Origin of the sequence: Acetobacter garciniae, assembly GCF_017377735.1 — a bacterium.
In the GTDB taxonomy this organism is placed as follows: domain Bacteria; phylum Pseudomonadota; class Alphaproteobacteria; order Acetobacterales; family Acetobacteraceae; genus Acetobacter; species Acetobacter garciniae.
On the sequence record NZ_JAFVMH010000002.1, the window covers coordinates 1 to 230,686 of the forward strand.

The window sequence follows — 230,686 nt, forward strand, 5'->3', positions numbered from 1 at the left end:
CGGGGAGGGAGAAAAAATGACGTGGCTGTCTTTTTTCTGAAACAACCAGGAGAAAGCTCGCTTTTTCCCGCCATAAAGATACGGGTCCGCAACAATGGCTGATGGTAGAATCGCGTAAAAAAAGGCGGCCCGTCGGGGCCGCCTGATGGAGATGCGCGTTACCGCACGGTTTTGGGTGCGGTCGTGGCAAGGGCCGTTTGCGGAAAGGCATTCTGCCACCCCCCGCCAAGGGCGTTATAGAGCCGCACCAGGTTATCCGACATCGTGCCTGTGCTGTCAGCCAGTTGGGTCTGTGACTGCAACAGCCGGCGCTGCGTGTCGAGCACATACAGATAGCTTTGCAGCCCGCTGCGATACTGGCTTTGCGCAAGCTCCAGGGAGCGTTTGTCGGCCGTGACCTGGGCAGACAGGTTCTGGTTGCGGCGTTGTTCCGCCTGATAGCTGGTCAGGGCGTTATCGACCTCGCGCCAGGCGTTCAGCACCGTCTTGCGGTACCGCACGGCCGCAGCCTTCTGCGACGCTTTTTTCATCTGCAACTGACCGGTCAGCCGCCCGCCCTGGAAAATGGGCAAGGTAATGCTGGGCCCGACATTCCAGGCCCGCGCGCTCCACAGCCCCAGATCGCGGAACGAGAAGGACTGCATGCCAAAGGAGGCATCGATCGTGACCTTGGGGTAGAAATCAGCCACCGCCTGCCCGACCTCGGCCGTGGCGGCGTGGAGTTCGGCCTCCGCTTCCCGGATATCGGGACGGCGGCGCGCCAGTTCCGAGGGCAGGCCGAGCGGCGCATTCGGGGGAAGCAGCGGAATGGCGTTGGCCTGTTGCAGTTCGGCATTCAGCCCGCCCGGGGGGGCGCCCATCAGCAGGTTGATGGCGTTGATCTGCATGGCGATACGCTGTTCATACTGCGGGATGAGCCCGCTGGTGCGTTCCAGTTCCGAACGGGCACTTTCCACATCCAGGTCGCTGACCAGCCCGCTTTTGTACCGCGACGTGCTGAGCTTGAACATGCCATCGGCCAGATCGCGATTCGCTGTCGTGATCCGCAACTGTTCCTGCAAGGTGCGCAGCATCACGTAGTCGGAGGCCAGTTCGGCCTGCCGCGCGATGAGAATACCGCGCCGTTCCTCTTCCGAGGCATCGAGATATGCCTTGGCGGCCTCGTACTGCCTGCGCACGCGCCCCCACAGATCGATTTCCCAACTGGCGGAAAGCCCATCCTGCCACTGGTTGAGCAGGGGAATGCTGACGTTGGAGGACTGGGAGCTGAGCATGTCGCCCAGGCCGGACCCGGCCGCGTTTTCACCGATCCGGTCGATGATCCGCTGCAATTCCTTGCTGCTGTACTGGGCGCGTTTATAGCTGCCCATGGCGGAAAGTTCGGGAAAGCGCTCCGCACCGGCCAGCACCAACTGGCCCCGGCTGACTGCGAACTGTTCCGTTGCCTGCTGTACATCCAGGTTCTGGCGGGCCAGGCGTTCTTCCAGCGTGGTCAGTTCAGGGTCGTGGAAGATGGACCACCAGGCTGGATCGGGTTCATCCTGCGTGGGCACGCTGAGCAGACGCGAACGCCCGGCCGCGACAGTACCCTGCTGGGTGGCGCCCGCATTGGGCTGCCATTGCGATGGGTTCCACCCCTTGGGCTGCTTGTAATCGGGCCCCACCGCACAGCCGGATTGCAGGACAACCAGCATGACCGCCAGCGGCATTGAAAACGCCGACGCGCGCGCCAAAGACCGCCCCCCGGGCTGCTTTACGCCACCTCTTGTTGAGCCTGCCCGCTGCGTATTCACTCTTGCCACCCGCTTGCCCTCGTTGAAAATTAGGCTCCAGCCCATATTCTTGCTATACCAGATTTCTGCTGACCGACCGGTTCGGTCAGCATTACCCTATCGTCTTTCACCCGCGCGTCAATCTCCAGCAGTCAAAGCCCGTTGTTCATGCCTTCTTCCCTGCCTGACATTGCTCCCCCCACCGCGCCGTGCATGGGAGAGTCCGAAGCCAAACGACAGCAGATTCTGGCTGGCGCCAAGTCTGTCTTTGCCGAACACGGCTATGAAGGGGCCAGCATGTCGGTCATTGCGCGCAAGGCGGGTGTTTCCAAAGGCACGCTCTACAACTATTTCACCAGCAAGGCGGATCTGTTCACCGCTTTCGTGGAACAGAACTGCCGTGAAAAACTGCCCGAAGCCCTGGCCTACGTGCAGCAGGACGGCACCCCGCAGGAAATATTGACAGCGGTCGCCCGGGCCATGGTGCGGCTGATGACCCTGCCCGAAAGCCTGATGCTGTATCGGATCATCGTGTCCGAAGCACCGCATTTTCCGCAGTTGGCGGTATCGTTCTGGGAACACGGGCCCCGAATCGTGATCGGGACATTCGCCAACTGGATCCGCGAGCAGACGCAGCGCGGCATGCTGGCGGCGGAAGACCCGGAATTTGCCGCCGAGCAGTTTTTTGCCCTCTGCCAGACGCGCATCGCCCATCGCAAGCGCTTCAACATGGCACTGGAGAACGAGGCCGCGACCGAGGAAAAGGTCATTCACAACGCTGTTCGGGTTTTTCTGGCAGCCTACGGGCCTGCCACACCCCGCGCCTGAACGTACCCGCCTGCCAGGGCCGGGATATACGAGACAAGGGATATCGGAGCCGCCTTAAACAAAAAACCCGCGCACCGTCACGGCGCGCGGGCTTGATGCAAACAGGTGTAAACGGCTTATTTCTTCAGCGCGTCGACAAGCTGGGGAACGACCTCGAACAGATCGCCCACAAGCCCGTAATCCGCCACCTGGAAGATGGGGGCTTCGGGGTCCTTGTTGACGGCCACGATCACGCGGCTGTCCTTCATGCCGGCCAGATGCTGGATGGCGCCGGAAATACCGAATGCCATATACAGTTCGGGTGCGACGATCTTGCCGGTCTGGCCGACCTGGTATTCGTTCGGCACGAACCCGGCATCGACCGCTGCGCGCGAGGCACCGACCGCAGCCCCCAGCGTATCGGCCAGCGGATCGAGGGCGTGGAATTTTTCCTCGCTCTGCATGCCGCGACCGCCCGAGACTACCACCCGCGCCGATTCCAGATCGGGGCGTTCGGAATCGGACAGGCGCACCGCTTCGAAGCGCGAAACATCCGCGCTGTCCACCGGGGCCACGGTTTCGATTGCCGCGGACCCGCCTTCGGCCGGAGCCGCGTCGAATGCGGCACTGCGCACGGTCAGCACCTTCTTGGCGTCGGACGAGCGCACGGTGGCCAGGGCGTTACCGGCATAGATCGGGCGCACGAAGGTATCGGCCGATTCAATGGCGATCACGTCGGGAATGGGCTGCACGTCCAGAAGGGCTGCGGCACGCGGCAGCACGTTCTTGCCCGCCGCACCGGCGGAGGCCACGATATGGTCGTACGCCGGGGCGAGAGAGGCGATCAGCGCCGCCAGCGGTTCGGCCAGTTCGTGCGTATAGCGCGCATCGGCCGCGTGCAGCACCTTGCTGACACCCGCAACGGCGGCCGCGGCCTGCGCCACGGACGCATCGCCCGTGACCAGGACATGCACATCGCCCAGGCGGGCGGCGGCCGTAACGGCGGAAAGGGCTGCCTTCCTGATCTGCCCACTTTCATGGTCCAGAAGAACAAGAGCGGTCATGCTCAGATCACCTTTGCTTCGTTACGCAGTTTTTCCACCAGTTCGGCCACGGAGCCCAGCTTTTCACCCGCCTGGCGGGAGGCGGGTTCGGCCACGGACACGATGGTCAGGCGCGGCGCCATGTCCACGCCCAGATCGGCCGCCTGAAGGGTCTCGAGCGGCTTTTTCTTGGCCTTCATGATATTGGGCAGCGACGCATAGCGCGGCTCGTTCAGCCGCAGGTCCGCCGTGATGATGGCGGGCAGCGACAGGGACACATCCTCGGCACCGCCATCGATTTCGCGGCTGACCAGCACGCGGCCATCGGCCACTTCGACCTTGCTTGCGAACGTGCCCTGGCCCCAGCCCAGCAGCCCCGCGAGCATCTGGCCCGTGGCGTTCATGTCATCATCGATGGCCTGCTTGCCCAGGATGACCAGGCCGGGTTCTTCCTTCTCGACCAGCTTGCGCAGCACCTTGGCCACGGCAAGCGGTTCGGGGCTTTCCCCGGACAGGACCAGGATGGCGCGGTCCACACCCATGGCCAGGGCGGTACGCAGTGTGTCCTGTGCCTGCTGCACGCCAATGGATACCGCAACCACTTCGGTCGCGGCCCCTTTTTCGCGCAGCCGCACGGCTTCTTCCACCGCGATTTCGTCAAACGGGTTCATGGACATCTTGACGCCAGTGGTTTCAACACCACTGCCATCTGCTTTCACGCGCGGTTTGATGTTGTAATCAACAACCCGCTTCACAGGTACAAGTATCTTCATAACGTCTTTCACTTGCAATGCAGGAGAGTCCAGCAGACCCATACCGCATCTTGGCAAAATGCCACAACCAGGGTGGAGGGAATTACATGCCGACCGGATAGTTGGGGCCACCGCCACCTTCGGGCGTTGTCCAGTCTATGTTCTGTGTCGGGTCCTTGATATCGCAGGTCTTGCAGTGGACGCAATTCTGCGCGTTGATCTGCAGATGCGGGTTTGTGTCCTCATCCGCGACCTCGTACACGCCAGCCGGGCAGTACCGGGCTTCTGGCGCGCGAAAGACATTCCAGTTGACCGTTTTCCACAAGGAGGGATTTTTCAGCCGCAGGTGGATGGGCTGGTCTTCCTCATGATTGGTGGCGGACAGGAAAACCGAGGACAGGCGATCGAAGGTCAGCTTGCCGTCGGGCTTGGGGTAGAACGGCTTTTCGCACATGGCCGCGGGTTCGAGCGTGTCGCTGTCTTCGTGCTTGAAGTGCAGGGTCCACGGTGCGCGCCCGCGCAGGACCATGGCGTCGAGTGCTGCATAGACGGCACCGCCCTTGGCCCCCCAGCGCGCAAAGGCCGGGCGGATATTGCGCGAAGCCCGCAGTTCTTCCCACAGCCAGGACTTGCGCACACGCTGGGTGAAGGATGCGGGTTCGACCCGGTCCGCCTTGATGGCGTCCACCACTGCTTCAGCCGCCAGCATGCCCGATTTCATGGCCGTATGCGTGCCCTTGATCTTGGGCACGTTCAAGAAGCCGGCCGAATCCCCGATCAGCGCGCCACCGGGAAAGGTCAAGCGCGGAATGGACTGCAACCCGCCTTCGGACAGGGCACGCGCGCCATAGGTGATGCGCCGCCCGCCTTCGAGATGCTTGCGAAAGACCGGATGCAGCTTGATGCGCTGCATTTCCTCGAAGGGGGAAAGCCAGGTATTGGCGTAATCCAGCCCCACCACGAAACCGTAGGACACCAGGTTTTCGCCGAAATGGTAAAGCCACGCCCCACCATAGGTCTTGTCGTCCAGCGGCCAGCCGAAGCTGTGCTGCACCAAGCCGGGCCGGTGGTTTTCAGCCGGTATTTCCCATACTTCCTTGATGCCCAGCCCATAGGTCTGCGGGTCCACGCCCTTGCGCAGGTCGTAATGCGCCATGACCTGCTTGGTCAGCGACCCCCGGCAGCCTTCCGCGAACAGCGTGTAGCGGCCGCGCAGTTCCATGCCGGGCTGGTAATTGGCCCCCGGCTTGCCGTCGCGCCCCACGCCCATGTCGCCGGTGGCGACACCCACCACGCGGTTATCCTCGATCAGGACTTCGGCCCCGGCGAAACCGGGATAGATTTCAACACCCAGTTCTTCGGCCTGGGCGGCAAGCCAGCGGCACACTTCACCCAGGCTGACCACGTAATTCCCATGATTGGCCATATGCGGCATGACCCGGTCCAGGAACGGCACGCGCAGGCCGCGCGTGGGGGTCAGGTAGAACATGTCTTCCGCCGTCACGGGCGTGTTCAGGGGTGCGCCGCGTTCTTGCCAGTCGGGCAGAAGCTCGGCCAGGGCACGCGGTTCGATCACGGCACCCGAGACGATATGCGCCCCGATCTCCCCCCCCTTTTCGATCAGGCAGACGCTGGTGTCGGCAGAAAGCTGACGCAGCCGAATGGCAGCGGCCAACCCCGCCGGGCCGCCCCCCACGATGACAACATCGAATTCCATCGACTCGCGCACAGGCTCGCTCATGCCCTTCTTACCTCGTTATGATCTTTGAATGAGTGTCCTAAACCCCATTTGGCGCCAAATTGCAAAACAGCGCCGACCCATGGCCGGGCTTTTAACGCGCCAAGAAGGGTTCAGTGCCGGGTTGCGCTCCGGGGGCCGAAGGCCAGTTCATGCACGGCGCGCCAGCTTTCATCAACAAAATTGACGATCAGCGTGCGGCGGGTGCCATGGATCGCGCGGGGGACAAAACCGTGCCACGTCCTGTCGGACGGAATGAACAGCACGCCCGAATTGAACGCGCCCGATGCGCGCACGGCCGAAGCACCATCGGGCAGCATCAGGTCCGTGCCCCAGTCCTGGGCACCCTCCCCTTCCGAAAGGGAGACGAGCAGCGTCAGTTTCTTGGCCCCGATATCGGTATGGGGGGCAAGCCAGAAACCGTCTGTATCCAGGCAGAGTTCCAGCCGCAGCGCCGCGGTGTCGAGCGATGTGTCGCAGATCGTCTCGAACGCCCGGCGCATGGGCTCGGCATCGAACTGGCGGGCCATGGTATCCAGCCGGGGGTCCTGCGCGCGGGTTGCGGCATCCACGAACACGCGATGGGCGTTGCGGGTTTCGCGCCGTCCGCCGACATCGCCCGCCACCGCATCTTCACCCGGATTCCACGCAAGCAGGGCGTCGCATGCCGGGGCGGGCAGAACGTCCTGCAACTGCCAATGCGCGAAAGGATAGCTGGCCGCAGGGGTCCGGGCCAGGGTTTCGGGCAATGAGAAATCCCCTGTGTGAAGGGGCAATGTGGTATCGGAACCCATGGGCCGATCCTTCGACTGAACGAGAGATATGCCGCGCATGACGGGCTGCCAGGGCCGGGCGGCATCGCTCCTGTCTTTCAGGAGTCTTCCTTCACATGCGCCAAAACGCCTTGCGGATCAAGCCATGCGGGCGGGGCGCCCCGGTCCGGACAGGCCGCAGGCCCGTGGAACAGGGGCGAGAGCGCGCAGCCTGTTCCCCGTTAAGGGGTAGGGTTAAAGCGTGCTGGAAAAACGCGGCGTGGGCACGGCCTGGGCGGCGGCATCGCCCGATTCAGCCGCCGGGCCGCGCCCCGCTGCCGCGCGACTCTCACGACCATGGGCGGGGCTGTCTGCCTGCCCGGCCTGGGCCATCAGCCCCGCGCGATGCGTGTCGAACAGGGCGGCGACATTGCGCAGGAACGGCCGCCCCCGATCCGTGACCACGATACGCTGCCCTTCCACCGTTGCCAGCCCATCCTGCACGAAGGGGGCCAGTGCTTGCAGTTCGGCCGTGAAATCGGGTGCGGCCATGCCGGCGGGCGGGACGATACGTGCAAGGTCCACGCCCATGTCGCACATGATCCGCTCGATAATCGCGCCACGCAGCAGGTCTTCGGGCGTGCGGGCAATGCCACGCGCCACGGGCAGAGCCGCATGCCCGGCCATGGCCCGCGCATAGGCGGACGCCGATGTCACGTTCTGGGCAAAGCCCTGGGGCAGCATGGAAATGGCCGACGCCCCCATGCCCAGCAGCACATCGCACGAATCGGTCGTATAACCCTGGAAGTTGCGGTGCAGCGTGCCTGCCTGGGCGGCGCGGGCCAGGGCATCGCCCGGGCGGGCGTAATGGTCCAGCCCCACGGCCACGTAACCCGCAGCACGCAGCACCTGGTCGATCCGTGCGCGTTGTTCCAGCCGCCGCATGGGGCCGGGCAGGGCTTTGACGGGCATGGTGCGCTGGCGTTTCTGCTTCCAGGGCACATGGGCATAGCCGAACACCGCCAACCGGTCCGGCCCCAGATCGGCAATGCGGGCCGCCGTTACGGCCACACTTTCGGCCGTCTGGTAGGGCAGGCCATAAATGAGATCGATATTCACACCCGCGATGCCGGCGTTGCGCACCTGGGTAATGCAGGATCGGGTCTGTTCGAAGGACTGATGGCGGCCGCAGGCTTCCTGCACCTGCGGGTCCAGGTCCTGCACACCCAGGCTGACCCGGTTGAACCCGAGTTCGCCCAGCAGGGGGGCATAGCCATCCGACAGGTGGCGGGGGTCGAGTTCCATGGACAGTTCGGCATCGGCACCGAGATGGAAGAACCGGCGCACGGCGCGCATGATACGCCGCAGGGCCGCAGGCGGCAGGGTGGTGGGCGTGCCGCCGCCGAACTGCACATGCCCGACCGGCAGCCCTTCGCCGGCCAGCGCGACCATGCGGCGCATTTCCTCGCGCAGCAGGTCGCCATAGGCCTGCCGCCCTTCGTCATGGCGCATGACGGAGGTATTGCAGCCGCAGAACCGGCAAAGCTCGTCACAGAACGGGACGTGAAAATAAAGGGAAACAGGGCCGCTGCGTGGAAGGTCTTTCAACCAGCCTTCCATCTGGGCCGGGCCGACCGCATCCGTAAAGCTGGCTGCGGTCGGGTAACTGGTATAGCGCGGCAGGTTTCCGCCGTAGCGGAGAACCAGGTCAGGCAATGACGCCGCGCTCATGATCAGAACCGATAGGCGATACCGGCGGAAACCACGGTGGGGTCGAGCGATTCGTGAGCGCGGACCTTGATGGTTTCGGACTGGTTTTCCAGCCAGCCATGCATGCGCACGAAAAGCTGCTTCACGTCGGCGTTGAAGAACCAGTTGCCAACCACCTGGTAGTCGAAACCGACATTGACGGACGGACCACCCGTAAAGCCGACATTCAGCTTGTTCAGCGCATAGGCCGAACCCAGGTTGCCCAGGGCACCTGCGGCGTGCATGCTGTGGAACCACATCATGGTGCCGCCCACGCCCACATAGGGGTTGAAGCGCTTGTGGGGGCGGAAGTGATAGGCCACGGTAATGGTGGGCGGCAGCACCCAGGCGCTACCCACGTCAACCTTGTTGCCATGGCCGACATTGCCGCCAAGACCGGCGACGGCACTGCCCAGTTCCCCACCGTTGGAAGACACTTCATGGCGCATGCTGGTGGCGATCAGGTCGAGCGAGATATTGTCGGTCACGAAGTATTCGACCGTCAGTTCCGGCATGGCCTGGTTGGTGGTGGACAGGCGCCCGCCAGCCATCGGCGTGTTGTTGGGAACCCCAACCGCCTTGGCGGACAGCCAGGTGCGGCCGTCACGATCCTGCGGCAGGATACCCACGCCCGAGAAGCGGATCATGAAGTCGCCCTTGCCCAGGCCGATCTTGGTGCTCGCACAGGTTTCGAAAATGCCGCAATGGCTGCTGGGCGGCGGCGCATCGGGAATGCGGCTGACGACCGGCGCATTCACATAGGCTGCCTTGTTGGGGGTCATTGTCTGGGCCTGCGCCTGGGCAGCGCCCGCCATGGTGGCGACACCGGCGGCCATGGCTGTAAGGAGGGAACGGAGCTTTACCATACCTGCTGTCTCTTCCACGATGGTCAATAACGTTTCGGTGTGGAGAAATCATGCCCGGGCCGCGACCACCTTGATATAGATCAAGCCAGCAGGCCGGGGTGGCGCGATCGATCTATATTGTGACATTTTAACCACAAGCCCCGAACACGCCCGCCAGCCACCTGCACGATACCCCAAGCAGTGGCGCGCCTGTGGCATACCTTACCTGTCATTGATTTATATCAAAAATCCCATAATAATTACGGGCGCATCTTTTTTTGTGTTTTTACCGGGATAGCTGGCTGCTGCCTGCCTCCAGAGCGCTCGGTTTGCGGATGATACAGCATGGCTCCTCCCCTCCAGACATCAGCCTTTCTCAGTCCGGGTCTGGGTGTGCATCCATCGCGGCAGGCAGACCTCCAGCGCTGCCTGCTATGCGATCAGCGCGATGCAAACCTGTGCAGCGGTCTGGACAAGCAGGGGCTCGCGGCCCTGGCCCAGTCGTCCAAGAGACTCGTGCTCCCGCCGGGTACGACCATGGTGGAAGAGGGTGAGCCGGCGGTGTCCTTCTTCAACGTCACACAGGGCACGGTCAAGCTGTTCAAATCCCTGCCCGACGGGCGCCGCCAGATCACGGGCTTTGCCGATCCCGGCCAGTTCCTGGGGCTGAGCCCGTCGGATGTGTATTCCTTCGGAGCGGAAACCGTTGATACCGTGCAGGTCTGCCGCTTCCAGCGCCCCCAGCTTGAAGGACTGCTGAGCGACTTCCCCGTATTCGAGCGCAACCTGCTGGTTGCCGTGACCGACCGGCTGGCCGAAGCGCAGGAGCAGATGCTGCTTCTGGGGCGCAAGACCGCGAAGGAAAAGGTGGCCAGCTTCCTGCTCGACCGCCTGCAGGCCCATGAACGCGCCCAGGCCACCGCAGCCGCACACGACCATGACGAACCCGCCGCAACCACGGAACACGTGGCTTCGGTTCCCATGACACGCATCGATATTGCCGATTACCTGGGTCTGACGATCGAGACCGTCAGCCGCACGATCAGCGCCCTGCGGCGCGAAAAGATCATCGCCAATATGGAAAACCACTATATCCAGATTCTGGCACCCGCCACCCTGCGCCAGATCGCCTCGGGCCAGCAGAACGGCTGAACAATCGCCCCCCGATCGCCGGCCCCAGGCCGACAAACACTTTCCCGCCGTGCCCCATAAAAAAAACCGGCCCCCCGAAGGGAGCCGGTTCCTGACCCGGAGGCGTCGGATCAGCGCATTCAGTTATCGTCATCCCCGTCGCCATCGCCGGTATCGGCTGGCGGGGGCGGTGCGGGCTGGTCGGGGGAAATGGCGATGAAGAGCGACTGGTTCTCGCGCAGGATGCGCAGCAGGACCGGCTTTTTGGCCGCCAGTGCCGCCTTGACATCGGTGGCGACCGCGCGGGGATTGTCCACCGCATCGTTCCCGACCGCCTGGATGAGATCGCCCGGGCGCACACCGGCCTGGTCCGCGGGGGACCCGGCTTCCACATCACTGACCACCACGCCATGCACGCCGGCCGCCAGGCCAAGCTGCTGGCGCAGTTCCGCCGTCAGCGGCGACAGGGCAACGCCCAGGCGCTGACCGCTGGCAGCACCGGACCCATTGCCATGCGCATTGGGCGTGCTGCCCGCCAGATTGCCGATCTTGAGCGAGAGGGTCTGCGGATTGCCTGCGCGGATGAACGCCACAGTGACCTGCGTGCCCGGGGCGATTGCCGCCACACGCACCGCCAGGTCATGCGGGCTTGCCACCTTCTGGCCGTTGAAATCGGTAATCACGTCCTGGGCTTTCAGCCCCGCCTTTTCCGCCGGGCTGCCCGCGGCAACGCTGGCCACCAGCGCGCCGGAGGGCAGGGCACCCTGTTCCTTGGGGGTAGGCAGGTTCAGCGCGCGCGCCAGCACGGGCGAGATCGCCTGCGCGTTCACGCCCAGATACCCGCGCACCACATGCCCGGTCTTGCGAAGCTGGTCGACCACCGAACGCACGGTATCGGACGGAATGGCAAAGCCGATCCCGATGGAGCCGCCGCCCGAAGGTGACAGAATGGCGGTGTTCACCCCCACCACCTTGCCATCCTGCGTGAAGAGCGGGCCGCCGGAATTGCCGCGGTTGATGGGTGCGTCCACCTGGATGAAGTTGTCGTACGGCCCTTCATTGATATCGCGCCCGCGGGCGGAGACGATACCCGCCGTGACCGTGCCACCCAGGCCATAGGGGTTGCCCACGGCAATTACCCATTCGCCGGGCTGCACGTCTTCGGATTCGCCCAGTTCGATGAACGGCAGTTTCTGGGTCGAGGTTACCTTGAGCAGGGCCAGGTCGGTCTTGCCGTCGCGCCCGACGATCTTGGCAGGCAGGGTCGTGCCGTCATCGAACGTGACCGTGACCTTGGTGGCCCCTTTCACGACATGGTTGTTGGTGACGACATAACCGTCGGCCGAGATGACAAAGCCCGACCCGCGTGCCTCGACAAGCTGGTTGGACGGCTGGGGCGCCATCTGGAACGGGAAGGGGAACGGAAAGGGCGAGCCGCCCATACCGCCCATGCCGCCATTTTCACCCTCGATCGCGTCCGCGCGGATCATGGCGGTAATGGAGACCACGGCGGGCTTGACCTGCTTGACCAGGCCCACAAAGTCGGGAATGCGCTGCGCGGGTTCGGTGGGCTTGATAACACCGGCTGGATCCGCCCAGGCCAGGGGGGTGGAACAAAAGCCAGTCCCCAGGGCGAAGGTGCAACCCGCCAGCAATGCCAAGGCCTTGGTTCGGGTTGCGCTATAGCTGTCATGGCGGCTTGGGCCACGCTGTTTACCAATCGTCACAGATTTTCCAGACATCACGACTTCGACTGTTCCTTGTGTTACGCCCCTGGCGAGACACCACGCCAGCACCGCGCGGTACCGCCTGAACATAAGAAAAGACATAGGGCACACGGGCAGAACCATGAACCCCCGCAACCCTTACGCCCCACATGCTAGCATGGTTTCCCCCATAAGGAAAAAAGCCGCCCTACCCCCTGGGCGCGGACGGGCGCAGGGCCTGGAAAAACGTTCGCAGCAAGGCCGTGGCCTGCTGTTCGCACACCCCGCCCACGATTTCGGGGCGATGCAGGGTTTCGGGCCGGTAGGGCAGGCGCGCGCCGTGTTCGACCGCCCCGCCCTTGGCGTCATACGCCCCGAACACCAGCCGCCCGACACGAAAATGCGCCAACGCTGCGGCACACATGGGGCAGGGCTCCAGCGTGACCACAAGCGTGCAATCGGCCAGCCTGCGCCCGCCACGCAGCCGCAAACCTTCGCGCATGACCAGCATTTCCGCATGGGCGGAAGGGTCGTGGCATTCCTCCACCCGGTTGCCCGCGCGCGCCAGCACCGCACCCGTTTCGTCCAGCAGCACGGCACCCACCGGCACTTCCCCCCGGGCAGCGGCGGCGCGGGCCTCGTCCAGGGCCAGGGCCATTTCTCCACGCTCACGCCAGGTTTTCACGCAGTCCCCTTCCCTTCCTCCGCAACGCCCGGCTGTGTGCAACGCCATTCTCCACGGCGCGCCCGGCGGGCCTGTCACATTGCCACTATAATATCGCGGCCGTACCCGTGCACCTGTCTCGGCCCCAAAAGGGGTGGCGGGGCGCTCTGCCGGCACGCGCCCCGGCATGGGCTCCGGCCCCGCTGGTTTTTTCATTCCGCGCACTCACAAAATATTTCAATCCGGAGGGAACCATTGGGCAAACCGCTTTACGCCAGGACGCGGCAGAGTCGTATATTTTCCTTGTTTTCTGGCCGGTTTTTGGTCATCATGCCTTAAAGTCGCCACGGTTCGTTCTGTAACAGATTACAGCAGGCGACGGAATTTCTCACGCTCCTTACGAGGTCTGACGGAAAGGATCGGAACCATGCACACCCTGTCTTTCATCCTGGCTGCCGCAGCCATCGGGCTTGGACTTTCCGCTGCTGACAGGCTGTCCTCTGATTCCGCAACACAGGCCACGGCCACCCTGTCCGCCCGGGTTCTGCCCGTCAGCGTGCCCTCGCTCCTGCCGCATTAGGCCCCGGCACCCATAGCGGCGGAAGCCTGTATCCATCAGCGGGAATGACCGTACGCCAAAGGCTGCGGCATGGACCTTGCCCTGCCGTTGTGGCACCTGAACCAGACGCCTTTCACCCATCAGGCGCCTTGCGTTCAGAACAGGCAGGAACATGGTTTCGCAACGTCCGGTTATTGGCATCACCCTCGATCTGGAAGAAGGGGGTGCGCAGCAGTATTCCCGCTTCGCCTGGTGCGCCCTGCGCGAAAACTATCTGTCCGCCGTCGCCAGTGCGGGGGGCCTGCCTGTGGCCCTTCCGCTTTTTCCCCAGCTTGGGGCGGACTACATGGCCCATGTGGACGGGCTGCTGATAACCGGTGGCGCGTTCGACATAGATCCTGCCCTGTATGGCGAGAGCGAACAGCACCCGAGCGTGAGCCTGCGCCCCCGCCGCACCCGGGCCGAAAGCGCGTACCTGGCCGCAAGCCTTGCACGCAATATTCCCGTGCTGGGCATTTGCGGGGGCATGCAGCTTATGGCCGTGGCCCTGGGTGGCACGCTGATCCAGCATATTCCCGATGAAAACCCCACCGCCCTGCCGCATGAACAGCCCAACCCCCGAAACGAAGCCAGTCACGCCGTTGACATCGTGCCCCATACCCAGCTAGCCGGGCTGGTGGATGGGCGGGCGCGGATTGCCGTGAACTCCGCCCATCATCAGGCCGTGCGCACGCCCGGGCGGGGACGGATCAACGCCGTGGCGGAAGACGGGGTGATCGAGGGAATAGAAGATCCCGCGCACCGTTTTTTCCTTGGGGTGCAATGGCACCCGGAATTTGGCATAGACCCCGCTGACAGGGCCCTGTTCCGGGCTTTCGTCAAGGCAGCAGGAGAACAGGGGTGACCCAGGACACACGCGGAGAACGCATTGCGAAATGGCTGGCACGATCGGGTGTCGCCAGCCGGCGCGACGCCGAACGCATGATAGAAGAAGGGCGTGTGCGCCTGAACGGGCACCCCGTCACCCACCCCGCCACCTTTGTGGGGGAAGGGGATATCGTGCTCGTGGACAACCAGCCCGTATCCGCCCCCGAACGCACCCGCCTGTGGCGCTACCACAAGCCCGACGGGCTGGTGACCACCCACCGCGACCCCGAAGGCCGCCCGACGGTGTTCGGCTCCCTGCCCGAAGGCATGCCGCGCGTGATCAGCGTGGGGCGGCTGGACCTGAATAGCGAAGGGCTTTTGCTGCTGACCAACGATGGCGAGCTGGCGCGCAAGCTCGAACTGCCTTCCAACGGCTGGCTGCGGCGCTACCGCGTGCGCGTGTTCGGTGTGGTGGACGAGCAGCGGCTGGCAAGCCTGGCCCAGGGCTGTGTTTTCGAAGGCGTGCGCTACGGCCCCATTACCGCCGCCCTCGATTCCCGCAAGGGCGACAATGCGTGGCTGACCGTGTCGCTGCGTGAAGGCAAGAACCGCGAGATCCGCAAGGTCATGACCGGGCTGAACCTGCATGTCAGCCGCCTGATCCGCACCAGCTACGGGCCGTTCCAGCTTGGCACGCTGCTGCGCCGCGAGCTGGAGGAAGTTCCGCCCCGTATCCTGCGCGACCAGTTGCCAAAGGGCGAAACCCCGCCAGCAGGATCGCGATCGCGCTGATGGTGCGGATCATCGCGGGAACCCGCAAGGGTCGCGTGCTGGCCACCCCCGAAGGCCCGGCCACGCGCCCCACGGCCGACCGGGTGCGCCAGGCGCTGTTCGACATGCTGGCCCACGCGCCCTGGGGCGGTGCGGGCCTTCTGGCCGGGGCGCATGTGCTCGACGCGTTCGCGGGCACGGGGGCGCTGGGGCTGGAAGCCCTGTCACGCGGGGCGGAACATGCCACTTTTTTTGAAACCGCCCGCCCGGCCCTGGCCGCCCTGCGCGCCAATATCCGTGCCTGCGGGTGGGAAGACCGCTGCACCGTGATCGCGCGCGATGTCACCACCCCGCCCCGCATCAAGGCGGAGCAGGCCCCCGCAAGCCTGGTCTTTGTGGACCCGCCCTATAACCAGACCCTGCCCGCATGCGCCATAACCGCGCTGAAGGCCGCAGGCTGGATTGCCCCTGACGCCACGATCGTGATCGAAACCGGCCGGGACGAACCCCTGCCCTTTGCCCAACCCACCCCCGACACACCTGCCCCGCCGGAAGACCCGCGCTGGCTGGCGGAAAGGCAGCACGGGGCGGCGCGCCTTTCCATCTGGCGGCTGTAAAGATCGCTTAAAACAACCTGTTGATAAATAAAGATAAACGTTTTTGGTAAAGCTTTTTCCAAAAAGCTTTGAAGGAGGTCACCTTTTTGAAAAAAGGCGACACCCCAAAAACGTTCATTCCCTGACAGGACAATGCGGGGGCCGACTTTTTAACCCCCTGCAAGGCAGGAAGATTCCCGCTTAGATATGGTGGCGATGGGCAAGCTGCGCTACAAGGGCGGATTGGAACAGAAGCGGATCAAGAAGGCGGAATCGCACATGGCTGGAAGCGTGAACAAAGTCATCCTCGTGGGCAATCTGGGCAAGGACCCCGAAGTGCGCACCAGCCAGAGCGGTGCGAAGATCGTCTCCTTCCCGCTGGCCACTAGCGATACCTGGAACGACCGGGCCTCGGGCGAGCGACGCGAACGCACGGAATGGCACCGCGTGGTGCTGTTCAACGAACGCCTGGCCGACGTGGCCGAACGCTTTTTGCGCAAGGGCCGCAAGGTCTATCTGGAAGGCTCGCTGCAAACCCGCAAATGGACGGACCAGGGTGGGCAGGAACGCTTTACCACCGAAGTCATCATCGACCGGTTCCGTGGTGAACTGGTGCTGCTGGACAGCCGCAACGCCAGCGAAGGCGATGGTGGCGGCTTTGGCGGCGGGGCCAGCGGCGGTTCAGGTGGCAGCAGCTACGGCGGCTACAACAGTGGCAGCGGCGGTGGCGATTACGGCGCACCGTCCGCGGCACCGTCCCGCGCGAACCCGCCCCAGCGTGGGGGTGGTGCGCCGTCTGGCGGGTGGGATGCATCGGGCAGCAGCGACCTGGACGACGAAATTCCGTTCTAAGCTCCATCGCCGCCCGGCATGTCCCCCGGGTGCTGCGTATTCCCCTTGCCACAGACCGGGCGGCTCACGCCCTTGCGAATCGGTCGGGACAGACAGCCGGGATTCCGGCTTGGGCCATTGTTTTCTCGTGTCCTGAATGCTCAAAATGCCCGGCGGCACGATGCGGCACGACGAGAGGAGAATGAATGATGCCCGTCGCTCCCCCCACCACCCGCGCCGATCCTGCCCGGGCGGAGACGTCCCGCCCAGGTGCTGGCCGCGTCAATGGCGCCAGTCCGGTCAAGCCGCCGGCCAAGGCGAAGGCAAGCCCGCCCAAGCCCGGCGCAGCGCGTGCAAGTGTGCGTGGCGCAGGCACCCGCCCGGCAGCATCCCGGACCGGGAACGGCCACGATACCGCCAGACAGGACGCGACCAGACATGACGGGACGGGGCAGGATGCCCCCAAGCCCGGCCTGCGCGAACGCAAGCAGGCCCGCGCCCATGACACGCTGATTGCCGAGGCCATGCGGCTGTTTTCCGCCCAAGGCTACGACCAGACGACGGTGGACGAAATTGCCGAGGCCGCGGAAATTTCGCGTCGCACCCTGTTCCGCCTGTTCCAGACAAAGGGCGATATCGTCCTGGCCTGGACACGGGGCATGACCCAGACCCTGACGGAAGCACTGGCCGCCTGCCCCAGGGACATGCCCCCGGCCGATGCGATGATGCACGCCTTTACGTCCCTGGTGCCGCGCATTGCCGCCAACCGGCGCGATACCTATGCCTGGGTGTATCTGATCGAGAAAACGCCGTCGCTGCAAAGCGTGAGCTTGCAGAAATACGCCACATGGGAAAACGGCCTGACCGAAGGGCTGCTGACACGCATTGTCGAGCGCAAGAACCGCAGGAACGCGGCCCGGCTGATGGCCCGGGGCGGCATTGCCATTTTCCGCACCGCACTGGACGAATGGATCAGGCTGAAGGGGCGGCCCGCTCTGGTGCCGCTTTTGCAAAAAACCTACGCCTTGCAGGCATCCCTCTGGCCCACGCCACAGGACGGGGAACCGGACAACGCCGAACCTGTAACCCCAAGGGGACGTAAAACAACTGCCAGATAGACCGGGTTTTGCAAAACCGGCTTGGCGGTCCAGTCGAAAGTCGGCCCACACGGGCAAGGTGAAAAGCCGACTTCAAAAATAGTCGGCAAAGTCTTGAAAGTTTTTGGTGAAGCTTTTTTCAAAAAGCTTCAAAGACCATCCCTTTTTTGAAAAAAGGCGATACCCAAAAACTTTTATGCTTTTATCAGGTCGTTTTTAAACGCGCCTAAGGCACGAGCCCGCCAGCCCCATGGACAAGGCCGGCGGGTGCAGCTTCAGTCCAGCCGGACGGAGGGGCGCACGAACACGTCCAGCCAGTCCACAAGGCAGGACATCAGCCCCCGGAACGTGCCGTAAAGTTCAAACTGGTGCTGGCGATAAAGCATCAGATGCACCATGCGTGCGCTGATGCCGCGCAGCCAGCCGCCACCGAACACCTTGCCGCCCGGGAACGTGCCCCAGCCGTTATAGTCCCCCAGCGCCACGACAGCACCCTTGTTGTGGAACTTGAAGGCAGGCAAAGGCCGCCCCGCAAGCCAGCCGGGAATGGTACGCGCCAGATGATGGGCCTGCTGGCGGGCCGCCTGCGCGGTGGGGGCCACGGGGCTTTCGGCAATGAACGCGCAATCCCCCATGGCGAAGATATTGTCATCTTCCAGCAGTTGCAGGGTGGGACGCACTTCAAGCTGGCCGGAACGCGAAAGCTTGATCCCCGCAAAATTCCTGGTTACGTCCGGGGCTTTCACACCCGCGGCCCACACCCGCAACGTCGCGCGAACACGCGTGCCGCCCTTGAGCATGAAGCCGTCCTGGTCCGCCCCGCTGACCATGGCAGAGGTCTGGACATCCACGCCGATGGCTTCAAGCTGCCTGGCGGCGGCGGCGGAGACCGCTTCGGGGAAGGCGGGCAGGATACGCGGCCCCGCTTCGAGAAGGGTGATCTTCAGCTTTGGCGGCTTTTTGCCAAAACTGTAGAGGGATGCAAGATCAAGGGCCTTGTGCAGTTCGGCGGCAAGCTGCGTGCCCGTGGCACCCCCGCCCACGATGGCAATATCCAGTTCCTCGTTATTGCCGAACGCCTTGAGCAGTTCCATGCGGAAGCGGTCGTTGAACCCGTTGGCTTCGACAAGGTTGTCGATAAACAGGCAATGTTCGGCCACACCGGGTGTTCCGAAGTCATTGGCGCGGCTGCCAATGGACAGGACCAGCGCGTCATATTCCAACTGGCGTTCGTCCAGTACGACCTCGCCGCTCGAATCGATGACCGGAGCCAGCGTGATGGTCTTGGCCGTGCGGTCCATGCCAGCGATCTCGCCCGGCCAGAATTCGAAATGATGGCGGCTGGCCTGTGACAGAAAGCTGATACGGTCGTTCTCGTTCGCCGCCGTGCCCGCCGCGAAACAATGCAGCATGGGCTTCCAGACATGGGCAAAGCTCTTGTCCACCAGCGTAATTTCCGCACGACCCGACTTGCCGACGGAATTGCCCAGCCGGGTGGCCAGGGCAAGACCCGCAACACCACCGCCCACGATCACGATCCGAAATTTCTGTGCCATCCCTCTATTCCCTCCAACCCTGCCGCGCACCATCCCGCCCCAGAAGGCAATTATGGGGCAAGCCGGGAAAAACCCTTTTCCATACGTGACACATTCAAAATAACCCAAGGCCCACAGGCCTGATGCCTGCGGGCCGCCGCCGCAGGCGGGGGCAGGCCGGACGAACCAACCCACCCCGCCCGCGGCCAGGGCTTGCGCGGCCTTAGCGGATCAGAAGAAGCCCAGCTTCTTTTCGCTATAGCTGACCAGCATGTTTTTGGTCTGCTGGTAATGTTCAAGCACCATCCTGTGGGTTTCACGCCCGATGCCCGACTTCTTGTAACCGCCAAAGGCCGCATGGGCCGGATAGACGTGATAGCAGTTGACCCATACGCGGCCCGCTTCAAGCCCACGGCCCATGCGGTAGCAGGTATTGGCGTTACGGCTCCACACGCCCGACCCCAGGCCGAACGGCGTGTCGTTGGCGATGGCCAGCGCTTCTTCCTCGGTCTTGAAGGTCGTGACTGCCAGAACGGGGCCAAAAATCTCTTCCTGGAAGATACGCATCTTGTTGTTGCCCTTGAACACGGTCGGCTGCACGTAGCACCCCTTGTTCAGGTCCGCGCCAAGATCGGGACGGCCGCCGCCGGTCAGCAACTGGGCCCCTTCTTCCTTGCCGATATCGATATAGGACAGGATTTTTTCCTGATGCCCGTGCGAATTCTGCGCACCCATCATGGTGTTGGGGTCCAGCGGGTTCCCCTGGCGGATAGCCTTGATACGGGGCAGGGCGCGTTCGATGAATTTTTCATAAATCGATTCATGAACCAGCGCGCGGCTGGGGCACGAACAGATCTGCCCCTGGTTGAGGGCGAACATGGTGAACCCTTCGATCGCCTTGTCCAGATAGTCGTCATCATGGTCCATGACATCGGCGAAGAAGATGTTGGGGGACTTGCCACCCAGTTCCAGCGTTGCGGGAATCAGGTTTTCGGCCGCCGCATGCGCGATCATCTTGCCGGTGGGGGTGGAACCGGTAAACGCCACCTTGGCAATACGCGGGCTGGTGGACAGGGCGGCCCCCACGTCGCGACCCAGGCCGTTGACGATATTGAGCGTGCCCGGCGGGAACAGGTCCCCGATCAGTTCCATCAGCACCAGAATGCTGGCCGGCGTGGTTTCAGCCGGTTTCATGACCACGCAGTTGCCCGCGACCAGGGCCGGGGCCAGCTTCCACGACCCCATGAGCAGCGGGAAATTCCACGGAATGATCTGGGCCACAACGCCCAGGGGCTCATGGAAATGATAGGCGATGGTGGTGTCGTTGATCTCGCTCAGCGTGCCTTCCTGCGCGCGGATGCAACCTGCGAAATACCGGAAATGATCGATGGCCAGCGGGATATCGGCCGTGAGCGTTTCGCGGATGGGCTTGCCGTTGTCCCATGTTTCCGCCCGGGCCAGCAGATCGAGATTCTGCTCCATCTTGTCAGCGGCTTTAAGCAGGATCAGCGCGCGATCGGCAGGCGCCATATGGCCCCATGCGGTCTTGGCCTTGTGCGCAGCATCAAGCGCAAGCTCCACATCCGCAGCGGTGGAGGCCGGGACTTCGCACAAAACGCGCCCGTCCACGGGGGAGGTATTGGTCAGGTAATGACCTTCGACCGGGGCCACCCATTTTCCACCGATGTAGTTGCCATAACGGGATTTAAACGGCGGGGGCGCCGAAATGCTCTCTGACGACATGGGTATATTCCTTCAAGGACAAGACTTTTCGCACCCGGTGGTCCTTATGGGCGCTCCGTACGGAGCCCAATGGGGCCTGCCGCGATCAGACACATTCGGTCGCATCGCAAAAACCCGGCACGGTGCAGTAAAAAACTCGGCAAGACGTGCAGGCGTTCTGTCTTTTCCGTCCGCCGGTCGGGCGCATGCAGCCCCCTTCCCGGATCGCAATTCCTGATCGTGTACATCACGCGGACATGATCTCCTTAAAGATCGGGCAGAACCTGCCTGACACCCCGGCGCAACCCCGGGCCTGTCTATGTCCACCGATATATAGTGATGCCCGGAACGACAAGCGGGGCGATGGTAACGTAAGCGTGATATTTGCATCAGGTGCCACAAGGACACGCCTATATATCTTTTAATATCAATTGCTTGTTCTCTTGTGCGAAATAGGACTTATTTAGGTCTTTATACAAATCACACGCCCTTCACGCCCGCAGGCGGGCTGCAAAATGCGGCGCATTTTCCAAAGGCCGAGCCCGAAAATGACACTAAGTGTCATTTTTTCGGGACTCCGCGTACTGCTTTGATACCCGGCCCGCATAATAAATGGGGCTTGTGAAAGTACTTTCCGAATGAACAGGCTTTTCGCGAGAGAACCGACAAGTCTCTTCCCCGCCGCCGTGGACACACGCAGCAGGACCGACCGGCGCGACAAAGCCTGTCATTTCCCTGTACACGTCAGATAGGAGCGCTCCATCCGCCAGCAGGCATGTCTTATCTTTGTAAATAGCGGGCAGTGACCCGATGCCGGGGTGGCATGGCGGCACAGGATGAGCAGACCCGACAGGCCGGATTGCTCCAGCCTTGACCGCCCCCTCCCCCCAAGCGCGACCCATGCCACCGACAGGCGGCTGCACCTTTGCCTGCATTTGGGAACAGGACCGTACAGGCAACCCGGAGCAGGCCCCGCCCAGTGCCCGGGCCGGATCGTCCCCCTAAGCCACAGAGCCGGCCCGTACCACGTGCCCAGACGGGAGGAGCCCGCGCCCCGGCCGGACGACCGCAGCCCGATCACCACCCGCCCCCACCGTAACTCTGCTTGTGCCCAGACCTGACCTGACCTGAGCGTGGGCCAGCAACCCGCCTGGGGGAAAGCCGTTGTGTGCTTTTCCCCTGCGCGCCGATACGGGCTGTCCCTGCGGGTCAGGCCGGTAGGCGGGGCTTTATTACTCATCGCGTATAGGAGTTTTTCTTTGTGTTGATTATACGAGTGTTTACCTTCCTTTCCGGCTTGCGCATAAATTTCTTGGCGGACGGACATGTTGCCGCTATAAGCCGCGTCATTCTTTCAAGGCAGAGCCTCTGTCATTGGAAAGGCTGACGATACACATGATTACCCTACCGCCAGATTATCGCCCGTCCGAAGACGAAGAGTTCATGAGCCCTCTTCAGACGGAATATTTCCGGCAGAAACTGCTCAAATGGCGCGCCGATCTGCTGAAGGAAGCGGGGGATACCCTGGCCAGCCTGTCAGAAGGTGGCATTCATGAAGCCGATATCACGGACCGTGCGAGTGTCGAAACCGACCGCGCCCTTGAACTGCGCACCCGCGATCGGGCCCGCAAGCTGATCGGCAAGATCAACCTGGCCCTGCAGCGCATTGAAAACGGCACATACGGCTACTGCGAGGAAACGGGTGAGCCCATCGGCCTGAAGCGGCTGGAAGCCCGGCCGATCGCGACCCTTTCCATCGAGGCGCAGGAACAGCACGAGCGCATGGAAAAAACCCACCGGGACGATTAATTTTCGTTTTTTTTGATCCCGGCAGACTTGCGGCGCAACGCGTGAACCGCTAGAACGCCCGGCAGACGGCGCTGCTGTAGCTCAGTGGTAGAGCACTCCCTTGGTAAGGGAGAGGTCGACAGTTCAATCCTGTCCAGCAGCACCATGATTTTACACGGCTTTTCCAACCTGATCCCTGTCAGGTTCCATGCCCCGAAAGGCCGAGGCCGTCTTTTTCCCCATTTTTCTTCTTCCCGCCTGTCAGCAAGCCCCTGTCGCGGGCAGGCTGGCAGGCCTGGCAAATCCCTGGCCCGTTCGGCCCCGGTAGAGATCGCCTCAAAACAACCTATTGATAAAGAGTGATAAAAAGTTTTTGGGTGTCGCCTTTTTTCAAAAAGATGACGATCCTTGACGCCGTTTGGAACACTCGCTTAGCCTTCCCCACATCAGGGACGCGGCGTATTTTCGCCTGAGAGCGGGATGGAGAAGTGGGCGACGGGGTTGGCGTGGAGTTTTCACGCCTGATCAGGGCCGCCAGACCGACCCGATCGACTTTTGAAGCACACGCTCAGGAAAGCACCCGGGACCAGCGTATTTGCCCTAAAGGGAGCAAGCCACGCCCGCGACAGGCATGGCTTGCAGGGATAGGTTGAACGGCGCCGGTTTCAGGCCGGGTCGTGGCTCAGCGCCCCGTGCCGTCGTGGTCATTCCCGTGGCCGCCGCCCCGGGCGCCACCGTGCTGCCCGCCAGCGCCACCGCCGGGCCTGCCGGACTGGCCACCCTGCGGGCCCCGTTGGCCACCGCCCATGCCACCTCCTTGCCCGCCGGGACCACCCCCACCGGGGCCCATGCCCTGGCCGCCGCGACCGCCTTCGCGATTCCCGCCCGGCCCGCCGCCTTGGCCGCCGCCCTGCCCGCCACCGGGGCCACCGCCCGGCCCACGATCATTGCCGCGGCCGTCATTCGGCCCACCATGGTTACCACCCGGCCCACGATCCCCGCCACCCGGACCCCCACCGGGACCACCGCCGCCCCGATAGCCACCGCCACCGTAACCGCCGCCGTAACCGCCACCACCGCCGTAATAGCCGTAGTCACCCCCATAGCCGGGACCGCCGTAACCCGGACCGCCATAGCCGGGGCCACCATAGCCCGGCCCGCCACACGGGCCGTAGGGGCGGGGGGCGCAGCCCGCAACGAGCAGGAGCGCGCTCAGGGCGGATGCAGCGCTCAGGCTTGCAACAATACGTTTCATGGCAGTCTCTCTTTTACGCTCGGGCAGGCACTGAAAACAGGCAGGCTCAGGGGGTCTGGAAGGCCTGGGCTTACTCCGCCGCTTTCACCAGCACATGATGTTTACGGCCAGCAGAAAGCCTGATGGCCCCGTCGACCATATCCTGCATGCAAATCAGGCGGTTTTCATCCTCTATCGCGACATTATTGAGGCGTGCCCCACCGCCACGCACCAGACGGCGGGCTTCGCCATTGCTTTTGGCCAGCCCAGCCTCCACCAGCAGGCGGAAGGCCGGAATGCCCTCCGCCAGAACCGGGCCGGGCAGCATATGCACGGGCAGGTCGGCGGCGGTCACGCGGCCTTCCTCAAAGGTCTGGCGCGCGGCCTCGGCGGCGGCAAGGGCTGCCTCGCGCCCGTGGCACAGGGCCGTGGCCTCGGTCGCCAGAACCTTCTTGGCCTCGTTGATGCCCGCGCCTTCCAGCGCTTCCAGGCTTGCGCATTCCTCCAGCGACAGATCAGTGAACAGGCGCAGGAAACGGCCCACATCCGCGTCTTCCGTGTTGCGCCAGAACTGCCAGTATTCGAATACCGGCAGATGGGCCGCGGACAGCCAGACAGCGCCATTGGCCGTCTTGCCCATTTTCGCCCCCGACGCCGTGGTCAGCAGCGGGGTTGTCAGCCCCATGACGGATTTCTGGTCGGTCCGGCGCACCAGTTCCACGCCGGAAATGATATTGCCCCACTGGTCGGACCCGCCAAGCTGCAACACTGCACCATGCGTGCGGCTGAGTTCGCGGAAGTCGTAGGACTGGAGAATGGAGTAATTGAACTCCAGAAAGGTCAGGCCCTGTTCGCGGTCGAGCCGGCTTTTGACGGAGTCGAAGGCCAGCATGCGGTTGATGGAAAAATGCACCCCAACGTCGCGCAGCAGGTCGATATAGGACAGCCGGTCCAGCCAGTCGGCATTGTTGACCAGCACCGCTTCAGACGCGCCGTCGCCAAAGCTTAAGAACTGGCGCAGGCAGCCTTCGATCCCGGCCAGGTTGGTGCGGATGACGTCCTCGGTCATCAGCCTGCGGGCTTCCTCGCGGAAGGAAGGATCGCCGATCCGCGCCGTGCCCCCGCCCACAAGGGCGATGGGGCGGTGGCCGTGCTTTTGCAGCAGCCGCAGCATCATGATCTGGATCAGGCTGCCCACATGCAGGCTGTCGGCCGTGGGGTCGAAGCCGATATAGGCGGTGACGGATGTCCGGTCCATGAGGGCATCGAGCGCTTCCGCATCCGTGCACTGGAAAATAAAGCCGCGGGCTGCGGCCTCACGCATGAACGAACTCCGAAATCCAGTCTCAGCCATTATCCTGTCCCTAATCCTGGGGCCCGCCCTCCGGCCCGCATGGCGCGGGCGGCCCCTTTGGCACAGGCTCTAGCATGGGCAGGGCCGAACGGAACAGGGGGCGGCCCCGGAACGGCCCCAGATGAAGGGGAGAAAAACCGGAAAGCAGGCCGGACAGCGGACCGGAAAATGGACCGGAAAAGCAAGCCGGGGCGACAGCCCGAAACAGACCCGGACGAGCCCCCCGGTGCCTGACCCGGCCGGGCGGGTTCAGGCCGTGCCGCCCACCGTCAGGCCGGTCATTTTCAGCGTGGGCTGGCCCACGCCCACGGGCACGCCCTGCCCGGCCTTGCCGCATGTGCCAATGCCCGGATCAAGCTCCAGATTGCCCCCGATCATGGAGACCTGGGACATGGCCTCCGCCCCGCTGCCGATCAGGGTGGCACCCTTGACGGGCACGGTCACGCGGCCATCCTCGATCAGATAGGCCTCCGACGTTGCGAACACGAACTTGCCCGAGGTGATATCCACCTGCCCGCCGCCGAAATGCACGGCATACAGCCCGCGCTTGACCGAGCGGATCATCTCCTCCGTCGTGGCGTTGCCCGGCAGCATGATGGTGTTGGTCATGCGCGGCAGCGGCATATGCGCATAGGACTGGCGCCTGCCGTTGCCGGTGGGGGCAACCCCCATCAGCCGCGCGTTCAGCCTGTCCTGCAGGTAGCCTTGCAGAATGCCGTCTTCTATCAGCGTCGTGCGGCCTGTGGGCGTGCCTTCGTCATCCACCGTCAGGCTGCCACGGCGGTCGGGCAGGGTGCCGTCATCGATCACCGTCACCCCGGGGGAGGCCACGCGCGTGCCGATCCGCCCGGCAAAGACGGACGTGCCCTTGCGGTTGAAGTCGCCTTCCAGCCCGTGGCCCACGGCCTCGTGCAGCAGAATGCCGGGCCAGCCGGCCCCCAGCACCACCTCCATCTCGCCCGCAGGGGCGGCCTGGGCCTGAAGTGCGACCTGGGCCTGGCGCAGCGCCTCGTCCACCGCACCCTGCCAGGTTTCCTCCCCCAGCAGGCGGTTGATCTCGTACCGCCCACCCAGCCCGTAGCTGCCGCTTTCGCGCTTGCCGTCCTGTTCCACCACCACGGACACGTTCAGCCGCACCAGCGGGCGCAGATCCGCCGTGCGGCCGCCATCGGCCCGGATGATCTGCACCGCCTGCCATTCCCCCGAAAGCGAGGCCATGACCTGCACCACCCGGCTGTCCTTGCCGCGGGCATAGGCGTCGATGGCGCTCAGCAGGCCCGAACGGGCGGCAAAATCCGTGTCACCCAGCGGGTTGGCCGCCGTATACAGCCGCTGGTTGGTCGCACGCGGCGGGGCCGCCATCTGGCCCGAACGCCCCGCCCGCACAGCCCCCACGGCATCGACCGCACGCAGGAGGGAGGCACGGCTCAGCTCGTCCGAATGGGCGAAACCCGTTTCCTCCCCCAGCACCGCGCGCAGGCCGAAGCCCGAACTGGTGTTGAAGGACGCCGCGCGGATAACCCCGTCGTCGAGCGAGAGGGACTCGCTTTCGCGGTATTCCAGGAACAGCTCGCCGTCTTCCATGCCCTCAAGGGCGGTGCGGGTCAGTTTCTGCGCGTCATCACGGCCGAGTGTCGCATCGGGGCGGTCGAAAAAAAGCTGGTCCGTGGCGGCCAGCGCCCCCAACTGCGCGGGAGAGGAAGACATGGGCAAAACCCTTCATCTGAAAACCATGGCGGCACCCCGTACCGGTGCCTGAAGACTAGCATGTCCCAAGGGGCGGGGCATCCATGAACCGACCGGAACCTGCCCCTAAGGGCAAGCGCCCCGACCCGCCCGACCCGCACGCCCGACCGGGCTGCCCGATATGCAAGCCGATGTGCCCCGGCACACCCGCGCTGCGTTCCCGGGTCGGGGCGTGCACGCTGCGAACCTGCCTGTCAGATACCCGGCAGTTCGTTGACTGTCACGACCCGCCACCCCGCGTCGAGCCGTTCGAGAATGGTCAGCGACAGGTTCTGGACGGAGAAATGCAGTGCCGTTTCGGCATGGATGCGCAGGGCATGGGCCAGGGCGGCGCGGATCACGCCACCATGGCTGACAGCCACGATATCCTGCCCGGCATTTTCCGCCGCCAGCCTGTCCAGCAGGCGGCCTACGCGGGCGCAGACATCGATCATGCTTTCGCCCTCGGGCGGGCATTCCGTCGCCCCCACGGCCCAGAACGGGTGCGGCGGCAGGTTCAGGTGGCCGGTCAACTGGCTGTAATCGAGCCCCTGCCACAGGCCCAGATTCTGCTCGATCAGGTCGGGTTCGGTCACCAGATCGTGCGGGCCGTACCCTGCTTCCTCTATGGCGCGGGCCGTCTCGCGCGTGCGTGACAGGGGGCTGACCAGCCAGCGCGCGGGGCGGGGCAGGCGGGCCGCCAGGGCACGGTACATGGGCCGCTGCGCGATCAGGCTGTCGGGGCAGAGCGGAACATCCATGCAGCCGTACAGGCACATGCGGGCGTTTTCTTCCACCAGGGCGTGGCGGATCAGCCAGAAGCGCGTAATGCCGGGGGCAAGCTTGGGACCGTCCAGAAAATGCCCCTGCGATGGCACCATGGGCAGGGACGGTGCGCGACGGGCAGGTGCTGTCGGGGCAGATGTGGAAGAAACAGGAACCGGAACGAGAGAAGACTGTTCATTCATGTGCCTGTTTTGGTGCGCGCGGCGCGCCAGCGCAAGAGCGGAACCGCGAAAAGCAGATGTGAACACCCCTCCAACCCCACCGCCGCCCCATCCCGGGCCCGGCTTTGCCGCATGGCGGCCAGCCCCGCCATTCCCGCCTCTGGACGACCCTGCCGGGCTGCGTCACTCTGCCATCACCCTATGCGAAGGAGACCACAAGACATGGACGAGCAAGCCAAGAAAACCGCGCTGCGCATGATCCCCTATGGGCTGTACATTCTCAGCGCCGGCACGCTGGAGACCGAAATTGCCGCGGCAACTGTCAACTGGGTCACGCAGACCAGCTTCGCCCCCCCGCTGCTGGCCCTGGGCATCAAGACGGACTCGCATGTCTATGCGGCAGCGCGCGACAGCGGGGATCTGGTGCTCAACATCCTGGGCAAGGGGCAGGGCGGGCTGGCGTTCTCGTTCTTCAAACCTGCGACCTATGCCGATGGCAAGCTTTCGGGCGAGGCCATTACATGGGCCGCCAACGGCGCACCCATTCTGGCCAGCGCGCCCGCCGCGATCGAACTGAAGGTGCGCAAGATCGTGGAACTGGGCGACCACCACACCTTTATTGCCGAGGTCACATCAGTCCATCTCAACCAGCAGATCGAAGGCCGCCCGGATGAAGCCGTGCTGCACATGAAAGACCTGGGCGAAAAGGTTTTCTACGGCGGATGAACGGCAGGCACGGGGCGTGAGCTGGATCGAACGCCTGGGCCTGTCCGTGCCCCTTGTCCAGGCCCCCATGGCGGGCGTGTCCACACCGGCCCTTGCTGCGGCGGTCTGCAACGCGGGAGCACTGGGCTCGATCGGCGTGGGCGCGACCGATGCCGCCGGGGCCCGCGCCATGATCGCCGCCGTGCGGGAGAGCACGCGTTCAGCCTTTAACGTCAACCTGTTCGTGCACACGCCCCCCGTGGCCGACCCCGTGCTGGAGGCCGCATGGCTGGCGTGGCTCGCCCCCAGTTTTGCCGCCTTCGGGGCAGCGCCGCCGCAAACCCTGCGGTCGCCCTATACAAGCTTTGCCGACGATCCGGCCATGCTGGACATGCTGCTGCATACGAGGCCGCCAGTCGTCAGCTTTCATTTCGGCCTGCCCGCCGCACCCGTCGTTACCGCCCTCAAACAGGCGGGCATTCTCCTGCTCGCCACCGCCACCAGCCTTGATGAGGCCCGCATGGCGCAGGCCGCGGGAATGGATGCCATCGTGGCGCAGGGGATCGAAGCCGGGGGCCACCGGGGCGTGTTCGACCCGCGGGGCCCAGATGACGCGTTGGGAACGCTGGCCCTTGTCCGCCTGCTGGTTCGGCAATGCGCCTGTCCCGTCATTGCGGCGGGCGGGATCATGGACGGGGCGGGTATTGCCGCGGCGCTGGACCTGGGGGCGATAGCCGCCCAACTGGGCACCGCCTTCATTCCCTGCCCCGAATCCGCGGCCGATGCCGCCTATCGGCAGGCGCTGGCAGGGCCGGGGGCGTTCCATACGCGCCTGACCCGGCTTGTTTCCGGGCGGCCCGCGCGCTGCCTGGCCAATCGTTTCACCGCATTGGCGGAACAGGCCCCCCCGACCCCGCCCGATTACCCCATCGCGTACGATGCGGGAAAAGCGCTGAACGCCGCAGCGAAGGCGCGGGGGGAACACGGTTTTGGCGCGCAGTGGGCCGGACAGGGCGCACCACTTGCACGCGCCATGCCCGCCGCCGAACTGGTGGCAACCCTGAACAGGGAAATCCACGAGGCCCGCACGCCTGCTTTGTAGCCGGGATATATCCGCTTAAAACAGGCAAGTTTTCGGGTGTCGCCTTTTTTTCAAAAGGTGGCGGTCCTTGAAGCTTTTTGAAAAAAGCTTCACCAAAAACTTTTCTCCTTATTTATCAGGGATCAGAAGGTCGTTGTCACGTTCAGGCCGGTTACGACGGCGTGGCGGGTGGAACGGTTACTGTCGCTGTTCTCCGACACGCCACCCACATGCAGGAAATACTGGAAATCCGGCTGCACGATCAGCCACGGCGTGACCGCCGCCTGATAGGTCAGTTCCACATGATGTTCGGGAAGCAGCATGCCCGTAGTACTCGTGCCCAGGCGTATGGCATCCCGCGCGTGCTGGAGCGCGCGCCGCCCGTAAAAACCCGCCCCCCAGGCAATACCGATCGTATCGTCCGGCCGCCCGGGCAGAAGTTCGTCGAAGGTGAAGCCGCTCTGCACTTCCAGCGCGACAAGATTGCGCGTGCCGTCATTCACCGTCGCGCGGGTGAAGAAGTTGATGGTCTTGCCCGAGTCTTTTTCCCTGCGCCAGATCGTCTGGTCCAGCACGGCATAGGCCAGCCAGTTGCCATGGTGGTAGAACGGCGTGCCCGTACTCTGCGGATTGGCCAGCAGCCCCCCCCGGTTGTCGAACCGCTGGTCGGGAAAACGGCCGGTATCGTACAACGCGCCGAATTTCCATGTGCCGGGCAGGGCTGGCGCATCCTTTCCCGCAAGGCGGCGGGCCGCATCCAGCCAGACCTGCACTTCGCCAATGAACAGCGTGCCCCCGCTGGTGGAAAACGTCGTGCCCGAGGGGTCGCGCTGGGCGGGGTCGATATCGCTGTAGAACGGGCCGCGCGTGGGGTTGTCATCGGTGATCGCGCCCATCAGCACCACGGGGGCGACCGGTGTCCATTTGACGCGCCCGCCCACGGCGGAATACGGCCAGGACGGACCGCCCGAATAAAGGTTGCTCGATGTGGAAAGCGGCCAGCCAAAGCTGGCGTTCAGGAAAAAGGACGCGTTCTGGCTGACAAGGAATTCCGTATCCAGGTCGATGGAGCCCACGCGCACATCAAGCCGGTCGTGCAGGAAGCTCTGCCCGTACCACAGTTCGAACAGGCGGGTGGACCGCCCCGCGTCATACCCGCTGACGGGGTTGAGCGAGCCCAGGCGTTCGTCCGTGAACGACCGACCCCGGATCTGCAATGCGCTGATATTGAAAAGCCCGCCCTTCCACCCGAAGGCCGCCTTGCTGTCGATGGTAAGGGCGACCGCCGTCATGCCGTCATAGGTCGGGCCGGGATGGGTGCCGCCTGCCAGCAGGCCCCATAATTCCTCCACGTCCTGGATGGTCACGCTTACGCCCTTGCTGGCAAGCCAGGGCCGTACACCGCCCGCATTGCCCAGTAACTGCGTGCTGGCATCCTGGGGTGGGGGCACAAAAACCGGCGCGGGCACCGGAAGCGGCACGCCCGAGGGCAGGATATCGGTGGCAAGCGGCACGCTTGCGGCAATGGCGCCCGGGCAGGCCGCCATGGCGGCAACCAGGGTAAGGGCGGCTGCCACATGGCGAAAGGCCAGGGCAGACGACCTTACCATTTCAAGACCCGTTAAAAGACGTGGCGGAAGATGAAAAACAATACCCCACTGATAAGCATGGCTGCCGGCAGTGTGACGATCCAGGCCATGGCCATGGTGCGCAGGGTGCGCCATTGCAGGCCGGACCCCGCTCCCGCCATGGTTCCGGCGACACCGCTGGACAGGATATGGGTTGTGGACACCGGCATACCATATCCTTCCGCCAGGCCGATAGTGCCCATGGCCACGATCTCGGCCGAGGCACCTTGCGCATAGTTCAGGTGGGTCTTGCCGATCTTCTCGCCCACCGTCACCACAATGCGCTTCCAGCCCACCATGGTGCCCATGCCCAGCGCCAGCGCCACCGCGATCTTGACCCAAGTGGGAATGAAGCGCGTGCCCGCGTTAAGCCGTTCCATGAATGCCTTGAGCGTGGTGCTTTCCTCGGCCGTGAAGGCGGTGGTCTTGCCCAGCGCGCGGATCGCGTCCGATACCAGGTACATGTCGGTGCGCACGTTGGGCACCTGGGCCGCCGGAATGGCGTTGAGCGAGCGATACCCCTTGACCGATGCCGCGATATCGTCCGACAGCACGGCTAGCGCGCCATAGACAGGTTCGGCCGCCACCTGCTTGTCGCGCAGCGCGTTCGTCACCAGCGTGCGGGCATCGGCCACGCTCAGCGCATCGGGGGCGGCGTCATGCGCGCGGAAAAGGCTTGCCGCCTGCCCGGCCGACTGCACGAAGCCCGGCATGGCCGATTCCGGCATGGCGCGGTTGAGCGCATAGGCCGTGGGGGCCGCACCGATCAGGATAAGCATGATCAGCCCCATGCCCTTCTGCCCGTCATTGCCGCCGTGGAAGTAGGACACACCCGTGCAGGTGCCGATCAGAAGGCCCCGAATCCACAGCGGGGGCGGCTTGTGGCCCTCCGGCGCTTCGAACAGGGTGCGGTTGCGCACCAGCACCCGGAACAGCACGAACAGCACGAGCGAGAGAACGAAGCCGCAGACCGGGCTGAACAGCAGCGCGCTAAACACCTTCTGCACCTGGGACCAGTCAACGCCGTATGTGGCGGCCCCGGCGGGCGCCATCAACTGGTTGGCAATGCCCACCCCCATGATGGAGCCGATCAGCGCGTGGGAGGAACTGTTGGGAATACCCATGGCCCATGTGGCCAGGTTCCACACGATGGCGGCAATCAGCAGCGCGAAGATCATGGCATGCCCGGCACTGCTGCCCACCTGGAGAATAAGCTCCACGGGCAGCAGCGTGACTACGCTATAGGCCACCGCCCCGGAGGATACGAGCACACCCAGCAGGTTCCACAGCCCGGACCACACCACCGCGACAAGCGGGGGCAGGCTGTTGGTGTAGATGACGGTGGCCACCGCATTTGCCGTATCGTGAAAGCCGTTGACGAATTCGAACCCCAGCGCGATCAGCAGCGCCAGTGCCAGCAGCACGAACGCCCCCACGGCCAGGCCGTGTTCGTCAGCAGCCCGCAGGTCGGCCACGACGCTGTAGCCGACAAAGGCCAGGGCCCCTGCAATGACAGCAAGAAAAAACAGTTTGAACGCGGGCGTTGCACCGGCGTTCATGCGCGGGCGCAGGACATGGGTCCGCGCAGCAATGGATTCCGACAAGGCTTTCCCCTTTGCCATGACTTGGGCACTGGGGCGAAATTCGACTGTATAAAAATTTTTATAAAGTTACATTACAATGAAATACTCCGCAGCGCGGGCGTATTGCCGCCATGTGCTTGAATAACAGCCCAAAACACCGTGTATGAATTTTCGGCGTCTGGATGCGCAGGCGCAGCACAGCATGCATCCGTGGCCCGATGTCAGAGAGCGATGTCAGAGAGCCAGGCCAAAGCGCGGGCCGATCCAGGTCATGGCCACATAAAGCCCCAGCGTCACGCCGCAGCCCGCCGCCAGCGTGGGCCAGAACCCCAAGCCGTGCCGCAGCAGCACGGGCATGAGCACGAACATGGGCAACGAAGGCAGGACGTACCAGAAGGTCGCATTCATATGCGCGGCCATATTGGCGACATCGGGCCTTTCGTTCCAAAGCCATATCATGCCCAGCACGGATACCAGCGGCAGCGACGCAATCAGCGCCCCCAGACCGGGAAAACGCTTTGCCAGGGTCGATGCGAGCGCGATCAGCACACCCGAAATAGCGGCTTTGATCATCAGATGCAGCATGGCCATGGTGTACGCCTTCTTCCGCCCCATGAACAGTGCTGCACGAAAAGCACGCCGCGCGCCACATGGACTGCCCCCGACCGCCCCCGACCACACGAACGGCAAAGCAGCAAGCCGACGGGGGCGTGCGCAGCCATGGTTTACGGGGCGGGCGGGTTGCGTAATAAGGGCGCTCCCGTTCCTGTCCGCCCTTCTGCCCCGAGGCCCCATGATCCGTCTTGATAACATCAGCAAGCATAACGGCCACCGCGTGATTTTTATCGAGGCGTCGGCATCCCTGCAAAAAGGGGAAAAGATCGGGCTGGTCGGGCCGAACGGTGCGGGAAAGACCACCCTGTTCCGGCTGATCACCGGCCAGGAAGACCCCGATGAAGGCCATGTCCTGACCGATCGGGGTGTGAGTATCGGCTTTTTCAACCAGGACGTGGGGGAAATGGCCGGGCGCAGTGCCGTGGCCGAAGTCATGGACGGGGCCGGACCTGTGGCCGAAATCGGCGCGGAACTGGCGGAGCTTGAAGCCGCCATGGCCGACCCCGACCGGTTCGACGAACTGGATACCATTCTCGAACGCTTTGGCGAGGTGCAGGCCCGCTTCGAGGAACTGGGCGGTTACGCGCTGGATGGCCGCGCGCGTGAGGTGCTGCACGGGCTGGGCTTCAGCCAGGCGATGATGGATGGCGATGTGGGGCTTTTGTCCGGCGGGTGGAAAATGCGCGTGGCCCTGGCCCGTATCCTGCTGATGAAACCCGATGTCATGCTGCTGGACGAACCGAGCAACCATCTGGACCTGGAAAGCCTGATCTGGCTGGAACAGTTCCTGGCCGGGTATGATGGCGCGTTGCTGATGACATCGCACGACCGGGCCTTCATGAACCGGATCATCAACAAGGTGATCGAGATCGATGGCGGCGCGCTGACCAGTTTTTCGGGCGATTACGAATTTTACGAACAGCAGCGCGCCCTGAACGAAAAGCAGCAGCAGGCCCAGTTCGACCGGCAGCAGGCCATGCTGGCCAAGGAAGTCGCCTTTATCGAACGGTTCAAGGCCCGGGCGTCGCATGCCGCACAGGTGCAGAGCCGGGTGAAGAAACTGGACAAGATCGACCGGGTCGAACCACCCAAGCGGCGTCAGGCCATGTCTTTCACCTTCCCGCCAGTGCCGCGTTCGGGCGATGCGGTCGTCAACCTGCGTGGCGTAGACAAGCGTTATGGCGAGCGCGTGATCTACCAGGGACTGGACCTGCTGATCCGCCGGCAGGAACGCTGCTGCGTGCTGGGCGTGAACGGTGCGGGCAAATCCACCCTGCTGAAACTGGTGACGGGCACCACCACACCGGACGCGGGCACCGTCACGCTGGGCGGCAGTGTAAAGATGGGCTATTTCGCCCAGCACGCTATGGACCTGCTCGATGGCGATCGCACGATTTTCGAGACCCTGAACGACGCCTTTCCGCTGGCGGCCCAGGGATCGCTGCGCACGCTGGCGGGTGGTTTCGGATTTTCGGGGGACGATGTCGAAAAAACCTGCCGCGTGCTATCGGGTGGTGAAAAGGCCCGGCTGGTCATGGCGCTGATGCTGTACGATCCGCCGAATTTCCTGGTGCTGGACGAACCGACAAACCACCTGGATATCGCAACCAAGGAAATGCTGATTGCCGCCCTGGCGGATTACGAAGGCACCATGCTGTTCGTCTCCCACGACCGGCATTTCCTGGCCGCCCTGTCCAACCGCGTGCTGGAACTGACCCCAGGCGGCCTCCACCGCTACGACGGCGGCTACACCGAATACGTAGCCGGCACCGGCCGCGAAGCCCCAGGCCTGCACGAGTAAAAACCCATTCCCCGCCGGACCTGTCCAGACCGGCGGGCATTGCCTACTTTCACCTCATTTCGGACATCTGTGTGCGGTTAACGATTTTGCAAAACCGGACATGGGTGGAATCCAGTCGACCTGTTTTCCATCTGGTATCCGCACGCAGTTTTTGCTACATATTCAATACAGTTCGGAGTGTCGTAGCCACTGATCCGGACTTTTCCACAAAATCATGATCCTCCTAAAGAACGCTATGGCATAAGCCACGGCGTGGATTAACCTATGCGACACGCAAAGCCCGCCCTCACCGGCGGGCTTTTTTTGTGTCTGCATTTCAGGACACACCATGCCAGATACCAACCAGCATCCCGCTCTGACATTTGTCATGAGCGAACATCAGCTCGTCAGTGTTGTCAGACGCTACCTGCCGAGCCAGCAAACCATTAATCGGGCCGAAGGTCTGGCCACGATCGGCTTCGGGGCTGCGGAAATGGCCGGGGCGGCGGGCCTTCTGGTTGCTCCTGAACCGTTGCTCAGCAAAGTGGGCGGCATTGCGCTTGCCGCTCATGGCGTTGACATGATGGCCGCCGGACGGCGTGCATGGAACACCGGCAGACCGCCACAGACCCAGACCGAACGTGCGGTCCGAGCCGCGGCCCTGAAGGCGCATGCGCCTCCGGCTGTTGCCAATCTGGCAGGTGCGGCTGCGGACGCCCTGATCCCGGGCAGTCTGCTGCATGCAGCCGGGTCTTTCGCGGCCACTCGGGCCATTCGCGTGGCCTCAGCGGATGCAGGCCGACTGACCTTCCGGCATGCCGACATCACGACGGAGCACTTCCACCGGCCTTCGCCCTATACTCCTCAACCGCCAAGACCGCCCACCAACCAGAACCTTCTCCCACCCCATCGACAGAAGCGGTTCGATCTCAACCACCATGAGGCACCGCCACATAATCGCAAGGCGGGAGGGCATGTCTTGCTGAAGCACGTCGATCCAACCGACGAATATATCGAACGCCGGTTTACGAAGGAAAAACAGTCTGTTGTTTCATTCTTCACTTCGAAAGCAGAAGCCGAACATGCTATTCACAAAGTGCTTAGAGATAACTCCTATAAGATTGATACTTGGCTCACGAACGCCAGAAATGGAGATAAAGTCTTCCTTGAAGGATATACCTCTGGAAGGGGCACTGTCGTAATCGAGAGTGCCAATCGGCAGCGCAAGGCTGCACGGCGTATCCAAGTTACAATTATCAAAAAAGAACACAACGGGATGATTTACTATGTCCAAACTGTTAAACTTTACCAATGATGATATTCTCGACCTGTTTCCGCGTCTCACTAATCTGGGCGCCAGTTCGTTCGGCGAGGATGCGGATCTCTTTGGCGATACATTGGCAGAGGTTATTGAAGATGCGCCGCAGGGGCTTCGTCTGCCGTTCAAGTTACAAACAATCAACGAATTAAAGACTTTATTGGCTTGCAATGATGCGGAAATCGACCATGTAACTTTGATTTTGATCAGCATAAGTCCCACGGCGGATGTTGAAGAGCCACCGAACTGGGGCAGATTTCCAAGCTTGCGGGCATTCTGGTCCGCTGTCCTGCACGTTTTTGAAAACGACCCCGAAGTGCAGGCGGGAAGAGAGATTGACCCGATTACATAGGCGGGTCCGTTCGCCAACACCGAATACAGGCATGTCGGTTTTCATGTGTTGGCGTTCCAGAAGCAGACTTTCCATTTCCCCCCTCCAAAGCCGACAAAATGCGCCTCCCCGACTGAACACACTGGTGATGTAAAAAACTGGCCGCTTTTGCTTGTTCAGTTTCACGCGCAAGCCTGCCGGAAGCTTTTATCGTGCGGTTGTAAACCCGGGCCCCAGATTTTCGGCCCGCAATCAGGCGTTGAAGACAGCCTTGAGATGGCGTGGCACGACAAGGATATTGTCCTGTTTTTTCGACCACGCAAATGGCTCGACCGAGAACGTCTCTTTTTTCCGCCCGATCGCCAGCGGTGTATAGCCGGGTGGAAAAGATGCCATCAGGGCCTGCATGCTTCCAAAAGCCTGTTTGGTTATCGTATTCAGCTCCATGATCACGACAGGCTGATCCACGTTCAAAAGACCTGACAGCCCGCGCAGGACCTGGGGTTCATGGCCTTCGACATCCAGCTTGATCAAACCTGTTGGCTGCGCCCGCTGTTTTAGAACCTCGTCGCCACGCATTATCGGAAAATGCGGTGCGGCCGCCGCCTCCTGCGGGGAAAGGAAATGCCCGGTGCCGTAATTATCCGATTCCGGCACCATGAAGGGCAGTTCTCCGCCGTGCTCCCCCAGCCCGAGGGGATACAGTTCCACAGTCTCCAGCCCGTTCAGGCGAACATGCTCCTTCAGCCGGGCAAAGACCGGTGGATAGGGTTCGAACGCATGCACGCTGGCGAAAAGCCCTGATCCCACCAGCGTGAAAAGGCCCGTATTGGCCCCGATATCCACAAAGCCCCGCTGCCCCAGCCCCGGAATAACGGCGACACAAAACCGCATGGCCGCCGCAATGGCGGGTTCGTACATGCCCAGATAGTAAACGTGATTATCGATCAGATTATGCGCCAGACCCTGATAGAGGAAGCCCCCCACGCGGGTGCGATAGGCCAGAGGCGGCCCGTTGGAACACAGCATCTTGTTCAGCTTCAGGCGCAGCCCGTAGGGCAGCAACGGGGATTTCAGCATCGCCCTCAGAAACCGGTCCGACAGGCCGGGTTGCCGGTCAGCGCAGGGCACAACACTGGACGCGGCCCCGGCCTGATCTGGCCCCGACATGTCATGGCCCGCGCGATGTTCAGGTGTGGATGACATGAATGTTCAAACCTGCCTTGTTCTGCGCGGGCATTTTCCAACCCCCTTCTCGCGCGGGTTTGCCGGGGGCCGTGCCTTGCGCGGGATTCCTGTAAATCATGGTCGTCTCCGCAAGCATTGCCGGCACGGTATGGGCGCACCGTAGCCGGATGGTCCTGGGCTTTTGGGCCGCGGTCAAGGCCTGCATGACCCTGTCCATCACATCGGGCGGCGGGCTCAGTCGTCGTGGCGGACGCGGCGGTCGCGTTTGATACCGGCCTTGTGGGCTTTTCCGTCCAGGCGGCGTTGGCGGGCCGCACGGCTGGGACGGGTGGCGATACGGAAGGTGGGGCGGAATTCGGCCTCGCGGATCAGGGCGGCCAGACGGGCGATCGCGTCCTCCCGATTGCGTTGCTGCGAGCGGAAATTGCGCGCGGTAATGACAATCACCCCCTCGCGCGAAGCCCGGCTGCCCGCAAGCTTGAGCAGGCGCATACGCGTGCGCTCGGACAGGGAAGGTGAACGCGCAGCGTCGAAACGGAGCTGGGCGGCAGTGGCGACCTTGTTGACGTTCTGCCCACCCGGGCCGGATGCCAGGATATAGGTGAACACCAGTTCGGCCTCGGGCACGGGCAATTCGGGCGCGGTGGAAGTACTCATGCCCCCACCCCTGCCTGAACGGTGTTGCCCGGTATCGCGTCGCCCCCGAACGCACCACGGTCAAGCACCGCCGCCGGGCCGCGCGCTGTCATGGCCGGGCGATCAGGCACCGCGCAGGTTCTCCATATGGGTAATGCGTTCCCAATGCCGCAGGATCAGGCCGATCTTGGCCAGCACATGGGCGATATTGCCGATCTCGGCGTCCACACGGGCCGCGGCACTCTGCCCCACCGCCGCCGTGCCGGAGACATGGCGCGCGCTGGCCGCGATCCTCAGCCCGCCCACGGGGGCCTGCCTGCTGGTGCCCGCCATATCCGCCGGGCAGGGCAGGGAAACCGGCTGCCCGACATAGCAGGGCAGTGCCGCCACCGCGCGCTGGGCGTCGGGCACGCAGGCCGACAGGTCGGCTTGCAGCCATTCATACACCTGGCGGCAATGTGCCAGATCGAGAACCTGCGGGGCTTCGCCTTCTGCTCCGCCGCGCACCAGCAGGAAGGTCAGCACTGTCTGGCGCGTGTCCCACGCATGGGGCAGGGCCGGCCGCGCGGGTGCGGGGGAGGATACGACCCGCACGAACGCACAGGCGGATAACAGCCGGGCCGCCCCGGACAGGAACCGGTCCAGCAACGCCAGCCGTGTTTCAGGCCCGATGGCGGCAAAGGCGGCCATTTCGGCCTGGGCAGCGCTCCAGCGCAGGAGCAGCCCGGCATTCAGCCCCTCGGGCAGGTGGCGGGCCGCCGGGGCTGCTGGCCATTCGTCACGCCAGGCGTAATCGGCCAGGCCGGCGGGCAGGGCAGCAGGCAGGGCGCGTGCTTCTGCCACGTCTGTCCGGAAGTCGGGGCCAGGGGTCTGGCCAGCGGGCACGCTAGCGGGCCTGGCCTCTGCAAGGCGCTGGCGCCAGGCTTCAGGCAGCAGCAACGCCCCGCTGAAGGCGGGCCCGGTATAGAATTTGGAGCCGGTGACCATAACCGCCCAGCCCAGGTCCAGATAGGCGCGCACGCGCTCGGGCATCAGCCGGGCCTGGCAGGCATCCACCAGCACGTCCACCTGGCCTTCATGCCGCGCGCACAGGGCCTTGATGGCGGCAACACCCTGACATGACGGCACCATCAGCCCGGTCTTGGAAACGTCGATCACGTAAAGCAGCACCCGCCGTCCGGCGGCACATGCGTCGTCCACCTGCCGCGCGCAGGCGGCCAGCACATCCGCTTCGGGCAGGGGGGTGCCGTCTGCCGCGCGCACCGGCACGGCAACACAGCTATTGGCGGGGGAAAACCCTTCGATAACCGTGCCCTTGACCACCACCCGGCCCTGGGCCGTGCGCGCGGCAAAGTGGCGGCCGCATGCGGCCAGGGGCACGCCGCTGCCTGTTTCTTCCGGCCCGGGCAGGACGGTTGTTACCGGCTCGCCCTGCCCCGCGCACAGGGCCAGGGCCGCCAGGGCGCAATCCGTGCCCGATGCGGCCAAAACGATATGCTGCGGACTGTCCACGCCGAAATACCCGGCCACAAACGCCTTTATCCCGGCCAGCCCCTGCCGGGCCGCAACGCCAGGCGTGCCGCCCACCAATGCGTGCACCAGAGCAGACCGCGCCGCACAGGCAGCCGCAAACCCCGTAACGGAGGGAGAAGACGCGGTGGAGGATGACAGCGCCACCACATCCGGCCGGGGGCTGTAGCCCACACCGTAGCGGTTGCGGCGCGTCTGCACGGCCAGGTCCAGCCGGTCATCCCCCCCGTGGGCCAGCAGCACTTCGGTGGGGCGAAGCAACGGCCAGACCCCGCAGGCCCATGCATGCAGGGTGAGGTCGCCCCAGGCGTGTTCTGAAAAAAACTGCGCACCAAAGCCCGGGCCCGGCATGTCCTGTGCCCCGTCCGCCGTAACGCTGGCCACCATATGCGCCAGTGCGGCGGCCAGGCTGGCGGGGGCTGGCGCGTCCGCCCCCGCAAGGGTGCTGGCCCAGTGCGGCAGTTCGGGGGCCGGGCCCAGCAGGCCCGCCATCCAAGCGCCTGCCGCCGCCCGCCCCGCAGCCAGCAGGTAACGGCCCGCCAAAGCCGGGGGCACGTTCCCGGACCCCGAAAGAGCCGCCATCTCCCGCGCCAGCCGGGCCTGGAACGCAGAAAACGCGTATCGGGCCGCGCCCGCGCCGGTATCCATACGGGTGTCCGCGCCGATGTCATTGGGTGGCGAAGTCAGCACTCTCTCTCCTGCATTATGCGCGGGCCTGGTTCTGCGCGGGGGGCGCTGTCATGCCGCCCAACCACGCACAGGGGCAACGCCGCCAGAGGCGCGACGACCAACGCTTTTATTACGCCCCCCCAAACACAACAACCCACACCCATGACCGCGAACGTGGATTCACGGCTGGATTGCATCTGATTGCACCTGCCCGGCGCGCCGTCCGGGTGTGGCACGGCCTTGCGCGCCCGTATGCAGACACGGCGGTTCATCAGATTTTTACGCAATTCTCCTACAGGAAAGAAAAGGGGCACGCGCAGGCGGCGGCGAAAGGGGGCGGCACCAGGGGCCGTTCCATCCGGCCGGGACAGGAAAGACGCAATCCGGTGTATTCCATCAGCGTAGGGCAAAGCAGGCTGTTGCGCACGGAACGGACGGCCATAAGCCCGTACCGGCTGCCTGCCCACCTGCCCGCCTTTGCCGCCATACCCCCCGCCGCCGCACAGCCCCCGGCCCTGCCGGATGTGTGCATCCTGCTGTCCACCTATAACGGGGCGGACTACCTGGATGCCCTTCTGGCATCGCTGATGGCACAAAGCTGCACGCACTGGGTGCTCTACTGGCGCGACGATGGCTCGGCCGACCGCAGCGCTGCCCTTGTGCGCGACTTTGCCGCCCGCGCAGGGGCCGGGCGCTGCGTGGAAATTACCATCCCCCATGCGCAACAGCACCTGGGAATCGGGCGGTCCTACGCAGCCCTTCTGGACCACGTGCCCCCAGGATGTGCCGCAGCCTTTTGCGACCAGGACGATGTGTGGCTGCCCGACAAGCTGGAACGCGCCCTGTCCGCCATCCACGCCCGCACCCACCCACCCGACCCGCAGCCCCAAACCTCACCCGCCGGATACAGGCAGGATCGGCAAGGGGGCCACGGGCAGGGGGCCGCCCGGCAGAACACCCCGCGGGCCGGGGGCCACCCCGTGCTCTACTGTTCACGCCAGATCCTGACCGACCGGCACCTGACCCCGCGCGGCTTGTCGTTCGACCTGCCGCAGGCTCCTTCGTTCCTGATGGCGCTGACACAGAATATCGCCACCGGCTGCACGGTGGTGCTGTCCGCCCCCGCTGTCAGCCTGGTGCGCGCCAACATGCCGCCACCCGCCGCCACCCTGCATGACTGGTGGGCCTATCTGCTGGTCAGCGCGGTGGGGGGAACGGTCATTGCCGACAACACCCCCACGCTGTTCTACCGCCAGCACACAGGCAATGCCGTAGGGGCGCGAATCGGCTTTGTGCCCCGCGCTATGGCGGCGCTGCACCGGGGGCCGGGGCGGTTCATGGGTGTTTTCCGCGCCAATATCGCCGCGCTGCTGGGCCGCCCCGCAGCGCTGATGCCCCAGCATGTCACGGCCCTGCTGCTGCTGCATGAGGCGCTGGAAGGCACGGATACCCGCGCGCGCTGGCGCAGGCTACGCGCATTGTGGCGGCTGCGGGCCATGCGCCGGGGCGGCCTGTGCGAACAGGCGGTCTTTCATCTGTGGTTTCTGCTGGGATAACGCGCCCCGCGCAGCAGCCAGCCCGAAAGTGCCAAAACCGCCGCAATTCCCCGCCAGGGTGCATGCGTTGCGGTTCGCAATACTCCCTAACGCTGCTAGAAGACGTTATTGGTCCTTTTCATATATTGTTCCGTCCCGCAGGTGACGCCCGCCATAGCCGCAGGGCCGCATGCGCGATGGCTACCGGAGCGAGGAGCCCGCACAGTTGGCGCGCACAAGCCCTACAAAACCAGGCCTTTACCCCGTTCAGCCCCACAAGGGCGCCTTGCGCCTGCGCCTGGAAGAAGGACTGGGCCTTGTGCTGTGCGGCCTGGCCTGCGCCCTGCTGGCGGCCCTGGTCACCTATAATCCGGCCGATCCGTCCTTCAACACCGCAACAGGCCAGCCGCCCACCAACCTGCTGGGCACCGCAGGGGCGCTGGCGGCCGATTCGCTTTTGCAGGGGCTGGGGCTGGGGGCGGTCATTCCCATCTTTCTTCTGGCGGCATGGGGCTGGCGGTTTCTCAGCCACCGCGTGCTGGGCCTGGAATCCTGGCCGCTGCTGGCCCTGCGGCTGGGGGCGATCGTGTGCCTGCTGCCGGTTTGCAGCGCCCTGTTCTCCGCCATCCGGCTGCTGTTTACCGCCCTGCCCGCCGTGGGCTGGCCCACGCAGGCGGGTATTGGCGGCGGGGTGGGCAAATCCATCGCGCAGGCGTCCATCGCCGCGGGCATGGCCGCCATCGGTCCGGCGGGCGGCATGGTGATCTGGCTGTTGGGCGCGCTGCTGGCCGTGATGCTGGCAGCCCTTGGCACCGGCCTGCGGCGGCAGGAATGGTCGGCCCTGGGACGTGCCTTCATGCTGGTGGCGGGCCTGCCCCTGCGGCTGGCACGGCGCTTCGTACGCTCCTACGCCAACACCCGCCCGCACGGGGAAGAGGGAGCCCCCGTGGGGGCGCAAAACGCCTTTTACGATGGCACGTTAGCAGGCAGCGCCCTGTTCGATGACGAGGACGAAGACCCCTACGCCACCCCCTATGCCGGGCAGCACCGCGCAGGCGGGGCGAGAGAGACCGCCGGCCCTGCTGCTGCCAACGCCACCGCGGCCCTTGCGGGCCAGGGCGCGGCACAGGCCACCGGGCAAACCATGGGGCAGAACATTGGGCAGATCAGGCCTGGCGCGCTGGCCGGTGGCGTTGGCGGCATTGGCGGGGCCACCGGCACGGCGCTGGTCCTGCACAACCCCGACAGCCCGACAGCCGGCCCCGCCCTGCCCGCCATGCAGCCCGACCCGGCACGCATCGGCCCCTATGGGGATGACGCAGCGCCAGCCGCGCGGCTGCCCGAAAACACCCTGCGCGGCACAACCCCCGCGGGTGGCGCCCTAGGACCCAGCACGGGCCAGCCTGTGTCCGGCGGCGCGTTCGCCGCGGCGGCAGGGGGCGAAAAACCGGCAAAGCCCGGCTTGCTGGGGCGGCTGTTCTCGGCCGGAGCACCCCAGCCCGCACCGGCTGCCGCCCCTGCGCGCGGCGGCCCGCAGGCCCACAAGGCCGGGTGGGAACTGCCCCCGATTACCCTGCTCAAACCCGCGCCCGCCCATTCGCGGCTCGGCCCCTCGCCCGAGGCGCTGAACGCCACCGCCCGGCTTTTGGAACAGGTGCTGGCCGATTACGGCGTGCAGGGCCGAATCGTGGGCATGAGTGCGGGGCCGGTGGTCACGCTGTACGAACTCGAACCCGCACCCGGTATCCGTTCGGCGCGTATTATCGGCCTGGCCGATGACGTGGCGCGTTCGCTTTCGGTGCTGAGCGTGCGTATCGCCACCGTGCCGGGGCGCAATGTCATGGGTATCGAAGTGCCCAACCAGACGCGCGAGACGGTGTACCTGTCCGAACTGCTGGGCGAAGCCGCCTGGCGCGAAGACCCCGGCCAGTTGCCGCTGGCCCTGGGCAAGGACATCGCGGGGGAGGCCATCTTCAGCGATCTGGCGCGCATGCCGCATCTTCTGGTGGCGGGCACGACGGGGTCGGGCAAGTCGGTCGGCGTGAACGCCATGATCCTGTCGCTGCTGTACCGGTTTTCGCCCGATGAATGCCGCCTGATCATGATCGACCCCAAGGTGCTCGAACTCTCGATCTATGACGGCATTCCCCACCTGCTGACCCCGGTCGTGACCGAACCGCCCAAGGCGGTGAACGCCCTGAAATGGGTGGTGCGCGAAATGGACCGCCGCTACCGCACCATGGCGCATCTGCAGGTGCGGAATATCGCGGGCTACAACGCCCGCGCGGCGGAAGCCCGCGCGGATGGCGAGGTGGTGGTGCGCCGCGTGCAGACCGGATTCGACCCCGAAACCGGCAACCCCGTGTTCGAGGAACAGTCCGTCACCCTCGACCCCATGCCCTATATCGTCGTGATCATCGATGAAATGGCCGACCTGATGATGACAGCGGGCAAGGAGATCGACGCCTGCGTGCAACGCCTGGCGCAGAAAGCGCGCGCAGCGGGGATCCATGTCATCATGGCGACACAGCGCCCGTCGGTGGATGTGATCACCGGCACCATCAAGGCCAATTTTCCCACCCGTATTTCGTTCCAGGTCATCAGCAAGTTCGACAGCCGCACCATTCTGGGCGAACAGGGGGCCGAGCAGCTTCTGGGCCAGGGTGACATGCTGTTCATGCAGGGCGGCGGCCGCATTACCCGCGTGCATGGCCCGTTCGTGGCCGATAACGAGGTGGAGCAGGTGGTCGGCTTCCTGAAGGAACAGGGCGAGCCGATCTACGATGATGACGTGCTGGCCGAACCGGCGGAGGAAGCCGCATCCGGCAGCGGTGGCCGCAACAGTGGCAATGACAGCGCCGAAGCCGACATGTACAGCGAGGCCGTGGCCATTGTCACGCAGGAGGGCAAGGCCTCGACCTCCTTCATCCAGCGCCATCTCTCCATCGGCTACAACCGCGCGGCCAAGCTGATCGAGCAGATGGAAAAGGAAGGGGTTATCAGCCGCGCCGACCATGTGGGGCGGCGCAAGGTGCTGGTCGGCCCCAACCGGGAGGACTGAAAATATGCCCCTCCCCCGCGCTGTCCGCTCCGCCGCCTGCCGTGGCGGCCCGAGCGGCACTCCTGGCCCGTCCCCCAGCATCACCCCGCCCGCGCCCCGTGGCGCTGCCGGACCTGCCCCCGCTGTTTTCCCCGCCACGCCACCCGTTCTGTACAGCGACAACCATGTGGTGATCCTGGACAAGCCCGCTGGGCTGCCCGTCCATGCAGGCCCTGCCGGTGGCCCGAGCGTGGAAGACTGGTTCCCCCAGCTTTCACGCCGCAGGGACGGGCCATGGCTGGCCCACCGGCTGGATACCGATACGTCGGGCTGCCTGGCCATAGCCCTGCGCAAGCAACCCCTTGTTACACTGCAACAGGCCTTTGCCGCGCACCGCGTGCACAAGACCTACTGGGCCGTGGTGGATGGCGGGCCGCAGGAAGCACACGGGCGCATGACATTCCCGCTGGTGAAAATCTCCACCCCCGCCGGCTGGCGCATGCATGCCGTGGATTGCGATGGGGAAGATGGCGCGGGCGCGGAAAATGCGCGGAATACGAACCGCAAGGAAGGCGGCAAGGGGGTTAGCCAGCAGGGCGGCAAAGGGAGCGACGCGCAGGCGGCCAGCACGACATGGCGCGTTCTGGGCCGGGGCGGGGGCAAGACCTGGCTGGAACTGACCCTGCAAACCGGGCGCACGCACCAGGCACGCGTGCATTGTGCCGCCATGGGCTGGCCCATTACGGGCGACGCCCTTTACGGCACAGCCCACAGCCAGGGCCTGCACCTGCTGGCCCGCAGCCTCAGCCTGCCGCTCTCCCCCGTCATTACCGCCGTGGCGCCCCCGCGCGCGGGCATGCGCACCGCCCTGCATGCCTGCGGTTGGCAAGGGGATGAAGACAAGATGGGCTGCCCGTAAAGCAGCCAGCCTGTCACGGTCCGGATCAGGCCTGAAACAGCCCCTTGCCCGGCCAGGCCCGCACGATTTCGGCATGCAGGTGTTCGCGCTGCACGGCAATGGCGCGGCTGTCGAAGCAGGCGGCCCGCCTGCGCCCGGCGGCCCCAAGGCTTGCGCGCAGGCCCGCATCGTTCATCAGTTGCTCCATGGCCCCTGTCAGGGTGGGCAGGCTATCGGGGTCGGCATACAGGGCTGCGGGGCCTGCAAGGTCGGGCAGGTTGCCATTGCGCGACACCACCAGGGCCGCCCCACACCCCATGGCTTCCAGCGCCACCATGCCAAAGGGTTCGGCCCAGCGGCTGGGGACCACCACCAAAGCGGCCCTGCTCATGGCCTGGAGCACCTGCGCATGCGGGACCACGCCGCGCAGGCTTACCCCGGCCAATGCGGCATCGGCCCGCAACTGCCGCAGGAACCCCGTTTCGGGCGAATGGGGGCCAAACCTGTCGGCACCCAGTATTTCGGCCCGCCAGCGCGGGTAGCGGGGCAGCAGGGTCCTGCACGCGGCAACGAACGCATCCGCCCCCTTGTCCGCCACCACCCGGCCCGCGAACAGCACAAGGTTTTCCCGGGTGGCAGGCGGCGGAAGCTGCGTATAATCCAGGCTGTTGGGCAGGACCGACACACAGGCCTGCACGCCGCCGCTGACAAAGCGCAGCCGCAGCCATTCGGAAACCGCCACCACCGCCACCTGCCGGGCCAGCAACGTGCGCTCGGCCGGGGTGCTGGCCCCGCGCATGCCGCACGGATCGTTATGCAGCACCAGCATGATCGGCACACCCGGGCACCACCGACGCAGCGCCAGTGCCAGGTCGGCGCGGTTATGCACCTCCACCAGGTCGGGGCGGACCTGCCGGACCAGCCTGGCTACGCCAGCCGCGTACCGCGCCTGCCTGCGCAGGGGCAGGAACACCCGTGGCACGGCCAGAAACGGCACATCCGCATAAGGGGCGCCAAGGAGTGCGCGCCCCACCACACTTTCCCCCGGCCGGGCCATGCGGTGGACCAGAATGGCGATAGCCCCGGCCTCGGCCTCGGCAAAATGCTCCCTTGGCGGCAACACGGTCATGACCCGCAGCGCGGGCATGCCCGCCTGCCCGGACCCGCCGGAGCCGGTGGTGTGCACCATGGAGGATGGAATGGGCATGCCGCGTGCCCTCAGGGCAGGCTTTCGTACATGTCCAGTTGCCAGTCCTGCGGTTCGCTGGCGGCCTGGCGGTACCATTCCTCCATCAGCGGATGGGCGCGCACCGCCGCCATGTAGGCGCGTGACGCATCAGACAGGCCAGGCACGCCAAAGGAGAGAAACCGGCACACGACGGGGGCGAACATCGCATCCGCATTGGTGAAATCGGCCCCGAACAGGTACGGCCCCTGCTGGGCGTGGGTCTGGCGCTGTCCGGTCCAGATCGCATCAATCCGTGCGATATCGCGGCAGGTGTCCTCAGCCAGCGGGGCGGGGCCGGGGCGGTTCAGGCGGCCCAGATTCATGGGCAGCGCACTGCGCACGGCCCGAAAGCCCGAATGCATCTCCGCCGCGATGGAACGCGCGTGCGCACGCTCGCACCGATCGGCAGGCCAGAGGGCGGGCGCGAATTCCGCGCAGTATTCGGCAATGGAAAGCGAATCCCACACAACCGCGCCCTTGTGTTCCAGATAAGGCACGCAGCCATTGGGCGAGAGGGTCTTGAGTGCGGTTGTCTGCCCCCCGCCCGCCAGGCGCACGGTCTCGATCGTGACATCCAGCCCCGCCAGACGCACGGACAACCACCCCCGCAACGACCAGGAGGAATATCGCTGCGTGCCGATAACCAGCCTGCCATCCGCCATGCCCTATCCCTTTCCCGGCATTGCCAAACCCCCGCTCGCACCACGCAACAGGAAGCCCGTGTCTGACCCTGTATCCCGCTATGGAATACGCTTGCGAACGCCCGGACGGGGTGAGCCGCCGGTTTGCCCATCAGGATTCCGGCAGGGTGTCCCGCCCGACTGCCCGTGGGCGCGAACGCCTACCGAGCCTATCGTACACGCCGGGCAGTACCTAGACCACCGGCCCGACCACCGGCCCGACCGAGCGGTGATGTTCAGGCCGCCAGCCCTTCGGCCCGGCGGATGAAGCCGCCACCCAGAATGCGGGTATCGCGGTAGAAAACACAGGCCTGCCCGGGGGCGGGCATGGCGGGCTCGTTCAGGAACACCTGCGCGCCCCCGCCTGCCATGGGCACCACCCGTGCCGCACGCGGGGCTTCACGCGCGCGCATCTGCACATCGCACACCAGCCCTTCGGGCGGGGCGTCCACCAGCCAGTTCACGTCGCGTACGCTCAGCGTGCTGGTATAAGCCCCCTCACGCGGGCCGATGATCACGCGCTTGCGGCCCGGTTCCACGCCCACCACCATCTGGCGTTCGCCATCCAGCCGGGCGGCGTTGCCCAGCCGCTTGCTCTGGCCCACGGTAAAACGCATGACGCCTTCATGCTGGCCCACCACATGGCCGTGACGGTCCACGATTTCACCCGGGCCCGCCATTTCGGGGTGCATGCGCTCCACCAGATCGACATAGGAGCCGTCGCTGACAAAGCACAGGTCCTGACTGTCGGGCTTGTTCGCCACCACCAGGCCGAACCGCTCCGCCTCGCGCCGGACACTGGCCTTGTCGGGCATGTCACCCAGCGGAAAGCGCAGGAAGTCGAGCTGGGCGCGCGTGGTCGCGAACAAAAACCAGCTCTGGTCGCGCGCGATGTCCACCGGGCGGTGCAGTTCGGCACCCTGCGGGCCTTCCACCCGGCGCACGTAATGGCCCGTGGCCATGGCCTGGGCCCCGATCTCGCGCGCAAGGCCCAGCAGATCGGTGAACTTAACGCCCTGGTTGCACGCCACGCAGGGCACGGGCGTTTCCCCCGCCGCATAGGCATCGGCAAAGCGTTCGATCACGCTGTCCTGGAACCGGCGTTCGGCGTCGATCACGTAATGCGCGAAGCCCAGCCGGTCGGCCACGGCCCGGGCGTCGCGAATATCCTGGCCCGCGCAGCACGCGCCTTTCTTGGCCGCCTTGCGCGAGTCGTACAGTTGCAGGGTGGCCCCCACCACTTCATGCCCTTCCTCCTGCAGGCGGGCGGCGACGACGGAACTGTCCACTCCCCCGGACATGGCGACGAGAATACGCATGATGACGGCCTACCTTTTTACTGTGCGGCCCTTTCAGGCCTTGCGCGGCAGACGCACGACAAGCCCGTCGAGCGCGTCTGTCATGACGATCTGGCAACCCAGCCGCGATGTCTTTTCCAGCCCGAAGGCCAGGTCCAGCATGTCTTCCTCGTCATCGGTGGGCTGGCTCAGCCTGTCGGCCCAGGCGGGGTCCACCACCACATGGCAGGTGGCACAGGCCAGCGATCCTTCGCACGCACCTTCGATATCGATATCGTGCTTATGCGCGATTTCCAGCACGGACAGGCCCACCGGCGCATCCACCGTGCGTTCGGTTCCGTCCTGTTCAACAAACGTCATCTGGGGCATTGGTTCTTATCCTGCCAAAGAAATTGCGTGGCGGTAGCGGCCTGCACGACCCGCGCAAGAGCGGGCCTGTCGCACCACCTGTATCGCACCGCTTACGGCTGGGCCGCCGCACGCACCCGCAAGGCTGCCTGCGCGATTGTCCCGGCCGCATTGAGCGCATCGGCGGCTGAGGTAAAACGTCCGGGGGACAGACGCAAGCTCCTTCCTGCCTCATCCGCAGTCAACCCCATGGCTTCAAGCACGTAGGACGGCGCCAGTTCGGCCGAGGAACAGGCCGAACCGAGCGAGGCCTGAACGGGGTTGGGCATCTCCCCCATAATGGCCAGCACGTCCAGCGCGCGCACGCCGTGGGGCAGGCGCAGGCTGAAAATGCCCGGCAGGCGCGGGGTATGGGCAGCGTTCACCACGCAGCCGGGCAGGGTGCGGCCCAGATGGTCGAGAAAAATCTCCTGCAAGGCGGCCAGGTGTGCGGCATCCACCCCCATCTGCGCGGCCGCGATTCGGCAGGCTTCGCCAAACCCCGCGATCAGGAAGCCCGGCAGCGTGCCCGAGCGAAAGCCGCGTTCCTGCCCGCCGCCCGAAAACAGCGGTTCCAGCCGCACGCGCGGGCGGTGGCGCACGAACAGCGCCCCCACCCCCTTGGGCCCGTATAATTTATGCCCGGAAATGGAGGCCAGGGCCAAAGGTGTGGCCCGCACATCCACCGCGATCTTGCCCGCCGCCTGCGCCATGTCCGAATGCAGCAGGGCCCCGCTTTCGCGCACCATCGCCCCCAGCATGTCCAGGTCCTGCAGCACGCCCGTTTCGTTATTGGCCGCAGCGATGGAGACCAGGGCCGTGGGCTCGGCCAGCGCGTGGGCCAGCACGCCCGGGGCCAGGCGGCCATCGGGTTCCACCGGCAGAATCACGGGCTCGAACCCCTCACGCCCCAGATCGGCAACGCTTTGCAGCACGCATTTATGCTCGGTCGCCACGGTCACCACGCGCCTGCGCGCGCTGCCCATGGCCGCCAGGTGGCGCACCGCCCCCTTGATGGCAAGGTTATTGGCCTCCGTCGCGCCAGAGGTAAACACGATTTCACGGGGTTGCGCCCCGATCAGGTCGGCCACATGCGCGCGGGCCTTTTCCACCATGCGGGCGGCGGCAAGCCCGGGCTCATGCGTGGTACTGTGAGGGTTGGCGTTGTCATGTTCGAGGGCCGCCACCAGCACGGCACGCGCATGCGGGTCGCACGGCGTGGTGGCGGCGTGGTCGAAATACAGCGCGCTCATGCACGCACCACCCCGGCGGGGACGTTGCCTGCCATGGGCTCGGCGGTCTCCCGCGTGGCGGCGGCCATGGCTGTATACGCGGCCATGAAGCGTTCCACGCCAGCGGCCGTCACGTTCCACGGCAGGGACACGCGCACGGCCTGGCCTGCCAGTGGCCCCAGCCCCATGGCGTCCAGCACGTGCGAAAACGCCACCTTGCCCGACGAACAGGCCGACCCGGCGGAAACGCAAAGCCCGTCCAGGTCAAGGCGCATCAACTGCCCCTGCGCGCGCCGTCCCGGCAGGGCCAGGCAGCTTGTATTGGCCAGCCGCGCGGCCCCGGCCCCGCAGACCACGGCCCCCGCCTGCACCGCCGCATGTTCAAGCCGGTCGCGCAGGGGGGCCAGGTCGCGCGGGTTGTCCAGCCCTTCCTCCAGGGCGGCGGCAAGTCCGGCAATGGCGGGCAGGGCCTGCGTGCCGCCCCGCCTGCCCTGTTCCTGCCCCCCACCTTCGAAAATGGGATCAAGCCGGGTCGGGGCCGGCCCACCCAGCAGCAGCGCCCCCGCACCCTTGGGCCCGCCCATCTTGTGGCCCGAACAGGCCACGCTACCAAAGCCCTGCTCACGCACCGAAATGTCGAACCGGCCTGCACCCTGCACGGCATCGACATGCAGATGCGCCCCGTAATGCGTGCAAAGGCGCGCGACCTCCGCCATGGGGTGCAGCACGCCGGTTTCGTTATTGGCCAGCATCAGGCACACGAAAGCGGGGGCCGCATCCCTGCGCGCCAGACTTTGTTCCAGCAGGTCGAGCCGCACCTGCCCGTCAGCCCCGACCTCCAGCCATTCGATCGGGCCCGCGGCCGTGGGGGGCACGCCCTTTCTTACGGCATCGTGTTCCGTTCGCCCGATCAGGAACCGCCGGCCCCCGCCCAGCCCGTGCATGGCCAGCACGTTCGCCTCTGTCCCGCCTGAAGTAAACACGCAGTTCAGCGCTTCCACCCCCAGCCTGCGCGCCACGGTGGAGCGTGCGTTTTCCAGCATCGCGCGGGCCGCCCGCCCCGCCCCATGGACGGAGGACGGGTTGCCCACCAGGCGCGCCGCATCCAGCATGGCGGCCCCGGCCGCCGGGCGCAGCGGTTCGGTGGCATTGGCATCCAGGTAGGTGGGCTCCGTGCCGGGGGCGCTGCCGGCGCTGGGGGTGGTCATGGTCTGGACATTCCGTTCACGGGCCGGTCCGCACGCGTATCGAACCGGGGCTTCTATCGGGGCGTTTGCCGCACGGGAGTGCAAGCCCCCCAGGCTGCGTTGACCGCAAGACAGCCATTATAACGATTTATGTGGAAATCCGGGCCACACAGCCGCTATAGAAGGCCACATGGTCAGCGCCACAGGACATGTCGCCAAAGGGGATATCCTGTCACACAGTCAGGAAAACAGCATTCCAGTGCATGGCATTCGTTTAATGACGTTCCCCGATTATGCCTGCCTTGCGTACAAGGTCAACGCCTACGCCCGCATGTCCTCTTTCATGACCACGTTTCAGACACCATGTGTCTGAAACACCCCATGCCCGCCACTGCCATTCCCTATGGCGAACGCATGGGTGCCGACTAAAGTTTCTGCGGGGCTTTCACCTCGCGCGCCCTGGCACGGAACGTGGCATCGTTCCCCGCCGGAGCGGTCATCAAACCTGGAAGCGTCATGCCCATGGACGCTTTCCCTGATCAAGCGGAACCTACATGCCTGAGGTTATGTTTGCCGGCCCTGATGGTCGTCTCGAAGGGCGCTATCACCATTCAAACGAGCCCAACGCCCCGCTTGCCCTCGTGCTGCATCCACACCCGCTGCACGGCGGCACCATGAACAACCGCATTACCTACGCGCTGTACCGCTCGTTTGAAAAAATGGGCTTTTCGGTCATGCGCTACAATTCGCGCGGGGTCGGGCGGTCGCAAGGCCGGTTTGACGGCGGCATTGGCGAAATTTCGGATGCGGCAGCCGCACTCGACTGGATGCAGATGGTCAACCCCAATGCCAGCGGGCTGTGGATCGCGGGCTATTCCTTCGGGGCGTTCGTGGGCATGCAGTTGCTGATGCGCCGCCCCGAAATCACGGGCTGGATCAGCATCGCACCCCCCGCCGCCCATTACGATTTCGGCTTTCTCGCACCCTGTCCGTGTAGCGGGCTGATGATCGCGGGCGGCAAGGACGACATGGCCCCCGAACCTGCCATTCGCAAGCTGGTGGACAAGCTGAACACCCAGAAAGGTGTCAGTGTCGATTACCGCGTCTACCCCGATGCGGACCATATCTTCGCCAAGCAGGTCGACAAGGTGACCGACGCGGTGGAAGAACACGTGACCAAGACCATGGCCCAGTTGCACATGCCCCTGGCGGCGGACTGAAAAACAGCCCCATCGCCATCGCGCGGCCTCCTTGCGGGGCCACGGGTGGGAACATGACAGGCCAACAAAAAACCCCCACCTGTGCGCAGGCGGGGGTTTTTTGTTTTACGGGGCCGGAAAATCTGTTGTCGGGCCTGCGGACTGCGCAAATGCGTAAAAGTTTTCGGGGGTCGCCTTTTTCTGAAAAGACGGTGGTCTTTGAAGCTTTTTGAAAAAAGCTTCACCAAAAACTTTTCTCATTTTTTATCAATGGCTTATTTTGACGTTGCTTTTTCGTCTTCCGGCAGCCGGTGCGGGTGGGCCAGTTCGCGGATCACGCCGTGCAGCGTGCGCAGTTCCTGCTCCGTGACCTCACCACGCGTGAAGAAATGGCGCAGGTTGCGCACCATGCCGGGGCGTTTCTGGGCGTTGCGCAGAAAGCCGCAGTCCTCAAGCTCGCGCACCAGATGGCCCATGAAGTTTTCAAGCTCGCCCTTGGTGGCCACATGGGTCTCGTTCGTCATGAGCGTACGCGCAGGCGTGGTGTCCGCCGCCATCCACCATTCATACGCCATGATCATGACCGCCTGCGCCAGGTTGAGCGACATGAAAGCCGGGTTCAGCGGATAGCGGATCAGCGCATCCGCGCGGGCCATGTCCTCATTATCCAGCCCCGCGCGTTCGGGGCCGAACAGCAGGCCCACCTTCAGCCCGCGCTGCGTGGCCGCCCGCAATTCGGCCGCACCACCGCGCGCGGTCAGCACGGTTTTGACAATATGGCGTGGCCGCGGGCAGGTGGCGAATACGTGATGCAGGTCGGCTATGGCGTCGTCCACCGTGGGGTGGACCGTCGCCGCATCCAGAATACGATCCGCGCCGGAGGCCGCGCGCCACGCGCGTTCCTGCGGCCAGCCATCGCGCGGGGCGACAAGACGCAGGTGAAACAGCCCGCCATTGGCCATGGCCCGCGCCGTGGTGCCGACATTCTCGGCCATTTGCGGGCGCACCAGAATGACGACCGGCGTATTACCCAACGGCTCCAGCGCAGCCCCGCCGTCACGCCCGGTCATGGTTGGGTTCCTTCATGGCGGATTTGCACCACGCTGGGGCTGAACCTGATCATGCGCGCCTCCAGCTTGTGCCGTCGCGTGTGTCTTCCAGAACGATGCCCATAGCCTGCAACTGGTCACGCACGGCATCAGCCCGGGCAAAATCCCGCGCCTTGCGCGCGGCCAGGCGTTCGGCGATCAGCGTTTCGATCAGCTTGTCGTCATCCTGGGGCACGCCACCGCGGAACCATTCCTCCGGCGTTGTCTGCAAAAGCCCCATGAGCCGGGCCCCGGCGCGAAGCGCATAGGCCGCTGCCTTGTCACCCGCCAGCGCCTGACCTGCCAGAGCGTGCAGTTCGGCAATGGCCAACGGGGTGTTGAGGTCATCGCTCAGGGCCGCCAGCACACCGGGTGGTATCTGATCGGGCGCGTCCGCACTGACTGGAGCGGTCTCGTCCTCGCCCGTAAGGCCGCAGTTTTCCAGTGCACGATAGAACCTGTCCAGCGTGCGGCGGGCCTCAAGCAAGCCGGCCTGCGTGTAATTGAGGGTGGAGCGATAATGCGCGCCCAGCAGCAGAAGCCGCAGCGCTTCAGCCGGGGCCTGGGCCAGCGCGTCGCGGATGGTCAGGAAATTGCCCAGGGATTTGGACATTTTCTCGCCATCGACCAGCAGCATGGCGTTATGCACCCAGTAATTGGCGAAACGCCCGCCCGGGAAGCAGCACAGGCTTTGCGCGCGTTCGTTTTCATGGTGGGGGAACAACAGGTCCGACCCGCCACCGTGAATATCGAAACTGTCGCCCAGATAGCGGTGCGACATGGCCGAGCATTCGATATGCCAGCCCGGACGACCCCGGCCCCAGGAGCTGTCCCACCCCGGCTGGTCTGCGTCTGAGGGTTTCCACAGCACGAAATCGCCCGGCGCCTGCTTGTAGGGAGCGACCTCCACCCGGGCTCCGGCTTCAAGCTCGTCCGGGTTGCGGCCCGACAGCGCACCGTAGGAGGCGAACGAACCGACGGAGAACAGCACATGGCCCTGCGCTTCGTACGCGTGGCCATTGGCGATCAGCCGGGCGATCATCTCCTGCATCTGCGCAATGTTATGGGTCGCGCGCGGTTCGATATCGGGCGGCAGCACGCCCAGGGCTGCCAGATCCTGATGGAATTCGTCCGTGGTGCGGGCGGTCAGGGCGGCGATGTCTTCGTTATTGGCGCGGGCCCGGGCGGTGATCTTGTCATCCACATCCGTAATATTGCGCACGAAGGTCACGCGCGGGTACAGGTGGCGCAGCAGGCGCACCAGCACGTCCGCCGTCAGCATCGCGCGCAGGTTGCCGATATGGGCCAGATCGTACACCGTGGGCCCACAGTAATAGACCTTCACATGCGCTGGATCGAGCGGTTCAAACGGCACGGTAGCGCGGCGCTGGCTGTCGTGCAGGACGAGGCTTGGCGGGGATGGAGGAAGTTCGTGCGGCATGCCCGCCTAGATGCGCCAGCAGCACAGGCGATGCAATATGCCCCGTCACCAAAAAGCATGGATCGGGCCAAAAACAGGACTTGACGAAACAGCACCCTTCCCGCTTATAGTCCGGCCCTGCACAGAGGTGCCGCGTGCCCTTATAGCTCAGTGGTAGAGCAACCGCCTTGTAAGCGGTAGGTCGTGGGTTCAAATCCTACTGGGGGCACCACTTCTTCTTCACGAACCTGCCAGCAGGCCCTGCCAGATTACCGGTATGCGCTGCACGCTCTATCGCCAGCCCGGCCAAGGCCCTGCGCGACACCCCGTTTTGCGCATTTGCGGCCAGACCGCGCCCGAGTCCCCGCGCCCCTGCCGCACGGTTTCCTTGTACCCCGAGCCACCGATCGCACCGGGTGCCATGCCCATGCCCGCATCCCCGCCACGCCGCTCGGCACGCAGGTTCAGCTTGCGCGCCAGCCATCCTGTTTAAGGGCCACGCCGGCCAGATACAGGCTGCCGCAGATCAGCACGCGGGCCGGGCCAGTATGCTCCGCCCCCGCCGCCAAGGCGCCCAGCGCGCGCGCCAGGGTGGGGCCGACATGCGCCTTCCCGCCCGAGGCCGCCACAATGGCCTCGACCGGCAGGGCCAGATGCTGCTCGGGTTCGCAAATGGCCCAGATATCGGTCGCATAAGGCAGGACAGGGCCCAGAAAGCCCGAGGCATCCTTGGTCTGCTTCATGCCCACCAGCAAATGCACCGGCCTGTCCGACCAGCCTTGCAGGGCCTGGGCCAGAGCGGCCCCCGCACCGGGATTGTGCCCGCCATCGAGCCATAATTCCCAGCCGGGGGGCAGCATGGCGGCCAAAGCACCATGCAGGCGCTGCATGCGCGCAGGCCAGGATACGCGGCCCACACCCTGCCAGCCTGCCTGCGGTACAGCCAGACCCGACAGGCGCAATGCCTCCACCGCAAGCCCCGCATTTTCGATCTGCCATGGGCCGGGCAGGCTTGGCGTGGGCAGGTGCAGCGTGCCCTGCGCATCGGTCAGCACCAGGCCGGGCTTTTGGGAGGCAGGGGCCGAATGGGCGCCATTGTCTTCGCCCGCGGCTGCACCGCTCCCGCCCTGCCCGGGGCTGGACAGATCGGCGGGGCCTGGACCCACGGCAATGCTCCAGTCCTCTCCCCCGCAGGCGAGCGGGGTTCCCACCCGGCTGGCTTCCGCCTTGAGAACGGCCTGGACCTCGGGGTTCTGCCTGCCCGTGACGGCGGGCACGCCGGGCTTGAAGATACCCGCCTTTTCCATGGCTATGGCGCCCAGGGTCTCGCCCAGAAAAGCCTCATGATCGCGCGAGATGGAGGTAATGACGCAGGCCGCGACACGGCGCAGCACATTTGTGGCGTCACACCGCCCGCCCAGCCCGACCTCGATAATGGCCAGATCGGCCGGATGGCGCGCGAACAGCAGGAAGCCCGCTGCCGTCAGCACCTCGAACACGGTAATGGGCGCACCCGCGTTCACCCGTTCGATCTCTTCCAGCGTTGCGACCAGTTCGGTCTCACCCACCAGATGGCCTGCCACGCGAAAGCGCTCGGTCACGTCCACCAGATGGGGCGATGTCATGACATGCACCCGCCAGCCTGCCGCCTCCGCAATGGCGCGCAGGGTGGCACAGGTGCTGCCCTTGCCGTTGGTGCCCGCCACGTGAATGACGGGGGGCAGCCTGTCTTCGGGGTGGCCCAGACGGGCCAGCAACGCCTTGAGCCGGTCGAGCGAGAGGTCGATCAGGGCCGGGTAAAGGCGGTTGAGCCGTTCGAGAATTTCACCCGGGCGGCCGCTGAATTCGGCCATGGGCCCAGCCGCGCGCACGGCGCCGGACTGTTCTGACACGCGCTGCTTACTCGGCCGCGACAGCAGGGGCAGTCGGCTGGCGCGGGGGTGGGGCCACAACATCGGCCGGCGCGCGCATGAGCAGGCCAATGACCCGCGCCAGCGTGGCGGGCAGGGCCTTGCGAACCACCACCATGTCCAGCATGCCGTGATCGAGCAGGTATTCCGAACGCTGGAAGCCTTCGGGCAGCTTTTCGCGCACGGTGTCCTCGATCACGCGGGGGCCCGCAAACCCGATCAGGGCATTGGGTTCGGCGATCTGCACATCGCCCAGCATGGCGAAGGAAGCCGTGACACCCCCCGTTGTGGGGTTGGTCAGCACGACGATATAGGGCAGGCCCGCGTCACGCAGCATCTGCACGGCCACGGTGGTGCGGGGCATCTGCATCAGGCTGATCACGCCTTCCTGCATGCGGGCCCCGCCCGACGCGGTAAACACCACCAGCGGGGCTTTTTGCAGGATGGCCAGGCGGGCGGCAGCCACGAAGCGTTCGCCAAAGGCCGCCCCCATGGTCCCGGCCATGAATTCGAACGCCATGACCCCGACCACGGCCGGGTGCCCGCCGATGGTGCCATGGGCGACCACCAGCGATTCGTCCAGATGGCTTTTGGCGCGCGCATCCTTCAGGCGGTCGGTGTATTTCTTCTGGTCGCGAAAGCCCAGCGGGTCGATGGGGGCCTGCGGCAGTTCGATACGGTTGAATTCCGCATTGTCGAACGTCCATTTCAGGCGATCGATGACCGAGGCGCGCATATGGTGGCCGCAATGCGGGCACACGTTCAGGTTCTTGTGCAGTTCCTTGGTCAGAAGCATCTGATTGCAGGATTCGCACGTGGTCCACAGGTTATCCGGCACTTCGCGCTTGAGAAGACCGCGAATTTTGGGACGGACGTATTCGGTGATCCAGCTCATCTTGAACCTTGTTGAACCTTGTACTGGGCTTACGGACTGCCCGCCTGCATTACGCCGCTCGCACCGTTCTGCCAAGCGTTATGAGACAATCGGGGCGACCGCCCCCGGCATTGCCACCCGCCACGCCAGAACGGGGGCGGCCCATGCCCCGCATGCAAAGCCCCCCGCGCCACCGGGGCGGACACATCCCCGCACGGCCCGGTTGTGCCTATCGAACGCGGGAAAAACCCCGGGGGCAAAGGGGGGCGGGGGCGTTCAAACGGGATGGTCCTGCGGGGGAAAGAATGCCCCCGCAGGACGGTTCAGGCGGCGGCTTCCACCCAGGCCTTGAGCTGGCTCTTGGGCAGCGCGCCCACCTTGGTGTCCACCACCTTGCCATCACGCACCAGCATGAGGGTGGGGATGCTGCGCACGCCATAGGTATTGGGGGTGACGGGGTTTTCGTCGATATTGACCTTGGCGACGGTCAGCTTGCCCTGCATTTCACGGCCCAGGTCTTCCAGCGTCGGGCCGATCATCTTGCATGGGCCGCACCATTCCGCCCAGAAATCCACCAGCACCAGGCCGGACGCCTTCAGCACATCCTTGTCGAAGCTGGAATCGCTGACAGCAAGCGTATGTTCACTCATTTTCCTGGTTCCTTGTCTGTACGCTGCCCACAAGACGGGGTGGGGCATGATGAGAGTTCTACACTTAAGGTGGCGCGGGCCGGGGTCAAGATGTCATGCCCAACATGGTGCGCGGGCCCACGCCAGCGGCCCATCCCACACCATGCAAGGCCGCGCCTCGGGTGCGGCAAGGTACCTTACGGCGCGGCTTGCGGGGCGTGGCTGTCCAGCAGGGCGGCGGGCAGCACATCCGCGCGGGGCTGTTCGGTCCAGACCAGCACGCAGGTGACGGGTTTTTGCGGCCAGATCTGCCCCAGCAACACGCGGTAGGCGGCCATCTGGCGCAGATAGAGCACGGGCGTGTCCTCCACCCGGCGGGGCACGTGGCGACCGCTCTTGAAATCGCAGACCACAATGCGGTCATCCAGCACGCACATGCGATCCACCTGCCCCATGATGACCTGCGCGCCCGCAACCCCCACCAGCCGCTGTTCGGCCCGGGCCCGGGGGGTGAACAGCGGGGCCAGGTCGGGCAGGCGCAGCACCGCCACCACCTTGGCCGCCAGGGCCGCGGCTTCATCCGCATTCAGGCCGCTGGCGGGGCGTTCAAGCCATGCGCGGGCCAGATCGGCCTGCCGGTCGGGCGCATGGTCGGGCAGGAACTGCAACAGCGCATGCACCATGCTGCCCTTGCGAAACGCCGCTTCACGCGCCTGGGCGGGGCTGATGCGTGACACCTCCAGCGGGGAGCGCGCGGGCGGGAGCGGGCCCAGCATGGCATCATCCGGGCGGGCGGGGGCGAGCGGGCGCGCCAGAGGGGCTTCCGCTACCGGCGGGGTGGCGCGCCATGACGGTGCATGCCCCACCCAGCCCGGCAGGGCGGGCGGCAAGGGAGGCGGCGAGCCCTCCCCCAAGGCCGAAGCCGCGCCAGGAGCCTGCGCGCCTGCTTTTGGGCCGGATGGCGCGGGGGATTGGGGCCGGGACGGAAGCCGCGACGGCGGGGGGGCGGGCAGTTCCTCCAGCACCAGGCGCTGCGCGGCCGGGGTGTCGGCCGGAATGTCGGCAGGGGCGGGGCTGCCGGGGCCGTTCGTATCCGCATCATCGTCCCAGCCGCGTGGTTGCGCGCCGGCGCGCTCGAACCCAAGGCGGCAGCGTTCGTACCAGCTTTCGGGCGGGACGGTGCGGCCGGGTTTCCAGCCGCAGACCACCAGCCGGTCGGCAGCCCGCGTCAGCGCCACGTAGAGCAGGCGGTTATATTCCTCCACCGCGCGTGCGCGCATGGCTTCGGCCAGCTTGCGGGTCAGCCCCACGGCCATGGCGGCACGCGGCACATACAAAGGCACGTCCAGCCCGGACTGGGCGTCATGCGTCCAGAACAGCCGGTCTTCGAATTTGGGCGTGCCCACCGTGTCGGGCAGGATGACAAGACGGGCCTGCAACCCCTTGGACCCGTGCGCGGTCATGACGCGCACCGCATTGCCACCGGCTTCGGCCTCGCGCCGGACGGCCTCCTGCGAATGGCGCAGCCAGTGCAGGAAGCCCTGCAGGGAAGGCGGGTTCTGGTCCTGGTAGCGCAGGGCGGTCGAAAGCAGTTCATCCACCGGTTCCGCCGCTTCCGGCCCCAGCCGGGCCAGCAGCCGCGCGCGCCCGCCAAGCTGGCCCAGCGCCATGCACAGCAGTTCATAGGGGCTGAGGTAATCCACCCGGCCGAACAATGTCTCCAGCATGGTCCAGGCCTGCGCCCAGTCGGGCCGCATGGCGTGGCGTTCGCGCAGGGCAGACCACAGGGGTTCGCCCCTTTCGCGGCCCGTGGCCAGCGCCATCAGGCTGTCGTCGCTCAGCCCACCAAGGGGGGATGTCAGCACGCAGGCCAGGGTCAGGTCGTCCTGGGGCAGCAGCAGGGCGGCGCACAGGGCCATGAGATCCTGCACGGCAAGCTGGTCCGCAAGGCCCGTGCGCACCAGGCTTATCACCGGAATGGCCTGTTCCTTGAGGGCCCGCACCAGCATGCCCACAAATGGCGAACGCCTTGGCACCAGCACCAGCACATCAGCCGGGGTCAGCGGCTTTTGCCCCGGCTGTGCGGGGGCCGCAAGCTGGCGGGCAATGTAGCGGGCCAGCCTGTCGGCCAGTTTCTGGCGCGGGCTCTGGCGCGTCGTATTGGCCTGTGCGGGCTGCCAGGGGCTTATGGCCTGTGCGTCGTCCTCCTCCTCCGCCTCTTCCAGCGGCCAGAGTTCCACACGCCCGCCTTCGCCCGGCCGGGCGGTGACATGGCGCATGCCACGCCGGGGCGCGGCCCCATCGCCCCCCGCGCCCTGTGTATCGCCCTCGTCCTCCACCACCACGCCACGGGCGGCCTGCGGGCAGGCAAAAACGGCATCGACCAATGCCAGCACCGGGGCGGTGGAGCGGAACGAGACTGTCAGTTCGGGTTCGCGCCACGGCAGGGCGGCCCCCAGCGCGCGCTGCTTGAAACGGTTGCGCCAGTCGCGGAACGCTTCGGGGTCCGCCCCCTGGAACCCGTAGATGGACTGCTTGTAATCCCCCACCGCGAATACCGTGCGCGGCCCGTCATCCACGGTGCGCGCGCCCTCACCCACGAAAAATTCCTCCGTCAGGTCCCCCGCGATCCGCCATTGCTCGGGCGAGGTATCCTGCACCTCATCGAGCAGGAGATGATCTATCCCGCCATCGAGCTTGTACAGCACCCAGGCCGCACCAGGCTGGCGCAGCAGGGCCAGCGTACGGTGGATCAGGTCATCATATTCCATCTGCCCGTGCGCCAGCTTGCGCCGGGCATAGGCTTCGGCCACGGGGGCGGCGGCCCGCAACACTGCCGTGCCCAGCCGCGCCAGGTGGCGGGCGTTCAGCGCATCCTCCACCGCCATGATCCGCTCGCCCTCGTCCTGCAGAAGCTGGGCGATTTCCTCGTGCTCCTTGGCAAGCCTGGGGCTTATCAGCCCTTGGCGGCGGGGCTTGCCGTCCCGTGTCAGCAGGCCTTCGCGCCATAGCTGCCAGTTTGCCGCGCGATCGGCGGGGGGCAGGGCCAGCCAGTCGAGCAGGCGCGTGACATTGGCGCGGATTGCCTCCGTCCCTTTTTTCTCCAGCAGGCAGAAGGCTTCGCGCAGGGCCTTCTCCTGCGCGAAGCCTGTGCAGGCGTTTTCGATAAACGTGGCGTCGTCCATGCGCAGGGCAGCGGGGGTCAGGCCCAGTGCGCGGCACAGAACCGCCTGGGCCTGTTCGGGCTGCGTGCCCGCCAAAGCCAGCATGGGCTGGGCGGAGGGGCTGCGCCGGAGGGTAGCCGCCAGGGTCATGAAATCCCCCAGCCCGATCTGCCCGGCCAGGGTGGCCAGCACATCCGCCCCCAATGTGCCCAGCACCGATTCGGCACAGCTTTGCAGGGCCAGGGCGGCTTCTGTTTCCTCCATGACCGTGAAATGGGGGTTCATGGCCGCTTCAAGCGGGAAGCGCCGCAGCAGCGACTGGCAAAAGGCATGGATGGTGCCGATCCGCATGCCGCCGGGCATGTCCAGCACCTGCGCGAACAGCGCACGCGCGCGGGCACGGGTATCGGGGGTGGCGGGCACCGACAGGGCCTGCAGTTCGCTATCCAGGGCCGCATCCGCCAGCGTGACCCACCGGCCCAGCCGCGTTTGCAGGCGAATGGCCATTTCCGCCGCCGCCGCCTTGGTAAAGGTCAGGCACAATATCCGCTCGGGCGGGCTGCCGGGCAGCAATGTGGGCTCGCCCGGGGGGGCGTGGGGGTCAAGCCGGGGGAGCATCAGCCGCAGCAGGCGGTCGATCAGCAGTTTCGTCTTGCCACTGCCCGCCGAGGCGGAGACGAAAACCGACGCCGTGGGGTCCGAAGCCATGGCCTGCTGGCGGTTGGCCTGGGCGATGGCCCCAGTATCGGGGCCCGGAGCAGACCCAGATACAGGCCCGCGAGCAGCCCCGGCAACAGCGCCGCAATCAGCGCCTTGAACTGGTCCGCTCATGGTTCATTCTCCGTGCGGGCGGCACTCCATTCGGGCACCCGGGCCAGGCGGGCGTAATCGGCAAAGCGGGGTTCCTGGCCGGGATGCGGGTGCGAAAGATACGGCCGGGCCGGGTCATCGTAGGCGGCAATGCGTTCGAGCAGCTTCTGCCATGTCTGTTCGGCCAGTTCGGTCAGGTCAGGCACTTCAGGCGGGGCAATGCTGACCGCCTGCCCCGGCTCGGGCCCGCCGGTCAGCCGCCAGTAGGTCAGCGCGCCGATGGAGCAGCCCACGGGCACCGCGTCGAACCCGCCTTGCAGGATCATGGCGGCTTCGAGCGGGAGCTGGGGGCTCCACCCCGCCAGCACGTCGCGCTTGGCGGGCAGCATGCCGGTCTTGTAGTCCTGCACGCACACTCCCCCCTGCGCGTCCAGTTCTATGCGGTCGGCCCGGCCCACAAGCGTGAACGGACCGGCCGGGGCGGCGGCCACCACCTTGCCGCGCGCTTCGGTCAGGATCGCCCGGGGGGCGCCATGATCGGCACGGCGGCGGCTTTCGGCTTCCGCCACCCATTGGGCGATACGCAGCAGCCTGGGTTCCCACCACGCGCGCAGGGCAGGGCGCAGCTTGCGTTCGGCCAGGCAGGTGGTGAACAGGGCGGCCAGCCTGTGCCGGGCATCGTCCGGCCAGGTCACGCCGTGGATCCGCACCCAGCGCTCAAGCGCGTCATGCACGATCAGCCCGTAATCCGATGCATCGGCCCCTTCCTCCAGCTCCGCCAGGGGTTCAAGGCGCAGGACGTGGCGGGCGTAAATTGCATAGGGGTCGCGCATCCATGTTTCGACCTCCGTCACGCTCAGGCGGCGTGGCCGCAGGGCCAGGGGGGGGGCGGGACGCGGGGCGGGAACGGGGCAGGCGGCACCCGCCGGCTGGTCGAGCTGGCGCAGCCATGCCAGCACCGGGTGGTGGGGCACATGCAGGCCCCGCCCGGCCAGGAACGCATCCAGCCGGGTCAGCCAGCGCGCGGGCACGACCGGGGCCCCTTCGCGCCGCCTGGGGCAGGACAGGATCACCCGCCCAGCAGCAGCCGCGGTCGCGAAAAAATCATGCGCGGCCTGCCCCACCGCCAGTTCGGGCGAAGGCAGGCCGACCTTGCGGCGCATGGGCCTGCTCATCCACGGTCCGGCATCGGTTACGGGGGGCCATGTCCCTTCCGACAGGCCGCCCAGAATAACGGTCTGGGCGGTTTGCAGCCGGGCTTCGAACAGGCCCCATATCAGCACGCGCGGGTGCAGGGCGGTGGGGTCGGCCCGGCGGGTCACCGCACGGTCATGGGTCAGCACCGCCCCCAGCAGCCCGTCCAGCACAACGGGGGGCTGGGGGGGCAGGATGTCGGCCGCCAGCATCAGTTCGGTCAGCCGGTCGGCCAGCAGGTTGCCGTCCTCCCCCCGCCACAGGCGGCTTGGGCCGTCTTCCTCATCCGTGCGGGCCAGGCGTTCGGCAACACCCAGCAGCCCGGCCAGAAGATCGGGCAGGGGGGCGTGGTGGGCGCGCGGCTCCGCCCCCGCCGTATCGACTGCGGGGCCGTCCATCTCCCACCCCAGGACGGGTTCGAAGCAGAAGGCCAGCCGGTCCATGAAGGCGGGCAGGGGTTCGGGGCCGAAGGGGCGGTCTGCTGCCGCCGCGGTATCGGTGCCGCCCTGGGGGGCATGGGGCCCCGCCATGTCCCGCACGGCCATATGCAGGGCCGCAAAGCCCGGGGCCGGGGCGGGCCCGCGCAGCACCGCACGTTCGAGCAGGCGGGCCGAGGCCCGGCAGGTGCCCACCGACAGGCCGCACGCCACCAGGGGGTGCTTGAGCACCGACAGCAATGAGACAGGTGAAAACCGGTTGTCCACCATGCGCGCGATCAGGCGCAGCAGAACGGCAACCGGCGTGCTGGCCAGGGCAAGGCCTGCGCTGTCATCGGCCACCACGCCCCAGCGCGCCAGTTCCGTCGCCACGCGGGCGGCCAGGGCGCGGTCGGGCGTGACAAGGGCCACCCGGTGTTCGGCCGTCTCGATCGCATCGCGCATGATCATGCTGATGGCCAGGGCTTCTTCCTGTTCGTCCTGGGCTTCGATCCGCTGCACATGCGCCAGCGCGCCGCCAGCGCCGTTATCCGCGCTTTCCGCCTGATCGCGCGTCGTCCAGTCCCCCAGGGCCTGGGCGGGCAGCATGACACGGGCCAGCATGGCCGCGCGGGCGGGATCGCCCCCCGCGCCGGGCCAGTCTTCCACCTCGTCGCGCGTAGCACCCAGGGCTGCGAGCAGGTGTGCCATGCCCGCTTGTGGATGGCTGTCGGGCAGGATGGCGAACACATCGGCGGGCATGTCCCGATCCAGCCCGGGCAGGATGATCCGCCCCCCCGGACAGGCCACGACCGCGCGCAGGGCATCCGCCAGGGGGGCCATGACATGGGTGAACCCCGCGGCCCATAAAGGCGTGCTCTCCCCCTTTTGCGCCGCCGCCCGCCAGACCCGCGCCTGCGTGCCCAGCAGCGCCACCTGACGGGCGACAGGGTTCATGACCCCCTGTTCACGCAGCCAGTCCGGCCAGGCATGGGTGACGATGGAGAGAAAGCGCAGGATGACCTGCCAGTGTTCGGCAAAATTGTCCTGCACCGCATCGGGCAGGCGTTCGGCCAGGGTAATGCCCGCCCATTCGGCCTCGTCCATCAGATCCGCCAGGGCGTTGGCCAGTGGCCAGGCCTGGTCCAGCGTGGGCCGGGTGCCGAACGCGCCTTCTGCCTGCAGGATCAGGCGCGTGAGCGTGGCAAGGCGCGTCATGGTGCCCACGGCGGGGGGCAGGGCCAGCGGCCCGCCTGCACCGCCATCCGTTTCGTCAGCGCCATCGCCCAGACCCGGCGTGGTGGAAACCGACAGGCCCAATTCCGCCTCGTCCAGCGCGCCGATGGGCATGATGCGGGGCAGCAGCATGCCCCTGCCATCTATCTGGCGCAGAAAGGCCTCGGTCAGCGCACGGGCGGCGCGGCGACCGGGCAGGACGATGGTACCGTGGCCCACGGCTTCCCGGTCATGCCCGGCGGCGGCGATCCAGCGGGCGGCCAGTTGGTCGAGAAAGGGCAGATGGGCGGGAATGCTGGCCAGGTTCATGTGTCGGACTCCGGCCCCGGGCTTGTTCGCAATCCTGCTTGCTCCCCCATGCCCCCAGCCACCGTTCCCCCGGGCGGGGCTTGCGCAGGCACAAGGCCGGCGGCGGCGAACACGCTTGGGGTCAGCCTGTCGGCCCAGCCGCGCAGGGCCGCTCGGCGCAGGCCGGGGGGCTTGCCATCAGCGAGGGGGGTGAGGGTCACAAAGAGAGCCTCGGGCGGGGTCAGGTCTTCCAGCCTTTCAGGCCATTCGACCAGCACCACCCCTTCACGCGCGTCGTCCCAGCCCAGTTCTTCCACCTCCTCCGGGCCGCCCAGGCGCCACAGGTCGAAATGATGCACGGCCCCGACATCCGTCCCGCACGCACGCGCGGGTACCGTATAAGGCTGCACCAGCGTGTAGGTGGGGCTGGGCACCTCCATGTCGGGTGCATGGCACAGGCTGCGCAGATAGGCCCGGGCCAGCACGCTTTTGCCCGCCCCCAGCGGGCCGGAAAGCAGGATCGCATCGCCCGCGCGGGTCAAACCGGCCAGCATCGCACCCAGGCGGGCCGTGGCGTCCTCGTTCTCAATATCCACAACGATCACGATGCTGGATGCTCCCTGTCAGTCTCTGCGCTGATGCCGTGTCTTTTTTCGCACGGATGGGGTGGCGTGGAAAACCGATGGTAACGGAAACCGCCGCGTTTACGATATGTTCTTAATTGAAGAGTTCATTTCTGGCCAGTCATGCAATGAGCGCATGCAAAACCGCCCTTCGCGAATAAAAATAGGGTGAATTTATGTTTATTTCCGGAAAAAAACACGTCAAAGTGCATTAGAGATCCCGTTATACAACCATAGGGTGTGCGGGCTCTCGCTTATTTAAATGGAGGTCCGACCATGCGCATTTTGTTCGTCGAGAATAAATTTGCCTCAAGCCGCACCATCCTGTCCGCGCTGAAAAAGGCGGGTCTTGCATCCGACCTGGCGCGTTCGGGACAGAACGCCATAGAACTCCTGCGTAATTACGATTACGGACTGGCCATCATAAACCTGCGCCTGACGGACATGGACGGGTTTACATTCCTCAATAGCCTGCGTGCGCTCAAAATTTCCACTCCGGTCATCATACTGTCCGCAACCGATGCGCCGGATGCCAAGATCCGGGCCTTTTCCATGGGCGCGGATGATTTTCTGGTCGAACCCATCGACATGGACGAACTTGTGGCCCGGGTGCAGGCCATCCTGCGCCGTTCCAACGGCTTTGCCCATCCCGTTATCCAGGTCGGGGCCCTTGTCCTTGACCTGAACAGCCAGTCCGTTTGCGTGCAGGGCCAGCCCGTGCACCTGACCGGCAAGGAATTCGCCATTCTGGAACTGCTGGTGCTGCGCAAGGGTATCGCCCAGACGAAAGAGACGTTTCTCAACCATCTCTATGGCGGGCGGGACGAACCCGATATCAAGATCATTGATGTCTTTATCTGCAAACTGCGCAAGAAGCTCCAGTTCGTGGGCGGGGACAGCCTGATCTCCACCGTATGGGGCAAGGGCTACATCCTGCATGACCCGCAGGCCCGCAAACCCGCGGCCATGCCGCACATGGCCCATGTCGGCACGGTGGAGCATGCGCGCGCACCCGAACACCTGGCCACGCGCCATTTGCAGCTTCTGGAAAACACGCGTTAGAGGCCGTTTCAGAACAACCCCTTGATAATAATTGTTAAAAGTTTCCGGGTGTCGCCTTTTTCCAAAAAGGCGCCGTCCCCTGAAGCTTTTTTGAAAAAAGCTTCACCAAAAACTTTCAGGCGATTGAGGGACTATTTTACAGGCTGACTTCCGACGCCACTTTTTAGCAGTCCGGCTCGTCCCCCCAGCCATGGGCGTGCCATAAAGGCCCAGCCCCCTGCCCCAGCCCCGGTGCCTGGGCAATTGCCGTGCGAACATAATCGCGCGCCTGTTCCACCGCGCGGGCCAGGGCCACACCCTGGGCCAAGCGCGTGGCCAGCGCACTGGCCAGCGTGCAGCCCGTGCCATGGGTATGTCGCCCCGCCAGGCGCGTGCTGGCGAATTCCGTCAGGCCATCCCCGTCGAGCAGGATATCTACCAGGTCATTCCCCGGCAGGTGCCCGCCCTTGAGCAGCACGGCGGCACCCGTCATGTCGCGCAGCGTGCTCGCGGCAAGGCGCATCTGTGCGACAGTGGTGATCTCCAGCCCCGTAAGCTGCGTGGCTTCGGGCAGGTTCGGCGTGATAACCGTAGCCAGCGGCAGCAGCACGTGCCTGAGGGTCTCCAGGGCTTCGGCCTGCAAAAGCGCCGCACCGCCCTTGGCCACCATGACCGGGTCCACCACCACGGGCAGGCCGGGGCTGTCGTGCAAGGCGCGTGTCAGTTCCTGCGCCACGGCATCGATTTCCGCCACGCCGCCCAGCATGCCGGTCTTGATGGCGTCGGCCCCGATATCGTCCAGCACGCAGCGAATCTGTTCGCGCACGAAGCCGGGTGGCACGGGCATAATGGCGTGCACGCCCAGCGTGTTCTGCGCGGTCAGGGCGGTAATGGCCGTCATGGCGTAGCCGCCCAGGGCCGTAACGGTCTTGATATCGGCCTGAATGCCCGCCCCCCCGCCGGAGTCGCTTCCGGCGATGGACAGGATACGGGCCTTGCCCAGGCCGGGCCCGCTCATCCGCCCCGCCCCGTCATGCGCGCGCTTTGCATGCGTAGGGGTCGTCTGTCAGGCGGGCAGGGTGATCTGTTCGAGCACGTCGCACATCTGGCGCACGGCGTCCTCGACCAGGGCTGCGTCTTCGGCCTCCACCATGACGCGGACCAGCGGTTCCGTGCCGCTGCGGCGCAGCACCAGCCGCCCGCGCGTGCCCAAAAGCCGTTCCACCTCGGCCTGCCTGTGGCGCACCGGCTCGGCATCCAGCGGGCATACGCCGTGGTAACGCACATTGCGCAGGGTTTGCGGAAAGGGCGTGAACAGGCGGCACACCTCGCTGGCCGGGCGGCCTGCCTCGACCAGCACGGCCAGGACCTGCAACGCGGCCACCAGTCCGTCCCCCGTGGTGGCGAAATCGGTCAGCACCATGTGGCCGGACTGCTCACCCCCTACATTGGCCCCGCGTTCGCGCATGCGCTCCACCACGTAGCGATCGCCCACGGCCGTGCGTTCCAGCCCGACCCCCAGCGAGTTCAGGAACCGCTCCAGCCCCATATTGGACATGACGGTCGCGACAACGCTCTTGCCCACAAGCCGGCTCTCCCGCGTCCAGGACTGGGCGATCAGGGCCAGGATCTGGTCGCCATCGACCAGGCAGCCGGTTTCATCGGCGATCAGCACGCGATCGGCATCGCCATCCAGGGCTATGCCCAGATCGGCCTTGTGGCGGATAACAGCGCTGCACAAAGCTTCGGGATGGGTGGAGCCGCAGCGGTCGTTGATGTTCACGCCGTTAGGGTCGCAGCCGATCCGCACGACCTCCGCCCCCAGTTCCCACAAGGCGGTGGGGGCCACCCGGTAGGCCGAGCCATTGGCGCAGTCGATGACGATCTTCATCCCGTCCAGCCGCAGCTTGCGCGGGAAGGACGACTTGGCGTTTTCCACGTAGCGGCCTGCCGCATCGTTCAGGCGCGAGGCGCGACCGATCTGGTCGGGCGCGGCCAGGTGCTGGCGCAGGTCGGATTCCATCAGCGCTTCGATCTCGCTTTCATCCTGGTCGGACAGCTTGAAGCCATCGGGCCCGAACAGCTTGATGCCGTTATCGCCGAACGGATTGTGCGAGGCCGAGATCATGACCCCCAGATCGGCCCGCAGGGAGCGGGTCAGCATGGCAATGGCCGGGGTGGGCAGGGGCCCGACAAGGGTGACATCCATCCCCGCCGACAGAAAGCCCGCGACCAGCGCGCTTTCGATCATATAGCCCGAAAGCCGGGTGTCCTTGCCCAGCAGCACGCTGTGCCTGTGCTCGCCCCGGCGGAAATGCACGCCCGCCGCCTGGCCCAGCTTCTGGGCGATTTCCACTGTCATGGGGGCTGTGTTGGCGGTGCCCCGAATACCATCTGTCCCGAAAAAACGCTTCATGCCGTTCGTTCCGTTCCGCCTGCAATACGGGCAACCCGCCGCGTATCTGGGCGAACGCTTTTTTCCTTTATCATTTTTTCCTGTCCTAAAACGGTTTCCTCCCTCAAGAAAACACGTTCAAGTAAAGAATTATTTTTAATCTCTACAAATCGACTGCCAGACCCGCATGCCCTGCACCATGGCGGGCACGTCATGCACCCGCAGCACCGGCTGGCCCAGCGCCATGGCGGGCAGGGATGCGGCCATGCTGGCAGGGTCACGGTCTTCGGCCCGGGCGACACCCGTCATTTCGCCCAGCATGCGCTTGCGTGAGAGGCCAAACACCACCCGGCAGCCCAGATTGGCCAGCAGCAGGCAGCGCCTGAGCAGTTCCACGCTCTGCGCTGCTGTCTTGGCAAAGCCGAAGCCGGGGTCGATCATCAGCCGTTCCCGCGCGATGCCGCCGTCCAGCGCTGCCTGCACGCGCTGGCCCAGTTCGCGCACCACCTCGCACGCCACGTCCTCATACACCGCGTAGCGTTCCATGGTCTGGGGCGTGCCGCGCATGTGCATGAGCACGACGCCGCAGTTTTTTTCCGCCAGAAGCCCCAAGGCATCGGGGTCGTGGCGCAGGGCGGTGACATCGTTCACCACTGCGGCCCCCGCGGACAGGGCGCGCTCCATCACCAGGCTGTGGCGCGTATCGATGGACAGGGCGGCCTGGGGCGCCTGCGCGCGCAGGCCCGCCAGCACGGGGGCCACACGCGCCCATTCCTGTTCGGGCGTGATGGGGTGCGAGCCCGGACGCGTGCTTTCCCCCCCGATATCGAGCACACCGCACCCGGCCTGGAGCATGGCCGTGCCGGCATCCACGGCGTGGCGCGCTTCGAAATGCTGGCCGCCATTGCTGAAACTGTCGGGGGTGACATTCAAAATGCCCATGACCTGGGCCCCGGGCGGCAGCATGGCGGGGGGTGCGGGCTGGCTGAGGCGGTGCAATTCGGCCTGCCAGCCGCCGGGCACATCGGCCAGCGGCATAAGGGCGGAGGGAGAGTTGCCCTCGATAAGCCGCACATGGGTGAAGGCCGCCGGGCCCTCCATAAGGGGCAGGGCCATGCCGCGCGCCACGGCCTCGCGCGCCATGTGGCCATAAAGCAGGCCCGCGGGTTCAACCAGTCTGTGCCACATACCTACCTGCCTGAAAGTCCCCATAAAAAAACGGGCGCATCGCCTGTCCGCCCAGTCGGGCCGGACTGGCCGTGACAACCGTGGCGCCAGTCCACTGCTACGGATTTTCCGCGCCGTCCCTGACCGTTAATCCCACGCACACTTCAATATGAAAAAGGCGGCACGAACTGCCGCCTGTAACGTCATGCCCGGGCGGGAGGCGTTCCCTCCCGCCCGGGCAATGGGTTGGTGTCAGCCCGGCTGGGGCACGGGGGTGGGGCCACCGCCTTCGCCCGCCACCCCGCCAGGGGCGGCACCATCGCCTGCGGAAACCTGCGGGACAGAGGCACGCCGGTTGACCGGGCCTGTTTCCTCCTCCTGCGTGCGCTCGATCGGCTGGCCGCGCATGATCTGGCGGATTTCCTCACCCGTCAGGGTTTCGAATTCCAGCAGGGCTTCGGCCAGACGGTGCAACTCATCCACATGATCGTGCATGTAGTTACGGGCCTGGTCATAGGCTTCATCGATCAGGCGCTTGATTTCCTCATCGATCTCACGGGCGGTTTCTTCCGAGAAATTCCGGTTCATGCCGGTAAAGAACCCGCCGCCACCGCCCTGGTCGTCATCCGCATAGGCGATCATGCCCAGCTTTTCGCTCATGCCCCATTCGGTCACCATGCTGCGCGCAACGCGGGTGGCCATCTTGATATCGCCCATCGCGCCGTTGCAGATGTTGTCCTTGCCGTAAATGACTTCCTCCGCCACGCGGCCACCCATGGCCACCACCAGATGGGCGATGGCGTTCTTGCGGCTCATGGACAGGCGGTCATCTTCGGGCAGGCGCATGACCATGCCCAGCGCGCGCCCGCGCGGGATGATGGTGGCCTTGTGAATGGGCTCGCTCTCGGGCACCAGCACCGCCGTAATGGCGTGCCCGGCCTCGTGATAGGCGGTGCGTTTCTTTTCCTCGTCGCTCATGACCAGGGAGCGGCGCTCCACACCCATGAGCACCTTGTCCTTCGCATCTTCGAATTCGCGCATGGACACGGTGCGCCGACCCAGGCGGGCGGCGGCCAGAGCGGCCTCGTTCACCAGGTTCGCCAGGTCCGCACCCGAAAAGCCGGGTGTGCCGCGGGCGATAATGCGCGGATCGACATCGGAGGCCAGCGGCACCTTGCGCATATGCACGCGCAGGATTTTCTCGCGCCCGCTTACATCTGGGTTGGGCACGACCACCTGGCGGTCGAACCGGCCGGGGCGCAGCAGGGCAGGGTCCAGCACGTCGGGGCGGTTGGTCGCGGCAATCAGGATCACGCCCTCATTGCTTTCGAACCCGTCCATCTCAACCAGCATCTGGTTCAGAGTCTGTTCGCGTTCGTCGTTACCCCCGCCCATGCCCGCGCCACGATGGCGGCCCACGGCGTCGATTTCATCGATGAAGATGATGCAGGGGGCGGATTTCTTGCCCTGTTCGAACATGTCGCGCACGCGCGATGCACCCACGCCCACGAACATTTCCACGAAGTCGGAACCCGAAATGGTGAAGAAGGGCACATTGGCTTCCCCCGCGATGGCGCGGGCCAGCAGGGTCTTGCCCGTGCCGGGCGGGCCGACCAGCAGCACGCCCTTGGGGATCTTGCCACCCAGGCGGGTGAATTTCTGCGGGTCCTTGAGGAAATCCACGATCTCCTGCAATTCGCCCTTGGCCTCATCAATGCCGGCCACGTCCTCGAAGGTGACGCGACCGTGCTTTTCGGTCAGCATCTTGGCACGCGACTTGCCAAAGCCCATGGCACGACCGCCCGCGCCCTGCATCTGCCGCATCATGAACAGCCATGCGGCCACCAGCAGGATAATGGGCAGCGAGTTCAGGAAGTAGCGCAGCAGCGGGCTGCCTTCCTGTTCCAGCGGCTTGGCCACGACCTCAACCCCCTTGCCGACCATGCGCGAGACAAGGGTCGGGTCGGCGGGCGCGTAGCTTTCGAAGGCGGTGCCGTCGGTCAGCGTGCCCGAGATGTTATGGTTCTGCATGACCACCGAACGCACATGCCCGGCATCCACATCCGCCACGAAGTCGGAATACGCCAGTTGCTGGGCAGCGTGTTGCGAGCTGACCGGCTGAAACATGTTCACAAGCAGCAGCAGCAGCAGGATGATGCTGACCCACAGGGCCAGATTGCGGCCTAAGTTATTCATGGTACCCGAATATCCATACTTCTAGGGCGAACACGCCCGAACGATCTGCCCGGAACGGGGTGCATTGTGCCCGCCAGCCGACGGAAAAAGCAACCTCTGCTCCTATAAATGGGTGCGCTTGCGAATATTCCTAGTATGCAGGGCAGACATAATGCGCGGGCTCACTTTCGCGGCATCCGTACAGGCCCCCGCCCGTGACCGCCGCAGGGGGCTGGAAAAACAGGCGTGCGCCCTCCCACCCCTCTTCCGCCCAGCCCAGGGCGGGAATGCCCACAAGCCGCCCGCTCCACCACAAGGCGGGCAGTGTCGCGCAGAACGCGGCGGGCCACCCCGCACGCAGGGCCCGTGGCAGGCCGTAACCCGCCGCCCCTACCCAAAGCCCGTGCAAAATACCGTCACCCGCCGGACCATGAACCCCGACATCCAGAACCGGGGGCGGGAGTGCTCTCTCCCCCACCCCGCTATGGGGCGTGGGAATGGCGGGCGGCACCTGGGGCGTCCGCCCGTTCCACGCGGGCGGCAGCACCAGCATGAACCGATTGTCCCACACCGCGCGATCAAACGCAGGAACGGGCGGGGCCATGGCCGCCTGTTCGCGGACCAGCATCCAGTCCTCCCGCCACCGGAGCAGGCGCACCCCGGCCAGCGTTGCCTCCCTCCCCCCGGCGCACAGCCGGGCCACGCCAGCGGGTGGGGGCGGATAAGCCAGCCCGCCCACACAGCGGATCAGGGCCTGCATGATATCGGGGCCGGGCAAGGCAGGGCCCAGCCTGGCCCAGCCCTGGGGCAACAGGGCGACCTGCCGGGCAAGATCCTGCGCCCGCGCGGCCTCGCGCGCCATGCGCGCCGCCCCCGCCCGCATGGACAGCGCCCAGAAATACGCGCGGGGGGAGGTTGGCCCGCTGGCGAACGCGCCGGGGCCAGCGCCAGCATGGGAAGGCAGAGCGGGCGGGGTACCGGCGCGCGAGTGCGTGACCGCCGCCATGGCGTCATGCCCGGGCTTGCCATCCGGCGCTGCGGGCGATCCCTCTCGCACTGCCTCGTTCCGCCTCCCGCCAGATACGGTGGGGGAGGCTGTATCGGGCATAGGAACGGCCTCGCCCTCGGGCTGGTCCGACAGGGGCCCCGTGGGGTCCGGCATGGCCAATGCCTGGCGCACGCGCACGCGTTCCGCACGCCGGTCTTCGTTGGAGGGGTCATCCACCCAGGCCAGACCGGCTTCGCGCAGGGTGTTGCGCAGGGCCAGTCGCGACACGCCCAGAAGCGGGCGCACAAGGCGCACCCCGTCGCGAATACTCACCCACCCCATGGCGGCCAGCCCGTCGGGGCCGCTGCCCGCGCGCTGGCGCATGAAGGCGGTTTCGGCCTGGTCATCCGCCTGATGGCCCAGCAACAGATTCACGCAGCCTTCTGCCCGACAGGCTTGCAGCAGGGCCCTGTAGCGCGCCTGGCGCGCCCGGGCGGCCATGCCCGCGCCCCGCGCAAGATCGGTCAGGCGCAGCACGCGCGCGGCCATACCCATGCGGCTCAGGCGGTCATGGGTCAGATCCGCTTCCTGCGCTGAATCGGCCCGCAGGCCATGGTCCACCACCAGCGCAAGCAGGTTGGCCCGCCACTGCCGGGCAAGCCAGGCCAGGGCCAGACTGTCCCCCCCGCCAGAAACCGCCAGGGCAATGGGAGGCAGTGCAGGATCATCGGGCCCGAAAGGCCCCAGTTCGGCCATGCGGGCCGCAAACCAGAGGGGGTCGACCGGTTGGCCCGAAAAAACCGGACGCCCCGCAAACAGCACGGAAATGCCTCTAGCCCTGCCAGCGCAGGGTCATGAGTTGCAGCCGCCCTTTTTGGTATACACGTCCACCGCGTGGCTTACCTGCTTGGACGGGGTGGGGAATTCGGCCGCCAGCTTGTCCAGCGCCTGGCATGCGGCCTTCTTGTCGCCTTCGGCCAGCAGGGTGGAGGTCACACCCAGCAGCGCGTCGGGCGCGCGGGCACTTTTGGGCGAAAGCTTGTAGGCGTCGTAATAGGCCAGAGCCGACTGGCGATACTGTTTCTGCCCCGCCAGCGACTGGGCGAGCAGGAACTGCGCATCAACCTTGAACGCGCCCTTGGCCTTTTTCAACGCGGCTTCGGCATTGTCCTGGGCGGTGGCGTAGTCCTTCTTGACCAGGGCCGCCTTGCCGGCCTTGAGCAGATCATCAGGTGTGCTGGGCGGGGCCTCTGCCGTGCTGGCGGACGTGCCATCGCCCGCCAGCGGGGCTGCGGGGGCCTGGCCATTCTGGGCGGCGAACTGGCTGTCGGCCATCTGCTTGGACAGGGCTGCGGTCTTCTGCTGCAGGTCATTGGTCAACTGGTCGATCTGCCCGCGCATGTCGCGCTGCTGGGCTTCAAGCGTGCTGACCCGGTCCAGCAGCTGGGCCACCAGATCACCGTTCCCGCCGGCGGAGGCAGACGGCGCGGGCAGTGCACGGCCCGGATTGTCAGCCTGGGAGGACTGCATCTGGCTGAGCGTTTGCTTGAGCGCCAGAATCTGGTCCTGCAAGGCTATGCCTTCCCGGCTTGTCACGTCCTGCGCCAGCCCCTGCGGGCTGACCGTGGCCAGCAGTGCCGCCGCCAGACCCATTACCGCCAGGCCTTGGCCTGCCATGCGCATTCTCTTGAACCGGGCCGTCATCAGAACCTCATGCTTGCGTGGTCAACGGGCAAGGATTTCATCATCCTGCCCAGTAAAATCAAGACTTGTAAAATCAAGAGTAGAAAACAAAACAGGCCGGGCTATGGCAGCCCGGCCTGTTTCGCGGTCAATCAAATTTCAGAAAGACTGAAATTCTTATTTGACGGCCGTAATCGCGTTACGGTTCTGGGCCCATGCTTCTTCGTTGTCGCCAACAGCAGTCGGACGGTCCTTGCCGTAAGAGATGGTGGAAATACGGGCAGAAGTCGTGCCCTTGGCCACCAGGAAGTCACGGGCGGCGTTCGCACGACGCTGACCCAGAGCAATGTTGTATTCTTCCGTGCCGCGGTCGTCGCAGTTACCGGCGACTTCAACATTGACCTGCGGGTACTTCGCCAGCCAGTCCGCCTGCTTCTGCAGGGTCGCCTTGGCGTCGTCCGTCAGGCCGCTCGCGTTGAATTCGTAAAACACGCGATCGCCCACGTTGGCAACCAGGTCGGCTTCGCTGCCGGGAACCGGACCAGCGGGCTGCACGGCAGCGGTGGAAGCACCCGTATTCGCCTTTTCATTCGCGCAGGCTGACAGAAGTGCAACCATTCCAAGCGCGGCAACAACTTTGAGTCTCATATGTCGGATCCTGAGAATTAGCCCCAGCGGGGGCTATTCGGAGAAATAAAGAGTTCTAACCTTGTATCCCCGCGTATCCCTCTGCTCCTCTCCGAATCCTTCGAAGAGCCGACGAATTTTGGAGACCAACTCGCCCTAAGCCATAGCTTATTCGAGCGGTCAAGCGGGTTCTCAATTTCTCATGTCAGGCATACGAAAACTGATACCGAAACGACACAGTCATTTCGTTTCAATTTTGGACAACAACCCTCCTATCCCCCAACTGTGGCAGGAGTTTGTACGCCCCCTCCCGCCGTGAAAAGGGGGGCGTACAGGCGCGGTTCAGCCGTTAAGCGGCGACCATGTGGGGTCGGACGCGCCCTCGGGTGTGGGCAGCGGACGGTCGTTGAAGCCGGTGATATCCACCATGGCGATGGAGGAGTTGAACCCGGCCCCACCCGCACCCGCGCGGGTCTGGCGGCAATAGGCCAGCACGCGCCCGTTGGGGCAGAAGCTCGGGCTTTCCACGGTAAAGCCCTCGGTCATGATCCGCTCGCCCGTGCCGTCGGGCGCCATGACACCAAGGGAGAACGTGCCCCCCGCGATACGGGTGAAGGCGATCAGGTCGCCACGGGGGGACCAGACGGGATCGCCGTAATTGCCCTGGCCGTAGGAGATACGCTTCGCATCCCCCCCGCTGGCGGGCATGATGTAAAGCTGGGGCGAGCCGCCACGGTCGGAGTTGAAGACGATCTGCGTGCCGTCGGGGCTGAAGCACGGGCTGGTGTCGATCGCACCCGACGCCGTGATCTGCCGCCTGGCGCCCGAAGCCAGGTCCACCACGAACAGGTCGGACCCGCCGTTGCGCGTGACCGACAGCACCACGGAATGCCCGTCGGGCGAGAAATGCGGCGCGAAGGAAATGCCCTGGAAGTCCCCCAGAAGCCGCTGCCGCCCGCTGGCCAGGTCGAACAGATAGACCCGGGGCCGGTTGTTGGCATAGGACAGGAAGGCGATCTGGTCCTTCGTGGGGCTGAAGCGCGGGGTCAGGGTCAGCCAGTTGCCCGCACTCAGCATGCGGCTGTTCGCCCCGTCCTGGTCCATGATCGCAAGGCGCGTGCGCTGGTGGCCCCGCGGCCCCGAACGCGAGATAAAGGCGATACGGGTGTCGAAATACCCTTTTTCACCCAGCATGCGCTCGTAAATGACATCGCCCATGATATGGGCGATCCGCCGCCAGTTGGCCGAAGTGGTGGTATAGGCCGTGCCCTGGATCTGCTGCTGGGCCAGCACGTCCCACAGCCGCATTTCCACCCGCACGGATGCCCCGCTGCCGGTCACCCCACCGCTGACCTGCGCATGCGCGCCCATGCCCTTGGCGGTGCCGAAATCGGGCTTGCCCGTGCCCGAGGAGCCGGGAATGACCTTGAACAGGCCGGTATTGTTCAGGTCGTTGGTCAGCACTTCGGCAATCTGCTGGCCCAGGCCCCCGCCGAAATCGGGAATGATGATGGGAATGGGGGCGGTGCGCGCCTGGTCCACCGTGATTTCCGCTTCCCCGCCCCCTGCGGTCTGGGCAAAGCCGGATAGCGGCATGGCCAGCACGCCGCCCGCGGCAGCCGCGGCCCCCATGAGGGTACGGCGGCGCAGGGCCCCTGCCAGCAGGTCGGCGTCGTGATCGGAAATAAGAGGCCGTGTACTCTTGACCATGTCTGTTCTCCCTTAAGGCCCGTTCAGGGCCTGAAGACAAATTTCAACTGCTGGGTCTGGCCCAGAAGCTCTTTGGGAATTGGCAACTTGGCGCAGATCGGGCTCAGCACCGCGGCGCGGGCGCGCTCGGCCAGCGCGCGGTACGACGCATCGGCATCCATGCGGGCCTGCGTCTCGGGCGCGAACTGCACGATCCGGGCTTCGCCCTCGGCATCGATCGTCACCACCAGATGCGCGACAAAGGTGGCGTAGTCCTTGGCGGCGGTATCTTCCGTATAGCATCGGCGCACCGCCGCACCGATCGCTTTCTGCTGGCCGGCACTCAGGCTGCCGGTCAGGTTCCCCACGGGTGAACCACCCCCTTTGGGCGCGCCGCCCGCAAGCGGGTTGGCACGGGCCTTGGGGGCGTGGGTCTGCTTGGTGTCGTCCCGGAAGGAATCCAGCGTCTCAAGCAGGGAATGGGTGTCCGGCTGGCTCTTCTTGGCCTTGTTGGGCTGCGTGATATGCGACGGCACAACCGTGTCGGGCAGCGTGTCCGTGGGCTGCGTGATGGGCGAAGGCGGGGCGACCATCGGCGTGGGCTTGACGGGGCTGGGGGTCGCAGGCGGGGTTTTCACCAGCTCGGGCGAGGGCTCCTCCGCCTTGGGGGGCAGGGGCTCATCGGGCAGGTCCTGGGGTGTCGCCTCGGGCGGGGGCGGCACGGGCTGCGGCGGCGGAGGCGGCGGAGGCGGTTCCTCGTTCGGCACGGGCTTGGGCGGCTCGGGCGAAGGCGGGGCTTCCTGTTCCGCGGGGGCAGGGGGCTTGGGCTCGGGGGAAGGCTGGTCCGCCTTGGCCGACGGGCCGCCACCGCTGGTGTCGGACGCCTCGAACTCCATCTCCACCGGGGCGGGGGCGGGTTCCTCTGGCGGCTTGGGCGCGGGCAGGCTGACCAGCAGCGCCACCAGCAGCGCAACATGCGCCCCACCCGACAGATAAAGGGAGCGGCGGAGCAAAATCTGTTCGGACCGGCGTGGCCGTGCCATGGGCATTGTCTTACCTCTGCGCCCGTAGGGAGAACTTAGTGCCCGGCACTGGCCGGCTGTTGCGCCAGCAGGGCCACATGCGTAAATCCGCCCGCCGTGATCTGCCCCATGACCTGCATGACGCGCCCGTAATCGATATGCGCGTCACCACGCACGAAGATACGGTGGGTCTGGTCGTTGTTCGCGGCAGCCTTGAGCTGGGCCACGATATCTTCGGGCGATACGGGGTTGTCACCCAGGAAAAGGGTGCCATCCGCCTTGATGGAGACCGTGATGGGCTTGGTGTCGGCATTGACCGGGCGCGCATCCGTCTTGGGCAGGTCCACATTCACGCCGCTGGTCATCATGGGGGATGTGACCATGAAGATGATCAGCAGCACCAGCATGACGTCGACCATCGGGGTCACGTTGATATCGGCCATGGGGCGCCTGCGACGGCCGCCCCCTCCGGGCATCGCCATGGCTCAGGCCCTTTCTTCGGACTGGCGGGAAAGAATGGCCGCGAATTCCGTGCCGAAGCCTTCAAGCCGGTCCTGGAACAGGTCCAGGCTGTTGCTGACGACGTTATAGGCCACATAGGCCGGAATGGCCGTAAGCAGCCCGATGGCGGTCGCGAACAGCGCTTCGGAAATACCGGGGGCGACAACGCTCAGATTGGTGTTGTGCTCGGCCGCGATCGAACTGAACGAATGCATGATGCCCCACACCGTGCCGAACAGCCCCACGAACGGGGCCACGGGCCCGACAGTGGCCAGGAAGATCACCCAGCGGCGCAGGCGGTCCATTTCCCGCGTGATGGTAATGCCAATGGCGCGGTCCACGCGCTCCTTCACCCCGCCGCGCACCAGGTCCACGCCGGGAATGCGGGCCGAACGCCGCCATTCGCCCATGGCCGCACCGAACACGGCGGCCATCGGGTTGGTGGGCTTGGCGCCGTCGCTGTCATACAGGTCGTCCAGCCCGCCACCGGACCAGAACCGGTCCTCGAACCCTGTTGCTTCGCGGTTGATCCGCCGCAAGACCACAACCTTGGCGAAAATGATCGCCCACACCATGATGCTGCACAAGAGCAGCCCCAGCATCACCAGCTTGACCACCACCGAAGCGTTGGCGAACAACGTCCAAACGGACAGGTCTCCCGCCGCAGCTACGCCGAGATTTGTCGCATCAACCGCACGATCCAATAATGCCTCCTGCCTTTACACCCGCTCCCGGCCTGCCGGTCTCCGACTCGGGCACGACCTGGTATCGCCCAACAACTGCTGTTTCTTACTGTGTTCGCGAACAAAGCAGAAGAGGGGCTTTTCAGTCCCCGACCGCCAGTTTTTGCAACAGAGCACGCCAAGGCGGCGGAAATCGGGCAGGACGCCCGTCAGCCGCACCCACGCAGGCCAGAACCACCTCGACCGTGGCGCACAGCTCGCCCCCCCGGCTCACGATCTGTTCAAGCGTGCAGCTTGCAGCCCCCAGTTTCATCAGCCGGGTCGTAATGGTCATGACATCGTCCAGCCGCAGGGGCGCGCGGTAGGAAAGCCTGGCGTCGCGCACGATGAAAACCAGCCCGTAATCGCGCAGCAGTTCGGACGCGGGCATGCCCCTGCTGCGGATGGCCTCCGTGCGGGCCCGTTCGGCAAAGGCGAGATAGCGCGCGTGGTACACAATGCCGCCCGCATCAGTATCTTCATAATACACGCGGAAATCCATGGTGTGTACGTTCATGCCCGTCTCATACCCCGTTTTTGCGGCCTGTGTTCTCGCGGCCCCTGCATGGTTCCGCGCGGCCCATGAACCGAACATGGGCCGAACCCGGCGAAAAAATCCCTGCCCCGCACGCGGCGGCCAGGCACCTTATCCCTTGTCCTCATCCCCGGGCAGAAGATCAAGCTGGGGCGATGTGTCCTCACCCATGCCCTGATCGCGCGGCGGCGGTTCAAGGCCCAGATGCCGCCAGCCCCGCTCGCCCAGCACGCGCCCGCGACTGGTCCGCAATACCAGCCCTTCCTGGATCAGGTAGGGTTCGATCACGTCTTCCAGCGTGTCGCGCGATTCCGCCAGGGCGGCGGCCAGGGTTTCCACCCCCACGGGGCCGCCGTGATGGTATTCGGCAATCCGGCGCAGGTAGCGCCGGTCCATGCCGTCAAGCCCCAGCGCGTCCACCTCCAGCCGGTTCAGGGCGGCATCGGCCAGTTCCGCGCCCACCGGCCCTTCTTGTGCGGACATGGATGCAAAATCGCGCACGCGGCGCAAAAGCCTGCCAGCGATCCGGGGCGTGCCGCGCGCGCGGCGGGCAATTTCCATGGCCCCGCCGGGCGAGAGGTCGAAGCCCAGCTTGTCCGCCCCGCGCGCCACGATCGAACATAATTCCTCGGGCGTGTAGAAGACCAGCCGCAGCGGAATGCCGAACCGGTCGCGCAGGGGCGTTGCCAGCAGCCCCGCGCGCGTGGTCGCGGCCACCAGGGTGAACGGGGCCAGGTCGATCCGCACCGAACGCGCCGCCGGGCCTTCGCCTATAATCAGGTCGAGCTGGAAATCCTCCATCGCGGGGTAGAGAATTTCCTCGATGGCCGGCTGGAGGCGGTGGATTTCGTCTATGAACAGCACATCGCGCGGTTGCAGGTTGGTCAGGATGGCCGCCAGGTCGCCCGCGCGCTGGATGACCGGCCCCGATGTCGCGCGAAAGCCCACGCCCAGTTCACGCGCCACGATCTGGGCCAGCGTGGTCTTGCCCAGACCCGGCGGGCCGTGCAGCAAAACGTGGTCCAGCGCATCGCCGCGCTTGCGGGCGGCGGCAATGAAAATGGACAGGTTTTCGCGGCTGGCCTTCTGGCCGGTGAAATCGGCCAGGGTCTGGGGGCGCAGGGCGGCCTCACCCGCGTCTTCCCCGTGCCGGGCCGCATCGATCTCGCGCTCGGGCGTGAACTCGGGGCTCATTTCGCCAGGTCCTTCAGGCTGTCGCGCAGCACGCTATCCAGCGTGGCCGCATCACCATACCCATCCAGCACGCGGCGCACCACGGGGGCTGCTTCCACCCGGCGAAAACCCAGCCCCGCCAGCGCCATCAGCGCATCGGCCTCGATCCCGCCCGCATGGGTGGCCACCAGCGGCACGCTCAGCCCCGCGGCATTGCCCGGCATCTTGCCTGCGCGGTCGCGCAGTTCGGTCAGGATACGATCGGCCAGCCGGCCGCCCACGCCGGGTGCGCGCGTCAGGCTGGCCTTGTCCGCCGCCATGAGTACCGCCACCAGTTCGGACGGGGTCAGGGTGGAGAGAATACCCAGGGCCACCTTGGCCCCCACCCCCTGCACGCCGGTCAGCAGGCGGAACCATTCGCGTTCGGCACTTTCGGTAAAGCCGTAAAGCAGGATGGCGTCTTCGCGCACCACGGTTTCGACCAGCAGGCGGGCTTTCTCGGGCGGGTGGGGCAGGGCGGCCAGCGTGCGGGTGGACGCGGCCACCAGATAGCCGACACCGTTCACATCCACCACGCAACTGCCCAGATCGACCTGAATGACCAGCCCGCACAAAAACGCAATCATGCCATTCTTACCCCGGCTGCAACATGGCGCGCACTGGCCCGGTGGTGCGCGTGGCAGATGGCTACGGCCAGCGCGTCAGACGCGTCGGCCCGGATCAGTTCCACGCCGGGCAGCAGGCGCCGGATCATCATCGCCACCTGGTTCTTGTCCGCACTGCCCGTGCCCACCACCGCCTTCTTGACCGACAGGGCCCCGTATTCGGCCACACTCAGCCCCGCAAGGGCCGGGGCCAGCAAGGCCACACCCCTGGCATAGCCCAGCTTGAGCGTGGCCGTGCCGTTGCGGTTGACGTAGGTTTCCTCCACCGCGGCCTCGATAGGGGAGAGGCGATCGATAAGGGCGAGCAGGTTTTCGTGCAGGACCTTCAGCCGGTCGGGCACGCTATCGGCACTGTTGGTGGCGATCACGCCATTGGCGACATGGCGCAGACGGTTACCTTCGACATCGATCACGCCCCAGCCGGTAAACCGCAGGCCGGGATCAATGCCGAGCAGGCGCGCCACTGTCAGGACGACAGTTTTTCCGCCAGGTCGTCCGGCAGATCGAAGTTGGCGTACACATTCTGGACGTCGTCATTGTCTTCGAGAACGTCGAGGAACTTGAACAGGCTCTGGGCCTTTTCCTCGTCCAGGGTCACGGTGTTCTCGGGCCGCCAGTCCAGCTTGGCACTTTCGGGCTCACCGTAGCGGGCCTCCAGCACGTCGCGCACCGCGAAGAAGGATTCCACCTCGCAGGTGACTTCATGCGCGGTCTCGGTGGAGGTGACGTTCTCGGCCCCCGCCTCGATCGCGGCGTCCAGCATGTCATCTTCCGAAGCAGCGGCGGCCGGGTAGGTGATCACGCCCAGGCGGCGGAACATGAAGGAGACGGAATTGGTCTCCCCCATCGAGCCACCGTATTTGGAAAACGCCGCCCGCACGTCGGACGCGGTGCGGTTGCGGTTGTCGGTCAGCGCTTCGACAATGACGGCAACACCCGCCGGGCCATAGCCTTCGTAGCGCACTTCCACGTAATCGTCGCCGCCACCCGCACCCGTGGCCTTCTTGATGGCGCGTTCGATCGTGTCCTTGGGCATGTTCACCTCGCGCGCGGCGGCAATGGCCGCACGCAGGCGCGGGTTGGCCGCCGGGTCGGGCAGGCCCTCGCGCGCGGCAACCGTCAGTTCGCGGATAACCTTGCCGAACTGCTTGGCGCGCCGGGCGTCCTGCGCACCCTTGCGGTGCATGATGTTCTTGAACTGGGAATGACCAGCCATGTTCCCCTACCTTGTCTGTCCTGTTCCTGTCGGCCATGCCCGCCAAAAAGCCGTATCCGGCGGGGCGGGGTCAGTTCACCCGGCCGTGGCAATGCTTGTATTTCCTGCCCGAGCCACAGGGGCACTGGGCGTTGCGCGGTGTTTCCCCCCAGCTTGAGGGATCGTCGGGCATGATCGCACTGGCCCCTATGGGCTGGGCCATCTGCGGTGCGGCCCCCGGGGTCAGGCCCGTGCCCGGTTCGGAGGCATAGCCCTGGATTTCGGGGTCGGCATGGATGGCCGCCGTATCGGCGAACGGGTCCGCCACCACGGGCGGGGGTGCGACTTCCACCCGCGCCATGAGAGAGACCACGCGTTCGCGCATTTCCTCGAGCATGTAGGTGAACAGCACGAAGGCCTCGTGCTTGTATTCGTTCAGCGGGTCCTTCTGCCCGTAGGCGCGCAGGCCGATCCCCTGGCGAAGCTGGTCGAGCGCGTGCAGGTGTTCCTTCCACACCGCGTCATACGTGGTCAGCAGCACCTGCTTTTCGATAAAGCGCATCAGGTCGGGGCCGATATTGGCCGCCCGCGCCGCCTGGGCCTGAGCCTGCGCCTGGCCGATCCGCTCGGCCAGGCCTTCGGCATCCATGCCGTCCTCGGCCGCCCAGTCGGCAATGGGCAGGTCCAGCGCCAGTGTCTTGCTTACGGCTTCGGTCAGGCCCTTCACGTCCCACTGTTCGGCAAAGGCCTTTTCGGGCACATGGCGCGCGACCAGGCCGTCGATCACCTCGTCCTGGGCTTCGGCCACGATGGCGGAGACATCCTCCGTCGCCATGAATTCGCGGCGCTGGGCATATACTTCCTTGCGCTGGTCGTTCATCACGTCATCGTATTTGAGCGTGTTCTTGCGCATGTCGAAGTTGCGGGCCTCGACCTTTTTCTGCGCGCGTTCCAGGGCCTTGCTCAGCCACGGATGAACGATGGCCTCGCCCTCCTTCATGCCCATTTTCTGGAACATGCCGCTCATGCGGTCGGAGCCGAAGATCCGCATCAGGTCATCCTGAAGCGAGATGAAGAAGCACGAATTGCCCGGATCGCCCTGCCGCCCCGCACGGCCGCGCAACTGGTTGTCGATCCGGCGGCTTTCATGGCGTTCGGTGCCGATCACGTACAGCCCACCCGCCTCGCGCACGATTTCATGGTCGCGCGCCACGCGTTCGCGGATGGACTGCTCGGCCGCGGCCCGTTCGGGCGACTCCGGCGCGTCACCCAGTTCCTGGGCGACCAGCATTTCCACATTGCCGCCCAGCTTGATGTCGGTGCCGCGCCCGGCCATGTTGGTGGCGATGGTGATCGCACCCGGCGCCCCGGCCTGGGCCACGATCTTGGCTTCCATTTCATGGAAGCGGGCGTTGAGCACGTTATGGGTCACGCCCTCGCGCTTGAGCAGGGCTGACAGGGCCTCGCTCTTCTCGATGGAGGTGGTGCCGACCAGGATCGGCTGCCCGCGCGCATGCACTTCGCGGATGAGCTTGACGACGGCCGCGAACTTCTCGGCCTCCGTCAGGTAGATCTCGTCATCCTCGTCCTTGCGCGAGACCGGGCGGTTGGTGGGAATGGCCACCACGTCCAGGTTGTAGATCTCGGCAAATTCGTCGGCTTCGGTCATGGCCGTGCCGGTCATGCCCGACAGGCGCGGGTACAGGCGAAAGAAGTTCTGGAAGGTGATGGAGGCCAGGGTCTGGTTTTCCTGCTGGACTTCCACATGTTCCTTGGCTTCGAGCGCCTGGTGCAGGCCGTCGGAATAACGGCGGCCCTCCATCATGCGGCCGGTGAATTCATCGATGATGATCACCTTGCCGTCGCGCACGATATAATCGACATCCCGCGTGAACAGCGTATGCGCGCGCAGGGACTGCTGCACATGGTGCACCACGGCGACATGGTGCAGGTCGTAAAGGCCGCCTTCGCCCAGCACCCCGGCATCGCGCAGCAGGGTCTCCACCGTGTCCGAACCGCTCTCGGTCAGGATGACGGTGCGGAATTTCTCGTCCTTCTCGTAGGCCGTGGTGTCCTGGACCAGTTGCGCCACGACACTGTCCACCGCGCGGTACAGGTCGGAACTGTCTTCCGCCGGGCCGGAAATGATCAGCGGGGTCCGCGCCTCGTCGATCAGGATCGAGTCCACCTCGTCCACGATGGCGTGGTGGAAGGGGCGCTGCACCATCTCGCCGAGCTGGTACTTCATGTTGTCGCGCAGGTAGTCGAAACCGAATTCGTTGTTCGTGCCGTAGGTGATGTCGGCCGCATAGGCCTGGCGGCGGGCGTCATCGGGCATGTTGGGCACGATCACGCCCGTGGTCAGCCCCAGGAAGGTGTAGAGCCGCCCCATTTCCGCGGCGTCACGCGCGGCCAGGTAGTCGTTCACAGTCACCACATGCACGCCCTTGCCCGACAGCGCGCTCAGATACACCGCAAGCGTTGCCACAAGGGTCTTGCCCTCGCCCGTGCGCATTTCCGCGATGCGGCCTGCATGCAGGACCATGCCGCCGATCAACTGCACATCGAAATGGCGCATGCCCAGCACGCGGCGCGATGCTTCGCGCGTGACGGCAAAGGCTTCGGGCAGCAGGTCGTCCAGCGTGGCGCCCTTGGCCAGGCGGTCGCGGAATTCCACCGTCTTGGCGGCCAGGCCGGCATCGTCCAGTGCCTGCATTTGCGGTTCAAGCGCGTTGATTTCCGACACCCGACGCTGAAAAACCTTCAGCGTCCGATCATTGGCAGTGCCGAACAGGGCGCGGACGAAGCGAGAAAGCATGAACACCTTTCCGGAATTAAACCGCCTGGAAACAAGACCTTGGGCCCCGCCGGACGTGGCGGAACCAAGGCGGACACAGGCATGGCCTGGCATGGCTTGCCCCGCAAAATAGGACCGGGCCGGTTTGCGGTCAACCAACCCATACGCTTTCGCGCCTTTTCCAGCCTTTTGCGGCCGCAAGAGGGCTTGCCGGGTCGGGTGGCGTCCTTCATACATGTCGGACTGTATTTTACGGCTTCAAGGTTTTCACCATCATGCGGTTTACACCCTACGCTTTCGGACTGGCGGCGACGGCCCTGGTCGGTTCCATGGCAGTCATGCCCCTCCCGCGCGCCGCGGCCCAGGCGCCCGCACCCGCCGCAGCCCCGGCGGCCCCCGCGGCCGACAGCAAGCCGCTTGACCCCAAGACGGTCGTGGCCAGCGTGAATGGTGACAAGATCACCCTGGCCGACGTGCAGGACGCCGCGACCTCCATCCCGGCCCAGATGCGCCAGTTGCCCCCCAATGTCATCATTCCCATGCTGATCAACCAGCTTGTGGACCAGAAGGCCATCCTGCTGGCGGCCCAGAAGGAAGGGCTGAACAAGAAGCCCGACACCCAGAAGCTGATGACGGCTGCGGCCAACAACGCGTTGCAGAACGCCTGGCTGTCCCAGCAGGTCATGCCGCACCTGACCGATGCCGCCATGTCGCAGTATTACGAGCAGAACTACGCGCACAAGGCGCCTGAGGAAGAAGTGCACGCCCGCCATATCCTGGTGAAGACCGAGGCCGAGGCCCAGGACATCATCAAGAAACTGAAGGCCGGAGCCGATTTCGGCAAGCTGGCGGCCCAGCTTTCCACCGACAAGGGCAGTGCCGACCAGAATGGCGGCGACCTTGGCTGGTTCACCAAGAACAAGATGATCCCCGCCTTCTCCGATGCCGCCTTCGCGATGAAGAAGGGCGATATCAGCAGCACGCCGGTCAAGAGCCAGTACGGCTACCATGTCATCCAGATCCTGGACACGCGCATGGCCCCGGTGCCGACTTTCGACGCCGTCAAGGACAACATCCGCCAGGCCCTGATCCAGCAATATGTGCGTGAAGCCGTGACCAAGGCGGCAAGCGGCGTGAAGATCGTCCGCTTCGACCCGTCCACCGGCAAGGCCCTGCCCGACGCCCCCGCCGGTGCAGCCGGTGCGGCCCCGGCTGGGGCACCCAAGTAAGCCTTCCGCCTTACTTGCCCACCACGCCCCCGGACCGGCCTGGCCCGGGGGTTTTCGACTTCGACCACGCCCAAGGATTCCGCCAGATGGCGCAGATCATCGCCACATCCCCCCTTGCCCAGCCAATGCCTGAGCTTGGCAGTGTTCGCGGCGTGCGCCTTCAGGCCATGGCGGCGGGCATCCGCTACAAGGGCCGGACAGATCTTGTCCTGGCGGAATTCATACCCGGCACCACGGTGGCCGGGGTCTTCACCCAGTCCAAATGCCCCGGGGCACCGGTCGACTGGTGCCGCGCCATCCTGCCCGGCGGGCAGGCGCGTGCGCTGGTGGTGAATGCGGGCAACGCCAATGTATTCACCGGCCGCGCCGGCCGCGAAACCTGCGAAAGCACGGCCCGGGCGGCAGCGGAACTTGCGGGCTGCACGCCCGAGCAAGTCTATCTGGCCTCTACCGGCGTGATTGGCGAAATCCTGCCCGCCGAGCGCATTACCAAAGCCCTGCCCGAACTGCACGAAGCCCTGTCCGAAACCGGGTGGGCGGATGCCGCGCGCGGGATCATGACAACCGACACCTTCCCCAAGGCCGCTGTCCGCACGGCCATGCTGGGCGGGGTGGAAGTCGTCATTCAGGGCATGGCCAAGGGCAGCGGCATGATCGCCCCCGACATGGCCACCATGCTGGGCTTTGTCGCAACCGATGCCGCCCTGCCCGCCCCCGTGCTGCAGGCCCTGCTGTCAGCCGGGGTCAAAAAGACCTTCAACTGCATCACCGTGGACTCGGATACCTCCACCTCCGACATGGTACTGCTGTTCGCCACGGGGGCCGCGGGCAACGCCCCCCTGCCCACCACCAGCCCCGCGACCAGCCCCGAGAACGCAATCGACAGCCCCGAACTGGCCGATTTCCGCGCGGCGCTGAACGACGTGCTGCACACGCTGGCCCTGATGGTGATCCGCGATGGGGAAGGGGCGACCAAGCTCATGACCATTTCGGTCAGCGGTGCGGTGTCCGATGCATCGGCCTGGCGGGTGGGGATGGCCATCGGCAATTCCCCGCTGGTGAAAACCGCGATTGCGGGGGAAGACGCGAACTGGGGCCGCATTGTCATGGCCGTGGGCAAATGCGGCGAACCGGCTGACCGCGATACGCTCAGCGTCTCCATCGGCGGGGTGTGCATTGCCCGCAACGGCACCGTAACCGACGGTTACGACGAAACACCGGTGGTCGCGCACATGAAAGGCCAGGAGATCGACATTGCCGTGGATCTGGGCCTGGGTAACGGGTCCGCCAGGGTCTGGAGTTGTGACCTGACCCATGGCTATATTGACATCAACGGCTCCTACCGAAGCTGAGCAGCGCACGTCCTTTGTCCTGCCCTACCGCGCGGCTTGTCTCCTGTCGGGCATAACGCGTATACGCAGGACACAGAGCGACAGGAAGCAACCACATGACCAACCCACCGCCCGGCTGGGGTAACCAGCCCTTCGCTTCCCCCAATAATTTTGGCGACCCCATGGATGGCGGCCAGAACCCCGTATGGGTCTATGCGGGCTTCTGGTGGCGTGTCTGGGCCTTTACCATCGACGCCATTATCCTGAGCATGGCGGAAACGGCGCTGGGCTTTTTCATCGCCCCCGATATTTCAGTGCAGTGGCAGGAACTGCCGGGCGACAGTTCCGGCCAGACCATGGATGTGGTGGATATTGCCTCCATCGCCGGGTCCGCCATGCCTCGGGCCGATACCATTTCGGTCCTGCTGCCGCATATCCATACCGGAAACTGGCATGGCGCCAGCGTGATCCTGGCCCTGGTGCCCGCCCTGTACTGCATTCTTTTCGAGGCCTCGGCCCTGAGTGCGACCCCCGGCAAGTTCCTGTGCCGGCTGAAGGTGGTAACCCTTTCGGGCGGGCGGATCAGCCTGGCGCGGGCGGCGCTTCGCTTTGTGGTCAAGGCGTTCCTGTCCTTTCCACTGCTGTATATCGGGGTGCTGATGGTGGCCTTCACCCGCCGCAAGCAGGGGCTGCACGACCTGGTGGCCGGCACATTGGTGATCCGCCAGGATGTCTCACGCGTAGCGTCCTTCCCGCCCCAGCCCTGATACGAGGCGGGTATCTGGTCGCACCTCTGGGGGTATAAAACCCCGCATATGGGGACGACAGTAGTACGGACCCGGGCGGACAGGCGCAGACCCGCGCGGCCGCCGGAAAAAAGCAGCGGGCTGGGAGCATGGGCCGCCAGAAGCTGACACGGCTCGCCGACGGGGCGGGAAGGCGGGTCGCAAGCAGGGCACAGGGACGCCCCCGTGGGCTGGGCACCGCGCAATGTGGAACGGTCGGTCGCTTGTGTCTTGATACCGCCAGATTTGGCCCGTACCGTGGGGGCAACAGGTTTTCGGCCCCGTTCAGCCAGAAAAGGATATGCGACACCATGGCGGTCACCACACCGGACCAGACCCTTTCCTCCCACCCCCGTTCCCTGACACGCCGCCTGGGGGTGGTGTTCGAGCGAAAGCGGCTGGCCGCCCTGGTCTGGGTGAGCGTTGCATGCTGTCTGGGGCTGCTCGCCACGACCCCGCCCGCCGCCTTCGCGCAGGCGGCGGCCACTGCTGACGCCCCCGCCCATGCGGATGCCGCGAATGCAGGCAATCCCGACGCGGGCACGGACGGGCAAGGAGGCGCGGCCCCAAGCAGTGCGCCCCCACATGCAGCGCCGCAAACCGCCCCGCCCGGGGGGCTGACCCAGCAGGACGCGCAGCAACTGCTCGGTGTGCTGAACGACCCCCAGAAACGCGCCGAATTTTCAAAAAACCTCGCACTGATGGCCAAGGGCCTGCCCGTGGCCCCCGCGCAACCGGGCGGAAAGAGTGCCGCGCCCGCGAAGGCGGCAACCCCGCCCGACAGCGCGGATGCAGACACCCCCGTGGTGATCGACAGTTCCGTTCATTCCGCGCTGGACGGGCTGAATGACGGGCTGCGCGGCTATGTGCACAATTTCACCAGCCTGTTCACCGACCTGGGCGTCGTGGGCACCTGGCTGAAGACCGAGCTGCGCAACCCCACCACCCGGCAGACCCTGCTCGATGCGTTCAGCCGCGCCATCCTTATCCTGGCCGTGGCCCTGCTGGCCGAACGCGGGACGAGCATCAGCCTGAAAAAGCCGCTGCTGTCGGTCACGCGTTACGCCATCGCGCGGGAAAACAGGCACCTGGCCCGGCAGGAACAGGGGGCCGACGCCGATAACGTGGCCGATAGCGCCGCCGCCAATGCCGACACCACCCATGCGCGCGAGACCGATCAGCGGCGTGGCAACGAAGTGCTGCGCTACCTTATTCGCGTGCCCTATAATGCGCTGCATTTCCTCATAAAACTGCTGCCGGTCGCGGTCTGCCTGCTGCTGGGCTATGTGGGGGCGGAATTCCTGACCACCACGCCCCAGGCCCGCACCGTTACCCTGACGCTGGTCAATGCCTATGCCATAGCGCGCGTGCTGTACCTGGTGGTGGAAACCACGCTGGTTCCGCATTCGCCTTCCATCCGCCTGATCCCGGCCCAGGACGCCACGGCACGCCTGCTGACGCATTGGTGGAATATCCTGGTCGCGGCCCCTTCGATCGTGATCTGCCTGTCCACGCTGGGTGAGGAATTCGATCTGGCCCAGCGCGGGGTGGACGCCATGCTGCGCGCGGTGGTGCTGATCCAGCACCTGATTATCGCGGCCTTCATCTGGCGTATGCGCCGGATCGTCGCGCGTGCGCTCCAGCCTTCTGCCGACCGGCAGGCCAAGAGCGCTTTGTGGGCGTTTGTGGGCACGCTGGCGCATTTGTGGTGGGTGCCGATCATGTTCCTGGACATGGCGCTGTGGTTCGTCTGGGCCGCCCATCTGAAAGGCGGGTACCAGTGGATCCTGCGCGGCTCGATCATGAGCCTTGTCTGCCTGGCACTGTCCCGCGTGCTGGCACTGCTGGCGTATGGCCTGCAGGACAAGCTGTTCCGGGTCAGCCCGGCCATGCAGGCCCAGTATCCCGACCTGCAACAGCGTGCCGACTTCTATTACCCCTTCGTGCGCAAGATCATTACCGCCTTCCTGATCTTTGCGACAGCGGTGTGCCTGGCCCAGAGCTGGGGGGCACCGGCCTTGCGGTTCTTCTTCGTCTCGGCACTGGGTGTGCGGCTGATGGGGGCTGCACTCAGCCTTGTGCTGGGCATGACCGTCGCGGCAGTCGCGTGGGAGGTAGTGAACCACACGCTGAACAAGCAGATCTCGCGCTATGCCTCCAGCGCGCAGGCCGGGCGGGCGGCGCGCCTGCGCACGGTGCTGCCGATCATCCGCACCGTGCTGCTGGCGGTCATCATCATTTTCGTCGCCGTCACCACGCTGTCGCAGATCGGCATCAACGTCACCCCGCTGCTGACGGGTGCCGGTATTCTAGGCGTTGGCCTGTCGTTCGGTTCGCAAAGCCTGGTCAAGGACGTGATCACCGGCTTTTTCATGCTGGCCGAAGACGCGATCCAGGTAGGCGACTGGGTAACGGCGGCGGGCATTGCGGGCACGGTGGAACATCTGTCCATCCGCACGCTGCGCGTCCGCGCCATTGATGGTGACCTGCATATCATTCCGTTTTCGTCCGTGACCTCCATTGCCAATACGGCGCGCGGGTTCAACCAGATCATCGTCCGCCAGACGCTGGATTTGAGCGAGGATTCGGAAAAAGTGGTCGAGATCATGAAAAAGACCATCGCCGCCATGCGCAAGGAAGACGATTTCCGCGCCATCATCCTGTCGGACTACACCGATCTGGGCGTGGACAATTCGGACGGGAACGGGGCGATCATGGTCGGCGCCATTCGCACCGCCCCCATGATGAAATGGAAGGTGCAGCGCGAATTCTACCGCCGGATCGCCCCGCTCATGGCGGATGCGGGCATAAAGTTCTTCACGCCCACCAGCTACTCCACCTCCCCGCCCGATATTCCCGTGCACCTGGCGCTGGACAGCATGCCGCCCATGGCCATGCCACAGGCAGCCAGCCCCCAGGCAGCGGACGCGCAGGCAGCAGGCTCCACGCCGGCCAAGGCCGCCCCCGCCGGCGAGGACCCCGCCAACACTCCGCCCTCAGCCAATACGCCCACCAACCACGCCCCCACGGGCAACACCGCCACCGGCAATGCACCCTCCGGCGGGAAGCAGGCAGAATAGCCCATGGCCGCACAGTCCCACGAACCGCTCATGCCCCCTGCGCCACTGCCGCCCGACGTAGCCACCACCGTGGCGGAGGCGATCGAGACCCCGCTCGGGCAAGGGGGGTTCGCGTTCGTGCAGGCCGGGACCATGCGCCCGCTGCTCGAACATCTGGGGCTGGAACAGTGGGAAAGCTTTGCCGCAAGCTGGAACGACCTGGGCGAGGATCGCTACATGGCCGATGGCGGGCGCTACCGGCGGCGGCGCTACGCCACGTTCTCGCTCAGCGCGCAGGACATGCTGCGCAAGCCCAACCAGCCCCATTACCAGAGCCGCGACTACAATACCCTCAATGGCGGGGTGGAACGCTGGTTCGAGCCGGTTCTGCCCGCCATTGCGGCGCACCCGGCCCTTCAGGCCATTTTAAGCCTGCTCTACCACGTGGCCACCGACCTGACCCCGCCCGAACGCCGCCCGCTTTCGTGGCACGGGGAGATGCACCAGTTCCGGATCGAGGCCAGCACGGACATGCGTGGCCAGCCCACGCCCGAAGGGCTGCACCGCGACGGGGTGGACTGGGTCTGCGTAGCCATGGTGCGGCGCGAAAACGTGGCCTGCGGGGAAACATCCATTCACGACATGGGGCGCGAACTGGTGGGCAGCTTCACGCTGACAGACCCGCTGGATACGGCCTTTGTGGATGATAACCGCGTCTATCACGGCGTGACACCGGTGGAACCGGTAGACCCCGCACGCCCCGCCTACCGGGATGTGCTGGTCGTCACCCTACGCCACGAATAGCGCCGAGCGGACAGCCTGCCCGTCAGTATCCGGCGTAGGAAATGGCGTGCAGCCCAAGGGCTACAAAGCAGAAGACGAACACGATCGCCCCGGCCATCTGCGCGACTTCATGAAGTGCGATCTGGTTGGACGGGGGCACGGCTGCCGGCGTGGGTGCGGCCGTTGAAGGTGCCGAAAGAACGGAAGAAGCCCCGCCCGTAGCGGGAGCGGCAGCACCGCCCGACGCATCGGCGGCAGGCGTGCCCTGCGGTGCAAGCGCGGAGACGGCCTCATCCGCCGCGGTACCGGGCAGGGTGGCGGGGCGGGGCACACCATCGGGCGTGGGCTGGTCGCTCATGGTCTGGTCCTTCCCCGTTTTTTGCAATGCAGATCAGTCCGGGCGTTTTATCTCACCCTGCCTGTATGTGACTTACGCGGCCACCCCGCGTCAAGCCTGCGTATTTTCAACATCCCGGTTCCGCCCCGCAATCGCCGCCAAAACGGGGCACGGCGCGGCTGGCACTGGACGCCCGCCCCCATGACAGGCCAAATAGGGCAGATCCTGAATTTTTACGGAGCCGGCATGACCCGTTTTCCCGCACTTCTGGCCGCGACGGCGCTGGCCGTCTTCCCGGCCTGTCATGCCCTGGCCGCCCCCGCAACACCCCAGGCACCAGCCGCCGGGCCACAGGCCGGGCAGATTTCGGCGCAATCTGCGGGCCAATCTGGCGGCCAGACTACGGGCCAGACCAATGCAGCCCCGGCCGGGACCGCTGCATCCTACCCGCAGGCCCTGTTCAACGGGCAATGGACCGTTCTGGCCATGACCGACCCGATCCGGGTCATGAGCAACCGCGCCCTGGGCCCCGCCGCCCGCTTGCTGGTGGCCTTGCCGCAGGATTATGCCAAGATCGTGGGGCAGGCCCGCTTCGCGCTGGCCCGTGTCAACGGCACCACGTGGGAGGGGGCACAGGACAACCTGCATGCCAGCTTCTCGCTCGTATCGGAAAACAGCGCGCGGCTGCTGATTACCAGCAAGGACGGCCACAGGATGGACCTGCCCCTTTACCGGGTCGAAACCCCCACCCCCTGAACAGGGAACTGAATCGAAAGAACGTTTTTGGTGAAGCTTTTTTCAAAAAGCTTCGAAGACCGTCACCTTTTTGAAAAAAGGCGACACCCGAAAACATTTATCTTTCTTATCAGATAATTGTCTCGAAACCGCATCCGATGCGGCCCGGCTAAAGACCGGCCCGCCACGGATCGCCCTTAGCTGGCTGAAGCGGGGGTCCAGCCTTCAAGGAATTCGCGCAAGGCCGGATCTGGCTTGCCGATCCTGACTTCGAGCGTGACATACAGATTACCCGCCGGTTTGGACCCGTGGGCCTGCACCCCCTTGCCCCGCAGGCGCAGCACCGTGCCGCTGTCCGATCCTGCGGGCACGTTCATCCTGACCGTGCCGGTGGGGGTGGGCACCATGATCGGCCCGCCCAGGGCTGCGGTCTTCAGATCGACCGGCAGGGTTTCACGCAGGTCCGCGCCGTCGCGCGTGTAGGTCGGATCCGCCAGCACGGTCACGGTAATCAGCGCATCGCCATCGGGGCCGCCTTGCGAACCCGGCCCGCCCTTGCCGCGCAGGCGCAATGTCTGCCCGTTCTCGATCCCCGGCGGAATGCGCACGTCCAGCGTGCTGCCATCGGGCAGGGTAATGCGCGATGTCGCGCCGTTGACCGAGTCCAGAAAACTGACCTTGAGCGAATAGCTGGCATCCGCCCCCTTGCGCGGCCCCGCACGCCGGGCACGGGCCCCGCCGCCGAACATGCCGCCGAACAGCCCGCTCAGGTCTTCTTCGGTAAAGCCGCCCATGCCGCCGCCGGGGGGGAACCCGCCGCCGCCTTCAAAGCCGCCGCCGAACCCGCCATAGCCCGGGGGTGCGCGTTCCTGGCCCGAAGCATCGATCTCGCCCCGGTCGAAACGGGCCCGCTTTTCCGTATCGGACAGCAGGTCATTGGCCTGGTTGAGTGCCTTGAACTCTTCCTCGGCCTTCTTGTCGCCGGGGTTGAGATCGGGGTGGAATTTCTTGGCCAGCTTGCGGTACGCCTTGCGGATGTCATCCTGGCTGGCGGTTTTGGCAATACCAAGCACGTCATAGGGGTCACGTACGCTCACGCCGCACCTCCGCCGACACTGTCGTTCATAAAACCGGTTTCTCCATTCCATGCCATGTGGGGCGCGCCGTTCTTTTGCAGACTGCCGCCATCATCGCTTTTTTTTCAATGATTTGATATAATAATGGGAATGCGCGCCCACACGGTCAATGGATCATGCGCGAAACCGGCCATCAAAAAACCTCGTATCACCATCGCAGGGCGGAGGTTGCGGCGCACGGCATGCGCAAAAGATGCAAACAAGGGCATGGTATCGGCGCGCACTTCCCTTTATTCTCGGCCTGCCCGACTATGGGGCAGGCGCGGGAGCGGGAACACAAGGCCCATCCCACGTAACGGATTCAATGGAGAGACCCGGCCATGGCTGACAGACCCCGCTTTTTCGATGACCTCGCCGGTGTGGCCGGGGGCGCTGTTTCCGCCCTGACCGGCCTGCGCGAAGAAATCCATGCCATCGTGCGCAGCCGGGTGGATGAGGTGCTGACCAACCTGCAGGTGGTGCGGCGTGAGGAATTCGAGGTCATGCGCGAGCTCGCGGCCCGTGCGCGCATCGGGCAGGAGGAAGCCGACCGCCGTATCCAGGCCCTTGAAGAGCGCGTACATGCGCTGGAGCACAAGACCGGCCAGCACCATCAGCATGGCTGAAAGCGGGGCCGCCCGCCAGGACTTGGGACAACACGCCCTGAACGCCCGCCCCGGCACCGCCCGGGGTCAGGCGCGGCAGGGCCGGTCCGCCGCCCTGGGGGGCCTGCACCGCCACACACGCATCGGGCCTATAGCCCCCGACCTATCCTGTTCCACCGCAGGCACGGAGTACCGCCATGCCAGCCTTGACGACTGATACCACGCCCCCCGCCAGCAACCCGCTTGATCTTATGGAACAGGTGATCGGCGGCATGGGGTGGACCTTCGACCGTTGCACCCCCACCGAAATGGCGGCCGAGGCCCCGGCCCGCTGGTGCGATTACGGGCTGTTCTTTTCATGGTCGGCCGAACTGGGCACCATCCTGTTCACCTGCGCGTTCGATCTGCGGGCCGACATGGCGCGACGCGGCGCGTTGTATGAACTGATCGGCCTGGCCAACGAACAGATGTGGGTCGGCCATTTCAGCCTCGATACCGAAGACGGCGTGCTGCTTTTCCGTCATGCGCTGCTGTTGCGGGGCACGGAACTGGCCGCCGATATTTTTGAAGACATGATCGATATCGCGCTGAACGAATGTGAACGATTTTATCCGGCCTTCCGTTTTTTTCTGATGGAAGGGCTCAACACGGCCGACGCCATGGCCATGGCCCTGCTGGACTGCCAGGGAGAAGCCTGAATGACGAGCACACACACCGCAACCGCCACCCGCGAACCCGCCGCACCCGCCGGCACGCATGCGGCGGCCCCCCTCCTGCCATCCATCCTGCTGGTGGGGTCGGGCAAGATGGGCGGGGCCATGCTGGAAGGCTGGCTGGCCCAGGGGCTGGCCCCTTCGGTCATCGTGGACCGCCACCGTGACAGCCTGCCCGCGCCGCACCGCATCGTGCGCGCCATCGCGGACATACCGGCCGATTTCACACCCGACGTGATCGTGCTGGCGGTCAAGCCCCAGAAGGCCGATCCCGCCCTGCAAGATTTGGCCAAACGCTTTCCCGCAGCCACCCTGCTTTCGGTCATGGCGGGGCGGTCCATTGCCAGCCTCAAGGCCGTGTATGGCGGCGAAAAGGGGCTTGTGGTCGTGCGCGCCATGCCCAACACGCCCTGCCTGCTGGGTGCGGGCATGAGCGGGCTGTACGCCCCGCCCGAGGCCACGCCCGAACAGAAACGCCATTGCGAAAGCCTGCTGCGCGCCGTGGGTGAGACGGTCTGGGTAGATGCCGAAGGGCTGATCGATTCCGTTACCGGCGTTTCGGGCAGCGGGCCGGCTTATGTGTTCCTGCTGGCCGAACTGCTGACCAAGGCCGGGGTGGAACAGGGCCTGCCCGAGGAAACCGCCCGCATCCTGGCGCGTGAGACCATTTATGGCGCGGGCCGCATGCTGCACACACTGCCGACAGATGCCGCCGAACTGCGCCGCAACGTGACAAGCCCGGGTGGGACGACGGCTGCGGCTCTTGCCGTTCTCATGGCCGATGACGCGTGGCCCGCCGCCACATCCGCCGCCGTTGCCGCGGCCGTGACGCGGGCCAAGGAACTGTCGGGCTAGCCATGGTGTTCCACCCCCGTTTTGTGCCGCTTTCTCGTGCTGACAGGTTTGCCCGTTATGGATCATGAAGACTTCGACACCGCCCTGATCGCCGCCGCCATGGCTTTGGCGGGGGAAAAGGGCTGGGCCAATGTTTCGGTGCTGGATGCGGCACGGGCGGCGGACCTGCCGCTGGCGCAGGCCCGGCAGCGCTTTCCCTTCCGCGTATCCGTGTTGCTGGGGCTGGGCCGCATGGCCGACGATGCCGCCCTGTCGGACGACATGATCTGCGGCAGCGCGCGCGAACGCCTGTTCGACCTGCTGATGCGCAGGCTTGACGTGTTCCAGCAGTATCGCAGCGGCGTGCGCTCCGTGCTGCGGGCCCTGCCGCTGGACCCGCCCATGGCCCTGCTGCTGGGCGGGGCGACGCTGGAGAGCATGCGCTGGATGGCGGATGCAGCGGGTATTGGCACGCCCGGCCTTGGGGGGCTGGCGCGCGTGAACATGGTCGTAGCCATATGGGCCCATACCCTGCGTGCGTGGGACAAGGATGAAAGCCCCGATATGGGCACCACCATGGCCGCCCTGGAACAGGGGCTGGACAAGGCGACCCGCTTCGGCCTGTTCCCGACCACCGGCACCGCGACCGGAACCATCGAAGACACCGGCCTGCCCGATCTGCCCCAGGACTGAATACCACGCTGGCGCAGCATGTGCGGGACGCTGGAAGCTGAACCGGTGCTAACAAGGCCGGGCCGTGGTCGCCCGTGGAACCGCGTAGCAGAGCAGGCATAAGGACAGGCTGCGGGACGGCAGTTGGGCGAGCGGAATTTATACGCCACCCGGCCTTTACGAAGGCGGGGTGTTCGGCATAAAAGGATGCGGCTGACAGGTCGGTCTTTTGGGGCGTAGCCAAGCGGTAAGGCAGCGGATTTTGATTCCGCCATGCGGAGGTTCGAATCCTCCCGCCCCAGCCACGGACCCTGTTGCGTAATTCCTGTTGCAAGCCGTTGCGTATCTGGTGCCGTGGGTGTCGAGTGCCCTTGCAAACACGCCCCGATGCATGCCTATCGCGCATGAACGGGTTAAGTCGAACATGCAGCCCGGGCAGACAACCGTCGTGCCAGCCCCCATGGTTGCCCCAGGGGGAGCAGCCCCGGCGGCAACCCCGAACGGGGCGCTCCGTTTCATAAATCCGTGTACGCCTGCGCGCGCAAACGCACCCATGCAGGCCAGGCGGCCCGATACATGCGGGCATGGCCGCGTTGGTCGCATGGCCCGTGCGCTGGCCGCGCGAAGGCAGCACTTCTTTTTCTGCGCCATCGTGCTTTATGCTCGCCCATCATGCCTGACCCTTCCCCCAGTTCCACCCATGGGCCGTCCCCTGGGTCTTTTCCCGCCTCATCCTCCCTTCTGGCACAACCCGGCCTTGTCGCCGCCCTGGCAGCGCGCGCCTTGTCCGCTTTTGCGACACAGGTGCTGGCCGTGGCCGTCGGCTGGCAGATCTATGCGCTGACCCATAGCACTGCCGCGCTGGGCTTTGTGGGGCTGGCGCAGTTCCTGCCCATGGTGGCGTTTATCTTCCCCGCAGGGCATGCGGCCGACCGGCATAATCGCCGCCGCATTGTCGTGACCTGCCAGGCGGTGGAAGCGCTGGCCACCGCCGTTGTCGCCTATGCGGCCTTTACCGGGCGGCTGACCCCGCACATGATCTACGGGCTGGTCATGCTGTTCGGCACCTGCAAGGCGTTTGAAATGCCCGCGCAGCAGACGTTCCTGCCATCGCTGGTGCCGCCCGCCCTCTTTCCGCGTGCGTCAGCCCTGTCATCGTCCCTGTTCCAGGCGGCCAGCATTGCGGGGCCCTCGGTCGGGGGGCTGTTATACGGGCTGGGTGCGGATACGTGCTACACGCTGTGCGCGGCAGGCTTTGCGATTGCGATGGTCGCCACCTGGTCCATGAAACTGGCGGCCCCCACCCGCCCGCGCCAGCCCGCAAGCCTGGCCGCCGTGTTCGGGGGCATTGCCTTCCTGCGGCGCAAGCCCACCATTCTGGGTGCGATCTCGCTCGACCTGTTCGCGGTCCTGCTGGGTGGGGCCACCGCCATGCTGCCGGTTTTCGCCACCGATATCCTGCATGCGGGGCCCTTTGCACTTGGCCTGCTGCGCGCAGCCCCCGCCATTGGCGCGCTGGGGGTGGCCGCCATCCTGGCCCGCCACCCGATGGAACGCCATACCGGGTTGTGGATGTTCGCCGCCGTAGCCGTGTTCGGGGTGGCGACGATCCTGTTCGGGCTTTCGCGCTCCATCAGCACCTCGGTGGTCATGCTGATCATTCTGGGCGGGGCGGACGTTATCAGCATGATGGTCCGTGGCGCGCTGGTGCAGCTTGGCACGCCCGATGACATGCGCGGCCGGGTTTCGGCCGTGAACATGCTGTTTATCGGTTCGTCCAACCAGCTTGGCGAATTCGAAAGCGGGATGCTCGCAGCCCTTGTGGGGCCGGTGCCTGCCGTGGTCCTTGGCGGCGTGGGCACGCTGGTCATTACGGGGCTGTGGATGGCCATGGTCCCCGGCCTGCGCAAGCTGGACAGGCTGGACACCATAATGCCCGACACCGTCTAGGCAGCGGGCAGCAGGGGCCAAAGACCCCAACCCTGCCAGGCCCGCCAACAGGCCCCCAAAAGCGGACCGCCCAAGCCCGACGCATGAGCCCTGCCACCTATGCGCAGGACTGAATCCTCCGCACCGCAGGGGCCCGCAAAGGCGGGGTGCGGGGGGATAAAAAAAACCGTGCCGGTTTGCACCGGCACGGTTCTGGTTCTTGAAATGTCCGCCTTAAAAAGGAAAAGGGGGGATCAGATCAAACCGCTTTTTTCAGGTTCGGGCTTGCCTTGAAGCGAACGGTCTTGCCCGCCTTGACCTTGACCGGCTCACCCGTGCGGGGGTTCAGCGCCTTGCGGGCCTTGGTCTTGCGGACAGTAAAGGTGCCGAAAGAGGGCAGGGTAAAGCCGCCTTCGCGCTTCAGTTCCTGCACGATGGCGTCGATAAGATCGTTCGCTGCCTGATTAGCGGCCACACCAGTGCAGTTGATGGAATCCTGGATCACTGCTGCAATAAAGGCCTTGCTCATTGAGTTTCTGGCTCCCCTCAGACAGAATTAAGGTCAAAATAATAATTTGGCTACCACGCCTGTGCTTTAAGGGCTTTTAGTCACATTTCGATAAAAAACCAACTTAAAAAACGCTTCTGTTTTCGATTCCTTGCGGTAACAACAGCAGAAAGGGAATGTGTAGCATGATAGACACAGTTGTCCCCCCCTCTGCCACCTGCCTGTTTGCCGCCCATGCCCCCCAGGGAAACCTTCCCCCCGCGACGCGGTTCTACCTTGAGAACATCGTCAGATGCGGGTTCGTGACCCACGTTATTTTATCCGGGGCGAACAATATTGAAGAAGATACCGTTTTATTTTTGGATCGAAACAAGATAACCGCCTGGATACGCCCCAATGGCGGGCTTGACTTTGGCGCGTGGCAGTTTTTGCTTCACAGAGGGGTGATCGCACACGCCCCTTATGTCCTGCTGGCCAATGACAGCGTGTATGGCCCGTTCCACCCGCTGGACCGGTTCATGCACCGCGCGGCCGCCCTGCGTTACCCCGCCTGGGGCATGGTGGCATCCCGCGCGGGGGGGCCGCATCTGCAATCGTGGTTTGTGGGCCTGTCGCGCGCGGTCATGCAATCGGCCCCGGTGCAGCGTGTTTTCTCCCACCCCTTTGCCGACATGACGCGTGAGGAGATTATCCGCCACGGGGAACTGGGGCTGTCCGCCGCGATCCGGGAGGCAGGCTTTCCCCTGCATGCGGCCTGGAGCGACCTTGATACGCCCCGCCCCCTTGTGCCCCCCACCAACCCGATGCATGCGCGCTGGCGTTCCCTGATGGCATCAGGCCAGGTTCCGTTCATCAAGCGTGAACTGCTGAACCACAACCCGTTCGCCCTGCCCGGCGTGCGGGATTGGGCGGCCAGCCTGCCACCGGGTGCCATTTTCGACCCACGCTGGGTGATGGCACAACCCCGCGCAACCCGCCCTTGCGCAATGCGGGACAATTCTGCGAACCGGCCACAGCCCAATGCGACGGCCCGTACATTGTACAGACTGGTCAACGCTGCGGACACCCTGGCCCATAAACTGCGCGGCGCGGGGCCCGCGGCCTGATCGTCAGACCATCCCGTATCGAACACGGTCCTGCTGCCTGGCGGTTGCGTTTCCACAGCAGGGCCCGGTCAGAGAGGGGTTCGAAAGCCTGCCCACGACATAGTGGGGCGATATGCAAAGGTTTTCGGGTGTCGCCTTTTTTCATAAAGGTGACGGTCTTTGAAGCTTTTTGGAAAAAGCTTCACCAAAAACTTTTGTCTTTTTTCAATATCTTGCTGGATGCATTTCCCCCGTGCGGGAAGGAGGCGCATTCTGGCCGGCAGCCGGATCATGGGCCTTGCCCGCGGCTTCACGCAGCCACTGGCCGAGTTCGGCGGATTGCCGGGCAAAGGTACTCAGCCGCGCGCGATCGGGGTTAGCGGCATAAGCGCGAACGGTCGGGGATGCGAGTATGCTTTCCACCGCGCAGCGCAGGGTCTCTGCCCTACCATCAAGGGCGATCAGCGTGCCGTTCACCCCGTCGGTCACATCCTCCGCCTGGCCGCCGGCTCGGGTAGTGACAACCCAGACATTGCGCGCCAGGGCTTCACGCACGCTCAGCCCGTAGCTTTCATGGCATTGGGATGGGCAGAGCAGCACGTCGAGTCCATCATAAAAATCATCCATGCCCGCTTGCGTATAGGCGGGCACGACCTCAACCCGGCCGCGCACCCGCCAGGCCTGCGCATGCAGCGAACGCAGGCCAAGATTAAGCGTGTTGTCGACCAGCACCAGTTCCCAGTCGTCACGCGCCAGGCTTTCGAACGCGCGCCGCAGCAGGGTGTAGCCCTTCACGTTATCGGCCCCGCCCACATAGCCGAACCGCAACATACGCTGCGCAGGGCGCGGCGAACGCGGGCGGGCGGGCCAGGCAAACCCGTTGCGGTTCACCCTTATGCGCGCGGGCGGGATGCCGTTGGCCACGTACAGGGCCCGGTGGCTCTCGCTGGGTGCAAGCAGCAGGGCAGCCTGTTGCAGGGCGGCGTGCATCAGGTCCTGGCGTGCTTGCAGGTAACGCGCCTGAGGCAGGCAAATCTGGCACAGCCGCAGGTCTATGGGAGCCTGCGAACACACACGGCCGTCGCCCTGCACCATGAACTGGCGCGCGCACAGCCACCAAGCGTCATGCAGGGTTATGGCGTAGGGAATGGCTTTTTCCATGCACACGCGCACGCAACCGAGCCCCAGCCCCTGCATGGCATGAAAATGCACGATATCGGGACGTGTGGCCTCTACCCAGCGGGTGAACTCCTGGGCCACTTCCGCATTATCGATGGCGGCTATGGGATCGGCACCGGGGGCTATGCTGACCGCCAGCGTATCCAGCCCATGGGCGACATACCGCACCGCGGCACCACCCCGGCCCGGCAGGTCGGGGCGGGAGGTAAAGACGCTTACCCATGTATGGGGCTGGCGCGAGAGGTGCCGGGCGGTTTCCTCTGCCACCACGGTCGCCCCGCCGAAGGATTGCGGCGCGTAATAAAGATTGGCGCAAAGCACGCGCAGGCCCTGCGGGTTGGGGCCGGGGGGCGGAATGCGGCCAAAAACCGGTTCGACCTGCGTGCGGGTGATGGCATCGGGACTGAAGCGGGCCAGCACGTCGCGCCGGGCCTGCTGGCCGAGTTGCCGCCGCAGGGGTGCATCCGCCGCGAGCCTCAGCAGCGCGTGGCACCAGTCCTGTTCGGTCTCGGCCAGCAATCCGTTTTCTCCCGGCCGGATAACGGCATGGAACGCATCGCGCCCCGAACAGATGCTGGGCACCGCCAGAATACCGGCTTCAAGGAATTTGATCGCACTTTTCGCATCGTTAAAGACTGTGGGTTCCAGCGGGGCGATGCTGATATCGGCCTGGGCCAGCAGGCCCATATACCCCGCGAAATCCAGCCCCGGCCTGTGCTGCACGCGCGCGCCAAGGGCCTGGAACGACTCGGGTATGCTCAACTCGCCTATAATATGCAGGCTCAGGCGCGGTTCGGCCTGCATGGCGGCCAGAATGCCCGGTGCCGCGTGGCGGAAATCCGCGTCATGCGTGTTGGTGCCGGAGCCATAGACAATGCGGATTTCCCCGCCATGGCCGGGCCGGGCGGGGGGTGCGGCCAGAATCTGTGCTGCGAGGGCGAGGGTCTGCCGGTCCAGCGCGTTTTCGATGACCGCGACATGCGCCATGCCGGCGCGGCGCATGGCCCGTGCCAGCGCGCGGGTGGAGGCTATGCCGCCGTTGCAGGCCAGCAGGCAGGACCGGAACAGACGCACGCCAAACAGAAGCTGCGCCCGGTCCTTGCTGCCCAACGTGTCGAGGTTCCCGTTCGCACGGTAATCGGATGCGGAAAAAATAAGGTCGTCTACTTCCCACCAGGGGGAAAGGCCCAGCCGCCGGGCTTCCGCCAGCAGGGTTTCAACCGCCGGAAAAGCGGGGACACGGTAGAAAATCACCCCCGTGCCGACCTGCATGGCGGACAGGGCCTGTTCGGTGTGCCGCCAGTCAACAACCTCCACCTGCCAGCCAAGGGCGCGAAGCTGCTCCTCCTTTTGCCAGACACGATATTTCGCACATTGGCGCAGGGATAATTCGGCAATCAGCACCATGCGCGGGGCCAGTTCCGACATCCGCGCGGGCGGCAGGGGGGCCAGATAGAGCGTTCGCATGGCACTGGCATGGTCCTGGGCGGTATGGCGCGTCGGCCCCTGTTGGCCGGAAGGACCTGAACGACCTGCATGCCCCAGCCTGCCCCCGCTGGATGCACATGCCCGGTCCCACACCAGGCCCAGGCGGTGCGATAGCCGAAAGCCGATGCCACCCGGCCCTTCGACACGGTAAATCTCGTTTATTTTCCTTAAAACATGCCAGATACGATGTGCTGCTGCTTTTGGCCCGGCGCGGACCATGGACCTGAAGCCGCGCGGGCCGGGGCCCATTGTCGCTGCGTACCGGGCCATATCCTGCGCGCGCAGGGCCTGCAACTGCGCGCTGGCCCTGTAGCTGGCAGACAGGGCCGCCTGTTTGCACGCTGTCTTTTCGCGCTCCACGCCGGAGAGGGGCAATCGTGTTTCCACACCGTGCTCCAACACGCCGCCTCCCTCCCCAAAACAACGCATCGAAAGAGAACGATAAAAAGTTTCTGGTGAAGCTTTTTGCCAAAAAGCTTCAAAGACCCTCATCTTTTAAAAAAGGTGACATCCGAAAACTCACATCTGTTTGGCATGCAGGCTTTAAAACGCTCTCCCGCCACGATCAGAACCCGGTAAAGGACGTACCGTTCAGGGAGGCGACATTGACGAAGGTGATCTTGCTGTTGTCGGACAGGGTGATGGTCGTGTTCGCCCCGCTATGCACGGCCTTGTCCAGCACATCGGCCTGGAACGAGGCATGGGTGTAGTCGTAATCCACCAGCAGGACCGAATTGCCCGCCGCGGCGCTGAAATCGGTAATGGTGTAGTCGCCCCCGGCCACATGATCGCGAAAGCCGAAGATATTGGCATCCCCCGCGCCCCCGGTCAGCGTGGCCTCTCCCACACCGGCGACCAGCGTGTCCGCCCCCGTCCCGCCTATAAAGACCTGCGCGCCCGTGGTGCCCGCATTGTCACCGAACGCATGAATGCCAAATGCAGAAGATGCCCCATCCAGCGTCATGTTTCCGGCATTGGCGGCAAACAGGTTATCGGTGGCCGAAGTGGTGGCGTCCGTCATGTCAAGGCTCATATCCAGCCCGTTGGAGCCGAAAATCGTGGCATGACCCGCCGTCACATGCGTCTGCCCCGTGCCGCCGATAAAGGTCAGGTCCTGCAAAACGGTAATGCTGGCCGCATCCGTATTGGTCGTTTGCAGGTTGCCATAGGTCGCGGAAATGGTGCTGCCCTGACCGCCCTCCACCGTGCCGTCGGTGCCGGTCATGGTAATGGTATCGGACACGCCGCCCACCACGGTGGACGCCCCGCCCACGGTAATTTTCTGGGTACCGCCACTGTCTATGACCAGCGAATTCTCGCCCAGCAGCACGGTGGAACCAGCCCCGCTCAGCGTTACGGTCTGCACCCCGCCTGATGCGGTAATGGTATCCTGCCCGGCGGAATGGACGAAGTTCACGCCCAGCCCCAGGTCGATCACGTTGCTGCCCAGGCCCGCGGCAATGGTATTGCTGCCATCCCCGCTCATGACGGTGTCGTTGCCATCCCCCATGGTGATGGACCAGTTGCCCGCCTGGCCTGTGAACTGGTTATTGCCGGTTCCCGCAAAAAACGTGCCGTCCTGGTTGCCGGCCTGCAGGACAATCCCCCCCGTGGCCCCGCCCAGGACGGTGGTGGTCGCGGTACTGGCTGCGGCATTGATTGTCACCGCACCGTCCAGCGGCACGCCGGGCGTGGTCCCTGAATCGGAACCGACCGTCAGCCAGCCGACATTGCCGACAACCTTGTAGGACCCGCTGGTTGTCACAATGCCATAGGCAGGCGTGCTGCCCGGGCCCGACAGCGTGGCCCCAAAGCCCAGTTTCTCGGCGTCGAGCGTGGTGATGACACCCGCGAGTGTGGTGGAAAGCGTGGTGGCCTGGGTCACCAATGCGGCATTCTGCGCTCCGTCGACCGTAACCTGCACGGTCCCCCCGGACGCCCCTACGACAGTGATTATGGACACATCACGTCTCCGTTCGATTCCTGCCTGCTGACCGGCATGGGCCCAGACATGGTGGGTGTTCTACGGCACGGCGGCCAGACGCCATGGCTGATCCATAGGATCGTACAAGTCTTAAAAATCGATAAAACTTTTGTCGTTTTATTTTATGAATATTTTATTGATGCCTGTATTCATCTTAATATGAGGTTAATTATTCTGGTTTTGTACAGCTTTCATTAACCTTATCCCCATCCTTGATCCCTACATCATGACCTGCACGCCCTGTCGGGCCCGCTCTTTCCCCCCGGGAGGGCGGCGGGTCCGCAGGCCGGCACTTGTGACAACCCGGTTTTGCGCCCCGTACCATCAGGCTGGTTCCGTCTTCATGCCCGACAAACACGCCAATACCTTCGATCTGGCACATGATCCCGCCCCCGATACGCACCGCGTTCACCCGCAGCGGGGAACGCGCTCGGTTCTGTTCGATCCGGTGATCCTGCACAACACGGATACGGCAGGGTGCGAGCATCTGCCCTGCCTGATGTGGCTGATCGCAAACACCGCGCCCCCCACACTGACACTGGTGGGCGCCAGCCGGACCGTGCGCGACACACTGGCCTTTTTCCTGCATATCCGCGCCTTGCCGACCCAGCTTGTTGTTCATGAAACGCTCTGTCTGCCCCAGCTTCAAACCCCGGGGCTCCATTATCTGGCGCAATCCGCATGGCAGGCCTGGCCCGTGAACCCGCAGGACGGAAACACCCTGCCCGCAGCGGCACCCGGCAGCGTGATCCTGCTTGAAGGTGCTCCAACGCCCACGCCCCATGCGGCGCAGGCGGAACCGACAGAGGCACAGGAATGGCAAAATCTGGCGTACCCGCAACAGGTTTTATGCTGCCGTTTTGCACAGGGTAACGGTCTGGGGGTTTTGGCCGCACGCCCGGTGCCGGACTGTCTGGCCCCTTTTTTCATGCCCGACGGGCCCTGCAACGCGCATGATATCATCCGCCTGCGCCAGCGCATGGATTTTGCGGGGCAGGCCTGGCTGGACAAGGTGCAACTGGCCCGGGCCACCCGGCAGAACCACGCCCTGCAAGCCGAACTGGAAACCCTGCGCGCCGACAGTCTGGCCCTGCAGGTTCGCACAAGCCAGCAGGGCCTGGAACTGTCCGCCCTGCATGCCGATGCCGCAGCCAGCCGCGCCCGCGCGCAGGCGGATTATGAACACAACCAGGCGCTGGCCCGCAGAATGGCGGATGCCAGTGCACGGTTCGAACCGATCCGGCGGGGAGTGTCTTCCGTGCCGGGCCTTGTACGGCTGCTGGCCCGCACGATGCTGAAGGGACCATTCCCGCTCCCCGACCTGCCATCGCCCTCCGCCGTCGCACTTCCACCCCTTCCCGCAGGCAAGCCCGGCATGCCCGGGACCACCGTGGAGCCAGCACGCGGGCAGGCCACCCCAACTGCGTTGCATGTCCTGTTTGTCGCGGGGGAGCCGGATACGCCGGGCATGCAGTATCGCTGCGTGCGCAACGCCGCCGCCTGCCAGCGCGCGGGCTACCCCGCCGCGTGGAAGGACTGCGCCGGTGTTACCCCCGGCGACATTGCCTGGGCCGACGTGGTGGTTCTGTGGCGGGTGGGGTATAGCGGGCATGTCAGCATCATGCTGCAACTGGCACGGCAGAAAGGCGCACGGATCATTTTCGATACGGATGACCTGACCTTCATCCCCCATCTTGCCCGGATCGACCTGATCGATGGCATCCGCAGCGCGGGAACGACGGAAGAGCGGATCGAAACCGTTTTTACCGACATGCAACGCACCCTGATGCAGGCGGATATGGGTTTTGCCCCGACCGATACGCTGGCCGACGCCATGCGCGTCTACCGCCCCGTGACCCATACCGTGCCCAATACATATGACGCTGCCTTTCTCGCCCAGGCGCGGCTGGCCTGCCGGGCGAAAAAGGCAGCACCTTCCGACGGGCTGGTGCGGATCGGCTATGCCACGGGTTCACGCACGCACCAGAAGGATTTTGCCTGCGCCTGTGCGGCCCTTGTCGCCATCCTGCGCGAAAAACCGCAGGTCCGGCTTGTCCTGTTCCGCGAAGCCGAAACCCGCCGGCCCGTGCTGCTGACCGACGAATTTCCCGCCCTGGAACCGGTCGCCGCCCAGATCGAATGGCGCGATATGGTGCCCCTTGCGGATCTGGCGCAGGAACTGGCGCGGTTTGACATCTGTATCGCCCCGCTGGAGGTACAGAGCGCTTTTTGCAATGCCAAGAGCGAGATCAAGTTTTTCGAATCCGCCCTGGCAGGCGTGCCCTGTATTGCCTCCCCCACAGCGCCATTCCGCCAATGCGTAGTACATGGCCGCACGGGCCTTTTGGCCGACACCCAGCCGGAATGGGAAGACGCCCTGCGCCTGCTGGTGGACAAGCCGGAATTGCGCGCCCGCATGGCGCGCGACGCCCACCACGCCGTGCTGTGGCAGTTCGGACCGCAACGCCAGACCCGGCTTTTTCGCACGCTTCTGGCCAGCCTGGGCGGTGAGGACGCCGCCGCCCGCGCGGCCGAGACCCTGATCGCCCGCACGCGGGAGCACGCACAAAGCCTGCCCGACATACCCGACTGCACGGTGCTGTTCGAACAGGACAGGCTGGAAAATGCGGTCATCAGCGTGGTGATCACCAATTACAACTATGCCCATCTGGTGCTGGAGGCGCTGGAGTCGGTCAGGGCGCAGACCCTGCAGCTTCTGGACCTGATCGTGGTGGACGATGGCTCGACTGACGAGTCCCCACCCCTGATCCAGGCCTGGATGACCCGCCACAGCGCGCGTTTCAACCGGTTGCTGCTGCTGCGAACCCGCCAGAACGCGGGACTGGGGGCTGCGCGGAATTGCGGCGTCGCCCATACGGAAACACCGTTCTTCCTGCCTTTGGACGCCGATAACCGGCTGCTGCCCTCGGCCTGCGCCCGCCTGCTGGCCGCCATGGATGACATGACGGCCTATGCCTACCCCGTCATGGCGCAGTTTGGCGCGCCGGGCCACACACAGACAATGGGGGAAGATCCCTTCGAACCCATGCGGTTCATGGCCGGGAATTATATCGACGCGCTGGCCCTGGTGGCCAAATGGGCCTGGGCGGCGGCGGGCGGGTATTACACGAACCCCGCGGCCATGGGGTGGGAGGATTACGATTTGTGGTGCTCACTGGCCGAACTGGGCCTGCGCGGCACCCATGTACCCACCATACTGGCCGAATACCGTGTGCACCCCCATTCCATGACAAACAGCGTAACCGAAACCACAGCCCACAAGGAACGGGTGGTCGCCCTTCTGGAACATCGCCACCCCTGGCTGCGCCTGGTGCAGAAAGCGGCGAAGGAACGGGTCTGAACGCCGGCCATGGATACGGGGTATGACCACGCGCAAAGCGGATAACACGCCGACTGGCTGCTAATTTTGCATGAAAACAGGGGGAATAAGAGGCCCGAACGCGACAGGCGCGTTCCTGGTCGGAGTGAGAGGATTCGAACCTCCGGCCCCTGCGTCCCGAACACAGTGCTCTACCAGGCTGAGCTACACTCCGATTTGGTAATGTGCCTATACAGCGCTCGGGGCAGGGAGGCAAGAGCAGAAATACCGGTTGTCCGGGGGTTTACAGCGTGTCTACCGGATAGGTGCTTTCGCGCCGTTCGGGCGCGGAGCACGCCAGGGCCGATGCCACATCGGGCACAACCTGGATCATGGCACGCGCATTGGCCGAGGCAAAGCCCTGGCTTACGGCTTCATCCAGCATGGCCAGCACCGCATTGCCCCATTGCGCGACATTGACCAGCACAATGGGCTTGTCGTGGCGGCCCAGCTGCTTCCAGGTCAGGATCTCCACCATTTCATCGAAGGTGCCGAAGCCACCGGGCAGAACCCAGAACGCATCGGCCCGGGTGAACATGATCTGCTTGCGTTCATGCATGGAGCTTGTCACGATCAGTTCGGATACGCGTTCATGCATTTTTTCACGCGTTTTCAAGAAATCGGGGATAACGCCGGTCACCGCCCCGCCGGCGCGAATGGCGGCGTCGGCCACCACGCCCATCAGCCCGTTCGCCCCCCCACCATAGATCAGCCGCACGGAATTCTGTGCCAGAAATTCCCCCGCGATCTGTGCTGTGCGGTGATACACGGGGTTATTCCCCATGCGGGAGCCACAAAAAACGGCCACAGACCCTGCGTGCGACGACATACCAGCTTTTCTCCATTTTCCGTTTGCCCGTGATTAGGCCAGATTTTGCGCCCTTAGCAAAGGGCGGGGGGGCCGCCCGATCAGCCTTCGCGGCTTATCAGCCCAAGACAGATCGCAGCCCCCAGCACGCTGAACACCGCAGCGCTCAGGTACACGCCCATATACCCGCCCAACGGCACGATCATGCCCAAAAGGGGGCCTGACAGGCCAATGGCGATATCCAGAAACACCGAAAACGCCCCTATGGCCGCCCCCCGGCTTTCGGGCCCGGTCTTGGCCACGGCACTGACCCCCAATGCGGGGAACAGCAGGGCAAAGCCCGCCCCGGCAAGGGCCGCCCCCAGATCGGCCAGAACAGGCGTGGGGGCCAGGGCAATCGCCGCCAGGCCACAGGCTTCGGCCAGGAGCGAAGCCATGGCAACCCGCAGCCCCCCGTGGCGTGCGATCTGCCCGGTCAGCACGAAGCGCGTCAGCACGAAGATCACACCAAAGGCCGAAAGGCCGGTTGCCGCCCCCTGCCACGACCGATCGACAAAATACAGGGCATACAGGCTGGAAATGGCCCCAAAGCCGATAGACCCGCCCGCCAGCACGACGCCATAGGGCGCGACCTTGCCCAGCACGGACAGGAACGGCAGGCGTTTACCTTCTTCCAGCGGGCGGACGGCGGGCTGCATGGCGGCCCAGGGCAGGCCCAGGGCCATCAGCGCGGCACAGCACAGCCCCACCGCACTCAGCCCGCCCATGACGGGGGGCGTATTCTGGTAGATCCCCATGGCCACCGGCGCACCCAGGGCAATACCGCCATAGGAACACACACCGTTCCAGGAAATAACCTGTGCGGTATGCGCAGTACCCACCCGGCGGATGTTCCAGACCAGTGCGGCCGTTGCTACCATGCTTTCGGAAATACCCAGTGCGATGCGGGCGAGAAGTACGAGTGCGAAGGCCGCCATGGGGCGGGCTGCCACCGTCTGGGCCGCCACCAGCACCAGCCCCGACAGCACGCCGGTCACCAGCCCCCGCACCACGACCTTCTTGGGGCCGATGATATCGATCCGGTTACCGGCCCACCCGCGGGAACCAAAAGTGGCCAGATACTGAACGGAGACGGCAAAACCGGCCCAGACAAGGGAGAACCCCAGCCGTTCCTTGACGAACAGGGAGACGACAACCATCTGCAGGCCGATTTCGATATAGCAGAGCAGGGTAAAGAGAACGACTGCCAGTATGCTGCGCGTTGCCGTATCTAGTTTTAACATCAACGTGACCTTAGTCGTTCATATGTTCTATCAAATACATTCATACCGCGTCACCACGGCCTGAAAGACGCAAGACCCCAGCAGGGAAGGATGTCCGTCATGACCAACCCCCCAGCGGATGCAGGCGGCTATGTTACCGTGTCATCGCGTATTGCCTACCAGAACCCCTGGACCACGGTGCGGGAGGATATCATACGCCGCCCCAACGGAAAGACCGGCCTGTACGGGGTAGTGGAACGGGGTGACTTTGTCGTCATCCTGCCGGTGGGGCGGGACGATACTGGCGCCCTTACCGTAACGCTTGTCCGCCAATACCGCTACCCGGTGGGGGCCTATCTGTGGGAACTGCCAATGGGAATGTGGGAAGACAGGCCCGATGCCCCGCCGCACGAGGTCGCGGCCGGAGAACTGCGTGAGGAAACCGGCCTGCGCGCGCAAACCCTGGTTCATGCAGGGCTGCTGTACCAGGGGGCGGGTTATTCCAGCCAGAAAGGCCATGTCTATCTTGCCACCGGGCTGACACAGGGCCCCACCGCGCTGGAAGACACGGAAGAAGGCATGACGTCCCATACCATCGCACTTTCGCGCTTCGAGGAAATGATCCGCCTGGGCGAGATCACCTGCATGGTCACGATCGCAGCCTTCGGGCTGATCAAGCTCAAGGGCCTGATCTGAACAGCCCAGCAATAAAAAGGATAAAAGTTTATGGTGGAGCTTTTTGAAAAAATCTTAAAGGAATGCCACCTTTTTGAAAAAAGGCGACGCCCATAAACTTTTATCCTTTTATCAACCGGGGTTTTGAAACAGCTTCTTAAAAGGGGCGGACGATCACCATGATGACAATGACCATCATCAGCACTGTCGGGATTTCGTTCGCAATCCTGTAGAATTTTTCGGAATGCCTGTTGTCGTCACGGGCGAATTCACGGCGCCAGCGCGCGCACAGGCCGTTGAAACCCGCCATCAGCACCACGCTGGCAAGCTTGAGATGCCACCACCCCGCCTGCCAGTCCACCGCACCGGGGGTCAGGACCAGAAGCGTTCCGAACAGGAAGCTCGCGCACATGGCCGGCGTGGTGATCGCGCGCAGCAGGCGGCGTTCCATGGTCTTGAACCGCTCACTTTCCGCAGTACCCGGCTGAACCTGGCAATGATAGACAAAAAGCCGGGGCAAATAGAACAATCCGGCCATCCACGCCATGACGGACATGACATGAAAGGCCACCAGCCAGCGGGTCCAGGGCAGGAGCGCGTCTATCACCATGCCAATATCCTACGCATTCAGGCGGGTTTGAAGAATTTTTGGAAAATCGGACAGTTTTTCAATCCGGATCAATCCCGGCCAGTCCGGCAGGGGCTGATCCGCCGCGCGCAGCACAACGCAGGTCATGCCCGCATCCACCGCCGCCCGTGCACCGGGGTCGCTATCCTCAAGCACGATACAGTCGCGGGGAGCGACCCCCTCATCCCGCGCGGCCTGGAGATAGATGTCCGGCCGGGGCTTGGGCACGCCCAGGTCGCGCGCGGAATGGGTCCGGCCCACGAAATGCGGCGCAAGGTCGGTTGCCGCGAACTTGACGGTCATTTCCTCCATCGAGGAATTGGACGCCACCCGCATGGGCAGGCCGAGTTTTTTCACCGCCTCGATCATGGCATGCACGCCGGGCACGGGTTCGACCCCTTCCCTCATGGCGGCGACAAAACGGGCCTGCATGGTATGGGCCCAGTCCGGGCCGAGCGAGCGGCCGGTCCTGCGTTCGATCAGGTCCTGAATCAGCGGCAGCGCCATGCCCGAGAATGTCTGCACCGCCTGATCGTCCGGCACGTCCATGCCGGCTTTGCGGGCCTCCTGCGCGCAGATCAGGCAGCACGGTTCATCGCTGTCCACCAGCACGCCGTCGCAATCGAAAATCACCAGCCTGGGCGGGTGCGCCGCAGCGTTGTCTGGCCGGGGGCCTGCCATCAGGCTGTCTCCCGCACGGTGCGCACCAGATCCACCACATGCTCCACCGGCGTTTCGGGGATGACACCATGGCCGAGGTTGAAGACATGCGCCCGCCCGCGCCCGGCCTCGCGAATATTCAGGGCTTCGGCCCGCATGGCTTCCCCACCGGCCAGAACGGCCACCGGGTCCAGATTGCCCTGAAGGCCGATATGCGCAGGCACCATGTCACGCACCACGCGCATATCCGCCCCGGTATCCAGGGCCACGACATCCACCCCGGTCTCGCGCGCATATTCCCCGATCATGACCCCGCCCAGGCGCGGAAAACCGACAACGCGCACATGCGGATACCGCGCCTTGATGGCCTGGACGATCTGGCGCGTGGGCGCGATCACGTGGCGGCGGAATTCATCGGGGGGGAGCAGCCCGGCCCAGGAATCGAACAGCATGACGGCTTCCGCCCCGGCTGCGATCTGCGCGCACAGATAATCGGCCGTGGTCTGTGTCAGCAGGTCCATGAGACGGCCGAACAGTTTGGGTTCGCAGAACGCCATCTGGCGGGTGGTGGCGAATTCGCGCGAGCCCTTGCCTTCGACCATGTAGCACGCAACCGTAAAGGGCGAACCGGTAAAGCCGATCAGCGTCGTGGCACCGGGGGCTGCGGCCCCTATGCTGTCAGGCCCGTTCAGGATCGCATTCAGCCGCGAAAGCGTTTCCAGCACCGGGGCCGTGACTTCGGCAATGCGGGCGGGATCCAGGGCGTTCAGGTCCTGTTCGGACCGGATCGCCCCCAGCACCGGGCCTGTGCCCGCCACAAAACGCAGTGACTGCCCCATGGCCCAGGGCAGGATCAGGATATCGGAAAACAGGATGGCCCCGTCCATGCCGAAACGGCGGATGGGCTGGAGCGTCAGTTCCGTTGCGATATCGGGTGTCATGCAGCGCGTCAGAAAATCCGCCTGGGCCCGCATGGCCCGGAATTCTGGCAGGAACCGGCCGGCCTGGCGCATCAGCCACATGGGCGGGGGCCACAGGGCTTCCCCATTCAGGGTTCGTAACAGCCGCTTGGCGGGGGGAATTTGCGTATGCGTTGTCATGGTCAAAAGTCCTGCACGTCTTTTTTCACGCTGTCCACGCCCTTCTTCCTATAAAAAAAGAAAGAAAAGAGATTGTTGTAGGTAGAGGGTACTGTGGATGACGGGGTACCCGACATTCCGAAAATGTACCCCAGCTTTCCCACACTGTGTACAGATTGCACAGGCTTGCAAAATATGGGTTTTTTCGGCTTATCCAGAATTATCCAGAGTAAGGCTGTGTACAACTCACTGGTACAGCCAAGCTGCAAGTTGTGCCCGGTACTCGGTACGGCCATGCTCGGGGCTGCGTACAATCCACATGTACCCCGGTACTCGGGAAAGTACTCACAGCCAGTTTCAACCCCAGTACCTGCCAGTACCTGAAAGGGACTCGCCCGCATGCCTGCTTTAGTACCGCCGCCTGCTCTATTACAGAACAACGAGTCGCCACTGCTTCTGGCAAGCGGTTCGCATAGCCGCAGGCGCATGCTGGAAAATGCCGGTCTGGTGTTTGAAAGTCTAACACCCGGGGTGGATGAGGACAGCATAAAGCACCAGGCCCGAAAGGCAGGCTGCAATGCTGCCACCACGGCCCTGAAACTGGCCGAAGCCAAGGCCCTGGCGGTGGCGGGCGGGGATGCGGTGGTGATCGGGGCCGACCAGATGCTGTCCTGCCAGGACCGGTGGTACGACAAGCCGACAAGTCTGGAAGACGCACGCGCGCAGCTTCGCACCCTGCGCGGGCAGACGCATTGCCTGCATACGGCAGTGGTGCTGGCCCGCCATGGCCAGGTGGTGTGGCGACATGTCGAGGAACCGCGCCTGAGCATGCGCGCCTTTTCAGATACGTTCCTGACCCGCTATTTGCAGGCCGAAGGGGCGCGGTGCCTGTCCTCTGTCGGGGCATACAGGCTGGAAGGTCCGGGCCTGCTGCTGTTTTGGCATATCGAAGGCGACAGCTTCACCATTCAGGGATTGCCCATGCTCGCACTGATGGCCGCGTTGCGGCAAATGAATGTGCTGCTGGACTGAAAATAAAGACTTGTCAGCATTTTGAGGAGGCTGTAAGACGCACCTCACACAGCGCGTTTCCTCCCCCAAGAGGCCAATAGCCTGTGTGATGAACAGTGTGGGGCCATAGCTCAGTTGGGAGAGCGCCTGAATGGCATTCAGGAGGTCGTGAGTTCGATTCTCATTGGCTCCACCAGTTCCTTCCCCCGATTCTACCAGAATTTGCAGATTTTCAACGGGTCGGGATTTCTCCGTTTTTTCGCCTCTCAGCCTGCCTAGGCCTACCCCGTTAAAGCAGCAGGGTTGCCCGTATCGGCACGGTGGCTGTGCTCGATAGGGTCTGGCACAGGCAGAAAAGGCGTGCCCATCACCTTCAAGGCCGGGGAGAATTTGTACCAGCAGATATAAAAAATGCGGCCAACGCCCCGACCTGCCCGCGGATCGCTGGGGCAGGCAAGGGTTTTGACCGCATTCGGGCCACGCCAGCGGGCCCGGGCAGGTGCCGGATCAGGCCAGTGTATCGATACCGGTCAGGTCTTCTGAGGCGGTGTCCCCGCTCTGCGACGATCCGCCCGTTTTGGTTTCGGACACGATATTGCCGCTGGAATCCTTCACCACGATGGTGATGGAGCCGTCGGCATTGAAAATTTCGCTCGTGGTCGTGCTGGACGAGGACGAGCTGGAACCCGACCCGGACGAGGATGACGAACTGCTTGTGGAAGACGTGCCAAACAGGCTTGCAGCGGAGCTGCTGCCCACGCCGGACAGGGAAGAAGACATCTCGAACTCCTTAACGCACTCTAATCAACCGGATTAAAACGGCATTATCGGATGCTTAAAGGGGCATTCTGTCAAGGATAATCCCGTGCGGGAGAGATGGGGGTGTTGTCTTGTCGGCCCTTTACTTTGGCCCTGTTCTCTTGCGACGATAACGCGCTCTGTAGCGGGGAGGGGCACTGACATGCAAAAATTCGTGGTGGCTGGCGTTGCAATCCTGTGTCTTGGCATGGCGGGGTGCTCGGGGAATCATGACGAGGCTTGCGGGCGGGACCGGTCGTTTTCGGGTTTTCATGGCGGCGGTCACGGCGGTGGTCCCGGGGGCGGCGGCCTTGGTGGTTTTGGCGGCATGGGTGGTATGGGAGGAATGGGTGGGGGTCGTCATGGCGGTGGCATGGATGGACCTTCGGACCATGCGCGTAGTGACGATGCGGGCTGCACGCCGCGGAACCTGCAGGCCAAAGGCCCGGCCGGCCCGCATGTGCCCGACCATATCAAGAATAACGACCCGGAATTGAGTGCGTCGGACATAACAATGAAGCAGGAAGACTGATCGAACCCCCCACTGGGTGAAGGAGCCGGGGGAAGGAGTCCGGGATGACGGCAATAAAAAACCCGGCCAGGGATCTGGCCGGGTTTTGTGTTTGCTGGGGCCAGTCTGCCCTGGCCGCCAGTATCCGGTATTCGTTCAGGCGCCTTCGGTCAGCGCGTCATGCTGGCCGACAAGCAGGGCGTCCCACCGATGCATGTCGGCCTGGCGGTCGGTATCGCGGTGATGGTTCAGTTCCTCCAGCCGCAGGGCTGCGAACGAACCAAGGGCGATACTGGCCAGGAAGGCGCTTAGCCCCACCAGGCCTGGCAGGGAAAAGACATAATCGTTCCAGCGGCCGGATTCGGGCAGGAACTGCCACAGATAGAGCGACAGCTCCGTAGTATCCGTAAAGTCCTGATGGGCGACGTTCAGCCCGGAATGGAAAACGGAAAATTTCAGGCCACAGGCGATAAAGACGAAAGTCGAGCAAAGCGCCAGGCTGAGGGCAATCAGCCACAGGGTGATAAAGCTAGCTTGTTTCCATGCCATGATCCGGCCTCCTAATTTCATCAGGTTAGGGGGCAAAAGCGGGCAGTGTGCGCGTATGCCGTTACTCCGCTTCCTCCGTCTCATTTTATGTATACCTGTCATGCTTAAATTGCAATACAAATGTCTCGGGGAAGGGCAGGATTCTCTCCTTTTCCATGCCGTCAGAACCGGGTGCCCCCTTTTGGCACCGGCGATTTTTGCATTGCCGTAAAGCCCCTGTCCGCATCCCTTCCCCGGAGCGGAGAACCCTCGCGGTGGAGTGAGACGCGGGTGCGCAACTTTTTTCGCCGTCCTATGAATTCGGGCTTATTATCTTTCTTGACTGCCTGGCATGGCTGCTAAGCGCGGGCTCTGGAAGCCTGACCAATAAACACCACATTTAAAGTCGTATGGTGCACGGTCTACAGGGAACCAGCAGGCCATGGGACGGCAAATGCGGGTCTGAAACCAGAGGACGGGAAGACGGACATGAAACGGGCTGACATATCAAAGCTGGGGTTGGCTGTGCTGTTGGGCGGCATGATGGCATGTGGCCTGACGCCTCCGGTTCATGCCCAGCATGGTGGTGGCGGTGGTGGCCACGGCGGTGGCGGTGGTGGCGGTCATTTTGGTGGCGGCGGCGGCGGTGGCCATTTCGGCGGTGGGGGCGGTCACTTCGGTGGAGGTGGCGGCCACTTTGGCGGTGGCGGCTGGCGCGGCGGCGGTTGGGGTGGCCGTGGCTGGGGCGGCGGCTGGGGTCGCGGTTGGGGCGGTGGCTGGTGGGGCCCCGGATACTGGGGCGGCTGGGGCTGGGGTTATCCCTATTACGGCTGGGGTTACGGCGGCGGCTGGGGGTGGGGCGCGCCCTTCATGTTCGGTTCCGCCCTGGGCCTGGCCGTAGGCAGCAGCATGTACGATGACTATGACGATGGCTATGCCGGTTACGGGCAGAGTATGGGCGTGCCGCCACCTTCCTATTACAATGGCGGTTATCAGGGTTACGGGCAGGGCTATGGCCAAGGCTACGGTCAGGGATATCCCGGATACGGCTACGGGCCTTCAGGGGCGACGGTAAACGGCCAACCCGTTGGCCAGCCGGCTTATCAGCAGCCTCCGGCCAATGACCCATCGGCCGTGCATTGTAGTGCTGGGCGTTTCTTCAACAAGCTGACCGAAAGCTGTGACAGTCATTAAGTGCTGATACAAAAAAGGGGCGCGTCGGGTGGCGCGCCCCTTTGCCGTTCGGCTGCTACCGCGTGGTTTTACGGTGTTGTATCCTGAAACAGACATAGTCTGCCCGTGATTTTCAAAAACCGGGCGGGAGTTCGACACCTTCGAGCGTGAGCAGCCAGGCTTTGTCTTCCACCCCGCCATCTCCCGAATAGCCGCCAAGGCCCTGGCGCCCCAGAACGCGGTGGCAGGGAATAAGGATGGGAATGGGGTTTCTGCCCACCGCCTGGCCGACGGAGCGCGGGCTACCGCCAATTTTTTCGGCCAGATCCGCATAAGTCACGGTCTGCCCGACCGGAATGGCGCAAAGGGCGGCCCATATCCGTTTTTGATAATCCGTGCCGTAAGGGTCGAGCGCAAAGGGAACGGGGCCAGCGGCGGCCGGGTCGTCAAACCATTGGTCCAGCCAGTCACGCGCGCGCAACAGCAAAGGGGTTGGTGTCTGGTCGCGGCCCCAGCCCCAGTCCAGTGCGATGATCTTGTCGTCTTCTTCGGAGAGGGTGAGGTCTCCGATCGGGGAATGCAGCGAAAGCTGGGGCATGAACCAAAAAACCTTTCAAACGGGTGCCAAACTGTCCGGTAACGAAGACCCTGCCTTCTTTTTGTAGAAGAAGAACGCAAAACTTTCATCCCTCATCGCATGGCGCGCGTCATACAATGGCTGTGCGCTAGTGCGTGGCATTCCGGGCGGGTGTCCGGCCTGCGTGCAGGGCTGGGGGCATGAGCGGCGCGGCCCCGGTGTTTTCCGGTTTCGTTTGGCCTGCAAACTGCACTAGAACCAGCCAGCGAGGATCGGCGGGCGAAAAAGGGAAAGTGCGGAGTGGGCTACCAGGGAGAAGACACGATTTTTGCGCTGTCCAGCGGGGTGGAACGTGCCGCCATAGCTGTGCTGCGGGTCAGCGGCGGGGAGAGTGCCCGCCTGCTGGTGCAGCTTTGCGGCAAGCTTCCCCCGCCCCGGCAGGCCGTCCTGCGGCGGATATGGCAGGATGCGACCACGCGTGACAACCTGCTGGATGAAGCCCTGGTGCTGTGGTTCCCCGGTCCCCGCAGCTATACGGGGGAGGACGGGTTTGAACTGCACCTGCATGCCGGGCCCGCCATAATCCAGGCCGTGTCCGCGGCACTGGTCGATCATGGCGCGCGCCCGGCCGAACCGGGTGAATTTACACGACGGGCGTTCCTGAATGGGCGCATGGACCTGATCGAGGCCGAAGGGGTGGCCGATCTGGTCAATGCGGAAACCGAAGGCCAGCGCAGGCAGGCCCTTGCCCAGACCGAAGGCGCGCTGAGCAGGATGTACGACGGCTGGGCCCAAAGGCTGAAACGGGTTCTGGCCTTTCAGGAAGCGCTGATCGATTTCCCCGATGAAGATCTCCCGCCCGAGGTCGAGGAGGGCATTCTGGCCGATATTGCCAGCCTGATAGCCGATATGGAGCGCCATATTGCCGAAGGCCAGCGTGGTGAGCGTATTCGCCGGGGGGTGGTATTCGCCATTACCGGCCCACCCAATGCGGGCAAGTCGAGTCTGCTGAACTGGCTGGCCGACCGTGATGCGGCTATTGTCTCCCCCATCGCGGGCACCACGCGTGACGCGCTGGAAATTGTCGGCAGCCTTGCGGGAATTCGCGTGACGTTTGTCGATACGGCCGGCCTGCGCGAAACCGAGGATGAAATCGAGGCCGAAGGGGTACGTCGCGCATTGTTTCACGTGAAACAGGCGGATTGCGTTATTCAGATGTTCGCGGCCGATGATCCGCCGCAAACTGTGTTTGCCAATGCCGTCCTGGTAGGGAATAAGACAGATATCGCTCCGGTCCCGGTTGAAATCGCGGGGGTTGCGGTGGTGCCCATCAGCCTGAAAACAGCACAGGGGCTGGATACGCTGCGCCAGATGCTGGAAGACAGGGTCAGGGCGCTGACAGCGTCGTCATCGGGTATGCCGTTGCTGACCCGCGCGCGCCATAGTGCGGGGGTAAAGGACGCCTGTGCCTGCCTGCGTGAAGCGATGCGGCAGGACTGGCCGGAAATGCGGGGCGAGGAACTGCGTCTTGCCATGCGCGCATTGGGGCGCCTGACGGGCCATGTGGGGGTGGAGGATCTGCTCGATGCGATATTCGGGCAGTTCTGTATAGGAAAATAGGCAGGGTAGGTCAGGGCGATGCAGGGGGTTTACGACGTCATTGTAGTGGGGGGCGGTCATGCAGGGTGCGAAGCCGCCGCCGCTGCCGCGCGCTGCGGTGCCCGGACCATGTTGCTGACGCACCGCAAGGCAACCCTCGGGGCCATGTCCTGCAACCCGGCCATTGGCGGTATCGGCAAGGGCCATCTGGTGCGCGAGATCGATGCGCTGGACGGTATCATGGCGCGTGCCGCCGATCGGGCAGGGATTCATTTCAAGCTGCTCAATCGCTCCAAGGGACCGGCAGTCCAGGGGCCGCGTGCGCAGGCCGATCGCGCGCTATACCGGCAGGCGGTGCAGGACCTGCTGGCGGAGCAGGACGGCCTGACCATTGTCGAAGGTGCCTGCGCCGACCTGCTGCGGGACGCGCAAGGCCATGTCTGCGGCGTTGTCAGTGAAGACGGGCGGCAATGGCGTGCCGGGGCGGTGGTGCTGACAACCGGCACGTTTCTGGACGGTGTCATTCATATCGGCCACGAAAGCCAGGCTGCCGGCCGTATTGGGGAAGGCCCGTCCGTGGCCCTTGCACGGTACCTCAAGGGGCTTGGCCTGCGCATGGGGCGGCTGAAGACCGGCACCCCCGCGCGGATCGAACGCACCAGCATAGACTGGGCGGGCCTGGCGCAGGACAAGGGCGACGCCGTGCCGGAACCCTTCAGCCGCCTGACCGCGGCCATTACCAACACGCAACTGGCCTGCGGCATTACTGCCACCACGCCCCGCACGCATGAGGTGATACGCGAACACCTGCATTTATCCGCGCTCTATGGCGGGGCCATATCGGGCCGGGGCCCGCGCTACTGCCCTTCGATCGAGGATAAGGTGGTCCGGTTCGCGGACAAGACCAGCCACCAGATTTTTCTGGAGCCCGAAGCCCTGCCCGAGCATGAAGGCGGCCATCTGGTCTACCCCAACGGAATTTCCACCAGCCTGCCCGGCCACGCGCAGGAAGCCATGATCCACACCATTCCCGGGCTGGAACGCGCGGTTCTTGCCCAGTACGGTTACGCCGTGGAATATGACTATATCGACCCGCGCGAACTGACGGCCTCGCTCGAATTGCGGGCCTGTCCCAACCTGTTCCTGGCCGGGCAGATCAACGGCACCACCGGGTATGAGGAAGCAGCGGCCCAGGGCCTGCTGGCGGGTGTGAATGCGGCGCGCCGGGCGGGGGGGCAGGCCCCTGTCAGCCTCGACCGGGGCAAGGCCTATATGGGTGTCATGGTCGATGACCTGACCACCCAGGGGGTCAGTGAGCCCTACCGCATGTTTACCTCGCGCGCGGAATACCGGCTGGTCCTGCGCGCCGATAATGCGGATATGCGCCTGACCGGCATTGGCCTGGACTGGGGCTGCGTAGGCCCCGCCCGGCGCGATCTGTACGAGCACGATGTGCAGGCCATAGCCCAGGTGCAACAGCAGGCGGAAGCGCAAAGCTGGCAGCCGCAGGAACTGGCCCATGCGGGCATGAAGGTAGCCCAGGACGGCCGCCGCCGCAGCCTGCTGGATATTCTGGGCTACGGGGTGGAAGAGACCGTTCTGTCGCAGTTGGCGCCGTGGTTCCTGAACGTGCCCGAACGGGTGCGCCGCCATATTACGACCGAAGCACGCTATAGCGGCTACCTGACCCGCCAGCGGCGCGAAATACGCCAACTGGAAGCCGAGACGGATATCCGTTTCCCCGCAGGGCTGGATTTTGGCGCCATAGGCGGGCTGAGTTCGGAAATGAAAGAACGACTCGACGCCGCACGCCCGGACAGTTTCAGCGCCGCCCAGCGTATTCCGGGCATGACGCCCTCTGCCCTCATGGCGCTTCTGGCGTATCTGCGTAAAGGGCAGGCCCATGCTGATGTTGCCTGAAGGCATGGATGTTTCACGTGAAACACAGGACCGGCTGGATATTTTTGCCGCCCTTCTGCGCAAATGGAATACGCGCATCAACCTGGTCTCGCCCCGCGACATGGACAAGCTGTGGGAACGGCATATTCTGGATAGCCTGCAACTGCTTCCTTTGATACAAGGTCGCGAACGGTTTATCGATATGGGATCGGGCGGCGGATTCCCCGGTGTGGTCGTGGGGATTGCCGCGGGCATTCCCGGCACGCTGATCGAGGCGGACCAGCGCAAGGCAGCCTTTCTGCGTGAAGCCGCGCGGCTGACAGGGGCCAGCCTTACGGTCGTTTCCGCCAGGTTGGAACAGGTTGATGTGCAACCCGCCCCGCTGGTTACAGCCCGTGCGCTGGCCCCCTTGGGCAAGCTGCTGGAATGGGCGCACCCGCTTCTGGCCCCCGGCGGCGTTGCGGTGTTTCTAAAAGGCCAGCAGGCGGATAAGGAAATCCGGGACGCCGAACGGTCCTGGAACATGGATATACGCACCCGCCCCAGCCTGACGACCGGGGATGGTGTTGTTCTGGAAGTGAGTAATTTTCATCGTGTCCAAGGCTGAACAGAACGCGCAAAAATGCCGTATCCTTGCCGTTGCCAACCAGAAGGGTGGTGTGGGCAAGACGACAACAGCCATCAACCTGGCTGCGGCCCTGGCGGCTGAAGGTGCAAAGGTGGTGCTGGTCGACCTGGACCCGCAAGGTAATGCCTCCACCGGGGTCAGTGTGCAGAACAACGCGCGCCAAAGTGGGACCTATGCGCTGCTCATGCACGAAAAGACAGCGCAGGACCTGCTCCAGCCGACCGAGGTGGATAATCTGCACGTCATTGCGGCCAATACCGAACTGGTGGGGGCGGAGATCGAACTGGTCGATGCCGATGGCCGCGAAACCCGCCTGCGCGATGCGCTGGCCCCGCTGAGGGCTGTGGCCGACTATATCATCGTAGACTGCCCGCCCAGCCTGGGGCTGCTCACGCTCAACGCCCTTGTGGCGGCAGACGGCGTTCTGGCACCCTTGCAGTGCGAGTTTTTCGCGCTCGAAGGGCTGGGCCATCTGGTCAAGACCATCGGCAGTGTGACGAAAAGCCTCAATCCCACCCTGGCCATGGCGGGGATCGTGCTGACCATGTACGACAAGCGGAACAACCTGTCCGAACTGGTGGCGGCCGATGCGCGCAGCTTCTTCCGTGGCGATGTGCTTGAAACCGTCATCCCCCGCAATATTCGCATTTCCGAGGCGCAGAGCTACGGCCAGCCGGTCACGGTATACGACCCCCGGGCCAGCGGGGCTGCGGCCTATCAGGCGCTGGCCGCCGAAGTCATGAGGAGAACAGCATGAGTTCATCCGCCCGCAAGAATGCCACCCGCCCCAGGCTGGGCCGGGGGCTTGCCGCCCTGCTGGGGGATGCCGCAGTGTCTTCGGCACCCGCTGCCACCCCTTCGCCCACGCAGGGCCATGGTGCGGGTGGTGCGGGTTCCACCCTTCCGATCGAAGCCTTGGTGCCCGGTCCTTTCCAGCCCCGTCAGGACATGGCGCCCGACGCGCTGGAGGAACTGGCTGAATCCATACGCCAGCGCGGTATTCTCCAGCCCATATTGGTGCGGCCCGACCCGGAAACACCGGGGCAGTATCAGATCATTGCAGGGGAACGGCGGTGGCGTGCGGCGCAACTGGCGCAGTGCCATACCGTGCCGGTCCATGTGCGTGACCTGTCCGAAGCCGACGCCATGGCGGCGGCCCTGGTCGAAAACCTCCAGCGCGCAGACCTGAACCCGATTGAAGAGGCCGAAGGCTTCAACCGCCTGCTGGAGGACTACAACCTCACGCAGGAGGAACTGGCCAAAGCCATTGGCAAGTCACGTCCCCATGTGGCCAACATGCTCAGGCTGCTGCGCCTGCCTGCCTCTGTCCGGGCGGAGGTGAAAAAGGGCGCATTATCCGCAGGCCATGCGCGGGCGCTGCTTTCCCATCCGGACCCGATTTCGGCCGCGGTCGAGGTGCTGCTGAAGGGGCTGTCCGTCCGGCAGACGGAAGCCCTTGTGCAAAAGGCGACCGAACAGCAAGGCACGCAACCTGCGCCGCCCGCGAAAAAATCCAGACAGGACCCGGAAATAGCCGCCCTGGAGCGCGATCTGGGCGACAGGCTGGGCCTGCGCGTGGCCGTGCGTTTCGACGGCCGCAAGGGTGGCTCGCTTGAAATTCACTATAAAAGCCTGGACCAGCTCGACGCTGTCCTGGCCTTGCTGAAATCCTGACGGGCAAGGCAAGAGCTATACTCGGTCGCCTTTGAACACGTCCCGAGGCGATGGGCATTCCGTTACCCCCACAGATGACGGATTGCCCTGACCCGCCCTCGAACTTTCCGAAAGGGGTCAGCGGCCGCCGGTCGAGGGGCGTGTATTTTTCTCTTTCTTTCTCATCAGCCGCCTCTTTCCGTCTTCCGGTTCGCTGAGACATCCTTCCCTACGGGCAGGAAAATGGGCGCTGCCAGAGGCTATGGGCCCTATGGCGATCCATTTGCCTGGAAATGTTTGCGGAACATGGATTTTCGGGCTTGTGTCCTGTTTTAACCGGTGTTAAAACGCCCCCACTTCAGCCGTTAAGGCTGTAAGGGCGCATAGCTCAGTTGGTAGAGCAGCTGACTCTTAATCAGCGGGTCCAAGGTTCGAGTCCTTGTGCGCCCACCAGATTTCCCTTTCACATAATAATCTGGTGTTGGTCCCGGCCTTTGGGGTCGGGCGGGATGCATTATCCCTATCTGCCGATCGGCAGACACTATCAAAAACATGAGCAGGGCGTGGCTTTTGCCCTCGAATGCAGGTTTTACGCCGCTGATAAGCAGGCTTTGCCCTTTACGGAGCGGCCGGGCTGATGGACACTCCCTGGGCGCATTCCAGTGGAGGGGCTTTCATGCGTCGGTGGGTGTTTCTGTTTACGGGTTGGGGCGGTCTGGTGCTGGCGTGCACCCTGGCGGGTCAGGTCTTGCCGCATCCAGCCATGGCGGAGGATGCGCCTTATGCGAGCGATCTGTCCCACATGCCGCAATATGCCCCGGCCTACCACGCCATGATGCAACTGCCCGACTGGGCACGGAGCGGTGCGGCAGTTTCGGCCCCTGTGGGCAGCATAACCCTGGCGGGACATGCCTATATTGTGGGGCATTTGTGCAAACCGCATGACTGCGCTGACAACCAGATGGAAGTCATTTTTTCGCGCGACGGCAAGGGGGCGTGGGGGTTGTTGACCTACAAGTCCGGCCGAACCCTGTATCAGATGCCGTTTGGCAGTCCCGATGACGTCATTCTGGCCGCACTTCATGCCTCATACCGGGCCAATAACCCCGACAGCCCCTGAACGCGGTCCATCCGGCATTATGTGTTTTGGAAAATGACCACGGGGAATAATGGGTTTGCCTTGCTGGTGCCGGCAGGTTTGTGCGCAGGTGCGTTTTCGAACCGGGCTGGTGTCTCGAAAAAACGCGGCAGGGTGCCTATATAAAAACCATGACAGTAAGGCAGGGTGATCTTTTCGCGCCAGAACCTGGCAAGGTCGTTGTTCCGGCGGATCTGTGGGACAGGCTGGCCCGATCGGCGTTCCGGAGCAAGTTTTCGCTCGATCAGGCGGACAGGGCCTATCTGCGCCAGAAGGGGCTGGACACCGTCATGGAGCATGGGCGGGATTTCATTGCCCGCAGGCTGGCTCCCGCCCAGCCGGCGCGGGATGGGCGGCAAACGCCGTGGAAAGGCCATCCGATTTTCGTGGCGCAGCATGCCACGGGCACGTGCTGCCGGTCCTGCCTGCAAAAATGGCATGGCCTGCCCAAAGGGCGTGCGCTTGATCCTGCGGAACAGCAGCAGGTGCTTGCGGCACTGGCCGAGTGGCTGAGGCGCGAATTACGTAAACATCCGTAGAAGATTATTTTTAAAAATATAAAGCTAAATAGCAGGATTTTTTACCTGCTCAGGGACTGTCTCAAAATCTGTTCCCCGATATATCGCATCAATAGATAAAAGTTTTTGGTGAAGCTTTTTTCAAAAAGCTTCAAGGAACGTCACCTTTTTGAAAAAAGGCGACACCCAAAAGCTTTTATCATTTCCCCTCTGATTGGTCAGGACGCCGGGGCCTGACGGTCCATCAGCAGAGATGTCACGGCTTTCTTGAACGGTGCGAAGCGGTCCGCCAGTTGCAGCCCGACCTGGCGCAACTGGCGGAAAGGCGGTCCGTCATGGGTGTAAAGGGTTGCAATGCCGTTCGTGCCCGCAAAAAGCGGGGCCGTGGCAAGACGGTGCTGGCGCTCAAAGCGGCGGAGTGCAGCGGCGTTCCCGGCGTCACCCCCTTGGGCGATGGCGGCTCTTACGGCCTGGACCAGTGTTTCCTGCCCTTTCAGGCCAAGGTTGAAGCCATGCGCCGTAATGGGGTGCATGCCCACCGCGGCGTCCCCCACCAGGGCCATGCGCCGCGCCGTGAAGCGATGTGCGTAAACACCCTTGAGCGGATAGAAATGCCGCGTGCTGACCAGGCGCATCGCCCCCAGCCGGTTGCCCACGCGCTGCATGACCTCGGCATTGAAAGCCGCCCGCGGCATGGCGGCCAGACGGCGGATGTCGTCATGCGGCAGGGTCAGCACCAGCGAGGACGCCATGCCGTTGACGGGCAGGAGGGCGATGGTCTGCCCTTCATCGAACCATTGCAGGGCCACATTATGGTGGGGCGACTCATGCGCCATGCGGCACACCAGGATGGAGCGGTCGAAATCGTGAATGATCGCTCCTATGCCCGCCCGCTGCCGTGTGGGGGAAAAGCGGCCATCTGCTGCAACCACCAGTGCGGCGTTGATCTGCCCGCCCGAATGGTGGACAGCGGCGAAATCCTGCCCCTGCCGTATGGTCGCAACTTCGGTCTGCGGAAGCAGGGTAATGCCAGGATGGTCGAGGGCCGCGGAAAACAGTGCCCGGCGGATATGGTGGTTGGACACCAGCCACCCCAGCGCGTCCACACCATGGCCCTGCGTGTCGAACCGCAGGGGATGGCGGAAATTCCCCGTCTCGATCCGGGCTTCCTTCAAGGGGCAGATCACGGCGGGGGGAATATGCTCCCACGCCCCGGCTTCCTTGAGCAGACGGACGGAATGATGCGTCAGGGCAATTTCACGCCCGTCAAAACGGGGTTCTTCCCACACGCTGGCCGGGGCGCGTTCCAGCACGCTTACGCGCAGGCCCGCCTGGGCCATGCTCAGTGCGGTAGCCAGCCCTACGGGGCCGCCGCCGATAACGGCGACATCTGTCCGGGTGGGGGCGTGTGCGGCGGCGTGGGAGACGGGCATGGCGGTTCAGTCCTTGTCCGCGCTGAAGGTGACGGGCGCACCCTGCCAGCGGGCGCTGAATGCCGCAGGGTCGGGGCGCGCTGGTGCGGGGTGGGGGTTATCGGGGGTGCCGACAAAAATGAAACCCGCCAGCCGGTGGGGGGCGGCAAGCCCCAGTTCGGTGGCAAGCACGGGGTCCTGCGTTACGGGGCCTGACACCCATATGCCGCCAAAGCCCAGCGCGTGCAGCGCGTTGAGGATATTCATGGCCCCCGCGGCCACGGCCATTTCCTGTTCCCAGAGCGGTATCTTATGGCCCACGCGCAGGTGCATGCCCAAAGCGATGGTCATGGGCATGGTGGCAAAACGCGTCCGGCGCTTGGTCAGGTTGAATTCAGGCGTCTGCGGGTCGAGGCGGAGCATGCTGTCCACGACTTTCTGCGCGAACAGGGGGCGGGCTTCGCCTTCGATCACAATATAGCGCCACGGCCGCAGGCGACCGTGATCGGGTGCGCGCAGGGCTGCGGCCAGAATCTGCTCAAGCTGTGCGGCCGACGGGGCGGGGTCCGCCAGCCGGTCGGTCGAGGCGCGGGAGAGCAGAACGTCCATCGGTGTTGCGGCGGTCATGCGAAAGGTCCTCTGCAACCGGCTTTTGCCTGTATGGCCTGGGGCCAGGGGGCGTGCTTTGGTGCGTGCCTGACCGGGCTTACCACGGGGCGGCCCGTGGGGCCTACCCCTAGGGCACGCCCGGTAGGGTCAGTGCGCGAAGATCGGCAGCACCTTGCCACCAAGCAGATGCAGGTGGAAATGCGGCACTTCCTGCCCGCTATTGGGCCCTGCATTGGTTATAAGCCTGTAGCCGCCCTCTTCAAGCCCCTGTTCGCGGGCAATCTCGCCGGCTGCGCGCATGACACCGGCAATTTCCTCGGCCGGGGCAGTGGCACTGAAATCCATGAAGGAGACGTATGGGTTTTTGGGAATGATCAGGATATGGACCGGAGCCTTGGGCGCGATATCGTGAAAGGCCAGGACCCATTCGTTCTCGAACACCTTTTTGCAGGGAATTTCGCCGCGCAGGATCTTCGCAAAAATATTCTGCGGATCGTAGGGGCCTTTTCCGTTCACGGCCATGGGCTCATCCTTTCCTTGCCGGGGTGGAACTGGTGCGTGATGCTTTTTCGGCAATGCCGCTCGTGCCTTCGCGGCGGCGCAGTTCGGCCCAGACCTCATCCGGGGTGACGCCTGCATCCACCCACAGGACAATCAGGTGGTAGAGCACGTCCGCACTTTCGGCCACGAACATGTCGTGCCGTCCCGCTACGGCCTCAATCAGGCATTCGACGGCTTCTTCACCGAATTTCTGGGCAATCTTGTAGGTGCCGCGCGACAGCAGCCGGGCCGAATGGCTGACCGTGGGGTCCGTGTCCTTGCGTTCCTGCACCACCGTATACAGTCGGTCCAGCACCGCACTGCTGGCCTGCGGAATGACGGCGTGGGCCGTCTCACCCACGCTGGCGGTGGCGGCCTTGTCCTTCTTGGGCTTGACGGCCTTGGCGGGCTTGGGCGGGGCTTTGCTTTCAGCCTTGGAGGGAGCTTTTTTGATCATGGTGGCGGACAGACCTGCACAGGAGCTAGAAAGGAGGGGGCGACGGGCGGACAGGCAGGCCCGCATCGGCCAAGGCTGTCTTGACCTGCGCGACCGTGAACTGGCCGAAATGGAAAACGCTTGCGGCAAGCAGGCCGGTTGCACCTGCCTGCGCACCGTCCACAAAATGTTCGAGTGCCCCCACCCCGCCCGAGGCGACAATAGGCAGGCGCACGGCCCCGGTAGCCGCGCGCAGCAGGTCGAGGTCGAAGCCCGAGCGCGTGCCGTCACGGTCCATGGAGGTCAGCAGGATTTCACCAGCGCCGCGCTCGGCCACTTCGCGGCACCAGTCTATGGCGTCACGCCCGGTGGCGGCGCGCCCACCCTGGGTGAACACTTCCCACTTGCCGGGTCCGGTCTGGCGGGCGTCAACCGCTACCACCACGCACTGGCTGCCGAACTTGCGGGCCGCTTCGTTCACAAGGTCCGGGCGGGCGACGGCGGCGGAATTCATGGCGCATTTATCCGCCCCCGCCAGCAGCAGGCGCCGCATGTCCCCCGTGCTGCGCACGCCCCCGCCCACGGTCAGGGGCAGAAAGATCTTTTCGGCCGTGCGGCTTACCACATCGAAAATCGTGTCGCGGTTTTCATGGCTGGCGGTAATGTCGAGAAAGGTCAGTTCATCCGCACCGGCCGCGTCATACACCGCCGCCTGTTCGACCGGGTCGCCCGCATCGCGCAGGGAGACGAAGTTGACCCCTTTGACAACCCGCCCGTTCTTGACATCCAGGCAGGGGATGACGCGCAGCTTCAGCATGCGCTGAGCACCCGCAGCGCTTCGGCGGGGGACACCCGGCCATCGTACAGCGCGCGGCCGACGATCACGCCTTCAATACCCGGTGCGGTCCGCGCGGCTTCGTGCAGGGCGGCCAGATGGGCGATGGTGCCCACGCCGCCACTGGCGATAACGGGCACCTGAACCGCCCGGGCCAGGGCCACGGTCTGCTCGATATCCAGCCCTTCAAGCATGCCGTCGCGGCTGATCTCGGTAAAGATGATGGCAGCCACCCCCGCATCCTGCATGCGCAGGGCAAGTTCGGTCGCTTCCATGTCCGAAACCTCGGCCCAGCCTTCGGTGGCGACGCGGCCTGCGCGCGCATCGATCCCCGCCACGATACGACCGGGGAACGCCTTGCACGCCTCGCGCACCAGTTCAGGGTTCTTGACCGCGACGGAGCCCAGGATCACGCGGGTAATGCCGGTGGACAGCCAGGTTTCTATGGCCTTCATGTCGCGCAGCCCGCCCCCCAGCTGCACGGGCAGGTTCGTGGCCTCGATAATCGCGCGAACGGCGGGGGCGTTGACGGAAGACCCCGCGAACGCGCCGTTCAGGTCCACCACGTGCAGCCACCTGAACCCCGCCGCCTGCCACGCGCTGGCCTGCGCGCCGGGGTTGTCGGAATAGATCGTGGCGTCGTCCATCTCGCCCCGGCGCAGGCGCACGCACGCACCGTCCTTGAGGTCGATCGCGGGATAGAGGGTCAAGGGGCGGGCCGGGGGGGTGGCTGAAGGCATGGTCATGATATGGAACGGGGCTTTATTTCGATGGGTGTGTGGCGTGTCAGGGGCCGGGCTGGTCGATGCGGAACGGCGGCGTGCTGTCCAGCAGCTTGGTGTAGAACAGGCCGCGCAGGGTTTCCTCCCCCACGCGGGCGTAAAAGGGATGGCACCCCCATTGTATGAATCCTGCGCGTTCGAACAAGGCCGCGATATCGACCCGGGTTTCGGGCACATCCACGTTCAGCACGCGAAAGCCCATGTTGCGCGCGGCACTTTCCACTTCCTGCAACAAGAAGGCGCCAAGCCCCTTGTGGCGGGCATACGGGGCCACGAACAGATGGGCCAGTGTCACGCACATGGCCTGAAGTTCGTTATTGCGCGGCGTGCGCACAAGCTGCGCCCCCCCCACGATGACACCGTCGAGCCTGACGGCGAACAGCATGCGTTCGGGCACCAGCAGAAGGCCGCGAAAATAGCGTTCGAGCACCTGCCGCCCCTGGGGTTGCAGCCAGCCGAATCCGCCATCGTCCAGAATGGCGGCATCCACTGCCTCGCACAGGGCCTGCAGGTCGTCTTCATCGAGGGAGAGAATGCGCTGGACGCGCGAGTTCTTGTGCATCAGGGCGACACCCGTGGCTCCCACCGCAGAAAATTGGCCAGGATCTTCAGGCCCACTGTCTGGCTTTTTTCAACATGGAACTGCGTGCCCGCCACATTGTCCTTGCAGACAATGGCCGGAACGCTGCCGCCGTAATCCGTGGTCGCGACCAGGGTGTCCGCCGGTGTGTCGCGCAGGGCGTAGGAATGCACGAAATACCCGTGCGGGGCATCGCCCAGCCCTTGCAGCAACGGGTGTTCGGGCTGGTGCAGGTCCAGTTCGTTCCAGCCCATCTGCGGCAGGCGCAGGCCGGGTACGTCCATGGGGGCGATCTCCCCCCCGATCCAGCCGAAGCCGGGGGTGACACCATGTTCAAGCCCGCGTTCGGCCATAAGCTGCATGCCCACGCAAATGCCCAGAAACGGCGTGCCTGCCGCGACCGAGTCCATGATGGCGTCCTTCAGCCCCGGCGTGGCCTCCAGCCCCTGCGCGCAATCGGCAAAGGCCCCCTGCCCGGGCAGGACGATCCGGTCGGCCGCGCGCACTTCGGATGCGACATTGGTAATGACGACGCTGGCCGCGATACCGGCAAGCTCCGCCGCCCGCGCGCAGGCCCGCGCGCAGGAGGCCAGGTTACCCCCTTCGTAATCGATAACGGCGATGGTGAGAGGCTGGGTCATGAAAACCCTCTTGCTGGTCTGATCGAGGACGCGCGCGGCGCGACGTCATGGAAATGCGAATGATCCTGTCCGCGGCAGACAAGCCCGGGCCGGTTGTCTTTGCGGTTGCCGGCCCCGGCCATGGCAGACAGCTTACAGGACTCCCTTGGTGGAGGGAATGGCGCTGCCCGCGCGCGGGTCGGGTTCGGCAGCCATGCGCAGGGCACGGGCCAGCGCCTTGAACGCGGCTTCGGCAATATGGTGGCAGTTCTGCCCGGCTTTCTGGTTCAGGTGCAGGGTCAGCATACCGGCCATGGCGAAGGCGCGAAAGAACTCCTCCACCAGTTCGGTATCCAGTTCCCCGATGCGGTCACGGTCGAAGCGGGCGTTGAATGCCAGGAACGGGCGGCCTGACAGGTCTACCACCGCTTCGCACAGGGCTTCATCCAGCGGGATCAGGGCCTGGCCGAACCGGCGCACGCCGCGCTTGTCGCCCAATGCCTGCTTGAACGCCTGGCCCAGCGCAATGCCGGTATCTTCCACCGTGTGGTGGCCGTCGATATGCAGGTCACCCCGCACGGCCACGTCCAGATCGAACAGGCCGTGCTTGGCCAGGGCCGTCAGCATGTGGTCGAAAAAGCCGATACCGGTTTCAACCTTTGCCGTACCCGTGCCGTCCAGGGTCAGGGCGATGGCGATATCGGTTTCGCTGGTGGCGCGATGAATGGTGGCTTGGCGTGGTGCTGTCATGGTGAGCCGCTTATAGCCCAACAGGCCGCGCAATGCCATCGCGACCGATGGGCGATGAACGGCCCATCAATGGACGGGCACGGCGCGTTCAAGCTCGGCCAGCCAGAGCCGGGCATTGCCGTCGGATGGGGCGCGCCAGTCCCCCCGGGGGGAAAGGCTGCCGCCGGCCATCACCTTGGGGCCGTTGGGCATGGCCGAACGCTTGAACTGGCTGGTGGCGAAAAAGCGGTGGAGAAACACCCCAAGCCAGTGGCGTATTTGCGCCAGGTCGTAGGCGTTGCGGTCTTCGGGCCTGAAACCGGGCGGCCAGGCACCTTGATCGGGGTCCGCCCAGGCCCGTTCGGCCAGAAACGCCACGCGGGCGGGGGAAAAGCCGTGGCGCAGGATATAATACAGTGCGAAGTCATGCAGCGCATAAGGGCCGATGATGCTTTCCGTCTTCTGCCCGCCATTGGCGCCGGTGGGCACCAATTCGGGCGATATTTCCGTAGCCAGCACAGTCTCCAGCACGGCGCTGACAGGGGGCGGAAAATGGCCCGACGCAATGCACCAGCGAATAAGATGCTGGATCAGTGTCTTGGGCAGGCCGGCATTGACATTGTAATGGGCCATCTGGTCGCCCACACCGTAAGTGCACCAGCCCAGGGCCAGTTCCGACAGGTCGCCCGTGCCGATCACGATCCCGCCATGCTGGTTGGCCAGGCGGAACAGGAAATCCGTCCGCAGCCCGGCCTGCACGTTTTCGAACGTGATGTCATGCACGGCCTCCCCTTTGGCGAAGGGGTGCCCGATTTCGCGTAGCATCAGGGATGCCGCCGGGCGGATATCCAGTGTCTGAGCATGGATTCCAAGCCCTGCCATCAGCGCGTTGGCGCTGGCCAGGGTTTTGTCCGTGGTGCCAAAGCCCGGCATGGTATAGCCGCGTACCGCCTGGCGCGACCAGCCCAGTTCATCCGCCGCGCGCACGGCCACCAGCAGTGCGTGGGTGGAGTCGAGCCCGCCGGAAATGCCGATCACCATGCCCGTGGCCCCACTTGCCTTCAGCCGCTGCTTGAGGGCGGAAACCTGGATGGTGAAGGCTTCAAAACAGTCCTGTTCCAGCCGGGCGGGGTCGGCGGGCACAAAGGGAAAGCGCGAAACCCCGCGCCGCAGGCCGATATCGCCCATGGGGGGGGACAGCGTAAAGCCGATCCGGCGCCAGCCCTGCCCCGGCGGGGTGGTGGTCGGGGCGGTCGCATGCGCATTGGCGCTGAAACTGCCGGTCTGCATGCGTTCGTGGCGCAGCAGGGCCAGGTCTATATCGGCCACCACACTACGCCTGCCGGTGGGGAAACGATCGCTCTGGGCCAGCAGGACACCGTTTTCGAAAATGGCGGTCTGGCCGTCCCACGCCAGGTCGGTGGTGGATTCGCCCTCTCCCGCCGCTGCGTAAAGATAGGCGGCCATGCAGCGGGCCGACTGCGAAAGGCACAGCATGGTGCGGGTTTCGGCCTTGCCCACCGTGATATCGCTGGCCGAAAGATTGGCAATGACCGTGGCTCCCGCCAGGGCAGCAGCGGTTGACGGGGGGGCAGGCACCCACATGTCTTCGCAAATTTCCACGCCCAGGCAGAATCCGGGCAGGTCGCGGGCTTCGAACAGAAGGTCCACCCCGAACGGCACGGCCTGGCCCCCAAGGCAGAGACTCTCCCCCCTGACGGAAGCACCCGGCGTGAAATGGCGCAGTTCGTAGAATTCGCGGTAATTGGGCAGATAGCTCTTGGGCACAATGCCCAGGATTGTGCCCCGATGCAGGATAACGGCGCAGTTATACAGGCTATGCCGGTGGCGCAGGGGCGCACCCACGACAAGTACGGGGGCCAGATCGGCAGTGGCCTCGGCCAGCCCGATCAGGGCTGTCTCCACCGCGTCAAGCAGGGCGGATTGCTGCAACAGATCACCGATCGCATACCCGCTCAGCCCCAGTTCGGGGAACACGCACAGGGCAACGCCGTCCTGCGCGCAGGTGGTGGCGGCGTCGAGCACATGGGCCATGTTGGCCTGCGGGTCCGCCAGGGCCACGGGCAGCGTGCAGGCCGCGACACGGGCAAAGCCCTGATGATAGACCGATCGGAAGAAGGACGAAGGCAACATGTGTTCCTTTCCTGCCGGGAACGGGTGCGACGCAGTTTGCCCTGATTAGCAGGGAGCAAAAAATTCCGCCAATAAACAAGAAAGAGCGGTGCCGCGGCCGGGATCTGCCGGAGGGTAAAAAAAAGACCGCACAGTCATTTTCCCTCTTGCGTGTTTCACCCTTCGCTCGTAGAAGGAGCCCATCTGATGCGGGCGTAGCTCAGGGGTAGAGCACAACCTTGCCAAGGTTGGGGTCGTGGGTTCGAATCCCATCGCCCGCTCCAGATTTTTCCCAGGAAAATGAGACGATTACGAAAAAAGCCACCGCAAGGTGGCTTTCGTCGTTTCAGGCTGTGGCTACCACCGGGCTATCACCGATTCAGGGCGCGCGATATCGGGCTGTGCGCCCAGGCTCCCGGCCAACGGCGATTCCTGGCGGTGCCTTGGGGAAGTGTTCTGGTCTCTTTCGACCACCGGCGTAAATGAGCACCGTCGGACAGCGCATGCCAAACACCCCTTTCCATCTCAAGGGGTGAGTGCTGCTTTCCGCCCTGGCCGACCAGGCTACTCATGCTCACGGGCCGGGGTCGGGCGTTTTTGTGCAGCCCTGACATAGCCCGCGGTTAACGGCTGCTGAGCCTAGTTCAGTTTGAGGCGCAGAATGTCCTGCCCGGATTCAAACCGGGTTCCGTACGGTTCGGAAAGAGCAAGGATCTTTTGCTGTATTCTGTGACTGTCCGCGCCGCTCGCCAGGTAAGGTGCGCCGCGTTGATGTGCGGAAAGCCCCAGGCCCAGAGTTACCGGGTAAATATCGACGGCTTTCAGCACGCCATCTTCGAAATGGCAGATGGGCATCATGCTGTCCCAGAAGCGTTGGTCGGACGGAAAGCCCTTGGTATCATTTTCGCTTCGGCCTTTATAAAGGCGGTGTGGCGTCATGTCGGGGGTGTAGCGGAACGCCCTGTAGGAATCCATGGGCAGGCGGGAAACCAGTTCGTTCTGCCCGATAAAATTCCCCAATCCATGAAAAATGGGCCTGCCTTTGTACAGCTCCGTTCCGCGCAGCAGATGGGGGCCGTGACAGACAACAAGCGTTGCACCCGCCTCGATGGCTGCATGGGCAAAGTCGCGCAAAAACGCGGCCGGTACCTCGATATCGGGAATACCCGCGGCATTGTAGTCGCTCTCATGCGCATGGATGCTGACCACAACGACATCGGAAACCAGCCTGGCTTCTTCTACCCATTTGACAATGTCCGCAACATCCTGCGGGTTCGGGCGTGTCTGAATCCGTGTCTGGCTGGCCGCCTTGAACTGTAACCCGTCAAATGCCAGCGTGTCTTGCGCAGGAGGGAAGGAAAATCCCTGGCGGATTTTTTCATCCAGAATGGCTTGCAGTCCCAGCCGTTCGTAGATGCCGCGCAACTGCTCCAGTTCGGTCTGTGTCACCTGATAGGATTTCTGGTAGCGCAAGGGGTTGATACCGGGCCTGCCTGCCATGAGACCGGTCTGTTCTGACGCTTCCTGCCCCCGTGCAAAAGTGGACGTGCACGAAACAAGGCTGACTGTACCTGCAGCGGTCGTGGCGTAGGCAGGTTGGCGGGCTTCTTCCAGGTTGGTGCCGATACCCGCGTACACCATTTCCCGCTCATTCAGGGCCGCGATCATTTTGCGCAGACCGGAAATACTATAGTCCAGGCTATGGTTGGTTGCCGCGGCATAAAGGTTGAAGCCTGCGTCATTCAGTTCGTCCAGCACCCAGCACGGGGCGCCGAAATGCGTGCCGCCATGGTCCAGCGCCGGATCGCCCTCAAAGTCATTTGAAACGAACTCAAGGTTTGTAAAGCTGACATCGCATTCGCGAATCAGGTTGAAGAGCGGGGCGATATGGGGATTCTGCTGGCTGTTCAGCCGCCGGAACAGGATTGAATCACCCGTCAGGGACAAGCGCATGGGTTAAACCTTTTCTGCACGAAGTTTCAAAAGGCCATCCAGAACGGTTGTGGCCGCCGCAAAGTCTGCTATTTCCAGATGTTCGTAGGGATTATGGCTGCCGTTTTCATTGCGCACGAAAAGCATTTCCGTAGGCACACCCTGGTTGGCAAAGGTGGCCGCGTCGTGACCTGCGCCACTTGCCATTTTCAGGGCTGGAATATCCAGTTCCCGGCTGATTTCCAGGGCGGCCTGTTGCAGGCTTTCATCCATCAGTGCCGGGGTGCTGCCCGTTTTCTCGCCCAGGTGCACTTTGACGCGGTGTCTTTGTTCAACGGTGCGGGCAACCTGCTGGATGTGCCGGTCAACATGATCCAGCAACGCGGTATCCTGCGCCCTGACATCCAGTGTGAACGAGACCTTGCCGGCAACGGCGCTGAAATTGGCCTGCCGGGCATCCGTTTGGCATACACCAAAGGTCAGGGTCAGGGTATGGCCTTCAGATTCCAGTGTCTGCCAGTAGGCGTGCAGGGTGCTGACAAGGTCGGCCATTGCCACAACAGCATCAGACCTGAACTTGCGCGGTGTGGCGCCGGAATGGGCATATTCCCCTTCAATCCAGGCCTTGCGGTAACGGATGCTGCCGCAAATGCCTGAAACAACGGCAAGAACGGCATTTTCTCCAAGAAGCACGGGGCCCTGTTCGATATGCAATTCGACAAAGCAGTCTATCTGCTCGGGCTTGAGAATGGCTGTATGCGGCCATTGGGGCGTGCCCCCGCATTCCGCAATATGTTCGAAAAGGGTGCGCCCGGTGTCAGAGCGTCTGGTGTTCAGATCCTTTTCGGTCAGCAGGTCGAAAGCCGTTCTGCTGCCGACATAGGAAAGCGGGAACCACACGCTTTCTTCAGCGCGGGTTGCGATAACCGTCGTATCCCGTTCCGGTAAAAAGCCGTCCCTGACCCACCGGCACAGGATTGAAAGACCCGCTATAACACCTGCCGCGCCATCGTAATTCCCGCCAGACGGTACGGTATCCATATGGGAGCCGGTCAGGACCACGGGTTTGGCACGGTCTTTGCCCGGCAGGGTAAGAAACAGGTTTGCGGCCCAGTCGCGGCGTATTTCAAGCCCGTAGTTCCGGGCCACATCGCATAACAACGTATGGGCCGCGTTTTCCTGTGGACTGTAGGAGGGGCGCGTCATGCCCAGCCCGTCGAAGCTGAGCGTGTGCAACGTCGCGAAAAGCTTTTCTCCAAAAGCGTGATGGAAGGCGGTGGCGTTCATTGTGCGCAATGACTCCCTGATGGGTCTATAAGGTCCGGTCATGCGGGCGGTGACACCAGAAATGCCATGAAGCGATCTACGGAAGCCCGTTGCCTGTTCTTGAAAACCATTGCCCCTATTTCGCGTTTTTTTGAAAACTCCGGAATATCCATGCACCGTATGGTGCTGTATCGGTTGATTTCCTGGCAGGACGGGATAATGGCAACGCCGATATTTCTGGAAACCATATCCAGGATAAGGTCGATTTCTTCCGTTTCGGCAATATCGCGCAGGCTGATCTTATGCAGCGCCAAAAAACTGCTTATGGTGCTGCCACCAAAGGACCGGCTGTCATAGCGGATAAAGGCATGCTGGCCTAAAATCTGTTTCCAGTCCGTGCCGTCAATACTGTCGTGCATGACCAGAACGTAAGATTGCGTGACCAGCGGTATCCATTCCATGTTCGGGATAAGGCTGAAAGGCGGTTTGACCATAATGGCCATATCCAGTTCCCTTGCCTCCAGCTTTTGCAAAAGAACGAGAGAGACATCGATACTGATGGAAAACAGGATATCCGGATATGTTTTCAGGAAAACCGCCATTGCTGGCGCCAGCAGGGATGTATAGGCGGTTGAAATGGTGCCCACCTTGATGGTGCCGCTTATGGCGTTGTCTCTGGGAATATCGCGCATGCGTTCAAAAAGTGCCACGATTTCCAACGCGCGTTCAACGGCGACAAGTCCCGCTTTGCTCAGGGAGACAGCGCGCCCGGTTCTTTCGAACAGGGGATAGCCGAATTCCATTTCCAGACGCTTGATCTGGGCGCTGACTGCGGACTGGGTCAAGCCGACTTTTTCTGCGGTTGCCGCAAAGCTTTCCAGTTGAGCGGCAACGAGAAATGTGCGGAGTTCAGTGATCATGGTGCAACATTTTTTTTGGCGCTCAGAGAAAAAAATTAACGATATTTTTGTTGCTCGGCTTTGTTCTATAATCGAAACCTCCAGAAGGCAATAGTTTAAAGGGAATAGGTTTATTACAAAAAACCTTTTTTTATAGAAGGAGAGATTAGAAAAACTATACACCGGATTTCTTCCCGGGGTATTGCCGGCACGTGCCCGTAAAAAGCCCTGTTGCCCCCTGGCGTGAGCCGATGCGGCAAGGGGCGATGGTGTGGAAACCGGGCCTCTGTCAGGGCCGGATAGGGTTGCGAATTTTCGATGCGTCTTCTGTATAGTGCCCGTTCTTGGGCCGGTTGGGAGTGGCTGTTGTGGTGATGATACGCAAGACCGCGCATTCAGGGCGGTGAAAGGCTGAAATCATGCGTATTCACTGTGCCGGTGCCAATGCTTTCCTTCTGGATATGTCCGAAGGGACATTCCAGGACACGATACAGGTCCGGATCTGGGGAATGGCGCATGTTCTGCAAGCTGCGCAGGGCATAACAATGCTCACACCCGGGGCCAATAACCTGCTTGTCGTATTTGACCCGCAGATAACAGAAATACAGAGCATTCATAGGCTGCTGAAACAGGCATGGGACCAGGCGGCTTCCATTTCCATTACCCCAAGGGAGTTGGTCGTGTCCGTGGTCTATGGGGGTGATGGGGGGGAAGATCTTGCCCATGTTGCGCAACAAACCCGCCTTTCCGAAACGGAAGTGGTGCGCCTGCATACGTCATGCGCCTATCGCGTGGCCATGATCGGGTATTCCCCCGGTTTTGGGTACCTTACTGGTCTGCCGCCGCAACTGCATGTTCCCCGCAGGGATAGGCCGCGGCTCAGCGTTGAGCGGAAATCCGTCTGCCTTGGCGGGGAATTTACCTGTGTCATGCCGCAGACGACACCATCGGGCTGGCATATTCTGGGCAAAGCCCAGTGTCCCCCCCTGTTCGACCCGACAGCGCAGAAGCCGTGCTTTCTGCAAGCGGGTGATATCGTACGTTTCGTGAGAGCGTGATGCTGGAGATTCTGAGCGACGGCCCCTTTAATACCGTGCAGGATCTCGGGCGCCCGTCTGCCGTGCCGTGGGGTGTGTGCGCAGGGGGGGCAATGGACAGGGAATCCCTGATCCGGGCCAATATTCTGGCGGGTAACACCGTGGGGGCCGCCGCCATGGAAATCATGTTCTTTCCCTTCAAGGTCAGGTTTCTTGAAAATTGCGTGTTTGCCGTGGCTGGGGCGCCAGCGCGGGCCACGCTGGATGGAACATCTTTTCCGCCCGACTGGAGCATGCAGGCAGAGGCCGGGCAGGTTCTGATCCTCCAAGCGCCTGAGAAAGGCGTTCGGTCTTATTTGGCGGTTGCCGGCGGGATCGATGTTCCGGTGGTGCTGGGCGGACGCGGTACCGATGTCAAAGGGGGTTTTGGCGGATTTAAGGGAAGGGGTCTGCAAAAGGGGGACCGGTTGCCCTGTGGGCACGCAGAACTCCATGCCCTGCCAGACGGAGGGGTCGGTTTATCGGGCATTGCTGCCCTGCCCGATAAAGACAATGTCGTGCTCGGCCTTATTCCCGGCCCGGAATATGAGGCATTCACCCAGGAGGCCCATTCCCTGCTCGTGACGCAGCACTGGACCATAACGCCCCACGCCAACAGGGTCGGGTTTCGCCTGGAAGGCCAAAGCCCCTTGCTGACCCGTCAATCCCTTAGCCTGCTGTCACATGGGGTGTTGCCCGGTACGGTGCAGGTGCCTCCTGCGGGGCAGCCCATTATCCAGATGGCGGATGCCAATACCTGCGGCGGTTATCCCAAGATCGGTATCATTGCCGAACCGGATCTGAGCGTGCTGGCACAGATGCCGCCGGGAAGCAGGATCCGTTTCAAACTGGTAACCCAGGAACACGCACTGGCGCGGATGCGCGCACGGACAGAGGCCTTGCAGTCCCTGGCCGAGCAGGTTCCCGCTTTTAAAAAACATCTCTTGGCCAGCTAGTTTCCAGCTTCGGGAGTTAACGGTGGTGAAAACGACAATTGATATGAATGCCGATCTTGGCGAAAGTTTCGGGCATTATACAATTGGTGACGATGCAGCCATGCTTGATGTGGTGACATCTGCAAATGTCGCCTGCGGTTTCCATGGCGGAGACCCGGACGTAATGGCCAGCACATTCCGCCTGGCGCGCGAGAAGAACGTAACAGTCGGCGCGCATCCCGGCTATCCCGACCTGTGGGGATTTGGCAGGCGGCTTGTCCCTTTTACTGCTGCTGAGACGGAACGTCTGGTCGCTTATCAGGTGGGGGCGGCGCAGGCCATGGCAACATATGCGGGGCATCGTATTGCCTATGTCAAAACGCACGGCGCACTTGGTAATCTGAGCGAGCAGGATAGCGATGTCGCAACTGCCGTGCTCAATGCCGTGCAGGGGGTCGATGCATCGCTGGCGCTGGTGGCGGGTGCTTTTGGCGTTCTCGGACGTCTGGCGCGCGAACGCGGCATGACAGTCTATGCCGAAATCTTTGCCGATCGCGCCTATACGGAAGACGGTCTGCTTGTTTCCCGCAAACAGGCTGGGGCCGTCCTGCATGATGTCGATTATATTTCCGAACGCGTGATCCGCATGGTCCGGAACGGCGCGATCGAGACAATATCGGGCAAGATGCTGCCAGCACCCATGGACACAATCTGCGTGCATGGGGACAGCGCGGAATCGGTCGCTATTGCGCGTACCGTGCGGGCCCGGCTGGAAGACGCAGGCATAGCGCTGAAGGCATTTGCATGACCGCACCCGATCAGCAGCCTGAAATACGGGATGTCGGGCAACTGGCGGAACTGATGTCCCGCATGCGGTGTTTTTTACTGTGCGAAAGCGCCGGGCGAAGCCCCGTTCGTGACCCTTGGCGACAGGGTGCGCTAGGGCCTGGTCATTGGTCTGCTGGAGGCGGAGTATAGCTGGCGCATTACCGAAATTCTGATCCAGGACGGTACCGTTGTCGCGGCGGGCGTGTCATTTCCCTGAACGAACGCTATTGGAAAGGATATCCACACTGTGGAATGTTTTATCACGCAGCCCGTGCATGATAGTGCGCTCACCTTTTTAAAAGAACACGGTATTGCAGTAAGGCACGCCACGGTCCCCGACATGGAAACGGTCGTACGGGAAATCGGAGCGGCTGACGCGGTTATTACACGGGATATCGGTCTGAGCCGCGATGCCATTGCCGCGGCACCACATCTCAGGATCATAAGCTGTCATGGGGTGGGCACCAACCGGATCGATATGGCTGCCGCGCAGGAACGCGGGATCACCGTTACCAATACGCCCGGCGTCAACAGTCAGTCGGTGGCGGAATTGACCATCGGGCTTATGCTGGCCAGCGCTCGCGATCTTTGCCGGGCGGATCATGCGGTAAGGCAGCATGACTGGCAATTTCGGTACACATGCGAGGGGATGGAACTGCACGGCAAAACGCTCGGTCTTGTCGGGTTTGGCGCCATTGCCCGGAAGGTTGCGGTCATTGCCGGTGCGGGCCTTGGTATGCGGGTGATCGCCTGGTCACCCAGCATGGCGGCGGACTGTTTTGCGCAGCACGGTGTGGAACGCTGTAATACGCTGGAGGAACTGCTGGGGCGGTCTGATGTCGTATCGATCCATCGCGCCGGAAAACAGGACGATCCACCCTTGATGACGCAAAGCGCGTTACGTCTTATGCAGCCGCATGCGCTGCTGATCAATGTTGGCCGGGGGTTTGCCATCGATCAGGACGCTCTGGCGCGGATTCTTGCGGAAAAGCGCATTCGTGGCGCGGCCCTGGATGTCATGCGTGTGGAACCACCTGCCGAAGATGATCCATTGCTGTGCGCCCCAGCCCTTCTTCTTACGCCGCATCTTGGCGGCACAACGCAGGAGGCCCTTCAGCGTATGGCCCTGACCTGCGCCCAGCAGGTACTGGCGGCCCTGAGTGGTCTTGCACCAGAGCACAGGGTAGGGCTGCCCTGACAACCCGCGTTGTCTGCCCCTGTCTTCAGCGTTCTGCGTGTGGGGCAGGATTGAAGACCGAACAGGAAAACGTGAGATGATTATTTTTGCGCTTAGCATCAAAAAAAATCATTTTTTGTATTCCTCATACTATAATAAGATATGTAATTGTAGAATACTGGATATAAAAAATGAACGAGATGACAATACAGGAAAAAACAATTCCTCCGTTTCACCTGGCTTTCCCGGTTGATGATCTGGCCAGGGCACGCGCCTTTTACGGTGTCCTGTTAGGCTGCCCGGAAGGACGGAGTTCCGATGAATGGGTGGATTTCAATTTTTTTGGCCATCAGATTGTGGCGCATATGGCGGACTGTTCGCAAAAACGCCTTCATCACAACAGTGTGGATGCCCATGCGGTTCCGGTCCCGCATTTTGGTGTCGTGTTGAATCTTGAAGACTGGGAGGTGCTCGCTGAAAAACTCAGGCAGGCTGGCACCCGTTTTGTCATCGAACCCTATGTGCGCTTCAAAGGCCAGCCGGGTGAACAGGCAACCATGTTCTTCTACGATCCTTTTGGCAATGCTATAGAAATCAAGGCGTTTGCCAGTCTGTCCAGTCTTTTTGCAAAATAAGGGGCAGGGTTTCTCTACGCCCCATTGGTATGGCAGCACGGCAAAACCGCGCTGGGCTTGGTGCTGTTGAACTGTGATTACGGGCTGCCACGTCTGGCCGGGAGCCTATATAGCCCCGGCATGCCAGAGGCCAGTTCGATGCTTTTGTCAAAGGTCTTCTGAAAAGCGGCTGCGAAGTGTGGGTCTCCACCGTGGCCGGCCCGGGTTCACTGCGCCCGGGCCTTTGGTGCGCCTGTGGCGTGACGACAGGTTTTCCAACAATTGCCTTCAGCATGGTATTGGCCGGGCAGGGTATTCATCGGAAGATATTGCGGCTGTTGCGCCCGTCTTGATTGAAAATGACTTCAAAGCGATCGTCTTCTTTTGAAGAGTAGGCTATAGCAGCTGCATTAGTACAATCCATTTTTACGGACTATTCCATGCCGGCATGCAACGCCCACCAAAGGGCGTCGCTGGCTTCGCACGCGCCCCACCTTCGATGAAAAATCCGATTCCCGGACGACTACACTTTCCTGGCAGCGTAATAATATTTTTGTTACGAAACCAAACAGAAAAAGTGCGGTGTGAACATAGCTTTTAGGTATTGGATTTTTCTTGCCCCCTATGCACAGTAATGAAAGTGTTACTGTAATGATTAAAAGGGGGATGACCATGGGCTCCGCCAGATCAAACAAATCAAAGCGGGCAATAGCTTCCGTGCTTTCATATTGTTTCGAAAACATAATGATATGGAACGTCCGGGTATAGAGTCCTACCAAGAGAAAGCTCGATTTATAATAAATTCGTTCCAGGGACGTGAATATGCTTAATCGTTATACCTTTCTGTTATCGACCATACTCTGCGGGAGCATGGTGACGACAGGCTACGCGGCTCCCAAGACCGTCAAGAATAACGCCAGCAGTGATGCGAAAACGGTTAAAACGCAGCCCGCGGTTGAAAAGGCCACGCCGGTCGCGGACCACCAACCTTCGGAAGAACAGTTGATCGTCACCGGAACACGGGACCCGCGGGCTACTGTCCGCCAAAGTCTAAGTCCGATTTCAGTGGTGACGACTGCGCAACTGCTTCGTACAGGTTCGGCCGACTTGCGTGAGGCCCTGGTGCAACTGGCTCCCTCCGTCAGTATGCCGGCCATGTCGTGGGGCAGTGCCGGTATGGCAGAAACTCTGAACATGCACGGCCTGACCTCAAATCAGACGCTCATACTCGTCAACGGCAAGCGCCGCGACACGTCGGCAATATTCCAGAACAACGCCGGTCCGCAGTTTGGAACCACGCCGGTCGATCTCGGCATGCTTCCAAGATCCGCGATCGACCATATCGAAATTCTGGACGACGGTGCTGCGGCCCAATACGGTTCGGACGCGATCGCGGGTGTCATCAATATTATTCTCAAAAAGAACAAGACGGGCCTTACGCTGAACACCAATAACGGCGGGTATTATGCCGGTGACGGATTTACGTCCGATGAGTACATCAATTACGGCATGAATCTGAAAGATCGAGGTTTTCTGTCTCTCAGCGCCGAGGCGAAGTTTCAGGATCATACAGATCGCACGCCAGCGTCATGGACCGGCGATCACAATAACCATATCCTGGGAAACCCGCGCGAACTGCGTGAGACAATCGGCTATAATATGGAATACGAGTTCCTGCCGCATTTGAAACTTTACTCGTTTTCCACCTATGGCCATCGTAATTCCGAGGCTTTTCAATATAACCGGGCCCCTGGTAGCGCCAACGACCTTCCCACCGTTCATCCCGGCGGGTATTCGCCGCAAATGGCAAATAATGAAGATGATTTCGGCGTAACGGCAGGGCTGAAAGGTCAAGCCTATTTCGATTGGGATGTGTCCACAACATATGGGGAAGATATTAACCACGACAATATTTTTGAAAGCGGCAATACCTCGCTCTATGCACTCTATGGAACCACGCCGACGTTCTTTCATCAGAACACGTCGCGAAACAGCCAGTGGACGACAAATGTTGATTTCAGGCGCTCTTTCAAGACGCCCTTATTGGCGGGGCCAATCAATTTGTCGTTCGGCGCAGAATATCGCTATGAGACCTGGCGTCTCCTGCCCGGTGACCCGGCATCGTATTACGGGTCGGGCACGCAATCGCAATTTGGGACATCACCCGCGAATAGCGTAAACTCGCATCGTGACGTGACCTCGGGCTACATTGATATCAGTGACGAGATCCTGCCAAAATGGCGTGTCGATCTTGCCGGCCGCTATGAGCACTATACAAATTCCCAGGACGCAGAAAGCGGTAAAATATCGACCCGCTATGATATTTCGCCAAAAATCGCAATACGCGGTACAGTCAGCAATGGTTTCCGTGCTCCGACACTGGCAGAATCGAACTATAATAATATCGGTTCGTCACTGACAGCGGTTACCGCTATTCTCAGGCCGGGGTCCACGGCGGCAAAAGCCCTGGGGGGCGGTGCGCTCAAGCCCGAGCGCTCCACAAATTTCAGTGCGGGTATTGTATTCTCGCCGGTAAGAAATCTTCATATCAATATCGATGCTTACCAAATATCGATACGTGATCGTATCGTGCAAGGCGGAACATATGTTGGAGCACCCGCAGTCGCGGCCCTTGCCGCCCAGGGTTTTTCCATTCCGGCCGGCATTTCGACCTCTTCCGTCAGGGCCTATTATTTTGCCAATGGCGCAAGCACAAGAACCCAGGGTGTCGATATCGGTGCCCAATACTTAACAAACCTGAACCGTTTTGGTCGCATAGACTGGGACGTTTCCTTGAACCTGAATAATACCAAGATAACGAAAGTCAATAATAATCTCTACGGCAATCCGATATTGAATGCGCAGCAGCAAAGCTACCTGAAAAACCCGTATCCCAAAAGCAAGCTTATATTTGGCGGGGTATGGAGCATAAACAAATGGTCATTCGCCGTGCATGAAATCCGCTACGGGCATGGCACATCGACGCTGGAATACTATTACGGTCCGCTGGCCTATTCGGGCACGCAGTTTCTGCGGGTTGCTCAGACCGCACGTTACCAGACCAATCTTCAGGTTTCCTACGATATCAACAAGAATTGGCGCGTATCCCTGGGTGGCATTAACGTCGGGAATGAATATCCCCGTAAAATGCCCCGCGAAACACGAGTGAATCAGGTTCTGATTTATGACGTCGATTATCAGGGAATTGGTTTCAATGGTGGCTATTACTATTTCCAGGCCGCGGCCCAGTTCTGAGATTCGTCCCAACCTATAGGTTTCGCAGTTCTTTTGCGTCAATGGTCTGTTTCCCTAATTTCGGAGTCCCCCGATGGATAAAGCTGATATTATCGCCCGTATCGATGAAAAGAGTTGCCTCGATTTCCTGTCGATGATGGTACGCTGCCAGAGTTACTCCGAAACCGACGGAGAAAAAGAACTTGCTCGTATCATGGTGGATGAGCTGGAAAAAATAGGACTTTGCGCAGAATATCAGGCATTTGAGGGCAAGAACGGGGCTACGCGCTACAACGCAATAGGACGGCTGAAAGGGGTTGGTGGGGGAAAAAGCCTGCTATTCAACGGCCATCTCGATACCAATCCGGTAACAGAGGGCTGGACGGTAGATCCGTGGCGGACACCCGTCGACGATAAATTCATTTACGGTATCGGTGTGTCAAATATGAAGGCCGGCGACGCAGCATATTTCTGCGCGTTGCGGGCCCTGATCGGGATGGGAATAAAACTGCGCGGTGACGTCATCTTGACGTTCGTGGTCGGTGAACTCCAGGGAGGGGTAGGAACCGTTGCCGCGATTCGTCAGGGGGTGACAGCGGACTATTTCATCAATAGCGAGCCGACAGACCTTTGCGCTGTCACGATGCATGCCGGCAGTTGCACGTTTGTCATCGAACTAACCGGCAATACACGGCATCTTTCCAAGCGGGAAGATGCAACGGATGCAATCGCAGCCGCATGTGAACTGGTGCCGCGACTGAACAGACTGACTTTTCCCGGTGCATTGTCCCCCGCGCATGAAGCTCTGAACAGGGTTCATGTCGGGGTGATAAGGGGTGCCCTGGGTAATGATTTTGCAGACTGGCGTCCGCCGCAGGTTGCGGATTTCGTCCGTCTGAAAGGATCGGCACGGTATGCACCCGGTCAAACTTTCGCAGGCGTCATGGCTACTTTGGAAAAAGAACTGCAGACTCTGGCAACGGAATTCCCCGGCCTTCAGGTAAAAGTCACTGGTGATGAAGGAATGCCGGCCTTTGAAGTGTCTCCGTCATCCCGCATTGTGAACTCGCTCAATGCAGCTTATGAACTGGTGCGTGGCACGCCGCAGCCCACCGGCGAGGATAAGCCGGCCCGGTTTTACGGTACTGACGCCGGTCACCTGTATCATGAACTGGGGCTGGAAGGTGTGGTTTGTGGTCCAGGGGGCCGCTATAACACCATGCCCGATGAACGGGTGGATATCATCGACTATCTGGATATGATCCGGATTTATATGCTCGTCATTCTGGATATATGTGGAGTGGAAGAAGCGTAGCTTCAGGGGTTTTACCACCACAACCGAATTCTCAGATGTGTCGCCCAGCCCGATCGGGAGAAAGCGCCCGTCCGCTTGGACGGGGGATATCCGCTGCCGCTGACCCCGCGTTGATCCTCAAAATTCCGGTGGTGCAGGCGCCCGATAATTTCTTCGGCTGGGCAGGTGTCCTGCCTCCCGGCCGGTAATACGGCACTGTATTGTAATCGTCCCGCCATTTGCCAGAAGCTGGCGGGAACGGGGTCAGGATATGAACAGCGTCATTCATCCCGCAGCCCGTCATTGCAGCTTTTGACAAACCGCTCTGCCAGGACTTGCCCGGCGCGATGTCATGCCGCTTGCCGGTCTATTTCCGGGCAGTAGGGGGTGGGAGTGCCATTCTGTGATCAGGTAAAATCCGAAGGGACTTTCCGCAAGGTTTCGTCAAGGTCGTCAGTTCTTGGGCTGCATCTCCGCCTGGTAACACGGTAGCGGCCATCAATCGGGTTCCAGCGGCTTTCCTTTGCGGGTGACGTGTCAACCGGAGGCAAGGCGTGTTGCATCCGCAAGCCTGAAGCCGATCCGCAGGCGTGTACCGACGGCAAGTTCCTCATCGTTGGGGCGCAGGGGGCGGGTCACGGTAAAATTCCTGTCGCCGACCGAAACGGAAAATCTCTGGCTCGGCCCCAGAAAGGTAATCTGCCGGATTTCGCCTTCCAGATGGATATCAAGCCCTTCCGTATCCGCGCCGGTGGCGATCGCTTCCGGACGCACGGCGTAATCATGGCCGTCCAGATGTAAAAAATTGCATTCGCCCAGGAAATTACCCACAAAACGGGATGCAGGACGGGTATAGAGGGTACGGGGCGGCCCCACCTGTTCTATGGTACCGTTTTTCATGACGACGATCTCGTCGGAAAGATGCAGTGCTTCTTCCTGGTCATGGGTTACGAACAAGATCGTAATGCCAAATACGCGCTGGATATCCTTGATCTGCCCTTGCAGGGACTGACGGATGGCACGGTCCAATGCGCCCAGCGGTTCATCCATAAGCAACAGATCGGGGCGGATAACCAAGGCCCGGGCCAAGGCCACGCGCTGCTGCTGGCCGCCGGATAATTCTGTAGGCAGCCGTGTTCCCAGTCCCTGCAGACCCGTCATTTCCAACATTTCGTTCACCCGACGGTGGATTTCGGCTTTGTCCAGTTTCCTGGTCTTGAGGCCGAAGGCGATATTCTGGGCAACGTTCATGTTGGGGAACAGGGCATAGTTCTGAAAGACCATGCCAATATTCCGTTTGCGGACAGGCACACCGGCCATATCGCGGCCACCTATTTTCAGGAGACCGCTATCGGGTTTTTCAAATCCGGCAAGAATTTTCAGCAATGTGCTCTTGCCCGAACCCGAAGCCCCCAGAAACGTGCAGAAACGCCCGGGAGCGACATGGAGGGAGATGCCCTTGAGCACTTCCGTCTGTCCATAGGATTTGCGGATGTTTTCCAATTCGACGGATTGACCCAGGGCGGATTGGCTCCGTGTGGATGCGGTCATGAGCGGCGCCTTACGATTGTAACATGCATGAGCAGGATCAGAAGTGTCGCGAAGACGATCAGGGTTGAGACCGCAGCGACTGTAGGATTGATGTCCTCGGATACATTTTCGTAGATCAGGCGGGGCAATGTACGGCTTCGTACATTGGTGAGAAACAGCGACATGATGACTTCATCAAAGCTGGTGATGAACGCAAAGATCGCACCGGCTGCAAGTCCCGGTGTGATTGCGGGCAGCAACACCTGAGCGCCGATCCGCAGACCGCCGGCACCCAGCGCCTGTGCTGCCTGGATCAGGGTGGGATCGAAGCGCGACAGGGACGTGCGTACGCTCACGAAAACAAGCGGGGCCGCCAGCACGATATGCCCGATACCCAAACCCCAATGGCCGCTGAGCAGTCGCAAGGGAGCGAATTCGTAATAAAGACCCAATGCCAGCGCGATGGCGGGCGTGATTATTGGCGTTACCATCAGAATTTCGGTCATCGCTCTTAGCCGCCCGCGCAGCCCATCGAGTCCGATTGCTGCGAAGGTGCCCAGCAGGCTGGCGCCCGGCACCGCGATGGCCGCGACTGCAAGCGAATTCCACAATGCGTACACCCATTGCGACTGCGTAACGATAAGCCGATACCAATGCAGGGTCAGATCGCGCGGAGGAAAGGACAGGAAAGGGGAGCTGCCCAGGCTCATGGGGGCGATGATCAGGATCGGCATTACCAGGAAGACGAGTATGGGGACTGCCGAGGTCGCGAGCGCCCAGTCCAGGGCAGAACGCCGCGGGCTGCTGGTAGTGCCGGACACGCCACGGGTGGATGGCGCGGACCCGCCGAACAGGCTTTTCCCGCCCCCAAGGATATGGGCGGCTGCGAATATGACCAGCGATACCACGATGATAACGGTCGAAAGCGCGCTGGCGGTTGGCCAGTCGAGTTGATCTTCGATATTGAAGGCAATCAACTGCGCGGCCATTGTCTCCCGTGCGCCACCCATCAGTGCCGGGGTCACGTAATAGCCAAGCGCGCTCATGAAGACGATTGCGGCGCCGGCGAACGCACTTCGGGCTGTCAGGGGCAGGATGATCCGCCGGTATAGCGTGAACGGGGTCGCCCCCAGGCTTTCGGCAGCGTCGAGCAGCCCCCGGTCCAGCCCGCGAAACGCGCCATAGAGCGGCAGCACCACAAAGGGCATCAGCACATGCGTCATGCCGATCAGAACGCCTGACAGATTATAGATAAAAGCGATTGGCGTTCGGATCAGGCCGGCTTCGAGCAAGAGAGTATTAATGACGCCGTACCGTTGCAGCAGGATGATCCAGGCCGTTGTCCGCACAAGCGAACTCGTCCAGAACGGCAGCAGCACGCATAGCCCCAGCAGGGCGGCCAGGCGTGGCCCTACGCTCGCCATCAGATAGGCGACCGGATAGGACACCACGACGGAAAGCACCGTTACCATGCCGGCAATGCCGAAGGTCGCCAGCAGGCCACTTCGGTAGGCCGGTACCGAAATCAGGCGAAGATAGGCTGCAAACGGACCTGCCGGGTCGGAGAGGCTGAGAAGGCAAAGCCGCAGAAGCGGCAAGATAAAGAACAGGACAAGAAACATCGCCATGGGAAGAATGGCGAGCGATCGCCCCGGGCGCGGGAGAGAAAGCCATTTCATCGGATGGCCGCGAACGCGCGACGTGGCCGGCTGTGCCGGCGCAGGGCATTATGTTCCCTCGGGCTCCGGCAAGGGATAAGCATTTTAAATGGCATGATCCTGCGTTTCCTGCAGCATTGCGACAATCGCCTGTCGTGCGCGGTCGATATGATGGGCCATGCGTTCGGCGGCCAGGGCGGCATCCTGCGCCTCGATCGCATCGAGAATGGCAAGATGTTCGTTCATGCCATTTTCAAAGCGACTGGGAATGCGGCGCATGCCGAACATGCGCGTGCGTTGCCGCAGTTCACCGATCATGCGCCGGATTTCGGAATTCCCGGCGGCGTCGGCAATTCCGAAATGCACCATGTCGTCCACCTGCCAGTGCAGGTTATCGCTAACCTCTCCCGCCTTGCCCATTTCCAGAATCGCGGCTCGGATAGAGGCAATCTCGGCAGCGCTCATCCTGGACACAGCAGCGCGGGCGGCCTCGCTTTCCAGCAGGCGGCGTGCATTCAGGATGTCGATAATCTCGCGCACCGAAATGGTGGTGACGAACAGGAGACGATCTTTTCGGGTCAACAGCCTTTCTGTTTCGAGGCGATTAAGTGCGTCGCGCACCGGTGTGCGGGAAAGGCCCTGCCATTCGGCGAGCTTGCGCTCCTGAATCAGGGAACCAGGCGCGAGTTCGCCAGCAAGAAGCAACGCGCGCAAACGGTTGTAAGCCACAAGAGCCAGGGACTCGGGTGCGGCTTGATCGGAGAGTTTCGGAAAATTCATAGTACGTTACGATAGCGCTATGATATTTGATATGCAAGTGGTATACCTCAGGTCTTCACAAGATATTCCAGCAGGCGAAGCACACTATATAAAGGCCCGACGAACGGAGGAGGATGCAGCGGAATGGACACGCGCTTTCTGGAAACCTTTTTGGTGGTGATTGAGCGGGGTTCCCTGGCCGAGGCTGCCCGTACCCTGAACGTGACGCCCGCGGCCATTGCCCAGCGCATCAATGCGCTGGAAGCGGAAATTGGCCATGACCTGCTCCAGCGCCATGGGCGCACGGTGCGGCCAACGCCCAATGCCGCAGCAATCCTGGAGGAAGTGCGGACAATCCTCGATCATGTCAAAAGCCTGCGCGCCGTTGCCGGTCTTGATCGGCCCACGGGAAAACTCAGGGTCGGAGCGATCTCAACGGCGCTTACGGGCGTGCTGCCGGCGATTCTGCGCCGTTTTTTCAACCAGTATCCCGAAATCGACATGTATGTCGTCCCGGGATCGTCATCGCAACTGCATGCCATGGTCCAGGAAGGCGTGCTGGACGCGGCGTTCATTGTCGAACCGCCTTTCGATCTGCTTAAGATATACGATTGGCACACGATAAGAACGGAGCCGATGGTCCTGCTGGCGCCATCCGATGAAACATCCGACGATCCGTTCGAAATCATGGCGAAACGCCCGTTTATCCGCTACGACCGCAACCATTGGGGGGGACGCCTCACCGATGCTTATCTGATGCGCCATAACCTGCGCCCCCGCGAACAGCTTGAGCTTGATTCGCTCGAATCGATCGCTGTCATGGTCAATGAAGGCATTGGTGTCTCGCTGGTGCCGGACTGGGCGTCACCCTGGCCCAGTGGCCTGCATGTCCGCAAAATTCGACTGCCGGCACCCGTGCCGCACCGCAAGATCGGCCTGTTCTGGGCGACATTGTCCCCGCACGGACGGTTGATCGCAAGATTGCTCAGGGCAATAGAAGATGTCGCGCCCAAGCAGGGATGTGTGGTCAGCTATTCCGGCTAATTGCCGCATTATTGAACGGCTTTGCCGATCATTCGTTCAGCCGCGATCCCGCTCCAGCGTTTCGTGCTTGCAGTCACGATATCGGGAGGCAGCCTTGCCGGTTGTGTGTTCCTGGCCGGGAATATGCCGTGACAGGCCAGGCAGAATCCGGATGGGGATCGTTTCCGTTAACTAACTATGAGGTCTGAATATACAATTTCTGATATGGACTTCTCTCTTTCGTGCGCTAGATTTTACGCATATGCACCCTGCGTTTCTGAAATTTGGCTGTGGTAGAGGTCATTTTTTATGGATTCGCAAAAAACGGATGAGCGATACGCCATGGAGTGCAGGCCGGTTTTTTGCATGAATTCACCATCGGCTTTCACGGGTTCGATGCCGCATGAAGCTGCCACCGCCGCATGAGCGGAGTGTGCGAAGATCTGGCACCGACCCTGTGGGATGCAGCCACGGCAGCCATTGCATGCAGTTCGTATCGTATTTCCAGATAAGGCAGCCGATCATGATCATGCCAGAAGGTATTTCCGGAGACAGGTTTCCGACAACACAAAGTACTCCGCAGCGGCTGTTTCCCGATAGCGAATATGCCAGCCGCATGAGCAGATTGCGTGCAAGGCTTGTCGAGGAAAATTTCGATGCGGTCCTGGTCTTTGCACAGGAAAGTCATTACTGGCTGACGGGTTACGATACCGGCGGCTTTGTCTATTTCCAGACCATGCTGGTGACCGCGGCCCCGTCGGAGCCGATTTTGCTGACGCGTCGCCCAGATCTGCTGCAGGCGCGTGTAACCAGTACGATCAAGGATATCAGGATCTGGTGGGATAGCGAAAGCGCCAATCCTGCCGAAACATTGCGTGATATCCTGCGTGAAAAGGGGCTGGCGGGCAAGCGGATCGCCGTGGAGATGAGTACGCACGGCCTGACGGGCTGGAATCTGCTGCGATTACAGCGCGCATTGGACGGTTTCTGCACGATTGAGTTCGACCGCCATCTTGTGCGTTTCCTGCGATTGATAAAATCCCCCGAAGAAATAGACGTCATGCGCAAGGCAGGTAGGATTCTTGATCGTTCGCTGAATGCCGTAATCGAAAGCGCTGGGCCCGGCGTTATGGATTCGGCCCTGGCTGCGCAATATCTCTCGGTCGTGCTTGGCTCTGGCGGAGATATGCCGCCCAATGCGCCCCTGTTCAATTCGGGCAGCCGCGCCGTGTACGGACGCGGCGTGACACAGCCTCGGGCATTGGCTGAAATCGATCAGATCCTGGTGGAATATCCTGTTTCCTACAGACGCTATAACGTAAAAACAGAATGGACAATTGTACTGGGCACGGCGACCGACACGCAGAAACGGATGTATGACACCGTGCGCGGGACACTGGCCCGGATGACCGAGATTTCCCGCCCCGGTGTCACGCTTGGAGAACTGTTTGATGCGCATGCCCAGGGGCTTGATAATGCGGGTTATCGGGCGCATCGTTTCGGTGCCACGGGATACAGCGTCGGTATCAGCTATGCGCCGACCAGCATGGATGTTCCGCCCATGATTTATTCCGGCAACCCGATGATATGCGAACCGGGCATGACGTTATTCTACCATGTCATGCTGGGGGATTCCGATACCGGTTACGCGATGGGGGTCGGCCATACGCTTGCCATCCGTGACGGGGCGCCCGAAGTGCTGACCGGTCTTCCTCCGACTCTGACCGTCATTTCCTGAAGGGGAGAGAGTGTGAGATACCGCCTATGACGTCCCCACGTAAAATTCTCTACCTGTCCAATGGCCCGTCGCTCCTGTCGAGCGCACGACTTGACCAGCGTCTGATGGCCGAAGGGGTTGAGGTCGAACTTGCCTGGGCGTTCAATAACGTGTTCCCGGATACGCTGGACGGCTATGCCGGTATTGTGCTGTCCGGCAGTCCGCATGGTGCGTATGAAGATATCCCGTTCATTCATCGTGAACACGATCTCATACGTGAGGCGGCAGCACGGAATATTCCCATGCTGGGCCTGTGTTTCGGGCATCAGATCCTGGCATCGGCCTTATGTGGCCGGGACCAGGTTTTTCGGCGGTCATCCTGCGAAGTCGGCTTCAAGGTCCTTCCGACATCCGCCGCCGCCAGCACCGATCCGCTTTGCGCGGATTTTGGTGAGTCTGTCGAGATGTTTGTCTGGCATAACGATGAAGTGCGGGCCGACCATCCAGACATGACCATTCTGGCCTCTTCCGATATATGCCCCAACCAGATCTGGCGTTATCGCGATGCATCCATCTGGGGCGTGCAGGGTCACCCCGAAGTGGGACGGAACGACGTTGCGGCATGGTTGGAGGAACGGCGCCCCAGGCTGGAACGCGATGGCGCGGATGTGGATCTGCTGGCGCATGACCCGCCCGACATGACCAAGGCAGGGGCGATTTTCAGACGCTTCGTCCGGGTATGCGAAGGGGGCGCCTGACATGAAGTGTTTTGCGTGGCTGGCGGGGTTGGCTATTCTTCTCGGCGCTGGCACGCGTGTTCAGGCGGCCGAGGTGGTGTTTGTCACTGGCGGCGGTTCCTACCAGTCAGCCACGCGTGAAGCGTGGCTGACACCGTTTTCCCAGAAAACGCACATCACTATTCTGGAAGATACCGGCGTTCTGCTGGCAAAGGTCCGCGCGATGGTGGAAAGCGGGGTCGTCAGTTGGGATCTTATCGGCATGGGCGGCGCCGCCTTCATGCAGGGTGTGCAGCTTGGGCTGTTCCAGAAAATACCAGACGGCATTGTGGATCGTTCGAAACTGATCCCTAATGCGTGGAACGAGTACGGCGTTCCGTCCGAGATGTTCTCGATCGTCATGGGGTATTCGACCAATGCCTTTCCGACGAATGCTCCACGGACCTTCGCGGATTTCTGGGATGTCAAGAAGTTCCCGGGCCAGCGCATCCTGCCTGCCCGCCCGACAGGCCTGCTGGAGGTAGCTCTTCTGGCGGATGGCGTGTCGCCCAAGCAAGTGTATCCGACATTGTCTACTCCGGCAGGTCTTGCCCGCGCATTGAACAAGATTCGTGCCATCAGGCCTTATGTGTCGTTATGGTGGTCTTCCGCCGCACAATCGGTCATGGCGCTGGCCAGCGGCGAGGCTGTGATGGCGCTTGGATGGAACGGCAGGTTTCAGGACGCGATCGATGCCCGTATGCCGATTGCAATTTCGTGGAACCAGAGCGTGACCCAGATCGGGTATTACCTGCTGCTCAAGGGTGCGCCGGACCGGGACGCAGCTCTTGCTCTTCTGCATTACATTTCCTCGCTGGAGGCACAGTCGAGGCTGAGCCGATATCTGGCCTATGGTCCTGTCAGAACCGATGCCTGGGCCCTGCTGGATGCAAAGACCAAGGCGCGCCTGCCGCCTGAACCGGTCCCGGGTTCGGATACACTCGTCATTGATATCGGCTGGTGGGCCGCCCACGTCGCCGATATTACCCCGAAACTGGTCGCTATTATGCAAGGTGGATAATGACTGAGCAGACTTTGTCTTTTTCCTATTCAGAGTATCAGGGGCGCGTGGCGTCCGTGCAGGAGGCTCTCAACCGGCAGGGATATGACGCCCTGCTTGCGTTTCTGCCTGAATCGGTGACATGGCTTACGGGCTATTTCACCAAGGCGTACGGCACATTCCAGCTTGCCTTGATCCCGGCGTCAGGTGCCCCGACCATTATCTGTCGCGATGTCGAGGAACATGCGATCCAGCAGACATCCGCTTATAGCAATGCCCGCTATTGGACCGATGGCGACGTTCCGATTGACGTTGCCATTGACGAAATCCGTCGGCAGTTTGGGCCGCGATCCCGTCTGGCGATCGAACTTTCGGCATGGCCACTGAATGCGGCGCGTTATCTTGCCCTGCGTGACGGTCTTCCGGATACGGTATTCGAGGATGCAGGGCAGATGGTATCCTCCTTGCGCCTGATCAAATCACCAGCCGAAATAGCCTACCAGCGGCGAGCAGCCCTTGCGGCGGAAGCAGGCATGCAGGCCGGCATTACGGCGGCACGGGCTGGTGCGACGGAGCGCGACATGGCAGCCGCGATCTGTTCTGCGATGATCCTGGCGGGCAGCGACCTGCCCGGGCCGGGGGTGTTGTCATCGGGTGAGCGGGCATTCCATCTGCACGGATCATACAGTGACCGCCGTTTGTCTTACGGGGATATCGTGCAGCTTGAAACGACCCCCAATGTTCGCAACTATCACGCGCGTTTCATGCGTCCGATGCGCGTCGGCGCGGCCTCGGACGAGGATTACAGGCAGTTCGAGATCATGGCAGCGGTGCAGGACCGTGCCCTGGCTACCGTAGCACCCGGTGTGGCGGCAACCGTACCGGACAAGATCTATCGTGACGGGATTCTTTCGGCCGGGTTGCGCAAAAGCTTCACGAACAAGACCTTCTACTCCATCGGTCTTCTGCTCCAGCCCAACGGGGGAGAACAGTTGGAGGCACACCCCCGCGCGGAATGGGTTTTTCGCCCCGGGATGGTCTTCCATACTTACCTGCTTGCCCGGGGCTTCGGTCTTTCGGAAACGATCACGATAACACACGACGGATATGAGCGCCTGACCAATTTCCCGCGCCAATTGTTCGTGGTTTGAACCGTCTTCAAGGGATAAAACGACCTTTTGGAAACTGGGCCTTTGGGCTTCATAAATGCCTAAAGCCCAAGCTCCGAAAGCCCGGGATGATCGTCCGGGCGCCTTCCGCCTGGCCAGTGAAACAGCCGGTCTTCGGCCGCGATAGGCAGATCGTTGATCGATGCAAATCGCTGGCACATAAGCCCGGCCTCGTCGAATTCCCACATTTCATTGCCGTAGGACCGGAACCAGCGGCCCGTACCGTCATGCCATTCATAGGCAAAACGGACAGCCATGCGGTTGTTGCGAAAGCCCCATAGCTCCTTGATCAGACGGTAATCCTGCTCCGCACCCCATTTGCGTGTCAGGAAGGACATGATTTCGTCCCGGCCGCGGAGGAAGTCCGTCCGATTGCGCCACTGGCTGTCCACCGTATAGGCCTGCGCCACCTGTGCGGGGTCCTGGCTGTTCCAGGCATCTTCGGCAAGACGGACCTTGAGTGTGGCACTTTCGAGATCGAAAGGCGGCAATGGCGGTCGTGACATGGGCGGGTTCCTGATCCGGTGTGGCAATCAAAATTGCTGAACCATTCTGTCTTCTGCCCGCCATTGACGAAATGACAATGATCCCTCATTTTCAGACATGGTCAGATCCATCGGCTTCGTGCTCTATCCCGACTTCCAGCTTCTGGACGCGGCCGGCCCCGCCACCGCTTTCGAACTCGCGGGTTGCCTCAGTGGGCAGGCTTATGCCCTGACAATGCTGTCACGCCAGGGTGGGCTGGTTTTATCCTCGTCAAAAATCGCCGTACAGACGACAGCCTTGGACAAGGTGGGGGAGATCTTTGACACCCTCATTACCGTCGGTGGCAACGGTCATGACCAGGCCATGCACTGCCCCGGCTTGCGGGCATTCCTGCAGGACCGCATGGACCGGACACGACGCATGTGCAGTGTCTGTTCCGGTGCATTCGTGCTGGCATCCTGCGGCCTGCTGACTGGCCGACGCGTGACCACCCATTGGCAGCAGGCGCAGAAATTCGCAGGTCTGTTCCCTGACGTAACGCTGGAGCCCGATGCCATTTTCATCCATGACGGACCGGTCTGGACATCGGCCGGGATCAGTGCCGGGATCGACCTCGCCCTTGCGCTGATAGCCCGCGACCTTGGAGAAGACATAGCGCGCCGGACGGCCCAGCAGATGGTGGTCTTCCATCGCCGCCCCGGCGGGCAGTCACAGTTTTCCGCCCTGCTGGAAATGGATGGTGGGGAGGAACGTTTTACCGCGCTCCTTGGCTGGATACGTGCACGGCTGTCACAGCGCCTTACGGTGGATGCGCTGGCTGAGCACATGGCAATGAGCCCGCGCAATTTTGCCCGTGCCTTTCGTTCATCTGTCGGGGTAAGCCCCGCCAGGGCCGTTGAGCGCCTCCGTCTGGAGGCCGCCCATGAGCGGGTCGTGCATTCGACAACCCCGATCGAAGCCATTGCGATCGCGACGGGATTCCATGACCCCGAACGGATGCGGCGCGCTTTCCTGCGTGCCTTTGGACTGCCCCCGCAGGCGATCCGGCGGAATGCCACGCGATAATCCGTGGGAGTGTTTCAAAAGTCAGTCTACGAAATAGTCCGTAAATTCAGGAAAGTTTTTGGTGAAGCTTTTTCCAAAAAGCTTCAGAGGCCATCGTCTTTTTGAAAAAAGGCAACACCCAGGAACCTTTATCGTTTTTATCACCTTAAAGGCCAATATGTTGCGCGAGTGCTCCCATATCCGTGGTGACAATGTCCCAATCCTGTGCCGCTGTCAGATCGGTTTTCTGCTCCGGCCCATGTTCGGTCGGCCGCGGCATGAAGGCTGTTTTCAGGCCGCACTTCCGTGCTGCTGCCAGATCGTCGTTATGGGCTGCCACCAGGCAAAGCTCCTCAGGCCGCATCGCCAGGATATCGGCGGTGCGCAAATAGGCTTCCGGTGTGGGTTTATAGGCCTGTACTACCTCTGCGCCGAGAATGGCATCCCACGGGAGCCCGCCCCGCTTGGCAATATCGAGCATCAGGATGATGTTGCCGTTCGATAGCGGTGCAATGATGTATCGGGTCTTCAGCCGCTGCAAACCTGCAGCGGAGTCCGGCCAGGGGTCGAGCCGGTGCCAAGCCAGAGTCAGCGCGTCAAGCTCCGAAGGGGGGATGTCTGCCGGGTCGATCCCGAATTCCGGCAGGATCGCCACAAGGTTTTCCCGGTGCAGCACATCAAGGCGCGTGAAGGGCCGCCTGCCCCGGCGTACCTCTTCCATCGCGGGTGAATAGCGCCGCCGCCATGCATCGGCAAAGTCGGCCGGATCGGCTTTCACCTGATGGCGCCTGAGAAACGGTGCCGCTTCACGCGTAATACCCCCGCGCCAATCGACTACGGTCCCGAAAACATCGAACAGCAGGGCACGCACACCTTCCAGACCCATAACCGGATTTCCTTCTTTTCCATGATACCAGCCGCATCGTTCGGAATCGCGGCCGTTGTTGACGCCACGTTGCTCTCTTTTGTCATTGCGCGTCGCAAGCTGCCCATACAGGAAGACTCAAAGCTCTCTATTTTGGAATAGGATTGTATAGTATTTCAGCGATCGGTTTTCAGGATGACAGAATGAGCACGCTCGACCTCGACGCCGTACAGACATTTTTGATGATCGCCGAATTGCGCAGTTTCACGCGGGCGGCGGCGGCATTGAACACCAGGCAGTCGGGTGTCAGCACGAAGCCTGAGGAAACTGGAAGAACAACTTGGCCATCAACTGGTCGAACGTACGCCCAGGTCCGTACGGTTATCGCCTGCGGGGGAGATATTCCTTCAACCGGCACGCGATCTGATAGCGGCGCACGGTCTTGCCCGTAACGCCTTTAATACCAGGCAAAGGCGGCTGGTTATTGGCCTTGGCAACCATCTGTTTGGACCGACGATTCCCGCATTGCTCGCCCGACTCCATGACTACGATCCGTCCCTTCGGCTGGAGATGAAGGTCGGTACGACGCGCGAGATTCTCAAAGCGCTGGATCGCGGGGATATCGGGGCGGCCTTCGTCTTACGTCTTGATGAGACCAGGCGAGGGGGTGAGATCGTCGGGTATGAAACATTCGGTTGGATGGCAGCGCCCAGCTGGTCATGGAGTGCAGGATCTCCCCTGCCGATTGCTGTCCAGCCCAGCCCGTGCGCCATCCGCGCCATGATCGTCGGCGCATTGGAGTCGGCTTCGATTCCCTGGGTGGAAACCTTTGTCGGTGAAGGTGTCGCAACACTCGGCGCGGCGGTGATGGCCGGCCTGGCCGTCGCGGCCCTTGCTCACCGCGTGGCGCCATCGGGCGTTGTCGATGTCGGGAACGCGCTGCATCTGCCACCGCTGCCAGATCAGGAGGTCGTGCTGTATTCCGCCTTGTCGGATCAGGCCTCCAGAACGTCCCTCCGACTGATTGGCACCAGCTTGGGAACGAAGGGACAAGCTGTTCCATAAACAGGCGTTACGCGGTGGCTGCCCCGCAAGCGGGGGCCTTCCCTGGGCGTTACCTCCCTTGCAAGGTCGGTACTATGTTCGGACCTGGTCCAGCAGCCAGTGACGGGCGGCCTCGATATGAAAAAACTTCCGTGCGGAACCCATGTGATCGACGCCTTCAAATGTCAGGAAGGTGATGTTGCCACCTTCTGCAAGGTAGCCATTGATCTGGCTGGTCAATGCCTGTTGCCGATCGACGGGGAAGATCAGCGCAGGGTCGAGGTTATGTTCGGGGCGTGTGATTTTCGCCCCGGCCTGTTTCCATACGGGCAGGCATTTTTCATTCCACGGCGTGGCCTTGTTGTCTTCCGACCCGGTTATGATCAGAACTTTCTGATGAGCGAGCGCAACCACGTCAGCCGGGCGCTGCTGACCGGCAATGATCAGGCCGGCGGCAAAGGTCCGTGGGTGCTTCGCCATAAGCCATAGGGAGGTCATGGCCCCCATGGACCAGCCCGTGCAATAGACCCTTTCGGGGTCGATTTTCAGGGTCTTGTCACATCGATCCGCCATGTTGGGGTTGCCGTAATTCCACGTATTGCTCAGCAGGGATTCAACCAGCCTGTACGTGTTCTCGACATCGGATGTGTGTTCCCAGTAATCATTCATGGTCGTGCGTTCATAACGCGGCGTGATGACCACACATTCGTGCCGGTCCTGCACTTCTGGCAGGCTCCAGATACTGGCAATACACTGTTCGGTCAGTGTCTGCGCACAGGTGCCATCGGGGCTCGTTCCCGAATGGGTTACGGCCAGGATTAACGGGTAGGACCGGTTTTCTCCCCCTTCCGCAAGAAAGGATTTCGGCAGGTAGATGCTGTATTCCAGCCAGGCCGAACGCGTATCGTCCCACCACCAGTGGTTCTGTTCCCACCCGTCCACACCCCGGATAACAACGTTGTTCCCGTGTCGACCGGTATTGTTCCAGACTGTTTTGCTTGCGGGATAAGTCACCCCACCCGTTGTGCGGACATCGCGGGTCTGTATCAGCGTAACCCGGTCACTATCTGTCGTGGGGAGACTGAGGTCCGGGTCATGGCTGAATTCGGTAATGACGAACCGGCCCGCAACACTTTTTCCGTCGGGACGCAGGGCTGGTTCGCTGTTGGTGTAGATGGCAAAAACCGCGCGCGGGCGGGCGACCGCCGTGGTGTCGTTCTTGTCGGGTTCGTGCGGCATGCCGGCGAAGAATCCTTTGGCCGCGGGAAAGACCGCGGTGATATAGGTGTTCGGCGCCAGGCTGGCAGGATCGATGGCGGCATCGTATTCCACCGCGATGCCGTATACTTTCTCTCCACCGCCGGTTACTTCGCATAAGGCGCGAATTCCTTGCAGCCCGGGCGTTTTCCTGTGGTGCGGGCCGGGGCCGTCGAAACCGTCCGGCCCGGGGGAGGACGCCGCCATAAACCCATGCCCTCCATCCGCAGCCTGAGCCCGCGGCACGCCCAGCCCGATGGTCGAGACGGCACTGGCAAGAACGGCCCCGGCGGTCACGAAATTGCGTCTTGAGACATCCGTCATGGCTTCTCCTCCCAACATATTCACAATCCCGGTGGTCTAAAAGGCGTGTTCCTTCAGACGATCAACGGATTATTCCTCAATGTTCTCGTGTAAAATACTGCCGTGCAAGCCTTGTTCTGGGGCGGACACAGCATGAGAAGGGCTGCGGATCGAACATATTTTAGAAATTCGTTCCATCGTCCCGTCCGCTGCCATGCTGACGATAAAGCCGGGTTGGCACGCCCGTTTGCGCTCAAGGTCATGGACCGTTCCGTCCTTCTGGCCGATATTGGGAACCGGCAGCAAGGGGGCCAATGACCCTGTTCTTGCAAAATCCGGTAATTTCGGCGGAGAGGTAGAACGCACATGACCGCGCAGGACATTATCAACCAGCTCGGACTTATTCCCCACCCGGAGGGAGGCTGGTACCGCGAAACATGGCGCGATCGGCACACCGGCGGTGATGGGCGAGGATGTGCTTCGCTGATCTATTATCTTCTGGAACGGGGCCAACGTTCGCACTGGCATAAAGTCGATGCCAGCGAGATCTGGCTGCATCAGGGTGGGGGCACGTTGCGCCTGCATACATGGTCCGGCGCGGATGTAACCACGCGCCGCCTCGGTCAAGACCTTGCCGAAGGGGAGGTGCTCCAGGCCTGCGTCGAGCCGGGTGAATGGCAGGCAGCGGAAACCAACGCCGCGTGGGTGCTGGTCGGCTGCATGGTCGCACCGGGCTTTACCTTCGCAGGATTCGAGATGGCGCCACCCGGATGGGAACCCGGCCATCCGGGTCACGACGCCGGCAATGCGGCGGATTGCCACGGACCTGCCCCTCAAGCCTGACCTCAGCATCCCGCGTTTTGCGCACCGGCCTGTTGCGATAAAGCCGTTCATCGGCTCCCGGACCTTGATCGCCGTTGGTGTCGTGCCTGCGATGATCGGACGAATATCGCGATTTTTGCCACCAGCAGGTAGAGTGCGGGTGTCGTGAACATGGTCTGCGCCTGGCTGACCAGCAACCCGCCGATCAGGGCAATGCCCAGCGGCTGGCGCAGTTCCATGCCGTAGCCGCCCATCAGCACCAGTGGCAGCGCGCCAAGGGCTGCGGCAAAAGTGGTCATGACGATGGGCCGCAGGCGCAGCAGGCAGGCCGCGCGGATCGCGTCCCGTGATGTCAGGCCGCGTTCGCGTTCGGCATGGACGGCAAAATCCACCAGCAGGATGGCGTTTTTCAGCGAAATGCCGGTCAGCAGCAGCATGGCGATCACCGCCATACCCGAGAACGGCAGCCCGAACAGGTCCAGCGCCAGCACCGCCCCGATCCCCGCTGAGGGAATGGTGGAAAGAATGGTCAGCGGGTGCCACACGCTTTCATACAGCATGCCCAGCGTGAGATAGACGGCCAGTACTGCGCCGATGATCAGGATTTCCCCGTCCCGGTTGCTCTTGTCCAGATCCCCCTCATCGCTCTGCAACTGTCCGCTAAGGGTCTGTGGCAGGTGTAGAGTGCGCCATTCCTGCTCGATAATGGCCTGTGCCTGCGACAGGCTCACACCCGGTGCCAGTTCCAGTGCCAGCGATGCGGAACTGGCATAGCCCAGATGGGTTACCGCCACGGGGTCCAGGCTGGGGGTGATGCGCGTGACCACCGAGAGCGGCACAAGCATTTCCGCCCCTGTGGCGACTGCCGATCCGGTCGAGGTATTGGCCCCGCCCGCCAGCGCATTGGCGATCTGGTTTTTAAAGGCGGTGCTATTGCTCGACGCGCTGGCCATGGCCGATGTCACCACCCGGATGGTGTTGGATGCGGAACTGCCCGACGCCGAACCGCCGGAGGGACTGACCCAGAACTGCCTGAGCATCTCCGGATCGCGCTGGAACCGGTTTTCTACCGTCAGCACCACGTTGTACTGCCCGTGTGTCGTGTAGACGACCGAGGCCGTGGTCTGGCCCAGCGCGTCGGACAGCATCTTGCCGATCACCTGCGGCGTAACACCGACACGCGCTGCGGTATCGCGCTCAATCGCCAGCGTAATGCTTTGTCCGGGCGGATTGACATCGGGGTCCACATCCCGAAATTCGGGGTGGTGGCGCAGGGCCTGGGCCAGCTTGCGGGTCGCCGGTCCCAGCAGGCGGTCATCCTCGCTGCGCAGGATGTAGCTGACCCCGCTGCTGTTCGATCCCACCCGCATCATGATGTTGCCCGGTGCCTGGGCATGGTATTCGGCGTGGATATCTTTCCCCATCCGCGCCACGACCCGAGCCGCCACTTCGGTGCCCGACGCCCGTCCGGTGGACAGGTCGCGCAATGTGGCGAACACCATGCCGTGGCTGGCCCCCTCGGACGTGTCCAGATAGGCGATTACATGCGTGACGGCGGGATCGTCCAGCAGAACGCGGCTGAACTGTTCCAGCCGGGCTTTCGTATCCGCCAGAGAACTGCCCGTAGCACGCGAACCACCCGACACGATGCCCACATCCTGGCGTGGGAACACGACCTTGGGCATGCGGGTGAACAGGACCACGCCCACCAGCAGGGTCAGCGGCAGCAGCAACGCCGTCCTGCCGGGATGGCTCAGGCAGGTTTCGAGTATCCGGCGATACAGGCTGCCGCTGTGCTTCTCATGATCCAGAAAACCGGCGGCATCGGCATGGCCATCATGGGTCGGGCGACTGTCCCCCGCCAGTCGCATGCACAAGGCCGTAAGACACGGGGTCACCATGCAGGACAGGATCAGCGACACCGTGACGGCTATGCCGACGGTGCCGGCAAACTCCCGGAACAGCCGTCCCGTCAGCCCCGCGGCCAGCCCGATGGGTGCGAACACCGCCAGCACCGACACGGTAATGGAGAGCAGCGTGAACGCGACTTCGCTGGCCCCCGCAAGGGCGGCCTCATCAATCGACAGACCCCGCTCACGCATGCGGATGATGTTTTCGATCACCACGATGGCGTCATCGACCACCAGACCCGTGACCACCGTCAGCGCCATGAGCGAGAGGTTGTCCAGCCCGAACCCTGCCAGATGCATCGGCCCGAGGCTTACGATCAGGCAGCACGGCACGATGATTGCGGCTGCCACGGATGCCGTCCACGAGCGCAGGAACACCCACACCACGGCGAGTGCCAGAACGCAGGAGGCCAGCAGCGTGACCAGCGTGTGGTGCAGCGAAGACCGGATGACCGCCGAGCCATCCCGCGCCACGGCAATATCCGCCCCCGGCGGCATGAGGGTGCGCAACTGCGGCAGGCGCGCCTTCACCGCATCGACAATGCCGACAAGATTGGCCCCCGGCTGGGCACGCACCATCAGGGTGAGCGCTGGTTTGCCATCGAAAAAGGCGGCGGCATTCACGTCCTGCATGCTGTCGGTCACGGTCGCCACATCGCGCAGCCGGATCGGGCGGCCGCTTTTATAGGCAATCACCAGATCCCGGTACGCATCGGCATGTTCGGCCTGATCATTGACGGAAAGCTGATAGCGCTGCCCGCCCATGTCGATCACGCCTTTCGGTGTATGCGCATTGGCCGAGGCGAGGGCTGCGCGCAGGTTTTCAAACCCCATGCCGTATTTGAAGAACAGCAGCGGGTTCATCTCCACCCGCACGGCGGGGGTGGAACTGCCCATAAGCTTCACATCGCCCACGCCGGGCACCTGCAGCAGCATGGGGCGTAGCGTCGTGTTTACCAGGTCGTACAGCCGTGTCATCGACTGCATGCCCGGTGTCACCGCCAGGATCAGCACCGGCGTCGCATTCGGGTTGGCGCGGTGATATTGCGGGTCTGACCCCGGCGTGGTCGGCAGGTCGCGCCGCGCGGCCCGGATCGCGGCTTCTACGTCACGTGCCGCGCCATTAAGGTCACGCCCCAGTTCAAAAGCCAGCGAGATGGAGGTCTCACCCCGTGTGGAGGTGGAGACCATCTGCGTGACACCGGCAATATTGCCCAGATGCCGCTCCAGCGGGGCTGCGACCGTGCGGGCCATGACCTCGGGCGAGCCCCCGGCATTGGAGGCGGAGACCGAGATCACCGGCAGGTCGACATCGGGCAGGTCTGAAACCGGCAGGTGGGGCAGGGCGATCAGCCCCGACAGCACGGTCCCGACCAGCAGCAGCGTTGTCGCCACCGGGCGACGGACGAACCAGGCGATGAATTTCAAAGGGGATGTCCCGTCCCTGCGGGAGGGCTCATTCTATAAGACGATCGGCAACGCCATTTTTTCAGCAATCGGATGAAAAAAAATGGATCGACCCTCAGCGGGCCTCCATTTCCGGCCCGGCTGATGGCGTAACGGTGATAAAGGCGCCTTGCAGGGCCAGCCCGCGCTCGGCGGCGACACGTTTCAGCAGTGTCGCCACTTCCGGGGCGTCACAGGCAATTTTTCGTCCTGTTCCGGCTTCAACAAAGGTAATGGCAAGGGCTGCCTTGCGTTCGGGGGCTATGTGATAATGCCACAGCCGGTCGGGCGAGACATCGCGCCGCAGGATGTTGCGCTCCACCAGCAGGTTCAGATTGCGCTGGATGGACCCCTGGCTGGGGGCATGCCCCTCCATCATCATGGCCAGCGTCTTCCAGATTTCCACCGCCGTCGCACCCTCTCCGGCCTCCAGAATACCGTGCAGCAGCACGCGGCGCAGGTCGGTCATTTTCACTCCTGCTTCCCCGCAGCGGGCTTCCAACTGGCGGACCTGCCTGCGGCTGGCCCCCATGCCGGGACGGATCGTGCCAACATCGGGCGGAGAACGGCGATGTTCGAAAAATGGAAGCATGATACGTATCCTTGTCAAAAACCGGGAGCGGTCAGTTCTGATGGATGTAGAATTCCACCGGAACGGTCAGCGTAATGGGATCGCCCTGCACACTGTCGGGCGGGATGGGCAGCGGCTGGGCCCGTTTGGGCAAGGCCACCGCTTCCTGATCCAGCAGCGCATGGCCCGAACTGCTGGCCAATGTGACCGAAAGCACATGCCCCTTGCGGTCCATGGAGAACGTCACGGTGGGCACGCCTTCCTGGTGATCGGCCATGGCGTCGGCCGGGTAACGCTTGAACTTTTCAAGCTGCGCCAGCAATGCGCCCTGCCACGTCACCGGATCATGCGATGCATGGGCCGAGGATGCGCCGGGGGCGGGGGCTGCCTGTGCGGGGGCCGGTGGCGCTTCGGATGAAGGCGGGGCGGTCGTGGTCTCGGCCGGGGGTGTCCTGTCGGGTATCGGTTTTTTGAGGTTCGGGACCGGCTTGCTTTTCTTGACGATCTTGCGCGGTTTTTCGGGCTTGGGCACCGGCACGGGCGGATTGGGTGCCGGCGATGGCGGGGCCGTGATCTTTGGCGGCTCGATCGGGGTCGGATCGGGGATGGACTGCGTCTGCTTGGGCCCGATGGGCGCATCGCTCGGCGGGGTGGGGGTGGAGACAGGTTCGGGCGCCATGTCGATGGCGATGGCCGCAGGCGGTGGCTCGGGCACGGCCATCATGGGTGGGGGCAGGCGCATGATCCACCAGATGGCGCCACCTGTTACCGCCAGCACGGCCAGAAAGGACAGGCCCCAGCGGGCCGCGTCATGCCGCCGGGCCAGACGGGCCTGTTCGCGCTGCCAGTCGGCAAAGGAGAGCGGGGCCGCAGGCTGCGTCATTCCAGCAGGTCCACTCTCCACCATGTCTGCCGTGCTGCTCACGGCGCGCCTTCCGCGGCGGGTGCGGCCGGGGGAGCAGCGCCGGGGGTCACCATGCCTGCCTCCTGGCCTTCTTCCTGCCCCTGCAGGTTGACCAGGGCCACCTTGAGGTATCCCGCAGTGCGCAGCTTATCCATGACCCCCATCAGCGTGCCGTAATCCACCGTCTTGTCGGCGCGCAGGAAGATGCGCTCGTCCTTGTTGCCTTTCGTCGCCGTTTCCAGTGCTGCGGGCAGGGCATCGGTGCTGATGTCGTCCTCGCCCAGGGCCAGGCCGTGGTCTGCCTTGACGGTCAGGAACACCGGATCGTCCGGCCGGGGGGCCGGCTTTTCGGTGGAGGAGGGCAGGTCCACCGGCACGTTCACCGTGGTCAGCGGGGCGGTGACCATGAAGATCACGAGCAGCACCAGCATGACGTCGATGAACGGGGTGACGTTGATCTCGCTGGCCTCATGCGGGCTTTCATCGGTGTGGCGGATGCGGATCATGCCGCTTACTCCCCGGCCACCGTGCGGGCGTCACGCGACGCACCCAGCCGCACCACCTGCCCGCTTTGGGTCAGGGCCTGCATGCGGCCCAGGTCGCGCGAGACCAGGCGCATGACCAGCGATGTCAGATCCGCCACCTGTGCGCGGCAGGCAGCGGACTGACGGGCGAGATGGTTGTAGATCACCACCGCCGGAATGGCTGCGACCAGACCCAGGGCCGTGGCCAGCAGGGCCTCGGCAATGCCGGGGGCGACCACGGCCAGGCTGGTGGCCTTGCTGGCGGCGATGCCGGTAAACGAGGTCATGATCCCCCAGACCGTGCCGAACAGGCCGATGAAGGGGGAGGTGGCGCCGATGGTGGCCAGCAGGCCGGTGCCGCGCATCAGCTTGCGGCCTTCCGCGGCTTCCAGCCGTTCGAGATGGAGCACGATGCGTTCCTTCAGGCCGTCATGGTCGTCGGGAATGTCGGCGGAGCGGTTGCGTTCGGTCTCTGCCGCCATGACCAGCGTGTGGGCAATGCCGCTTTGCCGCGTGCCTTCCTCGCCCACGTCCAGCGTATTGGCCTGCTCCAATGTCTGCTCGGCCTTGTGGAGTTTGAGCCGCACGCGCAGCAGTTCGACCGACTTGGCGATTAAGATCGTCCAGGTCAGCAGGCTGGCTGCGACCAGCAGGGTCATGACGCAGCGGACCACGGGACCGGCATTGAGGAACATGTCCCATGGGGAGAACGAAATCGGGGTCATGAGTGACCTCCTTTGGCAGACGGCCTACGGCACCACGCCCGGACCAGGCAGATGACCGTGACGATGAGGGGAACGGAAAGGGCGGCCCAGGACAGGGCCAGCCACACGCCGTGCTGGCCCAGCAGGGCAGAGAGCAGGCCAAAGACCGTCAGCACGCCAAGGGCGATCGGCCAGGGCCAGACAGCCACCGGGGCACGGGGTGTGGGATCAGGGGAAGAAGGCAGGGGCATTTCGGCAGAGACGGCGTTCATCGGCGGGCTTCCAGATGGGCAAGGGCAGACCCCGCGGGCATGACCCGGTCCGTATCGTCCAGGTCGTAGCCAAGGGCGCGCAGCCGGGCGTCGGTCGCGATCTTGCGCTTGGCCACCCACAGAACCAGACCGCTGACCAGCACGAAAATCACCACCACATCCAGCAGCGCCCACAGGATGCGCAGCGGCATGCCGCCGTAATCGCCAAAGTGCAGCGGGCGGGAAATTTCCAGAAAGCGCAGGTACCACGGCATGGGATACGCCCCGGTCAGCTCACCCGTACGGGCGTCGACCAGCACCGGTGTGAACAGCCGGGCCCGCAGCGGTGTGGCACCCCGCGTCCACAGCACGTAATGCACCGGGCTGCCGAAGGACGCACCGGGGAAGGAAAGCCCGGTCACCTCGTTCCCCGGGGCCGCCTTGGCCGCCGTATCGAACGCCGCCTGCACGGAGGACAGATGATCCTGCGCAGGTACATGCAGGTCGGCATAGGGCTTGAGAATCTGGCGCACATCCGTTACGCGCCACAGGCCGAACAGCGGGGTCTGGAGTTCATTGACCAGCCCGGTAAAGCCCACCACCGTCGCCCAGACCAGTGTGACGGCCCCCAGCAGGTTGTGCAGGTCCAGCCATGTCAGCCGGCTTGCCCGGTCCCGCCGGACGGAGCCGAACGGCAACCGCTTCATGAACCGGCCATACAGCACCATGCCAGACACCAGCGAGGCGACGAAAACACCCCCCATAAGCCCCAGGAACAGGCGGCCAGGCAGGTAGGCGAACAGGCTGACATGCAGGCGGGTGCAAATGCCCATGATAATGCCGGTCCAGGTCCGGGGTTCTTCTGGCGCATCGGCCGGGCGGGACTGTTTCAGCACCTTGGCCGTGCGGGCGTCGAACTTGATCCAGTGGCCGGAATGCCGGTCGGGGTATTTGTCGTCATCCTTCAGCGCCTGCCAGCTTGGCGCCATGGAGACCAGCACGGCGGGTTCATCATCATCCGGGCTGACATTGGTGACGATCTGGCCAGGGTAGAGGGCGCGCGCCTTGTTCACGATCGTATCGAGGCTGGCATTGGGCGTGCCGGGTGGCAGGACCTCGTACGGCGGGTCGTCATCGCCCACGAACGTCTCCCAGATCTGTTCGGAAAACAGCAGCGGCAGGCCGGTTGCGCACACGATCAGCAGGAACAGCGTGCAGACAAGGCTGGTCCATTTATGGACCACGAACCAGCGACGAATCGCGCGGGTGGTCATGAAAACGGCACGCACACAAATGCGTGTAATAGTGATTCGCAACTCAGTGGCATACGTTTCACCACGCTGTGCCTTTTCATGCCTGTCTCCATGGGGGAGCGCCCCTTTGGACCTTTATGCGCCCCGTGCCGCGGGGTTTCCCCCGCACAGGTGGCGCGTGAACAAAACTCTCTATTGTATATGACGAACGAGCCGCTTCTTTTTCTAATGACGGCGGGGAATTTTATGCCGGCTGAACCGGAAAGTCTGGCTTATCCTGTTCCAGCAAACGTATCGTCCCGCCCTGTGTGGGAACGACATGCCCCCCCCTCGGACACAAGCCGGGCCATCCCGTCCCGGCCGCCCCTGTATCGCTTCGGCAGCAAATCCTGTGCCGACAGGGTGCCGTCCATCGTTGCGGGGAATGTCACCACGAATAAGAGATATTTCCATATACGCGGCGGCCCTGGCCATAATAGCAGGTGCCGCCATACCCGTTGGATGAACAGGAGGCCAGATAACGCGTATCGGCAAGGTTGGACATGGCAAGGCGTGCGGACAGGCCTTTCAGAACGGGGGATGCCTGCCCAAAGTCGTAATGTGCGCCCGCGTCAAAAATAATATGGGGCGGCAGCTTGTAGGAGTTGGCGCTGTCCGAATAGGTCCACCCAATATAACGGGCGCCGAAATTGATGCCAAAACCGGGCAGGACGGAGCGCGGCAGCGTGTAATCCGCAAACATGTTCACCATGTTTCTTGGAACGCTATCCAGGTATTTGCCCTGCTCGGGAACAAGCCCGAGATCGTTTCCGTACATGTCGTATCTATCGACACTGGTGTCGCTTTTTGTCACCTTCGCATCCACAAAGGAATAGGAGGCAGTCAGGCGCAGGTTTTTTGTGACATTGGCATGGGCCGACACTTCGATCCCTTTTGACACGACCGTGCCTGCATCCATTTCAAGCCCGGGATTTTCCGGATCATCAACCTGGAAATGATGTTCCTTGATATGGAACGCGGATGCCGTGAGGAAAATATCCGTCTTGGGAATGATATATTTCAACCCCGCTTCAAACTGGTCTCCGGTCAGCGGGGCCATGGGCCGGCCGTCTGCGTTGAACGACCCGATCTGCGGAATAAAGGATGTCGCATAACTGAAGTAAGGGGTCAGCCCAAAGTCGAAATTATACGTAAACCCCGCCCGCCACGTGAATTTCGATGCGGAGGGTGCTTCCTTGGTCGGGGTGTACACGACCGGTGTCGTTGTTGCGGCAGTATGGCTGCCAGCGTAATACGGGCCGCCATTATTGTACCAGTCCTGCCGCCCACCCAGCGTAACGGTCAGCTTTTTCCATTTTATCTGGTCCTGGAAGTAAATCCCCTTCTGGTACACGGTATCGTAATCGTTCGTCACGCGAACGGTATTGTCGCCCGTAAAGCTGTAATCGGGGTGGGATACGTAATATTGGGGGGCCCATATATCGACGGAGGGAATGCCCGTAACCTGCGTTGAAATCTTCTGCACAATCTCGACACGCCGAAAATCCATGCCCGCAATGACTGTCTGGTGAACATCGCCAACAGAAAAATGACCCGTCAGTTGGCTGTCCAGCGCAATGGTCTTGTCCTTGTCCGTTTCCATGGTGGCATGGCGGGGATAGGTTTCCCCGTCGGACTGAAGGCCCTGCACCAGAATAACCCGGTTCATGTAGTCGTTGCTGTTTTCGTATCGGAATGTCTGGTGAAATTCCAGAAACCTGTTGAACTTATGATAAAACTGATATTCAAAATCCCCTTCATGGGCCGTATGGGTATTCGCACCCGGATCGCCCAGGTACCGGCTCCGTGGAATATACCCGTATTTGCCGGGAACCAGCGTGCCAATACCGGGGTAGCCGGTCGCCAGCCCGCTTTCAGGCGTATACATATACTGGCCCAGAAGGGTCAGGCTGGTCTTGTCATCAATATCCCATTTAATGGAGGGCAGGACGCCCACTCTTTTGTAATGCAGGTAATCAGTCTGGGTATCCTGCGTCACACCGATCGCCGCAATGCGATATTTCAGGGTGCCCGATGTATTGATCTTGTCGCTTACATCGACCGTGGCCTCATAACGTCCCCAGTTGCCAAATCCGACTGTGGCGTTACGCAACGGTGTCTGCGTGGGGGTTTTCAGCCGCGTGAGAATCATGCCCCCCGGGCTTGCGGCCCCGTAAAGTACGGAAGACGGCCCCATAAGGGCTTCGACACGTTCCACAAAAGCGGTTTCACCCGCAGAGGCGGAGCGTGACTGGATCCCGTCGACAAATTCGCTGGAAGCAAAACCCCGCATGCTCAAACTGCTCGATGACCCGGCCGCCAGGTTGCCTTCCGCCGCACCGTTATTGCCCGTTCCGCCACTTTCCGCATAAACGCCGGGCATGTAGCGCAGAACTTCATTAATGTTCTGGGCCTGCTGGTCCAGAATTTCGTCTTTCGTGATAACGTAAATGGAATTTGGAATTTGCGTGAGTGGTGTTGCCGTTTTTGTACCCGATTCGGTATAATGGGCGACATAGCCCACGCCCGGGCCGGTTGCACTTTCCCGCCCAAGGCTGCCACCCACCCGCACCGGACCAAGTGTTATGTTGGATGACGCCGGCGCGATCTGGTAGGCGTGATCGGCAGTGAGCCGATAGGTCAGGCCGCTACCCTGCAAAAGCCGGGCAAGCGCATCCGATGTCGTGAACCGGCCTTGCAGGCCGGGTGATACCTTGCCCGCCAGCACCGGTGCCTGCGACCCCAAGGGCGTATGGGCCTGAATGCTGAAGGCGGTCAGCGCGCTGGAGAGCGGGCCTGCGGGAATATTGAACGGAACCAGAGCATCCGGGCCATGCGACGGCACCCCCTGCGATGCGGGCGTGGCGGTCTGGGCACCTGCTTTTTCACTGACCAACGCTGTCAGCGCGGTCGTGGCCGCCAGAAGGAGAGCGGGCGCAAGAGACACGCTTCTGGCAATCACGGGCCTGGAATTCACCTTGCCAGAATTCACTCTGCCAGAATGCGCCAGGCCGGAACGCGTCATGTCAGGACTTGTGGAGGCAGGATATGCCGGGCTGGAACTTTTCTGCGGGCAGGCGTTGGGGTCCATTGGCGCGGCTCTCTCCTTCAGTCGCTTGCGCGTGTCTTGTTCGCCTAAATGCGATTACGTCGCATTAGTATCTTCTGATTCTAGAGATGCGTGCAGGAGAGGGTTTTTAACCAATCGGCCTGATTTTTTTTGCGCACGCACCCGTGCTTTCATCTATCCAATTGGAAAGAAAAAATTTTCTCGAACGTGGCAGAGGGATCAGCGCGCGCTTATAATGTCGAACCAGGGCGTGATGGGTGTGACCCTCCCCCCATAAGGTCCGACGATCAGGCGAAGCGATGCCTCGGGCTGATGCAGGTCATAGGTTCCCGTCACGCGCTGTTCGCCAAGCGCCCGGCTGGTCAGCACGATCCGCGCACCGGTCCATGGCCGAAGTGCGGCGATCACGTCCGAAACGGTCTGGTCGTTCGCAATCAGGGTTCCTGTGCGCCAGGCGCCGATTGCATCGATAGGCATGGTCCCCGTGGTGATATCGCCCGAAATACGGATCCACTGGCCGGGCTGAAGATCCCGATCCGCCCTGCCTGGCTGGCGGACATGAACCGCGCCCTGACGTACGGCCACCGTGGTGGCGTTGCGCTGCATCCGCACGTCGAACACCGTGCCGATATCGGTGGTTTCGACATCCTCTGCCTGAACGCTGAATGGTCGTTCAGCGTCGTGGTGCACGTCGAACAGGGCCTCGCCCCGCAGCAGCCTGACGTGCCGCCCGTCGGGTGTCATCTTGACGGCAATGGCCGAACGGGGCCCCAGCGTTACCGCGCTGCCATCCGCCAGGCGGATGGCACGGGTTGCGCCGACAGGGGTCACGTAATCCGCCCGCAGGGCCACGAGCAGATCCGGCCCGTTCAGCACCGCAAGCGCACAGATGGCGGCACAGGCGGCAATGGGCAGAAAAAACCGCGGGGAAGGGCGAATGGCACGCCTGCGCACAGGTGCTGAAAGCGGCGTGCCTGCGGGTGCAGGCCCATGCAGCGTTTCATGGGCGGTGACGATCCGGGTGGCGGTCGCGTTCATGCGCGCCCAGGCCGCCGCGTGCGCCGGATCCTCATTCAGCCAGCGTTCGAACTGGATTTTCAAATCCCGGTCGTCCGGATCTTCGCGGAGAAAAAGGTACCAGTCGGCGGCGGCCTGCCGGGGCGTTCGCTGTTCAGTCATGGCGCGCGCATTCTCCAAAGCAGGAGGATAATGGAACAAGACGCCAGGCCCGCAGCCTGACGTTTTTCGCCCTTACTTTGAGAGATGCGCGAAGGAAGGGTTTTTTTTACCAATTCCGGACAGGGCACGATGGGTCAGAGCCCTTCCTCATAGATCCGGTCGCAAATCGTCATGCCATCGGCGATCAACCGATGGACCATCGGAATGGACAGGTCGAGACGCATGGCAATTTCGCGCAGCTTCAGGCCTTCGAAATAATAGAGTTTGAACGCGTCGCGCTGGCGTGGCGGCATGGCGTCTACTGCCGCGACGACGCGGGCCAGGGTCTCGCGCGCGCTGGCGGCGGCCTCGGGCGACGCGGCATTGTCCGCCATGTCTTGCGTAGCGGCGTCGAAATCCACACCGTCGGTGCCTTCGTTCCGGGTACGGCGCAGGCGGGTTATGAACAGGTTGCGCACGATGGTGCGCAGATATTGGAATGGGGCGCCAATCTGTTCGACAGGCTGGCGGGCAAAGAGCAGCCACGTGTCCTGGACAATGTCCTCGGCCAGGGTGCGGTCTCCCGACAGACGGTTCGCATAGCTCAGCAAACGCTCACGATGGGCCTCGTAAAGCTGGAGCGACGTGCGTTTCGCCTTCAAGGCGGGGACCTCCGTGGGGCGAAATGCCCTTTCAGGCAACGGGTTACTGGAACAAGGTAAGAGTCTTTCGCAATTTCATGGCATAGGGTCGTCGATCTCGCAACCATCGGACAGGCGTGGCAGGCGTCGATCCGCGATCGGGCCGGGATGCCTGCGTGTCGCAGGAGAGAGGGTTTCCAACCAACGGATTGATAAAGAATAAAAGTTTTTGGTGAAGCTTTTTTCAAAAAGCTTCAGGGAACGGCACCTTTTTGAAAAAAAAAGGCGACACCCAAAAACTTTTATAAATGCTGGGATATTACTTGAACAAACTTTGCAGCAGCCTTTTACAGAAGCCCGCCAAGGCACGTGCGGTCAATGCAATGCATAGCTGCGCATGACCTGTCCACTGTCCCACCCCTGCCATGCTGCTTGATGCGGCTGTTTGAAAACATGCCCCGCAGCACTTAACGCCAGCGCCAGGCGGGAAATATGGTCGCAGGCGTCCAGTGCGGCGGCCTCGGTCATGAAGCCTGTCAGGATATCGAAAGCATCTTCATGGTTTTCCCGCTGTTGAAGCGCGATGGCATCCAGCAGCCGTCGTTCATCCGCCCCAACCCCGGGCGAGCAGATGCAGTTGATCTCGATAACCCGCCGGGCACCCCGCCCGGTCGCTACCATGAGCCCGTGCAGATCCGCGACGGTTTCGCTAATTCCCAGCTTTTCGAACGTCGCTTCGATCCGGTCCGCATAGCCCGAACGGTCGGACAGGCTGATAACCCAGGCCCGGATGCACCATAGCAGCGTCTTTTCCGCCTTTGGCAGGTCTGATCGCCGGTCGGCTTCATTTGGTATCGTCATGGCTGCATTCCTTCTGTTGCGTTATCCGAGTATCTGCTGCGTCGTCTTTCCGAGACCGGCCAGGCGACCCTTACCCGCGCAAGATCGACCCGGCGCATGCGCATCATCCCCAGGGCGCCGGCTGGCAGGGGTGGTGCGGACAGCCAGTGCCCGCAACCCGCCAGGCTGTTGGCCAGCACTGTTACCGCGCGCGCCAGGGCAGGGCGGGCCTGCGGATGGGGTGCGAGTTTGTACAGGACATTATCCATCAGCATGTCCTCTTCATCCTGGGCGGCAGCCGTTGCGCGCAGCAGGCGGCGTTCATGCCGCGTTATCCTGACAGTGCCCGGTGGGGCCAGTATCAACCCAGCTCCTTGCAGGATCAGCATTGTTTCCTGCGCCGTGCGGAACAGGGGGCTGATGGCGGCGAGATCATTTTCCCACGCTGTCGCGCGCTGCGATGCCAGGTCACAGCGTCGCGGTCCGTGCAAGGCATGCCGGACAGCACCGATGGTGCGGCTTGCCGCGTCTCTGATCATGGGGTTTTCCGCAAGAATGGCGTTCATGGGCGTTCCCTCGCCGCTGTGGGTGTTTCCGTTCTATATTGCGAACGCTTCTTAATTGCAATATGAAAGAGAGGCCAATCCCTCTTTGCGATGAAATGTGATGATCGTTCTCTCCTGCACCGTTCAGCCTCACGCACCCTCTCAACGCGGCGGTGCGTGGCGGCTGCCGCGATGGGGGCACCTGTCATGACGGCGGATGGTAAGGCGCCCGTTCGCTCCTTGCCGTATGGCAGCGCAGGGTCTGCCGGACTCCCTTTCCATGACTGGTGCCGCGCCATGCGCCAGTCGCAGGCCCGGCGGGAGAGATGGACCTGGGGCCTGTCTTTCCTGTTCTGCCTTACCGTTGGCACCACGGCGCTGGGCGCCTGCCTGTGGCAGCCTGTATCGCTGGATAATCCGCCACCCGTCCCCGAACCCGCAGCCATTGCCCTGGATATGGTCACGCCGGAAAGCAGCGTACCCACCCATGTGGCGACTGTAACAGCCCCCGAGCAGCGCAGGCCCGTACCTGAAGCGCAACGGGTCCGGCCGGTGCCCCCGGCCTTGCCCGCACCAAGGGCAGATGTTGCGGACATGCTGCGTCAATCGGTTCAGGCACCGCATGTGATGGTGAAAAAACGACCCAAACCCCCTGTCAGGCAGGCCCGATTCCCCCGACCTTCGCCCGCCCCGGCCGTGGCGACCGATGCCATGGAGGGCCATCAGACGGTTGTTTCAGCCCCGCAAGGGCAGGTAAAAGACGGGCTGCATGACGCCAGCGGCAGTGACGATCCCGGTACATGGCAGGCCCGCCTGCTGGGGCGGTTGGAGGTGTTCCGGCAGTATCCGAATGCCGCCCGGGCCGAACAGGCGGAAGGCACGGCCTTTGTGCGTTTCAGCATGGATCGCAAAGGGCATGTGCTGGAGGTTGCTCTTGCGCAGACATCGGGCAACGCCCTGCTCGATAGCGAGACACTGGCACTTGTCCGGCGGGCGGAGCCCCTGCCCGAACCGCCGGACAGTATCGGGGGCGATCCCGTCACATTGACAGTGCCAGTCGAATTCTATCTGAGCAAGGAAGGGGGAAGAGAGCCTTGAGGGGTTATTATAAATTCTTACCAAGAAAAACAGAAATTCTATAAAAGTTTTTGGGTGTCGCCTTTTTTCAAAAAGGTGACGTTCTTGGAAGATTTTTTGAAAAAATCTTCACCAAAAACTTTTCTTGTTTTCCGCCAAACATGACTGTCTGAGAAAGAGATGAAATTTTACCAGCTATAGGAGAGGTTTCCATAAACGCGTCGCCCCTGGCCAATATAACACTGTGCTGTGCCGCAGGAGGTGACGTAATATCTGTTGGTCAGGTTGGAAATGGTCAATTGCCCGACAAGTCCTTTCAGGAAAGACGCGGCTTTTCCGAAATCGTACCGCATTCCGGTATCGAAGAGAATAAAAGCAGGAACCTTGAAAGAATTGGCCGTGTTGGCATATGTCCAGCCCACATAACGGGTGCCAAAATTAAATTCCAGCCCCCGCAGTTTGCCTTTGGGCAAGGCATAGTTGACGAACAGGGATGTCATGTTGCGGGGCACGGCATCGGCGTATTTTCCCTTCAGGGGAACGGCTGCCCCCTCCCTCATGTGATATCCGTCCTGAACCGATGTCGGGTCATAATAATATGGCACGGTCGTGTCATTGCTCTTTGAATAGCGTACGTCGTCATAGGTGTAGGAGGCGAGAATGCGCAGATCCCTGGTCACGTTGGCCTGTGCCGAAACCTCGAATCCTTTGGATGTCATCTGGCCCGTCTGAATGGAATAACCGGGATTTTGCGGGTCCGATGTCAGCACATTCGTCTGATCGATGTGAAAAGCCGAGGCCGTGAACAGGGCGTCGAAGCCGTGCGGCTTGTATTTCAGACCGGCTTCGAACTGCTTGCCTTGCGTGGGTTTGAAGGCATGGCCTTCCACATCCGTACCCGTCTGTGGCTGGAAGGATGTTGCATAGCTGAAATAGGGCGCAAGACCGAAATCCAGTTCATATGTCGCCCCGGCGCGCCAGGTAAAGGCCTTTGTCGAAAAAGGAGAGGTCGTTGTACTGCTGGTGCCCGTATAGGGAAAGCTCGATTTTGACCAGCTATATTGCGAAAACCAGTCCTCACGCCCACCCAGGGTGACGGTCAGCCCCTTGTAGCGGATCTGATCCTGAAAATAGACGCCAACCTGGTCATAGGTATCCCGTCCGAACCAGGACCAGGAGGTTGCATCCGCCGAGCCCATTCCGGGGTAACCGAAATGCGGGGTGAAATTCCCGTATTGCGGCGCGTAAATATTCAGGCTGTTCGCATCGGAACGATAGTACTGGCCGTTTGAATGATAATCCCAGAAATCCACGCCCACGATCGCCGTATGCCGGACTTCTCCTGTACGGTAGTTTCCGACCAGATGGGAATCGAGGGCTGCGGTACGTGTGGTGTTGGGCACGGCGAAGGCCACGCGCGGCTGCGTGACCCCGTCCGCATCGAGCGCACCGTATTTGGTATAGACATAGCTGAAATTCGTTTTGGATTCCTCGTACCGGAATGTCTGCTGAAACGTCAGGTGAGAATTGAACCGATGCGAAAACAGATATTCAAAAAGTGCCCCGCTTTCCTTATGGTTGTTCCAGCCCGGCTCGCCCATGAAAAGATGGCGCGAAAGACGCCCGTATTTTCCCGGAAACAGTGTGCCGACAGCCGGCAGGTAGGAAGAATAAGCGCCATCCTCGGGTGTGTAGACGTAGTTGCCGATCAGGGTCAGGTCGGTCTTGTCGTCAATCTTCCAGTCAAAGGAAGGCGATACCCCAACACGGTGATAGCGGACATAATCCGTCTGCGTGTCTTGCGAAACGCCAATGCCCGCAATGCGATATTTCAGGTTCCCCGATGACGTGATCTTGTCGCTGACATCGAATGTGGCTTCATAACGGTTCCAGTTGCCAAAACCGACCGTGACATTGCGCAAAGGGGCTTCGGTGGGTCGTTTCAGGCTTTCGTTGATAATACCGCCAGGTGCTGCCTGGCCGTACATGACGGATGTCGGGCCATTGATCGTTTCAACGCGCTCGATAAAAGACGGATCGAGCGCGACCTCGGAATTCGAAATCAACCCGTCTATAAACTGCGATGACGAAAATCCCCGCTGTATGAAGGTGCCGCCGCCAAACCCGGCCGCTGCCCCGTTGGTCTGCTGCCCCATGCCTTCGGCATAAATGCCCGGTGTGTAGCGCAATGCCTCTGCCAGGTTCTGCACCTGCTGGTCCTGCATCTGCTGCTTCGTCACGACATAAATGGAATTCGGGATTTCGGTGATCGGCGTATCCGTTTTGGTGCCCGACATGGTATTTTCGGCAACGTAACCCACCCCCGGGCCGGTGGGGCTTTCATGGGCCACCGCACCTTGGACGCGAACCGGCCCAAGCGTTATGCCTGAAGATGCCTTCAGCAAAGAAACGCTGTTCGGCCCGGTGGAACGGTAGATAAGGCCGGTCCCGCTCAACAGGCGGGATAACGCTTCCTGCGGGGTCATATCCCCCGAAATCGCCGTGCTTCGGGCATCGCTTGCGATCATTGTGGGGTAGGCGACCTGAACGCCGGATTGCTGGAAATAATCCCGTAAGGCGTTGCGCAGCGGCTGGGCCGGGATAGAGAAGTGCCGTGTCGCACTGGCCGTTTGCGCCGCAGCCGATCGTCCTCCCATTTCCACCAGACAGGTGGATGTCATCAGGACGGCCGCACCTAATCGCGACAACAACGACACCTTCCGAGCGAATCTGTGGTCCGGCACCGATATTTCTCCTTGTTGCAAATGATAGCGGTTCTCAATAACTACAGACCTATGACGCCGCAGCGAACGGGGTCTCAACACCTTCGGCTCTTTTTTCTTTCGCTCGGGCGCTATCCGCGGTGGATGCTCAGCCGGCGCGGATAGCGTGGGAGCATTTGGCGCGCATCGTTGCACGCGGGTCGACACCAACGCCGCGGCCCCAGGGCTTTGGTGAATTTCCTTTTCTAAATCAGTATGTTGCCTGTCGTGTGACGTTAATTTGGGCAGATGCCGCCGTGACGTTGCCCTCTGTCTTCCGGCCTGTGCGAACCGGAACGGTTACTGGAGATCCGGTCCTGCTTGCCGGGTGCCCATCTTGCAACAGGGGAATTTAAATTACGCCGCGCTGTTGAATTTCGTCCCACCCGAACGTCACAGCCATCAGGCGCACAGGCAGGAAGGCGCGGTTGTTCAAGCGTGCGGGGAGAGGGGCGGAAGCGCCGGTGGGACGAAGTTGCAAGTCATTCTTATCAATGTTAGTCAGCCAGAAAAGAAGCATCTGGCAGGTAGCGCGTCATGCAGGACAATATCGCGGTGTTGACCGACTTGATCACGACGGAACGCCCGAAGCTTCTCAGCCTCATCCAGCGGATCGTCGGCAATCCGGATACGGCCGAGGACGCGGTGCAGTCGCTGTTCGAAAAGATCAGGCGCATCGAAAACGCGGCGGAGATCGTCAACCCCCGGGCCTTTCTCTATCGGCTGGCTTCCAACCTGGCGATCGACTATTCCCGGCGTGCCAGGCGGCGCGAAACGGTCCAGAGCGATATCCATGCGCTACTCTGGCTGGAAGACGATACACCTTCGCCCGAACGTTCGGTGTCGGCCAGATACGAACTGGAGATGATCGAAAAGGCTGTCGAGGCCCTTCCGGAACCCATGAGAACCATTTTCCTGCTCAATCGCTTTCATGGTGTGCCCCAGAAGGATATTGCCGCGCGCATGGGCCGTTCCGTGGCCCTTGTCAGTCGCTACATATGCCGCGCGCTCGAAATCATATCCTCGGCGCGGCAGAGCTGATTTTCGCACAATGATGACCGGCTTGTTCAATCGCCCGATGTTCATGCGTCCTGGAAGAAAAGGCGGCAACACGGCGAAGGATCCCACGTGACAGACGAACCGCACGATAGAACGCAAACCGCGCGCGGCTGGATCGTCCGCATGGCATCGGGCGCCATGACGGATGACGAACTGGCTGCATTCCGGCACTGGCGTGCGGCGTCCGAAGACAACAACACGGTCTTCGAGCGTGAGCGGGCTTTATGGCGCGCCCTTCGTGTTTCGCAGGAACAGGATCAGGCGGCACTGGGCACCTGGCGGCGGATGGGCCGCAGAAGACAGGCCCGGCGCGGTTTGTTCCTTGGTGTCTCGGCCGTGGCGGCGTGCCTGCTTGTTCTTTATGCGCCTGTCGCGGCAACCTGGCTCCAGGCCGATCGGTGGTCGGGGCCTGCGGTACAGACACTGACCCTGGCCGATGGGTCCCGTGCCGTTCTCGACAGCGATACCGCCATTGCCACGCATTACACGCCAATGGAGCGGACCGTCACGCTGTTGCGGGGCAATGCGCTCTTTGACGTGAAGCACGACCCGCATCGCCCGTTCCGCGTGCTGGCGCGTGGCGGAATGACGGAGGATGTCGGGACGGTTTTCGAAATACGCAGGGAATCCCGGCATGTTCGCGTGGCGGTGGTTCAGGGGCGTGTGGATGTGCATACCCCACAGGGCGAACCCGCCATCAGGCTTGGGGCCGGGGACCGTGCCAGCTACGCCAACGCGCTTGGTGCGTCTGTCGAACACGGCATTCCGCCGGAGGAGATCGCCGCATGGGCGCATGGCAACCTCATTCTGGACAATGCGTCGATCCATACTGCCGTGGCCGCCATGGCCCGCTACCGGCAGGGCCGTGTCTATGTCCTGGCCAATGATGCCGATATGCCCCATATCAGCGGGGCGTTCAGAATAGATCAGGCCGATACGGCCATCGCGACAATGGCCGCTACAGCGGGAATGACCGTCACGCGCCTGCCGGGCCGTATTCTCCTGCTGCGAAAAGGATAAGGGCCTGTTTCGAAACAGCGCGTTGATAAAAATTGGCAAAAGTTTTTGGTGAAGCTTTTTCCAAAAAGCTTCAGGCTGCAAGGAAGGCTGGCCTTGGCCCCATGCCCGTCCGGACCTCGCCCCGATCGCGTGCGATGGGGCGTTCGCTGGCCAGTCGAAGCCGTTGTGGATCATAGTTTGGAAATGGCGATGCGATTACGCTGCCGGACCGGTTTACTTGTAGCTCTTCTTTTTGCCAGCGCGCCTGCATCGGCGGCGGTGCGGGTTGTGGTCGGCCCCACGCCCATTCCCCACGGGCAGGCGAATGCCGCGGGCGATATCACGATCATGAACGATCGGGTGGCTGTGGCGATTGCGGTAAAAACCGCACCCCCCTGGGCCATTCCACACGGCGCGCTGATCGATGCGGCACCTGTTACAGGGGGTGTGATCGGCCCCGACCGGGTGACCTTCGCCGACTTCCTGCCCAATAGCTGGAGTGCGTGGCCCAGTGACCGCCAGACCGTCCGGATTGTCGAGGATACACCGGCCGAGGCCATTGTGGAGGCGGTGCGCACATGGGGGCAGGTCGAAATCCGCACGCGCTATATTCTCAAGGACGCGGATGACAGCGTGCATCTGTCCGTCACCATGACCAATGGCGGGCCCAGGCCGGTGGAAAAGGCGCTGTCGGGCTTTGTGCTGTGGTCGATGGGTGGGTATTTCTTCGGCGTTCCGGGCCTGCCAGACCAGACCGAGGGCCCGGCAGGCGGGGCGCTGGCGGACCGGATCACCGCCTATGATCGGGACTGGGCCATTGCCATGCACATGCCCGGCTTCGATCGCTTCGGCTTCGGGCAGAAGGACCTCTATCGCCAGACGACCCTTCTGCCCGGGCAGAGCGCTCAGTTCGATGGATGGTTGCAGATTGTCCCGCGCGGTGACCTGGCACCCATTGTCGCCTCTGAAATCCAGCGTGAAGGCCAGGGTGTCGCGCAAATTTCCGGCCGGGTGAGCGGGGCGGATGGCACCGGTCTGGCCGCCCCTGTCGTGGTGGTGGAAAAGAACGGCAGGCCCCTGGCCTGGACGCTGGGGCAGGACGGGCATTACGCCTTCACGCTCGCCCCCGGTTCCTACCGGTTCTACGCCACGGGTGAGGGCTATGCGAACACGCCCGGCGTTGCCGTGACCCTTGGCAAGGGGGACAGGCGCACGCAGGATTTTGCGGGGCTTGCACCACCGGGCCGCCTGCATCTTCTGGTGCATGACAGGGCTACGGGCAGGCCGGTCGATGCCAGTATCGCGATCGAGCAGGGCCAGCGCCCCCTTGTCCAATATCTGGGCCGGCACACCTTCTTTACCGAACTGGACCGGATCGGGCAGGCGGATATTCCGCTGGCCGTGGGCGATTATGTTTTTTCCGTCCAGTCCGGTGCGGGCTTTACCGCGCGGCCCGTTCTTGTGAAAGTTCATATTCGCCCGGGCCAGACCAGCACGGAAGATGTCAGCATCGAGCGTCTTTTCCGCCCCGAGGCGCTGGGCTGGTACACGGCGGATATGCACCACCATTCCGATCAGGCCGATGGCGTCACCCCACCTGCCGATCTTGCCCGGTCCGAACTGGCGGCGGGGCTGGACCTGCTGCTGGTCAGCGATCACGATCTGACGACAAACCACAGGGCGTTGCAGGCCATCGCGGACCAGCGCGGTGTGCCGTTCATTCCTTCGGCGGAGTTCTCGCCCTCCTGGGGGCATTTCAATGCCTATCCCCTGCGGCTGGGTGAGCCGTTGCGGCTGGAAATGGCGAAGGCCACCGCCACCGATGTGTACAGGGAAGCCCGCCGCCTGGGTGCGACGACGATCCAGGTCAACCACCCCGACGCCCCGGGGGAAGGCTACCTGGCAAGTGTGGACAGGGGGGTTGCGCAAGGCGGGCTGGACCCCGCCTACGACCTGCTGGAAATCAACGGCACAATGCCCGGTGACGACACGAAGGTGCTCAACCGCGCCTGGGCGTCGTGGACTACAAATCACCCCTATTTCCTGACCGCCGGGTCGGATACGCATGATGTCTGGAACGCCCAATCGGGCAATGCGCGGCTTTACGCATATGTGCCGGGCAAGCTGACAGTTACCGGCTTTATCGATGCGGCGCGTCATGGCCACGCCTTTGTCAGCCACGGCCCCCTGATCTTTCCCGATCATATGTTCGGGGAAACCTTTTTCGCACCCGCCGGCGGCACCGTTGCGCTTGGCTTCGACATTCGCGCCGTCAATGGTCTCAAGCGTGTCTCCATTATCCGTAATGGCAAGCTCGCGCGCCTGATCGATTATGATGGCAAGCGCGATACAGTCCATGTCACGGTGGATGCGGCAGGCGCGGCAGATGGCTGGTACGCCCTGAGCGTTGAGGATAAAGCGGGGTGCACCGCCTACACCAACCCGATCTGGGTACGGCCTGGACCAAAACCGGCCCATTGAATCCGGCGACCACCCCACCCTTTCGCCCCAGCGCGGCGTGCGATGAAGGGGCGCACCTGCGCCACCCTTGCGCGAGCCCCCTATAGCGTCGCCCTGTGACAGGCAGGGCGGAAACCATCCGGGCCTTGCGGGGTTTGGGCTGAACAGGCCTGTATCGGGCTGGGTGTTTTCTCCTGCGGGTAAAAACCATGTCGAAGCCTGTTCTTGTCGTGGGTGCGGGGCCGGTGGGGCTGACCATGGCCGCCGAACTTGCCCGCTACCGCGTTCCCGTCCGGCTGATCGAGACATTGCCCGCGCGCACCGATCAGTCCCGCGCCCTTGCCGTCTGGTCCCGAACCCTGGAGCTTCTCGATGCCGCGGGCTGCGCCGATGCCTTCGTGGCGACCGGCCTGCATGCCAGCACGCTGGGCATTCATTCGGGCCGGCAGCGTCTTGCCCGTGTCACGTTCAAGGGGATTGCGTCGTCTTTTCGTTACCTGCTCATTATCGCGCAATCGGAAACGGAACGCCTGCTGGAAGAGCATTTCCTGACCCTTGGCGGAACAATCGAGCGTACTACCGAACTGACAGGCTTTGTGGATACGGGGGAGGGGGTTACGTGCACCCTCACGCATGCCGGGGGCGAAAGCGAGCATGTGGATGCAGGCTGGCTCATCGGCTGCGATGGTGCGCATTCCTTCGTGCGGCGCAGGCTTGGGCTGGGTTTTGAAGGCGATACCCTGCCCACCGGCTTCATCATTGCCGATACGCGGGTTGCGGGCCTTGCCCTCCCCCCGGACGAGCTGGCCATTTTCTGGCATCATGACGGTGCGGTCATGTTTTTTCCGATATCACCCGGCCGCTACCGGATTATTGCCGATATCGGTGCAGCACCGCCGCCTGCAATGGATCTGGGCGTGGTGCAGGCGATTGTCGACCGGCGGGGGCCGGGGGGTGTCAGCCTGTCCGATCCGCTGTGGCTGTCGCATTTCGGCGTCAACGAACGCAAGGTACGCACCTACCGCGCCGGGCGCGTGTTCCTGGCGGGGGATGCCGCCCATATCCACAGCCCCGCCGGCGGCCAGGGCATGAATACGGGCATGCAGGACGCCTTCAACCTCGCCTGGAAACTGGCCCTTGTCGTACGGGGGGAGGCTAGGCCAGACCTGCTGGACAGCTACAGTGCTGAACGCAGTACCGTCGCGCAACAGGTGCTGAACGATTCCGGGCGCATTACCCGGGTTGTCCTGCTCAAAAACCGCTTGGCCCGGCTGGTGCGCTGCCTTGTCGTGCGTGGGCTTTTCCGTATTCCCATGGTTCCGCGCGCCATTGCCAACCGGCTGGCGGGGACCAGGGTGGGCTATGCGCACAGCCCCCTCAACGCCGGTTGCGCCACCGGCCTGCGTGGTCCGCGCCCGGGGCAGCGCTTTTGGGCCGATCATCCCTTGGGGCGCGGGGACGCACCCCGTTTTACACTGGCTGCCACGGATACCCCCGATGTGCGGGTGATCATCGCGCGTCATGCCGCCCTGCTGAACCCCGCTCCATGCCCGCCGCCCGATAAAAACGGCATCTGGCTGGTACGGCCGGATGGCTACGTTGCCGCCGCCGCCCGAAGCGCGGACTGGCTGGTGATCGATGCCGCCCTGGCAAGAATAGCCGCCAGCCCGCCAGTGCCGGAACGTATCTGAAACACGGCGGCCGAGCGCAGCCGCGCGACCAGAATAAAAAATGGAAACCTTACGTTTCCATGGTTGTTGTTTCTTGTGGCAATCCGGACCGGTAAGGAAGATGCCATAGAAACGGGGGGCCGGGGCCACGACGGATCATGCGGCCCGGTCCATGAATTCAGGACTGAACGGAGTAATATTTCATGGCTTACAAGCTGTTTTCCTTGCCTGTGGCAGGTCTTGCACTCGGTCTGGTGGCGGCCAACCCGGCTTGTGCGCAGGTCGTGACCGATGCGGCGCAGGCCCAGTCCGGCACCTACGATGTCGAGCCCGCGCATACGCAGATCACGTTCTCGGTCCTGCATCTTGGTTTTACAAACTATTCCGGTGTTTTTTCCAACGTGTCGGGCACGCTCAGCCTGGATACGAAAAACCCGGCCACGTCCAGACTGTCGGTGAGCATTCCCGTGGCGTCCGTGCAGACCACAAGTGCCAGGCTGACCGATGAACTCAAGGGCGATCAGTGGTTCGATACGGCAAAATTCCCCGCCGCGACCTTTGATTCGACCGCCATCCGAATGACCGGCAAGAACGATGCCGTGGTGACCGGCAACCTGACCCTGCACGGTGTCACCAGGCCCGAAACGCTGCAAGTCCACTTTATCGGGGCGGGCGTGAACGCGATGGACAAGAAATACACAGCAGGTTTCGAAGCAACAGCGACACTCAAGCGCAGCGATTTCGGCGTGAAAATGTACGTCCCCTACGTGTCCGATAGCGTGACGCTGCGCATTGCCGGTGCCTTCGAACGGCGGGACTGATCCACGCAGATACAAGACAGATAAAAGTTTTTGGTGAAGCTTTTTTCAAAAAGCTTCAAGGAACGTCGCCTTTTTGAAAAAAGGCGACACCTGGAAACTTTTACCGGTTCTTATCAATGCGTTGTTTTGAACCGCTCTTTCAAACTGGCCAGCCGCGCGGGCTTACAACATCGGCCGCCCGCCGGTAACGGGGAGAATGGCCGAACTGATGTAACTGGCTTCGTCCGAGGCCAGGAGAACATAGGCCGGAGCCAGTTCTGCGGGCTGCCCCGCACGGCCCATGGGCGTGTTCTGGCCGAAGGTCCGCACCGCTTCGGGCGGCATGGTGGAGGGGATCAGCGGGGTCCAGATCGGGCCGGGGGCGACGGCGTTGACCCGTATGCCCTGCGCGGCCAGAAGCTGGCCCAGCCCTGCCGTAAAGTTCGCAACAGCGCCCTTGGTCGCGGCATAGGCCAGCAGGTGTTCGGACGGGGATGTCGCGTTGATGGATGTGGTGTTGATGATCGCGGCCCCCGGCTTCATGTGCGGGACGGCGGCCTGGCATAGGAAGAATATGCTGTAGATATTGGTGCGGAAGGTCCTGTCCCACTCGGCCTCGTCAATATCGGCCAGATTTTCGATACTTTTCTGATGTGCGGCGTTGTTGACAAGAATGTCGATGCCGCCGAAGGCATCGAGCGTGCGTGCGACAAGGGCCTGGCAATGCTGCCGCTCCGTAATGTCGCCGGGAAGCAGAAGGGCCTTGCATCCGGCTTCCTCCACCCAGGATGCGCTCTCCTGTGCATCGTCATGTTCATTGTAGTAGGCAATGGCCACGTCGGCCCCTTCGCGCGCGAAGGCGATCGCCACCGCACGCCCTATGCCGGAATCGCCGCCGGTAATCAGGGCTTTTTTCCCCGCCAGGCGGCCTGAACCCTTGTAGGTGGCCTCCCCATGGTCGGGGCGGGGCCGCATGGCGTCGGTCCGCCCGGGCGGTTTCTGCTGCTGGGGGGGAAAGCCCTGCTCGGTGTCGGGTGTCATGGGGCCTCTCCATTTTCTTCAGGCGGCACGCGCTGCCTTGTCGTGCCTGACATGAAAACGACCGCCACGGCCCATGGGCCGGTCATTGCCGATGGGCACGGGGCAAGGCAGCGGGTCCGGTGGCATGGGGTTGATAAAAAAGACTAATGGGGCAGGGCTTTTGCCATTTTCAGGTGGTCCTCAAGCCGTGGCAGGGTCTGGGTGGCCCAGGTTTTCAATGCCGGGTTGTCGCCATCCTGGGAATAGCGACGGAAAAGGGACACCGCATCCTCATGTCCCGAAATCTGGTCCTTGCGGTATTCGCGGGTAAAGCTGGTGCCCTGCAGGCCCTTGAGCTTGTCGAGCGTTGCCTGGTGGCTGTCGTCCATGGCCGTGGGCTGCGTGACCGGCAGGTTGTTGCTGGCGATAATATCCTTCAGATCGGCGGATGTTTTCTTGTGATCCTGGATCATCGTCGTGGCAAAGGTGTTCAGCGCATGGTCCTGACCCTGAAGGGCCAGTTCGCTGGACTGGATTTCGAACAGATCGCTGACTGTCGCGATCTTGACGAAATCCGCCGTTGTGGGCGCGGCCCCCACCAAGGCATTCATGCCGGTTTTTTCTGACAGGGATTGCGCTCCTGCGGGCACCGACAGGCTTAAAGCCATAAGGAGCATGAGACTTTTTTTCATTGGAAGGCTCTCCTAGATCAGGGCGAGAACGAGGGATCGCCCGCCAGCACTCCCTTGGGCGAAACGCCCCGTGGGCAGGGCTGGTCCCTGAGCAGGACGCCCTGAGCAGGACGATCGGGTCACTGGCTGTGGATTTCTGCTGTTGAGAGGGGTGAAGGTGAACGGCAAAAGGGCGGCTCCTTGCAGGGGCCGCCCTTCCGGGGTCACGTCTTGCCGGAACTGTGCTGGCCACCCTTGTGGGTGGAGTCAGACGCGTGTTTCGACTCCCCGGTTGATTTCGACGTGCTGTGGGTGCCGGCACCCTGTTTCATCCCTTCGCTGTCTTTGCCGTGGCTGTGTTGCCCGCCTTTCTGCCCGGCTTCCGACGCTTTCTTGGGGTCGTTGGCAAAATTGCCCGGGTTATGGGCAGCGCCACCGCCGCCCCGGCTGTCGGCAGGCGCCATCGGGGGGAGGGTGCGGGCGTGAACGCCATGGATCTGATAAGACATAGTCGTCTCCTTTCGCGATTGCAGCGGCTCTGGAGAATGGTGTCGGTCCCCGATCCCATGAGGGTTGCGAGAAAGACGATCTCCGCAACGGCCACTGTGAAGCCTCAACGACAGGAAGATAGAGCAGTTGCAGTAAAAATAAGGAAAATATAAATACAATTTGAGTTATTATTTTCACGCGGAAAGATTTATACGGTATCGATACCGTAATAATATATCGTTATGCACTGCAAAACATCGAACAGGATCAATGCCCTTCTCCCCCCCCCGGCCTGCGGGCAGGGTGCCTTGTCGGGCAGGCTGCAAGAGGATCAACCCTTTCATGGAGGCGGGACGATAATATGTTTTGCGCCGTGGAGTGGGACGTTTTTCGTATTGTCTTTCCTCCTGTCGGGCTTGAGGCGGGGCAGGGAAGGTTGCTCACAATTCCGTGATGTTATCGCCGTCGGGGTCATGCCTTTCGAACCCTTGCCGGCGCCCCGCATTAAGGGGGGCATGACCGATGAGGACCCAATGACAGCAACCCGACGTAATCTTCTCGCACTGTCCGCCCTGGGGAGTGCCGCCGTCCTGATGGCCCGGCCCGGCCACGCCCAGGGGGGCCAGCAGGCCGGAGATGTCATGCCCACGCTGGGCCCGGTGACCCGCACCGCCCTGCCGGTGAACACAAGCCAGCCGGGCCAGCGGCTTCGCCCCCTGCACGGATGAGGACGCGCAGGCGACCCTGCAAGCCGCATGGGACTGCGGTGTCCGCTATTTCGATACCTCGCCCTGGTACGGGCTGGGGCTGAGCGAGCGGCGTTTCGGCCATTTCCTGCATACCCGCGCGCGCGATGACTTCGTGCTGTCCACCAAGGTCGGCCGCCTGCTGAGCGCGGCGCCAAAGCCACCGGCCACGATGTGGCATGACCCCTCCCCCTTCGCCTATCGCTATGACTATACGGCCGAAGGCGTGCGCCGCTCGGTGGAGGACAGTCTGCAGCGGCTGGGGCTTTCGCGGATCGATATCGTCTATATCCACGACCTCTCGCCCGAAAACAGGGATATGGGGGACCATTGGACGACCTATTTCGACCAGGCGACCAAGGGCGCTATTCCCGAACTGACCAGAATGCGTGAGGAAGGCACCATCAAGGCATGGGGGCTGGGCATCAACACGCCGCAGGCGGCCCTGCGCACGCTAGAGATCGGCGATCCCGACATTGTCCTGCTGGCAACGCAGTATTCCATCCTCCATCATGACGAAGCGCTGGAGCAGACCCTGCCCGCCCTGGCGCGTCGGGGCGTGTCGGTCGTGGTCGGCGCCCCCCTGAACGCAGGCTATGCCGCCGGTCGCGACCGCTATGACTATCAGGGCACCATTCCGCCGGGCATGGCGCGCAAGCGCGAGCGGATGAGCGTTATCGCCCAGCGGCACGGCGTGGACCTGCGTACGGCCGCCCTGCAATTCGCGACGGCCAACCCGACGGTGGCGGCGGTCATTCCGGGTGCGCGCAACGCAGCGCAGGTGCAGGCCAACGCGCGCTCCATGGAGGTTGCGATTCCCGCCGCGTTCTGGAGCGAACTGAAGCAGAAAAAACTGATAGCCCAGGCCGCGCCGATACCCTCCCAAATATGAGGGAAGATCGCCGCCACGCCGCAGACCCGCCCTTCCTGGCTGGGTTTTTTAGAAATAACGAGAACGTGATATGACAAGTTAACGTTTTGATAATCAATCTTAACAAAACCTAACCTCGGCCAGAAGTTTATCGCTATATTCAGGAGCTTCCCCCATGACGGCGATCATTCTCCCCGGCCTGTTTCTGCCGGTCGAAGGATGTGTGCGCCCCCGTCGTGTCGAAGGGTCTTGACCCACGCACCCGTGGCCATGGCCGGTCCTGCGCGGAACGGGCCCGGTGGGGGATGGGGGGGCGGGTATTCTTTATGACAAGCGTATGAATATATCAGGAAATTTCGGTTCAAAAGTGGCTTTTCAACAAGGACCGTCCGGCTGGAAGTGGATTGTTGACAGGAACGTCTCGGAAAGCGGAGTGATTTTAGCATGAATTCCATCAGAAAATTCGGTCTTGTCGGTAAAATTGTTGCTGTAACCTGTATTTTTATTCTGATTTGCACCATCTCCGTCACGGTGGTGGTGACCCGTCTTGTCCGGGACAACATGATGCAGATGCTCAACGCCAGGTTGCATGGCAGCATGCGGACGGCTGCCAGCATTCTCGAGCGCGATATTCCGGGCGTGCATGTGACATGGGGGGCAGGCGGCGCGGTGGAACGCATCGTGGCCGACGCGCTGCCCGCGCAATATTCCAGCCATGTCATGACCGACACGATCGGGCGCATCACCACGGGGCGGGCGGTCCTGTTCGTGACGGATGAAACGGGCAGCGATTTTATCCGCCGCATGACCACCGGCGATGGCGGAGACAACCAGCGCACGCTGGGAACGTCGCTGGCCCACGATAGCCTGCCGTACAAGGCCATCATGCGCGGGCAGGGGTATGAGGGCGAAACACAGCTTCTGGGCGTGCGCTATTACACCATGTACCAGCCCATCGTTTCTTCGCAGGGGCGGGTGGTCGGCATTATCAATGTCGCGATCAAGGCGGACGAGGCCGATTCCGTCATCAGCGGGTTTATCCGCACCATCGTCCTGCTTTCCGGCGCGCTGGTGGCGCTGGCCGCCATCGTAATGGGTTTTGTCACGGCGCGCCTGCTGCGACCGCTGCCGGTTATCGCGGGGTCCATGCGTGTCATTGCCAATGGGGATACGGATACGCGTGTGCCCTTTACCGAACGCCACGATGAAATCGGGACAATGGCCAGCGCGGTCGAGGTGTTCCGCGTGGCCGCGATAGACAAGGGCCGCCTGGAAGCCGAAGCCGCCGAAGCCCGCCGCAGGCAGGAGGCCGAACGCCTGGCCGCGCAGAAAAAGGCCGAAGACGCGGCGGCCCGCCTGAAGGTCGCCACCGACACCCTGGCCATGGGCCTGCGCAAGATGGCGCAGGGCGATCTGTCGTTCCAGATCGATACCGCGTTTTCAGAGGAACTCGATCCGCTGCGCCAGAACTTCAACCACTCCCTCGCCCAGTTGGCGGAGGCCTTCGCGTCCGTTTCCGGTTCCGCGCATTCCATTGGCGACAGCACGCGCGAACTGGCGACCGCAGCCGATAACCTGTCGCGCAGGACCGAACAGCAGGCCGCAACGCTGGAAGAAACCTCCGCCGCGCTGACCCAGATCACCCAGCGCGTTCACAAGACCACGGAAGAAACCCGCCAGGCGCATGAGGTCGTGAACGGCTCGCGCGTCAATGCCGAGCGCGCCAGTGCCGTTGTCGCCAATACGATCGAATCCATCAACCGGATCGATGAATCGTCAAAAGCCATTTCCAATATTGTCGGCATGATCAACAACCTGGCGTTCCAGACCAATATCCTTGCGCTGAATGCCAGTGTGGAAGCCGCCCGCGCGGGCGATTCCGGGCGCGGCTTCGCGGTTGTCGCCGCCGAGGTCCGGGCCCTGGCCCAGCGTTCGGCCGAGGCGGTCAAGGAAATTTCCACCCTGATCAACCATTCCGGCGAACAGGTCAGGGCGGGCGTGTCTTTGGTGCAGGAAACCGGCGATGTGCTGCGCCGAATCGTCGGGCAGGTGGGTGAGATCAACCAATTGGTCTCCAACATTGCGGCTGCGGCGGAAGATCAGGCCAGCAGCATTTCCCAACTGAATATTGCCATGAGCAATATGGAACAGACGACCCAGCAGAACGCCGCAGTGGCGGAGCAAAGTGCCGCGGCCAGCCAGAACCTGGCGAAAATGGGCGGCGAACTGGCCAGCCTGGTGGCCAATTTCAAGCTGGCCGATGCCGCCAGGCCGATCAGGCGCGGCAATGAAAGGCGCTCCGCCGCCAACCTTGTCCATATCGTCTAAAGGGCGCTGCCGGCGGGCAAGCGGGCGGTGGGTATCCCTGCCTGCGTGCCCGAAAAACCATGGCACCTCCGGCGTATCGCCGGGGGCATCAGGTGGTTTTTGGCAGAATACGGCCTATAAGGTATGGTGGGTGAAACAGATTACGCAGCCTGACCCTGCCCCCGTTTCAGGTCGCCGCACATTGCGAAAGTGACGTTGTTCCATATGCCCCAGCTTGACGCGCCCACCGCTATCCAGCCCGTGTTTGATGAAAGCCTGACCACCAGCGCAGCCCCGCCCATGCTGGGCCTGTCCGCGCTGGTCCGTGCTGCCTTTCACGAGGAAGATATTTCCGTTCATGCGGGCGGATTGCTCGAGCGCATGAACGCGGCCGATCCCTATGCCATGCTGGACCTCTCTTTAGTCCTGCAACTGTGCTACCAGAAGAAAAGCGGGCTGGACGTTCTGAACACCGCCTTGAAATTCCGCCAGATATTTCGGATCGCCACGGGGGGTGCGGGTGCTGTCCGGCTGCTGGTCATCAAGACCCCGGGCGACCTTATGGCCAATACGCCGCTCGAATGCATGCTGGAGAATGCGGGCTTCACCATCGATGTTCTGTATGTGGGGCCGGACCTGCCCTGGCCGTCACGCCTGCCGCCGCACGATGTCGTTTTCGTAGCCGTGGGCGAGGCGGATTCGCATGTCGAAACACTGGCCCGCCTTGCCACATACCTGCGTGACTGGCCCCGCCCGGTCCTGAATCTGCCTCAGCGCATTACGCATTTATCCCGGGCGGAGGCCTTCAAGGTGCTGGCCGATGTGCCTGGCCTGTGCATGGCCCCCACCCACCGGATCGATCGGCCGACGTTGCAGCAGATCGCCGCAGGCAACATTGCGCTGGAGCATGTGCTGGCCGATCTGCGGTTTCCCGTCATTGTGCGGCCGCAGGGGGCCCATGCGGGCATTCATCTCGCCCGGATCGACACCGCCGCCGATATCGCCCCCTATTTGCAGCAGGTTGAAGGCGGACAGTTCTTTATTGCCAATTTCATGGATTATGCATCGCCCGACGGGGTGTTCCGCAAGTTTCGGGTGGTCATGATCGAAGGCAAGCCTTTTCTGGCCCATATGGGCATTTCCCAGCACTGGATGGTTCATTATCCCTATCCGGAAATGAAGGCCGACCCCGCAAGACGGACGGAAGAAGCCGCGGCCATGGCCGGTTTCGACAGCGATTTCGCGCGCAGGCACGCAGCGACCCTCAACGGTATTGCCCAGCATATCGGGCTCGATTACTTCGGTTTCGACTGTGCTGAAATGCCTAACGGAGACCTGCTGGTTTTTGAACTTTCAAACGCGCTGATTATCCATGCGATGGATGACACCACGCTGTTCCCCTATAAAATTCCGCAGATGCGTAAAATCTTCGGCGCTTTTCAGGACATGGTGCGGCGCAAGGCCCTTGCGGCGAGCGCGGCCGTTCTGGCGGGGTCATAGTCCCGCAACCCGCCAGCGGCCTTCTATGCGTGAGGTCGCGCGGCTCGTCACGGCCGGCAGGGCGCATTTCATGGAATGCAGTCAGCCCTGCACGTTTCCACTGAGGGTATGTTTCCAAAGCATGGCCCGTCTGGCCCCGGCGGTTATGTGTTATTTTTTTATGTCGACTCGGCCCGCAGTCACCCTGCGCAGAGGGCGGGAATACACGCATGAAGGCGGTTTTCCGCGACTTTTTCCCTCATGTCGGCCCCGGTTTGCCCCCTGGTCGGCCCGCTGCGTGGCGCAGGCCATTGTTTGTGTTCTGAAATTTAAGTGAAACCGTGCCTTTTTTCGGACATTACATGTTGGCACAGTCCTTATGGACGGGGTCATTTTTACCCCGCAGGACTATTCTTGGACGTAGAAGGCGATATCTGATGAAAAAAATTATGATGGCGACGGCCCTCGTGGCAGGACTGTCAGCCTTTTCAGGCCCTTTTGCTCATGCGCAGGATGCGTCTCACGGCGGAACACCCAAGGCGCATAAAGGGTGTGGCCCCATGCATCATGGCTTTGGCATGCCCCCCATGCTCCGGCTCAAGGGCATCAAGCTGACGGCCGATCAGAAAACGAAGCTGAAGGCGATTTTCGAGGCCAACAAGCCCGCCGACCCCAAGGCTGGCATGGAACAGATGCATGATCTGCATAAACAGATCACGACCCTGCTGACAACGCCCGGCCCAGTCGATCAGACCAAGCTGCAGGCGCTGGAACAGCAGATCGACACGATGGAAAGCCAGCACACCGCCAAGCAGCTCCAGACCGCGGTGCAGATCCATGACCTGCTGACCCCCGAGCAGCTCAAGGAAGTTGCAGCCAAGGCCGACATGCCGCCCAAGCACAAGCATGGCTGCGACATGGAAGAGGGCGCTCCCCCGCCCGAGGATGACGCCAAATAAGGGGCTCTTCCTGAAAATTCCCCTGCTGGCCCCGGTCGATACCGGGGTCGTAAAGGGTTTTTCACGGGCTGCCGGTTTGACCGGTGGCCCGTTTGTTTTTATGGCGGGTGCCATGCCGGACATGGCGCGAAGGCCGCCGTGCGTTCCTGCCGGTGGACAAATGATCCCGAACAGGAAAAAATAACCGATTAATCGCCAGGTCCTTTCTGTATGTCCCCCAATACCTCTGCCCCGACACTTTCTCTCTCCTTTCCCATTATTGTGCTGCTCGGGCTGGTCACGGCCATTGGTCCGCTGGCCACAGACATGTATCTGCCCGCTTTTCCCGAACTGGAGCACGATCTGGGCGGGGGCGCGGGCTCGGCCCAGTTTACGCTGGGTGCGTGGTTCCTGGGGCTTGCCATAGGCCAGTTTTCCATAGGCCCGCTATCGGACCGATTCGGGCGCAAGGGCCCGCTTGTGGTGGGGCTTGCGGTATTCGGCCTGGCCTCCGTCGGGTGCGCCATGACACGGGACTTCAACCTGTTCTGTTTCTGGCGCTTTCTGGGTGCACTGGGTGGTTCGGCCTCCGCAGTCGTGCCGCGCGCTGTGGTGCGCGATGTGGCCACGGGTAAAAAGGGTGCGCATATCATGGCGCAGTTGACGCTGGTGTTCGGCGTCATGCCGATTCTCGCACCCTCCCTGGGCAGCGTGGTGCTCAAATTCGGAAGCTGGCGGGGTATTTTCTGGCTCGGGGCGGTTTATGCCGCCTTGGGGGTACTCGGCATTGTGTTCATGCTGTCCGATACGCTGGCACCCGAGCGGCGCATTCGCCTGGTGGCGGCCGAAATCCTCTCGCGTTACGTCACCATCCTGCATGAACCGGTTTTTCTTTCCAACGCGCTGATCACGTCGTTTTCCACCTTTGTCATGTTCGCCTATCTTGCCGCCGCCCCGACCCTGTTCGAACAGACACTGCATTTTTCGCCTGGCGGGTTCGGCGCGTTTTTCGGGGTGAACGCCGCCATGTTCATTCTGGGCACGCAGATCAACGGCCGCCTTGTGCACCGGCTGCCCATGCCCGGTATCCTGCAGGTGGCGATTATCTGGGCGTGTATCGTGGGCTCCGCCTTCGTGGTTCTGGCCATGAGCGGGGTGGCAGGGGCCGCCCATCCATGGCTGACCTGTTGCCTGGTCACCAGCATGACGGGTGCCCTGGGCTTTGTCGGGCCCAATGGCACGGTGCTGTCCTTTTCGCGCCATGGGCATCAGGCGGGCAGTGCATCTGCCCTGCTGGGCACCATGCAGTTCACGCTGGGGTCACTGGGCAGCGTGCTGGTGGGGCTTTTGCCGGGTGGGGGGGCCATTCCCACGGCGCTGGGCATGACGACCGGGGCAGTGGGCATGCTGGCGGGCAACCTGCTGCGCCGTCGTGCTACGGACCAGGCCGAACACGAAGGGTAACGCCCCTTTTATTGCGAATTCTGGCCCTGGCTGGAAACATTGCCCGGCTTGCCGTAGGTCGTCTGCGTCTGTGGAATAATGGTGTGGCCGTTACTCAGCCTGATGGGCCCGGCAACCCCGCCGGATTCGGGGGCTACGACCTCGTATTGATCTTCGGGCTTGGGTGGCGTGCGGGGCTCGCCCGGCTTGCGACCGGCCAGCCTGTCCTGTTCGGCGGCCAGGCGTTCTTGTCTTTCCACGTCCTTCTGGGCGGCCCTGCCTTCAGCCTCCGCCGCTTCGGGCAGGAAACGGCCGGGGCGTTCGGGGGGCAGGTCGATATTGTCGCCCTCGATCGGGACATGGCACGCGGCCAGCAGGGGAACCGTGAGCAAAAGGCAGCCAAGCACCCTGCTGATCTTTTTTTCACAGGACATGCGCGAGGTCCACACCACGGTAGGGAAAAAGGCGGTCAGCCTTCGATACGGCGGGCTTCGTCGGGCAGCATGACGGGAATGCCATCGCGGATGGGAAAGGCAAGACCGGCCTTCTCGCTCACCAGTTCGTTCGTGGCGGCGTTGTACACCAGCGGTCCTTTTGTCACGGGGCAGACCAGAACGGATAAAAGCCGCGCATCGAGCGGTGCGGTATCGGTCATCAACTCAGTATCCCATAGAAGTTTCTCAAGACGGTGGGCCTTCGGGTTCCGGCCCGGCCATGTCCAGCAGGGTTTGCAGCACCCTGACCCGGTCGGTCAGGCTTGTGGCATCCAGCAATGCCTGTTTTTCCGCCGGAGGGAAAGGACAGATCATGGGCAGCGTGACCAGCAGCATGCTGTCATCCATCTGTTCGATCAAGGACCAGCGCGCGTCGAGTCCCCTTTTTTCGAAATACCGGCGCATGGACGCCAGAAGCTGCGTGCGGTCGAACGGTTCGGACGGGATTTCGTTCAGGTCCCCCGTGAAGGAGGACACATCGATCCGCGCCACCCTGTAGCCGCGCCGCAGCCCCGTCTCGCGCAGAAGCCGAAAGCGCGTGACCCCGGTCAGGGTCACGGCGTAGGTGCCATCCGCGCGTTCGGTAAAGGAGGTAATGCGCCCCAGCGTGCCGATGGGGTAAAGCGGGGGGGCCTTGTTGTCCTCGTCGTCTTCCTCCCGCCAGCGGGGCTGGATCAGCCCGACCAGGCGGTTGCTGGCCAGCGCGTCTTCCATCAGGGCGATGTAGCGCGGTTCGAACACATTGAGCGGCAGCCGCCCGCGCGGCAGCAGCAGCACGCCGCTAAGCGGGAACAGCCCCGCTTCGGGCGGCATGTCGGCCAGCGTCATGTCCCCCACGCGCGGAACCTGGCGGGGGATATCGTCATCCACAAAAGGCGGAAGGGCGGAAGGCACGCTCAGGAAAACAGGAGCGAGGACAGGCGCCGACGGGCCACAAGCGTTGCCGGGTCGTCATGCCCCCAGGCTTCGAAAAAGCGCAGGAGCTGCTGGCGGGCTGCCCCGTCCTTCCAGGTGCGATCGGCCTTGATCACGTGCAGAAGCTCGCTCGCCGCGTCTTCGCGTCGGCCGGCCGCGTTCAGGGCGGTGGCCATTTCGCACCGGGCCTCGTAATCCTCGGGGTTGGCGGCCAGGCGGGCCTTGATGTCTTCCATTTCCTCGGCGGCCTGGCGCCCTTCCTTTTTCAGCTCCAGGGCAGCGCGGGCCCCGGCCACATCGGGGGACTGGGCAATTTTTTCGGGCACGTCGGCCAGGGCGGCGGCGGCCGATTCCTCATCATCCAGGGCCAGCATGGCGCGGATCAGCCCACCCCAGGCCTTGGGGTTCTCGGGTTCTTCCCCGATCACGGCGGAGTAGAGTTCGGCGGCTTCCCCCGGGCGGCCTTCCTCAAGGGCCAGATCGGCGTCCTTGAGGCGTTCGGTGGCGGGCAGCGTGCCCCCGCCACTGGTCTTGAGCAGCCCTTCGACGAATTTCTTGATCTCGCTTTCGGGCAGCGCACCCTGGAACAGGTCAAGGATCTGCCCTTTCCAGAACGCGGCCACCAGCGGAATGGATTGCAGCGGCAGCCCCACCTGCGCAAGCTGGGCCACCAGCGCCTGGTTGGCTTCGATATCGATCTTGACCAGGTTGACCTTGCCGCGCGCGGCCGTCACCACTTTTTCCAGAACGGGGGTCAACTGCTTGCACGGGCCACACCATTCGGCCCAGAAATCCACCAGAACGGGCACCGTGCGGCTGGCTTCGAGAACGTCCTGCATGAAGGTGGCCTGGCTGCCGTCCTTGATCACGGGTGCCCCGCTTGCGGCCCCACCCGGGGTTGCGCCCCCGCTTGCCGGTTGGCCGATGAGCTGTTCCATCAGGTTCTTTCCTCGCTCTGGCATGCCGCGCCAAGGTGGTGGCGGGCGTTTGTGCTGTTCGCTGTCCTAGATGGTCAATCATAACGGCAAGTGCAATGGCAAGTCAGCCCCGTCGGCGCAGGGATTTGCGGCCCGCATGGCAGGTAACGGCAGCAGGCAGGCGGGGCGGGAGACAGTGTAGGGCAGGTCGGCCCGTTGATCGGGCAGCGGGCTGGGAATGTCCGCGCAGCTCCCGGCCGCCCTGCGCGCTCGCCGCGGCTTGCAGGCACGGGCAAGGGCTTCAGGCGAAGACGACAAACAAGGCCAGGATGACTGCCAGCAGCGCGACAAGCACGGTCAGGAACGGCAAAAGGCGGCTTTGCGGCAGGTCTGTCTCCTGCCGCATGGCATGTTCGGCGCGGGCCCAGCGCAGATACGCCATGGCCGAAATCAGGGTTGCGCAACAGAACAGCACCATGGCCAGCACAAGCCGGAGCCGGGGTGAAGCCAGGGAGGCCGAAAACTGTTCCAGCGCCACCGCCCCCACAATCAGCCCCATGGCGGTTCTGATCCAGGCCAGGAAGGTGCGTTCATTCGCCAGCGAAAAGCGGTAATCCGGTCGTGTGCCGCTTTGCCACCATTTGAGCGGCTCCGGCCTGTCGGCGGGGCGTTGCATGGTCTTACGCGCCGCGCGGGTATCGCTTGGAATGTTCGAGAATATTCAGGTCCATATGGTTGCGCATGTAACTTTCGGATGCCAGCTTCATCGGCTGGTAGTCCCACGGGTAATAGGCCCCCTGGCGGAGCGCGTCGTAAACCACATGGCGGCGTGCCTGGCTTACGCGGACCTCCGCATCGAACCGTGCAAGGTTCCAGCGCGCGTTCATGGCCGCCATCATGCGCAGTTTTATCTGTGTGCAGGCCGGATCATCCGCGCGGTTGACGCGTTCGTGCGGGTCTTCCTCCACATTGGTCAGGATCGGGGGGTCAAGCTCGCACAGCACAAGTTTCCACGGCCCGTCCCGCAAGGCCACCAGCGGGGCGTAAGATCCTTCGGCCGCGTATTCCATGGGCACGGGCGCGCGCGTGCCCTGGCCGCGCGCAAGGGCCATCAACCCTTCTCCATCCAGCCCGGGCAGCGCGCTGGCGGGGTCCAGCCCCGCGAGTTCGAGCAGTGTCGGCAGAACGTCCAGCGTGGAGACTGGCGTGTCCACCCGCCCGGGTGCCAGGCCCGGGGCCGAGATCAGCAGCGGAATACGGGCCGAGCCTTCGAAAAAGCTCATCTTGAACCACAGGCCGCGTTCGCCCAGCATGTCCCCGTGATCGGACAGGAAGAGAATGACGGTGTTGTCCAGCATCTCGCCACGTTCGAGAATATCGAGCAGCTCGCCTATTTTTTCATCGACATAGGACAGGTTCGCGAAATAGGCGCGGCGCGCGCGGCGGACCATTTCGGGCGTGACATCGCTTGCCGCATAGTCGCTGGCCAGCATCAGGCGCTTGGAATGCGGGTCCTGCTCATCGAAGGGAATGGGGGGCACGACCGGGTCCAGGGCGGGGCAGTCTTCGTAAAGATCCCAGAACCGCTTGCGGGCCACATAGGGGTCGTGCGGGTGGGTGAAGCTGACTGTCAGGCACCAGGGGCGGTCATCGGCCCGGCGTGAGAGATCGTACAGCTTGCTGGCCGCGTGATAGGCCACGCTATCGTCGAATTCGAGCTGGTTGGTAATTTCCGCAACCCCGGCATCCGTCACGGAGCCCAGGTTATGATACCACCAGTCGATCCGTTCACCCGGCTTGGTATAATCGGGGGTCCAGCCGAAATCGGCGGGGTAGATATCGGTTGTCAGGCGTTCTTCAAAACCGTGGAGCTGGTCGGGGCCGACAAAATGCATCTTGCCCGACAGGGCCGTGTAATACCCGCCCCGGCGCAGGTAATGCGCAAAGGTGGGCACCCCGGCGGCGAATTCAGCCGCGTTGTCGTAAACCCCTGTGCTGCTGGGCAGCATCCCGCACATCAGCGCCGCGCGGGAAGGCACGCAAAGCGGGCTTGGCGTATAGCAGTTGGTAAACCGGACAGATCTTTCAGCAATTTTTTTGATATTGGGGGTGTGGAGAAAATCGGCCGGACCATCGGGGAACAGCGTTCCATTCAACTGGTCCGCGACCACGACAAGAATATTGGGTCTGGCAGCGGTCTTCATTCCGGTACTTTCACGACAGTTTCGGGGGTAAGGAAATTCTTCAGGCGCCTGTTTCACAACGATGCGCTGATAAAGGGTGGCAAAAGTCCTGGGGGGCGCCTTTACAAGCCAATCGCCGTTCTGACGGCGGCCAGGCCGGGTTTTCCGTCAAGGGTGGTTACACCTTCAAGCCAGGGGGCAAGTGCGTCCGGGTGGGTATTCAGCCAGGATCTGGCTGCGGCCTTCGGGTTGCTGTGTTCGTCCATAATGGCGCTGATCAGGGCGTTTTCCATCGGCAGATCGAATTTCAGGTTCCGGAACAGCCTTGCCGCATTCGGGCATTGGGCAGACCATCCGCTACGCGCAACGGTGCGGACAGACCCGCCACCATAGTTCGGGCCAAAATAGGCATCGCCACCGGAAAGATAGGTGATGGCGAATTTTTCGTTCATGGGGTGCGGGCTCCAGGCCAGGAAGACAATCCATTGCTTGCTTCGCTCCGCCCGTGAAACCTGCGCCAGCATGCCCTGTTCGCTGGATTCGATCAGTGTCCAGCCTTTCAGTTCGGGGCTTGGCCCGGCAATCATTTTTTCAATCGTGATGTTTGCCGGCGCTCCGGGTTCGATGCCGTAAATCTTCTTGCCAAATTTATCGGCGTTGGCGGCAACGTCCTTGAAATCCCTGATCCCCGCATTGGCCACGTAGTCGGGAACGGCCAGGGTGAATTTTGTCCCCACCAGATTGGTGGCCAGGACCTCTATGGCGTTGGTCCGGTTCAGGTCTTCAATAAAATTCTGTTGCGCAGGCATCCAGTTTCCCAAAAAAACATCGGTATTCCTGTTTTTCAGGGTCTCGTAGCCGATTATGACCGACAGCATCCTGACATTCTGGACATAACCCAGCGCATCGAGCAGGACACCGGCCACGGCATCGGTTGCGGTAATATCGATCCATCCGGGGTCGGACATGTTCACGGTCTTGCAGGCTGCGGCGTCCTGTGCCGCAGCAACGGGGCTTATGGCCGTGAAGACAGCAAGGGCCAGGGCGGCCAAACCAGTTCGATGTGTAAACGAATATGTCATGACAACCTCGTCTGGACGATGAAAAACGGACGGCCTGTCGTCCTTCATCCTGCTTTGGCCCAGGATAAGATCATCAAATGGCAGGGGTTGTGAAGCTACGGCGTTTTTATGCCTTCCATAAACCAGGCTTATGCCACCGCAGTGGCCAGCCTGCTCGTAGGCGTGCCGTGCAACAGGGCAGGGACATGCAAACTTCATGAAGAAGGACGGCCCAACGTCCAGGGCCGTTTCAACACAGCCTGCCGCGCAATACCGTATAAAAGTTTTTGGGTGTCGCCTTTTTTCAAAAAGGTGATGGTCTTTGAAGCTTTTTGAAAAAAAGCTTCACCAAAAACTTTTCTGGAGTGATGGGATATTTCAGGGGCCGACTTTGGGGGCATCCTTCCATTACAGGGAAGGGCCGCAGGGGCAGCGCATGGAGGTGGTACGCACAGGAAGCGGGCCGGAGGTTCATGCCCATACGGCCCAAGTGCTGATCGCAAGCCATAAGGTCAGGCTTGAGCAGGGATCACGTCCGCGTCATGCTACAGGGAATGGCGGCACACATCCAGAACATGCAATGTGGCGGCCAGGGCCACGCCGCAGGCAATGGTAAGCTGCCGCGTGCGGTCCGTGGCCGTGCTCAGCTCATTGTCCTTGTACCAGCCCAGCCTGTGGTTGCTGCATGAGAACATGAAGGCGGCCAGAAGCGAAAGGACCAGGCCGGCCAGAATATCGGCGGTACTCATGCGCCGTATGCCAAGGCGCAGGAGCAGCAAGGCGACAAAAACGGTCAGGAAACTTGTCCGAGACCAGGCAAGCCCCGTTCGTTCCCGCTGAACGCCACGATCTTTCATGGGTCTGTCTTATGCCGCTTGGCAGGTCGTCCGCCAAGGACGAATGTTGGCCCCAAAGACTGGTTCAATCAACGCATCGATAAAAAAGATAAAAGTTTTTGGGTGTCGCCTTTTTTCAAAAAGGTGATGGTCTTTGAAGCTTTTTGGAAAAAGCTTCACCAAAAACGCTTGGGCATTGGAGCAAGTGCGGGGTGTGTTCAAAAAATCATGATTGAGACGTTTTCCTGACCGAGGCCATGATCCAGTTCACCAGATCGCGCGCCGGTTCGGAAATATGCGGGGCCGTCAGCAACCAGTAGCCGCTATCGGGGCGGCAAAGGGGGGCGCCCAGGGCGACAAGCGTGCCATCGGCCAGGGAGTCATCCACAAGGCCGGTCCAGCCCAGTGCGATCCCGTGGCTGGCAATGGCGGCCTGAATGACAAGGTTATAGGTGTTCAGCGTAATGTCACGCGGGCTTGGCGTGCGGGTCGTGCCGGTGGCCGCGAACCAGTCCGCCCAGGTGAACCAGGGTGGATTGGGGGCGGTGTCCAGGTGCAGCAGGGGCATGTGGCCGATTTTTTCGGGGTTTTTGTCCAGTTCGTGGCGCTGCACGAAGCGCGGACTTGCGACGGGCACCACTTTTTCTTCAAAAAGCTGTTCGGCCCCTTTGGGAACATCGGCACGCGCGCCGAACAGAACGCCCACATCCTCGATCTCGTCATCATGCGGGTCGATGGTGGTGGAGGCGATAATATGCACTTCCGTATCCGGGTGAAGCTGACGAAACTGGGCGACGCGCGGCATCATCCAGCAGGAGGCAAAGCCGTAATCGGTAAAAAGCCGTATGGCGGACTGGCGCCCCATGCGGCGGATCACCCGCGCGCCGGAATCGATCTCGGACACGCAAACACCTGCCGCGCGGTGCAGAAGCCGCCCGGCGGGGGACAGCACGCTGCCCCTGTGGCCACGGGTCAGGAGCGGGGTTTCAAGCTGCGCTTCAAGCGACCGGATCGTGTAGCTGACGGCAGGCTGCGACAGGCCAAGCTCACGCGCCGCCGCCGTCAGGCTGCCCAGGCGGCCGACGGCTTCAAAAACACGAACCCAGCCAAGGTCCAGGGGGCGTTCCGTCATAATCCTTCTTTATGCAGGTCATAGGAAATATGGCTGTATTGCTGCTTCTTGCATTTAAGAATCTTATTGCCATATCAGCAAGGCAAAAGACCGGCCGCATGAGGCAGGCGTGGTTCAACAGGCTGTACCGGCGGCGGTGCGGCGCGTTTCCTTATGCCCTGTGGCCCTGAAAACGCCGTGGCATGCGCTTTCATCCATTGCGCGCGGGTGGGTACAGACGGCATACTAGGGACAAAACAGGAACGGCGGCAGAGCGATTTATGGGACAATCAGACATTTCAGGCCCGCAGGCCATTCGTGTACGCGGGGCCCGCGTCCATAACCTGAAAAACATCGATATCGATATCCCGCGCGACCGCCTGACCGTGGTGACGGGCCTGTCCGGGTCCGGCAAGTCTTCTCTCGCCTTCGACACCATCTATGCCGAAGGCCAGCGCCGCTACGTGGAAAGTCTGTCCGCCTATGCCCGCCAGTTCCTGGAACTGATGGGCAAGCCGGATGTGGACTCGATCGAAGGCCTGTCCCCCGCCATTTCCATCGAGCAGAAGACCACCTCCAAAAACCCGCGTTCCACCGTGGGGACCGTGACCGAGATCTACGATTACATGCGCCTGCTCTGGGCGCGTGCGGGGGTGCCGTATTCCCCCGCAACCGGCCTGCCGATCGAGGCGCAGACCGTCACCCAGATGGTGGACCGTATCCTTGCCATGCCCGAGGGCACGCGGCTGATGCTGCTGGCCCCGGTCATTCGCGACCGCAAGGGCGAATACCGCAAGGAACTGACCGAACTCCAGCGCAAGGGCTTTACCCGCGTACGGGTCGATGGCGAATTGTATGAAATAGGCGACGTGCCCAGCCTGAACCGCAAACTGCGCCACACGGTGGAAGTGGTGGTGGACCGGGTGGTGGTCAAGCCCGGGCTGGAAGCGCGTCTGGCCGACAGTTTCGAAACCGCCCTGGCCCTGTCCGACGGCATTGTCTATGCCGAGGAAGTCCGTCGTGACGGGGATGAGGCAGACGCCGACAAGCTTGTGTTTTCCTCGCGTTTTTCCTGCCCGGTCAGCGGTTTCACGCTGGAGGAGATCGAACCGCGCCTGTTCTCCTTCAATGCACCGCAGGGGGCCTGCCCGGCCTGTGACGGGCTGGGGGTGGAAACCTATTTCAACCCCGTACTCGTCGTGCCGGATGAATCATTATCCCTGCGCAAAGGGGCTGTTGCTCCCTGGAAAGATGCGAAATCTCCCCTGCTGGAGCAGACGCTGAACAGCCTTGCCGCGCATTTCGACATCGACATGGACACGCCCTGGCGCGACCTGCCGCAGGCTGCGCGTGACGGTATCCTGAACGGTGTGGACGAAAACGTGGTGTTCACCTACCGCGACGGCAAGAAAGCCTATGTCGTGACCAAGCCGTTCGAAGGTGTGCTCAAAAGCCTGCAAAAGCGCCTGGCCACGACGGATAGCATGTGGGTGCGCGAGGAACTTTCGCGCTACCAGTCCGAAAAGCCCTGCCATGCCTGCGACGGCGCGCGGCTCAAGCCCGAAGCGTTGTCCGTGCGTGTGGCGGAAAAAACCATCGCCCAGGCGTCTGATTTGCCAATAGGCCAGGCCCTGGCGTGGTTCGATACGGTCTTGCCGACCTTGACCCCCCAGCGGGCGGAAATTGCCCGCCGCATTCTGCGTGAAATCAACGAGCGGCTGAAATTTCTTGATGATGTCGGGCTCGATTACCTGACCCTCTCGCGCGGTTCGGCCACGCTGTCGGGGGGGGAAAGCCAGCGTATCCGCCTGGCCAGCCAGATCGGTTCGGGGCTGACCGGTGTGCTGTACGTGCTGGATGAACCGTCCATCGGTCTGCACCAACGCGACAACGAGCGGCTTTTGGGCACGTTGCAGCGGCTGAAAAACCTGGGCAATACGCTGATTGTCGTCGAACATGACGAAGATGCCATTCGCGCCGCCGACTGGCTGGTGGATATGGGACCGGGGGCCGGTGTCGGCGGGGGGCAGGTCATTGCCGTGGGCACGCCCGAACAGGTGGCGAAGGTGCCCCAAAGCCTGACGGGGGCGTATCTGTCCGGGCGCAAGCGCATAGACGTTCCCAAAACCCGCCGCAAGATCGACAAGAAACGCATTGTCACGCTGGAAGGTGCGACCGGGCACAACCTGCAGGACGTGACAGCGCGTTTCCCGCTGGGCACGTTTACCTGTGTGACCGGTGTTTCGGGCAGCGGCAAATCCACCCTGGTGCTGGACACGCTGTACCGCGCGCTGTCGCGCCAGTTGATGGGGGCGGGGACAACGCCCGAGCCCTATCGCCGGATCAAGGGGGTGGAACTGCTCGACAAGATTATCGATATCGACCAGTCCCCCATCGGGCGCACGCCGCGTTCCAACCCCGCGACCTATACAGACCTGTTCACCCCCATACGCGACTGGTTTGCCGAACTGCCCGAAAGCAAGGCGCGCGGCTACAAGGCGGGGCGCTTTTCCTTCAACGTCAAAGGGGGGCGGTGCGAGGCCTGCCAGGGCGATGGTGTGCTCAAGATCGAAATGCACTTCCTGCCCGATGTGTTCGTGACGTGTGACGCCTGCAAGGGCACGCGCTACAACCGCGAAACGCTGGATATCCGCTTTCGGGGCAAGACCATAGCCGATGTGCTGGCCATGAGCGTGGATGAGGCCTATCCCTTCTTTTCAGCGCAAAGCCGTATTCGCGACCGGCTTTCGGTATTGCAGAAAGTGGGGCTGGGCTATGTGACCCTGGGCCAACAGGCCACCACCCTTTCGGGCGGGGAAGCCCAACGCGTTAAGCTGTCCAAGGAACTTGCACGCCGTGCCACGGGCCGCACGCTGTATATCCTGGATGAACCCACGACCGGGCTGCATACGGAAGACGTAAGAAAACTGCTAGAAGTTTTACATGCGCTGGTGGACCAGGGCAATACGGTCGTTGTCATCGAACATAATCTGGAAGTCATCAAGACGGCTGACTGGATCATCGATGTCGGGCCCGAAGGGGGCAGCGGGGGCGGTCGGATCGTGGCCGAAGGCACGCCCGAGGACATTGCCGCGTGCAAGCAGAGCTATACCGGGCGCTTTCTTGCCCCTCTTCTCGGGTAGGCAGGCATGCGTTTGAGGAATTTTTCTGCCCTGGTGCTGGCTGGCATGGCGTTGTGCGCAGCCCATGGCGCCCGCGCGCAATCATCCTGCCCCGCGGAGCAGAGCGTCGTGTTCGAGCGGCTGAGCTGGACGGAAATCCAGCAGGACATAGGCTGCGGTTTTACGACGATCATCATCCCCGTGGGGGGCACGGAACAGAGCGGGCCGTATATCGCGGTGGGCAAGCACAATGTGCGCGCCGGGGCCCTGGCCGAACGGATCGCGCAAAAAGCGGGCCGGACCCTGGTGGCCCCGGTCGTGGCCTATGTGCCCGAAGGTTCGACCTCGCCCCGCACGTCGCATATGCGTTTTGCCGGAACAATCAGTATTCCGACTGATGTTTTTGAAAAAATGCTGTCCTCGGCAGCCGAGAGCTTTCGTGTGCAGGGGTTCAGGCTTGTGGTGCTGCTGGGGGATCATGGCGGGTACCAGGCGGCGTTGCGCAAGGTGGCGGATACGCTCAACCCCGCATGGCGCAAGACGGGGGCCCGGGTTTTATACGTGCCGGAGTATTACGAGGTCGTTCCCCACCAATATGCCGACTGGCTGCGGCAGAAAGGGTACGGCGCGGATGTGGGCAAGCATGCCGATCTGAGCGACACGTCCCTGATGCTGGCGGTGGACCCGGGCATGGTGCGCGAACAGGCCCTGCGCCAGGCGCCACCCCCAACCCCCGCACAGGGTATTTACGGGGGCGACCCCAGGCCGGCCACGCCGGCACTGGGCCGCCCCGGGCTGGACATGCAGGTGCGTGCGGCCCTGACCGCCATCGAACAGGCCCGTGCGCCCTAGGGGGCAGCCTTCCAGCAAGTTACTGATAAAAAAGATAAAAGTTTTTGGGTATCGCCTTTTTTCAAAAAGGTGATGGTCTTTGAAGCTTTTTGAAAAAAGCTTCACCAGAAACTTTTAAAAATGTGCGAAATATTTCCCGGATCGGCTTTTAAAGCAATCTCTTAGGCACCGTTCCTGGGGTTCTCTTTGGCGCGGGCGTGTCGGGGCCCCTGTGCTGCTATAAGAATGGTGCTTTTTGCCGCACCCTGCGGACCCCTTCGGCGCAAAGCCACCTGATGGACGTTGCCTGCGCCACATGCTAGAGACGGCGGGATTTTCCGTACGGTTTTCCAGCGTTAGGTCAACAGGCGCAAAGGTTCGAAGACGATGGGTGTAAAGCAGTATCTGGTGGCTGCGAGCGCGATCGCCGCTCTCATGGTCCCTGCCGTGCAGGGCCAGGCCCAAACGGGCGCCACGGGCCCGGCCGTGCAGACCATCGCAGGCATGCCGCCGGTCATCGACCCGCAGAACCTGTATAGCGAGACATCGCCCGCGCATCTGTCCCCCGTGGTGGCGGATGACCCCGCACGGATCTATGTGCCGAACCTGCGTTCGAACGATGTGTATGTGATCGACCCCGCCACCAACAAGGTGGTGGACCGTTTCCCCGTTGGCAAAAGCCCCCAGCATGTCGTGCCGTCATGGGATCTGCGGACCCTGTGGGTCACGAACAATGCCGAAGGCCGGACCGATGGCAGCCTGACCCCCATTGACGCGCATACCGGCAAGCCTGGTGCGCCTGTCGCGGTGGACGATCCGTACAACATGTATTTCACGCCCGATGGCAAATCCGCCATTGTGGTGGCCGAAGCGCGCAAGCGCCTGGATTTTCGCGACCCGCACACCATGGCCTTGCAGCAATCGGTCGACGTGCCGGATTGCGCGGGCGTGAACCATGCCGATTTTTCCATAGACGGCCGCTACGCCATTTTCACCTGTGAATTCGGTGGCCATCTGGTCAAGGTCGATACCGTCAACCACAAGGTTCTGGGCTATCTCAAGCTGTCTTCGGGCGGCATGCCGCAGGATATCCTGATCTCGCCCAACGGCCGCACATTCTATATTGCCGACATGATGGCTGATGGCGTGTTCACGGTGGATGGCGACAGCTTTACCGAAACCGGGTTCATCCATACCGGCGTGGGCGCGCATGGCCTGTATCCCAGCCGCGATGCGACAAAGATGTATGTGGCCAATCGCGGGTCGCACAAGGTGCATGGCAAGCCGCACAGCAAGACCGGTGGCGTGTCGGTGATCGATTTTGCCACCAACAAGGTGGTGGCGGACTGGCCCATTCCCGGTGGCGGCAGCCCCGACATGGGCAATGTCAGCGCGGATGGCAAAAGCCTGTGGCTGTCCGGCCGGTTCGATGACGTGGTCTACCGGATCAACACCGAGGACGGCAGCATGATCAAGATTCCGGTAGGGGCCGAACCCCATGGCCTGACCGTCTGGCCCCAGCCGGGCCGCTATTCCATCGGCCATACGGGTATCCTGCGCTAGCATATGACGGGGCTGGGCCTGTCTTGGGCCCCAGCCCGTCACGCGACCGGGCGTATGGCTGACCTGCGTCGGGCTGGGGCTGCAAGCCGGTCCAGTCTCCGCAAGGCGGCTTGCGGTCCGATACGTCGCACGGCTAAGCCTGTGGGGAAGAATTTTTTATACCGGACTTGTCTTGTCCGTATTCCGGTGCCAACTGGAAGACAGCACCCACCGACACAGTCTTGCGAACGGACCCCTCGATATGTTCATAGAAACCGAAGGCACGCCCAACCCCGCCACGCTCAAATTCCTGCCCGGCCGCGCCGTGATGGGCGATGCGGGCACGATCGATTTTATCGATGCGGATGCCGTAGGCGGTCGTTCCGCGCTGGCCGAAGCGCTGTTCGCCATTCCCGGCGTGTCGCGCGTGTTCCTGGGGAATGACTTTGTGTCCGTCACCAAGGCGGACACGGTCGAATGGGACGAACTGCGCGGGCAGGTGCTTTCCACCCTGATGGATCATTTCGTCGCAGGTCGCCCGGTCGTGGCCGAGGGCGTTGGCGTGACGGAAGAAGCCATTGCCCCCGAAGATGCGGAAATCGTCGTCCAGATCAAGGACCTGCTGGACACCCGCGTGCGCCCGGCCGTGGCGGGGGACGGGGGCGATATCGTCTTTCGTGGCTATCGCAACGGGGTCGTACGTCTGACCATGCAGGGGGCATGTTCGGGCTGCCCGTCTTCACGCGCCACCCTCAAGCACGGGGTGGAAAACATGCTCCGCCATTACGTGCCCGAAGTGGTATCCGTCGAACAGGTGGACTAAGCTCAACCCCACCAAGGCAGACCAGCCACGCGGAACCCGGCAGGGCCTGTCGGGTGCATGCGGGGTTTGGACTGCGTACCCGGTCGTGGGTAAGGGGCCGTGGGCCCCGGGCCCGTCAGGCCGGGTGGTGCCCTCAGCATTCGGTCGAACAGGACCGGGCGGAGCAAAGCAGGGCCGGACAGGCACAACGAAGACGGAGCGGATATGTTGGATGAGAGCGGGCTTGATGGCATGTTCAGAACGGCGCGCACGCCCCGGCGCTGGACAACCCGCCCGGTCGAGCCGCATCTTCTGCGCCAGCTTTACGATCTGGTGTGCCTGGGCCCGACATCGGGGAACTGTAGCCCGGCGCGTTTTATCTTCCTCACCGGCTCGGACGCGCGCGAAAAGCTGCGGCCTGCCCTTTCGGCGGGCAATGTCAACCCGGTCATGGGTGCGCCGCTGATCGTTATCGTGGCGCATGACCCCCTGTTTTTCGAACAGCTCCCCTATCTCTCGCCCCAGGAAGACCTGCGCCCGTGGTTTGCGGCAGATGTCGGCCTGTCGGAGGAAACGGCGTTCCGTAACGGCACGTTGCAGGGCGCCTACATGATCATGGCGGCCCGCGCATTGGGGCTGGACGTATTGCCGATTTCAGGCTTCGACCAGTCAGCGGTGGAGGACGCCTTCATGGCCGAATCCGGCTGGCGCGCCAATTTCCTGCTCTGCCTGGGCTATGGCGATCTGGGCAGCCTGCCCCCCCGTGCCCCGCGCCTGGCGTTCGAGCAGGCCTGCGTCGTGGTGGACTGAATGCCCGGCGAAACGGCCTTGCACCCTGGCGGCCACCCCCAGCGCATTCTGGTTCTCGACGGCAGCCCGGCGGGGGAGAATGCCTGCGGCATGGCGGCCTGTGTGGTGCACGACGGCCAAAACCTGGCAATTTCCGCCCAACGGGTGGAGGCAGGGCGCCAGGCAGCGGAAGGCATTGCCCTGATCGCGGCCGATGTGCTGGCGCAGGCAGGCTGGCACAAGGCAGCCCCAGGCCCGCGCGACGGCGCTGCTCTGCTCAGCACGGGCTCGCAAGCGGATGATGGCACCCATAACGCGCAGGCCCCGACTCGGTCGGCCACTGCCGATGCTGATCGGGCGGGTGATACGCTTTCGAATAATCCGGAACTGAAGGGCACCGCGCCCGATTGTGTGGCTGTGGTGGTGGGGCCGGGTTCCTTTACGGGGTTGCGGGCGTCCTGCGCCGTGGCGGCGGGTTACGCGCTGGGTGCTGGCGCGCAACTGGTGGGGGTAACACGGGGCGAAGCCCTGGCCCCGGCGCTGGAGGCCGAACTGGCCCGGCACAACGGCTCTGGCAACGGAACTGTGACCCACCCTGACACCGGTAGCACGGCGGCCCGCACGGGCAGCGGTTCCGCTGATGGAGAGGACGGTTCGGGTCGCGGCCCGCATGGTGACGCCACAGGTGCAGCAGGGCAGGGGCTGGACGGCTGGCTGGTCATTACCGCCGCCCGCCGGGGCCGTGTGTTTGTGGAAGACCGGTTTGGCGTGCGCGCCGTGGCCGAAGCACAGGTGCCGCCCGCCTTGCTGGCAGGCCGGTGGCTGGTCGCGGGGGAGGCGCGCGGCGCACTGCCCTTGCCCGGCGCGGTGTTCAGCGACCTGACCCACCCCACGGCCGAACAGATTGCCCATGCGGCCCTGCAACGCCTGGCGGGTACGCTGCCGACGCGTGAGGCCCTGCCTTTATACGTGGACCCGCCTGAGGCCAAATTGCCTGCCGAAGGGCTGCGGGCCACCCCGGTATGAAACCTCGGCAGCCTCGCCTCCGGTTCTGGCTCGACATGCCCGCATCTACCCCGCACCTGTTCCCCAATGAGCCCGCCCTCGTGTCGGCTCGATGAGCCTGCCTGATATGAACGCGCCCGCCGCATGGGTGTGCCGATTACAGCGAGCATGCTTGTGCGCCCTGCGTTTGAGCACGCGCAATACCTGCCAAGCACAGCCATGCCCGGCGTGATCGAAAAAGCCGGCGTCGCCCATGCGGGCGTGCTGGCGGCCCTGCACGAACAGTGTTTTCCCCCCGCCGACCGCTGGAACGCCTCGGCCATGGCGGAGCTTCTGGCCCTGCCTGGAGTCGCGGCCGCGCTGATCTGCGAAGGCGGCCAGCCCGCCGGATTCGTCATGCTCCGCTGCGTGGTGGATGAGGCCGAAATCCTGACCCTGTGTGTCCTGCCTGCCTGTCGGCGGCGGGGGCTGGCACGCCAACTCCTGGCCCATGCCCTGGCCATGGCGTGCGATCTGGGGGCAGGCACTGTTTTCCTGGAAGTGTCGGTGCGCAACCCGGCTGCCACGGAACTGTACGCCCAGGCCGGATTTACCCGCCAGGGGCTGCGCAAGGCCTATTACCCGGACGGATCGGATGCCCTGATTCTGTCCTGCGCGTGCGGCGAACGAAAGGCCGATTGACCTTGCCGCGTCCTACGGGGGTGGAAGTGCGGTCAGTCACGTATAAGTCAAAAAATATGTATATCTAAAATTTAAAATATGTATAAGAATACCCCCAGCGAACAAGAAGAAGGGGTTAACCCTCTCTCCCCGCTATTTCCCCCACAAGCTCAGGCGTTGCGGCCTACCCCGAAAAGCAGGCCGGTGGGGACTTAAAGGGCCTTGTCCCCGATATCCGTACGCCAGACGGCTCCGGGCCAGGAAATGGCTTTCACACCCGCATAGGCGCGGGCCTGTGCTTCGGCCACGGTCTGCCCCAGCGCACAGACGGCCAGAACGCGCCCGCCTGCCACAATCAGTTCGCCCGCCATGTCCTGGCGCGTGCCGGCCTGGAACACATGCACGCCCTCCAGCGCGTTGGCATTGTCGATTCCGTGGATAACAGCGCCTTTTTCGGGCTCGCCCGGATAACCGCGCGCGGCCATGACCACACAGACCGATGCCTGGTCCGAAAACGTGATGGGTGTGGTATCCAGCCGGTCCTCGGCCAGGGCCTTGAGTGCGGGCAGCAGGTCCGATGTCAGGCGGGGCAGCAGGGCTTCGGCCTCCGGGTCCCCGAAGCGGACATTATATTCGATCAGCGAAGGGCCCTTGTCGGTCAGCATCAGCCCCGCGAAGATCACGCCACGGAACGGTGTGCCGCGCCGCGCCATTTCGCGCAGCATGGGGCGCACCAGCAGGTCCAGTGCCGCTTCCTGTTCTGCCGGGCCGAACCCCTTGGGGGGGGAGACCGCACCCATGCCACCGGTATTGGGGCCGGTATCGCCATCGCCAATGCGCTTGTGGTCCTGGGCGGCGCCGATCAGTGTTGCCGTCTCCCCCGCGCAGAAGGCGAAAAGCGAGACCTCCTCCCCCACAAGGCAGTCCTCGATCACCACGCTGCGCCCGGCATCGCCCAGCGCGCCACCGGTCATCATGTCGGTAATGGCGGCTTCGGCCTGCGCCACGGTTGTCGCCACCACAACACCCTTGCCCGCCGCCAGCCCGTCGGCCTTGACCACGATCGGCGCACCTTTGGCGCGCACATAATCAATGGCCGGGGCGGCTTCGGTAAAGCGTTCCCATGCCGCGGTGGGAATACCCGCCGCATCGCAGATTTCCTTGGTAAAGCTCTTGCTGCCTTCAAGCTGGGCGGCGGCGGCACTGGGGCCCGCGCAGGCCAGCCCGGCCCGGGCACAGGCATCGGCCAGGCCCGCCACCAGCGGGGCCTCCGGGCCGGGCACTACCAGGTCCACCTGCTGTTCCTTCGCGAATGCGACAAGGGCGGGCACGTCCTGCACCCCGATCGGCACGTTGATGCCAAGGGCCGCCGTGCCCGGGTTGCCCGGTGCGATGAACAGGGCCGACAGGTCGGGCGAGCGCGCCAGTGTCTGGGCCAGGGCATGTTCGCGCCCGCCCGATCCAACCAGAAGTACGCGCATTCTTTTTCTCCCGCTTTCGATGTCCGCTCTTTTCAGGGCGAGCGTCTGTAGCATAGGTTGGCGCCATGCACGAAGAGCTTGGAAACATCCCCCCTGCCCAGGGGCCCAATGGCGGCAATGTTCCCGAATATAGCGTGTCCGAAATTTCGGGCGCGATCCGCCGCACGCTGGAAGGCACGTTCGGCCGCGTGCGCGTGCGCGGCGAGATTACCGAATTCAAGCGGTATCCGTCGGGGCATCTGTATTTTTCCCTCAAGGATGAGCAGGGCAAGATTTCCGGCGTGGTGTGGCGCGGTTCGGTCTCGCGCCTGGGGCTGGTGCCCGAAAACGGGGTGGAAATTATCGCCACGGGCAAGATCTCGGCCTATGGCGAGCGTTCGAGCTACCAGTTGGTGGTCGAACGCATGGAATATGCGGGCGAAGGCGCGTTGCTGGCCCGCATCGAACGCCTGCGGCTGAAACTGGCGGAAGAAGGCCTGTTCGATACGCGCAGCAAGCGGGCCATACCCATGCTGCCCCGCGTGATCGGGGTCGTGACATCAGCCCAGGGGGCGGTGCTGCATGATATCCGCACAACCTTGCGCCGCCGCTTTCCCCGCCCTGTGCTGGTCTGGCCGGTGCCGGTGCAGGGGGAGGGGGCAGCCGCCCAGATCGTGGCGGCGATTAACGGATTCGACCGGCTGGACGGCACCGGCCCCATCCCCCGCCCCGATGTGCTGATTATCGCGCGCGGCGGTGGCTCGCTCGAAGACCTGATGGCTTTTAATGACGAAGCCGTGGTGCGTGCGGCGGCGGCCTGCCGCATTCCGCTGATTTCCGCCGTGGGGCACGAGATCGATACCACGCTGATCGACTTCGCCGCCGACCGCCGCGCCCCCACCCCCACGGCCGCGGCGGAAATGGCCGTACCCGTGCGCACGGAACTGCTGGCCGATATCGAACACCGCGCCGCGCGCGCCCTGGGTGCGCTTTCGCGCATGCTCCAGGGTGTGCGCATCAGGCTCGACCGTGCGGCAGGCGGGCTGCCCGACCTGCCCAGCCTGTTGCAGACCGCCCGCCTGCGGCTGGATGAAAGAAGCCACAGGCTTGGCGTGGCCCTGCCAGCCCTGGCCCAGCGCCGCCGGGCCGATCTGGTCGCGGTGGAGCGGCGCATGCCCGCGGTGGAAACCCTGCTGGCCGGGCGGGGCACGCGGCTTGCGGTGCTGGGCAATGCGCTGGGGGCGGGGCTGCGCAATACGCTCCAGCGCCAGGGCAGCCGCCTGGGGCAGGCACGGGTTACGCCGGCCCCGCTCATGGCCATCCTGCGCGAAAAGCGCTTGGCCCTGGGTGGGGCCGGGCGGCAGCTTGAGGCCGTCTCCCCCCGGGCGGTGCTGGCACGCGGCTACGCGCTGGTGAGTGCTGGCGGCCACCCCGTCACGCAGGCCAGGGCCCTGAAGGATGGCGAGCGGGTGGAACTGACCTTTGCCGATGGCACGCGCGATGCCGTCATCGGTCGGGGTGGGGCCGTGCCGGTGCAGGGTGCGCTGGATTTTTAAGAATGGCCACGGCCCATGGAAAAGCCCGGCCGTTCCCACCCGGTTGAGCCCGCCCGTGCAACGGGGCTATGCTGGGCACAGAAAAAATGCGGCGGGGCGGTTGGCCCGCGCCGTGCTGAAAGGCTGATGCGTATGCCCCGGTTATATTCTGCCCTTGTTGTTCCCTGCCTGCTGGCTGGCCTTGGGCTTGCGGGGTGTACCAACCCCACGCCACCTGCGCGCATACCGCCGCAAAGTTTCGCCCCGGGGCTTGCCGCAGAAGCCGCCAACCCCAATGAAAGCACGCTTACGAACGATCCGTCCGCCCCACTGAATACGCCGCTTTGCGGCACCGCCGCGCGGGAGGGCATGGCCATGGCGGTGCAGAACTATCCCCAGCCCCTGGCCGTGGGGAGCACCTGCACGCAGAATGCGTGCTTCAACACCCAGACGGGCACCTATATCGCCGCTGACGGCACCCGCCGGGTGTGCCGCTAAAAAGCCTGCCCCGAAATCGGATTCACAGACAAAAGTTTCTGGTGAAGCTTTTTTCAAAAAGCTTCAAAGACCGTCGCCTTTTTGAAAAAAGGCGACACCCAAAAACTTTTATCATTACTTATCAAAAGGTTGTTTGGGCGGGGTGTTCAGCAGGCGCGAGGCGTAACCGACGCCTGCGGCACCCTGCCAGCAACGACTGCGAAACCCTTTCCCGCACGGCGTTTTGCTGGTAGGGGAAGACAGTTCGCGAGAGTGACGGAACGGTAGACGTAGTCGACTCAAAATCGACCGCCGCAAGGCATGGGGGTTCGAATCCCCCCTCTCGCACCATGTTTTCCCCTCTCCCGGCCCGAGGTCATGAACGCCCCTTTCCCTTCCGTGCTGTCCCGTCCCGCGACCCGCCCGTTCAATCCGTGCTTTTCCTCCGGTCCGTGCGCCAAGCGCCCCGGCTGGGATGTGTCGGCCCTGGCCGGTGCGCTGGTTGGCCGGTCGCACCGCTCGGCCGAGGGCCGGGCGCGCCTGAATGAGGTCATTGTGCGTTCTGCTTCCACCCTGGGCGTGCCCGAAGGCTGGAAAGTGGGAATCGTGCCCGCATCGGATACGGGGGCGATGGAAATGGCGCTGTGGTCCCTGCTGGGCCCGCGCCCGGTGGATGTTCTGGCGTTCGAGAGCTTTTCGGCCCTGTGGGCGCAGGATATCGTCAGCCAGCTCAAGCTGGACAATGCCCGGGTGTTCAAGGCCGATTACGGCAGCCTGCCCGATCTGGCGCAGGTGGACTGGGCGCATGATGTCGTCCTGGCCTGGAACGGCACCACCTCGGGCGTGTGCCTGCCGCATGCCGACGTTATTCCCCCCACCCATGACGGGCTGGTGATCTGTGACGCCACATCGGCCGCCTTCGCCATGGACCTGCCATGGGACCGGCTGGATGTGGTCACCTGGTCGTGGCAGAAGGCGCTGGGGGGTGAAGCCGCACACGGCATGATCGCCCTTTCCCCGCGCGCGCAGGCCCGGTTGGAGACGTTCCAGCCCCCCCGTGCATTGCCGAAAATTTTTCGCCTGACTGCCAAGGGTGCGCTGATCGAGGGCATCTTCAAGGGCGATACCATCAACACCCCGTCCATGCTGTGTGTTGAAGACGCGCTGGACAGTCTGGAATGGGCCCGTTCGGTCGGGGGGCTGGAGGGGCTGAAGGCCCGCAGCCAGGCCAGCCTCGCCGCAGTCAGCGAGTGGGTGGCCCGCACGGACTGGGTGGAATTCCTGGCCACGAACAAGGCCGAACGGTCTTCGACCTCCATCTGCCTGCGCATTGTCGCCCCGTGGTTTCTGGCCCTTGAACGCCCGGCCCAGATGGCGGCGTTGAAAAAGATGCTGGCCGTGCTGGAACACGAAAAAGTGGCGTTCGATATCGGCAGCTATCGCGACGCACCGGCGGGCCTGCGTATCTGGGGTGGGGCCACGGTGGAACCGGCCGATGTTGCAGCCCTGCTGCCCTGGCTGGACTGGGCGTTCGCCCAGATCACCCCTGCCGCGTAAAGCCGGGGCGGATACGGCCCCATACGCGCCAGAATAAGAGGCTGATAAAAACAGCCGTTGATCAATAAAATAGAAAAGTTTTTGGTGAAGCTTTTTTCAAAAAGCTTCAAAGACCATCACCTTTTTGAAAAAAAGGCGCCACCCAAAAACTTTTATACATTGCCCGAGCTTTTAAACGGCCCGGGCAGGCTGTCAGGGCCGCCAGCGGGCAGCCTGGTCCAGAAGCTTTGCAAGCACTGCGCTCACCTTGCGGGTCTTGGCCTCATCGATCGGCCAGGGTGCCGCTTCGTGGGCGAGGTAGATATGCTGCGCTTTTTCAAGCTGGATGGTATGAATGTTCTGTTCAGGCTGGCCGTAATGCCGTGTGGTGTATCCACCCTTGAAACGGCCGTTCAGAACATGAGAAAATTCCTTTTCCTGTGCAGCGGTTTCTACAACCGGGGTAATCAGGCTGCCTGCGCAGGATGCCCCGTCATTGGTGCCGAAGTTCAGGTCCGGCAGGGCGCCGTCGAACAGGCGGGGCACTTCGGTCTTGATGGAATGGCCATCCCACAAAATGGCCCAGCCCCACTGCGCTTTTAACCGCGCCAGTTCTGCGGCCACGGCGTCGTGATAGGGTTGCCAGTAATGGCGGCGGCGGTCTTCGATCTCGGCGGTGTCGGGGGCCTGGCCCGGCTCGTAGATGGCGCTGCCGTCAAAGCTGAGTTCGGGCACAAGGCCGGTCTTGGGGCGGCCGGGATAAAGAACGGCATCGTCCGGCCCCCGGTTGAGGTCGATCACATAGCGCGAATAATTGGCGCGCAGCACACCTACGCCCAGATCGGGCGCGCAGCTGTACAGCCGCTCCATATACCAGTCCGTATCGGGCAGTTGCCGGCCGTATTCCGTCATGCGTTCGGCCATGCCGGGGGCAAGTTCCGTGCCCGCATGGGGCAGGGTGACAAGAACGGGTGCGTGGCCCTGCGTGAAAGTGAAAACAGGTGCGGTCATGCGGGCTATGTCTCCTGTCAGGAACGAAGGGCCATGATGGCATGGCGGAATGCGGCTGTAATGTGAATTTCGTTGATATGGCGGCCATCGCGCACCACCCACGCCCCGTGGCACAGCACATCGCTGACAGGCAGGGTGGGGCTGGCGAAAATCGCGCTGTCCAGAACGGCGTCCCCCTTCAGCCCGGGTAGGGACAAATCGTCTTCACGCAGGATGCAGGCATCGGCCCGCTGGCCCACGGCAAGCTGACCCGCCGCCGCCGGCCCCACTGGAGCGCCGGGGCTTGCGGGGTGCGCTGCCCCCAGCCCGCAGGCCTGGGCACCGCCCGCAAGGGCCTGGCTGTACAGGAACTGCCCGATCGATCCGGTCTGGCCCGTGGGCAGGGCCTGGCAGCGCTTTTGTGTCGCCAGCCTTTGTCCGTATTCGAGCAGGCGCAGTTCCTCCGCCGTGCTCAGCAGCACGTTGCTGTCGCTGCCAATGCCAAAACGCCCGCCTGCGTCGATATATTTTTCAAGCGGGAACAGGCCGTCCCCCAGATTGGCCTCGGTTATCGGGCACAGGCCCGCAACTGCGCCCGAGCGGGCAAGCCGTGTGGTCTCCTGCGCGTCCAGATGGGTGGCATGGACCAGGCACCAGCGCGCATCCACCGGCATTTCATCAAGCAGCCAGGCGACCGGCCTGCGGCCCAGAGCGCGTTCGCAATCTTCCACTTCCTTGACCTGTTCGGCAATGTGGATGTGGATCGGGCAGTCCTGTGGGGCCAGGCGCAGCATTTCGCGCATGTCCGCATCACTGACGGCACGGAGCGAATGCAGGGCGACACCGGTCCTGACAGCGGGGTGATCGGGATACTGTGCGGCAATGTCGGACAGGATGCGGGCAATAAAATCCGGTGTGCTGGCAAAGCGTTTTTGTTCCGGGGCCAGCGGGCGGCCGAATCCCGCATGGCGGTACAGGGTTGGCAGCATGGTCATGCCAATACCCGCCTGCCGCGCGCCCTCGATCACGCTCAGCGCCATTTCCGCCGGTTGGGCGTACGCTGCGCCATCGGGCGCGTTGTGCAGGTAGTGGAATTCCGCCACCTGCGTAAACCCGGCCTTGAGCATGTCCATGTAAAGCCGGGCTGCAATGGCGCGCAGCGTGTCCGGCGTGATGCGCGCGGCCAGGCCATACATCTGTTCGCGCCAGGTCCAGAAGGAATCCGACGGGTGATGCCTTGCCTCCGTCAGCCCCGCCATGGCGCGCTGGAAGGCGTGCGAATGCAGGCTGGGCAGCGGCGGCAGAGCAATATCGGCCCGTATGTCCTGCGGCTGTGGCCGGCCCTGCGGTTCGACTTGCGTGAAGAACCCCTGCGCGTCGAAGCTTAGGCGCACATTGTCGTGCCATCCGTCAGGCAGCAGGGCCTGTTTGGCGAAAAAGGAAGAAGAACCCACCGACTGAGACATGGACCCGCCTGTTTGGAGATCGGTTTTCTGGAAGAACGTTGCGTTACGATCTGCTTAGAACTAGACATGTATAGATGTATGAGGTCAAGGGCGGGATCGGGAGATGCGCATGTGGGATCGGTTGTGGATCGACATCAATCTGGCGACGGACGCCACAGGCACCGGCCAGCCGGGAGGTGACGATTTTGGCACGATCCCTGACGGCGCCATTGCCGTAAAGGATGGGGTCATCGCCTGGGTCGGATCGCGCGCGGACCTGCCCGGCACGCCCGAAAGCCTGGCGGCCGAGGTTCTGACCTGCGGTGGCCAGTGGATGACGGCAGGGCTGGTGGACCCGCACACCCATCTCGTCTTCGGGGGCGATCGAAGCGGGGAATTCGCCGAACGTCTGCAAGGCGTGTCCTACCAGGAAATCGCGCGCAGGGGTGGGGGCATCCTGTCCACCGTGCGCGCCACGCGCGAGGCGAGCGAGGAAGACCTGCTCCAGAGCACGCTCAAGCGCGCACGCACGCTGGTTGAAAACGGCGTGACCACGGTCGAGATCAAGTCCGGCTATGGGCTGCGGCTGGAAGATGAACTCAAGCAGTTGCGGGTGGCCCGTGCGGTGGGTCGGCACCTGCCCCTGCGGGTGCACACAACCTTCCTGGGCGCGCATGCCCTGCCGCCGGAATTTGCCGGGCGTCAGGCGGATTATGTCACCCATTTATGCAATGACATGCTGCCCGCCGTGGCCCGGGAAGGGCTTGCCGACAGTGTCGATGCGTTTTGTGAAACCATTGCCTTCACCCCTGCCGAGGTGGAGCAGATCTTCACCGTCGCGCGCGGGCTGAACCTGCCTTTGCGCCTGCATGCGGACCAGATGTCCGACCTGGGGGGCAGCGCGCTGGCCGCACGGTGGGGTGCGCTCTCGGCCGATCATGTGGAATACGCGACCGAGGCCGGGGCCCGCGCCATGGCCGAAGCGGGCACGGTGGCCATGCTGCTGCCCGGCGCGTTCTATTTCGTGCGCGAGGAAAAGCAGCCGCCCGTCGCCCTGTTCCGCAAGCATGGGGTGGCCATGGGGCTGGCCACGGACTGCAACCCCGGCACCTCCCCCATCCTGACCCCCACGGGCGTCATGAACATGGCCTGCACCCTGTTCCGCCTGACCCCGGGGGAGGCCCTGGCCGGGCACACCCATATCGCGGCCCGGGCGCTGGGCCTGGCGGACACGGTGGGCCGCCTGCGTGTGGGAATGGCGGCGGACATGGCGTTGTGGGATATCGCCGGCCCGCATGAACTGTCCTACTGGATCGGCGGTGTGCGGCCCACAGGCCGTGTGTTCGCGGGCCAGCCGGATTGCCAGCCGGCCCGCCAGCCGGACTGATAGTCCATTTCAACGGTGGTTAAGGCGTGGCGGCCTGTGGCACCATGGGGTCTCTTTTCTGGATAGGGTAAAATCGTGTCGCAGGTTTTAGGAAAAGACAAGCCCACGGCCCGGTATGAACAGGTCAAGCTGTATATTACCGAGCAGATCGAAACCGGCAAATGGGGCATTGGCCACCGCCTGCCGTCCGAAAGTGAGCTGGTCGAACAGCTTGGCGTCTCGCGCATGACCGTGCATCGCGCCCTGCGCGAACTCACGGCCGAAGGGGTCGTGACCCGTGCGCAGGGGGTGGGCACCTTTGTGGCGGAACCCGCGCAGCGGGTCGAGTTGCTGGAACTGCGCGATATTGCTGACGATATTCTCTCCAACGGTCATGTGCACAGCACCCGGATCATCACGCTCGATACGATCCGCGCCGATAGCGACCTGGCCACCGCCTTCGGCCAAAGACCCGGTGCCCGCCTGTATCATTCCATTATCGTCCATTACGAGGACGACACCCCCTTACAGGTGGAGGAACGTTTCGTCTCCTCCCATTTCGCGCCGGATTATTTGGAACAGGATTTCTCCCAGACCCATCCGCACCGCCACCTGTCCGCCATCGCCCGGCCGGAGGAAATCGAACACGTGGTGTTCGCCGTGACCCCCAGCCTGGATATCTGCCAGTTGCTTGAACTGGACGAACCCGAAGCCTGCCTGCAGCTCATGCGCCGCACCTGGGTGGACGGGCGCGTGGTGATGAAGGGTATCTTCACCTATTCGGGCAGCCGCTACAGCTTTGTGGGCCGCTACCGGCCCTGACCAAGTGCGGCTGGCGGCAGGGTGCGGGAACCGCCAAGCCAGGCTGAAGACGCATAGCGGGACAAAGGTTTTTTCGATCGGGGGCTGATCGTTACGTTTTCAAGTTGACAGGGGCGTCCGACCTGCGGCACATGAATGTATATACAAGTACAGTCAAGGTGTGCGCCATGAGTAGCCCAACGTCATCCCGCCTTTCCAATGATCGTGTCATCCGCGCGGCCCACGGTTCGCAGCTTACCGCGAAAACCTGGCAGACCGAAGCGGCCCTGCGCATGCTGATGAACAACCTGGACCCCGAAGTGGCGGAAAAGCCCTCCGAACTGGTTGTCTATGGCGGTATCGGCCGCGCGGCCCGCAACTGGGACTGTTACGACCAGATCGTCGAAAGCCTGAAGGGCCTGGAAGCGGACCAGACGCTTCTTGTCCAGTCCGGCAAGCCGGTGGGCGTGTTCCGCACGCATGAAAACGCGCCGCGCGTGCTGATCGCCAATTCCAACCTGGTGCCGCATTGGGCGAACTGGGACAAGTTCAACGAACTCGACCGCGCAGGGCTGATGATGTACGGCCAGATGACGGCGGGTTCGTGGATCTATATCGGCAGCCAGGGCATTGTTCAGGGCACGTACGAAACCTTTGTCGAAATGGGCCGCCAGTATTACGGCGGCGACCTGACCGGCCGCTGGATCCTGACCGGTGGCCTGGGCGGCATGAGTGGCGCGCAGCCTTTGGCCGCCGTCATGGCCGGGGCTTCCATGCTGGCGGTCGAATGCGAACCGGGCCGGATCGAAAAACGCCTGCAGACCGGCTATCTCGACCGCAAGGTGGACACGCTGGACGAGGCGCTGGAAATTATCGACGCCGCCTGCAAAAGCGGCAAGCCGGTCTCTGTCGGGTTGCTGGGCAATGCGGCCGAAGTGTTCCCCGAACTGGTGCGGCGCGGTATCCGCCCCGACGGCGTGACCGACCAGACATCGGCCCATGATCCGCTCAACGGCTACCTGCCCGCGGGCTGGACGCTCGAACACGCCGAGAAAATGCGTATCACGGACCCTGCCGCGGTTGAGAAAGCCGCAAAGGAATCCATGAAGTTGCATGTCGAAGCCATGGTGGCCTTCCACCGCATGGGTATTCCCACCTTCGATTACGGCAACAACATCCGCCAGATGGCGTTCGAGGTCGGCTGCGAGGATGCGTTCGCCTTCCCCGGTTTCGTTCCCGCCTATATCCGCCCGCTTTTCTGCCGTGGCGTGGGCCCGTTCCGCTGGGCAGCCCTGTCCGGCGACCCGGAAGACATTTTCAAGACCGATGCCAAGGTCAAGGAATTGTTGCCTGACGACAAGCATTTGCACAACTGGCTGGACATGGCGCGCGAGAAGATCCACTTCCAGGGCCTGCCCTCACGCATCTGCTGGGTAGGGCTGGGCGATCGCCATCGCCTTGGTCTGGCGTTCAATGAAATGGTGGCCAAGGGTGAACTCAAGGCCCCCATCGTCATCGGGCGCGATCATCTGGACAGCGGGTCCGTCGCCAGCCCCAACCGCGAGACCGAAGCCATGCGCGACGGTTCGGACGCCGTATCCGACTGGCCGCTGCTGAACGCGCTGCTCAACACCGCTTCGGGGGCCACATGGGTGTCCCTGCATCATGGCGGCGGCGTGGGCATGGGCTTTTCGCAGCATTCGGGCATGGTGATCGTAGCCGACGGTACGCAGGACGCCGCCCAGCGGCTTGAACGCGTGCTGTGGAACGACCCGGCCACCGGCGTCATGCGCCATGCCGATGCGGGGTACGACATTGCCGTAGCCTGCGCACATGAAAAAGGGCTCGACCTGCCCATGATTACAAAAGGCTGAGACACATGGCCAACAGTTTCGTTCTGACACCCGGCCAGCTTGACCTGGCCACCCTGCGTCGCTTCGTGTTTGAAAGCCCGTCCGTGACGCTGGACCCCGCAGCCCTCGATATCCTGGCCGAAGCCGCGCGTTCGGTCGACCGGATCGTGGCAGGTGGGGCCGCCGTTTACGGTGTGAACACAGGGTTTGGCAAGCTGGCCAAGACCCGTATCCCCGATGACAGGCTGCGTGACCTGCAACGCAACCTCGTGCTCAGCCATGCGGCGGGTATCGGCAAGCCGCTGCCCGAACGGGTCGTGCGTCTGATCCTGTTGCTCAAGGCCAATGGGCTGGGGCGTGGTTTTTCGGGCGTGCGTCCGCAGATCGTGCAGCTGCTGCTGGACATGCTGGACCGTGGCGTCATTCCCGTCATTCCCGAAAAAGGTTCGGTCGGGGCTTCGGGCGACCTGGCGCCGCTGGCGCATATGTCCGCCGTGCTGATCGGTGAGGGTGAAGCCTTCTTCAACGGCGAGCGCCTGCCGGGTGCGAAGGCCCTGCGTGCCGCAGGGCTTGAGCCGATCGTACTCGGCCCCAAGGAAGGGCTGGCACTGCTCAACGGCACCCAGACCTCCACCGCGCTGGCGCTGGTGGCCCTGTTCGATGCCGAGCAACTGTTCCAGGCCGCATTGGTCACCGGGTCGCTCACGCTGGATGCCGCGCGCGGCACGGATGCACCGTTCGACCCGCGCCTGCACACGCTGCGGGGCCAGACCGGGCAGATCGAATGTGCCGCCGTCTATCGCGACCTGATGCAGGGTTCGGGCATTCGTGCCTCCCACCTGGTGGATGACGAACGCGTGCAGGACCCGTACTGCCTGCGCTGCCAGCCGCAGGTCATGGGGGCGGCACTGGACAGCCTGCGCCATGTCGCACGCGTGCTGCTGGTGGAAGCCAATGCGGTGTCCGACAACCCCATTCATTTCCCCGATACGGATGAAATGATTTCGGGCGGCAATTTCCATGCCGAACCCGTCGCCATCGCCGCCGACCTGATGGCGATCGCGGTGTCCGAAATCGGCGCGATTGCCGAACGTCGCCTGGCCCTGCTGGTCGACCCGAGCATGAGCGGCCTGCCACCCTTCCTGGTCAATGACAGCGGCGTGAACTCCGGCTTCATGATCGCGCAGGTGACGGCCGCCGCCCTGGCGTCGGAAAACAAGACCCTGGCCCACCCGGCCAGCGTGGACAGCCTGCCCACATCCGCCAACCAGGAAGACCATGTTTCCATGGCCACGTTTGCAGCACGGCGCGTTGGTGATATCAACGACAATGTGCGCACCATTCTGGGAATCGAGTATCTGGCAAGCGTGCAGGGCCTGGACTTCCTGGCCCCGCTGACATCCTCCGCCGCCCTGGTGCGGGTGGCGGCGGCCCTGCGTGAACAGGTGCCGTTCTTCGCCCAGGACAGGCTGTTCACCACGGATATGGAAGCAGCCAATGCCCTGATCGCATCGGGTGTGCTGACAAAGGCCGTGGCCGATACACGGGTTCTTCCAACGCTAGAGGCAGTCTGATGGATGATGGCGCGTTTGCCGGGTTTTCGGAACAAGCGCGCCGTCGCCTGCCGCGATTATTTGCCGACTATATTGACGGGGGTGCGCATGGTGAACGCACCATGGCGCGCAACCGCGCGGCGTTCGGGCAATGGGGTATCGTGCCGCGTGGGCTGCGCGATGTTTCCTCCATAAACCTGGCCACGCAGTGTTTCGGCCGGTCCTGGGCGTTGCCGGTCTTTCTTGCGCCCCTGGGCTTTGCGGGCATGTTCCATGCCCATGGCGAACAGGGTGCGGCCTATGCCGCCCACAAGCGGGGCGTGGGCATGGGGGTTTCGACCTTTTCCATTGCCCCCATGGAAAAAGTGGCTGCCACCGGCGCCGATCTCATGGCGCAGATCTATGTCTTCCGTGACCGCGCGCTCACGCGCGACATGCTGGAGCGTGCGCGGGCTTGCGGCATGGACGGCATTATCCTGACAATCGATACCGCCATTACCCCCGTGCGCGAACGCGATATGCGCAACGGGTTTCGCCATCTTTCACGGCCCACGGCAACACAGATGGCGGGGCTTCTGCGCCATCCCTCCTGGCTGTATGGGCAGGTGCGGGGTGGGGCCATGCCGAATGTGGGCAATATTGCGGGCTATACCGGTTCGCGCGGGGTCATGGCCCAGGCGCGTGATGTCGTCGCCCAGATCGATGCGGGCCTGGAC

Annotated in this window: 196 protein-coding genes, 8 tRNA genes and 2 pseudogenes (1 of these 206 cut by a window edge); 95 read left to right on the forward strand and 111 right to left on the reverse strand. The window is 63.1% G+C overall.

All coding sequences use genetic code 11. The features are described 5' to 3' along the window. Positions 1–158: 158 nt before the first annotated feature. Entirely contained in the window at positions 159–1,838 is a 1,680-nt protein-coding gene (locus J2D77_RS03950) for an efflux transporter outer membrane subunit (RefSeq protein WP_207845032.1), read from the reverse strand. Between the two features lie 102 nt (positions 1,839–1,940). Here J2D77_RS03950 and J2D77_RS03955 point away from each other — a divergent pair, with 102 nt between their 5' ends. After that, on the forward strand, positions 1,941–2,600 hold the full coding sequence (locus tag J2D77_RS03955) for a TetR/AcrR family transcriptional regulator (RefSeq protein WP_207845033.1): 660 nt from the start codon (positions 1,941–1,943) through the stop codon (positions 2,598–2,600). A gap of 116 nt (positions 2,601–2,716) precedes the next feature. On the opposite strand, the gene J2D77_RS03960 is transcribed toward J2D77_RS03955, so the two are convergent. The 6 genes from J2D77_RS03960 to J2D77_RS03985 all read right to left on the reverse strand — a co-directional run bounded on the left by J2D77_RS03960 (position 2,717) and on the right by J2D77_RS03985 (position 9,479). Then, positions 2,717–3,643, reverse strand: a complete 927-nt coding sequence (locus J2D77_RS03960) for an FAD-binding protein (protein WP_207845034.1) — start codon at positions 3,641–3,643, stop codon at positions 2,717–2,719. A 2-nt stretch (positions 3,644–3,645) separates the two neighbouring features. Next, complete coding sequence (locus tag J2D77_RS03965) at positions 3,646–4,395, reverse strand: electron transfer flavoprotein subunit beta/FixA family protein (protein WP_207845035.1); 750 nt, start codon at positions 4,393–4,395, stop codon at positions 3,646–3,648. Positions 4,396–4,477: 82 nt separating this feature from the next. Continuing rightward, positions 4,478–6,115, reverse strand: coding sequence for an electron transfer flavoprotein-ubiquinone oxidoreductase (locus J2D77_RS03970; protein WP_207845036.1), 1,638 nt, complete (start codon positions 6,113–6,115; stop codon positions 4,478–4,480). Positions 6,116–6,225: 110 nt separating this feature from the next. Beyond that, the gene (locus tag J2D77_RS03975; RefSeq protein WP_207845037.1) at positions 6,226–6,906 is read right to left on the reverse strand and encodes a 2OG-Fe(II) oxygenase; all 681 of its coding nucleotides are present in this window, start codon (positions 6,904–6,906) and stop codon (positions 6,226–6,228) included. Positions 6,907–7,119: 213 nt separating this feature from the next. Beyond that, on the reverse strand, positions 7,120–8,595 hold the full coding sequence (gene hemN / locus J2D77_RS03980; RefSeq protein ID WP_207845038.1) for an oxygen-independent coproporphyrinogen III oxidase: 1,476 nt from the start codon (positions 8,593–8,595) through the stop codon (positions 7,120–7,122). Between the two features lie 2 nt (positions 8,596–8,597). Further along, complete coding sequence (locus J2D77_RS03985) at positions 8,598–9,479, reverse strand: OmpW/AlkL family protein (RefSeq protein WP_207845039.1); 882 nt, start codon at positions 9,477–9,479, stop codon at positions 8,598–8,600. Between the two features lie 324 nt (positions 9,480–9,803). Between J2D77_RS03985 and J2D77_RS03990 the strand changes: the two genes are divergently transcribed. After that, entirely contained in the window at positions 9,804–10,610 is an 807-nt protein-coding gene (locus tag J2D77_RS03990) for a Crp/Fnr family transcriptional regulator (protein WP_207845040.1), read from the forward strand. A gap of 119 nt (positions 10,611–10,729) precedes the next feature. Here J2D77_RS03990 and J2D77_RS03995 read toward each other — a convergent pair whose 3' ends face one another. Together J2D77_RS03995 and J2D77_RS04000 are read right to left on the reverse strand one after the other, a co-directional pair. Next, positions 10,730–12,331, reverse strand: a complete 1,602-nt coding sequence (locus J2D77_RS03995; protein WP_207845626.1) for a Do family serine endopeptidase — start codon at positions 12,329–12,331, stop codon at positions 10,730–10,732. A gap of 172 nt (positions 12,332–12,503) precedes the next feature. After that, positions 12,504–12,953, reverse strand: a complete 450-nt coding sequence (locus J2D77_RS04000) for a nucleoside deaminase (protein WP_230975577.1) — start codon at positions 12,951–12,953, stop codon at positions 12,504–12,506. Positions 12,954–13,386: 433 nt separating this feature from the next. Between J2D77_RS04000 and J2D77_RS04005 the strand changes: the two genes are divergently transcribed. The 6 genes from J2D77_RS04005 (at position 13,387) to J2D77_RS04030 (ending at position 17,701) form a co-directional block, all read left to right on the forward strand. Continuing rightward, positions 13,387–13,539, forward strand: a complete 153-nt coding sequence (locus J2D77_RS04005) for a hypothetical protein (RefSeq protein ID WP_207845042.1) — start codon at positions 13,387–13,389, stop codon at positions 13,537–13,539. A gap of 151 nt (positions 13,540–13,690) precedes the next feature. Next, a complete protein-coding gene (locus J2D77_RS04010; protein ID WP_207845043.1) occupies positions 13,691–14,422 on the forward strand; it encodes a gamma-glutamyl-gamma-aminobutyrate hydrolase family protein in 732 nt (243 codons plus the stop codon). Further along, a complete protein-coding gene (locus J2D77_RS04015; RefSeq protein WP_207845044.1) occupies positions 14,419–15,177 on the forward strand; it encodes a pseudouridine synthase in 759 nt (252 codons plus the stop codon). The genes J2D77_RS04010 and J2D77_RS04015 overlap by 4 nt, the downstream gene beginning before the upstream one ends. Further along, positions 15,177–15,773, forward strand: coding sequence for a 16S rRNA (guanine(966)-N(2))-methyltransferase RsmD (rsmD, locus tag J2D77_RS04020; protein ID WP_207845045.1), 597 nt, complete (start codon positions 15,177–15,179; stop codon positions 15,771–15,773). The genes J2D77_RS04015 and rsmD overlap by 1 nt, the downstream gene beginning before the upstream one ends. A gap of 258 nt (positions 15,774–16,031) precedes the next feature. Beyond that, on the forward strand, positions 16,032–16,604 hold the full coding sequence (gene ssb, locus J2D77_RS04025) for a single-stranded DNA-binding protein (protein WP_207845627.1): 573 nt from the start codon (positions 16,032–16,034) through the stop codon (positions 16,602–16,604). Positions 16,605–17,056: 452 nt separating this feature from the next. After that, positions 17,057–17,701, forward strand: a complete 645-nt coding sequence (locus J2D77_RS04030) for a TetR/AcrR family transcriptional regulator (RefSeq protein ID WP_407927087.1) — start codon at positions 17,057–17,059, stop codon at positions 17,699–17,701. 254 nt (positions 17,702–17,955) lie between these two features. Here J2D77_RS04030 and J2D77_RS04035 read toward each other — a convergent pair whose 3' ends face one another. Both J2D77_RS04035 and J2D77_RS04040 read right to left on the reverse strand, forming a co-directional pair. Further along, entirely contained in the window at positions 17,956–19,236 is a 1,281-nt protein-coding gene (locus tag J2D77_RS04035; RefSeq protein WP_207845046.1) for an NAD(P)/FAD-dependent oxidoreductase, read from the reverse strand. A 210-nt stretch (positions 19,237–19,446) separates the two neighbouring features. Further along, a complete protein-coding gene (locus tag J2D77_RS04040) occupies positions 19,447–20,958 on the reverse strand; it encodes an aldehyde dehydrogenase family protein (protein ID WP_207845047.1) in 1,512 nt (503 codons plus the stop codon). Between the two features lie 1,374 nt (positions 20,959–22,332). Here J2D77_RS04040 and dksA point away from each other — a divergent pair. The 3 genes from dksA (at position 22,333) to J2D77_RS04055 (ending at position 24,103) form a co-directional block, all read left to right on the forward strand. Next, positions 22,333–22,746, forward strand: coding sequence for an RNA polymerase-binding protein DksA (gene dksA / locus J2D77_RS04045; RefSeq protein WP_207845048.1), 414 nt, complete (start codon positions 22,333–22,335; stop codon positions 22,744–22,746). 70 nt (positions 22,747–22,816) lie between these two features. Beyond that, positions 22,817–22,891 (forward strand) — tRNA-Thr (locus tag J2D77_RS04050). 483 nt (positions 22,892–23,374) lie between these two features. Continuing rightward, positions 23,375–24,103 (forward strand): hypothetical protein, encoded by a 729-nt coding sequence (locus J2D77_RS04055; protein WP_207845049.1) that lies wholly within the window; start codon positions 23,375–23,377, stop codon positions 24,101–24,103. Here J2D77_RS04055 and tyrS read toward each other — a convergent pair. The 3 genes from tyrS to J2D77_RS04070 all read right to left on the reverse strand — a co-directional run bounded on the left by tyrS (position 24,051) and on the right by J2D77_RS04070 (position 27,919). Continuing rightward, positions 24,051–25,313 carry a tyrosine--tRNA ligase gene (gene tyrS / locus J2D77_RS04060; protein ID WP_207845050.1) on the reverse strand — a complete coding sequence of 421 codons (1,263 nt, stop codon included), beginning with the start codon at positions 25,311–25,313 and terminating at the stop codon, positions 24,051–24,053. The two genes, J2D77_RS04055 and tyrS, sit on opposite strands and share 53 nt — an antisense overlap. A 249-nt stretch (positions 25,314–25,562) precedes the next feature. Further along, the gene (tldD, locus tag J2D77_RS04065) at positions 25,563–27,020 is read right to left on the reverse strand and encodes a metalloprotease TldD (RefSeq protein WP_207845051.1); all 1,458 of its coding nucleotides are present in this window, start codon (positions 27,018–27,020) and stop codon (positions 25,563–25,565) included. A 233-nt stretch (positions 27,021–27,253) separates the two neighbouring features. Next, complete coding sequence (locus J2D77_RS04070) at positions 27,254–27,919, reverse strand: histidine phosphatase family protein (RefSeq protein ID WP_207845629.1); 666 nt, start codon at positions 27,917–27,919, stop codon at positions 27,254–27,256. A 288-nt stretch (positions 27,920–28,207) separates the two neighbouring features. On the opposite strand from J2D77_RS04070, the gene J2D77_RS04075 reads away from it, so the two are divergent. Then, positions 28,208–28,711, forward strand: coding sequence for a flavin reductase family protein (locus J2D77_RS04075; protein WP_207845052.1), 504 nt, complete (start codon positions 28,208–28,210; stop codon positions 28,709–28,711). Positions 28,712–28,727: 16 nt separating this feature from the next. Next, positions 28,728–29,792, forward strand: a complete 1,065-nt coding sequence (locus J2D77_RS04080) for an NAD(P)H-dependent flavin oxidoreductase (protein ID WP_207845053.1) — start codon at positions 28,728–28,730, stop codon at positions 29,790–29,792. A gap of 122 nt (positions 29,793–29,914) precedes the next feature. On the opposite strand, the gene J2D77_RS04085 is transcribed toward J2D77_RS04080, so the two are convergent. The 3 genes from J2D77_RS04085 to J2D77_RS04095 all read right to left on the reverse strand — a co-directional run bounded on the left by J2D77_RS04085 (position 29,915) and on the right by J2D77_RS04095 (position 33,567). Then, positions 29,915–31,381 carry a carbohydrate porin gene (locus J2D77_RS04085; RefSeq protein ID WP_207845054.1) on the reverse strand — a complete coding sequence of 489 codons (1,467 nt, stop codon included), beginning with the start codon at positions 31,379–31,381 and terminating at the stop codon, positions 29,915–29,917. A gap of 11 nt (positions 31,382–31,392) precedes the next feature. Next, entirely contained in the window at positions 31,393–33,003 is a 1,611-nt protein-coding gene (locus J2D77_RS04090; protein WP_407927077.1) for an inorganic phosphate transporter, read from the reverse strand. Between the two features lie 213 nt (positions 33,004–33,216). Next, complete coding sequence (locus J2D77_RS04095; RefSeq protein ID WP_207845631.1) at positions 33,217–33,567, reverse strand: DUF3147 family protein; 351 nt, start codon at positions 33,565–33,567, stop codon at positions 33,217–33,219. A gap of 208 nt (positions 33,568–33,775) precedes the next feature. Here J2D77_RS04095 and J2D77_RS04100 point away from each other — a divergent pair, with 208 nt between their 5' ends. The 3 genes from J2D77_RS04100 to J2D77_RS04115 all read left to right on the forward strand — a co-directional run bounded on the left by J2D77_RS04100 (position 33,776) and on the right by J2D77_RS04115 (position 37,047). After that, positions 33,776–35,398: an ABC-F family ATP-binding cassette domain-containing protein gene (locus tag J2D77_RS04100; RefSeq protein ID WP_207845055.1), complete on the forward strand. Its 1,623-nt coding sequence runs from the start codon at positions 33,776–33,778 to the stop codon at positions 35,396–35,398. 328 nt (positions 35,399–35,726) lie between these two features. Next, entirely contained in the window at positions 35,727–36,692 is a 966-nt protein-coding gene (locus tag J2D77_RS04110) for an RNase A-like domain-containing protein (protein WP_230975514.1), read from the forward strand. After that, positions 36,664–37,047 (forward strand): hypothetical protein, encoded by a 384-nt coding sequence (locus J2D77_RS04115; RefSeq protein WP_207845057.1) that lies wholly within the window; start codon positions 36,664–36,666, stop codon positions 37,045–37,047. The genes J2D77_RS04110 and J2D77_RS04115 overlap by 29 nt, the downstream gene beginning before the upstream one ends. A 231-nt stretch (positions 37,048–37,278) precedes the next feature. Here J2D77_RS04115 and J2D77_RS04120 read toward each other — a convergent pair whose 3' ends face one another. The 3 genes from J2D77_RS04120 to J2D77_RS04130 all read right to left on the reverse strand — a co-directional run bounded on the left by J2D77_RS04120 (position 37,279) and on the right by J2D77_RS04130 (position 41,070). After that, positions 37,279–38,232 (reverse strand): FkbM family methyltransferase, encoded by a 954-nt coding sequence (locus J2D77_RS04120; protein ID WP_207845058.1) that lies wholly within the window; start codon positions 38,230–38,232, stop codon positions 37,279–37,281. Positions 38,233–38,448: 216 nt separating this feature from the next. Next, entirely contained in the window at positions 38,449–38,871 is a 423-nt protein-coding gene (gene arfB / locus J2D77_RS04125) for an alternative ribosome rescue aminoacyl-tRNA hydrolase ArfB (RefSeq protein WP_207845059.1), read from the reverse strand. Positions 38,872–38,973: 102 nt separating this feature from the next. Next, positions 38,974–41,070 carry a hypothetical protein gene (locus tag J2D77_RS04130; RefSeq protein ID WP_207845060.1) on the reverse strand — a complete coding sequence of 699 codons (2,097 nt, stop codon included), beginning with the start codon at positions 41,068–41,070 and terminating at the stop codon, positions 38,974–38,976. A gap of 365 nt (positions 41,071–41,435) precedes the next feature. Here J2D77_RS04130 and J2D77_RS04135 point away from each other — a divergent pair, with 365 nt between their 5' ends. From J2D77_RS04135 to J2D77_RS04145, 3 genes are all read left to right on the forward strand, one after another. After that, positions 41,436–42,605 carry a glycosyltransferase gene (locus J2D77_RS04135; RefSeq protein ID WP_207845061.1) on the forward strand — a complete coding sequence of 390 codons (1,170 nt, stop codon included), beginning with the start codon at positions 41,436–41,438 and terminating at the stop codon, positions 42,603–42,605. Between the two features lie 169 nt (positions 42,606–42,774). Next, positions 42,775–45,645 carry a DNA translocase FtsK gene (locus J2D77_RS04140; protein WP_207845062.1) on the forward strand — a complete coding sequence of 957 codons (2,871 nt, stop codon included), beginning with the start codon at positions 42,775–42,777 and terminating at the stop codon, positions 45,643–45,645. A gap of 175 nt (positions 45,646–45,820) precedes the next feature. Continuing rightward, complete coding sequence (locus J2D77_RS04145; protein WP_230975581.1) at positions 45,821–46,543, forward strand: RluA family pseudouridine synthase; 723 nt, start codon at positions 45,821–45,823, stop codon at positions 46,541–46,543. A 25-nt stretch (positions 46,544–46,568) separates the two neighbouring features. Here J2D77_RS04145 and J2D77_RS04150 read toward each other — a convergent pair whose 3' ends face one another. The 6 genes from J2D77_RS04150 to J2D77_RS04175 all read right to left on the reverse strand — a co-directional run bounded on the left by J2D77_RS04150 (position 46,569) and on the right by J2D77_RS04175 (position 52,555). Continuing rightward, positions 46,569–47,669, reverse strand: coding sequence for a glycosyltransferase family 4 protein (locus J2D77_RS04150; RefSeq protein WP_207845632.1), 1,101 nt, complete (start codon positions 47,667–47,669; stop codon positions 46,569–46,571). Positions 47,670–47,740: 71 nt separating this feature from the next. Next, positions 47,741–48,412, reverse strand: a complete 672-nt coding sequence (locus J2D77_RS04155; protein ID WP_207845064.1) for a glutathione S-transferase — start codon at positions 48,410–48,412, stop codon at positions 47,741–47,743. Positions 48,413–48,666: 254 nt separating this feature from the next. Next, positions 48,667–49,749, reverse strand: a complete 1,083-nt coding sequence (gene mnmA / locus J2D77_RS04160) for a tRNA 2-thiouridine(34) synthase MnmA (protein ID WP_207845065.1) — start codon at positions 49,747–49,749, stop codon at positions 48,667–48,669. Positions 49,750–49,782: 33 nt separating this feature from the next. Further along, entirely contained in the window at positions 49,783–50,097 is a 315-nt protein-coding gene (locus J2D77_RS04165) for a ferredoxin family 2Fe-2S iron-sulfur cluster binding protein (RefSeq protein ID WP_207845066.1), read from the reverse strand. A gap of 92 nt (positions 50,098–50,189) precedes the next feature. After that, the gene (locus J2D77_RS04170) at positions 50,190–51,368 is read right to left on the reverse strand and encodes a cysteine desulfurase family protein (RefSeq protein ID WP_207845067.1); all 1,179 of its coding nucleotides are present in this window, start codon (positions 51,366–51,368) and stop codon (positions 50,190–50,192) included. Then, positions 51,365–52,555, reverse strand: coding sequence for a cysteine desulfurase family protein (locus J2D77_RS04175; protein ID WP_207845068.1), 1,191 nt, complete (start codon positions 52,553–52,555; stop codon positions 51,365–51,367). The genes J2D77_RS04170 and J2D77_RS04175 overlap by 4 nt, the downstream gene beginning before the upstream one ends. A gap of 169 nt (positions 52,556–52,724) precedes the next feature. Between J2D77_RS04175 and J2D77_RS04180 the strand changes: the two genes are divergently transcribed. Together J2D77_RS04180 and J2D77_RS04185 are read left to right on the forward strand one after the other, a co-directional pair. Continuing rightward, the gene (locus tag J2D77_RS04180; protein ID WP_207845069.1) at positions 52,725–52,907 is read left to right on the forward strand and encodes a hypothetical protein; all 183 of its coding nucleotides are present in this window, start codon (positions 52,725–52,727) and stop codon (positions 52,905–52,907) included. Positions 52,908–53,088: 181 nt separating this feature from the next. Continuing rightward, on the forward strand, positions 53,089–53,754 hold the full coding sequence (locus J2D77_RS04185; protein ID WP_207845070.1) for an alpha/beta hydrolase: 666 nt from the start codon (positions 53,089–53,091) through the stop codon (positions 53,752–53,754). Positions 53,755–54,008: 254 nt separating this feature from the next. On the opposite strand, the gene J2D77_RS04190 is transcribed toward J2D77_RS04185, so the two are convergent. Both J2D77_RS04190 and cysS read right to left on the reverse strand, forming a co-directional pair. Continuing rightward, positions 54,009–54,803, reverse strand: a complete 795-nt coding sequence (locus J2D77_RS04190; protein ID WP_207845071.1) for an RNA methyltransferase — start codon at positions 54,801–54,803, stop codon at positions 54,009–54,011. 49 nt (positions 54,804–54,852) lie between these two features. Beyond that, a complete protein-coding gene (gene cysS / locus J2D77_RS04195) occupies positions 54,853–56,262 on the reverse strand; it encodes a cysteine--tRNA ligase (protein ID WP_207845072.1) in 1,410 nt (469 codons plus the stop codon). 136 nt (positions 56,263–56,398) lie between these two features. Here cysS and J2D77_RS04200 point away from each other — a divergent pair. Further along, a tRNA-Thr gene (locus tag J2D77_RS04200) sits at positions 56,399–56,473 on the forward strand. A 232-nt stretch (positions 56,474–56,705) separates the two neighbouring features. On the opposite strand, the gene J2D77_RS04205 is transcribed toward J2D77_RS04200, so the two are convergent. From J2D77_RS04205 to tsaE, 6 genes and pseudogenes are all read right to left on the reverse strand, one after another. Beyond that, entirely contained in the window at positions 56,706–58,094 is a 1,389-nt protein-coding gene (locus tag J2D77_RS04205; protein WP_207845633.1) for a bifunctional folylpolyglutamate synthase/dihydrofolate synthase, read from the reverse strand. A 46-nt stretch (positions 58,095–58,140) separates the two neighbouring features. After that, complete coding sequence (gene accD / locus J2D77_RS04210; protein ID WP_207845073.1) at positions 58,141–59,046, reverse strand: acetyl-CoA carboxylase, carboxyltransferase subunit beta; 906 nt, start codon at positions 59,044–59,046, stop codon at positions 58,141–58,143. 302 nt (positions 59,047–59,348) lie between these two features. Continuing rightward, on the reverse strand, positions 59,349–59,675 hold the full coding sequence (trxA, locus tag J2D77_RS04215) for a thioredoxin TrxA (protein WP_207845074.1): 327 nt from the start codon (positions 59,673–59,675) through the stop codon (positions 59,349–59,351). Positions 59,676–59,851: 176 nt separating this feature from the next. Next, on the reverse strand, positions 59,852–63,526 hold the full coding sequence (locus tag J2D77_RS04220; protein ID WP_230975582.1) for a UvrD-helicase domain-containing protein: 3,675 nt from the start codon (positions 63,524–63,526) through the stop codon (positions 59,852–59,854). Between the two features lie 119 nt (positions 63,527–63,645). Next, positions 63,646–66,783, reverse strand: a complete 3,138-nt coding sequence (addB, locus tag J2D77_RS04225) for a double-strand break repair protein AddB (protein ID WP_207845076.1) — start codon at positions 66,781–66,783, stop codon at positions 63,646–63,648. A 95-nt stretch (positions 66,784–66,878) separates the two neighbouring features. After that, positions 66,879–67,358: pseudogene (tsaE, locus tag J2D77_RS04230) on the reverse strand (tRNA (adenosine(37)-N6)-threonylcarbamoyltransferase complex ATPase subunit type 1 TsaE); the annotation flags it as partial. A gap of 303 nt (positions 67,359–67,661) precedes the next feature. On the opposite strand from tsaE, the gene J2D77_RS04235 reads away from it, so the two are divergent. Continuing rightward, positions 67,662–68,447 (forward strand): response regulator transcription factor, encoded by a 786-nt coding sequence (locus J2D77_RS04235; protein ID WP_207845077.1) that lies wholly within the window; start codon positions 67,662–67,664, stop codon positions 68,445–68,447. 163 nt (positions 68,448–68,610) lie between these two features. On the opposite strand, the gene thiD is transcribed toward J2D77_RS04235, so the two are convergent. From thiD to secA, 17 genes are all read right to left on the reverse strand, one after another. Next, positions 68,611–69,444 (reverse strand): bifunctional hydroxymethylpyrimidine kinase/phosphomethylpyrimidine kinase, encoded by an 834-nt coding sequence (gene thiD, locus J2D77_RS04240; protein WP_207845078.1) that lies wholly within the window; start codon positions 69,442–69,444, stop codon positions 68,611–68,613. A 48-nt stretch (positions 69,445–69,492) separates the two neighbouring features. Then, positions 69,493–70,842, reverse strand: coding sequence for a phosphoglucosamine mutase (glmM, locus tag J2D77_RS04245; protein ID WP_207845079.1), 1,350 nt, complete (start codon positions 70,840–70,842; stop codon positions 69,493–69,495). 135 nt (positions 70,843–70,977) lie between these two features. Further along, positions 70,978–72,009: a dihydropteroate synthase gene (gene folP / locus J2D77_RS04250; protein WP_207845080.1), complete on the reverse strand. Its 1,032-nt coding sequence runs from the start codon at positions 72,007–72,009 to the stop codon at positions 70,978–70,980. A 231-nt stretch (positions 72,010–72,240) separates the two neighbouring features. Further along, positions 72,241–74,184: an ATP-dependent zinc metalloprotease FtsH gene (ftsH, locus tag J2D77_RS04255; protein ID WP_207845081.1), complete on the reverse strand. Its 1,944-nt coding sequence runs from the start codon at positions 74,182–74,184 to the stop codon at positions 72,241–72,243. 130 nt (positions 74,185–74,314) lie between these two features. Continuing rightward, positions 74,315–75,973 carry a tRNA lysidine(34) synthetase TilS gene (tilS, locus tag J2D77_RS17600; protein ID WP_407927078.1) on the reverse strand — a complete coding sequence of 553 codons (1,659 nt, stop codon included), beginning with the start codon at positions 75,971–75,973 and terminating at the stop codon, positions 74,315–74,317. Between the two features lie 30 nt (positions 75,974–76,003). Further along, entirely contained in the window at positions 76,004–76,828 is an 825-nt protein-coding gene (locus J2D77_RS04265) for a hypothetical protein (protein ID WP_407927079.1), read from the reverse strand. Positions 76,829–77,011: 183 nt separating this feature from the next. After that, positions 77,012–77,482 carry a peptidoglycan-associated lipoprotein Pal gene (gene pal, locus J2D77_RS04270; protein ID WP_207845082.1) on the reverse strand — a complete coding sequence of 157 codons (471 nt, stop codon included), beginning with the start codon at positions 77,480–77,482 and terminating at the stop codon, positions 77,012–77,014. 321 nt (positions 77,483–77,803) lie between these two features. Continuing rightward, positions 77,804–79,171, reverse strand: a complete 1,368-nt coding sequence (gene tolB / locus J2D77_RS04275; RefSeq protein ID WP_207845083.1) for a Tol-Pal system beta propeller repeat protein TolB — start codon at positions 79,169–79,171, stop codon at positions 77,804–77,806. Positions 79,172–79,194: 23 nt separating this feature from the next. After that, complete coding sequence (locus tag J2D77_RS04280; protein WP_207845084.1) at positions 79,195–80,199, reverse strand: energy transducer TonB; 1,005 nt, start codon at positions 80,197–80,199, stop codon at positions 79,195–79,197. Positions 80,200–80,228: 29 nt separating this feature from the next. Further along, positions 80,229–80,654, reverse strand: coding sequence for a protein TolR (gene tolR / locus J2D77_RS04285; protein ID WP_207845085.1), 426 nt, complete (start codon positions 80,652–80,654; stop codon positions 80,229–80,231). Between the two features lie 3 nt (positions 80,655–80,657). Next, on the reverse strand, positions 80,658–81,377 hold the full coding sequence (gene tolQ / locus J2D77_RS04290) for a protein TolQ (RefSeq protein ID WP_207845086.1): 720 nt from the start codon (positions 81,375–81,377) through the stop codon (positions 80,658–80,660). Positions 81,378–81,498: 121 nt separating this feature from the next. After that, positions 81,499–81,912 carry a tol-pal system-associated acyl-CoA thioesterase gene (gene ybgC / locus J2D77_RS04295; protein WP_331000065.1) on the reverse strand — a complete coding sequence of 138 codons (414 nt, stop codon included), beginning with the start codon at positions 81,910–81,912 and terminating at the stop codon, positions 81,499–81,501. 129 nt (positions 81,913–82,041) lie between these two features. Then, positions 82,042–83,124 (reverse strand): Holliday junction branch migration DNA helicase RuvB, encoded by a 1,083-nt coding sequence (ruvB, locus tag J2D77_RS04300; RefSeq protein ID WP_207845087.1) that lies wholly within the window; start codon positions 83,122–83,124, stop codon positions 82,042–82,044. Continuing rightward, positions 83,121–83,729 carry a Holliday junction branch migration protein RuvA gene (gene ruvA / locus J2D77_RS04305; RefSeq protein ID WP_207845088.1) on the reverse strand — a complete coding sequence of 203 codons (609 nt, stop codon included), beginning with the start codon at positions 83,727–83,729 and terminating at the stop codon, positions 83,121–83,123. The genes ruvB and ruvA overlap by 4 nt, the downstream gene beginning before the upstream one ends. Then, positions 83,726–84,232: a crossover junction endodeoxyribonuclease RuvC gene (ruvC, locus tag J2D77_RS04310; RefSeq protein ID WP_207845089.1), complete on the reverse strand. Its 507-nt coding sequence runs from the start codon at positions 84,230–84,232 to the stop codon at positions 83,726–83,728. Before ruvC ends, ruvA begins: the two co-directional genes overlap by 4 nt. Positions 84,233–84,234: 2 nt before the next feature. Next, entirely contained in the window at positions 84,235–84,984 is a 750-nt protein-coding gene (locus J2D77_RS04315; RefSeq protein ID WP_207845090.1) for a YebC/PmpR family DNA-binding transcriptional regulator, read from the reverse strand. Positions 84,985–85,054: 70 nt separating this feature from the next. Continuing rightward, positions 85,055–87,781: a preprotein translocase subunit SecA gene (gene secA / locus J2D77_RS04320; protein ID WP_207845091.1), complete on the reverse strand. Its 2,727-nt coding sequence runs from the start codon at positions 87,779–87,781 to the stop codon at positions 85,055–85,057. Positions 87,782–88,035: 254 nt separating this feature from the next. Here secA and J2D77_RS04325 point away from each other — a divergent pair, with 254 nt between their 5' ends. The 5 genes from J2D77_RS04325 to J2D77_RS04345 all read left to right on the forward strand — a co-directional run bounded on the left by J2D77_RS04325 (position 88,036) and on the right by J2D77_RS04345 (position 94,968). Beyond that, on the forward strand, positions 88,036–88,989 hold the full coding sequence (locus J2D77_RS04325) for a peptidylprolyl isomerase (RefSeq protein ID WP_207845092.1): 954 nt from the start codon (positions 88,036–88,038) through the stop codon (positions 88,987–88,989). A gap of 86 nt (positions 88,990–89,075) precedes the next feature. Beyond that, complete coding sequence (argJ, locus tag J2D77_RS04330) at positions 89,076–90,341, forward strand: bifunctional glutamate N-acetyltransferase/amino-acid acetyltransferase ArgJ (RefSeq protein WP_207845093.1); 1,266 nt, start codon at positions 89,076–89,078, stop codon at positions 90,339–90,341. A 95-nt stretch (positions 90,342–90,436) separates the two neighbouring features. After that, a complete protein-coding gene (locus J2D77_RS04335) occupies positions 90,437–91,087 on the forward strand; it encodes an RDD family protein (protein WP_207845094.1) in 651 nt (216 codons plus the stop codon). Positions 91,088–91,416: 329 nt separating this feature from the next. Beyond that, complete coding sequence (locus tag J2D77_RS04340) at positions 91,417–94,185, forward strand: mechanosensitive ion channel domain-containing protein (RefSeq protein ID WP_207845095.1); 2,769 nt, start codon at positions 91,417–91,419, stop codon at positions 94,183–94,185. 30 nt (positions 94,186–94,215) lie between these two features. Further along, the gene (locus tag J2D77_RS04345) at positions 94,216–94,968 is read left to right on the forward strand and encodes a 2OG-Fe dioxygenase family protein (protein ID WP_207845638.1); all 753 of its coding nucleotides are present in this window, start codon (positions 94,216–94,218) and stop codon (positions 94,966–94,968) included. Positions 94,969–94,990: 22 nt separating this feature from the next. Here the strand turns inward: J2D77_RS04345 and J2D77_RS04350 are convergent, their stop codons facing one another. Continuing rightward, a complete protein-coding gene (locus J2D77_RS04350; RefSeq protein WP_207845733.1) occupies positions 94,991–95,305 on the reverse strand; it encodes a hypothetical protein in 315 nt (104 codons plus the stop codon). A 225-nt stretch (positions 95,306–95,530) separates the two neighbouring features. On the opposite strand from J2D77_RS04350, the gene J2D77_RS04355 reads away from it, so the two are divergent. Next, on the forward strand, positions 95,531–96,040 hold the full coding sequence (locus J2D77_RS04355; RefSeq protein WP_207845096.1) for a hypothetical protein: 510 nt from the start codon (positions 95,531–95,533) through the stop codon (positions 96,038–96,040). Positions 96,041–96,216: 176 nt separating this feature from the next. Here J2D77_RS04355 and J2D77_RS04360 read toward each other — a convergent pair whose 3' ends face one another. Next, on the reverse strand, positions 96,217–97,116 hold the full coding sequence (locus tag J2D77_RS04360; RefSeq protein WP_207845097.1) for a DnaJ C-terminal domain-containing protein: 900 nt from the start codon (positions 97,114–97,116) through the stop codon (positions 96,217–96,219). Between the two features lie 359 nt (positions 97,117–97,475). On the opposite strand from J2D77_RS04360, the gene J2D77_RS04365 reads away from it, so the two are divergent. The 7 genes from J2D77_RS04365 (at position 97,476) to J2D77_RS04395 (ending at position 101,908) form a co-directional block, all read left to right on the forward strand. Next, complete coding sequence (locus tag J2D77_RS04365) at positions 97,476–97,760, forward strand: accessory factor UbiK family protein (protein WP_207845098.1); 285 nt, start codon at positions 97,476–97,478, stop codon at positions 97,758–97,760. Further along, positions 97,753–97,956: a hypothetical protein gene (locus J2D77_RS04370; protein WP_207845099.1), complete on the forward strand. Its 204-nt coding sequence runs from the start codon at positions 97,753–97,755 to the stop codon at positions 97,954–97,956. The genes J2D77_RS04365 and J2D77_RS04370 overlap by 8 nt, the downstream gene beginning before the upstream one ends. Beyond that, positions 97,937–98,437, forward strand: a complete 501-nt coding sequence (locus J2D77_RS04375) for a type III secretion system chaperone family protein (RefSeq protein WP_207845100.1) — start codon at positions 97,937–97,939, stop codon at positions 98,435–98,437. The genes J2D77_RS04370 and J2D77_RS04375 overlap by 20 nt, the downstream gene beginning before the upstream one ends. Then, positions 98,438–99,307 carry a pyrroline-5-carboxylate reductase gene (gene proC, locus J2D77_RS04380; protein ID WP_207845101.1) on the forward strand — a complete coding sequence of 290 codons (870 nt, stop codon included), beginning with the start codon at positions 98,438–98,440 and terminating at the stop codon, positions 99,305–99,307. 57 nt (positions 99,308–99,364) lie between these two features. Then, positions 99,365–99,979, forward strand: coding sequence for a TetR family transcriptional regulator (locus J2D77_RS04385; protein ID WP_207845102.1), 615 nt, complete (start codon positions 99,365–99,367; stop codon positions 99,977–99,979). A gap of 209 nt (positions 99,980–100,188) precedes the next feature. Then, positions 100,189–100,263 (forward strand) — tRNA-Gln (locus tag J2D77_RS04390). Between the two features lie 367 nt (positions 100,264–100,630). Continuing rightward, complete coding sequence (locus J2D77_RS04395; protein WP_207845103.1) at positions 100,631–101,908, forward strand: MFS transporter; 1,278 nt, start codon at positions 100,631–100,633, stop codon at positions 101,906–101,908. A 238-nt stretch (positions 101,909–102,146) separates the two neighbouring features. Here J2D77_RS04395 and J2D77_RS04400 read toward each other — a convergent pair whose 3' ends face one another. After that, positions 102,147–102,416, reverse strand: a complete 270-nt coding sequence (locus J2D77_RS04400; RefSeq protein WP_141376020.1) for an HU family DNA-binding protein — start codon at positions 102,414–102,416, stop codon at positions 102,147–102,149. 164 nt (positions 102,417–102,580) lie between these two features. Between J2D77_RS04400 and J2D77_RS04405 the strand changes: the two genes are divergently transcribed. Beyond that, on the forward strand, positions 102,581–103,501 hold the full coding sequence (locus tag J2D77_RS04405; RefSeq protein ID WP_230975515.1) for a rhamnan synthesis F family protein: 921 nt from the start codon (positions 102,581–102,583) through the stop codon (positions 103,499–103,501). 204 nt (positions 103,502–103,705) lie between these two features. Here the strand turns inward: J2D77_RS04405 and J2D77_RS04410 are convergent, their stop codons facing one another. Both J2D77_RS04410 and J2D77_RS04415 read right to left on the reverse strand, forming a co-directional pair. Next, positions 103,706–105,931: a glycosyltransferase gene (locus J2D77_RS04410; RefSeq protein ID WP_407927088.1), complete on the reverse strand. Its 2,226-nt coding sequence runs from the start codon at positions 105,929–105,931 to the stop codon at positions 103,706–103,708. A 781-nt stretch (positions 105,932–106,712) separates the two neighbouring features. Further along, positions 106,713–108,110 (reverse strand): beta strand repeat-containing protein, encoded by a 1,398-nt coding sequence (locus J2D77_RS04415; RefSeq protein ID WP_207845106.1) that lies wholly within the window; start codon positions 108,108–108,110, stop codon positions 106,713–106,715. A 364-nt stretch (positions 108,111–108,474) separates the two neighbouring features. Between J2D77_RS04415 and J2D77_RS04420 the strand changes: the two genes are divergently transcribed. Continuing rightward, positions 108,475–111,492: a glycosyltransferase gene (locus J2D77_RS04420; protein WP_207845107.1), complete on the forward strand. Its 3,018-nt coding sequence runs from the start codon at positions 108,475–108,477 to the stop codon at positions 111,490–111,492. A 116-nt stretch (positions 111,493–111,608) separates the two neighbouring features. On the opposite strand, the gene J2D77_RS04425 is transcribed toward J2D77_RS04420, so the two are convergent. The 3 genes from J2D77_RS04425 to J2D77_RS04435 all read right to left on the reverse strand — a co-directional run bounded on the left by J2D77_RS04425 (position 111,609) and on the right by J2D77_RS04435 (position 113,601). Next, a tRNA-Pro gene (locus tag J2D77_RS04425) sits at positions 111,609–111,685 on the reverse strand. Between the two features lie 69 nt (positions 111,686–111,754). Further along, entirely contained in the window at positions 111,755–112,339 is a 585-nt protein-coding gene (locus J2D77_RS04430; protein WP_207845108.1) for an LOG family protein, read from the reverse strand. Between the two features lie 80 nt (positions 112,340–112,419). Beyond that, on the reverse strand, positions 112,420–113,601 hold the full coding sequence (locus tag J2D77_RS04435) for an MFS transporter (protein WP_207845109.1): 1,182 nt from the start codon (positions 113,599–113,601) through the stop codon (positions 112,420–112,422). A 99-nt stretch (positions 113,602–113,700) separates the two neighbouring features. Here J2D77_RS04435 and J2D77_RS04440 point away from each other — a divergent pair, with 99 nt between their 5' ends. Then, positions 113,701–114,276: an NUDIX domain-containing protein gene (locus tag J2D77_RS04440; protein ID WP_207845110.1), complete on the forward strand. Its 576-nt coding sequence runs from the start codon at positions 113,701–113,703 to the stop codon at positions 114,274–114,276. A gap of 136 nt (positions 114,277–114,412) precedes the next feature. Here the strand turns inward: J2D77_RS04440 and hemJ are convergent, their stop codons facing one another. From hemJ to hemE, 3 genes are read right to left on the reverse strand one after another with little or no spacing between them, the layout of a single operon-like run. Next, entirely contained in the window at positions 114,413–114,865 is a 453-nt protein-coding gene (hemJ, locus tag J2D77_RS04445) for a protoporphyrinogen oxidase HemJ (protein ID WP_207845111.1), read from the reverse strand. Positions 114,866–114,874: 9 nt separating this feature from the next. Continuing rightward, positions 114,875–115,564 carry an HAD family hydrolase gene (locus J2D77_RS04450; RefSeq protein ID WP_207845112.1) on the reverse strand — a complete coding sequence of 230 codons (690 nt, stop codon included), beginning with the start codon at positions 115,562–115,564 and terminating at the stop codon, positions 114,875–114,877. Next, positions 115,564–116,643 (reverse strand): uroporphyrinogen decarboxylase, encoded by a 1,080-nt coding sequence (hemE, locus tag J2D77_RS04455; RefSeq protein ID WP_207845113.1) that lies wholly within the window; start codon positions 116,641–116,643, stop codon positions 115,564–115,566. Before hemE ends, J2D77_RS04450 begins: the two co-directional genes overlap by 1 nt. Positions 116,644–117,021: 378 nt before the next feature. Between hemE and J2D77_RS04460 the strand changes: the two genes are divergently transcribed. After that, a complete protein-coding gene (locus J2D77_RS04460) occupies positions 117,022–117,654 on the forward strand; it encodes a Maf family protein (RefSeq protein ID WP_207845114.1) in 633 nt (210 codons plus the stop codon). Between the two features lie 99 nt (positions 117,655–117,753). Then, positions 117,754–117,829 (forward strand) — tRNA-Ala (locus tag J2D77_RS04465). Between the two features lie 311 nt (positions 117,830–118,140). Here the strand turns inward: J2D77_RS04465 and J2D77_RS04470 are convergent. Beyond that, positions 118,141–118,413: a hypothetical protein gene (locus J2D77_RS04470; RefSeq protein WP_207845115.1), complete on the reverse strand. Its 273-nt coding sequence runs from the start codon at positions 118,411–118,413 to the stop codon at positions 118,141–118,143. 181 nt (positions 118,414–118,594) lie between these two features. On the opposite strand from J2D77_RS04470, the gene J2D77_RS04475 reads away from it, so the two are divergent. Then, positions 118,595–118,963: a hypothetical protein gene (locus J2D77_RS04475; RefSeq protein WP_207845116.1), complete on the forward strand. Its 369-nt coding sequence runs from the start codon at positions 118,595–118,597 to the stop codon at positions 118,961–118,963. A 135-nt stretch (positions 118,964–119,098) separates the two neighbouring features. On the opposite strand, the gene J2D77_RS04480 is transcribed toward J2D77_RS04475, so the two are convergent. Further along, the gene (locus tag J2D77_RS04480) at positions 119,099–119,491 is read right to left on the reverse strand and encodes a hypothetical protein (RefSeq protein ID WP_207845117.1); all 393 of its coding nucleotides are present in this window, start codon (positions 119,489–119,491) and stop codon (positions 119,099–119,101) included. Positions 119,492–119,959: 468 nt separating this feature from the next. Here J2D77_RS04480 and J2D77_RS04485 point away from each other — a divergent pair, with 468 nt between their 5' ends. Continuing rightward, positions 119,960–120,664, forward strand: a complete 705-nt coding sequence (locus J2D77_RS04485) for a hypothetical protein (protein ID WP_207845118.1) — start codon at positions 119,960–119,962, stop codon at positions 120,662–120,664. Positions 120,665–120,776: 112 nt separating this feature from the next. Here the strand turns inward: J2D77_RS04485 and J2D77_RS04490 are convergent, their stop codons facing one another. Further along, a complete protein-coding gene (locus J2D77_RS04490) occupies positions 120,777–121,241 on the reverse strand; it encodes a methylated-DNA--[protein]-cysteine S-methyltransferase (RefSeq protein ID WP_207845119.1) in 465 nt (154 codons plus the stop codon). A 279-nt stretch (positions 121,242–121,520) separates the two neighbouring features. On the opposite strand from J2D77_RS04490, the gene mnmE reads away from it, so the two are divergent. From mnmE to J2D77_RS04530, 8 genes are all read left to right on the forward strand, one after another. Further along, positions 121,521–122,840 (forward strand): tRNA uridine-5-carboxymethylaminomethyl(34) synthesis GTPase MnmE, encoded by a 1,320-nt coding sequence (mnmE, locus tag J2D77_RS04495; RefSeq protein WP_207845120.1) that lies wholly within the window; start codon positions 121,521–121,523, stop codon positions 122,838–122,840. A gap of 18 nt (positions 122,841–122,858) precedes the next feature. Further along, a complete protein-coding gene (gene mnmG, locus J2D77_RS04500) occupies positions 122,859–124,739 on the forward strand; it encodes a tRNA uridine-5-carboxymethylaminomethyl(34) synthesis enzyme MnmG (RefSeq protein WP_207845121.1) in 1,881 nt (626 codons plus the stop codon). Continuing rightward, positions 124,723–125,325, forward strand: coding sequence for a 16S rRNA (guanine(527)-N(7))-methyltransferase RsmG (gene rsmG, locus J2D77_RS04505; RefSeq protein WP_207845122.1), 603 nt, complete (start codon positions 124,723–124,725; stop codon positions 125,323–125,325). The genes mnmG and rsmG overlap by 17 nt, the downstream gene beginning before the upstream one ends. Next, complete coding sequence (locus tag J2D77_RS04510; protein WP_207845123.1) at positions 125,312–126,103, forward strand: ParA family protein; 792 nt, start codon at positions 125,312–125,314, stop codon at positions 126,101–126,103. Before rsmG ends, J2D77_RS04510 begins: the two co-directional genes overlap by 14 nt. Then, on the forward strand, positions 126,100–127,020 hold the full coding sequence (locus tag J2D77_RS04515) for a ParB/RepB/Spo0J family partition protein (RefSeq protein ID WP_207845124.1): 921 nt from the start codon (positions 126,100–126,102) through the stop codon (positions 127,018–127,020). The genes J2D77_RS04510 and J2D77_RS04515 overlap by 4 nt, the downstream gene beginning before the upstream one ends. Before the next feature lie 356 nt (positions 127,021–127,376). Then, a tRNA-Lys gene (locus J2D77_RS04520) sits at positions 127,377–127,452 on the forward strand. A 184-nt stretch (positions 127,453–127,636) separates the two neighbouring features. Continuing rightward, positions 127,637–128,119: an Ivy family c-type lysozyme inhibitor gene (locus J2D77_RS04525; RefSeq protein ID WP_207845125.1), complete on the forward strand. Its 483-nt coding sequence runs from the start codon at positions 127,637–127,639 to the stop codon at positions 128,117–128,119. 149 nt (positions 128,120–128,268) lie between these two features. Then, positions 128,269–128,676 carry a DUF4186 domain-containing protein gene (locus J2D77_RS04530; protein ID WP_207845126.1) on the forward strand — a complete coding sequence of 136 codons (408 nt, stop codon included), beginning with the start codon at positions 128,269–128,271 and terminating at the stop codon, positions 128,674–128,676. Positions 128,677–128,873: 197 nt separating this feature from the next. Here J2D77_RS04530 and ubiM read toward each other — a convergent pair whose 3' ends face one another. The 9 genes and pseudogenes from ubiM to J2D77_RS04575 all read right to left on the reverse strand — a co-directional run bounded on the left by ubiM (position 128,874) and on the right by J2D77_RS04575 (position 137,352). After that, the gene (gene ubiM, locus J2D77_RS04535; RefSeq protein ID WP_207845127.1) at positions 128,874–130,088 is read right to left on the reverse strand and encodes a 5-demethoxyubiquinol-8 5-hydroxylase UbiM; all 1,215 of its coding nucleotides are present in this window, start codon (positions 130,086–130,088) and stop codon (positions 128,874–128,876) included. 6 nt (positions 130,089–130,094) lie between these two features. Then, positions 130,095–130,694 carry a nitroreductase family protein gene (locus J2D77_RS04540; RefSeq protein WP_230975516.1) on the reverse strand — a complete coding sequence of 200 codons (600 nt, stop codon included), beginning with the start codon at positions 130,692–130,694 and terminating at the stop codon, positions 130,095–130,097. Positions 130,695–130,823: 129 nt separating this feature from the next. After that, positions 130,824–131,198: a histidine triad nucleotide-binding protein gene (locus J2D77_RS04545; protein WP_207845128.1), complete on the reverse strand. Its 375-nt coding sequence runs from the start codon at positions 131,196–131,198 to the stop codon at positions 130,824–130,826. Positions 131,199–131,202: 4 nt separating this feature from the next. Then, positions 131,203–131,673 carry a phosphoribosyl-ATP diphosphatase gene (locus J2D77_RS04550; protein WP_207845129.1) on the reverse strand — a complete coding sequence of 157 codons (471 nt, stop codon included), beginning with the start codon at positions 131,671–131,673 and terminating at the stop codon, positions 131,203–131,205. Between the two features lie 25 nt (positions 131,674–131,698). Continuing rightward, positions 131,699–132,469 carry an imidazole glycerol phosphate synthase subunit HisF gene (hisF, locus tag J2D77_RS04555; RefSeq protein ID WP_207845130.1) on the reverse strand — a complete coding sequence of 257 codons (771 nt, stop codon included), beginning with the start codon at positions 132,467–132,469 and terminating at the stop codon, positions 131,699–131,701. After that, a pseudogene (hisA, locus tag J2D77_RS17605) lies at positions 132,463–133,831 on the reverse strand (1-(5-phosphoribosyl)-5-[(5-phosphoribosylamino)methylideneamino]imidazole-4-carboxamide isomerase). Before hisA ends, hisF begins: the two are co-directional and overlap by 7 nt. Beyond that, positions 133,831–134,490: an imidazole glycerol phosphate synthase subunit HisH gene (gene hisH, locus J2D77_RS04565; RefSeq protein ID WP_207845131.1), complete on the reverse strand. Its 660-nt coding sequence runs from the start codon at positions 134,488–134,490 to the stop codon at positions 133,831–133,833. The pseudogene hisA and the gene hisH overlap by 1 nt, the downstream one beginning before the upstream one ends. Positions 134,491–134,622: 132 nt before the next feature. Then, positions 134,623–135,219: an imidazoleglycerol-phosphate dehydratase HisB gene (hisB, locus tag J2D77_RS04570; protein ID WP_207845132.1), complete on the reverse strand. Its 597-nt coding sequence runs from the start codon at positions 135,217–135,219 to the stop codon at positions 134,623–134,625. Between the two features lie 66 nt (positions 135,220–135,285). Beyond that, on the reverse strand, positions 135,286–137,352 hold the full coding sequence (locus tag J2D77_RS04575; protein WP_207845133.1) for an NAD(+) synthase: 2,067 nt from the start codon (positions 137,350–137,352) through the stop codon (positions 135,286–135,288). A gap of 188 nt (positions 137,353–137,540) precedes the next feature. On the opposite strand from J2D77_RS04575, the gene J2D77_RS04580 reads away from it, so the two are divergent. After that, positions 137,541–137,615 (forward strand) — tRNA-Gly (locus J2D77_RS04580). A gap of 355 nt (positions 137,616–137,970) precedes the next feature. On the opposite strand, the gene J2D77_RS04585 is transcribed toward J2D77_RS04580, so the two are convergent. The 3 genes from J2D77_RS04585 to J2D77_RS04595 are packed head-to-tail and all read right to left on the reverse strand — an operon-like array spanning position 137,971 to position 141,611. Continuing rightward, the gene (locus J2D77_RS04585; protein ID WP_207845134.1) at positions 137,971–139,284 is read right to left on the reverse strand and encodes a CapA family protein; all 1,314 of its coding nucleotides are present in this window, start codon (positions 139,282–139,284) and stop codon (positions 137,971–137,973) included. A 3-nt stretch (positions 139,285–139,287) separates the two neighbouring features. After that, positions 139,288–140,550: a Zn-dependent hydrolase gene (locus J2D77_RS04590; RefSeq protein ID WP_207845135.1), complete on the reverse strand. Its 1,263-nt coding sequence runs from the start codon at positions 140,548–140,550 to the stop codon at positions 139,288–139,290. A 38-nt stretch (positions 140,551–140,588) separates the two neighbouring features. Continuing rightward, the gene (locus J2D77_RS04595) at positions 140,589–141,611 is read right to left on the reverse strand and encodes a LysR family transcriptional regulator (RefSeq protein ID WP_207845136.1); all 1,023 of its coding nucleotides are present in this window, start codon (positions 141,609–141,611) and stop codon (positions 140,589–140,591) included. A gap of 236 nt (positions 141,612–141,847) precedes the next feature. Between J2D77_RS04595 and pxpB the strand changes: the two genes are divergently transcribed. The 7 genes from pxpB to J2D77_RS04630 all read left to right on the forward strand — a co-directional run bounded on the left by pxpB (position 141,848) and on the right by J2D77_RS04630 (position 150,607). After that, positions 141,848–142,486, forward strand: a complete 639-nt coding sequence (gene pxpB / locus J2D77_RS04600; protein ID WP_230975519.1) for a 5-oxoprolinase subunit PxpB — start codon at positions 141,848–141,850, stop codon at positions 142,484–142,486. Next, on the forward strand, positions 142,486–143,460 hold the full coding sequence (locus tag J2D77_RS04605) for a 5-oxoprolinase subunit C family protein (RefSeq protein ID WP_207845137.1): 975 nt from the start codon (positions 142,486–142,488) through the stop codon (positions 143,458–143,460). Before pxpB ends, J2D77_RS04605 begins: the two co-directional genes overlap by 1 nt. Positions 143,461–143,482: 22 nt before the next feature. Then, positions 143,483–144,247: a LamB/YcsF family protein gene (locus tag J2D77_RS04610; protein WP_207845138.1), complete on the forward strand. Its 765-nt coding sequence runs from the start codon at positions 143,483–143,485 to the stop codon at positions 144,245–144,247. Between the two features lie 267 nt (positions 144,248–144,514). Continuing rightward, positions 144,515–145,465 carry a hydroxyacid dehydrogenase gene (locus tag J2D77_RS04615; protein WP_207845139.1) on the forward strand — a complete coding sequence of 317 codons (951 nt, stop codon included), beginning with the start codon at positions 144,515–144,517 and terminating at the stop codon, positions 145,463–145,465. Positions 145,466–145,635: 170 nt separating this feature from the next. Then, the gene (locus J2D77_RS04620; RefSeq protein ID WP_407927080.1) at positions 145,636–146,079 is read left to right on the forward strand and encodes a VOC family protein; all 444 of its coding nucleotides are present in this window, start codon (positions 145,636–145,638) and stop codon (positions 146,077–146,079) included. Between the two features lie 801 nt (positions 146,080–146,880). Further along, the gene (locus tag J2D77_RS04625) at positions 146,881–149,313 is read left to right on the forward strand and encodes a TonB-dependent receptor plug domain-containing protein (protein ID WP_207845140.1); all 2,433 of its coding nucleotides are present in this window, start codon (positions 146,881–146,883) and stop codon (positions 149,311–149,313) included. 73 nt (positions 149,314–149,386) lie between these two features. After that, a complete protein-coding gene (locus tag J2D77_RS04630; RefSeq protein WP_207845141.1) occupies positions 149,387–150,607 on the forward strand; it encodes a M20 family metallopeptidase in 1,221 nt (406 codons plus the stop codon). 516 nt (positions 150,608–151,123) lie between these two features. On the opposite strand, the gene J2D77_RS04635 is transcribed toward J2D77_RS04630, so the two are convergent. The 3 genes from J2D77_RS04635 to J2D77_RS04645 all read right to left on the reverse strand — a co-directional run bounded on the left by J2D77_RS04635 (position 151,124) and on the right by J2D77_RS04645 (position 154,554). After that, on the reverse strand, positions 151,124–152,137 hold the full coding sequence (locus J2D77_RS04635) for an ABC transporter ATP-binding protein (RefSeq protein ID WP_207845142.1): 1,014 nt from the start codon (positions 152,135–152,137) through the stop codon (positions 151,124–151,126). Then, the gene (locus tag J2D77_RS04640) at positions 152,134–153,744 is read right to left on the reverse strand and encodes an ABC transporter permease subunit (protein WP_207845143.1); all 1,611 of its coding nucleotides are present in this window, start codon (positions 153,742–153,744) and stop codon (positions 152,134–152,136) included. The genes J2D77_RS04635 and J2D77_RS04640 overlap by 4 nt, the downstream gene beginning before the upstream one ends. 135 nt (positions 153,745–153,879) lie before the next feature. Then, positions 153,880–154,554, reverse strand: coding sequence for a GntR family transcriptional regulator (locus J2D77_RS04645; protein WP_207845144.1), 675 nt, complete (start codon positions 154,552–154,554; stop codon positions 153,880–153,882). 123 nt (positions 154,555–154,677) lie between these two features. On the opposite strand from J2D77_RS04645, the gene J2D77_RS04650 reads away from it, so the two are divergent. From J2D77_RS04650 to J2D77_RS04670, 5 genes are all read left to right on the forward strand, one after another. Continuing rightward, positions 154,678–155,577: a LysR family transcriptional regulator gene (locus J2D77_RS04650; protein ID WP_207845145.1), complete on the forward strand. Its 900-nt coding sequence runs from the start codon at positions 154,678–154,680 to the stop codon at positions 155,575–155,577. 595 nt (positions 155,578–156,172) lie between these two features. Further along, positions 156,173–157,294 carry a M24 family metallopeptidase gene (locus J2D77_RS04655; protein WP_207845146.1) on the forward strand — a complete coding sequence of 374 codons (1,122 nt, stop codon included), beginning with the start codon at positions 156,173–156,175 and terminating at the stop codon, positions 157,292–157,294. A gap of 26 nt (positions 157,295–157,320) precedes the next feature. Then, the gene (locus J2D77_RS04660; protein WP_207845147.1) at positions 157,321–158,031 is read left to right on the forward strand and encodes a type 1 glutamine amidotransferase; all 711 of its coding nucleotides are present in this window, start codon (positions 157,321–157,323) and stop codon (positions 158,029–158,031) included. Position 158,032: 1 nt separating this feature from the next. Then, on the forward strand, positions 158,033–159,070 hold the full coding sequence (locus J2D77_RS04665; protein ID WP_207845148.1) for an ABC transporter substrate-binding protein: 1,038 nt from the start codon (positions 158,033–158,035) through the stop codon (positions 159,068–159,070). Then, positions 159,070–160,200: a M24 family metallopeptidase gene (locus J2D77_RS04670; RefSeq protein WP_207845149.1), complete on the forward strand. Its 1,131-nt coding sequence runs from the start codon at positions 159,070–159,072 to the stop codon at positions 160,198–160,200. The genes J2D77_RS04665 and J2D77_RS04670 overlap by 1 nt, the downstream gene beginning before the upstream one ends. A gap of 59 nt (positions 160,201–160,259) precedes the next feature. Here J2D77_RS04670 and J2D77_RS04675 read toward each other — a convergent pair whose 3' ends face one another. Further along, a complete protein-coding gene (locus J2D77_RS04675; protein ID WP_207845150.1) occupies positions 160,260–160,724 on the reverse strand; it encodes a nuclear transport factor 2 family protein in 465 nt (154 codons plus the stop codon). Between the two features lie 97 nt (positions 160,725–160,821). Between J2D77_RS04675 and J2D77_RS04680 the strand changes: the two genes are divergently transcribed. Beyond that, entirely contained in the window at positions 160,822–161,769 is a 948-nt protein-coding gene (locus J2D77_RS04680) for a GlxA family transcriptional regulator (RefSeq protein WP_207845151.1), read from the forward strand. A gap of 145 nt (positions 161,770–161,914) precedes the next feature. Here J2D77_RS04680 and J2D77_RS04685 read toward each other — a convergent pair whose 3' ends face one another. Further along, positions 161,915–162,634 (reverse strand): haloacid dehalogenase type II, encoded by a 720-nt coding sequence (locus J2D77_RS04685; protein ID WP_207845152.1) that lies wholly within the window; start codon positions 162,632–162,634, stop codon positions 161,915–161,917. 282 nt (positions 162,635–162,916) lie between these two features. Here J2D77_RS04685 and J2D77_RS04690 point away from each other — a divergent pair, with 282 nt between their 5' ends. Continuing rightward, the gene (locus J2D77_RS04690) at positions 162,917–163,678 is read left to right on the forward strand and encodes a LysR family transcriptional regulator (protein ID WP_207845153.1); all 762 of its coding nucleotides are present in this window, start codon (positions 162,917–162,919) and stop codon (positions 163,676–163,678) included. Positions 163,679–163,750: 72 nt separating this feature from the next. Here J2D77_RS04690 and J2D77_RS04695 read toward each other — a convergent pair whose 3' ends face one another. Next, positions 163,751–165,238 carry a prolyl oligopeptidase family serine peptidase gene (locus J2D77_RS04695; RefSeq protein ID WP_207845154.1) on the reverse strand — a complete coding sequence of 496 codons (1,488 nt, stop codon included), beginning with the start codon at positions 165,236–165,238 and terminating at the stop codon, positions 163,751–163,753. Between the two features lie 345 nt (positions 165,239–165,583). Between J2D77_RS04695 and J2D77_RS04700 the strand changes: the two genes are divergently transcribed. Next, on the forward strand, positions 165,584–166,060 hold the full coding sequence (locus J2D77_RS04700) for a cupin domain-containing protein (RefSeq protein ID WP_207845155.1): 477 nt from the start codon (positions 165,584–165,586) through the stop codon (positions 166,058–166,060). Between the two features lie 47 nt (positions 166,061–166,107). Here J2D77_RS04700 and J2D77_RS04705 read toward each other — a convergent pair whose 3' ends face one another. The 12 genes from J2D77_RS04705 to J2D77_RS04760 all read right to left on the reverse strand — a co-directional run bounded on the left by J2D77_RS04705 (position 166,108) and on the right by J2D77_RS04760 (position 179,916). Continuing rightward, positions 166,108–169,377 carry an efflux RND transporter permease subunit gene (locus tag J2D77_RS04705; RefSeq protein ID WP_207845156.1) on the reverse strand — a complete coding sequence of 1,090 codons (3,270 nt, stop codon included), beginning with the start codon at positions 169,375–169,377 and terminating at the stop codon, positions 166,108–166,110. 94 nt (positions 169,378–169,471) lie between these two features. After that, positions 169,472–169,987, reverse strand: coding sequence for a Fur family transcriptional regulator (locus J2D77_RS04710; RefSeq protein ID WP_207845157.1), 516 nt, complete (start codon positions 169,985–169,987; stop codon positions 169,472–169,474). Between the two features lie 31 nt (positions 169,988–170,018). Continuing rightward, positions 170,019–170,849, reverse strand: coding sequence for an energy transducer TonB family protein (locus J2D77_RS04715; RefSeq protein WP_207845158.1), 831 nt, complete (start codon positions 170,847–170,849; stop codon positions 170,019–170,021). 38 nt (positions 170,850–170,887) lie between these two features. Beyond that, complete coding sequence (exbD, locus tag J2D77_RS04720; RefSeq protein ID WP_207845159.1) at positions 170,888–171,376, reverse strand: TonB system transport protein ExbD; 489 nt, start codon at positions 171,374–171,376, stop codon at positions 170,888–170,890. 5 nt (positions 171,377–171,381) lie between these two features. Continuing rightward, positions 171,382–172,119, reverse strand: coding sequence for a tonB-system energizer ExbB (gene exbB / locus J2D77_RS04725; RefSeq protein ID WP_207845160.1), 738 nt, complete (start codon positions 172,117–172,119; stop codon positions 171,382–171,384). Next, positions 172,116–172,370: a hypothetical protein gene (locus J2D77_RS04730; protein ID WP_207845161.1), complete on the reverse strand. Its 255-nt coding sequence runs from the start codon at positions 172,368–172,370 to the stop codon at positions 172,116–172,118. The genes exbB and J2D77_RS04730 overlap by 4 nt, the downstream gene beginning before the upstream one ends. Next, complete coding sequence (locus J2D77_RS04735; protein ID WP_207845162.1) at positions 172,367–173,623, reverse strand: PepSY-associated TM helix domain-containing protein; 1,257 nt, start codon at positions 173,621–173,623, stop codon at positions 172,367–172,369. Before J2D77_RS04735 ends, J2D77_RS04730 begins: the two co-directional genes overlap by 4 nt. Before the next feature lie 406 nt (positions 173,624–174,029). Continuing rightward, the gene (locus J2D77_RS04740; RefSeq protein ID WP_207845163.1) at positions 174,030–176,588 is read right to left on the reverse strand and encodes a TonB-dependent siderophore receptor; all 2,559 of its coding nucleotides are present in this window, start codon (positions 176,586–176,588) and stop codon (positions 174,030–174,032) included. 342 nt (positions 176,589–176,930) lie between these two features. Further along, positions 176,931–177,890 carry a FecR family protein gene (locus J2D77_RS04745; protein ID WP_207845164.1) on the reverse strand — a complete coding sequence of 320 codons (960 nt, stop codon included), beginning with the start codon at positions 177,888–177,890 and terminating at the stop codon, positions 176,931–176,933. Positions 177,891–178,024: 134 nt separating this feature from the next. Beyond that, on the reverse strand, positions 178,025–178,531 hold the full coding sequence (locus J2D77_RS04750) for an RNA polymerase sigma factor (RefSeq protein ID WP_207845165.1): 507 nt from the start codon (positions 178,529–178,531) through the stop codon (positions 178,025–178,027). Between the two features lie 354 nt (positions 178,532–178,885). After that, positions 178,886–179,371, reverse strand: a complete 486-nt coding sequence (locus J2D77_RS04755; RefSeq protein WP_207845166.1) for a hypothetical protein — start codon at positions 179,369–179,371, stop codon at positions 178,886–178,888. Beyond that, the gene (locus J2D77_RS04760; protein WP_207845167.1) at positions 179,368–179,916 is read right to left on the reverse strand and encodes a hypothetical protein; all 549 of its coding nucleotides are present in this window, start codon (positions 179,914–179,916) and stop codon (positions 179,368–179,370) included. Before J2D77_RS04760 ends, J2D77_RS04755 begins: the two co-directional genes overlap by 4 nt. A gap of 276 nt (positions 179,917–180,192) precedes the next feature. Here J2D77_RS04760 and J2D77_RS04765 point away from each other — a divergent pair, with 276 nt between their 5' ends. After that, positions 180,193–180,993, forward strand: a complete 801-nt coding sequence (locus J2D77_RS04765) for an energy transducer TonB (RefSeq protein WP_230975522.1) — start codon at positions 180,193–180,195, stop codon at positions 180,991–180,993. A 167-nt stretch (positions 180,994–181,160) separates the two neighbouring features. Here the strand turns inward: J2D77_RS04765 and J2D77_RS04770 are convergent, their stop codons facing one another. Continuing rightward, on the reverse strand, positions 181,161–183,653 hold the full coding sequence (locus J2D77_RS04770) for a TonB-dependent siderophore receptor (RefSeq protein WP_207845168.1): 2,493 nt from the start codon (positions 183,651–183,653) through the stop codon (positions 181,161–181,163). 618 nt (positions 183,654–184,271) lie between these two features. Here J2D77_RS04770 and J2D77_RS04775 point away from each other — a divergent pair. From J2D77_RS04775 to J2D77_RS04795, 5 genes are all read left to right on the forward strand, one after another. Next, positions 184,272–184,775 (forward strand): RNA polymerase sigma factor, encoded by a 504-nt coding sequence (locus J2D77_RS04775; protein ID WP_207845169.1) that lies wholly within the window; start codon positions 184,272–184,274, stop codon positions 184,773–184,775. An 87-nt stretch (positions 184,776–184,862) separates the two neighbouring features. Then, a complete protein-coding gene (locus J2D77_RS04780) occupies positions 184,863–185,813 on the forward strand; it encodes a FecR family protein (RefSeq protein ID WP_207845170.1) in 951 nt (316 codons plus the stop codon). A 183-nt stretch (positions 185,814–185,996) separates the two neighbouring features. Beyond that, positions 185,997–188,273 carry a CehA/McbA family metallohydrolase gene (locus J2D77_RS04785; protein ID WP_207845171.1) on the forward strand — a complete coding sequence of 759 codons (2,277 nt, stop codon included), beginning with the start codon at positions 185,997–185,999 and terminating at the stop codon, positions 188,271–188,273. Between the two features lie 188 nt (positions 188,274–188,461). Then, the gene (locus tag J2D77_RS04790; RefSeq protein WP_207845172.1) at positions 188,462–189,943 is read left to right on the forward strand and encodes an FAD-dependent monooxygenase; all 1,482 of its coding nucleotides are present in this window, start codon (positions 188,462–188,464) and stop codon (positions 189,941–189,943) included. A gap of 182 nt (positions 189,944–190,125) precedes the next feature. After that, the gene (locus J2D77_RS04795) at positions 190,126–190,743 is read left to right on the forward strand and encodes a YceI family protein (RefSeq protein WP_207845173.1); all 618 of its coding nucleotides are present in this window, start codon (positions 190,126–190,128) and stop codon (positions 190,741–190,743) included. A gap of 162 nt (positions 190,744–190,905) precedes the next feature. Here J2D77_RS04795 and J2D77_RS04800 read toward each other — a convergent pair whose 3' ends face one another. From J2D77_RS04800 to J2D77_RS04810, 3 genes are all read right to left on the reverse strand, one after another. Beyond that, the gene (locus J2D77_RS04800; protein WP_207845174.1) at positions 190,906–191,763 is read right to left on the reverse strand and encodes an SDR family oxidoreductase; all 858 of its coding nucleotides are present in this window, start codon (positions 191,761–191,763) and stop codon (positions 190,906–190,908) included. 143 nt (positions 191,764–191,906) lie between these two features. Beyond that, positions 191,907–192,434 carry a DUF4142 domain-containing protein gene (locus tag J2D77_RS04805; protein WP_207845175.1) on the reverse strand — a complete coding sequence of 176 codons (528 nt, stop codon included), beginning with the start codon at positions 192,432–192,434 and terminating at the stop codon, positions 191,907–191,909. A 203-nt stretch (positions 192,435–192,637) separates the two neighbouring features. Beyond that, entirely contained in the window at positions 192,638–192,922 is a 285-nt protein-coding gene (locus tag J2D77_RS04810; RefSeq protein WP_207845176.1) for a con-10 family general stress protein, read from the reverse strand. 513 nt (positions 192,923–193,435) lie between these two features. Between J2D77_RS04810 and J2D77_RS17195 the strand changes: the two genes are divergently transcribed. The 6 genes from J2D77_RS17195 (at position 193,436) to J2D77_RS04835 (ending at position 200,707) form a co-directional block, all read left to right on the forward strand. Beyond that, positions 193,436–193,630 carry a hypothetical protein gene (locus J2D77_RS17195; protein WP_230975523.1) on the forward strand — a complete coding sequence of 65 codons (195 nt, stop codon included), beginning with the start codon at positions 193,436–193,438 and terminating at the stop codon, positions 193,628–193,630. Positions 193,631–193,646: 16 nt separating this feature from the next. Next, positions 193,647–194,540, forward strand: a complete 894-nt coding sequence (locus J2D77_RS04815) for an aldo/keto reductase (RefSeq protein ID WP_230975593.1) — start codon at positions 193,647–193,649, stop codon at positions 194,538–194,540. 423 nt (positions 194,541–194,963) lie between these two features. Next, entirely contained in the window at positions 194,964–196,847 is a 1,884-nt protein-coding gene (locus J2D77_RS04820; RefSeq protein WP_207845177.1) for a methyl-accepting chemotaxis protein, read from the forward strand. 204 nt (positions 196,848–197,051) lie between these two features. Then, a complete protein-coding gene (locus J2D77_RS04825; RefSeq protein ID WP_207845178.1) occupies positions 197,052–198,326 on the forward strand; it encodes an ATP-grasp domain-containing protein in 1,275 nt (424 codons plus the stop codon). A 416-nt stretch (positions 198,327–198,742) separates the two neighbouring features. Continuing rightward, on the forward strand, positions 198,743–199,264 hold the full coding sequence (locus J2D77_RS04830) for a Spy/CpxP family protein refolding chaperone (RefSeq protein WP_207845179.1): 522 nt from the start codon (positions 198,743–198,745) through the stop codon (positions 199,262–199,264). Positions 199,265–199,474: 210 nt separating this feature from the next. Continuing rightward, positions 199,475–200,707 carry a multidrug effflux MFS transporter gene (locus J2D77_RS04835; RefSeq protein WP_207845180.1) on the forward strand — a complete coding sequence of 411 codons (1,233 nt, stop codon included), beginning with the start codon at positions 199,475–199,477 and terminating at the stop codon, positions 200,705–200,707. A gap of 8 nt (positions 200,708–200,715) precedes the next feature. On the opposite strand, the gene J2D77_RS04840 is transcribed toward J2D77_RS04835, so the two are convergent. The 9 genes from J2D77_RS04840 to J2D77_RS04880 form a co-directional block, all read right to left on the reverse strand. Next, positions 200,716–201,120: a hypothetical protein gene (locus J2D77_RS04840; RefSeq protein ID WP_207845181.1), complete on the reverse strand. Its 405-nt coding sequence runs from the start codon at positions 201,118–201,120 to the stop codon at positions 200,716–200,718. A 35-nt stretch (positions 201,121–201,155) separates the two neighbouring features. Continuing rightward, complete coding sequence (locus J2D77_RS04845) at positions 201,156–201,341, reverse strand: Trm112 family protein (RefSeq protein ID WP_207845182.1); 186 nt, start codon at positions 201,339–201,341, stop codon at positions 201,156–201,158. A gap of 25 nt (positions 201,342–201,366) precedes the next feature. Then, positions 201,367–202,008, reverse strand: a complete 642-nt coding sequence (locus tag J2D77_RS04850; RefSeq protein WP_207845643.1) for an LON peptidase substrate-binding domain-containing protein — start codon at positions 202,006–202,008, stop codon at positions 201,367–201,369. Between the two features lie 68 nt (positions 202,009–202,076). After that, positions 202,077–203,033 carry a thioredoxin family protein gene (locus J2D77_RS04855; RefSeq protein WP_207845183.1) on the reverse strand — a complete coding sequence of 319 codons (957 nt, stop codon included), beginning with the start codon at positions 203,031–203,033 and terminating at the stop codon, positions 202,077–202,079. A gap of 280 nt (positions 203,034–203,313) precedes the next feature. Continuing rightward, a complete protein-coding gene (locus tag J2D77_RS04860; protein WP_207845184.1) occupies positions 203,314–203,688 on the reverse strand; it encodes a YidH family protein in 375 nt (124 codons plus the stop codon). Positions 203,689–203,692: 4 nt separating this feature from the next. Then, positions 203,693–205,216, reverse strand: coding sequence for a choline-sulfatase (gene betC, locus J2D77_RS04865; protein ID WP_207845185.1), 1,524 nt, complete (start codon positions 205,214–205,216; stop codon positions 203,693–203,695). A 101-nt stretch (positions 205,217–205,317) separates the two neighbouring features. Then, a complete protein-coding gene (gene choX / locus J2D77_RS04870) occupies positions 205,318–206,277 on the reverse strand; it encodes a choline ABC transporter substrate-binding protein (RefSeq protein ID WP_207845186.1) in 960 nt (319 codons plus the stop codon). A 524-nt stretch (positions 206,278–206,801) separates the two neighbouring features. Continuing rightward, a complete protein-coding gene (locus tag J2D77_RS04875; protein WP_207845187.1) occupies positions 206,802–207,113 on the reverse strand; it encodes a DUF202 domain-containing protein in 312 nt (103 codons plus the stop codon). A 205-nt stretch (positions 207,114–207,318) separates the two neighbouring features. Continuing rightward, entirely contained in the window at positions 207,319–208,224 is a 906-nt protein-coding gene (locus J2D77_RS04880; RefSeq protein WP_207845188.1) for a LysR substrate-binding domain-containing protein, read from the reverse strand. A gap of 260 nt (positions 208,225–208,484) precedes the next feature. Between J2D77_RS04880 and uvrA the strand changes: the two genes are divergently transcribed. The 7 genes from uvrA (at position 208,485) to rimI (ending at position 216,975) form a co-directional block, all read left to right on the forward strand. Then, positions 208,485–211,346, forward strand: coding sequence for an excinuclease ABC subunit UvrA (gene uvrA / locus J2D77_RS04885; protein WP_207845189.1), 2,862 nt, complete (start codon positions 208,485–208,487; stop codon positions 211,344–211,346). A gap of 6 nt (positions 211,347–211,352) precedes the next feature. Beyond that, positions 211,353–212,177, forward strand: coding sequence for a creatininase family protein (locus tag J2D77_RS04890; protein WP_207845190.1), 825 nt, complete (start codon positions 211,353–211,355; stop codon positions 212,175–212,177). Between the two features lie 414 nt (positions 212,178–212,591). After that, the gene (locus J2D77_RS04895) at positions 212,592–213,719 is read left to right on the forward strand and encodes a YncE family protein (RefSeq protein ID WP_230975595.1); all 1,128 of its coding nucleotides are present in this window, start codon (positions 212,592–212,594) and stop codon (positions 213,717–213,719) included. Between the two features lie 241 nt (positions 213,720–213,960). Next, positions 213,961–214,521, forward strand: a complete 561-nt coding sequence (locus J2D77_RS04900; RefSeq protein WP_207845192.1) for a NifU family protein — start codon at positions 213,961–213,963, stop codon at positions 214,519–214,521. Positions 214,522–214,725: 204 nt separating this feature from the next. Further along, positions 214,726–215,310, forward strand: a complete 585-nt coding sequence (locus J2D77_RS04905; RefSeq protein ID WP_207845193.1) for a malonic semialdehyde reductase — start codon at positions 214,726–214,728, stop codon at positions 215,308–215,310. Further along, a complete protein-coding gene (locus J2D77_RS17200; protein WP_230975524.1) occupies positions 215,311–216,315 on the forward strand; it encodes a hypothetical protein in 1,005 nt (334 codons plus the stop codon). A 123-nt stretch (positions 216,316–216,438) separates the two neighbouring features. Further along, positions 216,439–216,975, forward strand: a complete 537-nt coding sequence (rimI, locus tag J2D77_RS04915) for a ribosomal protein S18-alanine N-acetyltransferase (protein ID WP_331000166.1) — start codon at positions 216,439–216,441, stop codon at positions 216,973–216,975. A 191-nt stretch (positions 216,976–217,166) separates the two neighbouring features. Here the strand turns inward: rimI and purD are convergent, their stop codons facing one another. Further along, positions 217,167–218,435, reverse strand: coding sequence for a phosphoribosylamine--glycine ligase (purD, locus tag J2D77_RS04920; RefSeq protein WP_207845194.1), 1,269 nt, complete (start codon positions 218,433–218,435; stop codon positions 217,167–217,169). Between the two features lie 65 nt (positions 218,436–218,500). Between purD and xseA the strand changes: the two genes are divergently transcribed. The 4 genes from xseA (at position 218,501) to J2D77_RS04940 (ending at position 221,983) form a co-directional block, all read left to right on the forward strand. Further along, on the forward strand, positions 218,501–219,970 hold the full coding sequence (gene xseA / locus J2D77_RS04925; RefSeq protein ID WP_207845195.1) for an exodeoxyribonuclease VII large subunit: 1,470 nt from the start codon (positions 218,501–218,503) through the stop codon (positions 219,968–219,970). Positions 219,971–220,102: 132 nt separating this feature from the next. Further along, positions 220,103–220,447 carry a BA14K family protein gene (locus tag J2D77_RS04930; RefSeq protein ID WP_207845196.1) on the forward strand — a complete coding sequence of 115 codons (345 nt, stop codon included), beginning with the start codon at positions 220,103–220,105 and terminating at the stop codon, positions 220,445–220,447. Between the two features lie 246 nt (positions 220,448–220,693). Then, positions 220,694–220,777 (forward strand) — tRNA-Leu (locus tag J2D77_RS04935). A gap of 27 nt (positions 220,778–220,804) precedes the next feature. Next, a complete protein-coding gene (locus J2D77_RS04940; protein ID WP_207845197.1) occupies positions 220,805–221,983 on the forward strand; it encodes a phosphoserine transaminase in 1,179 nt (392 codons plus the stop codon). Positions 221,984–222,175: 192 nt separating this feature from the next. Here the strand turns inward: J2D77_RS04940 and hutG are convergent, their stop codons facing one another. Next, a complete protein-coding gene (hutG, locus tag J2D77_RS04945; RefSeq protein ID WP_207845198.1) occupies positions 222,176–222,973 on the reverse strand; it encodes an N-formylglutamate deformylase in 798 nt (265 codons plus the stop codon). A 17-nt stretch (positions 222,974–222,990) separates the two neighbouring features. Then, positions 222,991–224,418 (reverse strand): formimidoylglutamate deiminase, encoded by a 1,428-nt coding sequence (locus J2D77_RS04950; RefSeq protein ID WP_207845199.1) that lies wholly within the window; start codon positions 224,416–224,418, stop codon positions 222,991–222,993. A 109-nt stretch (positions 224,419–224,527) separates the two neighbouring features. On the opposite strand from J2D77_RS04950, the gene hutI reads away from it, so the two are divergent. From hutI to J2D77_RS04975, 5 genes are all read left to right on the forward strand, one after another. Beyond that, positions 224,528–225,784 (forward strand): imidazolonepropionase, encoded by a 1,257-nt coding sequence (gene hutI / locus J2D77_RS04955; protein WP_207845645.1) that lies wholly within the window; start codon positions 224,528–224,530, stop codon positions 225,782–225,784. Positions 225,785–225,859: 75 nt separating this feature from the next. Further along, entirely contained in the window at positions 225,860–226,585 is a 726-nt protein-coding gene (gene hutC / locus J2D77_RS04960) for a histidine utilization repressor (protein ID WP_207845200.1), read from the forward strand. A 167-nt stretch (positions 226,586–226,752) separates the two neighbouring features. Continuing rightward, complete coding sequence (gene hutU / locus J2D77_RS04965; protein ID WP_207845201.1) at positions 226,753–228,438, forward strand: urocanate hydratase; 1,686 nt, start codon at positions 226,753–226,755, stop codon at positions 228,436–228,438. Between the two features lie 5 nt (positions 228,439–228,443). Next, the gene (gene hutH / locus J2D77_RS04970) at positions 228,444–229,991 is read left to right on the forward strand and encodes a histidine ammonia-lyase (protein WP_207845202.1); all 1,548 of its coding nucleotides are present in this window, start codon (positions 228,444–228,446) and stop codon (positions 229,989–229,991) included. Continuing rightward, positions 229,991–230,686, forward strand: the 5' portion of a protein-coding gene (locus tag J2D77_RS04975) for an alpha-hydroxy acid oxidase (protein WP_207845203.1). 447 nt of this gene lie beyond the right edge of the window; the window shows 696 of its 1,143 coding nt (coding positions 1–696); it begins with the start codon at positions 229,991–229,993; its stop codon lies beyond the right edge, outside the window. The genes hutH and J2D77_RS04975 overlap by 1 nt, the downstream gene beginning before the upstream one ends.

What these genes read in the sequence shown, in the direction of transcription:
- J2D77_RS03950 (WP_207845032.1), bottom strand. Translation starts at nt 1,838, where the DNA reads ATGGGCTGGAGCCTAATTTTCAACGAGGGCAAGCGGGTGGCAAGAGTG.
- J2D77_RS03955 (WP_207845033.1), top strand. Translation starts at nt 1,941, where the DNA reads ATGCCTTCTTCCCTGCCTGACATTGCTCCCCCCACCGCGCCGTGCATG.
- J2D77_RS03960 (WP_207845034.1), bottom strand. Translation starts at nt 3,643, where the DNA reads ATGACCGCTCTTGTTCTTCTGGACCATGAAAGTGGGCAGATCAGGAAG.
- J2D77_RS03965 (WP_207845035.1), bottom strand. Translation starts at nt 4,395, where the DNA reads ATGAAGATACTTGTACCTGTGAAGCGGGTTGTTGATTACAACATCAAA.
- J2D77_RS03970 (WP_207845036.1), bottom strand. Translation starts at nt 6,115, where the DNA reads ATGAGCGAGCCTGTGCGCGAGTCGATGGAATTCGATGTTGTCATCGTG.
- J2D77_RS03975 (WP_207845037.1), bottom strand. Translation starts at nt 6,906, where the DNA reads ATGGGTTCCGATACCACATTGCCCCTTCACACAGGGGATTTCTCATTG.
- hemN (WP_207845038.1), bottom strand. Translation starts at nt 8,595, where the DNA reads ATGAGCGCGGCGTCATTGCCTGACCTGGTTCTCCGCTACGGCGGAAAC.
- J2D77_RS03985 (WP_207845039.1), bottom strand. Translation starts at nt 9,479, where the DNA reads ATGGTAAAGCTCCGTTCCCTCCTTACAGCCATGGCCGCCGGTGTCGCC.
- J2D77_RS03990 (WP_207845040.1), top strand. Translation starts at nt 9,804, where the DNA reads ATGGCTCCTCCCCTCCAGACATCAGCCTTTCTCAGTCCGGGTCTGGGT.
- J2D77_RS03995 (WP_207845626.1), bottom strand. Translation starts at nt 12,331, where the DNA reads ATGTCTGGAAAATCTGTGACGATTGGTAAACAGCGTGGCCCAAGCCGC.
- J2D77_RS04000 (WP_230975577.1), bottom strand. Translation starts at nt 12,953, where the DNA reads ATGGCCCTGGCCCTGGACGAGGCCCGCGCCGCCGCTGCCCGGGGGGAA.
- J2D77_RS04005 (WP_207845042.1), top strand. Translation starts at nt 13,387, where the DNA reads ATGCACACCCTGTCTTTCATCCTGGCTGCCGCAGCCATCGGGCTTGGA.
- J2D77_RS04010 (WP_207845043.1), top strand. Translation starts at nt 13,691, where the DNA reads ATGGTTTCGCAACGTCCGGTTATTGGCATCACCCTCGATCTGGAAGAA.
- rsmD (WP_207845045.1), top strand. Translation starts at nt 15,177, where the DNA reads ATGGTGCGGATCATCGCGGGAACCCGCAAGGGTCGCGTGCTGGCCACC.
- ssb (WP_207845627.1), top strand. Translation starts at nt 16,032, where the DNA reads ATGGCTGGAAGCGTGAACAAAGTCATCCTCGTGGGCAATCTGGGCAAG.
- J2D77_RS04035 (WP_207845046.1), bottom strand. Translation starts at nt 19,236, where the DNA reads ATGGCACAGAAATTTCGGATCGTGATCGTGGGCGGTGGTGTTGCGGGT.
- J2D77_RS04040 (WP_207845047.1), bottom strand. Translation starts at nt 20,958, where the DNA reads ATGTCGTCAGAGAGCATTTCGGCGCCCCCGCCGTTTAAATCCCGTTAT.
- dksA (WP_207845048.1), top strand. Translation starts at nt 22,333, where the DNA reads ATGATTACCCTACCGCCAGATTATCGCCCGTCCGAAGACGAAGAGTTC.
- tyrS (WP_207845050.1), bottom strand. Translation starts at nt 25,313, where the DNA reads ATGGCTGAGACTGGATTTCGGAGTTCGTTCATGCGTGAGGCCGCAGCC.
- tldD (WP_207845051.1), bottom strand. Translation starts at nt 27,020, where the DNA reads ATGTCTTCCTCTCCCGCGCAGTTGGGGGCGCTGGCCGCCACGGACCAG.
- J2D77_RS04070 (WP_207845629.1), bottom strand. Translation starts at nt 27,919, where the DNA reads ATGGTGCCATCGCAGGGGCATTTTCTGGACGGTCCCAAGCTTGCCCCC.
- J2D77_RS04075 (WP_207845052.1), top strand. Translation starts at nt 28,208, where the DNA reads ATGGACGAGCAAGCCAAGAAAACCGCGCTGCGCATGATCCCCTATGGG.
- J2D77_RS04085 (WP_207845054.1), bottom strand. Translation starts at nt 31,381, where the DNA reads ATGGTAAGGTCGTCTGCCCTGGCCTTTCGCCATGTGGCAGCCGCCCTT.
- J2D77_RS04095 (WP_207845631.1), bottom strand. Translation starts at nt 33,567, where the DNA reads ATGCTGCATCTGATGATCAAAGCCGCTATTTCGGGTGTGCTGATCGCG.
- J2D77_RS04100 (WP_207845055.1), top strand. Translation starts at nt 33,776, where the DNA reads ATGATCCGTCTTGATAACATCAGCAAGCATAACGGCCACCGCGTGATT.
- J2D77_RS04110 (WP_230975514.1), top strand. Translation starts at nt 35,727, where the DNA reads ATGCCAGATACCAACCAGCATCCCGCTCTGACATTTGTCATGAGCGAA.
- J2D77_RS04115 (WP_207845057.1), top strand. Translation starts at nt 36,664, where the DNA reads ATGTCCAAACTGTTAAACTTTACCAATGATGATATTCTCGACCTGTTT.
- J2D77_RS04120 (WP_207845058.1), bottom strand. Translation starts at nt 38,232, where the DNA reads ATGTCATCCACACCTGAACATCGCGCGGGCCATGACATGTCGGGGCCA.
- arfB (WP_207845059.1), bottom strand. Translation starts at nt 38,871, where the DNA reads ATGAGTACTTCCACCGCGCCCGAATTGCCCGTGCCCGAGGCCGAACTG.
- J2D77_RS04140 (WP_207845062.1), top strand. Translation starts at nt 42,775, where the DNA reads ATGCGCGATGGCTACCGGAGCGAGGAGCCCGCACAGTTGGCGCGCACA.
- J2D77_RS04150 (WP_207845632.1), bottom strand. Translation starts at nt 47,669, where the DNA reads ATGCCCGCGCTGCGGGTCATGACCGTGTTGCCGCCAAGGGAGCATTTT.
- J2D77_RS04155 (WP_207845064.1), bottom strand. Translation starts at nt 48,412, where the DNA reads ATGGCGGATGGCAGGCTGGTTATCGGCACGCAGCGATATTCCTCCTGG.
- mnmA (WP_207845065.1), bottom strand. Translation starts at nt 49,749, where the DNA reads ATGCGTATTCTCGTCGCCATGTCCGGGGGAGTGGACAGTTCCGTCGTC.
- J2D77_RS04165 (WP_207845066.1), bottom strand. Translation starts at nt 50,097, where the DNA reads ATGCCCCAGATGACGTTTGTTGAACAGGACGGAACCGAACGCACGGTG.
- J2D77_RS04170 (WP_207845067.1), bottom strand. Translation starts at nt 51,368, where the DNA reads ATGAGCGCGCTGTATTTCGACCACGCCGCCACCACGCCGTGCGACCCG.
- J2D77_RS04175 (WP_207845068.1), bottom strand. Translation starts at nt 52,555, where the DNA reads ATGACCACCCCCAGCGCCGGCAGCGCCCCCGGCACGGAGCCCACCTAC.
- J2D77_RS04180 (WP_207845069.1), top strand. Translation starts at nt 52,725, where the DNA reads ATGGTCAGCGCCACAGGACATGTCGCCAAAGGGGATATCCTGTCACAC.
- J2D77_RS04185 (WP_207845070.1), top strand. Translation starts at nt 53,089, where the DNA reads ATGCCTGAGGTTATGTTTGCCGGCCCTGATGGTCGTCTCGAAGGGCGC.
- J2D77_RS04190 (WP_207845071.1), bottom strand. Translation starts at nt 54,803, where the DNA reads ATGACCGGGCGTGACGGCGGGGCTGCGCTGGAGCCGTTGGGTAATACG.
- cysS (WP_207845072.1), bottom strand. Translation starts at nt 56,262, where the DNA reads ATGCCGCACGAACTTCCTCCATCCCCGCCAAGCCTCGTCCTGCACGAC.
- J2D77_RS04205 (WP_207845633.1), bottom strand. Translation starts at nt 58,094, where the DNA reads ATGGCCGAATTCAGCGGCCGCCCGGGTGAAATTCTCGAACGGCTCAAC.
- accD (WP_207845073.1), bottom strand. Translation starts at nt 59,046, where the DNA reads ATGAGCTGGATCACCGAATACGTCCGTCCCAAAATTCGCGGTCTTCTC.
- trxA (WP_207845074.1), bottom strand. Translation starts at nt 59,675, where the DNA reads ATGAGTGAACATACGCTTGCTGTCAGCGATTCCAGCTTCGACAAGGAT.
- J2D77_RS04220 (WP_230975582.1), bottom strand. Translation starts at nt 63,526, where the DNA reads ATGGCTTCGGACCCCACGGCGTCGGTTTTCGTCTCCGCCTCGGCGGGC.
- addB (WP_207845076.1), bottom strand. Translation starts at nt 66,783, where the DNA reads ATGAACCTGGCCAGCATTCCCGCCCATCTGCCCTTTCTCGACCAACTG.
- J2D77_RS04235 (WP_207845077.1), top strand. Translation starts at nt 67,662, where the DNA reads ATGCGCATTTTGTTCGTCGAGAATAAATTTGCCTCAAGCCGCACCATC.
- thiD (WP_207845078.1), bottom strand. Translation starts at nt 69,444, where the DNA reads ATGAGCGGGCCCGGCCTGGGCAAGGCCCGTATCCTGTCCATCGCCGGA.
- glmM (WP_207845079.1), bottom strand. Translation starts at nt 70,842, where the DNA reads ATGAAGCGTTTTTTCGGGACAGATGGTATTCGGGGCACCGCCAACACA.
- folP (WP_207845080.1), bottom strand. Translation starts at nt 72,009, where the DNA reads ATGTGGCACAGACTGGTTGAACCCGCGGGCCTGCTTTATGGCCACATG.
- ftsH (WP_207845081.1), bottom strand. Translation starts at nt 74,184, where the DNA reads ATGAATAACTTAGGCCGCAATCTGGCCCTGTGGGTCAGCATCATCCTG.
- J2D77_RS04265 (WP_407927079.1), bottom strand. Translation starts at nt 76,828, where the DNA reads ATGGCAGGCCAAGGCCTGGCGGTAATGGGTCTGGCGGCGGCACTGCTG.
- pal (WP_207845082.1), bottom strand. Translation starts at nt 77,482, where the DNA reads ATGAGACTCAAAGTTGTTGCCGCGCTTGGAATGGTTGCACTTCTGTCA.
- tolB (WP_207845083.1), bottom strand. Translation starts at nt 79,171, where the DNA reads ATGGTCAAGAGTACACGGCCTCTTATTTCCGATCACGACGCCGACCTG.
- J2D77_RS04280 (WP_207845084.1), bottom strand. Translation starts at nt 80,199, where the DNA reads ATGCCCATGGCACGGCCACGCCGGTCCGAACAGATTTTGCTCCGCCGC.
- tolR (WP_207845085.1), bottom strand. Translation starts at nt 80,654, where the DNA reads ATGGCGATGCCCGGAGGGGGCGGCCGTCGCAGGCGCCCCATGGCCGAT.
- ybgC (WP_331000065.1), bottom strand. Translation starts at nt 81,912, where the DNA reads ATGAACGTACACACCATGGATTTCCGCGTGTATTATGAAGATACTGAT.
- ruvB (WP_207845087.1), bottom strand. Translation starts at nt 83,124, where the DNA reads ATGAGCCCCGAGTTCACGCCCGAGCGCGAGATCGATGCGGCCCGGCAC.
- ruvA (WP_207845088.1), bottom strand. Translation starts at nt 83,729, where the DNA reads ATGATTGCGTTTTTGTGCGGGCTGGTCATTCAGGTCGATCTGGGCAGT.
- J2D77_RS04315 (WP_207845090.1), bottom strand. Translation starts at nt 84,984, where the DNA reads ATGGCTGGTCATTCCCAGTTCAAGAACATCATGCACCGCAAGGGTGCG.
- secA (WP_207845091.1), bottom strand. Translation starts at nt 87,781, where the DNA reads ATGCTTTCTCGCTTCGTCCGCGCCCTGTTCGGCACTGCCAATGATCGG.
- J2D77_RS04325 (WP_207845092.1), top strand. Translation starts at nt 88,036, where the DNA reads ATGCGGTTTACACCCTACGCTTTCGGACTGGCGGCGACGGCCCTGGTC.
- argJ (WP_207845093.1), top strand. Translation starts at nt 89,076, where the DNA reads ATGGCGCAGATCATCGCCACATCCCCCCTTGCCCAGCCAATGCCTGAG.
- J2D77_RS04335 (WP_207845094.1), top strand. Translation starts at nt 90,437, where the DNA reads ATGACCAACCCACCGCCCGGCTGGGGTAACCAGCCCTTCGCTTCCCCC.
- J2D77_RS04340 (WP_207845095.1), top strand. Translation starts at nt 91,417, where the DNA reads ATGGCGGTCACCACACCGGACCAGACCCTTTCCTCCCACCCCCGTTCC.
- J2D77_RS04345 (WP_207845638.1), top strand. Translation starts at nt 94,216, where the DNA reads ATGCCCCCTGCGCCACTGCCGCCCGACGTAGCCACCACCGTGGCGGAG.
- J2D77_RS04350 (WP_207845733.1), bottom strand. Translation starts at nt 95,305, where the DNA reads ATGAGCGACCAGCCCACGCCCGATGGTGTGCCCCGCCCCGCCACCCTG.
- J2D77_RS04355 (WP_207845096.1), top strand. Translation starts at nt 95,531, where the DNA reads ATGACCCGTTTTCCCGCACTTCTGGCCGCGACGGCGCTGGCCGTCTTC.
- J2D77_RS04365 (WP_207845098.1), top strand. Translation starts at nt 97,476, where the DNA reads ATGGCTGACAGACCCCGCTTTTTCGATGACCTCGCCGGTGTGGCCGGG.
- J2D77_RS04370 (WP_207845099.1), top strand. Translation starts at nt 97,753, where the DNA reads ATGGCTGAAAGCGGGGCCGCCCGCCAGGACTTGGGACAACACGCCCTG.
- J2D77_RS04375 (WP_207845100.1), top strand. Translation starts at nt 97,937, where the DNA reads ATGCCAGCCTTGACGACTGATACCACGCCCCCCGCCAGCAACCCGCTT.
- proC (WP_207845101.1), top strand. Translation starts at nt 98,438, where the DNA reads ATGACGAGCACACACACCGCAACCGCCACCCGCGAACCCGCCGCACCC.
- J2D77_RS04385 (WP_207845102.1), top strand. Translation starts at nt 99,365, where the DNA reads ATGGATCATGAAGACTTCGACACCGCCCTGATCGCCGCCGCCATGGCT.
- J2D77_RS04395 (WP_207845103.1), top strand. Translation starts at nt 100,631, where the DNA reads ATGCCTGACCCTTCCCCCAGTTCCACCCATGGGCCGTCCCCTGGGTCT.
- J2D77_RS04400 (WP_141376020.1), bottom strand. Translation starts at nt 102,416, where the DNA reads ATGAGCAAGGCCTTTATTGCAGCAGTGATCCAGGATTCCATCAACTGC.
- J2D77_RS04405 (WP_230975515.1), top strand. Translation starts at nt 102,581, where the DNA reads ATGATAGACACAGTTGTCCCCCCCTCTGCCACCTGCCTGTTTGCCGCC.
- J2D77_RS04410 (WP_407927088.1), bottom strand. Translation starts at nt 105,931, where the DNA reads ATGCAGGTCGGCACGGGGGTGATTTTCTACCGTGTCCCCGCTTTTCCG.
- J2D77_RS04420 (WP_207845107.1), top strand. Translation starts at nt 108,475, where the DNA reads ATGCCCGACAAACACGCCAATACCTTCGATCTGGCACATGATCCCGCC.
- J2D77_RS04430 (WP_207845108.1), bottom strand. Translation starts at nt 112,339, where the DNA reads ATGTCGTCGCACGCAGGGTCTGTGGCCGTTTTTTGTGGCTCCCGCATG.
- J2D77_RS04435 (WP_207845109.1), bottom strand. Translation starts at nt 113,601, where the DNA reads ATGTTAAAACTAGATACGGCAACGCGCAGCATACTGGCAGTCGTTCTC.
- J2D77_RS04440 (WP_207845110.1), top strand. Translation starts at nt 113,701, where the DNA reads ATGACCAACCCCCCAGCGGATGCAGGCGGCTATGTTACCGTGTCATCG.
- hemJ (WP_207845111.1), bottom strand. Translation starts at nt 114,865, where the DNA reads ATGGTGATAGACGCGCTCCTGCCCTGGACCCGCTGGCTGGTGGCCTTT.
- J2D77_RS04450 (WP_207845112.1), bottom strand. Translation starts at nt 115,564, where the DNA reads ATGGCAGGCCCCCGGCCAGACAACGCTGCGGCGCACCCGCCCAGGCTG.
- hemE (WP_207845113.1), bottom strand. Translation starts at nt 116,643, where the DNA reads ATGACAACGCATACGCAAATTCCCCCCGCCAAGCGGCTGTTACGAACC.
- J2D77_RS04460 (WP_207845114.1), top strand. Translation starts at nt 117,022, where the DNA reads ATGCCTGCTTTAGTACCGCCGCCTGCTCTATTACAGAACAACGAGTCG.
- J2D77_RS04470 (WP_207845115.1), bottom strand. Translation starts at nt 118,413, where the DNA reads ATGTCTTCTTCCCTGTCCGGCGTGGGCAGCAGCTCCGCTGCAAGCCTG.
- J2D77_RS04475 (WP_207845116.1), top strand. Translation starts at nt 118,595, where the DNA reads ATGCAAAAATTCGTGGTGGCTGGCGTTGCAATCCTGTGTCTTGGCATG.
- J2D77_RS04480 (WP_207845117.1), bottom strand. Translation starts at nt 119,491, where the DNA reads ATGGCATGGAAACAAGCTAGCTTTATCACCCTGTGGCTGATTGCCCTC.
- J2D77_RS04485 (WP_207845118.1), top strand. Translation starts at nt 119,960, where the DNA reads ATGAAACGGGCTGACATATCAAAGCTGGGGTTGGCTGTGCTGTTGGGC.
- J2D77_RS04490 (WP_207845119.1), bottom strand. Translation starts at nt 121,241, where the DNA reads ATGCCCCAGCTTTCGCTGCATTCCCCGATCGGAGACCTCACCCTCTCC.
- mnmG (WP_207845121.1), top strand. Translation starts at nt 122,859, where the DNA reads ATGCAGGGGGTTTACGACGTCATTGTAGTGGGGGGCGGTCATGCAGGG.
- rsmG (WP_207845122.1), top strand. Translation starts at nt 124,723, where the DNA reads ATGCTGATGTTGCCTGAAGGCATGGATGTTTCACGTGAAACACAGGAC.
- J2D77_RS04515 (WP_207845124.1), top strand. Translation starts at nt 126,100, where the DNA reads ATGAGTTCATCCGCCCGCAAGAATGCCACCCGCCCCAGGCTGGGCCGG.
- J2D77_RS04525 (WP_207845125.1), top strand. Translation starts at nt 127,637, where the DNA reads ATGGACACTCCCTGGGCGCATTCCAGTGGAGGGGCTTTCATGCGTCGG.
- J2D77_RS04530 (WP_207845126.1), top strand. Translation starts at nt 128,269, where the DNA reads ATGACAGTAAGGCAGGGTGATCTTTTCGCGCCAGAACCTGGCAAGGTC.
- ubiM (WP_207845127.1), bottom strand. Translation starts at nt 130,088, where the DNA reads ATGCCCGTCTCCCACGCCGCCGCACACGCCCCCACCCGGACAGATGTC.
- J2D77_RS04540 (WP_230975516.1), bottom strand. Translation starts at nt 130,694, where the DNA reads ATGACCGCCGCAACACCGATGGACGTTCTGCTCTCCCGCGCCTCGACC.
- J2D77_RS04545 (WP_207845128.1), bottom strand. Translation starts at nt 131,198, where the DNA reads ATGGCCGTGAACGGAAAAGGCCCCTACGATCCGCAGAATATTTTTGCG.
- J2D77_RS04550 (WP_207845129.1), bottom strand. Translation starts at nt 131,673, where the DNA reads ATGATCAAAAAAGCTCCCTCCAAGGCTGAAAGCAAAGCCCCGCCCAAG.
- hisF (WP_207845130.1), bottom strand. Translation starts at nt 132,469, where the DNA reads ATGCTGAAGCTGCGCGTCATCCCCTGCCTGGATGTCAAGAACGGGCGG.
- hisH (WP_207845131.1), bottom strand. Translation starts at nt 134,490, where the DNA reads ATGACCCAGCCTCTCACCATCGCCGTTATCGATTACGAAGGGGGTAAC.
- hisB (WP_207845132.1), bottom strand. Translation starts at nt 135,219, where the DNA reads ATGACAGCACCACGCCAAGCCACCATTCATCGCGCCACCAGCGAAACC.
- J2D77_RS04575 (WP_207845133.1), bottom strand. Translation starts at nt 137,352, where the DNA reads ATGTTGCCTTCGTCCTTCTTCCGATCGGTCTATCATCAGGGCTTTGCC.
- J2D77_RS04585 (WP_207845134.1), bottom strand. Translation starts at nt 139,284, where the DNA reads ATGCGCTTGTCCCTGACGGGTGATTCAATCCTGTTCCGGCGGCTGAAC.
- J2D77_RS04590 (WP_207845135.1), bottom strand. Translation starts at nt 140,550, where the DNA reads ATGAACGCCACCGCCTTCCATCACGCTTTTGGAGAAAAGCTTTTCGCG.
- pxpB (WP_230975519.1), top strand. Translation starts at nt 141,848, where the DNA reads ATGCGTATTCACTGTGCCGGTGCCAATGCTTTCCTTCTGGATATGTCC.
- J2D77_RS04605 (WP_207845137.1), top strand. Translation starts at nt 142,486, where the DNA reads ATGCTGGAGATTCTGAGCGACGGCCCCTTTAATACCGTGCAGGATCTC.
- J2D77_RS04620 (WP_407927080.1), top strand. Translation starts at nt 145,636, where the DNA reads ATGAACGAGATGACAATACAGGAAAAAACAATTCCTCCGTTTCACCTG.
- J2D77_RS04625 (WP_207845140.1), top strand. Translation starts at nt 146,881, where the DNA reads ATGCTTAATCGTTATACCTTTCTGTTATCGACCATACTCTGCGGGAGC.
- J2D77_RS04630 (WP_207845141.1), top strand. Translation starts at nt 149,387, where the DNA reads ATGGATAAAGCTGATATTATCGCCCGTATCGATGAAAAGAGTTGCCTC.
- J2D77_RS04635 (WP_207845142.1), bottom strand. Translation starts at nt 152,137, where the DNA reads ATGACCGCATCCACACGGAGCCAATCCGCCCTGGGTCAATCCGTCGAA.
- J2D77_RS04640 (WP_207845143.1), bottom strand. Translation starts at nt 153,744, where the DNA reads ATGGCGATGTTTCTTGTCCTGTTCTTTATCTTGCCGCTTCTGCGGCTT.
- J2D77_RS04645 (WP_207845144.1), bottom strand. Translation starts at nt 154,554, where the DNA reads ATGAATTTTCCGAAACTCTCCGATCAAGCCGCACCCGAGTCCCTGGCT.
- J2D77_RS04650 (WP_207845145.1), top strand. Translation starts at nt 154,678, where the DNA reads ATGGACACGCGCTTTCTGGAAACCTTTTTGGTGGTGATTGAGCGGGGT.
- J2D77_RS04655 (WP_207845146.1), top strand. Translation starts at nt 156,173, where the DNA reads ATGAGCAGATTGCGTGCAAGGCTTGTCGAGGAAAATTTCGATGCGGTC.
- J2D77_RS04660 (WP_207845147.1), top strand. Translation starts at nt 157,321, where the DNA reads ATGACGTCCCCACGTAAAATTCTCTACCTGTCCAATGGCCCGTCGCTC.
- J2D77_RS04665 (WP_207845148.1), top strand. Translation starts at nt 158,033, where the DNA reads ATGAAGTGTTTTGCGTGGCTGGCGGGGTTGGCTATTCTTCTCGGCGCT.
- J2D77_RS04670 (WP_207845149.1), top strand. Translation starts at nt 159,070, where the DNA reads ATGACTGAGCAGACTTTGTCTTTTTCCTATTCAGAGTATCAGGGGCGC.
- J2D77_RS04675 (WP_207845150.1), bottom strand. Translation starts at nt 160,724, where the DNA reads ATGTCACGACCGCCATTGCCGCCTTTCGATCTCGAAAGTGCCACACTC.
- J2D77_RS04680 (WP_207845151.1), top strand. Translation starts at nt 160,822, where the DNA reads ATGGTCAGATCCATCGGCTTCGTGCTCTATCCCGACTTCCAGCTTCTG.
- J2D77_RS04685 (WP_207845152.1), bottom strand. Translation starts at nt 162,634, where the DNA reads ATGGGTCTGGAAGGTGTGCGTGCCCTGCTGTTCGATGTTTTCGGGACC.
- J2D77_RS04695 (WP_207845154.1), bottom strand. Translation starts at nt 165,238, where the DNA reads ATGACGGATGTCTCAAGACGCAATTTCGTGACCGCCGGGGCCGTTCTT.
- J2D77_RS04700 (WP_207845155.1), top strand. Translation starts at nt 165,584, where the DNA reads ATGACCGCGCAGGACATTATCAACCAGCTCGGACTTATTCCCCACCCG.
- J2D77_RS04710 (WP_207845157.1), bottom strand. Translation starts at nt 169,987, where the DNA reads ATGCTTCCATTTTTCGAACATCGCCGTTCTCCGCCCGATGTTGGCACG.
- J2D77_RS04715 (WP_207845158.1), bottom strand. Translation starts at nt 170,849, where the DNA reads ATGACGCAGCCTGCGGCCCCGCTCTCCTTTGCCGACTGGCAGCGCGAA.
- exbD (WP_207845159.1), bottom strand. Translation starts at nt 171,376, where the DNA reads ATGATCCGCATCCGCCACACCGATGAAAGCCCGCATGAGGCCAGCGAG.
- exbB (WP_207845160.1), bottom strand. Translation starts at nt 172,119, where the DNA reads ATGACCCCGATTTCGTTCTCCCCATGGGACATGTTCCTCAATGCCGGT.
- J2D77_RS04730 (WP_207845161.1), bottom strand. Translation starts at nt 172,370, where the DNA reads ATGAACGCCGTCTCTGCCGAAATGCCCCTGCCTTCTTCCCCTGATCCC.
- J2D77_RS04735 (WP_207845162.1), bottom strand. Translation starts at nt 173,623, where the DNA reads ATGACCACCCGCGCGATTCGTCGCTGGTTCGTGGTCCATAAATGGACC.
- J2D77_RS04745 (WP_207845164.1), bottom strand. Translation starts at nt 177,890, where the DNA reads ATGACTGAACAGCGAACGCCCCGGCAGGCCGCCGCCGACTGGTACCTT.
- J2D77_RS04755 (WP_207845166.1), bottom strand. Translation starts at nt 179,371, where the DNA reads ATGACGATACCAAATGAAGCCGACCGGCGATCAGACCTGCCAAAGGCG.
- J2D77_RS04760 (WP_207845167.1), bottom strand. Translation starts at nt 179,916, where the DNA reads ATGAACGCCATTCTTGCGGAAAACCCCATGATCAGAGACGCGGCAAGC.
- J2D77_RS04765 (WP_230975522.1), top strand. Translation starts at nt 180,193, where the DNA reads ATGCGCCAGTCGCAGGCCCGGCGGGAGAGATGGACCTGGGGCCTGTCT.
- J2D77_RS04770 (WP_207845168.1), bottom strand. Translation starts at nt 183,653, where the DNA reads ATGACATCCACCTGTCTGGTGGAAATGGGAGGACGATCGGCTGCGGCG.
- J2D77_RS04775 (WP_207845169.1), top strand. Translation starts at nt 184,272, where the DNA reads ATGCAGGACAATATCGCGGTGTTGACCGACTTGATCACGACGGAACGC.
- J2D77_RS04785 (WP_207845171.1), top strand. Translation starts at nt 185,997, where the DNA reads ATGGCGATGCGATTACGCTGCCGGACCGGTTTACTTGTAGCTCTTCTT.
- J2D77_RS04790 (WP_207845172.1), top strand. Translation starts at nt 188,462, where the DNA reads ATGTCGAAGCCTGTTCTTGTCGTGGGTGCGGGGCCGGTGGGGCTGACC.
- J2D77_RS04795 (WP_207845173.1), top strand. Translation starts at nt 190,126, where the DNA reads ATGGCTTACAAGCTGTTTTCCTTGCCTGTGGCAGGTCTTGCACTCGGT.
- J2D77_RS04800 (WP_207845174.1), bottom strand. Translation starts at nt 191,763, where the DNA reads ATGACACCCGACACCGAGCAGGGCTTTCCCCCCCAGCAGCAGAAACCG.
- J2D77_RS04805 (WP_207845175.1), bottom strand. Translation starts at nt 192,434, where the DNA reads ATGAAAAAAAGTCTCATGCTCCTTATGGCTTTAAGCCTGTCGGTGCCC.
- J2D77_RS04810 (WP_207845176.1), bottom strand. Translation starts at nt 192,922, where the DNA reads ATGTCTTATCAGATCCATGGCGTTCACGCCCGCACCCTCCCCCCGATG.
- J2D77_RS17195 (WP_230975523.1), top strand. Translation starts at nt 193,436, where the DNA reads ATGACAGCAACCCGACGTAATCTTCTCGCACTGTCCGCCCTGGGGAGT.
- J2D77_RS04820 (WP_207845177.1), top strand. Translation starts at nt 194,964, where the DNA reads ATGAATTCCATCAGAAAATTCGGTCTTGTCGGTAAAATTGTTGCTGTA.
- J2D77_RS04825 (WP_207845178.1), top strand. Translation starts at nt 197,052, where the DNA reads ATGCCCCAGCTTGACGCGCCCACCGCTATCCAGCCCGTGTTTGATGAA.
- J2D77_RS04830 (WP_207845179.1), top strand. Translation starts at nt 198,743, where the DNA reads ATGAAAAAAATTATGATGGCGACGGCCCTCGTGGCAGGACTGTCAGCC.
- J2D77_RS04835 (WP_207845180.1), top strand. Translation starts at nt 199,475, where the DNA reads ATGTCCCCCAATACCTCTGCCCCGACACTTTCTCTCTCCTTTCCCATT.
- J2D77_RS04840 (WP_207845181.1), bottom strand. Translation starts at nt 201,120, where the DNA reads ATGTCCTGTGAAAAAAAGATCAGCAGGGTGCTTGGCTGCCTTTTGCTC.
- J2D77_RS04845 (WP_207845182.1), bottom strand. Translation starts at nt 201,341, where the DNA reads ATGACCGATACCGCACCGCTCGATGCGCGGCTTTTATCCGTTCTGGTC.
- J2D77_RS04850 (WP_207845643.1), bottom strand. Translation starts at nt 202,008, where the DNA reads ATGACGCTGGCCGACATGCCGCCCGAAGCGGGGCTGTTCCCGCTTAGC.
- J2D77_RS04855 (WP_207845183.1), bottom strand. Translation starts at nt 203,033, where the DNA reads ATGGAACAGCTCATCGGCCAACCGGCAAGCGGGGGCGCAACCCCGGGT.
- J2D77_RS04860 (WP_207845184.1), bottom strand. Translation starts at nt 203,688, where the DNA reads ATGCAACGCCCCGCCGACAGGCCGGAGCCGCTCAAATGGTGGCAAAGC.
- betC (WP_207845185.1), bottom strand. Translation starts at nt 205,216, where the DNA reads ATGAAGACCGCTGCCAGACCCAATATTCTTGTCGTGGTCGCGGACCAG.
- choX (WP_207845186.1), bottom strand. Translation starts at nt 206,277, where the DNA reads ATGACATATTCGTTTACACATCGAACTGGTTTGGCCGCCCTGGCCCTT.
- J2D77_RS04875 (WP_207845187.1), bottom strand. Translation starts at nt 207,113, where the DNA reads ATGAAAGATCGTGGCGTTCAGCGGGAACGAACGGGGCTTGCCTGGTCT.
- J2D77_RS04880 (WP_207845188.1), bottom strand. Translation starts at nt 208,224, where the DNA reads ATGACGGAACGCCCCCTGGACCTTGGCTGGGTTCGTGTTTTTGAAGCC.
- uvrA (WP_207845189.1), top strand. Translation starts at nt 208,485, where the DNA reads ATGGGACAATCAGACATTTCAGGCCCGCAGGCCATTCGTGTACGCGGG.
- J2D77_RS04890 (WP_207845190.1), top strand. Translation starts at nt 211,353, where the DNA reads ATGCGTTTGAGGAATTTTTCTGCCCTGGTGCTGGCTGGCATGGCGTTG.
- J2D77_RS04895 (WP_230975595.1), top strand. Translation starts at nt 212,592, where the DNA reads ATGGTCCCTGCCGTGCAGGGCCAGGCCCAAACGGGCGCCACGGGCCCG.
- J2D77_RS04900 (WP_207845192.1), top strand. Translation starts at nt 213,961, where the DNA reads ATGTTCATAGAAACCGAAGGCACGCCCAACCCCGCCACGCTCAAATTC.
- J2D77_RS04905 (WP_207845193.1), top strand. Translation starts at nt 214,726, where the DNA reads ATGTTGGATGAGAGCGGGCTTGATGGCATGTTCAGAACGGCGCGCACG.
- J2D77_RS17200 (WP_230975524.1), top strand. Translation starts at nt 215,311, where the DNA reads ATGCCCGGCGAAACGGCCTTGCACCCTGGCGGCCACCCCCAGCGCATT.
- rimI (WP_331000166.1), top strand. Translation starts at nt 216,439, where the DNA reads ATGGGTGTGCCGATTACAGCGAGCATGCTTGTGCGCCCTGCGTTTGAG.
- purD (WP_207845194.1), bottom strand. Translation starts at nt 218,435, where the DNA reads ATGCGCGTACTTCTGGTTGGATCGGGCGGGCGCGAACATGCCCTGGCC.
- xseA (WP_207845195.1), top strand. Translation starts at nt 218,501, where the DNA reads ATGCACGAAGAGCTTGGAAACATCCCCCCTGCCCAGGGGCCCAATGGC.
- J2D77_RS04930 (WP_207845196.1), top strand. Translation starts at nt 220,103, where the DNA reads ATGCCCCGGTTATATTCTGCCCTTGTTGTTCCCTGCCTGCTGGCTGGC.
- J2D77_RS04940 (WP_207845197.1), top strand. Translation starts at nt 220,805, where the DNA reads ATGAACGCCCCTTTCCCTTCCGTGCTGTCCCGTCCCGCGACCCGCCCG.
- hutG (WP_207845198.1), bottom strand. Translation starts at nt 222,973, where the DNA reads ATGACCGCACCTGTTTTCACTTTCACGCAGGGCCACGCACCCGTTCTT.
- J2D77_RS04950 (WP_207845199.1), bottom strand. Translation starts at nt 224,418, where the DNA reads ATGTCTCAGTCGGTGGGTTCTTCTTCCTTTTTCGCCAAACAGGCCCTG.
- hutI (WP_207845645.1), top strand. Translation starts at nt 224,528, where the DNA reads ATGTGGGATCGGTTGTGGATCGACATCAATCTGGCGACGGACGCCACA.
- hutU (WP_207845201.1), top strand. Translation starts at nt 226,753, where the DNA reads ATGAGTAGCCCAACGTCATCCCGCCTTTCCAATGATCGTGTCATCCGC.
- hutH (WP_207845202.1), top strand. Translation starts at nt 228,444, where the DNA reads ATGGCCAACAGTTTCGTTCTGACACCCGGCCAGCTTGACCTGGCCACC.